Source organism: Pseudoxanthomonas daejeonensis, assembly GCF_022637495.1.
Classification (GTDB): Bacteria; Pseudomonadota; Gammaproteobacteria; order Xanthomonadales; family Xanthomonadaceae; genus Pseudoxanthomonas; species Pseudoxanthomonas daejeonensis.
Window position 1 is genome coordinate 1,878,179 of the sequence record NZ_CP093331.1, and the last position, 218,944, is coordinate 2,097,122.

Consider the following 218,944-nt stretch of genomic DNA (forward strand, 5'->3'; position numbering starts at 1 on the left):
CGTCGGCGGTGACGGCGCGTCCAGTGGACGGATCGGCCAGGCCGGTGACGCGCACATCGGTGGCGCCGTTGCGGTCGAAGGCGACGCGCACGGTGGCCACGGGCGTGGAGTACTCGTCGGCGAACGCCGGCGTGGCGGCCAGCAGGACGAGGCAGGCGAGGTGGGGGAGGCGGGCGAGGCGGCGCAGGAAAGGATTCATGGCACCGAGTGTAGTCAAACGGGGCGCTGAGCCTCAGCCGTCGGGCAGCGCCGACTGATCCATCCAGACCGGTCCCCAGACATGGCCATCCGGATCGGCCAGGTCGCGGCCGTACATGAAGCCCAGGTCCTGCGCCGGATTGATGTCTGCGGTGCCGCCATTGGCCGCGGCAGCCGCCAGCATGGCATCGACCGCCGCGCGATCATCCAGGGAGATCGCAAGCGACACCTCGCTCGATGTCGATGGCGGGATCGGACGATCGGTGAACGTGCGCCACCGGTCACGGGTGAGCAGCATCACGTGGATCGCCTCGCTCCAGACCATGCAGGCTGCGGTTTCATCGGAGAACAGCGGATTGTTCTCGAAGCCCAGGGCCGCGTAGAACCTTTTGGAGGCGGGAAGGTCGGCGACGGGCAGGTTGACGAAGATCATGCGTGGCATGGCGGCTCTTCTCGCAGGGATTGCCAGGACGACGGACGGGCAGGGTGGGCATCGACATCCGGAAGGGCGTGGCCCCGCGAACTCCAGCGCCTGTGACCCGCGCTTCGATCCTTCCGCCCGCATGGGCGAGGCCTCGCCCATGCGTCCGCGATGTCCTTCCTCCGATCACGGCCACGGCCCCCACCCGACGGACGTCTCCGGGACTATGGTCACTTGTGGCGCCCCGTGGCCGGGCGGCATCGTCGCCGGACCCGTGCCTCCGCCCTCGTGGCCCCTGGAGTTTCCGTGTTCCGATTCCGCCCGCTGTTCGCCGCCTGCCTGCTGCTCGTGTCCGCCCATGCCGCCGCCGCGTCGCCGCGCGAGGCGGTCGCGCAGGTCGCCGACACCATCGAGGAGGCGTACTTCGATCCGCAGCGCGCCACCGTGATCGCCGCGGCGCTGCGCGCCGACGCCGCCGGCGGGCGCTACGACCGCTACGCCAACCCGCAGGACCTGGCCACCGCGCTGACGACCCGGCTCAAGGCCGAGGACCGGCACTTCAACGTGCGCTGGTCCGATGCGCCGCCGGCACAGCGCCCCGGGCCGGGCCCGGGCGCCGATCCGGCGCGCACCAACTTCGGCATCCGGCGCGCCGAGGTGCTGCCGGGCAACGTCGGCTACCTGGACCTGCGCTACTTCGCCGACATCGACTTCGACGATCCGCGCGATCCGGCGCGGCAGGCCATCGACGCGGTGCTGCAGGTGCTCGGCAATACCGATGCGCTGGTCATCGACCTGCGCGACAACGGCGGCGGTTCGCCGGCGATGGTCGGCTACCTGGCCAGCGCCTTCGTCGCGCCCGGTGCCGACATCTACAACACCTTCCACTCGCGCCGCGGCACGATGTCCGAAGCCCCGGTCACCGCCCACCCGGCGCCGCGCACGAAGCTGCCGCTGTACGTGCTGACCAGCGGCCGCACCGGTTCGGCGGCGGAGGCCTTCGCCTACACGCTCAAGAACGCCAGGCGCGCGACCGTGGTCGGCGAGGCCAGTGGCGGTGCGGCCAACCCCGGGCGGCCGTTCCCGCTGGACGACGGCTACAGCGTGTTCGTGTCCACCGGCTCGCCGGTCAGCCCGATCACCGGCGGCAACTGGGAAGGCAGCGGCGTGCAGCCGGACGTGGCGGTGGCTTCCGCCGATGCGCTGCGGCGCGCGCAGCAGCTCGCGCTGGCCTGGCTGGTCGAGGAGGGCGCCGGCACGGCCGCGCGCTGGTCGCTGGACGCGCTGACCATCGAGCCGCCGGCGCAGGCGCCGGCCGCCATCGGTGCGCTGGTCGGCCAGTACGGTGTCGTCGCGATCGAAGCGGCCGGCGATGGCCTGCAGTTGCGCCAGGGCCGCCGTCCGCCGCTGCGCCTGCAGCCGCTGGCGACGGACCTGTACTTCATCGAGGGCGACCCGACCCGCCGCGTGCAGTTCGAGCGCACGCCTGCGGGCGAGGTCGCCGCGCTGGAAGTGCGGATGGCCGACGGCAATGTCGCCCGCCACGTGCGCGGCCCGAACGAATCCTGATCGCAGCCCGGGCGGGTGCCGCCGCGCGGCGCCCGTCCTCAGCGGACGTACGGCTCCACCCGCGGGTCGCGCGGGTCGCGCGGATCGGTGGCGACCACCACTTGCGTGGGGCTGGCCGCAATCCGCGCGGCCAGTTCGTTGCCGCGGCGCTGCTCGGTGATCAGCTCGCGCAACAGCGGCTTGATCCCGAACAGCGCGAACGGCACCAGGATCCACAGCACGGTGAGGATCAGGCCGAAGATCGCGCCGACCAGCATGAGCATGTCCATGCCGGTGGTGCCGGTGGTCGTGGCGGTGGCGGTGGCGATGGCAAGCATGCGGGGACTCCGTGGCGTGGGGAGCCCGCAGCCTGCGCCGGCCGGCGTCGCGGTGGCGCGAATTGGGGCGCCACCGGCCAGTTTCCGCCTGTGCGAGGCATGTGGCGGAAGTGGGTCCGCCGCGCGCCGCGATGCCGCACCTCCCTCCCCTATAATCCGCGCCCCGATCCTTCCGCCGCCGCCCGCATGGGCGCGGCCACGCCGTGGGTGCCGCGATGTCCTTCCTCCGATCCGAACTGGCGCAGTGGCGCGCCCATCCGCTGCGCGAGCTGCTGGCCGGCGCGGTGGCCACCTTCGCCCTGATCCCGGAGGTCATCGCGTTCTCCTTCGTCGCCGGCGTCGATCCGCAGGTGGGGCTGTTCGCTTCCTTCGTGCTGAGCGTGGTGATCGCGGTGTTCGGCGGGCGTCCGGCGATGATCACCGCCGCCGCCGGTTCGGTTGCGCTGGTCGCCGCGCCGCTGGTGTCGCAGCACGGCCTGCCGTACCTGTTCGCCGCCGGCGTGCTGGCCGGCGTGGTGCAGCTGCTGTTCGGCGCGTTGCGACTGGGCGTGCTGATGCGTTTCGTCAGCAGTTCGGTGCGCACCGGCTTCGTCAATGCGCTGGCAATCCTGATCTTCGCCGCGCAGCTGCCGCACCTGCACGGCGCCAACGCGGCGACCTGGGCGATGCTGGCGCTGGGCCTGGCGGTGATCTATGGCGTGCCGAGGCTGCCGTTGCCCGGTGCGAAGGTCATTCCCTCGCCGCTGATCTGCATCGCCGTACTCAGCATCCTGTCGGTGGCAATGGGCCTGCCGCTGAAGACCGTCGCCGACCTCGGCCAGCTGCCCGGCGCGCTGCCGCAGTGGCTGGGCCTGCCGGACGTGCCGTGGTCGTGGCAGACGCTTCAGATCATCGCCATGCCGGCGCTGGCCATCGCCATGGTCGGCCTGCTTGAGTCGCTGATGACCGCGCGCGTGGTCGATGAACTCACCGACACGCCGAGCCCGAAGAACCGCGAGGCGGCCGGCCTGGGCGTGGCCAACGTCGCCGCCAGCCTGTTCGGCGGCATTGCCGGTTGCGGCATGATCGGCCAGACGGTCAGCAACGTGAAGTACGGCGGCCGCGGGCGCTTGTCGACGCTGTTCGCCGGCGTGTTCCTGCTGGTGCTGATGGTCCTGCTCAAGCCGTGGGTGGCGCAGGTTCCGGTGGTTGCGCTGGTGGCGATCATGGTGATGGTCAGCGTCGAGACCTTCGACTGGCGCAGCTTCGGCGCGCTTGCGCGGCATCCGCGCCTGTCCGGCGCGGTGATGCTGGCGACCGTGGCGGTGACCCTCGCCACCCACAACCTCGCCGCCGGCGTGGCGGTGGGCGTGCTGCTCAGCGGCGTGTTCTTCACGATGAAGGTCTCGCGCCTGCTGCATGTCGAGCACAGCGACGCGGCCGATGGCCTGCGCACTTACCGGGTGAGCGGCCAGGTGTTCTTCGCCTCGGCCGATGCATTCATCGATGCGTTCGATCCGCGCGGCCTGCCCGGGCGCGAAGTGGAGATCGCGCTGGAAGGCGCGCGCCTGTGGGACATCACCGCGGTGGCCGCGCTGGACAAGGTGGTGACGCGCTTCCGCCACCACGGCATCCGCGTGCGCGTGCACGGCATGGACCCGCACAGCCGCACCCTTATGCGCCGCGTCCGCCGCGAAGGCGAGTGGGCGGACTACGGGGTGGAAGGGGCGTAGTCGGTGTAGTTGCGCCGCAGCATCAAGGGGCGCATTGGCCGGCCCGGGGCGTGTGCCGGCTGCAGTACCCGGGTTCCCGCGTGACATCTGGCCGCTGGGCCGCGCCCACGGCGTTACCGAAGCAGGCGCCAGGGGAAACGGCCGACCCGTTCCGGGCAGGCCCGCGCCTCCGTGAGGTCCGAGGAAACCTGCATGCCAGCGCATGGGTCGGGGTACCGCGCCTTCATCAGCTACAGCCATGCCGATGCGGCGGTGGCGCGGTGGCTGCACCGGGCGCTGGAGACCTACCGCATCCCGTCGCGGCTGGTCGGCCGCACGACCGGCCTGGGCGAGGTGCCCGCGCGGCTGACGCCGATCTTCCGCGATCGCGACGAACTGTCGGCTTCAGGCGATCTCACCGGCTCCCTGCGCCAGGCGCTGGAGGCGTCGATGTTCCTGCTGGTGGTCGCATCGCCGGCGGCGGCGCGCTCGCGCTGGGTGGACGAGGAGGTGCGCCACTTCAAGCAGCTCCACGGCGAAGGCCGGGTGCTGGCGCTGATTGCAAGCGGCCATCCCGGCGCGGATGACGGGTCCGAGTGCTACCCGCCGTCGCTGCGCCTGCGCCTGGCCGCCGATGGCAGTGTCGGCAACGAACCGGCCGAGCCGCTCGCGGTGGACCTGCGCCCGGGCGGCGACGGCAAGCGCATGGCCAAGCTCAAGCTGGTCGCCGGCCTCACCGGCCTGCCGCTGGATGCGCTGGTGCAGCGCGAGGCGGCGCGTCGCCATCGCCGGATCACGGCGGTGGCGACGGTCGCGGTCGTGCTGGCCATGAGCATGTCGGTGCTCGCCCTGATGGCCGTGCGCGGCCAGGCCGAAGCCGAACGCCAGCGCGCCGAGGCCGACGGCCTGGTCGAATTCATGCTCACCGACCTGCGCTCCCGGCTTGAACCGGTGGGTCGACTGGAGATCTTCGACGCGGTCGGCCAGCGCGCGCTTACCTACTACGGCCGGCAGGACATCGATGCGCTCGATGCCGACGCGCTCGGCCGCCGCTCGCGGGCACTGCACCTGGTGGGCGAGGTGCGCGAACTGCGCGGCAACAGCGAAGAAGCGCTCGAAGCGTTCGTCCAGGCCGAGCGCACCACCGCCGAGCTGCTCGCGCGCTCGCCGGACGACGCGCAGCGGATCTTCGACCACGCCCAGAGCGTGTACTGGGTCGCCTACATCCCTTGGCAACGCAACGAGCTGGAGCAGGCCGAGCGCGGCTTCCGCGAGTACGACCGGCTGGCCGCGCAGCTGGTCGCGCTGGATCCGCATCGCCCGGAGTGGCTCAACGAACGCGCCAGTTCGCAGACCAACCTGGGTGCGCTGATGCAGCGGATGGGTCGCCACCCCGAAGCCGCCGACCACTTCCAGCAGGCGCTGGTGCTGTCGCGCGAGCTGGCCGCGGCGGCGCCAGGGGACCGCGAGCTGCAGTGGGCGCTCGCCCAGGCGCACGCCTGGCTGGGCGACGCGCTGTTGCAGTCCTGGCTGTTCGGCGACGCCGCCCTGCAGCGGCAACAGGAACTGCATGTCTACGAGACGATGCTGGTCGCCGACCCGCGCGATGCCAAGGCACGCGAGGGCAAATCCGTGGCGCTGGCGATGATCGCCGAGTCGCAGCTGATGGAAGGCCGACTGCAGCAGGCCCACGATTCGGCCCGGGCCAGCCACGAGACCATCGTGGCGCTGGCCGGCGAGGATCCCGAGAACCAGCTCTGGCGCGAGATGGTCGCGTCCATCACCAACAAGCGCGTGGAAGCGCTGATGCTCGATGGCCGCTGGCAGGAAGCCGGAGAGCTCAACCGGCAGGCGCTTGCGCTCGCCGCCGCGCTGGTGGACACCGACCCGTCGGTGGCCAGCTGGCGCACGGACGTGCTGATGGGCGCGCGCTGGATGGAAGTGGCCATCGCCTTCGCCCAGCAGGGCCCGGCGGCCGGTCGTGCGGGCATCACCCGCTTCCAGCGCGATTTCGCCGCTGACCGCGATCCCGGCGACGCCGGCCTGCGCATGCCCTGGGTCGCGGTGCTGGCGATGGACGTGGTCGACCAGGCGCAGGCAGGCCAGGTCGAGGCTGCGCGCGGGCAGCTGCTCGCGTTGCAGGCGCAGCTGCCATCCGCGCCGCAGCCGCGCACCCAGGCGGTGCTGCTTCACCTGCGCGGCGCGATGGCGCCGCATCTTCCGGCCGACGACGCTCCCGCGCCGGCCATGCGCACTGGCTACGACCCGGGAGTCATCCTGCAAGCCGCCAAAGGAACATGACCATGCCCGTGAACCGGACAGTGAACGTCTCCGTCGTCTTCAACTGCGTGCAGCACGGCGCAAGCGACTTCGGTGGTTCCGCCACCTACAGCCAGACCGGCTCCACGCCCGCCAACCTGGGGACCGTGGTCGACAGCCAGGGCAACATCGACATGCAGCAGGCCGCCGCCTACGACCCGTCGCGGTACAACGACAGCGTGGACTTCGTGTTCACCCTGGCGCCGCAGTCCACCGGCTACGTCACCCCGGTGACATGGGCGACCCGCCACGGCGTCGGCGCCACCATCATCGTGCCGCAGGGCGGCAGCGCCAGCGAGTTCGTGGTCCAGCAGTCGCCGGCCACGCCGCAGCAGCTGACCATCATCGACAACGACGACGACAGCAACACCTACAACTACAAGCCCGCGATCGAGCTGCCCACGCACAACAACTACTACATCAGCCTGGATCCGCGGATCGTCAACAAGCCCAGCTCCACCAACTAGCAGCCAGCCCGGCGACGGCACGCGGTCGCGTGCCGTCGCACCGGGCACCAGGGATTTCAAGCCTTCTTCCGCGGATCGAAGCGGCACTTCGCCACCCGGACAACCGCCGCGGGGCCGGCGCGGGCGCTTCGCCATCGCTGGGCTCAATGGATGTCGTAGTGCGCGGTGGATGCGCGCGTCAGCGACGCAGCTGCGCAATTTCCGGACCCGTGTGTGCATCGGCGAACTGCGCGCAGACTTTGGCGCCTTGCGGTTCCGTGGCGCATGTCCCGGTCTGAAGTCTTCACCGTTGCCGGCGCGCACTGTAGTATCGCGGCGCGCCGCCCGCAGGGGTGTCGGATTCACGAAGGCCTTGGCCCGGAGTCGCGACGGGCGCACCCACTTCTCCAGCATCCTGTTCGTCATGGGAGTCACGCGCATGCCCGTTCGTCCGATCCTCGCCCTGCTGGGTGCATTGCTCTGCGCACCGGCGGCAGCTGACGAGGTCCTTGCCCCGGTGGAGCGTCCTGCGCGCATCCGCCTGTTCGGCCAGAACGGCGTCTCGTTGACCATGTACACCAATGCGCGCTGCGAGAAGGAGTACGACGAGGAGATTTCGGCCTCAGGCTCGCTTTCGCACGGCTTCAAGACCCTGTTCGGCAAGAAGCAGGAAAACAGCACGATCGGCATCCCCGAGACCGAGGCCACCCGGAACCTGGCGATGCGCGACAAGCTGATGGCCAATCCGTACTACCTGGAATTTCCGCTGGTGCCGGGCCAGCCCGTCCTGCTGCAGGCCCAGGTCGCCAGCGCATCGGGTTGGCGCTGCGCGCGCGATGTACGCGCCGCCTTCGTTCCCGAACCCGGCGCGGACTACGAGGGCGAGATGATCCGCGACTTCGACAACGGCATCTGCGCGGTGTCCATCCGGCGCGTCGCCACCGATGGGCCGCCGGGGCCCATCGCTCTTTCCTCCGTGCCGCGCACCTGCGACGCAGGGGCGGTCGAGGCGGAGCCGCTGATGGTGATGCTGTTCGAGCCGGAAATCGTGCGGTACCGGCTCGCCGAGGCCGGTGCCGGCATCGATGAGCTCTACGATGCCGATGACAAGGGCAGCATCGAAGACTTCGAAGAGGTGATGGCCGAGGCCCCGCTTCCGGCCGGCATGGCGCTGTGCATCGTCACGGCGGACGCGGCCAGGGCGAGTCCGCTCGCTCGCCGGCTCCCGGCCCTGCTGGACGCGCGCGGCGCGCAGGTCAAGCTGATCGAGGCCAGTGCCGACGCGCTGCAGGAGCAGTGGCAGCTCACCGGCGAGCAGCCACTGACCTTCCCGCTGGTGGAGTACTACTGCCGCTCCGCGGCCGGCTCCCGCCAGTAGGCAACGGGCCGGCCACTACGATCCGGGCGCAGGCATGGGCCCGGACTTCCGGTTTTTGCAGGCGCCGATCCCGTTACGGCTCGGCGTTGCGCCGCAGCAGGTTGGAGTAGGACTTGGTGATCAGTTCCACCGCGCGTGCCGTGCCTTCCTGCCCGGCGAGCAGTTCGCGCGCCTCGGACAGGTCGTGCAGCAGTTCGCGGATGGCGGGCTCGCGCACCAGGCTCTGGATCCAGCCGACCACCGCGAGCCGCTCTCCCTTTTCGACCGGTCGCACGCGGTGCAGCTGCCCGGTGGGATAGCAGATCGCCGAGCGCGCGGGGAGCTTGAACGCGGCCTCGCCGCTGCCGGTGTCGAAGGCGAGTTCGCCGCCTTCGTAGGTGTCGGGCTCGTTGAGGAACAGGGTGAAGGACACGTCGCTGCGGACGTGGTTGGGCTCGCCCATGATCGGCGCGTCCACGTGGGATCCGTAGGCCATGCCCGGCTCGTAGCGGCTGACCAGGATAGTCGCCAGCCGCCTCGGCTGGGCCAGGCTCATGAACGGGTCGCATCGGCCCAGCGCCTGCATCACGATGTTGGTGATGTCCTTCATCACCGGGTGGTTGCCGGGGATCTGCTGGTTGTTCTTGGCCTTGTGCAGCAGCTCGCCCGCCGTGGCCTTGCCATCGGTGAACGGGACCGTGGCGACCTTCTGCTTGATCAGCGCAAGCTCGTCGGGCGTGATCAGGTCGGTAAGCGTGAGAATCATCGTTCGGGTCCCCAGTGCGCGCGGCCAGCGTCGGTTGGCCCGGTGCCTAGTGTAGGCGGTGGCATCAGGGAAGACGGGCCTGTCGAACGGGCGGCTGGCCTGGACGGCCATGGCGGACCCGGTTCCAGATCCCGGATCGGGGACCACGCTACAGTCAACGCCCAAGCAACGGCTTCCGACGATGACGATGCCAGTACCCCTTCTGTTCTCGCTGCGCGTGTTCCTGTGCCTGGTCATGGCCGCCAGCGTGGCCCTGGCGATCCGCATGGCCCGTCCGTGGGGCGACAACTACGCGTACCAGGAATTCTCCGGCTATGTGGGCCTGGGCATGTTCATGCTGTGGGCGATCCTGCCGCTGGCCGCGCTCGCGTGGGCTGCCCGCTGGTTCCGGCACGCGCGGATCGCTTCGTGGGTATATGCGATCGGCGCATGCGGCATCGCGTTGTTCGGCCTCTACGTCTATGTCGACGCCGCCCTGATCCATATAGACCCCCAGGGCGGACTGGTCTTCATGTTCGTGCCGCTGGTGCAGTGGGGCGCGGCGTTGGCCCTGGCGGCGGTCTGCGCGGTGGTGCGGCGCGTGGCCCGCTGAGCTTCGGTGGCGCGCATGCCGCCGTGGCGGTCAAGGCGGGGCGGGGACAGGCGGCTCACCGTCGGCTACGAGGCGTATCGCGGGCGTTGCCGCCGGCGGATGACGGCTTTCACACGGGAAATCGACGGCGCCTTTACACACGCGGCCGGACGCTATCGATCCCCGGCACAGTGCCGGGCGAGGAGCCGAGAAGATGAGCAGCCAGAACCAGCAGCAGCGCCAGCAGGAGCGGGAGCGGGAGCGCGACCAGGCGGGTGGACCCGGCGAAGAAGAAGAGGAGTAGCCGATTCCCCAGCCATGCCACAGGGCCCCCGCAATGGGGGCCTTGTCGTTGATGCCGTCGCTCAGTCGGCGGCGACCTCGATCCACGTCGGGGCGTGGTCGCTGGCCTTGTCCTGGAGCCGCACCCATCGGTCCACCCCTGCCGCTTGCAGGCGCGGGGCGAGCACGGGATTGAGCAGCAGGTGATCGATGCGCAGGCCGCGGTCGCGCTCGGCGTGCTGCCGGAAGTAGTCCCAGAACGTGTAGATCCGCTGGTCGCCATGGACCTGGCGCAGGCTGTCGGTCCAACCCTGTGCCAGCAGCCGCTCGAAGGCCTCCCGCACCTGCGGCTGCATCAGCGCATCCTTGCGCCAGGCTTTCGGGTCGTAGACGTCCTCGTCGGTCGGGATGACGTTGAAATCGCCCGCGATCACCACCGGGTGGGGCTGCTCGACCAGGGTCCGCGCGTGCCTGGCCAGGCGCGCCATCCATTCGAGCTTGTAGTCGAACTTGGGCCCCGGTTGCGGGTTGCCGTTGGGCAGGTAGATCCCGGCGACGAGGATGCCGTGGACGGCGGCTTCGATGTAGCGGCTCTGTTCGTCGCTGTCGTCGCCGGGCAGGCCGCGGCGGCTCTCGACCGGAACACTGTCCCGCCCCAGCAGGGCGACGCCGTTCCAGGAGCGCTGGCCCTGCCAGATCGCGCCGTAGCCGGCTTCTTCCAGGGCGGCGACCGGGAACACCTCGTCGATCGCCTTGAGCTCCTGCAGCGCGACCACGTCCGGACGTTCCCGGGCCAGCCATTCGAGCAGGTGCGGCAGGCGCGTGCCGATGCCGTTGACGTTGTAGGTGGCCAGCTTCAACCGCTTCTTGCGCGCCATGTCGGGGCTCGTCGAGGCAGTCAGTTGTCGCCGAAGCCGCGGCTCGACTGCGCCATACGCTGCGAGCCCATTTCCTGATCAACGTCGGCCAGCAGCGGATCACCGTGCGGCGGCGCGGTGTCGCCGGCATCGTGCAGGCCGAGGGTGGGTGATGGCCGGGTCGCGCGCCGGCTCTGCCAGGCCCGGTAAGCCAGCCAGCCGGCCACGCCCAGCACGGCGGTCTTGAGGATGTTCATGGCGCATCTCCGCAATGGATGGGCAACAAGACTGGCTCCGGTGCGGTGATCTGCGCGTGACCCGGCGATCAGCGTGTCGTGCACGCCGCGGCGGCAGTGCGTTTAGCGAGACAGCGATGCAGCGGTGCGGATGGATGCCGGCGGTTGCAGCAGCGATCGCGCCGGGCACGATGGCGAAGGACGCTACCTGATGTTGCGCACGATCGCGTTCGCGGTCTCGCTGCTGGCTTTCAGGATATTGGACAGGGTGCTCATCATCTTCGAGATCCGGTCCATGGCCATCTGCAGGCGCAGGCTTTCCATCTCGCCCATCCCGGACAGCGAATCCAGTGCCTGGCGGGCCTCGTCCTGCAGCGCGCGTGCTGCATCCAGTTCCAGCGCCAGGGCGCTCGCGCTTTCGGCGACCCTGGGGATCTGCAGCCTGTCCAGGCCCTTGGCCAGGTCCAGCACGCCGCCCTTGAGCAGGGCCGCGTCGCCCTTGAACTCGATCCGCGCCGATCCCAGCCGGACTTTTAGGAATGCCTCGTTGTTGTCCATCGTGCCCTCCGCTGCTCGACGACTCTGGCGTAGTGCCATGCCTTCTGCACATCGAACGGCATGCGAGGAGTCGATCGGTCAGGAAAAGCATGTCGGGATGCGAGGCGGAGCGGCGTCGAAGTACGCATGCCACCGATGCGTTCGTCGGCACGGGTGCTTTCGTGCCGGGCACGACGCGCTCCGCCTCTGGGTGAGGCAGCCGTCGATGCAGGGTGCGAGCCGACGCCAAGAAACAGACCGCATGCGCAAACAAGCGGTCCGGCCGGTCGGCAGGCGGCAATTGCCCGCCAGGACGGTCGACCGTGATCCCGCCGGGGCACGCAAACGGGTGACCCCCGGCGGGGGCAGACTGCGGGCGTCGCTTTCTGCTAGAAGGCGCAATGGATCCTGCGCCCGCGTCCCGCGACGACAACAGCTTCTTCGGCCACCCCAAGGGCCTGGCCTACCTCGCCTTCACCGAGGCCTGGGAGCGCTTCTCGTTCTACGGCATGTCCGGCCTGTTGCTGCTGTACATGATCCAGCACCTGTTCACCCCGGAAATCATGGGTGGCGTGCTCGGCCTGGGGCAGTTCCGCGCGGCGGTGGAGTGGGTGACCGGTCCGCTTTCCGACCAGGCCTTCGCCGCACAGATCTACGGGCTCTACTCGGGCCTGGTGTATTTCACCCCGGTGTTCGGCGGCCTGCTGGCCGACCGCCTGCTGGGCCAGCGCCGCACGGTGTTGCTCGGTGCGGCGATGATGTCGCTGGGCCACCTGCTGATGGCGTCCGAAGCCGCGTTCCTGGCGGCCCTGGTGCTGCTGGTCATCGGCAGTGGCCTGCTCAAGGGCAACATTTCGGTGCAGGTCGGCCAGATGTATGGGCCTCACGAAGAAGGACGGCGCACGCGCGCGTTCGTGATCTTTTCGGCGGGCATCAACGCCGGCGGACTGCTGGGACCGGCGGTGTGCGCGGTGCTGGCGCAGTACTGGGGCTGGCACGTGGGTTTTGCCGCCGCCGGCGTGATGATGCTGGTGGCGATGGGCATCTACATGGCCGGCCGGAGGCACCTGCCGCCCGACGTGGCCCGGGTGCGCGATGCCGCCACCGCGCCACTGACGGCGCACGAATGGAAGGTCATCGCAGGCCTGCTGCTGGTCAGCCTGGTCGCGGTGCTGCCGGCGGCGGTCTACAACCAGGAATTCATCGCCGGAATCCTGCTGATCGAGGAATCGGTCGATCGCGGCCTGTTCGGCTGGACGGTGCCGACCAGCGCGTTCAATTCCTTCGACGGCCTGTTCTGCATCCTGCTGGTGCCGCCCCTGCTGATGCTGTGGCGCTGGCAGGCCACGCGCGGGCGCGAACCGGGCGAGCTGGGCAAGATCACCATCGGTTACCTGATCACCGCCGTGGCCCAATTGGTCATGCTGCTGCCGGCCAGCCGGGTCGATGCCGGGCAGCAGATCCACATGCTGTGGCCGCTGCTGCTGTTCGCACTCAACGCGCTGGGTTTCCTCTACTACTGGCCCACGGTGCTGGCCCTGTTCTCGCGCGTCGCACCGGCCGCGGTCACCTCGACCATGATGGGCATGCTGTTCTTCTCCACCTTCCTGGGCAACGTGCTCAGCGGCGCGTTCACCGCCTGGTGGGAAACGATGAGCCACGCGCGCTTCTTCTGGCTGCACGCGCTGCTGGCGCTGGGACCGTTCGTGCTGGCGCTGCTGACACTGCGCCCGCTGCAGCGCCTGTTCGCGGCGCCCGGGTCGCCGCGCAGCGGTTGAATCCCGGAATCGCGGAGGATGCCGGCCGCACGGATCCCGCCGGCCGCTGGCGCAGGACTCCTGCGTCGTACCGTCATCGGTGATGGCCGGTGGCCGCGGGTCCGCCGACCTCGTCGATCGGGTCGGTCGCGCTGGCGGCTGCCGGTGTCAGGGCGTGCGGCGCGAGCCGCTGTTTCCCGACTGGACCCGGCAGCGGGCCGGCGTCGCGCGACACCGGCTTGTCGAGGTATTGCCGGGCAGTCGCGTTGCGGCGCAGTGGACCGCCCGCAGCCCGCGGGCGGCCACGTCCCTTCCGCTAGCGCACGAATGCGATCCGCTGCATGCCGGTCGCTTCGGCCGTCGCCAGGATCTTCGCCAGGGCGTCGTACTCGGCACTCTCGTCGGTCGCGATGCGCAGTTCAGGCAGGTTGCCGGCGTGCGCCCAGGCCTGCGCCTGCATCCGGCCCTCCAGTTCGCCGGCGGCGAGCGGCGCACCGTTCCAGGTCAGCTGGTTGGCCGCATCCAGGCGCAGCTCGATCGGCGGTGGCGGGTCCGGCCTTTCGGCCGGCCTGTCGAACGGTTGCGGCAATTGCACGCTGATCGGCCGTGCCACGATCGGTGCGGTCACGATGAAGATGATCAGCAGCACCAACATCACATCCACGAGCGGCGTGACGTTGATATCGGCCAGTGGTCCGGATCTCCCTGCGGTACTGAACGCCATGGCTCGCTCCCAGCAGCGGGGCCGGTCGCCCCGTGACCGACATTACGCCGGCCGACGGGTTGTGGCGGTTGCCGGCCGTCGGCATTCAGGATCCGTTCCTGTCTGCGGATGCCGCGCCGGCATCAACCGCCGCCGCCCACCTGGAACAGGTTGCCGCGATAGTTGCCTTGGAAGCGGCCGACCGGTTTGCCGCTGCGCTGGCGGACCTCCCCGTCAAGCCGCTCGAAGCCACCTTCGCCACGCTTGTAGGCGTACACCCGGCCCATGTCGATGATGCGTGCGTCGCCGGCGCCATGGACCTGCGAAGGGTGGTAACCACCGTGCAGGACCGCGGCCACCTTCGCGCCCGGTTCCGGCTTGATGATCCAGTTCACCGGCTCGTAGGAGGTGAGTACCAGGATCACAGGCTTGCCGCGCCTGACCAGCACCTGCACGGTGCCGGGTTCGCGGACGCTGCTGCCGGCGCCGTGCACGGCACCTTCGCCTTCGTAGACGCCGACCGTTTCGATGATGGCGGTCCTGGCCAGCGCCGCGAGGTCGTGGTCGGCACCCGTGGCCGGGGCCCTGGTCGCGCCGTCGCTGTCGCGACCGGCCTGGGCCAGGAAGGCGGCGCGTAATGCGGCCAGCTGCGCCGCATCGTCCGTACTGGCAGGCTCCGGTTCGACCACCGGCAGCTGGCGCAGATAGGCGTCGGCGTCCACCGGCGCCTGCGCCGGCGCCAGGCCATCGAGCAGGACCAGCTTGAAGTCGTCCAGCAGCGCATTGCGCCCGATGGAGGGGATGTAGGTCACGGTCGAGGAGAGACGCTTGCCGATCCGTGCCGGTGCCAGCGTATGCCGGCTGATCGAGTACAGCAGCGCCTGGTGCTCGACGCCGTTGGCGATACGGTGATGACCGAACAGATAGGCGATGTCGGGGTCGGGCGTGGGGACCGTGATGGCCAGCATCAGCGGCGCGAGCTCGGGCTTGCGGATGCGCAGGGTGCGCAGGTCCATCAGGACCGGGCCGTTCTGCTGGCCCAGGTGCGGTCGGCGGTAAGGTTGCCGCGCGGCCATTGGCCGATGGCCTGCCCCGGCTCGATCTCCTGGGCCAGGCGGGCGGTCCAGCCGCGGGCGTCCTGGTGCAGGTCGATGGCGGCATGCCGGTTGAAGCCGAGCAGCGCGTAGCGGCCGGGCACCGGCATCGGCGAGACGGCCGTAATCCGGTGGAGCGGCGTGGGAATATCGCTTTCCAGGCCGTTGAGCAGGTCGACGAACACCGGTCGGCGCGTGACCTCGGGCACGTACAGTGCGCCGGCCTGGCCGAGCCAGAAAAGGCGCTGATCGCTTGCATGCTCCAGGCGCAGCAGCGGCTTGCCGCGTGCCAGGTCGAGCACGACGGTGGCTTGGCCCTGGTTGAGGCTGAGCAGTCGGCCGTTGTCGGAGATGTCGACGACGAAGCTGCGCTCGCCGCGGGGAATCTGCCGCAAGCGCTCGCCGCTGCCGAGGTCGAACAGTTCGTGTCCCGTCGCGGTATGGAGCACGGCGATGCCGGCCTCGCGCGGGAAACTGCCTTCGGAAATGCGTTCGCCCGCGACCAGCCATGGCGCCGGTTGCGCAGGCACGGGGCGCAAGGGCGGGGCGGCCAGCAGCAGGCCCGCGTGGCGCAAGCCGATCCACTGCGCCAGCGCACGGTCGGCCTTCTCGAAGCAGGCCGCATCGGTCAGCTGGGCGCGGACTTCTTCCTCGCTCTGGAGCCACGACGGCGAATAACCATGCGCGCATTCCAGCGCACGCATCTTCAGGCGGCTGTGCAGTTCGGAATCGATGCGGGCGGCGTCGAAGGCCTGCAGCCGTGCCTGTTCGTCGAAGGCCTGCCTGGCCTCGAGCACTTCGGCAGCCGGGGGGAGCGCTGCATTGATCCGTTCTTCCGGTGCGGCGAACCGCTGGCACCCCATCGTGCTGGCCAACAGGCACCCCAGTACCACCCACCGCGTCCTGCCTGGCATGCCGTCTTCCCTGTCGTCACGATCGGCGAAGCGTAGCGGAAATGGATCACGGCATGCCGGCGCCATCGATCTTGTCGTTCAAGACCGCGTCGCCCCGCGGGCGGACCGCCGCCAGCGCTTCGCCGGGTGATGCGAGGCCACAAGAAGATGCCGCCCACGAGGGGCGGCATGCTTCTACTTCGCACGATGCCTGCGCAGGATCAGTGGACCCGGAACATCGCAGACGGGGCCGGCACGTAGCTGGATTCGCGCACGCGGCGGCGGTGGGCGATCAGGGCGGCTTCGGCCTGGCGTGCGACCTGCCACGCCTGGCGGTCGAACGGCAGTGCGTCGGGGCTGCAGCCGCGCAGGCTGGCTTCCAGTGCGCGCAGGCGGCGGAAGTCCTCATAGCAGGCCGCCTCGTGGTGCAGCGTCGGCCACGCCGCGTCGATCACGATGGCATCGTCCAGCCGGCCGATCCGCGGCATCCAGTCCGGGATCAGGTCGTGGACGTCGTTGGCATAGTCGACCACCAGCCGCGCGCAGTCGGCGACGTCGTTGGCGGCCTCCCAGGCCGGGTCGCCAGCCATGGCCACGACCGATTCGATCCACGCAATACGTTGGGCGATACATTCGGGTGCCGCTTCATCCGCGGCCGCCGACAGCTGTCGCGCGGCGGTCGCCAGCTGGTCCATGCCCAGGGGCGCCTTGTCCCGGCCCAGCCGGGCCAGCAGGTGGTTGAAGCGTTCCAGGTCGACCGAAGCCAGGTGGTAGTCGCCGATGTTCTTGCGGCGGCGCAGCAGATTGAAGGACAGGGGGGTGTCCAGGACGGCGGGCAGCGGCTGGACCAGGGACCGGTTCGTCATCACAGCGTTCATCGTTCGTCTCCAGGGGGTGGGTAGGCGCGGCATTGCCGGCGCCGGGCCAGCATCCCGGGGCTGCGCATGCAGGTCATGAGGCAGGTGCGACTGTTCCATGCGTGTTTGCTGAATTCATGAGGCAATCATGAGGAATTGGCGATGAAGCCCGGCAACGACCCGAATGCCCCCGGCGACGGCGGCGGCAACGGGCGCTACCGCTTCGACGGCATCGTCGTGGACGCGGCCGCGCACACGCTGGTACGCGACGGACGTGAACAGGCGCTGGAGCCGAAGGCCTTCGCGGTGCTGCTGGCGTTGCTGCAGCGGCCGGGCGACTTGCTGGGCCGGGACGCGCTGCTGGACCAGGTCTGGGGCCACCGCCATGTCACCCCCGGAGTCCTGACCCGGGCCATCGCCCAGCTGCGCGCTGCGCTGGACGACGACTCGCAGCATCCGCGCTACATCCAGACCCAGCACGCGCTGGGGTACCGCTTCGTGGGCGTGCTGGAAACGCAGGCATCCGTCCCGGCGGCAGCGACCGAGGCCGACGCAACGGGTTCCCTGGCGGCTGCCGTGGCGTCGGCAGCGGAGGTGACGGCACCTCCGATCCCGGCAGTGGCACACAGCGTCGATGCGATCGTGGAGCCGCCAGCTGCGCATGCAGACGCAGCCCATGCCCCCGCGCGCATGTCGTGGGTGGCCGTGCTGGTGGCGGTGGGCGTCCTGGGCGGCGCTTCGTGGTGGTGGCGGGACCGCGGCCAGAGCGCGGCACCGCTCGAGGCCTCGATCGCCGTGCTGCCGTTCACCACGCTCAGCGAGGCGCGCGAGGACCGCTTCTTCGCCGAAGGCCTGTCGGTGGAGATGCTCAACGCGCTGGCCGGCGTGCGCGGAGTGAAGGTCGCGGCATGGCGACCGCCGGAGGCGATCGACCGCGGCCAGGACATCAAGGCGCTGGGCCGCCTGCTGGGCGTGGCCTCGGTGCTGGACGCGAGCGTCCGTCGCGACGGGCGGCGATTGCGCATCAACGCGAGGCTGTCCGACACGCGCACCGGCTACACGCTCTGGTCGCGCAACTACGACGGTGACGCGGACACCATCTTCGACACGCAGACCGACATCGCCAACGCGGTGGCGGGCGCGCTGGTCGAAATGCTCCCGGAGGAGCGCGAAAGCCTGCAGCGCCGGCTGGCGCCGACCCGCAACGCGGCCGCATTCGACGCCTACCTGTTCGGCCTGAAACAGATGATCCACCCGCAGGGCGAAGACGCGCGCAAGGATGCCGCCGAGCAGTTCCGCAAGGCGCTGGCAGCCGACGCGGGCTTCGCCAAGGCGCAGGCCGGGCTGTGCCGCACCGAAGCCTGGAATTTCGAATCCAACCGCGACGTCGACGCGTTCGAAAGCGCACGACTGGCCTGCCTGCGCGCCTCGAACATGGATCGCACGATGGGCGAAGTGAGCCTGGCCATGGGCGACCTGTACCGCGTTCAGGGCGACGCGGCGCAGGCGCTGAAGTATTACGACGCGATCGTCGACGATCCGGCGATGCGCTGGCAGGCGCTGGTGGGGCGCGCGCAGGTGCGCGTGGACCAGGGGCGCGAAGAGGACGCGATGCGCGACTTCCGCCAGGCGCTGCTGGCCAGCCCCGGCAACGCGCAGGTGCATGCCGAACTTGGCTACCAGCAGTTCCGGCTTGGTCATTACCCCGAAGCGATCGCCTCGTACCGCACCGCCCTGTCGCTGCGCCCGGACGATGCCTGGTACTGGAGCATCTATGGCGGGCTGCTGCTGACCGCCGGCGACAACGAGGCCGCCGAGGTCGCGTTGCGGCGTTCCTTGGCGCTGGAGCCCAACGAGCCTTCGCTGAGCAACCTGGGCACGCTGCGCTACCAGAAGGGCGACTACGCCGGCGCCGCCGAGCTCTACCGCCGCGCGATCGAACTCAATCCGACCGACTTCTTCTACGTGGGCTTCCTCGCCGATGCACTCGAGGCCGACCCGCGCACCGCTGCACAGGCGCCTGCGACCTACGCGCAGGCCGCGGCACTGGCGCAGCGTTTCGTCGATGCCAAGGGCGACGACGCCAAGGCACTTGCCGCGCTGGGCTGGTACCGCGCGCAACTCGGCGAGCGCGACAGCGCATTGCGCCTCGCGCAACAGGCGCAGGCGCTGGGTCACGAACCCGGCGACGTCGCCATGTTCAACGCGCAGGCGCTGGCCGTGCTCGGCGAGCTGGACCAGGCCCGCGTCGCATTGCAGGCCGCGCGCAAGGCCGGCATCCCCGCATCGCGCATCGATACCCAGGCCGCTCTCCGGCGGACGGGCCTGGCCACGCCGCCGGGGGCCGCAGCGCCGACCCCGCCGGATCCAGCCACACCCGAGGCGCCCCCAAGAGGAACGTGAAATGACCATGACCAGAGAGCAGACCTTCAGCGTGGCGATCGCCGAGGGGGTCTTCGTCGACGTCAGCATCCAGCTCAAGGCCAGTGCCCCGGTGGTGCCCAAGCCGCGTCCAAATCCAAGGCGCCTGGCGGAACTGGTGCTGGATATCGGCGATCCCTCCAGTGAGGCGGCCCCGGTGCAGGCGAACTTCAAGATCGACCTCAAGTACCAGCCCTGATCCAGGGAAACGGCGACCTTCCGGTGGGGAAAAAGCAGGAGCGGCAGCATGGCCACACGAGTGCAGAAGAAGCGACTCTCGATCGAACTCGGCGACGGCATCGTCATCGACGTCGATATCAAGCCGGTGCTCAGCGGGACGGTCGTGCCCAAGCCGCCGCCGAGGAAGGTCGCGCGGGTGGTGGTCAACATGGACGACCACGGCGACTGGAAATCGATGGCGCTGGGCCTTGAGATCGAGGTCTCGGTGGCCCACCGCAAGGTCAAGGGCTGACCGTCCCGGATGCCGACCACCGGCACGTGACCGCGCCGGTGGTCGGGCCGTGTCAGCCCGCGAGCGCTCCGGTGAACCGGCGCGCAAGCTCGGCCGGATCCATGCGCAGCAGGGTCGGATTGACCTGGATCGCGAACTCGCCCGTCTCCGGGTGCGGCCGCGACAGGATGATGTCGTGCGCGCGCAGCCGCTCGGGCAGCGCCTGCGCCGATGCGTCGGCGACGGTCAGGAAGAAGCGACTGGTGCCGTCGGCGAGCTTGCGCGCCTTGAAGCGCCCGTCGGCCTGCAGGTGGCCGATCAGCGCATCGGCTGCGCGCCAGGCCTGCGCGTAGTCGGCCTGGAAGCGCAGGGCATAAGCCTCCACCGGCGCCACCAGCGGCCATGCTCCCGGCAGCGCACCGCCGAACATGCGGCGCTCGTGGTACAGGCCATCGACGAACCCGGCGCTGCCGGCCAGGATCGCGCCACTGGCGCCGTTGAAGTGCTTCCACAGCGAGACGTAGACCGTGTCGAACAGGGCGGTGTACTCGGCCAGCGAACGACCGGAGTGGTGCGGCAGGGTGAACAGGCGCGCGCCATCCAGGTGCAGGCGGATGCCCTGCTCGCGCGCGTAGCGGCTGATCCGTTCGATCTCGGCGAAGTCGGCCATGGCATGGTCGCGGCGGCGCACCGGCGTCTCGATGGAAATGACGCCGACCGCGTTGCGCACGCGGCCACCGCGCGAGCGTTCCACCCATTGCTGCACATCGTCCAGCCGCAGCGTGGCCTGGCCCTCGCCGAGCGGGACCAGGTTGAGTCCGCCCAGGTTCGAGGCGCCATCGCCACTGTCGTTGTAGAGGTGGCTCTCGGCCTGCACCAGCACGCGGCAGTCTTCGCCGGCGAGCCTGCGAACGGCGATGTGGTTGGCAAGCGTGCCGGTGGCAACGAACATCGCCGCCGGCTTGCCCAGCAGGCGTGCGAACGTTCCCTCCAGGCGTTCGATGGCGCCGCCCCGCGAATAATTGTCCGCATCCAGTCCGCCGTCGACGGCTTCCTGCAACCGGATCGCGTACTCGCGCGGATCCAGCGCCAGTCCATCGGACACGAGGTCGATGCGCTGGAACGGCGCGTCCTTCCGGCCTGCGGCCCCGGCCGCGAGGGATGCGCCGGGCAGCAGCGAGGCGGCCATCGCCACGCCCCCCGTGCCCAGGAACGTACGTCGGTCCAAGATCGATCCCCTTCGAATGGTGGGTCGATGCTGTCGTCGCGCGCGCTCCGCTGTCAAACGCAGCCGCATCGGGCGTGCATGGCCGACAATGGCGACTCCCGTACCGGAAGCCCGCGCATGATCCATTCCCTGTACCTGGCCGGTCCCGACGTGTTCCGTCCGGACGCGCATGCGCGCGGCCTCGAGCTCAAGGCGCAATGCGCGCAGTCCGGCTTCGAGGGGCTGTTCCCGCTCGACCAGGACGTGCCGGCGGACATCACCGACCCGGCCGCGCAGGCGGCGTGGATCTACCGCGCCAACATCGAATTGATCGAGCGTGCCGACGCGGTGCTGGCCAACCTGGATTTCTTCCGCGGCCCCGAGCCCGACAGCGGTACCTGCTTCGAGGTCGGTTACGCGGTGGCCAAGGGCAAGCCGGTATTCGGCTACATCCCCGAACACGGCAGCTTCGCCCAGCGCATCCGCGAGCGGCATCCGCAGGCGATCGGCGCCGATGGCGTGCTCGACGTGCACGGCTGGAGCATCGAGGAGTTCGGGCTGCCGCTGAACCTGATGCTGTCGGTGCCCGCGCCGCTGGTGGTCGGCGACCTGCGCGCGGCGCTGGTGCAACTGGCGCGTTACCGGGATCGATAGGTACCCTGCACGCCCTTCTTGCCCGGAATCCCCGATGTCCCCACGTCCACTGTCCGCCGCAGGGCGCCTGTTCGCGGTCGCCGCGTTCCTCGAAGCATTGACCTGGGCCGGGCTGCTGGTCGGCATGCTGCTCAAGTACGGCACCGGCACCACCGACCTGGGCGTGTGGCTGTTCGGGCGGCTGCATGGCGCGGCGTTCCTGTTCTACGTCGTGGTCAGCCTGTATGCGGGCGTGCGCCTGCGCTGGCCGCTGTGGGCACTGCTGGTCGCCTTGCTGGCGGCGATCCCGCCACTGGTGACGGTGCCGGTGGAGATGTGGTTCCGCCGCATCGGCCTGCTGTCGCAGCCGGCTCCCGCCGGGGCACGGGCTTCCACCTGAGTCGCGCCGGGTGCGCCGGCCCATCGCATCGACGCCTGGCTGATGATCCCGCCGCGAGGCGATGAAGGCTTGTGCCCTGTCCGGGCGCGCGGTTCCTGACGTACCTGCCCGACGTTGCTGCGTGGGCCGGCGCAGTTGCGTACCCGGAAGCTGGATGTTCCCGGCCAGGCATCCGGCACGTACGCCACGCCGGCGGCACCGCGACGTCGCCGGCAGGTGTCGAACAGGCTGCTTCCCGTCCGTCGTACCCGCACGACCGCCAACGCAGGAGCACGCCATGCAAGCTGATGCCCGGGCCACGGGGCCCGCCTCGTACTTCCCGTCCATCGAGAAGGCCTACGGCAAGCCGGTCGCGCACTGGTTCGCGTTGCTGGAATCCGTGGCCGCACGCCCGCACATGGAACAGGTGGCATTCCTCAAGGCCTCGCATGGGCTGGGCCATGGCCACGCCAATGCCCTGGTGGCATACCAGCGCACCCGTGCAGGCCGCGCATGAAACTGCTCTTCAGCCGCAACCCCAACCCGCGCCTCGCGGTGGCCGTGGCGCGCCACGTGGGCGCGCCGGTCGCGTTCGAACTCGCCGCGCCGTTCGCGGCGGGCCAGGCCGAGCGCTACCGGCCGCTGAATCCGACGCTGTTCCTGCCCATCCTGGTATTCCCCGGCGGCAGCCTGTGGGAAACCGATGCGATCGCCTGCCGGCTTTCCCGCGATGCCGGCTCGGTGTTCTGGCGGCGCGGCGACGCCGAGCCGCGCATGATCCAGTGGCTGAGCTGGGGCAAGGAGAACTTCGTCCGCGCCTGCGAGATGGTGCAGTACGAGCGCGGCACCCGGCTGCGCTATGCCCAGGGCCCGACCGATCCTGCGAAGGTCGAGGAGGGCCTGGGCCGCTTCGCCACGTCGGCCGCCCTGCTGGAGGCCGAGCTGTCGCAGCGCGACTGGTTGCTGGAGGACGGCCTGTCCTACGCCGACTTCCGCATGGCCACGTTCCTGCCCTGCAACGATGCCGCGCGCCTGCCGCTGCATGAATACCCCGCATTGCAGCGCTGGTACGGGCGGCTCGAAGCGCTCGCTGCGTGGCGCGATCCCTTCCAGGGCTTGCTGGCGCCGGAGCTGCCGCCTATTCCGGCGTGAGCCTCGTCGTTGACGGCCGGCGGCCGCTTAACGCGCCGCATGCATTCCGTTGGCGGCGGCTTAATCCACACTTGGTGATGCTGCGGCGTTCAACCCCGCAGGAGCTCCCCATGCAGATCAGCGAACTGATGAGTGCCGACGTATGCGTCATCGCCCCTGACGACACGCTCGGACGCGCGGCCGGAGTGATGGCCAAGCATGACATCGGCAGCCTTCCGGTCGGCGACAACGACCGCCTGGTCGGCTTCATCACCGACCGCGACATCGTCACCCGCGCCGTCGCCAACGGCCGGGGCGCGGACATGCTGGTCCGCGACGTGATGTCCACCGACGTGAAGTACTGCTTCGAGGACGAGGACGTCGAGCAGGTCGCCGCCAACATGGCCGAACTGCAGATGCGACGGCTGCCGGTGGTCAATCGCGACAAGCGCCTGGTCGGCATCGTCTCGCTGGCCAACTTCGCCCACGGCGGCGACGCCTACGCCTCGCAGGAGCTGCTCAGGGGCGTGGCCATGCCGCACTGACTTCCGCGTCCGGAAGTCAGTGCGCGTTGATGGCGCAGCGCGGCGAGCCCCGCCCTACGGTAGGGATGGCTGTTCCCGTAGCGCCGGGCCTGCCCGGCGGCGAAGTGTCAGTGGGTCTTTCCGTCGGCCAGCAGGTGGTCGCGGAAGAACCGGGTCAGTTCGATCGTCGATTTCACCCGGTTGGCTTCCTTGCGCCAGCCATGGCCTTCGTCCGGGAACAGCACGAACTCGACGTCCACGCCGCGCTGCTTGAGCGTATCCACGATCTGCTCGGCTTCGACCAGCGGCACGTTGGTGTCGTTGGCGCCGTGCATCACCATCAGCGGGGTGCGCACGCGATCCAGCTTGTGGATCGGCGACAGGTCGCGCAGCAGTTGGCGCTGGGTTTTCGGGTCGCCGTATTCGCCGGTGGAGATCGCACCCATCCACGGCGTGCTCTGCGCGAAGAAGGTTTCGAAGTTGACCATGCCGAACAGGTTGGCCGCCGCGGCGAACGTGTCCGGGAATTCGGTGATGCCGACCATGGTCGCGTAGCCGCCGTAACTGCCGCCCATGATGCCGATCCGATCCTTCGCACCGATGCCTTCGCGGACGAGGAAGTCGGCGGTGGACTGGATGTCGCGGTTGGCGTCGAAGCGGCCAGCATGGTTGTCGCTCTGCATGAAGGCCTTGCCGAAGCCCGAAGAGCCGCGGATGTTCGGCGCGAACACGGCGATGCCACTGGCTACCAGCGCCTGGTAGTCGGCGCGGAACGCAGGGCGCTCCTGGCTTTCCGGGCCGCCGTGGAAGCTCAGCACCACCGGGCCGGGGGTCTTGAAGTCCCTGGGCAGGTACAGCCAGCCCGACAGCTCGAGCCCGTCATGGGCGGTATAGGTGCGCAGCGTCGGCTTCACCAGCTGCGCCAGGTCCACGCCCGGATGCGGGCTCCAGGTCAGACGCGTCCAGCGGCCGCCGTCGAGGTCCAGCCGCCACAGGTCGGCCGGTGCCTGCGAGCCGGACGCCGCCAGCACCACCGAGCGACCGTCGGGCGCGAAGTCGATCCCCGACACCAGTTCCCCAGGTGCCGCCGGCAGCGGCGTGCGCTTGCCGCTGCGCAGGTCGATGCGTTCAAGCTCGTTGCGCCCGGCGATGTTCCAGACCAGCAGCGCGGTCTGCCTGTCGTCGCTCAGCGCGAAGTCCTGCAGCTCGCCGTCGTCGCGGCTGGCGAGGGTCTTCGGCGCCGAAGGCGTGCCGTCCGCACCGACCACCAGGCGCGCGAAGACGCTGCGGTCCAGGCCCAGGTTATGGTTGAGGTAGACCGTGGAGGCATCGGCGCCGAACAGGCCTTCGACGCTGGCCGTGCCTTCGTGCGGCGTCAGCAGGACGCTCTTGCCGGTTGCGAGGTCGTCCAGCCACAGGTTCTCGTTGCCGCGGGTGACCAGCCGCGACACCAGCGCGCGGTCACCGATGACGTCGAGCGCACCGCCGATGCCCTGCATCTGGATCGCGTTGCGGGCCTTGCCGGTCTTCGGATCCCAGACCCATACGTCCATGCTGGCGGGGTCGCGCACGTTGCTGCCGAACACGTAGCGGCCGTCTCGGGTGAACTCGCCGACGAAGGTGTTGGCATCGCCGTCGTCGTCGATCGCGCGCGTCCCGGTCCCGTCCGGCGAGGTCAGCAGCAAGGCCGCGTTGTAGCCGCCGCCCGGCGACACCGCGTAGGCGAGCCGGCCATCGGGCGACCAGCGCACGCCCGATGCGGGATCGCTGCCGGCGGTCACTGCCTGCGGATAGCCACCGTCGGCCGGGATGCGCCAGACCTGCGGCACGCCGCTGAGGTTGGTGATGTAGGCGATCTGCGTGCCGTCCGGGGAGAACTGCGCGCCGCTGGCGCTGCCGACGCGTCCCATCGCGGCAATGCGCGCCTCGAGGGCAGGATCGGCCGCGGGCCCGGCCTGGGCGCGCCAGGTGGGCAGGAATGCAGCCAGGCAAACAGCGAGGGATGCGACGCGAAGCAGTCCGGTCATGACGGTGTCCCCTGATCGTCGATGGCAGCGCTCAGGGTACCTGCTCGAGCCGGCGCGATGCGGCGTCAGGCGGAAGCTTGCGACGCCAGTCCCCTCAGCGCCTTGTCCCGAGCACGCCATCCAGCGCCAGCTGCGCCTTGAAACCCGCCTTCTCCAGGCGCTTCTGCACTTCGCGCGGCACGTCGCGGCCGCTGGTGAGCTTGTTGGGACTGCCGGTGTAGTGGAACAGCCGGCCTTCGCGGCGCAGCACCCGCGCGAGCTGGTCGTAGAAGGCCTGCGAGTAGAGTTCGCCGGCGATGCCGAAACGCGGCGGGTCGTGGAGGACCGCGTCGACCGAGCCATCGGCCATCGCCGTGACCGCCTGCGAAACGTCGGCATGCACCAGCTGCAGGCGACCTCCGCTTCCGGGATCTTCCGGATCCGGCGACCAGGGATTGAGCGTGCGCAGCCACAGCACGCTTTCGTTCTTCTCGAACGAATGGATGCGGGCGACGCCGGCCTCCAGGCAACACGCGGCGAAGTACCCCAGTCCGCCGCAGGTATCGAGCACCACCTTGCCGGCCGGCTGGACCAGGGCGACCTTGCGCCGCGCGTCGTCGATCGGCGACTCCTTCGAGGTCGGCAGCATCTTGATGCCGTCGATCTCGAAAGTAGGAGCGCCCCACTCGGTGGGCACCAGCTTGATCAGCGAGCCGGCGTATCGCGACACCGGCGACCAGGCCTCGCCGTCGAACCGGTAGATCGTGCGGTCCTTCAGGCGTTCCGGATACGGGTAGCGCGCGTCCTGCCACTGCCAGTGATCGATCGCCAGCGAAGCCTGTCCCTGGCTTCGGCCCAGGTCCAGCGAGCCACTCCAGCCGGGCAGGCCCTGGCGGTGCGCGGCAAGGAGCGCATCGGCGGTGTCGCGGGTCAGCAGCGGGCCGGGGCTTGGGGACACGGGATGGGAGGCGGTCGGGCGGGGCGGGCATCGTAACCGACGGGTTCCGGTTCCGGTCGGGCAGGCTGGCCGAAGGTGCGGCGCTGGCGTGGCCGGCGGTTCGCTATCGGAGTCGCGGAGGACAGCCAAGAAACACGCAAAAATGGCCGCTTTATAGTTGTTTCGCGTTGCACGCCCCGGCCCGATGAACGGTCGCTGCCACGTGCCGGCCCGCAAGTAGCATCCACCTCCTGCCACTTCCGGCAGCTCTTGGGGATGCCTTCATGAAGCACGTTCTTCTGGCCGCCTCCGTCGCGGTCGCAATCTGCGCCTTGCCCGCATGCAAGCGCAACGCGGACGACACCGCTGCCACTCCGGCCGCCGCCCAACCCGAAGCCATCGCCGCCACGCCCGCTGCCGCGCCCGCTGCCGCGCCAGCGGCGGCACCGGCCGTGGACCTGGAGGCGCTGGCGCGCCGCGTGGTCACCCAGAGCGCCGGGGTCACCGATGGCGAAGCGGTGCTGATCACCGGTCGTCCGCAGGACGCGGAGCTGATGGAGGACCTCGCGGTCGAGGTGGCCAGGGTGGGTGGCTACCCGATGATCGAGTACAGCAGCGATCGACTGTCCAGGCGCCTGTTCTTCGACGTTCCTGACAAGTACGACGCCCGCGAGGATGCGCTGGTCGGAAAGCTGACCGAGATCTTCGACGTGGTCATCAGCCTCGGCAACGGCACCAGCGAAACCCTGTTCGAAGGCGCCGACCCGAAGCGGATGGCGGCGCGAAGCAAGGCCAACGAGGGCATCGGGCAGGCGATGTTCAAGAACGGCGTGCGGATGGTCGAACTCGGGAACAACTTCTATCCCACCGCCGCACGCGCGGAGCGCTTCGGCATGAGCGAAGAAGCGCTGGCGAAGATGTTCTGGGACGGCGTGAGCATGGACTACACCGAACTGCAGGCGAAGGGCGAGAAGATCCGCGCGGCGCTGGCATCGGGCAGCGAAGTGCACGTGACCAATCCGAACGGCACCGACCTGACCTTCCGCATCCAGGGCCGCAAGGTCGGCGTCAGCGACGGCATCATCTCGGAGGAGGACCGCAAGCAGGGAGGGTCGGCCCTGTCGGTCTACCTGCCCGCGGGTGACGTGTTCACCACGCCGGTACCGGGCAGCGCCCAGGGAACGCTGGTGGATTCCGGTTCCAGCTTCCGTGGCAAGAAGATCGACCGGCTGAGCCTGGCCATCGCCGATGGCAAGGTCACGGCGATGGAAGGCTCCGGCCCCGGCTATGCCGACCTGAAGGCCGCGTACGACGCGATGGACGACGCGCGCAAGAACGAACTGTCGTTCTTCAACCTGGGCATCAATCCGAACATCAAGCTGGGTGCCGGCAGCACGGCGGGCAGCTGGATGCCGGCCGGTGCGGTCACCGTCGGCACCGGGTCCAATGCCTGGGCCGGCGGCGACAACTACTCCAACGCGGGCCAGACCGTGTTCCTGCCGGGCAGCACCGTGACCCTGGATGGCAAGCCGATCGTGGAGAACGGCGAGCTGAAGCTGCAGTAGCGCAACGGCCGGCAATGCGCGGCTGTCTATCGGGGCAGTCGCGCAGGGTGCGTTCCGCGTCATGCTCGCGGAAAGGCGGTCCTCCCGGGCCGCGATCGGGTTCGATTTCCGGTCGCGTGTCCGCTGCAATGCCGGTGATCGCCGGTACCGTTCCGTCGGCCATTGCGTCCGGCCCGGAGACCCTGCCGCCGGCGACCCTGCGGGTGGCCGGGCGACCCGGTGTCACGCCGCACGTGGTCGCGCCAGGTTGTGACTTCCGTCGATGGACAGCGTTTCCGGCGCTTGCCAACATCACCCCGGGGATCCAGACGGGGGATGGGGATGTCGCACCGCAACAGGCTGGCCGGCGTGCTGTTCGCCGGTGTTTTCTCGTGGGCCGGTGTAGCCGCGGCCGCCGGACAGGGCAAGGTCGACCTGGCGCCCTACCTGAAGCAGGACCAGTACGAGCGGGTCAAGATTTCGCCCGATGGCGCGTACTTCGCAGTGACCGTGCCTCTGGAGGATCGCACCGTGCTGGCGATCATCCGCCGTTCGGACATGGTGCCCACGACCAAGATCATGGGCGGCGAAAACTCCGTGGTGGACGACTTCTGGTGGGCCAACAACGAGCGTGTCGTCGTGTCGATGGCAGGAAAGTACGGCTCGCGCGACAGGCCCTACACCCGCGGCGAACTGCATGCGGTCAATGCCGATGGCAAGAACAGCAAGTTGCTGGCCAGTCCGTACGGCGTCGATGACACGCCCGGCAACTCATTCACCTACCGGACCGAGTTCGAGCGCGCGGTCTTCATGCAGGGCACCCTGCGCGACGAGCCGAACAAGGTGCTGGTGTCGGCCATGGCGGTGAACACCAGCGACCCGTACGTGCGCATCGAGAAGCTGGATATCTACACCCTCAAGCGGGACGTGCTGGCTTCGGCGCCGGTTCGCCGCGCCGACTTCGTCGCCGATCTGAAGGGCCAGGTGCGCTTCGCGGTGGGCGCCGACACGGACAACGTTTCCAGGCTGTACTACCGCGAAGGAAGTGGCGGGAAGTGGCAGTTGGTCAACGACGAGAATGTCACGAAACGCCAGGAGTACCCGCTGGGTCTCAATGCAGAGGGTACGCTGGCCTACCTCCAGGCCGAACGCAGCGAGGGGCCGGATGCGATCGTCAGCTGGAATCCGGCCACCGGTGAGTACCGCGAGGTGCTGCGCGACGCGGTGGCCGATCCGTACCGCATCCTCTACGACCTCGATGGACAGACGCCGATCGGTGCGTCGTACATGACCGATCGAGTGCGCAACCGGTTCTTCGACGACGACCATCCGACCGCCCGCCTGTACCGCGGCCTGGAGAAGGCGTTCCGTGGCGACTCCATCCGCATGACTTCGGCCACGGCCGATGGTGGCGAGGTGCTGCTGTACGTATGGAGCGACCGCAACAACGGTGACTATTTCCTGTTCAACACCCGGACCAAGCGCGCCGACCGCGTGTTCAGCCGACGTGAGTGGTTCATCCCGGATGCGATGCCCGCGACGCGTTACGTCAGCTTCAAGGCGCGCGACGGACTGCCGCTGCACGGCTATCTGACGGAGCCGCGCGGCCAGGCGCCGGGGCCGCGACCGCTGGTACTGCTCCCGCATGGCGGGCCGTTCGGCGTCTTCGATGGATGGGAGTTCGACGACGATGCCCAGATCCTCGCCGCCGCCGGCTACGCGGTGCTGAGGGTGAACTATCGCGGTTCGGGCAATTACGGACGCCAGTACATGCAGGCCGGAAACCAGGAATGGGGCGGCCGCATGCAGGACGACCTGACCGACGCTACCCGCTGGGCGGTGCGCGAGGGAATCGCCGATGGCTCGAAGATGTGCATCTACGGCGCCAGCTACGGCGGCTATGCCGCGCTGATGGGTGCGGCCCGGGAGCCGGATCTGTACCGGTGCGCGGTCGGCTATGTCGGCGTCTACGACTTGCCGATGATGCATCGCGATGCGTCCAGCCGCAGCCGTTCCGGGCGGACCTGGGCACTGGAATGGATGGGCGACCGTGCCGCGCTGGCCGGCAGATCCCCGGTCAACCTCGCCGACCGGATCAAGGTGCCGGTGTTCCTTGCCGCCGGCGGCAAGGACGAGCGTGCCCCTGTCGAGCACACGCGGCAGATGGAGAAGGCGCTGAAGAAGGCCGGGGTACCGGTGGAGACGCTGTACTACCCCAACGAGGGCCATGGCTTCTACACCGAGGAACACCGTCGCGAGTACTACACGCGGCTGCTGGCATTCCTGGCACCGCACCTGGGCGGCGCGGTAGCCGAGTAGGGCAACGTGCGGGCAGCGGGAGTGCCCGCTGCCGCTATGCGCCCCAGACCGTCCCGGCGAAGCGCAGGAAGTTCAATCCGAGCACCTTGTCGATCCGCGCCTCGGACCAGCCCTTGGCCTGCAGCAGCCGGGCCAGCGTGTGGAACTGGTCCGGGCCGCGCAGGTCGAGCACGAATGGATAGGTATCGGGGCGCTCGCCGGCGGCGCTGATGCCGGCGGCGCGGCGCGCGGCGATTTCGCGCGCCAGCGTGTCCCGGTAGGCGACCATGTCGTCGATCTGGCTGACGGTGCCGTCGGTGCCGATGCCGACGTGGTCCTCGCCGCAGGTCTTCACCGCATGCTCGAGGTGGGCGACCACGTGCTCGGCGCGCGCGTGCCCGGACAGGTCCAGGAACGGCATGAAATAGATGCCGACTAAGCCGCCGCGCTCGGCGACCAGGCGCAGCTCGGCATCGGTCTTGTTGCGCGGCAGGTCGGCGATCGCGCGGCAGCCGGTGTGGTTGATCGACACCGGTGCGGACGACAGGCGCGCCGCTTCCAGGCAGGTGCGCTCGCCGCTGTGCGACAGGTCGACCATCGCACGGCGCTCGTTCAGGCGCGCGACCACCTCGCGGCCGAACGGACTCAGTCCGCGGTTGCCGGGCGCCATCGCGCCATCGCCGAGCTGGTTGGCCGGGTTGTAGGTCAACTGGAAGACGCGCACGCCCAGGTCGGTGAAGATGTCGATCCGCTCCAGGTCGTCGCCGAGCATGGCGCCGTTCTGGAAGCCGTAGATCAGACCGATGCGTCCATCGGCATGGGCGCGGCGGATATCGGCCGCCGTGAGGACCTTGAGCACGTCGGCCGCGTGCGCGCGGACCAGTGCGTCGGTCGCCGCGATGTCGCGCACGCTGGCCTGGAACGGATCCTCGCCACCGGCCACGTAGCCCAGGGTCACGTTGACTGCGGTCAGGCCGGACGCGCGCGCCTCGGCGAGTACGCGCGGCGTGAGCTGCGGGACCAGCGTGTCATCGGGCAGGTTGGGATCGCCCAGTCCTCCCAGCGCGTTGACGACGATCCGCTGCGGCGGCGCGGCGGCACGCACGGCGGCCGGAAGCGAGGCGACGGCGGCGGCGCAGGCCGCGCCGGTGAGGAAGGTGCGTCGGTCGAAGGTCATCGTGGCCTGGCGGAAGGGAGTGTGGCCGCGGCGGCGCGAACCGGCCGCGCGGAGCGGGCCTCGGGCCCGCCGGCGCAGGATACAGCGCACGGATGCAGCGGCATCCGGCGTGAGGCCGCCTTCATGCCTTCCCGCCTACCCTGCCGTATCCCTGGTCACCCGGGCCGCTGGCTGCCAGTTACCCGTGCTGCCGCCCGTACTCGTGCAGGTAGGTCGATGAAATTGGACAGCGGTATTTTGGCGGAACCACGCCACGCAGCTTCCAACTCCGGTCACCGTCGTCGAACGGAAGGGGCGCTGCTTGCGATCGGGATGCTTCCCGCATGACGGACCGCGCACGGCAGCGCGGTCCATCGACGTCCCGGATCGCGATCCGGGCTCAAGAAAACCGTGGCGCGACCGAATGTACAAAGGAAGGACGCCCGCCGCCCGGATGCGACCGATGAGCCGAAACCCTCCGGCGCGACCGGGTCCGGAAGCCCGCCACTCGAGGATCCGCATGCCGTTCCACGATCACATGCCCGCCGCGCCGGAGGTGTCCCATGGCGGAGGGCTGCGGGCGTCCGTGGCCTGGGCGATGCTGGTGCTGGGGGTGGGGCTGCTGTTCACCGCGGAGATGGCGCGTCGCGAATGGCTGGACGCGCGTGGCCGCGCCCAGGTGATGCAGCAGTCGCTGGCCGATGCCGCCCAGGCGCGGGTGCTGGTGCCGCTGGACACCGGCGCGCAGGCGTTGCGGGCGATGCAGACGGTATTCCTGTCCAACGACCGCATGGACCAGCAGACCTTCGCCGAATACCAGTCCAACCTGCGCGCGCAGGAGCGCGTGCCCGGGTTCGTGGCCAGCGCGTTCGCCCGCCTCGGTACGCAGTCCGCGGCGCGGGCCGAGTACCGCTACGAACTGGTCTCGCCATTGCATGGCAACGGGATGCTGGTGGGCCTGGACATCGCCAGCCAGCCGCAGAACCTGGCCGCCCTGCACCGGGCGCGCGATGCCGACATGCCGTCGATCTCCGCGCCGTTCCGGCTGCTGCAGTTCCCGGATGCCGATGCCGCCGCCGCCCGCGGCATGACAGTGCGCCTGCCGGTCTATTCGCAGGGCCCCCGGCCGGTCACCCCGGAGCAACGCCGCTTGCGCGAGATCGGCGCACTGGCGATCAGCCTGAGGCTGGAGCCGATGCTGCGGCAGGCGCTGCAGGGCCGGATCCTCGAGCACATGCATGTGGCGATCACCGACCTGGATGCGCCGCCCGACCAGGCGACGGTGTTCGCATCCGGCGTACTGCCCGAGGGTGCCGCCCCGCAGCGGCGGCAGGTGGAATTCGGTGGCCGGCGCTGGGAGCTGCAGCTGTGGCCGCGCAGCACCGTGGTCGAAACCGGCGGGATCTGGCGCGTGGTCGCCGCCGGGACCATCATCAGCGTGCTGTTGGCCCTGCTGATGCTTTCGCAGGCCACGACCTATCGCCGCGCGCTGGAGCTGGGCCGGCGCATGTCCGCGCGTTTCGGCGAGAGCGAGGCGCGCTTCCGCGTGCTCAACGAACTGCTGCCGGCGCTGGTACTGCTTGCCGACGGCCGCGATGGCCGCATCGTCTACGCCAACCAGGCCGCGCGCAATCACCTGGGCGCGGTGCTGGACACGCCGCTGGTGTCCCTGTTCGCCAATCCTTTGCTCGGCGGCCAGGCGATGGCCGAGGCCACCGCCGGTGGCAGCTGGGCCAGCCAGGAGGCGATGGTGGTGACCGCCGGTGGCGAGGCGTTCTGGGCCAGTGCGTCGCTTGCGCAGGTCGAAGTCGATGGTGCGCCCTACCTGCTGATGGTCGCCACCGATACCAGCGAGCAACGCGAGCTGACCGAACGGCTGCGCTACCAGGCCGCGCACGACGGCCTGACCGAACTGTGCAACCGGCGCGAGTTCGAACGGCGCCTGCAGGAGGCGCTGGCGCGGCGCCAGGGCGATGCGGACATGGCGCCATTCGCGCTGCTGTACATCGACCTCGACCAGTTCAAGCTGATCAACGACGTGTCCGGGCACATGGCCGGGGACCAGCTGCTGGTCCAGCTGGTCCACGCGTTGCGCGCGCACCTGCGCCCGGGCGACCTGCTGGCGCGGCTGGGTGGCGACGAGTTCGGCCTGCTCGCCTTCGACATCGACGAGGACCAGGCGCAGGAGCTGGCCGAGCGCATGCGCCAGTGCATCGAAGGGGTGATGTTCGTCTGGCAGGACCGGACCTACACGGTGAGCGCCAGCATCGGCATGGTCATGGTCGACCGCGACGGCTGCACGCTCAAGGACCTGCTGGCGTGGGCCGACAGTGCGTGCTACCAGGCCAAGGAGGGCGGCCGCAACCGGGTGTGTTCCTATCGCGAGGACGAGGACACCACCCGCCGCCGCAGCGAGATGGAATGGGCCAACCGGCTGCGCTGGGCACTGGAACAGGACCGCCTGCTGCTGGACTACCAGGAAGTCGTGCCGCTGCTGCCGTCGCCGGAAAACCCGATCCACATCGAACTGCTGCTGCGCCTGCGCGAGGAGGACGGCACGGTGTTCCTGCCCGGCGCCTTCATCCCGGCGGCCGAGCGCTACGGACTGATGCCGCTGGTGGACCGCTGGGTGATCCGCACTGCGTTGGCGAACTTCACCCGGCTGCACGCGTGCGGCGGCGAGCTGCGCACCTGCGCGATCAACCTGTCGGGTGCCAGCATCGAGGACGACGGCCTGGCCGACTTCATCCTCGACACCATCTACGAATTCGGGGTGCCCGCGACGAGGGTATGCCTGGAGATCACCGAGACGGTGGCCGTGCGCAACCTGCTGCGGGTGGTGCGGGTGATCGAGCGCCTGCGCGCGGTGGGTTGCCGGATCGCGCTGGACGACTTCGGCGCCGGCATGTCCTCTTTCGGCTACCTGAAGAACCTGCCCGTGGACGTGATCAAGATCGACGGCAGCTTCGTCCGCGACCTGGGCAGCGATCCGATGAGCCGGGCGATCGTCAATGCGATCGCCCAGATCGGCCAGCAGCGCGGGCTCAAGGTGGTCGCCGAATGGGTGGACAGCGAGCGCACCCTGGCGACGCTGCGCGAGCTGGGGGTGGACTACGGCCAGGGCTTCGTCCTGCACCGGCCGGAGCGGGTGCTGTTCCAGCGTCCCGGCGGAATCCGCATGCCGGCCGCTGGCCTGGGCTAGCGCGGCTCCCGTGCGCCGAGCAGGTCCTGCGCGGCGTGCACCAGGAACAGGTATTTGGCCCCGAGGTCGATCACGTATTCGTTCTCGCCCCACAGGAACGGCCAGTCTTCCTTGTTCTCGGGGAAATCGGGCTTGAGCACGAGCACGCCGGGCACCACGCCGCCGGCGATGAAGGAGAAGTCGGCGCGGTTGTTGCCGTAGGCGACCTGCTTGGAGCGCGCGCCCACCGCCGAGACGAACGACAGGTTGGAGTCGGGGTGCGTTCCGTAGAGGTAGTTCAGGCCCTGCAGCGTGTCCTCGATGTCGAACAGCTCGGGGAAGGCGCGGTTCAGCCAGTAGTTGGTGGTGGCCATGCCGACCACCGCGCTGTTGCCGGCCCACCCGCCACGGGTGATCGGCACGCCGTAGGGGTTTTCGTCCACGAACGCCTTGCGCTCCTCCTTGAACTTCACCGCGCGCTCGCGGAACTTCGCCGTGAACGCCGCATCCATCTTCGGCAGCACGGGCGCCACCGCGCCGGCGTTGAAGGCGAAGCGCGCATCGATCGCCGGCCACGACGCGGCGATGGCCTTGGCGTACTTCGCATCACCGGTGGCCAGCAGCAGTTGCACGGCCGCCCGCAGCTGTTCGTCCTGCGGGTCGCCGCCGGTGGTGTTGCCGACCCGGAACAGGTTCGGCTCGCGCCCCTGCTCGAACTCCCACACCTTCTTCGCCGTGGCCAGGCTCTCGGCCGCCAACGCGCTGTTGTGGTCGCGCAGGGCGCGGCTGGCCGCGGCCAGGCCGGCGGCCGAGCCGTAGTTGAGCGCGGTGGTGTTGCTGGTGAAGGCCAGCCGGTCGTCGTGCGGCGAATCCGGGTCGGACGGATCGTCGACCTTGCCGTCGGTCTTGGTCACCGCGTCGCCCAGGTGCGTGTACTGGCCCAGGTCCGGCTCGACGATGCCGGGGATGGCATGGCCGAACACGCGGTGCTGGGCGATCAGCATCAGCGTGCCGTGCTCGATCTGCTGCAGCAGGTCGGGGACGCCGTCGGGCTGGTGGATCTCCACGTGCCCGCGCTTCTGGTCGATCGTGGTCTCGTCGCGCAGCGGCCGCGCCAGCTCCCAGGTGTCGACCAGCGACATCACGGTGGAATAGTGGGTCTGGGTACGCAGGTCGAAGTCGCCGGCGTCGAACCAGCCGCCGATCGCCAGGCCGGGGATGTGCTCGCCCGGCTGGAACGGCGAATCCAGGTCCGGGCCCTGGCCGTACAGGTCGAAATGCTCGCGGCCGGGTGCGACCTGGCGCGCGTCGTCCATGTGCGAACGGCCATGCCAGACCCGGTAGGCCTCGTTGACCGACATGTGGTCCATCTGCACCGGGAAGAACACGTCCAGGGTCGGGTGCCAGGCCGTGGCGTAGGCGTCGTCGGCGATGCGGAAGGCGGCGGTGCGCTGGCCATCGGCTTCGATCTGGTACAGGCCCGGTTCGCGCGCGGTGGAAAAATCGAAGGTGTAGTAGTCGTAGCGCAGGTACGGGCCCCAGCGTTGCGGCGCCGACGCCAGCACTTCGCGGGTGGTGCCGTCCGCTTCCACGCGCAACAGCCGCGCACGATCCGGAGGCGATGCGTTGCGGTCGTGTTCGAGGACGGCCACCTTGCGTTGTGCCGGGTGGTAGCCGACCTGCGAATGACCGATCACGGTCGGCCGGGTCCAGCCGGGCTCGGTGCCCGCGGCCAGCGACCACTCCAGCACCGTGCCGGTCTTGCCGCTGGGCAGCAGCGAGCGCACCACGTACCAGCCGTTCTGGGCCTGGTTGCGGCCGTCGTACAGGCGCAGCGGCGCACCGGGCGAATCGATGGCGACACGGCGCTGCGGATCCTCCGGGGCCAGGGTCAGCTGGTGGCCTTGGGCCATCGGCAGGCGCACCGTCGCGCCGTCCCTGTCACGACCGCTCGGGCCGGCGGGGTACAGCGGCAACTGCCCGCTGCCGTCGTCCATCAGCCAGGACTTTCCGAAGTAGGCCGAGGGCAGGAATTCGAGGTTGAACCCGGCCTTGCCGGCCAGCGACCGGGGCAATGGCCGGTCGAGCAGCACCTGGATCACGACGCCGTCGCCGCGTGGCGCCACGCGCACCGAGTACTCGAAATCCTCCGCGTCGAAGCGCATGCGCGTGGTGACCGTGCCGCTCTTCGCGTCGACGGTGCGTTCGAGCAGCGTGGCAGCCGCGTCCCACTGCTCGGGCGTGGGCGCCAGGCGCACGTCGCCATTGGTCGCGGTGCGCACCCCATGGTGGATCAGCTCGATGCCGGCGATCTTGGCGTCGCTGAAGTTGCCGTCGTAGGTGTTGCTGAAGGCCAGGACGTCCAGGCCCGGCGTGGTGAAGTAACCCGCGTCGCCCAGTCGTGGCCCGGAGGCGGCCACGGCGGTCAGTGCCGTGGCCAAGGCACTCGCCAGCAGCGCAATGCGGGTGCAGGTGGTACGCCGTGCGGCTCGGTTCATCGGATCCCCCTCGTGAGTGTTAACGCTAACACTCGGGGCGCAGCGGTCCAGCTGCGCTGCAGCAAGAAGCTCGCGCGCGACGTTTCCAGGCGCTACTACGATCGCCCCGGTGCCTGCGGCGGTAACTGGAGTGGCGTCCTCGCGCCCGTCCGGTGCGCGCCCGCCAGCTCAGTCGCGGTCCGGCGCGCCGAGCGGGAAATAGGAGCGGAAGGGGCGTGCCTCGTCGACCGCGCGCGCGAACGCGGGCCAGGCTAGCAAGCGGGCGCGATAGGCATGCACGAGGCCAAGCCCGTGCGGAATTGGGTAGGTCCAGTCCGCATAGAACAGGAACGGGGCTGCGCCGCAGTCCGCCAGGCTCGGGGTATCGCCGGTCGCCCAGCATCGGCCATCGGCCAGGTGGCGCTCCAGCCAGACGTAAGCGATGTCGAGCATGCGCGTCGCTTCGCCGACACCGTATGCATCGCGATCGGCTGCCGGCCTGATCGCATCGAACACGAGCTTCTGCTGCGGGGTGGAGACGTAGTTGTCGAAGAACCGGTCGAGCATGCGCACCTGCACGGCCGCGAGCGGATCGTCCGGCAGCAGCCGTACCGGGCCGGGATGGCGCACGTGCAGGTACTCGATGATCGCCGTCGCCTCGATCACCGGCTGCGTGCCGGCTTCGGCTGCGCTGTCGACCAGGACGGGGAAGCGTTTCATCGGCCACAGCGTTTCCAGCGCCTGCTGGTGCGCGGGATCTTCGAGGTTGCGGTACTCGAATGCGATGCCGTTCGCGTACAGGGCGATGAGCGCCTTCTGGGAGTAGGACGAGAACGGATGGGCGTAGAGGGCGAGGGTCATGGCTCGGCTCGTGGGCAGGTTTCTGATGGACGACGAAGGGGCCTCCGGCGGATCGACAGTCGCCGCGGTCAGTCCGCGGCGAATCCAGGATCGGCGCGCAGTGCTTGCACGTAGCCGACCAGCTGCGGGAAGAACGCGTCGAAGCCCGCGGCGATCCGCGCTTCGTGCCGGCGCAGGTCGTCCAGGCAGGCGACCAGGCGCTCGCCATTGCGCGACAGGCGGGTGGCGATGCGGGTCACGGCCAGGTCGACGCTGTCGCGGTCGCGGTACGAACCCAGCCAGTCGTGCGCGGCGATGCGCGGGGCGATGGCCTCCAGGCGCGGCGGCAGGTCGTCCAGCCGCACCAGCAGGTAGCGGTAGAAGCGCGAGGTGAAGGCGTCCAGCGGCGTGTCGCTGTAGCGCGACCAGTCGCGGGCCAGGCAATGGTCGTAGTACACGTCCAGGGCGATGCCGGCATAGCGGCGAAGGTCACCGGCGAACAGGCCGCGTGCCTCGACCACCAGCGGGTGGTCGTCGGTGTAGCGGTCGACCCGGCGATGGACCAGGATCTCGCTCCGCACCACCGGGCTGTAATCCTGCAGCGCGGCGCGGCCGAACACGAAGTCGCCCAGCAACGCGCCGAGCATGGCTTCCGGGTCGGGTCGGGCAAGGTAGAGGTGGGCCAGGTAGTTCATCGCGCAAAGGTGCGGACGCCGGCACGCCGCCGGCGATGCGGCCAGTGTGTCACGCCGCCATGGACCGCCGTCATCGCGCGCCGCCGGATGCAGCGACGGCCTGCCGCTTGACGGCATGCTCACCGGCGCGATCGATACTGCGCAGGTGCCCGAAGGTCCTTCCATCGTCATCCTGAAGGAAGAGGCGGCCGGCTTTGCCGGGCGCACGGTGCGCCACGTGCATGGCAACAGCCGCGAGCCAATCCAGCGCATGGCCGGCCAGCGCGTGCTGGGCGTGCACAGCTGGGGCAAGCATTTCCTGGTCCGGTTCGAAGGCTTCAACCTGCGCGTCCACCTCATGCTGTACGGCAGCTACCGGATCAACGAACGCAGGGATGTCGCGCCGCGGGTCGGCCTGGAATTCGAGGATGGCTCGGAGCTGAACTTCTACGCGTGTTCGGTCAAGTTCATCGAGGGTCCGCTCGACGCGGCCTACGACTGGACCGCCGACGTGATGAACGATGCCTGGGACCCGGCGCAGGCGCGCCGCAAGCTGCGCGCGCGACCGCAGGCACTGGCCGCCGATGCGCTGCTCGACCAGCAGGTGTTCGCCGGCGTCGGCAACATCATCAAGAACGAAGTGCTGCATCGCATCCGTGTGCATCCGGAGAGCCGGGTCGGGGCGTTGCCGCCGCGCAAGCTGGGCGAGCTGGTCACCCAGGCCCGGGAATACAGTTTCGATTTCCTGCACTGGAAGAAGGCCTACGTGCTGCGCCAGCACTACCAGGTCCACACCCGTACCGTATGCCCGCGCGACGGGCACCGCATCGCCTACCGCAAGCACCTGGGAGTGGCGAAGCGTCGCGCGTTCTTCTGCGAGCATTGCCAGCGGCTGTATCCGCGCGAGTGAGGGCTCGCTCGGCGCTCAGGCGGCGTGGTATTCGAGCACGAGCAGCCCGCCATCGAATGCCTTCGCCTTCGCCTGCGCCAGCGACCACGTGCGCCCGGCGGTGCCCGGTGGTGCGAAAGAACGCCCGCGGCCGAGCAGGACCGGCACGATGCGCAAGCGCAGCACGTCGACCTCGCCGGCACGCAGCAGCGCGTCGGCCAGGGTCAGGCTGCCCCAGACGATGAGGTCGCCCGGGATGCGCGAGCGCACGCCGCGCACCGCGGCGACACCGTCTCCACGCAGGAGGGTCGCCGCCTGGTCGTCGCCCCACGGCGCCTGCGCCAGGGTCGAGGACACCACGAACTTGGGCAGGTCGCGGATCGGCGCGGCAACCGGTTCGACCTCCGGGTCGGCGTGCGGCCAGTAGTCGGCGAACATCCGGTAGGTGCGCGCGCCCAGCACGATGGCGCCGACCTGGCCGAGCATCCGCAGCTGCTCGGCATCGGCGGCGTTGATCTCGCGCGCGTCGGCGAAGAAGCCGATGCCGCCGTCCGCATCCTCCGCGTAACCGTCGATGCTGACGATCTGCTCCACGATCACCTTGCCCATGCCGTCCTCGCTGCGGCTCCGGGCGATCTGCCCTTGGGATTTCGACGGCCTCGCGGCGCCCGGATCGACACCGCCGTTGTTGCATGAACAGGACGCCGGCGTGCCGTGGGCCGGACTATGCCGCCTTGTTGCATCGCAGCATAATAGGCCGATGTCTTCCGCCCCCCTCCCCATGGCGCCCGTACCGGCGCCGGCGACGCCTTCCCTGAGCCGCGCCCGGTACACGCTGGTCCTGGCCGCCCTGACCCTCGGCGGCTTCGCCATCGGCACCGGCGAGTTCGCCGGCATGGGCCTGATGCCCAACCTGGTCGCCTCGCTGGGCGTGAGCGAACCGCAGGTCGGACACCTGATCAGCGCCTATGCGCTGGGCGTGGTGGTCGGGGCGCCCTTGCTGGCGATCCTGGGCGGCGCACTGAACCGCAAGATCCTGCTGCTGGCGCTGATGGGGTTCTACGCCGCCGGCAACCTGGCCAGCGCGCTGGCACCGGAATACGGCAGCCTGATGCTGTTCCGCTTCATCGCCGGCCTGCCGCATGGCGCGTACTTCGGCGTCGCCGCGCTGACCGCCGTGTCGATCAGTCCCCCCGAAGCGCGCGGTCGCGCGGTCAGCCTGGTGATGCTCGGCCTGACCCTGGCGATCCTGGTCGGCACGCCGCTGGCCACCTGGGTCGGCCTGCTGGCGAGCTGGCGCTGGGTCTATGCGGCGGTCGCGGTGATCGCGCTGGCCTCGGTGGCCCTGATCGCGCTGTCGCTGCCGGCCGCGGTCGAGGCCCCGCGCGAGCGGCCCCTCGACGAGCTGCGGGCGTTCAACCGGTTGCCGGTGTGGCAGGCGCTGCTGATCGGTGCCATTGGCTTCGCCGGCATGTTCAGCGTGTTCAGCTACCTCGCTCCGACCATGGTCGAGGTCACTGGCGTCGCTTCGGCCTGGATTCCGCTGGGGCTGGCCGGTTTCGGCCTGGGGGGCGTGATCGGCAACATGCTCGGCGGCTGGCTGTTCGACCGCCTGCAGTTCCGCGCGGTCCCGGTGGTGCTGGGCTGGGCGGTGGTCATGCTGCTGCTGTTCCCGCTGGCCGCGCAGCAGCCGTGGAGCCTGCTGCTGGCCACGGTGGGCATCGGCATGATGGGCGCGCTCGGCCCGATCCTGCAGTCGCACCTGATGGACGTGGCCGACGGGGCGCAGACCCTGGCCGCCGCTTCGCACCACGCCGCGTTCAACGCCGCCAATGCGCTGGGTCCGTGGCTGGGCGGCATGGCGATCAGCGCCGGATTCGGCTGGACCTCGACCGGCTGGGTCGGCGCGTCCACCGCGGTGGCGGGGCTGGGGATCTACGCATGGGCCGCGCGCACGCGGTCGCAACGCCTGCAGGCCTGTCCCGGCGCACGCTGAGGCCTTGGCCACGCAAGCGCGGAGCGTTGGCGCTGGCCAGCGGCGCCACGACGCGGTCGGCTCGGGAAGCTGAAAGCACCCGCTGCACGGGCGCCGTCGCACAGCGCGATACCGGGCAGGACCCGCGGCACGCGCCACCGGCACTCAGGGCGCCGCGCTGGCGGCAATGCCCTGCTGGAAAGTGGTGCGACGCCACGCCGCTGGCGGCTGGCCATACTCGCGGCGGAAGGCGCGACTGAAGGACGTGTCGTTCTGGTAACCCACTTCCTCGGCGACGCGGGAGAGCGGGACGTTTCCGCGGCGGAGCAGGTTCGCCGCCATCAGCATCCGCCACTGGGTCAGGTACTGCATCGGCGAGGTGCCGACCAGCTGCTGGAAGCGTTCGGCCAGCACCGTGCGCGAGGTCCCGGCCGCGCGCGCCAGTTCGGCCAGCGACCATTCTTGTCCGGGACGCTGGTGCAGGGAGTTCAACGCGTTGCCGACGATGCGGTCGCCCAGCCCCGCCAGCCATCCGCCACGCGTCTCTTCGTTGTGGACGTGCTGGCGCAGCACTTCGATGAACAGCAGTTCGGCCAGTTTGGCCTGCATCCCGGCGCTGCCGGCGCGCGGCGCGCGCGCTTCGGCCAGCGCGTAGTGCACCGACGACTCCAGCCAGGCCCCTGCCGCCGATCCGCGCAGGCCGACCTGCACCACTGACGGCAATCCGTTCAACAGCAGCTTCGCCAGGCGGGTATCGCAGGCCAGGTAGCCGCAGACCATGCGGGTAACAGTGCCGCCGCCGCCGTAGGCCAGCTTGCGTGGCCGGCTGGACAGCAGCCGCTTAAGGTCCGCCTCCCGCGGCGGCGATGGCAGGCCCGCTTCGGACGTCATCCGGTGCGCGCAGCCGCGCGGGAACAGCACCACGTCACCGGCCTGCGCGGGCAGCGGCGGCGCGCCTTCGATTTCCACCAGGCATTCGCCCTCGGTGATCAGGTGGAAGATCACCACTTGCTCGGCGCACGGGTCTAGCCACGGTGCGGCCAGCGCGGCGGCCGGCGACTGGTAGCACCATGGCGCGCTGAAGCGGGCGTTGACGAAGAACGCACCCGACAGCTGCACCACGCGCAGGATTTCCGACAGTGCATCCATCGTCAGGCGGCCTGCTCCGCACCGACCTGGACCTGCACGTCCAGCGGCGGATGCCGCAGCATCGCGTCCTGCATCGGCGAGCGGCGCAAGCCTTCGTCGACCAGGGCGCGCAAGCGCGCGTCGTCGACCGCGCTCGCGCGGATCCGCACGTTGATGGTGAATCCGATGGCGCCGGGCGGCACGGGATCGCCCGCGCCGTCGCGCATGCCGAGCAGGCCGCGCGCATCGGAGCGGCTGCCGACGTGGACGTCCAGTTGCTCCAGCTCGATACCCTGGCTGGCCGCCACCATCGCGATGGCCGTGGCGCCGCAGGCGGCGATACCGGCCCGGAACAGCCAGCCGGGGGAGACGCGATCGCCGCTGCCTCCCAGTTCGCGCGGCATGTCGGTGTCGATCCGCGTTCCGTTCTCGTGCGAAGCGGCCACGCGGGTGCCGCCTTGCCACGACGCGTAGGCGGTCGCATCGTCGTGCAGCCCCTGCTGCGGACGCCGGGTGAATACGTCCACGGCGCGCTGCATGGCCTGGGCGATGGCGTCTGTGGCGGTGTTCATACCGGCTGGCTCCGTAGTGCCGCAAGCGGCGACGGGATAGTGAACGCAAGAACGCGCCGGCATCCGCCATCCGGTCATGCCCCGGACGCTGGGCAAGCAAGTCAGGTCGTCGGGTAAACCAGGCGCTTCCCCGGTCTCGCCGGCGGACGGTGTGGCAAGTCCCGCGGACGTGGGGTCAGGACCGGCCCCGGGTCCGCGCGCCAGCCTGTGCGCCCTGAATCCCCAAACGGAACGAACGTGATGAATGCAGTCATGGATACCCCCGCGGCCCCCGCCGACCTCGCCGCGGTCAAGCAGCGGCAGCAGGCCGCCTGGTCCAGCGGCAACTACGCCGTGGTCGGCACCACCTTGCAGATCGTCGGCGAAACCCTGGCCGAAGCGGTCGACCTGCGCTGGGACGAGCGCGTGCTCGACGTCGCTGCCGGCAACGGCAATGCCACCCTGGCGGCCGCGCGCCGCGGCGGGCGCGTGGTCTCGACCGACTACGTGCCGTCGCTGCTGGAACTGGGCCGCGCCCGTGCGCAGGCCGAACAGCTGGACGTCGTGTTCCAGGAAGCCGATGCCGAAGCGCTGCCGTTCGCCGACGCCAGCTTCGACGTCGTGCTGTCCACGTTCGGGGTGATGTTCACGCCCGACCACGCGCGCGCCGCCGACGAACTGGCTCGGGTCTGCCGCCCCGGCGGCAGGATCGCCATGGCCAACTGGACGCCGGACGGATTCATCGGCCAGATGTTCAAGGTGCTGGGCAAGCACCTGCCGCCGCCGGCCGGCGTGCAGCCGCCCTCGCGCTGGGGCACGCGCGAACACCTGCAGGCGCTGTTCGGCGATCGCGCCGCGGACATCGTGGCGACTCCGCGCACGTTCAACTTCCGCTACCGCTCCGCCGCGCACATGATCGACGTGTTCCGCACCTGGTATGGCCCGGTGCAGAAAGCGTTCCAGGCCTTGCCGGCGGACCGCGCCGACGACCTGCATGCGGACCTGGCTGCGTTGATGGAACGCATGGATCAGGGCGGCGGTGCCGGCCTGGTGCTGCCGAGCGAATACCTGGAAATCGTGGTCACGCGCCGATGAGCCTGCACGAGCGGTTGCAGCGGCGCATCCAGCGTTACGGCTGGGACCTTGCCGCGGACCGGTACGAGCCGCTGTGGCAGCGCCAACTCTCGCCGGCGCACCTGGGCCTGCTGGCGCTCGCCGCGCCGATGCCGGGCGAAGCGGTGCTGGACGTCGCCAGCGGCACCGGCCTGGTCGCATTCGCCGCCGCCGAACAGGTCGGTTGCAGCGGCTCGGTGCAGGGCGTGGACATATCCGAGGCGATGGTCGCCTCGGCCACGCAACGGGCTGCAGTGCTGGGACTGGAACACGTGCGCTTCGCGCGCATGGACGGCGAGCAGCTGTCATGCGCCGGGCACAGCTACGACCTGGCGTACTGCGCGCTGGGCCTGATGTACATGCCCGATCCGGCCGCTGCGCTGCGCGAACTGTTCCGCGTCCTGCGTCCCGGCGGCCGCCTGGCGGTGGTCGTGTGGGGCGCGCGCGCGCGCTGTGGTTGGTCGGCGGTGTTCCCGATCGTGGATGCGGAGGTCAACAGCGACGTGTGCCCGCTGTTCTTCCAGCTGGGCGCGCAGGGCGCGCTGACGCAGCTGGCCACCGATCTCGGTTTCGAAGACATCCGCGAGCAAAGGATCGAATCGGTACTCGAATATGCCGACGGTGCGGAAGCGTGCGACGCGGCGTTCGTCGGCGGCCCGGTGGCGATGGCCTGGTCGCGTTTCGACGAACCGGTGCGACGACGCGTACGGCGGCGGTACCTGCAGGCGATCAGCCCGTGGCGGGTGGGGCAGGGCTACCGCATGCCGGGGGAATTCACGGTCATGCTCGCGAGCAAACCACGCGCGATGGCGTAGCCGGTCCGGTGGCCGGCGCCGGAGTCATAGCCCCGCTCGTACCGGGGTAGCGGATCCAGAGTGCTGCGCAGGGCCTGACCGCTGCGGAGGCCGGTCCGCCGGCGCCGAAACCGGCGACCGACCCCATTGCTGCAAGCGCGCGCGGGCACCCGCCGGCGTGGTTCGCGGTGTTTCCATACGCCCCAGAAGGGTCGTTTGCGGGTCGCTGGACTTAGACTGTGCCGCTCCGCTGGCGCCCGCGCGCCCGCGCTCCCCCCCGCATCCGAGAGAGTCCGCGTGGTCATCCATCCCAAAGTCCGAGGCTTCATCTGCACCACCGCCCATCCCGTGGGCTGCGCGAAGAACGTGCTGGACCAGATCCACCACGTGCAGGCCCAGGGCGTGCGCACCGACGGCCCGAAGCGGGTACTGGTGATCGGCGCATCCACCGGCTACGGCCTGGCCGCGCGCATCACCGCCGCGTTCGGCTACGGCGCCGCCACCCTCGGCGTGTTCTTCGAGAAGCCGGGTACGGAGAAGAAGACCGGCAACCCGGGCTGGTACAACTCGGCCGCGTTCGACCGCTACGCCAAGGAAGCGGGTTTGTGGAGCCGTTCGATCAACGGCGACGCGTTCTCCAACGAGGTGCGCGACAAGGCCATCGAGCTGGCGCGCGAGATGGGCGGGCCGATCGACCTGGTGGTCTATTCGCTGGCCTCGCCGGTGCGGCGCATGCCCGATACCGGCGAACTGAAGCGCTCGTCGCTCAAGCCGATCGGCCAGCCCTACCAGGCGACCGCGGTGGATACCAACCGCGACCAGATCATCCAGGCCACGGTCGAGCCGGCCACCGAGCAGGAGATCGCCGACACCATCACCGTGATGGGCGGGCAGGACTGGGAGCTGTGGATCGATGCGCTGTCGAAGGCGGGCGTGCTCGCCGCCGACGCCAAGACCGTGGCCTTCAGCTACATCGGCACCGAGATCACCTGGCCTATCTACTGGCACGGCGCGCTGGGCAAGGCCAAGGAAGACCTGGACCGCGCCGCGCACGCGATCGATGCCGCGCTCAAGCCCGGCGGCGGCCAGGCCAACGTCACCGTGCTCAAGTCGGTGGTGACCCAGGCCAGCGCCGCGATCCCGGTGATGCCGCTGTACATCGCGATCGTGTACCGGATCATGAAGGAGAAGGGGCTGCACGAAGGGACGATCGAGCAGCTCGACCGCACCTTCCGCGAACACCTGTACGCGACCGATCCGCCGGCGACCGACGACTCCAACCGCCTGCGCCTGGACGACCGCGAACTGCGCGACGACGTGCAGCAGGCCTGCCGCGACCTGTGGCCGACGGTGACCTCGGAGACCCTGTTCGAGCTGACCGACTACGCCAGCTACAAGCACGACTTCCTGACCCTGTTCGGCTTCGAGCGCGACGACGTCGACTACGACGCCGACGTCGATCCGGTCACGGACTTCGACGTGGTCGACCTGACCGCCGAGTGAGGCTTTCGGCTGCCGCGCCGGCTCAGCCGCGCGCGGTGGCCGACTCCACGCAATCGCGCAGTTCCTTGAGCCGGAACGGCTTGCCCAGCAGGACCAGGCCCGGGTCCAGTTCCACGTCGGTGTAGCCGGAAACCACGATCACCGGCGTCTGCGGGTGGCGTGCGCGGACCTCGCGCGCCAGGGCCGAACCGGTCATCCCGGGCATCAGGTGGTCGGTGACCATCAACGCCGGTGCCACGCCGCGATCCAGCGCGCGCAACGCTTCCTCGGCGCTTTCCGCCTCCACGACCTCGTAGCCCATGTCGACGAGCACGTCGGCGGTGCACATGCGCACGCCCGGATCGTCGTCAACGACCAGGGCGATCCCGCGGGGGGGTGGTGCGATCGATGCCATAACCGACTCCTTCTTTCTTGTTGTTATCCGGGATGTCGCAGGGTCTGGGCCGCCGGCAACCACAGTTCCATCGTGGTGCCATGCCCCGGGGTGCTGTCGATCCGAAGCCGGCCACCGAGCTGCGATGCCAGGCCGTGCACCATCGACAGCCCAAGCCCGGTGCCCTTGCCGATGCCCTTGGTGGTGAAGAACGGCTCGATCGCGCGTGCGCGGGTGGCCGCATCCATGCCCAGCCCGGTATCGGCGACCGAGATCACCACGTACGGGCCCGGGGGCAGGGCCGCGTCCTGGCCCGACTCTAGTGCGACACCGCGTGCGCCGAGCGTGAGCGTGCCGCCCTCGGGCATCGCATCGCGTGCGTTCACGCCCAGGTTGAGCAGCGCCATTTCCAGCTGGTTGGCGTCCGCATGGGCATGCGCCAGCCCCGGTTCGATGCCGGTGACGATGCGGATGCGCGGATCGAAGCTGCTGTGCAGCAGCTGGGCGATGCCCTCCACCAGCACGCCGATATCCACCTCCACCGCCTGCAAGGGCTGGCGCCGGGCGAAGGCGAGCAGGCGCTGCACCAGCATCGCCGCGCGCTCGGCCGACTGCCGCGCCACCGTCAGGGTGCGGCTGCGCCGCTCCGGCCGCACGCCGGGATCCTCTGCCAGTTCAAGCGCCGCCATGATCGGGGTCAGCAGGTTGTTGAAGTCGTGGGCCATGCCGCCGGTCAGCTGGCCCATGCCTTCGAGCTTCTGCGACTGGCGCAGCGCGTCTTCGGCGACCCGGCGGCTGGTGATGTCCAGCGCTTCGGGGATCACCGCGCTGATCGCGCCGGCCGCGTCGTACAGCGGGCGCATCGACAGGTCGAACGTGCGCAGGCCGTTCGGCAGCTGCATGGTGACTTCCTCGCGGACCACCTCGCCGGCGCGCGTGCGCAGGAAGGCATCGCGCATCCATTCGGGCATGCCGGGCGTGGCGTTGAACCAGGGTGTTTCCCACACGGGCAGTCCGACCACGTCGTCCAGGTCGCATCCGATCGCGTCCAGCGCGGTGCGGTTGGCATCCTCCAGCGTGCCGTCGAGCGCGACCCTGCCCTGCAGCTGGTGGCTGGTCTCGAACAGGCTGCGCAGCTGTGCCTGCGAGTCCGCCAGGGCGCGCCGCGAAGCGTTCATGTCGGTCACGTCGCGCGCGCTGCAGTAGAACTTGCCGCCTTCGGGCGAGGCGACCCACGACAGGGTGCGGTAGTCGCCGTCGCGGGTCCGCATCCGGCACTCGAAGCTCAGCAACGGTTCGCCGGCATGCAGCCGGGTGCGCGCCTCCGCCACCGCCGCCAGATCGTCGGGATGGACCAGTTCGCGCGCCGGATGCCTGGCCAGCTCGGCGCTGGTCCAGCCCAGTGCGCGCTGCCAGGCCGGGTTGGTCTTCTCGAGCACGCCATCGCGGTTGAGCACGCCCAGCATGTCCGGGGTGACCAGCCAGGTCAGCGAACGTTCTTCCACGTGCTCGGCGACCTGCTGTTCCAGGTCTTCGTTGAGCGCCTGCAGCTCGGCTTCGCGCCGGCGCAGGGCAGCCTCGCTGCGCGCGCGCGCGGTGACGTCCACGCCGGTGACGAAGATGCCGTCGACGCTGCCGTCGCTGGCGTGCACGGGCTGGTAGACGAAATCCAGGTGGCGCTCGGTGACCGGCCCCCCGGCGGTGGCCTGTTCCAGGAAGACCGCATCGTTGGCCACGAACGGCACGCCGGAGGCGTACGTCTCGTCGAGCACCTTGATCCAGCCCTGCTCGGCGGCATCGGGCAGTGCTTCGGATACCGTCTTGCCGATCACGTCACGGTCGCCGACCACGCGCAGGTAGCTGGAATTGGCGAACTCGAAGCGGTGCCCCGGCCCGCGCAGCATCGCCATGAACGTCGGCGACAGCTCGAACATCCGCGCCAGGCGCTGGTTCTCGCTGGCCAGCCGGCGCTCGGTCAGCACGCGCCGGGTCGTCTCCTGGGTGAGCGCCAGCATCGCCACCACGGTGCCGCCGGCATCGCGCACCGGCGTGTAGGTGAACGTCCACCAGGAGTCCTCGGGAACGCCACTGCGCTCGATCCGCAGGTACATGTCTTCGACCCAGGTCGCGGTCCCGGACATGCAGGTTTCGGCCATGCCGCGGATCTCGTCCCACAGTTCGTGCCAGACCTGCGGCAGTGGCGCACCCAGCGCCGTGGGCTCCTTGCTGCCGAGCACCGAGATATACGCATCGTTGTAGAACATCAGCAGTTGCGGTCCCCAGCCCACGCACATGGGGTGGCGTGCGCCGAGCAGGATCGACAGCGTGGTCTTCAACTCGCCCGGCCAGTGCGCGGGCGGGCCGAGCGGGTGGCGCGACCAGTCGTGCTCCGCAATGCGTCGCGCCATGATCCCGCCGCCACGCAGGAATTCGGTGCCGGCAAAGGAGGAGGCGACGGTGTCGGGCATCGCACGGGTGTCGGGCAGGGTCGGGCAGGGTCGGGCGATGCTGGCATATCCGGCGCATGAACAGGGTGAGGGTGGCGCCGCCGGTGTCGGGAACTTGCCCTCGCGCGGCGGGTCATCCGGGGCCTGACAGGGAAACAGGACGCGCATTGCCGATCGTGGCCAGGGCATGGAAACCGGATCGGCACGACGAACTGCTGCCGCGCGTGGTTGCGCTGGGCGGCGCCGTGCTGGTGCTCGCGCTGGCTGGCAGGTTGCTGGTTGGGCTGCCGCGCCCGCTAGGCGCGGAGGGTACGGATGGGCCACGGGTGCAGCTTGTGTTCTCCGTGCGCCCACCCGTTGCAGGGACGCCCTCGACGGCCGCGTCCGAGCCCATGCGTCCGGCCAGCCCGTCGGCAAGGCCAGCGTCGCCGGCCGCGCATGCGGCGATCCCATCGCCCGGCCCGCGAGTGCAGGATCCGGGGCCTGCACCGCTCGCCATGGACCTGTACGGCCCCGATGGCCGCCTGCAGCTGCCGGCCACGACGTCCGACCGCTGGACCACGGCCCCCGCGCCGCCGCCGGGTGCGGTCGCGCGAAAGACGGAGGGTACGGACGATGCGGCCGCGCGCCTGCTGCAACGGCCCAACCCGGTCCAGTCACGGGAAACGAGGTTCGCCAAGGACTGGGTCAGCGACGGCGACATCGCCGACGTGGCCGCGCAGAAGATCGCACGGGCGCAGCGCAAGATCGCCGAGTTCCTGTTCGGGGCCGACATCAAGCACGCGACCGCGCGACCATCGCCGGAGGTCCGGTTCAATCCCGCACGCCACGAGCGCGGCGCCGACCTGGGCAGCGAGGCCACCGGCGACGCCTACAAGGCGGCGCCGATCAGCTACGTGCCGGCGCCGGGGCTGGAGGGCGAAGCGAGCCGGCGCATCCGCGAGCAGGTCGCGGCCCTGGAGGCCAGTTACGGGCACTGCGACCGCGCACGGCTGAAGCGGCTGATGCAGCCGCTGCTGCTGCACCTGGATGAACTGCAGAGGGTCGAAGCCGCGCATGCACGCGGTGCCGACCCGGTGCGTGCGGAACACATGCTGCCCAATGCCGCCAACAGCGCCTACGACCTGGCGAGGCGCGCGCTATGGCATGCCGACCGGCAGATGGCCGGGTGCGCCGGCTGAGCCGCGAGGTGCGGGTCAGGCCGGCTCGATGAAGTACGGCTCGACCGTGCCCTTGACCTTGATCGTCATCGGGTTGCCGCGTCGATCGCGCGAGCGGCCGACCTGGACCCGGATCCAGCCCTCGCTTACCGAGTATTCCTCGACGTTGTCGCGTTCCTGGCCGTTGAAGCGGATGCCCACGCCACGATCGAGCAGGGCCGCGTCGTGGAACGGGCTGCGGGGATCCATGGCCAGGCGGTCGGGAGGCGTATCGCTCATCGGAGTGCAATGCAGGCGTGCCGGCGGCGCCGGCGGGGTGGCAAGCATACCTCTCGCGTCAAGCCGCGGCATGGCCTGTCGGCCATCGGCGCTGCGTTCGTGCTGGAAACGGGAGTCGGCGGCGCGCAGGGGCCGGGCATCGGGCGCATCCCGGCAGGCACCAGGCCTTCACTGGCGTTTCGCGGCGTCCATTGCAGCCTCGTCGAAACGCGGAAGGATCGTGCGCTGCACGCACGACGCCACGGTATCGCGGAGTGGCAGCCGGGACCGTGCAGGACCGCCGGCCCGTGAAACGGGACATCACGAGGGGACACCATGAAGAACGTCGCCAGCATCGCCGCTTCGATCGCGGGCTTCGGCCCGCTTGCGTTCCTTTCGATCCAGCACACGCCGCCGGGAACCGAGCCGGATGTGTTCACCAACGAGGAACGCGTGCGCGCCTACCGCGATGCCCAGCCGACGCGCCGCGCCAGCGCCCGCCACTGGTCATTCCAGGATGAGGGCGTGCCCGTACTCGAAGGCTGAGCGGCAACGTCCTCCGCGTCGCGGAACCACTTCGAGGCCATTCGCGGCGCCGTCCGGTGCATCTGCACCTCGGCCTTGCTCACGCGGCGTTCGCCTGCAGCTCACGGTCGTTTTATCGCGCCTGCGCCAGCATCGTCCGACAGCAACGAGGCACGAACATCACCGTTGCGCGGCGTCCGAAAGCAGGGCGAAGACCCTGGAGCCACGTTGCCCCGGTCGCCGCGCCGACATGCCCGACGAGGCGAGGACACAAGCGATGAACCAGCAGAAGAAGACCGAGCACAGCCTCAACGACCTGATCGCGATCTCGCGCGATGGCCAGGAGTTCTATAACGAAGCGGCCGGCAAGGTCGAAGACGCCGAGCTCTCGGCGCTGTTCCGGCGGATGGCCGCCGTCAAGGCCGACATCGTCGGCACCCTGTCGGCGACCGTGCAGGCGGTCGGCGGCAAGCCCGATACCGACGGGACGATGGTCGGCAGCATGCGCCAGGTGTACGCCAACGTGCGCGCCGGTCTGGGCGATACCAAGTACGCCTATGTTTCCGAACTGGAGGAATCGGAGGATCGCCTGCTGAAGGCGTTCGACGAGGTCGTCGCCGATGCCGACACCCCCGCCGCCGCGCGTGACGCGGCCGCGCGGCTGCTGCCGGAGGTGCGGTCCTGCCACGACGTGATGCGCAACCGCAAGCAGACGATGAAGTCGGCCGCCTGACCCCGGCGAAAACGCGGGAAAACAGGGCCTGCCGGATCCGTTCCGGCAGGCCCTGTTCGCGTGCGCCGGTGCGTTTGCTGTTCCGCGCACCCGGCCGATTCCCACCGTGTCCGCCGCGCGGGCGTATCATGCGCGTCCGCTGGCGCCCCGCGCCTGACCGGCGCGCGATCCGGCGCCGCAACGCAACCCCTGGAATCCCGCATGGCGCTCAAGGCCACCGTTGTCCGTGCCGAACTGCAGATCAGCGACATGGATCGCCACTACTACGCGACCCATCCGCTGACCCTGGCCCAGCATCCGTCCGAGACCGACGAGCGGCTGATGGTGCGGCTGCTGGCGTTCGCGCTGTACGCCGACGAGCGGCTCGAGTTCGGGCGCGGCCTGAGCAACGACGAGGACCCCGACCTGTGGCAGCGCGACTACACCGGCCAGGTCGAGCGCTGGATCGACCTCGGCCAGCCGGACGAATCGCGGGTTCGCAAGGCCTGCGGCCGGGCGCGTGAGGTCGTCGTGCTGAACTACGGCGGTCGTGCCGCCGACCTGTGGTGGGAGAAGAACGCCCGGACCCTGGCCCGGCACGAGAACCTGGTCGTGCTCGACCTGCCGCAAGCGCAGCTCGAAGCACTGGTCGCCCGGTACGCGCGCGGCCTCAGGTTCACCGTGATGATCCAGGACGGCGAAGTGCGGTTGCTGGAAGCCGACGGCAGCGAAGTGGTGCTGCAGCCGGTCGCGCGCATGGGCGCGCAGGCGGCCTGACCCCGCGGATGGGCGTACAGCACTACGACGTCGTCGTCGTCGGCGCAGGCGCCGCCGGGCTGATGTGCGCGATGACCGCGGGCGGGCGCGGCCAGCGCGTGCTCGTGGTCGAGCATGCCAACAAGGTCGGCAAGAAGATCCTGATGTCCGGCGGCGGGCGCTGCAATTTCACCAACACCGGGACCACGCCCGCCAACTACCTGTCGGCCAACCCGCATTTCTGCAAGTCGGCGCTGGCCCGCTACACGCCCTGGCACTTCCTCGACCTGGTCGAGCGGCACCGCATCGCCTGGCACGAGAAGACCCTCGGCCAGCTGTTCTGCGACGTGTCCTCCAAGCTGGTCGTGAAGATGCTGCTGGACGAATGCGCCGCGGCCGGCGTCGAGATCCGCACCCACTGCGAGGTCGAGCAGGTCGAACACGGCGACGATGGCAGTTTCCGCCTGCGCACCGCGCAGGGCGCCTTCGCCGCGCCGGCGCTGGTGGTGGCCAGTGGCGGGCTTTCGATCCCCAGCCTCGGCGCGAGCGGCTTCGGCTACGAGCTGGCGCGCCGCTTCGGCCATGCGGTACTGCCCACGCGCGCAGGACTGGTGCCGCTGACCCTGAGCGGCAAGCACCAGGAACGCCTGCAGGACCTGTCCGGCGTCGCACTGGAGGTCGAGGCGCGCTGCAACGGACAGGCCTTCCGCGAAGCGCTGCTGTTCACACATCGTGGCGTCAGCGGGCCGGCGATGCTGCAGATCTCCTCCTACTGGCAGCCCGGCGACGACTTGCGGCTGGACCTGCTGCCGGGTCGCGACGTGGAGGACTGGTTGCGTGCGCAGCAGAAGTCGCGGCCGGACGCCGAGCTGAAGACCGTGCTGGCCGAGGTCCTGCCGCGCCGCTTCGCGCAGCGCCTGTGCGAGGTCTGGTTGCCGAACCGGCCGATGCGCCAGTACGACCCGCCGCAACTGCGTGACGCAGCCGCACTGCTGGGCGAATGGCCGCTGGTGGCCAGCGGCACCGAGGGCTACCGCACCGCCGAGGTGACGCTGGGGGGCGTGGACACCGACGGCGTGTCGTCCAGCACGATGCAGTCGCGGCACGTGCCCGGCCTGTACTTCATCGGTGAAGTCCTCGACGTGACCGGATGGCTGGGTGGCTACAACTTCCAGTGGGCCTGGGCGTCGGGCCACGCGGCCGGCCAGGCCGTGTGATCCAGCGCCCTCCTGCGGGCGGGATGGATGTGTTCACCGGCGGTTGACGCTGCGCGGCGGCCAATGGGCGCGGCCGCGATCGGCGCGGTGGAGAAGCCGTCATGCTGCACAGCCTGTTCGAGATGTCGATGCCGTGGTGGGAATTCGTCCTGCGCGCGGTCGTGGTCTACGCCGCGGTGCTGGTGCTGGTGCGGCTCACCGGCAAGCGCACGGTCGGCCAGTTCACGCCCTTCGACCTGCTGCTGGTGGTGCTGCTGGGCAATGCGGTGCAGAACTCGCTGATCGGCGAGGACGTGTCGCTGCTGGGCGGCCTGATCCTGGCCACCACCCTGCTTGGACTGAACTGGAGCGTGGGTTTCCTGACCGCGCGCAGCGCGCGCGCAGACCGCTGGATCGAGGGCGAGCCGGTCGTGCTGGCACGCGATGGCGAAGTGTTGTTGCGGGTGCTTCGCCGCGAGAACGTGAGCCGCGCCGATTTCGAGAGTGCCAAGCGCAAGTCCGAGTGCGACGACGATGCGAAGATCGCGATCGCCGTGCTCGAAACATCGGGCGCGATCACGATCATCCAGCGCGATAAGCCCTGAATCCTTCAGTCGTTCGCGTCGCATTTCACCGGCAGGCGACGCCGTGGATGGAATGCTCGTGCGACAGGGGTTGTCATCCGCGGGCGCACGCGCCGGCATCGAGCAAGGCAACAGGCAATGGACGACGGGTATCCGGCACCGCGGCACGCGGTGGTGATAGACATCGACCGGGAGCGGGAACATTGGCGCAAGCGCTACCACGGCCTGCCGCGCGCACGCGCGATGCGTAGCTTCGCCCGCTACTGGCCCGTGCTCAGCGCGGCGTACGACGTCTACCTCAACCACCCGCGTGCGGCGCGGGGCGAGGCCCTGCACCTGTACCTGCGGCGCGATGACGTTGCCGCCAGCGTGCTCACCGAGGAAGAAGCGGGCACCGTGTTCTCCCAGGCCTGGTCCCGGATCGAGGCCGCTGCCGGGAGGACGAGCGCCGCCTGAGCGCGCGACGCCGGGCGTCGGCGCGTCGCGCGTGCGTCCGGGCCGGGCGCGACGGGGTTTCGTCGGCCCATACCCGGCTTCGTCGCGGGCGGGGTTGCCGGCGCACCGCGGACGGCTATGCTCCGCGGCACCTGATAACCCACCGGTGCCCGCGTGTCCGCCAGCCTGTTCCTGATCCTGCGCATCCTCTTCGCCTGGGCCGTTGCCATCCTGCTTGCAGGCATCGTCTGGAATGGCCTGTTCGGAAACGAGGGTCCGATCTTCTGGCTGCTGGCACTGGGCTCCATGACCCTGGCGATGCTCGGCGCGGTCACCCACCTGCGACGGGTGCGGCTCGCCGCGGGACGCCTGGACGCGGCGGTGCTGAGCAACCACCAGCAGCGCCGGATCGAGGTCCCGCTGGACGCAGGCGCCGCGTTCGACCTGGTCGAGGCGGCGGTGCGTGAACTGCCGCGGGTGGAGGACATCGAGGCCTCGCGCGGCAGCCTGCAGGTGCGGGCCAAGGTGCGCCGCACCGATCCGCTCGGCGGCACCCAGCCTTCGCGCTGGAACGTGCTGGCGCGCTTCGCGATCACCCGCGACCGGGTTCTGGCCACCGTCGTGCCTGGCGACGGCACCAGCAGCGCGACCCTGCTGTGCGAACCGGATGCGCCGCACTGGGTCGACCTGTTCGCACTCGACGAAGGCACAAGCTACGAGAACGCCGAGGCCCTGCAGCGCTCGGTGTCGCGACGGGTCGCCGAGCAGCGCCGCGGAGAACAGGCCCAAGCCGAGCGCAGCGCCACCGACAACGCGCTCAACGTCGCACGCCTGAACCTGCTGCAGGCCCAGGTCGAACCGCACTTCCTCTACAACACCCTGGCCAACGCCCAGGTACTGGCGCGCACCGATCCGCCGCGTGCCGACGAGATGCTCGGCCACCTGATCCAGTACCTGCGCCGCTCGCTGCCGCGCGAACACGACACCCTGTCCACCCTGGCCGAGGAACTCGAACGCACCCGCGCCTACCTGGAGATCCTCAAGATCCGCATGGGAGCGCGCCTGGAGCTGAAGGTCGAAGTGCCCGAAGAACTGAAGGCGCTGCAGCTGCCTTCGATGATGCTGCAGACCCTGGTCGAGAACGCGATCAAGCACGGGCTCGAACCCAAGCCCGGCGGCGGCACCGTGTGGATCCTGGCGCGGCATTTCGATGGCCAGGCCACGATCACCGTCGCCGACGACGGCCAGGGCTTCGGCACCAGCACGGGCGGGACCGGTATCGGCCTGCAGAACCTGCGCGAACGGCTGCGCCTGACCTATGGCGAGCGCGCGGCCTTCTCGATCGTGTCCAACTTCCCCAGCGGCGTGGCCGCCACCCTGACCTTGCCGCTGCCGGCCACGGTCGCCGCCGCCGGAAAAGAGGAGCGCCGTGATGTTTGACTGCGTCGTCGCCGAGGACGAGGAACTGCTGCGCACATCGCTGCTGCTGCAGCTGGGCGAGGTCTGGCCGGGCCTGCGCATCGTGGCCGAGTGCGAAGACGGCGCCAGCGCCCTGGAAGCCATCGCCGAGCACAAGCCGGACGTGGCTTTCCTGGACATCCGCATGCCGGGCCTGACCGGGATCGAGGTCGCCGCCGCGCTGTCCGATGTCAGTCCGCGCACCCAGGTGGTGTTCGTGACCGCCTACGACCAGTACGCGATCGACGCCTTCGAACAGGGAGCGGTCGATTACTTGCTCAAGCCCATCACGCGCGAGCGGCTCCAGGCCACCGTGCAGCGCCTGCAGGCGCGCGCGGCGGCCGGTCGCCCGGACCCGGCCACGCTGGACACCCTGCTGCGCCACCTGGCGCAGCGCCCGGCCGAGCCGTCCACCGCGCCGCCGCTGGCCTGGATCACGGCCAACAGCGGCCGCGAAACCCGGCTGATCATGCTCGACGACGTCGCCTACTTCCGCGCCGACAGCAAGTACACCGTGGTGGTCACCGCGGACGGTGAATCGCTGCTGCGCACGCCGCTGAAGGAACTGCTGGACGCGCTCGACCCGCACCAGTTCCGCCAGATCCACCGCTCCACCATCGTCAACCTGAAGGCGGTGGCGTCGGTGGTCCGCGACGACAGCGGCAAGGGCACCCTGCGCCTCAAGGGGCGCAGCGAAACCCTGCCGGTCAGCGTGCCGTTCATGGCCCTGTTCAGGGGAATGTGACGCGGCGCCTCCATGCCGCTGCGACCGTGGGTCGCCTTTCCACATCCACAGGGGTTGCCGGATGCCGAGCCGTGACCGACATCCGGGCTGTTCCGTCCGCGCGCCCCTGCGCGCCGCCCGTCCCGCGCTGCGAGGTGTTCCATGCGATTCCTGACCACCGTGCTGTCGTGCCTGCTGTCCCTGTTCGGCTGCGATCCCCGCTCGAGCACGACCAGCATCACCCGCGTCGCGGACAATGGCGCCGAGACGCTGTTCAGCAAGACCACGCTGGTCGATGGCGTGGCCACTTTCGAATGCTTCGCCAGCGCCAGCGGCGACTGCCATTACCGGATCTACGAAGAACGTTGCGCGACGCCCGCGCCCGTCGCCCAAGGACAGGCGCAGCCGGCGGACAGTGACTGCAGGCGCGAGACGCTGGATGTGTTCGCCCTGGCGGTGGGCAAGCGCCGGCAGGTCGAGGGCCTGCCGGCCGGCTTCCATCATTGCGTCACGATGCAGGACGCGAGCGGCTGCGGCTGAGGGGCCGCGGCGCGCTCAGGGCAGCGTCCGCACGTCGCCGGCGACCAGGCCGCGCGGTCGCTGCCAGCGCAACCACACCGTCTGCAGCAGCAGGATCGCGGCGATGAGCGCGGCCACCCAGGCCGCGGTCTGCGCGCCGGGCAGCGTGGACTGCGACTGCTTCATCCAGACCGCGACCAGGCCCCATAGCGCCGCCGCCACGTAGGCCGGGTTGCCGCGCATGCGGCGATTCAGTTCCAGCAGCACCATCGCGGCGATCGCGAACAGCAGCAGGCTGGCGCCAAGCTGCGCCTCCGGCCGGGTCCAGCCATAGGCCAGCGCCACCTGGGCCAGGTTGAGGAAGGCCGCCAGCGAGAGCCAGCCGGCGTGCAGCGACAGCGGCAGCCACGCCCACAGGCGGCCGCCCTCGACCGGCGCGGCGCGCGACAGTTGCAGCGCGGCCCACGCGAGGCTGGCCAGTGCGCCGAAGATCACCAGCAGGCACAGCCAGAACAGGCCTTGCGAGAACAGCGGCATCCACAGCGCGGTGAGGGCGAAGCCGGCCGCGGTGGCCGGGGCGATGCGGTCCAGCAGCGGATCCGCGCGGCGTCGGCCGGTCGCCTGCCAGATGCCATACACCACGTCGAGCAGGAAGATCAGGCCCCAGATCGAGAACGCGTAACCGGCGGCGACCAGCAAGGTCGGGTAGCGGTCGGAGATGGTGCCGTTGTCCGGCCCGAACGCGCCCGATTGCGACAGCCAGGACACCACGGGCATGGCGAGGGCGAACAGCAGGACGAGCAGGCGCATGTGGGATATCCGCGGGAATGATGCGCGGACGCTAGAGCGCAGGACGCGCAGGCTGCGTGAACCCGGTGCTCACCCGTCCATCACGAGCGGCCGGCGCGCATCGATGCGGCGCACCAGCGCGTGCCTTCCGATCAGGCGCCGACGCGCACCCGCTCGGCATCCATGTCGGCCACCGGGCGCACTTCCATGCTGCCGTAGCGCGCCCAGGGGAACTGCCCGGCCAGCTTCACCGCCTCTTCCAGCGAGTCGGCCTCGATCAGGTTGTAGCCGGCGAGCACTTCCTTGGTCTCGGCGAACGGGCCGTCGAATATGGCAGTGCGGCCCTCGCGCACGCGCACGGTGCGTGCCTGCTCCGGCGCTTCGAGCTTGTTGAAGCCCAGTATCGTGCCCTGCGAACGCAACGTGTCGGCGTGGCGGATGCACTGGCGCATCTCGCTGTCGTAGTCCTGGGCGGGAACGGCGTCGAGCAGTTCCGGGTCGATGTACACCAGCAGCAGGTACTTCATGCGCGGCAGTCCTCGGCGTGCGGGACCGACATGGTAACCGCGTCCGTCGGCATGGATGCGGGCGGCGCGCGCGTCAGGCGGTCGTGGCTTCGGCGCCGCCGCGGTGCAGCGGATCGGGCAATGGCTGGCCGGATTCGACGAACGCCAGCGAGACCGAATTCAGGCAGTGCCGTTCACCGGTCGGCGGCGGGCCATCCGGGAACACGTGGCCCAGGTGGCTGCCACAGCGCGCGCAGACGATCTCGACGCGGACCATGCCGTGGCTGCTGTCGCGGATGCGGCCGATGTGCGCCTCGTCGTACGGCGCGAAGAAGCTGGGCCAGCCGGTGCCCGAGTCGAACTTGGTGCTGGAGCGGAACAGCGGCAGCCCGCACAGCCGGCAGCAGTAGATGCCTTCGGTCTTGTTGTCGAGGAACACGCCGCAGAACGGCGCCTCGGTGCCGTGCTGGAGCAGTACCCGGCGCTCGTCCTGCGAGAGTCCGGCGACCAGCGTTTCCTGTTGGGCAGGGGTGGGCGGGCTGAGGTCGAAGCGGCTCATGGCGTCTCCATCGGGACCGGGGGCAGGGGAGGGTGGATCGAAGGCCTTGCGGCCTGTCGATGATGCACGACCCGCGTCTCCACCATATGGAGGCGCGGCGCCGTTCGCGCAAGCCGCGACGCGGCTCCCTACGAAATCCTGACGAAGCGTGCGCGGCGCGCTAACACCCGGGTTCCTACTTTCGGGGTGGGTTCCCTCTCGCCGGAAGTTTCCCACCCCCAATTCCAACCCACCTACAAGGAGAAACCATGCGCAGGCTCCCCCGCGAAACCTGGGTGCTGGTCGCCGATGGCGCGTCCGCGCGCCTGTTCCGCAACCTCGGCAGTGAAACCGGCGCGGTCAGGCTGCACCAGGAAGAAGCGCTGGCGCTGGATCCGGCCGAAGGGGTGATGCCCTCGGTCCTTCCGTCGGACACGCCGGCGCGCGAGGCCGACGAGGCGTCCTTCGCCCGCCAGCTGGCTTTGCGGCTCAACCACGACGCGCTGGGCGGGCGCTACACCCACCTGGTCCTGGCCGCCGATCCACAGACCCTGGGCCAGATCCGTTCGCTGCTGCACGAACAGGCGCGCAGCCGGGTGGTGGCCGAACTGCCCAAGAACTACACCAACGCCCCGCGCGAGCAGATCGAGCGCGCGCTGGCGCCGGAGTTCTGAATCAGCCGGCGTCGCCGCGGGCCACCGCCTGCGGCGACGGCAGTTCGCGCCGCAACCAGTCGTCGATCATCCGCTTCTCGTAGCGCAGGTTGTCGGTGTTGATGGTGGAACCGGTCTGCAGGTAGCTCATGTCCGACAGCTTGCGCTCGCCCTCGGCCAGGACCTGTCCATCGGCGCCGGTGATGCGCAGGTTGAGGGTCATCCGTGGCGGATAGATTTCGCGCATCACCCGGATATGGCTGTAGTTGATGCCCGCGCCCGGCTCGTAGCGCCCGGCACGCTGGATGTCGGTGATGGTCACATCCATCCGCTGGCCGGCGGGCAGGCGCGCCTGGGCGCGTTCCTGCAGGTGCCGCGCGAGCTGGGTGACCCAGTCGCCTTGCTGGGCTTCCCAGCGGTTGTTGCTGAAGCGCAGGTCGGAAAACTGCGCCGGGTCGGTCCATTCCACACTGACCGCGCCATCGGCGGGAAGGGCGCGTGGCAGCGATGGATCGGTGACGGTGCGCGCGGCATGCGCCGGGGCGGCCACCAGGGCGGCAATCAGGGTGAGCAGGAAGAGCGGTCGCATCGTGGCGGCCCTCGCATGACCTGGGCCCGATTCTGCGCCGCCCGCTGTTTCCGGTGAAGGCCCCCGCGCCTGCCGTTGCCGCCGCTTCAGGCGCCGGCAGCGACGCGTCGATGCAACGCTGTATCACTGCTGCGCGGGCATTTGCGGCGCGATCGGGCAGGGGCGCTGCATTAGAATCTGCGTCCGTCCCCCGCGGTCTTTCCCCATGTCCGTCTCCGCACAGGCTCCGGCGCGCGCCGCCGGCCTGGCCGTCGTCGTCGCCCTGGCCATCGTCTACGTGGTGTGGGGGTCGACCTACCTGGCGATCCGCTTCGCCCTGGAAGGCGGCTGGCCGCCGCTGCTGGCGGTGTCGGGCGCCCGCTTCGTGGTTGCCGGCGGCGCCATGTACGCCTTCCTGCGCTGGCGCGGTGTCGCCGCGCCCACGCGCGCGCAATGGAAGAACCTGGCGGCGATGGGCGCGATGCTCCTGCTGCTGGGCAATGGCTGCGTGGTCCTGGCCGAACAGCATGTCTCTTCCGGCCTGGCTGCGGTGGCGGTGGCGTCGGTGCCGCTGTGGATGGGCTTCTTCGGCCTGTTCTACGGGGCGCGGCCGAGCCGGATCGAATGGGTCGGTATCGCGATCGGTTTCGCCGGCGTGGTCTGGCTCAACGCCGGCAGCAGCCTCAGCGCCAGCCCGACCGGGCTGGTGATGCTGCTGGTCGCGCCGCTGGGCTGGGCCTTCGGCTCGGTGTGGTCGCGCGGACGCGACCTGCCGTCGCCGTTCATGGCCGCGGCGGCGCAGATGCTGTGCGGCGGCGTCCTGCTGGTGGGCGTGGGCCTGCTGCGCGGCGAAAGCTTCACCGCGGTGCCGACCCTGCACGGCACGCTGGCGCTGCTGTACCTGGCCGTGTTCGGTTCGGTCATCGCCTTCAGCACCTACGTCTGGCTGCTGCACCACGTGCGCCCGGCGCTGGTCAGCAGCTACGCCTACGTGAACCCGGCGATCGCGGTGGCGCTGGGCGCGTGGCTGGCGAGCGAGCGCTTCACCGCGCACGACCTCGGGGCGATGGCGGTGATCCTGGCCGGCGTGGTGATCATCACCCTGGCCAAGGTATTGCGCCGGTGAGCGCGGCCGCAGCGGCGCAGCCGGGCATGGACCGCCGCGGCCTGGCGGTCACCGCCGCCACCTTCGTCATCTGGGGCGTGGTGCCGCTGTACTGGCACCTGCTCAAGGCGGTGCCGGCGCTGCAGATCATGGCCCACCGCGTGGTCTGGAGCGCGCTGCTGGTGGTCGGCTGGCTGCTGCTGCGCGACGGCTGGGGCTGGCTGCGCAGGCTGGCCGCGCAACCGCGGGTGCTGCCAGCCCTGGCGGTGAGCAGCGTGCTGATCGCGGTCAACTGGGGGTTGTACATCTGGGCGGTCAATGCCGGCCACGTGGTCGAGACCAGCCTGGGCTATTTCATCAACCCGCTGGTCAACGTGGTGCTGGGCGTGCTCGTGCTGCACGAGCGCCTGCGCCGACTGCAATGGATCGCGATCGGTTGCGCCGCCGCGGGCGTGGCCTGGCTGACGGTCAGCGCCGGTTCGCCGCCGTGGATCGCGCTCGGACTGGCCGCGTCGTTCGGCCTGTATGGACTGGTGCGCAAGCTGGTCTCGGTTGATCCGGTGGCCGGGCTCGGGCTGGAGAGCCTGTACCTGTTCCTGCCGTCGCTTGCGTACGTGCTGTGGGCCGAGAGCGGGCACGGCGGTGGCTTCACCGGCGACTGGAGCCTGCGCACCGACCTGCTGCTTGTGTTCGGCGGCGTGGTCACCGCGGTGCCGCTGATCGGCTTCGCCTACGGCGTGCGCCGGATCCCGCTGAGCGTGGTCGGCCTGCTGCAGTACATCGCGCCGACGCTGCAGCTGCTGCTGGGCGTGTGGTTCTTCCACGAACCCTTCGACGCGGCGCGCGCGCTGGGCTTCGGCGCGATCTGGCTGGGCCTGGCGATCTACGCCGGCGAAGGCCTGTGGCGCAGCCGGCGCAGGGTGCCGGCTGCGGAATAGACGAGCGAGTCGAGACGCATCGCGGCTTCGTGCTTTTGCAGGAGCGGGCACGACCGCGACACCGACATCCTTTGAATCACGACGGCGTCGCCCGTACCCAGGGCGTCGGTGTCGCGGTCATGCCCGCTCCTACGCGACGGGGTATGTGGGCTGTCGGTCCGTACGGCGGAACCAGCGCGCCGTCGCCGCGCCGTACGACAAGCATGACGTGCGTGGACCGGCCACCTCGCCCCGTGCACGGAACTGGCGCAGCACGGCGCACCATGACGTGCGAGGGTCACTGCCTTCTACCTGGATCCGGTGACAGTGCGATGCCAGCGCCGGCTCCGTTCATCGGAGCCGACACCGGATGCCGCGGACCGTCAGAGCGCCCGCAACGCCGTCGTGATCGGCAACCGCGCCGCGCGCAGCGCCGGGAACAGGCCGCCGACCAGTCCAATCCCCAGCGCCCACTTGAGCCCCGACCACAGCAGTTCGGGCGTGACCTTGAACTGGAACACCACCGCGCTGAAGTTGCTGCCCATGGTCGAGGCGCTGTAGCCGTTGAAGATCAGCCACGCCAGCAGCCCGCCAAGGATGCCGCCGAGCAGCGCCAGCAGCATCGTCTCCAGCATCACCGCCATCACCACCGGCAGGCCGCGGAAACCAATGGCGCGCATCGTCGCGATCTCGCGCGCCCGGCCCGCGACCGCCGCGTACATGGTGTTGAGCGCACCGAACACCGCGCCCACCGCCATGATCGCGCCGATCACCGTGCCCAGGATCGTCAGCAACTGGTTGAGCTGGCCGCTCTGCTTGGCGTAGTAGGCCTTGGTGGTTTCCACGTCGAGCTTGAGCCGCGGGTCGCCCGCCATCGCCGCCTTGAACTGCTCGAAGCCGGCCTTGCCCTCGGTGCGCACGCTGACCAGCTGCCAGGCGCCGCGGTTGTAGGTGCTGGCCAGGGTCTGCGCGTCGGTCCAGATCTCCGAATCGTGGACGTCGCCGGAGGCGAACTTGCCCACCACCTGCCACTGCTGGTTGCCCAGGGTGAGCGTGCTGCCCACGTCGAGGTCGCGGAACTGCTTCTGCGCGCCCTGGCCGACGACGATTTCGCGCAAGCCGCTGCCGTACTTGCGGCCCTCGACGATCTTGACGCTGTCGTGCACCGCCCAGCCCAGTTCGCCGACGCCGCGGAACTGCGCGTTGACGTCGTTGCCGTCCTCGCGCGAGACCAGGTTCACGACCTGCGACAGTTCCGGCGACACCAGCGGCCGGCCTTCGCCGTCGCGGGCGATGCCGGGCAGGCTGGAGATCAGCGGGACCTGGTCGCGCATGATCACCGAGTTGGTCTCGGCCTGCGAACCGCCACGCAGCACGATCGCGGTGTTCTCGTTGCCGGTGCTGTTCATGGTCGTCTGGAAGCCTCGGCCCATCGACAGCATCGCCACCAGCACCGCGACCACGCCGGCGATGCCCACGACAATTACCGACGAAGCGCCCCAGCGCTGCGGCAGGCTGGCGATGCCGATCCCGGTGGCGGCCAGCGCCAGCCGCCCTTGGCGGGTCAGGAACAGCCACAGCGCGAGCGCCACGGCGACGGCGAGCACGCCCTGCCAGGGCAGCATGATCCACGCGACCAGGCCCACGACGAGCAGCAAGATCGTGAGCAGGTTCCAAAGCCATTGCTTGTTCATGGTCAGGTTTCCTCAGCGGCCAGCCAGTGCATCGACGATCTTCAGCCGCTTGGCGCGCAGCGCCGGCAGCACGCCCACCACCAGGCCGATCAGCACGATCAGCACGGCGCCCACGATCCAGGTCTGCAGCGGGATGGTCGCCGGCAACATGCCCTGCGCCTTGCTCGCCAGGCCCGGCAGGATCACCCGCGCCAGGGCCATGCCGATCACGCCGCCCAGCCCCACCAGCAGCACTGATTCCACCAGCACCAGCCACAGCACCGTGCCGTCCTTGAAGCCCAGCGTCTTGAGGATAGCCAGCTCGGGAATGCGCTCGCGCACCGCCTGGGCCATGGTGTTGCCGGTCAGCAGGAGCAGGGTGAAGAACACCGCGCCCATGATCGAGGTGACGATCAGGCCGATGTCGGCGAACTGCTTGGCGAAGGACTGCTGGAACGCCGATTCGGTCTGGCTCTTGGTTTCGCGGTCGGAGTTCATCGACAGCGCATCGATGGCCTGGGCCACACGCGAGGCGTGCGCCGGGTTGTCGAGGGTCACCGTGTACCAGCTCACCTGGCCCTTGATGTAATCGTTGGATTCGTCGAAGTACTTCCAGTTCATCACCAGCTGGCGTTCCTCGCCGCTGGCCGCGGCACGGTCCTTGGAACGGAAGATGCCGACCAGTTCCAGCGGCCAGTCGTTGCTGCCCTGGCGCGGGAAGATCGTCGCCTGCAGCGGGATGGTGTCACCGACCTTCCAGCCGAATTCCTTGGCCAGGGTTTCGCCGACCACCGCGCCGGTGCGCGTGTCCTGGAACGCCTTGAGCTGCTCGGGCGGCAGCTGCAGGTTGGAGTACACGTCGAAGTAGTTCGGCGCCACCGAGAAGCTCGGGAAGAAGTTCTTCGGATCCTGGTAGATGCCGCCGAACCACATCGCGTAGGTGGCGTCCTTGACCCCGGGCACGGTGCGGATCTGCTCCTGCAGGCGCACCGGCAGGCTCTGGGTGATCGACAGGCGCGAAGTGGTGACCAGGCGGTTTGCGCCATCGACGCTGCCGCCGGAATTGAACGCCACGCGCACCGAGTCGAGCATCCCGAACAGCAGGAACGCGGTGACCACCGAAAGCAGGGTCAGCAGGGTCCGCGTCTTGCTGCGGAACAGCTGCGCCCAGACGAGCGAGAAGTATTTCATCGCTGCACTCCGTCAGTGCGCGGCCGGCGCATCGGCCAGCTCGCCCTTGTCCAGGTGGATGGTATGGGTGGCGTATTCGGCCGCCTTCGGATCGTGCGTGACCATGATGATGGTCTTGCCGTGCTCGCGGTTGAGCATCTGCAGCAGGTCGAGGATCTCCTCGGCCGAATGCCGGTCCAGGTCGCCGGTGGGTTCGTCGCAGATCAGGAAGGTCGGGTCGGAGACGATCGCCCGGGCGATCGCCACGCGCTGCTGCTGGCCGCCGGACAGTTCGTTGGGACGGTGGCTGCGGCGGTCGGCCAGGCCGACCAGGGTCAGCGCGATCTGGGCGCGGCGCGCGCGGTCGGCGCTGCCCAGCTTGGTCAGCAGCAGCGGCAGCTCGACGTTCTTCTGCGCGGTGAGCATCGGCATCAGGTTGTAGAACTGGAACACGAAGCCGACGTGGTGGCTGCGCCAGCTCGACAGCTGCCCGGCCGAAAGGCGGTCGATGCGCTCGCCCTCGATCTCGATCTCGCCGCCGCTGGGCGTGTCCAGGCCGCCGATCAGGTTGAGCAGGGTGGTCTTGCCCGAACCGGACGGGCCCATCAGCGCGACGAAATCCCCCTTGGGGATGTCCAGGTCGATGCCATGCAGCACCTGCACCTGCTCGGGGCCGCGCTGGTAGGTCTTGGTGACGTTGCGAAGGTTAACCAGGGCCGTCATCGCTTTGCTTCCTTGTCGTGGCCGTCGCGGATGGCACGTCGGCGGGTTCGGGATGGTGCGGAACAGTTCGGAAGGTGGTTCGTGTGGTGCGGCGCGTTTGTCACGCGCCGCGGGGTTACTGTCCTTCGGCGCCGGCCAGGCGCACGCGGTCGCCGTCGGCCAGGGTCTCGGGAACATCAAGTACCACCGTTTCGCCGGCGGTCAGGCCCGACAGCACCTGGCGGTCCTGGCCCATGGCGATGCCCGGCTTGACCGCGCGCTGTTCGACCGTGTCCTCGTTGCCGAGCACGAAGGCCACGTCGCTTCCGTCGCGCTGCACGATCGCCGCGGCTGGCACGCGCACGCCCTGCGGCTTCTGCTCGCCGGGTTCGCGAGCCTGCTCGAGGAAGCTCACCCGCACACCCATGTCCGGCACGATGCGCGCGTCCTTTTCCTTCAGGGCGACGCGCACCTTGACCGTGGCCTTGCCGCGGTCGGCGGCCGGAATGATCGCGATCACCTCGCCCGGGATGCGCCAGTCCGGATAGGCGTTGAGCACGATCTCCACCGGCATCTTCGGCTGCACGCGGCCGATGTAGGACTCGCCGACCTCGACCTCGACCTCCAGCGACTCCATGTCGACGATGGTGCCGATGCCGGTGCGGGTGTAGCCGCCGGTCGCCAGCGGCGACACGATCTCGCCCGGCTGCGCCGCCTTGGAGGTGACGATGCCCGAGAACGGCGCGCGCACGATGGTGTTGTCCACGCCCTGGCCGGCGATGCGCAGCTGGTCGCCGGCGACCTGCGCGTTGCGTTGCGCGGTCACGAGCTGCGCACGCAGCGCGTCGCGCTGGGACACGGCCTGCTCGTACTGCGCGCGCGACACCAGCTGCTGGCCCACCAGCGAGGACAGGCGTCGCGCGTTGGCCTCGGCATCGACCAGCTGGGCACGCACGCTGTCGGCCTGGCTGTGCGCCGCCGACACCTGCGACGCGGCCAGCGCGCGCTGGGCATCGGCGTCGATCGGATCGAGCCGGGCCAGCACCTGGCCTTCCTCCACGCGCATGCCTTCCTCGATCAGTACTTCCTTGACCCGGCCGGTGACCTTGGCCGACACCGTGGCCATGCGCCGCGCGACGATATAGCCGCTTGCATCCAGGACCGACGCGCTGGCGCCACCGGCGCCGGAAATGGCGACCACCGGCGCGGTGCGCACTTCGGGCGCCTTCTCGCCACCGAGCACCAGCCATGCGACCACGGCGGCGAGCAGCACGGCGGCGGCCACGGCCAGGCCGATCCACAACCCGCGCCGCGACGGCGGCGGCGTGGACGGTGCCTTGCCGCGTTCGATGCGGAGTTCCTTGAGCAGTTCAGCGGAAGCGTTCATCAGGTTCTCGTTGCGATCCCGGTCCAGTGTCGGCGGCAAGGGTACACGGCGGCCAGCTGCCGGAAGTCACTTTCTGGCGAAGGGCGACCACGCGGGATGGAATACCTCCATGCCAGGACGGACGACGGTGGTGTGGTTCGACACGCCGCCCGGGCACCGGTGCATCCTGCCGATGCGCGGACGCACGGCGTAGTGACAGCTGTCATGCGCTTGGCATGGCATCGACGACTGCCGCCGCCGGCGCGTGCGGCGGACACTGCGGCCACCTGCACGGAGACCGCCATGGATACCGCCACCCGCGTCGTCGCCCCTGTCGTCGTCCCCATCGCCGCGGGCGACACCCGGAAGCCGGCGGCGTGCCCGCCGCTGGCGCGCCTGCACCAGGCCAGCAAGCGCTTCGGCGATGTCCAAGCGCTGGACGGACTGGACCTGGAGCTGCATGCCGGCCAGGTGCTGGCCCTGCTCGGGCCCAACGGCGCCGGCAAGACCACCGCCATCGGCCTGCTGCTGGGCCTGCACGCGCCCGACGCCGGCCGCGCCGAACTGTTCGGCCTGCCGCCGCAGGCACTGGAAGCGCGCCGCGGTATCGGCGTGATGCTGCAGACCGCCGGCATCCCCGACACCTTGAAGGTGCGTGAGCTGGTCGACCTGACCCGCAGCTACTATCCGCAGCCGCGCGACATCGACGCGTGCCTGGCGCTGGCCGGTTTGCAGGACCTGCAGAAGCGTCGCTACGGCCAGTTGTCCGGCGGCCAGCAGCGACGCGTGCAGTTCGCGATGGCGCTGTGCGGCAATCCACGGCTGCTGTTCCTGGACGAGCCGACCACCGGCCTGGACATCGACGCGCGGCAGGCGCTATGGCGCGCGATCCGCGAACTGGCCGCGCAAGGCTGCGCGGTGCTGCTGACCACGCACTACCTGGAAGAGGCCGAGGCGCTGGCCGACCGGGTGGTGGTGGTCGACCACGGTCGCCTGCTGGCGCAGGGAAGCGTCGAACAGATTCGCGCCCGCGTCGCCCAGTGCCGGATCGGCTGCGCCTCCATTCTGTCGGCCGCGGCGGTGGCCGCCTGGCCGGGCGTGCAGGAAGCGGTCGTTCGCGATGGCCGCCTCCAGGTCGTGGCGGCGGACGCGGAAGCGGTCGTGCGCCGGCTGCTGGCCGAAGATCCGTCGCTGTCCGGTCTGGAAGTTCATCGCGCGGGCCTGGCCGACGCCTTTCTCGCCCTCACCGCGCACTCTGGCGCAAAGCAAGCACAGCCCGAAGAGGAGGTCGCCTGATGGACGCCATCGACCGTTCCACGCCCGTGCGTTTCTCCGCCTCGCGCGCCTACATGCAGGAGGCCCGCTACGAATTCCTGCGGCTTTGGCGAACGCCGTCGTTCTCGCTGCCGTGCCTGCTGTTCCCGGCGGTGTTCTACCTGCTGTTCGGCGTGCTGCTGGGTGGCCGCGGCGGGCCGGACGCGGCGCGTTACATGCTGGCCGGCTACAGCGTGTTCGGGATCATGGGCGTGGCCCTGTTCGGTTTCGGCGTCACCGTGGCGATGGACCGCGAGCAGGGCCTGCTGACCCTCAAGCGCGCCCAGCCGATGCCGCCGGGCGCGTACCTGGCGGCGAAGGTGGCGATGGCGATGCTGTTCTCCACCGTCATCCTCGCGCTGCTGGCCGCACTGGCCATCGGCGTGGCCGGCGTGCGCCTGGCACCGGCGCAATGGCTGGGCCTGGTCGTGGCCTGCCTGCTCGGCGTATTGCCGTTCAGTGCGCTGGGCCTGTGGCTGGGCACGCTGGTCGGCGCGCGGGGCGCACCGGCGCTGATCAACCTGGTCTACCTGCCGATGGCGTTCCTGTCGGGACTGTGGGTACCGCTGTCGATGCTGCCCGGGCTGCTGCAGGAACTGGCACCGGCGTGGCCGGCGTACCATCTGTCGCGGATCGCGCAGGCGCAGGTGGGGTTCGGCGACGGCGCGCCGCTGGGGCTGCACGTGCTGGTGCTGCTCGGCGTGACCGTCCTGTTCCTGGCCCTGGCGCGTCGTCGCCTCGCTACCCCCTGATCCGAGTCCCCGCCATGCACACCGTCCCGCCCAATCGCTTCGTCCCCGGATGGATCAAGGTTGCGCCCGATTCGCTGCTGGCCGCCAGCCAGTCGCGCGGACAGCCCGCATGGATGGAGTTCATCCACGTGCTGTGGACGATGTGGGTGTTCGTGGTGCCGGTGTTCACCCCGCAGGGCTACAACGCGTTGTGGTGGGCGCTGACCGCGCTGTCCTATCCGCTGTTCCTGGCCCTGTACGTGGGCACGCTGGTGCTGCCCGCGCGCTGGGTCGCGCCGTGCGCCGCCGGCATGCTGGTGCTGTGCCTGGCACTGCTGCGCTGGTACCCGTCGGGCATGAGCTACTTCGTGTTCGGCTGCGTGATGCTCGGCGCGCACCGCTGGCGCAGCGGCTGGCACTACGCGGCGGTCCTGCTGCTGGCCAACGTGTGCCTGGTGGTCCTCGCGCGTTCGATCGGTTACCCGTGGTCGGCGCTGGTGTGGCTGCCGGTGACCACGCTGGTGGTCGGCCTGATCGTCCACGTCGAGCGCCAGCGCCACCACAAGGACGCCGCGCTGCGCCTGTCGCAGGACGAAGTCCGGCGCCTGGCCGCCACCGCCGAGCGCGAGCGCATCGGCCGCGACCTGCACGACCTGCTCGGCCATACCCTGTCGCTGGTGGCATTGAAGGCCGACCTCGCCGGGCGCCTGCTGCAGCGCGACCCGGAAGCGGCGCAGCGGGAGATCGGCGAACTGGGCCAGGTCGCGCGCGATGCGCTGGGCCAGGTCCGGCGCGCGGTCACCGGCATCCGCGCCGCGGGCCTGGCCGCGGAACTGGCGGCGGCCAAGGTGCTGCTGCAGGGCGAGGGCATCGACCTGCAGGTCGACGTGCCCGAGGTCGCGATGCCGCCGGAACAGGAAACGGTGCTGGCGTTGTGCCTGCGCGAAGCGGTGACCAACGTCCATCGCCATGCGCGCGCCAGCCGGGTACGGGTATCGCTGACGGGCGATGCGCGGCAGTGGCGGCTGTGCGTGGAGGACGACGGCCGTGGCGGCGTGGTCCGGCCGGGCAATGGCCTGGACGGCATGCGCGAACGCCTGCAGGTGCTCGGCGGCGCCCTGCGGATCGAGCCGGCGCCCGGACGCGGCACGCGCCTGCTGGCCGACCTGCCGCACTGGCAGGCCGGTGCGACCACGCCACCGGCGCATGCCACGCGCACCGACGCCCCGCTGTCGTAGGAGCGGGCACGACCGCGACACCGACGCCGTAGCGCAGGCGACGCCCCCGCGATTCCGGCGGCGTCGGTGTCGCGGCCTGAAGTCCGCTCCTACAAGGGCGCGTGGTCTCCGCTGTCGTAGGAGCGGGCAAGACCGCGACACCGACGCCGTAGTGCAGGCGACGCCCCCGCGATTCCGGCGGCGTCGGTGTCGCGGCCTGAAGTCCGCTCCTACAAGGGCGCGTGGTCCCCGCTGTCGTAGGAGCGGGCACGACCGCGACACCGACGCCGTAGTGCAGGCGACGCCCCCGCGATTCCGGCGGCGTCGGTGTCGCGGCCTGAAGTCCGCTCCTACAAGGGCGCGTGGTCTCCGCTGTCGTAGGAGCGGGCACGACCGCGACACCGGCGCCATCGCGCAGGCGACGCCCCCGCGATTCCGACCACGCCACCCGTGCGCCTCTGGCGGCCAGCAACCAGGACAGGTACCGCGAGTACGACTTTTGCTACCGTCACCCCATGCCTGCACTGACCCCATCCCGATGATCCGCGTGCTCCTGGCCGAAGACCAGGCGATGGTCCGCGGCGCGCTGGCCGCGTTGCTGGGCATGGAATCCGATATCGAGGTCGTCGGCGCCGTGGCCGATGGCGAGAGCGCCTGGCGCGAAGTGCAGCGCCTGCAGCCCGAGGTGCTGGTCACCGACATCGAGATGCCCGGCCTGACCGGCCTGGAACTGGCGCAGCGCATTCAGCGCCACGAGCTTCCGATCAAGGTGGTGATCGTCACCACGTTCGCCCGCGCCGGATTCCTGCGCCGCGCGCTGGAGGCCGGCGTGGTCGGCTACCTGCTCAAGGATGCGCCGGCCGAACGCCTGGCCGAAGCGCTGCGCAAGGTCCGCCACGGCGGCCGCGCGATCGATCCGGAACTGGCGGTGGAAGCCTGGGGTGAAGCCGATCCGCTCAACGACCGCGAACGCCAGGTGCTGCGCCTGGCCGGCGAGGGCAGGTCTTCCGGCGAGATCGCCATCCAGCTGAACCTCTCGCAGGGCACCGTGCGCAACTACCTGTCCGAGGCGATCGGCAAGCTCGGCGTCGGCAACCGCATCGAGGCCGCGCGCATCGCCCGCCAGCGGGGTCTGCTGTGACCGCCGCGCGCAAGCGTCCGCTGCGCAGGACCAGCCAGGCCGGACTGCTGCTGGCGATGGCCGTGTTCGTCGCGATCGGCGTGGGCGTGCTGCTGGGCGCGCAGCGCTTCATCGCCGATGCCAACCAGGTGGCCCATACCAACGAGGTCATCGCCAACGTCGACGCCTTCGAGGCGCGCCTGCGCGATGCCGAAGCGGCGCAGCGCGGCTACCTGCTCACCGGCAACATCGACTACCTGGCCGCCTACCAGGTCAACCGCGAACAGCTCGGTCCGCTGCTGGACCGGCTGGCGGCGCTCGTCAGCGACAACCCGCAGCAGCAGGCGCGCGCCGGTGGCCTGCGCGACCTGTCCGATCGCCGCATCGAGCAGGTCGAGGCCAACCTGGAGCGCTACCGCAGCGCCGGCCTGAGCGCCGCGCAGGTGGGCCTGGACCAGGACGTGCTGCAGGTGTCGTCGGACATCCGCAACCAGGCCAGGCAGCTGCGCGATCGCGAGCGCGAGCTGCTGGTCGCCCGCGACCGTTCCAGCCGGCGCAGCGCCGACCTGCTGCGCGCGCTGGCGTTGCTGGGCATTCCCTTCGGCATCCTGGTGATCGGCCTGGTCTACTGGCGCCTGGTCGGCGAGATCCGCCGCCGCGCCCGCGCCGAACGCGCCAACGCCGAGACCCACCGGCGCCTGCTGGACTCGGTGCAGCAGCTCGAGCGCCAGAGCGCGGACCTGGCCGAGCTCAACCGCTACGGCGGCCTGCTGCTCAGCTGCGCCAGCACCGAGGAGGCGGTGCAGCTCACCACCCAGCTGCTGTCGCACCTGCTGCCGGCCGCCGGCGGCACGCTCTACCGCATCCGCGCCTCGCACGACTACGCCGAGGAGCTGGCGCACTGGGGCGAGCATGCTTCGCACAGCGCCGCGATGGTGGCGCCCGCGCAATGCTGGGCCCTGCGCCGCGGCCAGCCGCACCTGCTCCATTCCGGCCGCGAAACCCTGCGCTGCGAGCACATCGAGCCGCCGGCGATCCATGTGGCGCTCAACGCCGCGTGCATCCCGCTGGCTGCGCAGGGCACGCAGCTGGGCTTCATCTACCTGTCCTCGCAGGACCCCGCGTTGCTGGAGCGGATGGACCTGGTCCAGGCCGCGGCCGAACACCTTTCGATGGCCCTGCACAACCTGCAGCTGCAGGAGCGCCTGCGGCTGCAGTCGATCCGCGAGCCGTTGACCGGGCTGTTCAACCGCCGCTACCTGGAAGAGTCGCTGGCGCGCGAGCTGGCCCGCTGCGGCCGCCGCGGGCTGCCGCTGAGCCTGATGATGCTGGACCTTGACCACTTCAAGGCGTTCAACGACCTGCATGGCCATCCCGGCGGCGACACCCTGCTGGCCGCGTTCGGCCAGCTGCTGGCGCAGCACGCGCGCGCCGAGGACATCGCCTGCCGCTACGGCGGCGAGGAGTTCACCCTGATCCTGCCCGAGGCCGAGGCCGACGCCGCGCTGGCCATCGCCCGGCGCCTGGTCGAGGCGGTCCGGCAACTGCGGGTGCGCCACCTCGGCCACGAGTTGCCGGCGGTGACGGTCTCCATCGGCGTCGCCAGCTGGCGTAGCGGCAGCGAAGACGGCGAAAGCCTGCTGCATCGCGCCGACGAGGCGCTCTACCGGGCCAAGCGCGCGGGTCGCGACCGGGTCGAGCTCGCCTGAGCGGGGCCGGGGCAACGCCTCCCGCGTGCCGCAGGTGCGCCGCGCGCCGGTGCTGCGACCCGGCGGAGCGGGTCTACCCACCGGCTGCCCGTCGGCCGCGTGCGATCAGCCGCCGTAGCGCGCCTTCAGCAGCGCCCAGGCCGAACGCAGGCCCAGCGCTTCGCCGCCGGCGGGGCGGCCGGCGCGGCTGCTGTCGTTCCAGGCGTAGGTGTCCAGGTGCGCCCAGGGCGTGCCGCCGGGCACGAAGCGCTCCAGGTACAGCGCCGCGGTGACCGCGCCGGCCATGCGCGAACCGGCATTGGCCAGGTCGGCGACATTGCTGGTCAGGTAGCGCAGGTACGGGCGCCACAGCGGCATGCGCCACACCGGGTCGCGGGTCTGCTCGCCGGCCGCCAGCCAGGCCGCGGCCAGCGCGTCGTCATTGGCGAACAGCGCCGGCAGGTCCGGCCCCAGGGCGATGCGCGCCGCGCCGGTGAGCGTGGCGAAATCCACGATCAGCGCCGGCTTCTGCTCGCCCGCATAGGTCAGCGCGTCGCACAGGATCACCCGGCCCTCGGCGTCGGTGTTGTCGATCTCCACGCTGACCCCGGCGCGGGTGGCGATCACCTCGCCCGGCCGGAACGCGTCCGGACCGATCGCGTTCTCCACCGCCGGCACCAGCAGGCTCAGCCGCACCGGCAGCTTGCGCGCCATCACCAGCGCGGCCAGCGCCAGCGCGTGCGCGGCGCCGCCCATGTCCTTCTTCATGTTGCGCATGCCGTCGGCCGGCTTGATGTCCAGGCCGCCGGTGTCGAAGCACACGCCCTTGCCGACCAGCACCACATGCGGATCGGCGCGGCTCTCGGGAGATTCGAAGCCCCAGCGCAGCTCGATCAGTCGCGGCGCGCGGTGCGAGGCGCGGCCGACCGCGTGGATCGCCGGGAAGTTGTGCGCCAGCAGCGATTCGCCGGTCACCACCTCGATGTGCGCGCCGTGTTCGGCAGCCAGCTCGCGGGCGATGGCTTCCAGCTGCGCCGGGCCCATGTCCTGGGTCGGCGTGTTGACCCAGTCGCGCACGCGCATGGTCGCCAGCAGCACGTCCAGCGCTTCGTCGTCGAGCTGCGGCAGGCGCAGCCGCGCCGGCGCGCGCGGCGGCGTCTTGTAACGGTCGAAGCGGTAGCTGCCCAGGCCCCAGCCCAGCTGCAAGGCGACCCGCTGCGCGGCCGGCAGGTCGGTGGCCGGCGCCCATGCACCCGGCGGCAATGCGGTCGGCGCATGCGCGTAGCTGCACGGATCCAGCGGATCGCCGATCCCGACCACCGCGCCGCCGATCCCGCCTTCGCCCGGAAGCAGCGCCACCGAACCGGCGCCGGGCTGGAATTCCTGCGCATCGAGCCACGCCGCCACGGCGGCCGGCTGCGTCGCGCGCCAGGCGCCATAGCCGTCGCGGTCGAGCAGGTGCATCGGAAGCGCGGAAGCGCCGGTATCGGCGTAATGGGACTGGGGGTTCATGCGGCGTGGTCCGTGGCGATGTCGCGTTCGGGGAGGTGCGCTTCCAGCCAGTCGGCGAGCGCGGTGAGGGTCGTGTATTGCAGGTCGGGCACGATCTCCGCGTGCGCCCATTCGCGCGCCTCGCGGTTGATCCAGCAGCTGCGCAGCCCGGCGCGCGCGGCGCCGGCGACGTCCATCTCGACGTGGTCGCCCACGTGCAGGACGTGCGCCGGGGCGCATTCCAGGCGTGCGCACGCGGCCAGGAAGATGCTGGCCTCGGGCTTGGCCGCGCCGTGTTCGCGCGCGCCCAGCTGGAAGGCGAAGTGGTGGGCGATGCCGACCCGCTCCAGGTCCGCATTGCCGTTGCTCAGCGCCGCCACCGGCACCCGCGCCGCGATCCGGGCCAGTGCGTCGAGTGCGTCGGGGTAGTACTCGACCTGGTTGCGCGCGGCGTAGAACGCCTCGTACGCCGGCTCGAGCAGGTCCAGGCTGGCGCCGCTGCGTTCCAGCGCTTCGGCCAGGGTCAGCCGGCGCAGTGCGGACAGGTCATGGTGCAGGTGCGGGTTGTCGCGGAACGAACGCTCGCGCAGTTCGCGCATCGCCGCGACCGGGTACATCGCCGCCGTCGCCGGGCTGTGCACGCCCATCCAGTCGTGCAGCACCTGGTCGATGCGCGCGCCGATCGGCGCGAACGGCCACAGGGTGTCGTCGAGGTCGAGGGTGATGGCGCGGACGATGAAGCTCACGGCGCCATTCTACCGCGCACCGCCGGGCCCGGCCGCCCGCCGCCCTTCGTAGGAGCGGGCATGACCGCGACACCGACGCCGCCCCCGATCGAGGTTGCCGGCATTCCGTCTCACCCCCCCAACCTGGCCCCGTGTCATGGCCATCAGCCCTGCACGAATGGAAGTGCAGGACGGATGCAGGGATCATGACGTCATCGCCGCCGCCACCCGCCCAGGTGTCGCGGTCATGCCCGCTCCTACAGGACATGTCCGCCGCCACGCTCCGTACCCCTCCACCTGCCGCGCATTGCAGGAGCGGGCACGACCGCAACTCCGGCGCGCCCCCGACCGACGCCCTGGAAATCCCCCTCGCCGCCGTAGGAGCGGGCATGACCGCGACACCGACGCCGCAAAATGACCGACGCCCCAGGATTCCGTCTCACCGCCGACCAGGAATGTCCGCCGCCGCGGCCCCCGTCATGCACGAGCGGACATGCGGCAGGATGGATGCGCGAATCATGGCGGCATCGCGGCCGCCGGCCACCTCGGTGTCGCGGTCATGCCCGCTCCTACAAGAGCTGCGACGGGGCATGCCCTTCAGGCCGCGAAGCGACACCGCCGGAACCGAGGGGGCGTCGCCTGTGCCTTTACTCCAGCAGCTTGGCCCAGCCGCCCATGCCGTCCAGCTGCGCCAGCACCAGCTTCACGCAGACCAGCAAGGGCACCGCCAGCAGCAGGCCGATCAGGCCCCAGAGCCAGCCGAACAGCATCAGCGCCAGGATCAGCACCAGCGGCGACAGCGCCATGCGCCGGCCCAGGACAATAGGCGTGATCACCTGGCCCTCGACCGTGTGCAGCAGCAGGTACAGCGCTGCCGGCAGCAGCGAGTGCCAGGTGTCGTCGAAGGCGATGAAGCCGACCAGCAGCATCATGCACATGCCGATCAGCGGCCCCACGTAGGGCGCGTAGTTGAGCAGCATCACCATCGTGCCCCACAGCAGCGCTTCCTGTGCCGGGAAATCCAGCACGTAGAGGATGCCGGCGAAGGCCAGGCCGACCACCGCGTTGATCACGCTGATGGTCAGCACGTAGCGCGAGACCTCGCGCTCGATCGATTGCAGGATCTCGACGGTGAACTTCTTCTGCTGGCGCCCGGGCATCAGCGCGATCGCGTTGCGCTGCAGGTTCTCGCCGTAGACCATGAAGAAGAAGGTGAGCAGCACCACCGCCAGCATCGAAGCGGCCACGCGCGGGGTCCGGGTCAATACCGCATAGGGGTCATCGACGCGGGTGCGCACCACCTGCACCTTGCGGTTCGGATCGCCGGCCGCCGCGCGGGCCATGTCTTCGGCGATGCGGTTGGCCTCGTGCATCGGCCGGGTCAGGTCCTGCAGCTGGCGGCCGAGCTTGCGCGCCTCGCGCGGCGCCTGCTCGGCCCAGGTGGTGGCCGGCGCGGCCAGTTGCACGGCCAGCGTGCCGGCCAGCGCCAGGCCGGCGCACAGCACCAGCAGCGCAGCCAGGAAGCGCGGCACCCAGAGCCGGCGCAGGCCGCGGATCAGCGGATTGCCGATCAGGGCGAAGAACGCGGCCAGCAGCACCGGCAACAGGATTTCCTGCGCCGCCCACAGCGTGTAGCAGACCGCCAGCGTGGCCAGCACCAGCACGGCCGAAGAAGCCCGCGGCCGCGCGAGCGGCCCCTGCGGATCGGCCGCTTCGGGCAGCGGCGGGAGGGGATCGGCGTGCGGCGGCGGGATGGCGGACATGCGGACCCTGGGCGACAGGCCGGAGGCCGGCCGCGGAAGAAGAAGGAAAGGGAGGTCAGCGTTCGGAAACGTCGGTGGCCGCTTCGGCCGGTGCCGGCGCGCGCGTCCGCAACGGGTCGCTGGCCGCGGGCACGGGGGCCACCGGCGCGACCGGCGCCTGCCCGGTCGCCTCGGCCACGTTCTGGTTCGCGGCGGCGGCCTCCTGCGCGGCCACGTCGGCGGCTTCGCCGGCTTCATGCGAAGCGGCGGCCGCCTGCAGCGAGGCGAGCATGCTCGAGACCGTGCCCAGCATCTGCAGCCAGCGCGTACCACCGACCTTGGACAGCGGTTCGGCGCGGCCGACCAGGAACCCCGACAACAGCCCGGCGATCACGATCCGTCCCGGCGACCAGCCGCGGCGCCAGGCCTGGCCGAATTCCTGCCGGTGCACCTGCGCGCGATCCATGCACGATTCCACGCGCCGCTCCGCGCGCTCGACCCGCTGCCGCAGCAGCTCGAACCTCATCGCGGCCGCTCCTGTGAAAGCGGGTCCTGCGAGGGCGTGGCCGCCATGGTCAGCGACGCGGCGACCGCATCGGCGCGCGGCGCCTCGCCGTTGCCGTCGTCGTCATCCTCGCCGTGTTCGTCGAACACGCCCATGCGGCTGAGCTGCCGGCGCGTGGCGTGCAGGCCCATGTAGTCGAAGAAGCGCGAGGTCCGCCATGCGGCCAGGCCGGTGATGGCCAGGTTGAACAGCGCCGCGATGCTCAGCGACGCCAGCCAGGACAGGCCGAAGCGCTGCATCAGCGCCACCCCCGCGGCGGTGGCCAGCAGCCACGCCGAGGCGCCGAACACCACGGCGACGCCGGCCCAGGCGATGCCGCGGCCCAGCGCGCTGCGGGCCAGCGCCAGGTCGGCAGAAAGCAGCGCGCGCAGCGAACGCAGCGAGTCCTTCGTCGCACCCAGCGTCGCCTTGCCGGCTTCGCTGACCGCACGCAGGCTCTCGTCCAGCGGCGGCGGGGGAGTCGCGTCCCCCGCCTGTTCCGTGCGCTCCCCTTCGCTCATCGCCGCGGCGATCCGCTCAGCGGTCGCGACGGGTCAGCGCGGCGACCAGCCAGCCGGCGGCGAAGGCTACGCCGAAGGAGGCCAGCGGGCGCTCGCGGATCAGCTCGGAGGCGCTGTCGATCAGGTCACGGCCCTTGTCCATCAGCGCGTCCATCTGCTCGCGCGCGGCGTCGCCACCCAGCTCCGCGGCGGCCAGCCCGGCCAGCGCGCTGTCGGCCAGTTCGGCCTTGACGTTGGCACGGCCCAGGCGCAGCTCGTCGGTGGCGGCACCGGCCGCCCCGCGCAGCGCCTCACCGGCGGCACCGGCGGCGGTCTTCAGGTGGGAGCCGGCTTCGCTCAGGTTGTCCTTCATGTTCTCGGTGGAGGTGGGGCTCATCGTGGGTCTCCTTGGCCGGGTAGGGCCTGCTGCAGTGGGTGGCAACGCCATGACGGCGGGACGTGGCCATGGAAGCATGGGCCCGGTGTAGGCCCTGTCATGGAAACTTTGCACGCGACATGCGGAACGCCAGGCCGCGCTCAGCGCATCGGCAGCCTGCCCTGCACGTTACCGCGAGTGACCAGCAGCACCAACTGCGCCGGCGGCTGCGCCAGGCTGCTGCGCAGCGCGGCCAGGTCGTCGACCGCGCCGGCGCTGGTGGCACCGATCACGTCGCCCGCGCGCAGGCCGTTCTGGGCGGCGCGGCTGCCGGCCTGCACCTCTTCGACCAGCACGCCGCGGCCGCGGGCCTGGCGCTGCGCCTCGGGCAGCTCGGCCAAGCGCGCGCCGGCCAGGCGCGCGTCGACCGAAGCGCCATCCAGCGCACGCGGCTGTTCGCGCAGGGTCGCGTCGAGCTTCAGCGTCTTGCCGTCGCGCAGCACCTGCAGGGGCACCTTCGCCCCGACCGGCTGCAGGCCTTCGAAGTTGTGCAGCGACAGCGGGTCGGCGATGCGCTGGCCGCCGGCCGACACGATCACGTCGCCCGGCTTGAGCCCGGCCGCCGCCGCGCCGGAGTCGGCGTACACCTGGGTCACCAAAGCACCCTGCTGGCCCTCGGCCAGCCCCAGGCTGCGGGCCAGGCGCGGGTCCAGCGCCTGCGTGTCCAGGCCCAGCGTGCCGCGCCGGACCTCGCCGGTGGTGACCAGCTGGTGGACCACGTCGCGGGCGAGGTTGGAGGGAATGGCCAGGCCCAGGCCGATGTTGCCGGCCATCGAGCCGCGCGGGTTGAGGCTGGCGGTATTGATGCCGACCAGTTCGCCGCGCAGGTTGACCAGCGCGCCGCCGGAGTTGCCCGGGTTGATCGACGCGTCGGTCTGGATGAAGTTCTGGTAGCCCAGGCCGCGGATGCCGCTGCGCCCGACCGCGGAAACAATGCCCGAGGTCACCGTCTGGCTCAGCCCGAACGGGTTGCCGATCGCCACCACGTAGTCGCCCACCCGCAACTGCCCGCTGTCGCCCAGCGGCAGGCCCTTGAGGTCCTGCGCCGGGATCCGGATCAGCGCCACGTCGGTGTCGGCGTCCGAGCCGAGGAACTCGGCCTTGAGCGTGCGCCCGTCGGCCAGGGTCACCGACACGTTGTCGGCGCCCACGACCACGTGGTGGTTGGTCATCACGTAGCCGCGCTGCGCGTCGATGATCACGCCCGAGCCCAGTGATTCGTTGATCCGCTCCTGCGGCACCTGCGGGAACAGGCGGCGGAACATCGGGTCGTCGAAGAACGGGTTGCGCACCGCCACCCTCTGCTGGGTGTGCACGCTGACCACCGCCGGCATCACCCGTTCGAGCATCGGCGCCAGCGACGGCATCGCCTGGCCCTCGACCAGCGGCGGCAGGCTGGCCGGCTGGGCGACCGGCAGCAGCGGCGCGGGCGCGGGCACCGGCGCGGCGGCCGGGGCGGCTTCGGCGCGGTTCTCCAGCAGTTCGTTCATCGCGGTGGCGGCAAAACCACCGAACGCGGCGGCGGCAGTCAGGGCGATCAGCAGGGGGGTGCGGCGCATCGGACCGGGTTCCTCGGCAGGGTCGGGAGGTATCGGGCCGGCCGGGTGCGCGAACGTGCGCGCCGGTGGCCGGTCGATCATGAAGCTGAACGAGTCTGCTGCGCGCGAATTTAACGGCTGGTGAAGTGGGTTTCGGGCACCGGCGGCCGGGGCCGTTTCAACCTCCGCCGACGGCGCCCGCGGCAGGGTCTGGAACACCGTGAGGAGCGTCACGCAAGTGGTTGACACTGCCGGGGACCGGGGGTAGCTTGACGGCCTGTTGCGCCACTAGATGTTGCGGTGCGACGGAATCCAGGCCCAAGCGATGGTGTTTTCCTGAACACGCCTCGCCAAGCCCAATCGCCGGGGGGTGGCGAGCGGATGCAGCAGGAAAACACAGTCGGAAACGGCCTTTCAGGCCATAAGGAACCCACCGTCTGACCCGGCGAGCGGCGCGTACCCACGCGACCCGCCGGCCTTGCCGTCCCCGTTCCATCCGTCCCTCCGGGCTATGAGATCCAGCTGCGGTAAAGGAGAAACCAACAGCATGAGCACGGTGCGCCTCGAAGTGGTCCAGGACAACACCAAAGCCAGCGGCGAAATCCCGCTGCAGCCCGCCTCCCAGGACATCTGGGACAAGAAGTACCGCCTGAAGACCAAGCAGGGCGTTCCGCTGGATGCCGACATCGACGGCACCTACCAGCGCGTGGCCCGGGCCCTGGCCGACGCCGAGGGTACCGACGAGAAGAAGGCCTACTGGTACGAGCGATTCGTCTGGGCGCTGCGCCGCGGCGCGATCCCGGCCGGCCGCATCACCTCCAACGCCGGCGCGCTCGAGCACAAGCCGGCGACCAGCACGATCAACTGCACCGTGTCGGGCACGATCACCGACTCGATGGACGGCATCCTGGAGAAGGTCCACGAGGCCGGCCTGACCCTGAAGGCCGGTTGCGGCATCGGCTACGAATTCTCGACGCTGCGTCCGCGCGGCGCGTTCGTCGCCGGCGCCGGCGCCTACACCTCCGGCCCGATGTCCTTCATGGATATCTACGACAAGATGTGTTTCACCGTCTCCAGCGCCGGCGGCCGCCGTGGCGCGCAGATGGGCACGTTCGACGTCAGCCATCCGGACGTGAAGGACTTCATCCGCGCCAAGCGCGAAGACGGCCGCCTGCGCCAGTTCAACCTGTCCCTGCTGATCACCGACGGCTTCATGAAGGCCGTGGCCGACGATGACGACTGGCCGCTGGTGTTCCCGGTCAGCGCCAAGGAGCAGGGCGACTTCGACCTGGCCGACGCCGACAAGGTGGTCTGGCGCGACTGGCCGACCCACGCCAACTACGTCACCCGCGACGACGGCCTGGTGGCCTGCAAGGTGTACGGGCACATCCGCGCCCGCCACCTGTGGGACATGATCATGGTCTCCACCTACGACTTCGCCGAGCCGGGGTTCATCCTGATCGACAAGGTCAACGAGATGAACAACAACTGGTGGTGCGAGAACATCCGCGCGACCAACCCGTGCGGCGAGCAGCCGCTGCCGCCGTACGGCGCCTGCCTGCTGGGCTCGGTCAACCTGACCACCTTCGTGCGCGACCCGTTCACCGACAAGGCGCGGTTCGACTGGGAGGAATACAAGGAAGTCGTGCGCGTGTTCACCCGCATGCTCGACAACGTGGTCGAAGTGAACGGCCTGCCCCTGCAGCAGCAGCGCGACGAGATCATGCGCAAGCGCCGCCACGGCATGGGCTTCCTGGGCCTGGGCAGCACCCTGACCATGCTCAAGATGAAGTACGGCTCGCCGGAAAGCCTGGAGTTCACCGAGCAGGTGTCGCGCGACATGGCCGTGGCCGGCTGGGAAGTGGGCCTGTCGCTGGCCATCGAGAAGGGCGCCGCCCCGATCATGGAAGAGCGCTTCGAGGTCACCGCGCAGATGCTGCGCCAGCGCCCGGAAATGGCGAAGGACGGCTGGCGCCTGGGCCAGGAAATCCCCGGCAAGGTGCTGCACGCCCGTTACAGCCGCTACATGCAGCGCATCGCGTCGGTGGCGCCGGAGCTGGTGGACGAGCTGGCCGAAGTCGGTTCGCGCTTCACCCACCACAGCTCGATCGCCCCGACCGGCACCATCTCCCTGTCGCTGGCCAACAACGCCTCCAACGGCATCGAGCCGTCGTTCGCGCACCACTACAGCCGCAATGTGATCCGCGAAGGCAAGAAGTCCAAGGAAAAGGTCGACGTCTACAGCTACGAGCTGCTGGCCTACCGCCACCTGGTCAACGCCAAGGCGATGCCGTTCTCCGAAGCTGCCGACGCGCAGCTGCCGGAGTACTTCATCTCCGCCGACGACATCCATCCCAAGGAGCACGTCGACGTGCAGGCCGCCGCCCAGAAGTGGGTGGACAGCTCGATCTCCAAGACCGCGAACGTCCCGACCGACTACCCGTACGAGGACTTCAAGGACATCTACCGCTACGCCTACGAGCAGGGCCTGAAGGGCTGCACCACGTTCCGCTTCAACCCGGCCGCCTTCCAGGGCGTGCTGGTCAAGGAGAAGGACCTGGAGAACACCACCTACCGCTTCGAGCTGGAAGACGGCTCGGTGATGGAGGTCAAGGGCAACGAAGAGATCGAGTACGACGGCGAGACCCACACCGCCGCCAACCTCTTCGATGCGCTCAAGGAAGGGTATTACGGCAAGTTCTGATGCTTGCCAGGGTCGCGGCGCGCGCTTCTTCCGGGCGCCCGCCGCGGCCGGTTCCTCGCAGCACGGCGCCCGGAATGCAGGTGAAGTTGTCCCGATTACCACACAGAGAGCGCCCCCAGGAGGGCTCCCCATGAGCAATGGCAATGGTGTGACGGCGACCCTCTCCGAGGCCGCCGAGTCCGTGAAAGAGAAAGCGGCCGAAGTCGGCCACGCGATCAGTGCCACCGCCAGTGGCGCGGTCGCCAGCGCCGGCAAGAGCGTGACCAAGGCGAAGAAGGCCGCCAAGAAGACCGTGACCAAGGCCAGGAAGGCGGCCAAGAAGACCGTCGCCAAGGCCACCAAGGCGGTGAAGAAGGAAAGCGCCAAGGTGACCAAGGCGGTGACCAAGACGATGTCCAAGGCCAAGAAGAAGCTGACCGCCGCCAAGGACAAGGCCACCGCCGAAGCCGACGCGCTGCGCAAGAAGCTGGGCAAGAAGAAGCCGGCCAAGAAGGCAGCTGCCAAGAAGGGTGCAGCCAAGAAGACCGCGAAGAAGGCTGCCGCCAAGAAGGCTGCACCGAAGAAGGCCGCGGCCAAGAAGGCGGCAGTGAAGAAGGCGCCGGCCAAGAAGGTCGCTGCGAAGAAGGCTGCGCCGAAGAAGGCCGCCGCCAAGAAGGCAGTGAAGAAGGCCGCGCCGAAGAAGGCCGTCGCCAGGAAGGCCCCGGCGAAGAAGGCTGCGCCCAGGAAGGCGGCCGCCAAGCGCGCGCCGGCCAGGAAGGCGCCGGCCAAGAAGGTCGCCAAGAAGAAGTAAGCAGTACCCGTCGCACCCCCTTCCCTCCCCAGCCGGGGAGGGAAGGCGGCGGCGTCCCCGCCGCTCCCACGCACCGCTCACAGGACACGCAAGATGGCCGTCAAGATCGACAAGAAAATCAAGGGTTACGCCGTGCTTACCGCCGAAGACAAGGCGCGCGAATCCGCGCCGCCGGTGGTCGCCGCGCCGGTGGACCGGGCCACGATCGAGGCCGAGGCCGCCAAGGACAACATCATCCACATGCACGAGCGCATCGAGCGCCCGGAAGTCCTGATCGGCAGCACCTACAAGATCAAGTCGCCGATGGTCGAGCACGCCATGTACGTGACCATCAACGACATCGTCCTCAACGCCGGCACCGAGCACGAGCTGCGCCGCCCGTTCGAGGTGTTCATCAACTCCAAGTCGATGGACCACTTCCAGTGGATCGTCGGCCTGACCCGCATCATGTCGGCCGTGTTCCGCAAGGGTGGCGACGTGACCTTCCTGGTGGAAGAGATGAAGGCCGTGTTCGACCCGCGCGGCGGCTACTTCAAGGCCGGCGGCGTCTACATGCCCTCGCTGGTGGCCGAGATCGGCGCGGTGGTCGAAGAGCACATGAAGTCGATCGGCCTGATCCACGACCCGGAGATGAGCGCCCACACCAAGGCCCTGATCGCCGAGAAGCGCAAGCAGTTCGAAGACCGTTCAAAAAAAAACAGTGACCTGACCGCGGCGGGCGTTGCTGCCCAAGCGGGCGCCGCGAGCGCTGGCACCGAAGACATCGCCGTCACCGGCGACGGCACCAGCTTCCCGCCCAGCGCCACCATGTGCCACAAGTGCAGCACCAAGGCGCTGGTGATCATGGATGGGTGCGCGACCTGCTTGAATTGCGGTTACAGCAAGTGCGGGTGAGTGAATAGATATTGAAGGTTGAGCAAAGGGCTGGGTGCCGATGGTTGCCCGGCCCTTTTTCTTACCGGACAGCTAGAGGTTAGGGGAAATGAGCGGGGCAGACTTTCAGACGCCGTTTCACAAGTACACGCCGATCCGCCAACTTGGCCAAGGTGGGTCCGGGCGGGTCTTCGAGGTGAGAGGAGATGACGGTCGCCTTCATGCATTGAAAGTGCTTGATGCCGGAGGAGTCACGGCAGAAAGAAAAGCTCGATTCAGGAATGAAATTGCCTTCTGTCAGCAGAATATCCATCCTGGGATTGTGCGCGTCACGGATGTCGGGTACGTCGAAGAGGAGGGGAAGGTCATCCCTTTCTATGTCATGCCTTTGTACCCAAGGACGCTTCGCTCCCTGATAGGAGAGGGGATCGATCCTAGGCGGGCTTTGAATCTCTTTATGCAGCTCGTGTCGGCAATGTCCGTAGCTCATGCTAAGGATGTTCTGCATCGTGATATCAAGCCGGAGAACATCTTGATCGACGAGATGGGAAATGCCGTGCTTGCCGACTTCGGGATAGCACGATTCTCGGAGATTGACGCAGCTACGCTGGTGGCGACGCGCGAAGGGTCGAGGCTAGCGAACTACATGTATGCCGCGCCTGAGCAACGAGTAGTGGGGAGTGAGATTGATCAGAAAGCCGACGTTTATGCCATCGGATTGATCGGGCACGAGATGCTAACCGGTCAAGTTCCTCTTGGCGAAGGCGCGAGGATGGTGTTAGACGCTGCGCCAAAGTTCTCCTTTATGGATTCAGTGCTGCAAAGGATGCGTCGTCAAGATCCCGAGGATAGGCCAACCTTAGGCGAGGTAGAGGAGCAGGTGCGTGCTCAGTTGTCGACAGACGACCAAGATGAGCCGATTACTGCTGAGGGTTCAAAAGACTCATTGGGGAGGCTCGGATCTCTCGCTGCCCGAGTCGCTGCTCGCCACGAGCATCAGCGCCTCAGAAGACAGTTCAACAGCTCAGATGCAGGCGTTTTTAGTGCTAGGAAATCATTTGACCTAGTGCGTGAACGAATACAGGAGCGTGTGGATGCTTTTGGAGGTGTGGCGTCCTTCGGCATACGGGCGGATGTTGTAAGTGGGGGGCACCTTGAGGTTAAAGCGGCTGATTTTAGCGGGGTTCCTGCATTTCGCGCCCAGTACGCAAACTCTCTCGATGGAGCTAAGGCGACGTTCACTGTGTGGGAGGGCGCGGCGGATCTTCCAGGGCGAATGTTTTTCGATAGACCAAAGAGAGTAAAGGAAGAAGTGTTTTTGCCCGACATAGATGAGTCAGGGGCTGTGGTGTGGAAGTCCGGAGAGGAAATTCTGAGCGAAAATGATCTTGCAGATCACATGCTTGCGCTGTTGCTAGAAGTGGTGGAGAAGCGTCTGGGCGGATGAGTCCGAGAGCGGACTCACGTTCACCTTCGGGCGGAAAAGGGGGCAGAGTGCACTTTTCTTCGGACTAACGGGGTCAGGTTCACTTCCACTCGGAAACGGCAGGGAAACGGGGGCGAAAGTGCACTTTCCTAGCTCCAAGTCGGATCTGCTTTCGCCGCAATCGGCGCATCGAGCAGCTTTGGGCTAGGGCCCTAGGTGGAAACAGGGGTCAGAGTGCACTTTCCGACATGTCCGGCCGAACAAGGTCGGCGTGCATTTGCGGACTCAGTACGGTAACGGGCGAGACCTAGGGGTGAGTCTTGAAGAAGACGTTTGAGAGTCAGTTGGTCGAGTACCTCGTCGATCAGTACTTCGCGGGCGATCGTGCCGATTTTGCAGACCGGTCCGGCTATTACAGAGGGCAGGTGGATGCCTGGATTTCGGGCAGAACGAAGCCGCAGAAGGCGACGATGCGTTGGTTGATGTCGTCAACAATTGCGCCGGAGTTCCGCGTTGCCGCCGAGTTCAGGCCCGTTGACTTCGACAGCGCATCCGATATCAGTGGCGTCTTACGTGATGTGTTGGGAACACACAAGACCCACTCGGGTGTTTACGCGTTCTACGATTCGATGTGTTCGGTGGTTTATGTGGGAAAGGCCAGCAACGGATTCCTTGGCGAGATGTATCAACAGCTCAAGGCGCCCTTGGGAATCTCTTTTCCAAAAGCGGTGAAGGGTGCGCCGACCCGTCGATGGCAGGTGGTGCGCTACGTTTCAGCCTACGAGATCCCATCGGTTGACCATCTTGACTACCCGAAGCACGTTGAATCGTTGGTGCTTAGGCTATCCAAGCCCATCGGCAACAAGGTCCTGGGCTCGCTGCAGCGATCCTCTCCGCCCAAAGATCATGGGAAAGTAAGGGATAGGTAGTCCAAGAACGAGATCAGGTTCATTTCCGATTCTGCTTGCTCTTGGAGTTTATTTATATGGCTGACGCGCCATCGCAACTCTCCAGCCGTGAGGAGCTGATGCTGCTGTACCAAATAACGGTCAGCGATCTCACTTATTTCAAGAGCCAGCAGTGGTCACTCACTAATTACGCCTTCTTATTGTTGGCTGGCTTGATCGGTGTCGATCAGCTGATTGGCCCCTCCATCACCATCTTCGAGCGGTCCCTTCTGGTGTTCTTGGCGTTCTCCATTGCAGCGGCTGGGATCACTGTTCTGTCAAAGCTTCAGAGATCAATCGAAGTGCGCCAGGCGCGGCTGGGGGCCGCTCGCAATTCTCTTAGCTCTGCATTCATTGCGGCGTGGTCGGCAGAGGTCAAGGGTCGCGAGTATCTGCATTCCATTTGGTTCTTGCGTGCCGCAATAGTTGCGGGCGCTGCAATTGTTTGTTGGGTCGTTCTGAGGTGAATAGGTAACGAGTCGGAAACAAAGATCAGACAAGAACGGGGTCAGGTTCACTTCTGGAAGTGAGGACGGGGACAGCACTATGCGGGCTTGGATGTATCTCTTCTTCGTCACGAATCCGCCTTCGGGAAATGAGCCTGGCCTGATAAGTCGCAATCGATGGATGGCGCGGATTGTCGTGGCGATGCTGGGCATGGCGCTCACGCTGGTCGCGCATGCGACTCCTCTATTGCCTGCGGCAGACGCTGCGCCGGAGAGCGACGTCCACGCACGGACCGTGGTCTTCATCGGCCAGAAACTTTCCATCGAGCCGCTGCCCGATCCCTGCGCCGAGAAGGCCCAGCAGTCCGGCGTGCTGGACTGCATCTCCATGGACAGCCTGTACCGCGCGACCTATCGCGTGGTGCAACCGGTGGTCGGCGGAAGGGCGGGCGAGGCGATGACGTTCTCGGTGGCCGACCACTACGGCTTTCCCTACTTCGCCCACTTCGCCCACGCGCTGCTGTTCGTGGAAGTCGGCAAGGACGGGGCCTGGCTGCACAAGTACCAGGCCATCCCGATGTTCCGCACCGCCGACGTCCAATGGGCCGCATGCGGTGACATGGACTATCGCAGCGACCAAAAGCCACTTGTCGCACAGGCGCGTCCGATGGCATTCGCCGAGCCCATCCTGGCCGTCGGCACTCTGGACGCGGATGCCCGGGAGCGACTGGCCTCCCGCTGGAAGCAGGCACCCGATACCTATCGGGTAACCCGCGGGGAGCTGCATTGCCTCAAGGGTGTCCCGGTCGGGGAGGCCTACGAGCTCGTGCGCCAGGGCGTCATGGACGCGCGCGAGGTGCCATTGCCTGCGTGGCCAGCGGGAACCTGATGCTGTCGAACGCATCGACCATGACAGGGTCGGGTTCACTCCCTGTCTGCGAAGCGGGTCGTTGAGTAGAGAGCGCGCGATAGGGAGAGCAGCATGGATATGGAACACAGACCACCACTGACCTTCGCCGTCCTGGAAGCAAAGATCGAAGCATTGCCCGAGGGGCCGATCTCGGCGCTCAACACGCCGCGTTGGGCCCGGCATCTCGCGTTGGCCGGCGTGATCGGGATGATTGCCGCCTTCGTGCCTTCGCTTCTGGTGAAGTGGCTGCCGCCACAACCCTGGATGGTCTTGCTTGCCCAGGCAGGCCTCGTGGTGACGGTTGCAGGCTTCCTGCCCGGTTTACTGCGCAACCTGTGGGTGCTGGTACAGGATATCCGCCACCATCGCGCCGGTTTGATCGCGCAGTTCGACCATGACGTTGACCAGTTCAAGGCTCTCGCGACTTGGCTTGCCGGCTACCCGCGCGAGACGCTGGAATCCAGCCTGCGCTATGCGCGCATGGGCCATGAACGCCTGCATTCGCGACTGGGCATGCTGCTGGGCGGGATCGACCGGCTCGGCTTGCTGCCTGTCCTGATCTCCCTGTTCGTACTCCTGCGCAACTGGCAGGACCTGTTGCACCTGCCGGGCTGGCTGGCGGTCCTGGGCCTGTTGGCCCCGTTCCTGTGGCTGATCGCCTGGCTCGGCGCGGAGTTCAGCCGTCGCCTCCAGCTGTATGCCTTCCTGCTCGACGAGGCGCTGCGGGCCGAGGGTCCGGCGGACTGATCGCAAAAGTGCAGGCCAGGCAAGTGGAGACGGGCACGTTGATCGGGACCGGGGTCAGGGCGCACCTTCGGAGGCTGCAATCGACAGGGATTGAAGCGATGACCTACCGCAGGCGCGGCATGCAGGGATGGGTGGCACTGGCGTTCGCGCTGTTCACAGCGCCCCTTGCGGTTGCGGCCGCCCAAGCGGCGACGCAGGAGGACGCGTCGGCGGCGGAGTTGCCCGGCCAGTTCCTCGCACATCCCCTGTTCGCCTCGTCCTATGCCTGCTCCGAGCACGCCTGGGGCGAGCTGCCCTACCTGGGCGACGACCTCGGGCAGGACTGCGTGCCGCAGGAGTTCGTCGACGAGGGCGGCCGGGCCTTCATGAAGTCCTACCGCACCGACGGGCTGGCCAATGTCGACTGGTTCGGCTGGAACCAGCCGGTGCTGTCGCCGTGCGACTGCACGGTGCTGAAGATCAGCCTCAATGCCGTCGACAACGTGCCGGGCGTGCTCGGCAAGCCGCCCGCGTCGCTGATCCTGCTCGAGGCGGCCGACGGAACGAAGGTCGTGCTGGCGCACATCCAGTCGCCGGGTGTGGAGGAAGGCCAGCGCGTGGCGGCCGGCGAGGCCATCGCCCGGGTCGGCAACAATGGCTATTCGCGCAACCCGCACATCCATGTCGGCGCCTGGCGCGAGAAGAAGGCGCTGCAGATCCGCTGGGACCAGCGCCATATTCCCATTCTGTAGGAACGCAGTGCTGGCCCGGGCGGCGTGCATGTTCGCCAGGCACAGGCCGCTCCGCCAGAATGACTACACAACCCGATAGTCAGACAACCTCGATCACTGCGAAGGACGCACGATGAAAGCTTTCTCCCGGGTCATGCTGGTGCTGATGGTGGTGTTCAGCGTCGTCCATGCGATCGACTTCATCGCCTATGGACAGAAGCTGCAGAGCGCACTGGCGTGCGTCGGCTTCGGCCTGATGGCCTACGGCGCATGGCGTAATCCGTGGAACCAGGCGACCGCCGCCGGCGCCGGGGTGCGCAACTGGACCGCCCAGGTGCTCAGCACGATCGGTATCGTCCTGGTCCTGGTTTCGTTCGTGCTGCGGTACGTTGCCGCCTAGGGACCCGCTTCCAGCTGCCGCGAACGCGGCAGCCACCAAGGAGACGCCATGTACTTCGTCGAGATCACCCTGTTCGTCGCTGGCCTGGTGCTGTTGTTCACCGGCTACCGCAAGAACCATCGCAACCTGCTGCTGTGCGCGGCGATCACGTTGTTCCTGTCCGCCGGGCTTGGCTCGATGGTGGACGGATTCAGCGAGGGCTACCGGGAGTCGCGCGCGTCCCACTGAGCGCGCGGCAGCTCGACGGAGCAAACTTCTCCATCGCCGGAGCTTTTTTCCCGGACCGCCGAGCTCAGAACTCCGACGTCGATGAAAATTTCACCGACGCCGCAGCTTTTTGCTCCGGCCGCCGAGCTCCGGGCTCCGACGTTGATGAAATTTTGTCCGACGTCGGAGCTTTTTTCTCCGACCGCCGAGCCCGCAGCTCCGACGATGGTGAAAATTTGTCCGACGCCCGAGCTTTTTGCTCCGCGTGTGAGGCAAAAAGCCCCGATTCTGTGGATAACCCGGGCGTGCGGGCCGTTCCACACGACGCCCGGGCAAGGTTCCACGAGTTCCGGAGAACGCGTCCCCTTTACCGCGCCGCCTGCAGCCGCAGGTCGATGCACTGGTAGTACAGGTCGTCGGCGTCCTCGGCGGACGGGTCGTACGGCGACTTGGCCAGCTCGGTCATCACCTGGATGATCTGCAGCGTGCAGTTCTCGCATTCCACGTCCGGCAGTTTGACCTGCGCCGAGTAGCGCTTGCCGTGCGGGCTGTCGTCGTGCCGGCCGAAGTCGTCGACCAGGACGGTTTCGTTGTTGTAGAAATCGCCGTCGCCGCAGTTCGGTTCGCCTGCGGCGCAGGCGCGGCCGGCGGGGGCGATGCTCGCCGGATTGCGGAAGTCGTCGTGGCCATCGCGGTCGAAGGCGATGCGGTAATAGCCCGGATGCCCGACGTACTCGATCCACGACACGTCGATCGTCTGGCCCGGCGCGTAGGCATGGACGTTCTCGCCGCGCTCGCTGTCCGGGCGTCCGCACGGTGCGTTCTTGATTTCGCCCGGTCCATGGCGGGACACATGGGTGTCGCCCATGTCCACGGCGAAGTGGGCATGGGCGCTGCCGGCGCACAGGCCGAACGCGACCAGCAGGCAGGCGGAAAGGCGCAGGTGCATGGACGGTTCCTTGGGTGGGGGTGCGATCCGGACATTACACAGCGGGCGACACGAGGGGAACGGGGCTGGCCATCCCCGGCGAGCAGGGAGCGGGGTGAACGGCAGGCCCGTCCGGGCTTTCGCCTGCGGACGGCCGTGCCGCGTGTCGTCACTCGGAGCGCACGCGCCCGGCCTGCTGCTGCGCCAGCGGCCTTGCCCGCTGCACCAGCGTCAGCAGCAGCTTGCCCGGCTCTTCGGCGAAGATCTCGTGGGCGGAGTTCTCGAACCACTCGAAGTGCTTGTACGGCGCGTCCACCGTGTCGAACCACTCCTGCGCGACGTAGGGATTGACGCTGCGGTCGTGGCGGCCTGCAAGCACGATCAGCGGGCAGCCGAGCCGGGTCTGCGCGCTCATGTCCACGCCGATGACGTCGCTGAAGAGGAACTCCTGCGAGAACCCGTTTCCGTCGTAGGCCCGCGCGGCCTCGTCGTCGGAGTACTCGGGCGAAAGGCGAACGGCGATGCCGTCGACCTGGCGTTCGCGGTAGGCCATGACGCCGCCGAAATGGTCCGACCAGCGCCGTTCCAGCGCGATGTCCGCCAGCGGGATCGCCGCGCCGGCCTGGGCATAGGGGGCGATGGATTCCAGGTCGGCGATGGCCTGCCGGTTCCCGGTCCGGCGCGCCTGCGCCAGCGCATGCGCGTACCCGCGCCGTTCGCTTTCCGGGCTGTCGATCGCCTGGCCCATGCCGATGTAGGCATGCAGCCACTCGGGGCGGCGCAGGGCGAACTGCAGCCCCACGTAGCTGCCCCACGAGGTGCCCAGCAGGAAGACCTTCTCCTGCGCGAACTCGCTGCGCAGCCACGCGACCAGTTCCTCGGTGTCGTCGACGAAACGCCCCGGGGTCATGGTCGGGCCTACCGTGGCGGGGTCGTTGGCCAGGTGGGTCTTGCCGGCGCCGCGCTGGTCCCAGTGGACGACGGTGAAGTACTCCTCCAGCGGACGCGTGGCCCACCAGGCGATGCCGGACGTGGGGAAGCCCGGTCCGCCGTGGATGACCAGCAGCACCGGGTTGCCGCGGTCCTGGCCACGGATGCTGACGAACTGGTCGATGCCACCGACCGGCACGTACTCGTACCGCTCCACGCCTGCGGGCGCCACGATCCGCCGCAGTTCGCGGATGACCTCGACCGCCTCGGCGCGGCTCGCCGGCCTGGCCGGTTCGGCGGCAGGCGCGAGCGCCGGCGCCAGCAGGGCGATGAGTGCAGCGGCGAGTGCGGCGTGGATCCGGGTCATGGTGCGTGTCCTTCAGCGATCAACGGGTAAGGGGAATGGGTCAGGGTTGAGTGGGGAAAGGGTAAGCGGGAACGGGGTGGGGCCAGGTGCAGGGCACCGCGTCGATGATGTCCTGCATTCCCCGCGGGCCGTCCACGCTGCGCGACGCTAGACTGGGCGCCCTTCCACGCATCCACGAGGATCGCCCATGGCTTTCACCACCACCGCTTCCGGCCTGCAGTACGAAGACACCGTCGTGGGCACCGGCGCCGAAGCCGCGCCCGGCCGCAACGTCACCGTGCATTACACCGGCTGGCTCTACGAGGGCGGCGCGCAGGGCGCCAAGTTCGATTCCAGCAAGGACCGCGACGAGCCCTTCATCTTCCCGCTCGGCGGCGGCATGGTCATCAAGGGCTGGGACGAAGGCGTGCAGGGCATGAAGGTCGGCGGCACCCGCGTGCTGGTGATCCCGTCGACCCTCGGCTACGGCGCACGCGGCGCCGGCGGCGTGATTCCGCCCAATGCCACGCTCAAGTTCGAAGTGGAGCTGCTGGGAACCTGAGGCCGGAACAGGAAGATCGGTTCCAGGCAGGAAGTGCCTCCGGACATCCCGACCTGATCCTGCTTGCGATCAAGCGTGCTTTCACGGAGTCACTCGTGCACGCGAATCGCACCGACCGAGATCGCCGGTGCGGACGTGAAGCCCGAGTGCTACCGCTTCGGCGTGCCCGGAAGGTCAACGGCGGCACCTGAGCGACACTGGATCGATTCCGCCATGCTTGCCCTCGCAGGGGGGCCGGGTGCCTGGGCGGCCGCAAGGCACGTTCGGGGCGCGGAAATGGATTGGCAGGCAGATGGGGTATCCGATGCGCGGGCATGTTGTTCTGGCGGTTCTTCTCCTGGCGGGATCCGGGTCTGCAGCGCGTGCCGTCGAACCGGCAGGGCAGCCCGGCGCCTACGGCATTTCCCCGAAAAATCCGGTCGAGGTGTGTCGTCCGGATGGCGCGCGACGCTACCTCGAAGGACTCCTGTGCCCGACGGGTGAGCGCGCCGTGTTCACGCGCCTGGGCAGCATGGATCCGCGGACGCCGCTGCCCGCCGACATGACGCAAGCCGAAGTGGTGGAGATGATCCAGGACAGCCTCCAGGCGAAACCGCTGGTCCCGGGCGAACCGGACTACCACGTGCTGGACGGTTACGAGATCGAGTGCGGTGGTACCGGCAAGACGGTGCTTTACCTGGATGCGTACCACTGCAGTACGCCCGGGCCCGGACAGGCCCCGGCCGGCTTTCGCATCGCACCACAGGGCTGACCGGAGGCCCGGCCGGGTCCCGGCAGCCAGCCGCGGAAGCGGGTACGCTCTGCCCGCCAGCCGCAGGTATCGAGGGGAACGACGATGCCCGCGTCCGGCGACAGGGATGCAGGGTGTTCGGGGTGCGACTTCCGGCGCGCGACCGCGCCATCGACCAGGAGCAACGCCATGAGGTGCCTCTTCGTTGTCGTAGGGTTCGTGCTGTCGCTGTACTGCGCCGCGGCGCAGGCCAATCCGCTGAAGGAACTGGTGTCTTCGCGCGGCACCTCCACGATCAAGTACGAACGTGCCGTCGGCAAGCGCGCCGAGTTCGCGCAGTTGTCCGCCGACGGCCCGGCGGCCGGGGTGGCGGTGACGGTGGTGGATGACGGCGGTACCGGCGCCGGCGAGAAGGTCGCCGCTGCCTATCTCGAAGGGCTGCGCAAGGTGCTGCCGCAGTCCGGTCCGTTGAGCGCCGTGGACGGCACCTCGCCGCAGTTCGTGGCGCGCATCGCCCTGTCCGCACACGAGGGCCGGGCCGGCGAGGCGACGAAGCTGATCGTGGGCGCCCAGGGCACCACCTGCATGCAGGTGAGCAAGGACAAGATGCAGTGCCAGGAGATCGGCCCCGCACCCAACGCGATGGGCAAGACCGCGGCCACCTGGATCAACCCGGAACTGACCGTGATGATCCGCCTGTACCGGTTCGATCCCCGGGACAGTTCGGTGGCGCCGGTGGTGGTGTTCGAAGACCTGTATTCGCTGTCCTACGTCCAGACCGAATGCACCGATCCGGGCGCGGCCGCGGCCGCGGTGGCGCGCCTGCTCGGTGAGACGGCCCTGTCCAGCCGCGCGGTCAACATCGACTTCCCCACTACCCCGCGCGCACTGGGCTGCAACGCCAAATCCTGACCGGCGGGGGTGCGGGCAGGCACGCGGGAAAACCGATGAAGGAAGCTCCATGAGGTCGAACGTCGTGCTGTGCCTGGCCGCGCTGCTGCTCCCGGGTGCAGCGCTGGCCTGTGATCCCGCGGGCGCTTACGGCATCGCGTTCGGCGACAAGCCCGGCCGCGATGCGCGCAAGCAGCCGGGCAGCGGCAAGGCCACGGCCTGGTACCAGGTCACGCCGCCGCAGCCCGACGCGCGCTTCGATCGCTACCTGGTGCGCACCGACGTGGGCACCGGCACGATCTACCAGGTCGATGCGATCAGGACCGTCATTCCGATCGAGCGCTCCGAGGGCCTCACCGCCGGGGAGCGCGCGGCCGGCGTGCAGCAGGCCGAGGCGTTCGCGCAGGACTACTTCGCATCGCTGCCGCCCGATATCCAGTCGCGGCTGGTCGACGAATACGGCACCTCGCACTGGGAAGGCGCGATTGCCGACGGCACATGGATGACAGTGGACGTCAGTTTTTCCTGGGACGTCACCGTGTCGTGCCGCGACCTGGCCGGCGAACGGGTGATGGGAGAAAGGGTGCTGCCGGAAATGTTCAGGTAGCGCGTCCGATCCAGGCAACAGTGGAACCAGAACCCGTTCAACAGCGAGGACGCCATGGCCAAATACCTGATCTCCTTCCCCAGCGCGGCGATGGTCGCGCGCGGCGACGAACTGGAGGCTGCGGGCCGCGACTCGCGCGCGGTGATCGAGGCGGCGAAGGCCGCCGGGGTGTACGTGTTCGCCGGCGGCCTCGACGAATCCGTGCGGCCGGTGCTGGTCTCGGCGGACGGGACGACCCGCGAAGGCGGCTATCCGCGGGGGCCGTCGCTCGATGGCGGCTTCACCGTGCTGGAACTGCCCACGCGCGAGGACGCCATCTCCTGGGCCGCGCGCATCGCCAAGGCCTGCCGCTGCGCGCAGGAGCTGCGGGTGTTCATGTTCGACCCGGCGTCCTGACGGCCGCGTGCACACCGTCGACCGAACAGTGCGCAACACCACGCAGGAAGAAGGACCGATATGGCACGAAGCACCTGCATTTCGCCGCTGGCCTGGATGCGGGTCACCCTGGTGGCTATCGCGTTGTGCATGGCCGACGTCGCCGCCCAGCCGGGCGCCAGGCAGCCCGGCGACTATCCGCTGACCGCCGACTCGCGGGTCCAGGCCGGCGTGCCGCATGGCCGGCTTGAGGGGCCGTTCGAGTTCCACAGCCGCGTCTTCGCCGGCACCGTGCGCCGCTACTGGATCTACGTGCCGGTGCAGTACGACGGCCGCCAGCCGGCGAGCCTGCTGGTGTTCCAGGATGGCCAGCGCGCGACCAATCCGCAGGGCTCGCTGCGCGTGCAGAACGTGCTGGACAACCTGATCCACCGCGGCGAGATCCCGGTGACCATCGGACTGTTCATCACCCCCGGCAACCGCTCCGCGCACTATCCCGACGACCTGGGCATGTCCAACCCGGACCATCGCGCAGAAGAGTACGACGCGCTCGACGACCGCTATGCGCGCATACTCGTCGAGGAGATGCTGCCGCTGCTCGGCGCCCGCTTCCGGCTCGCCGACGATCCGGCGCAGCGGGCGATCGGCGGCACCAGCAGCGGGGCCATCTGCGCGTTCACCGTCGCCTGGCATCGGCCCGACGTGTTCGGCAAGGTCATCAGCATGATCGGCAGCTACACCTCGATCGGTTACCGGCCCGCGCAGGACGGCAAACCCCTCGTGCCTGGTGGCGACCTGTATCCGGGACTGGTGCGCAAGAGTCCGATCCGGCCGCTGCGGATCTTCCTGCAGGACGGTGCGAACGACCTCGACAACGAGCACGGCCACTGGTTCCTGGCCAACCAGCAGATGCTCGCCGCGCTGCACTGGGCCAACGTCCATGCGGACAGCGAAGGTGATCGCGGCCCGCGCTACGACGTCGCCCATGCCTGGGGCGACGGCGGCCACTCCGACGCGCATGGTGGCGCGCTGCTGCCGGACATCCTGCGCTGGCTGTGGCGGGATGGGCCGACCGCCGTGGAGCCGCCCGCAGGCTGAGGCCGTCGCGTCCGGGATACCGCGTCCGGCCGATGCGCGCACCACCCCTGCCATGCACGCTGCGTCGCCCGCCGCTGTCCGGACCGGCCGCGGGCCGCACCGGGATCGCACCGGCGCGCTGGCAGTCACCGCGCGCTTTAGGCGGATGCCCTGATGCCGCAGTGGCGCGGTCGATCGGGAACACGCAGATGAAGACGCAGGTCATGTGGGGGCTGGCGATGCTGTCGCTGGCCACGGCTACCGGTGCCTGGGCCCAGGACGCCATCGTCGGCGAGAAGGGAACGGCCGCGGACGAGGGCATCGTCGGCGAGAAGCGACCGGCCAATGAGCAAGGCTTCATCGGCGACAAGACCCAGCGTGGCAATGCCGTCGTGGGCGAGAAGGGGCGCGCCACGCAGAGCGGCGCCACATCGGTCCCGATGCTGTTGCCGGAGGCCAGCCGGCTGCTGCGGCAACCGACGACGGCGGTGCGCTATCGGTCGCCCGCAGTGAAGTTGCAGCAGCTGCCCGCCGAGGTCAGGACCACGCAGTTGCAGACCAGCGACCTGGGCACGCCGTTCCGGATCGAGCCGGCAAGCCCGCGCGGCACCGATCGGCAGTGGTATGCCAGCCAGATCTCAAGCCTTACCAGCGCGATGGACGTGATGGAACTGGTCAGCAGCGGTGGCCGCAATGGCGGCGGCTTCGGCGTGGCGTTCCCTGTGCAGGCCGGCTACCGCTACCTGGTCGACTGCGCGATGGCGCGTGCCACCGATTTCGAGTTCAGCCATTCCGGCCTGGGCCCGGTCTGGAGCGCGGGCCGCGTCACCGCCAACGACGGGATCGTGACCCTGGTGTCCGCGCCGGTGACCGGCGCTGGACGGGCGCGGGTGGAGTTCGAGGCGCTCAGTGCACCGGGTGCGACCTGGCAGTGGCGCGGCTGCGAGATCACGCCACTGCGGGTGCGTTGAGGGGGCGGGGCCGGCGCGGCAGCGCGGACTTCGCGCTGCCCGCCGCGCCACGTTGCGCAATCCTGTCGATCCGCAGGCCGAAGGTGTCGGCGATGCGGAAGGCCAGCCGCGGAGCCGCCCGTGCGGCGAAATCCCGGCTGAACGGGACGGCGGTTTGCCAACCAATGGCAGGGTGGAAGCGCCGCGGCTCGCCTCTAGCCTGAGCGTCACTTCCGACGGATGGCCGCCTTCATGCGCACGACTGCCCTTGCTGCGACTGCCTTGCTGCTGGTCGCCCCGCTGTCGGCCTGCACCCCCGCGCAGCTGCGCATGCCCGAAGGCTTCGGCGCGGACACGGTGGCGTACGAGGTGAGCGGGCATTCGCCGCGGCGGTTCAACGAGCCGGTGCGCTTCGGGCCCTACAGCGCGCTGGAAATGCAGGAAGGTTCGACCTTCGCCTGGGCGCTGCCGCTGCCGGGATTCGACGTGGGCCGCACGCGCAAGCCGTACGCCTACACACTGGTGGCGCGCGACCTGCCGCCGGTGCAGGTGCAGTGCCTGACGCGTGCGTGGACGGCCGGCGCCGGACGCGAATCGCGACGCGCCACCGTCGACCTGACCCCGCTGTCCGGGCCCCTGCTGGCCTGTGGCCTGCAGCTGGATGGCGAGGCGGCGCAACCGCTGGAGGTCGCCCGCGAGGGCCGCCACCTGCAGGGGCGGCTGCTGGCGCCGTGGGGCCACGAGTACGCCGTGCGCGGCTTGAACGGCTACGAGGGAACGCCGATCACCGCGACCGAACCGACCGGCTACGCCATCGTCGATGGCGCCACCACGCTGGCCGTGGTCGACGTGCTCAACGGCGGCCGCGTGCACCTGGCGCGCACGCTCGACGACGAGCAGCGCGTGTACTTCGCCGCCACCGCGGCCGCGCTGCTGCTGCTCGATCCGGCGCTCGGCGAGGGCTGAGGGCGAAAGGACCGGGGCATGGTGCGGGTGCGGAAGTGGATCGCTGCCACTATCCTGACCCGGTCCTTTCCAGGTGCCGCCCAACGATGAAGTTGCCGATCGCGTCCAAGGTCCTGCTCGCCTGCCTGCTCGCCTTTGCCATCGCCGGCTGCAGCAAGGCGCCACCGGAGGCCACCGCTGAAGCCGCGGCCCCGCTGGCGCAGATCGTGCCGTTGCCGCAGTCGGTGGAGATGAAGTCCGGCGCGTTGGAGTTCTCCGATGCGGTGGCGCTGGATCTGCCGGTCACCGCACCCAACGCACGACGCGCACTGGAAGAGCTGCTGGCCGGCCTGGGCATCAGGCAGGACGATGCGGCGCCGGTGCGCATCCGCCTGCAGCAGGTGGACGAACCGGCGCTGGGCGCCGAAGGCTACCGGCTGGTGGTGGGCGAGGGCATCGACCTGGTCGCCAACAACGACACCGGCCTGCTGCATGCGGTGCAGAGCCTGCGCCAGCTGCTGCCCGCGCAGGCGCAACCCGGATACCGGCTGCCACGCATGGCGGTCACCGATGCGCCGGCGTACCCGTGGCGCGGCGTGTCGCTGGACGTGGCCCGCAGCTTCCTGCCGGTGGCGTACCTGGAAAAGCACATCGACCGCATGGCGATGTTCAAGATGAACCGGCTGCACCTGCACCTGACCGACGACCAGGGCTGGCGCATGGAGATCAAGCGCTATCCGAAGCTGGTGGAGATCGGCGGTGCCAGCGCGGTCAAGGGCGGGCGCAGCGGCTGGTACACGCAGGACCAGCTGCGCCACCTGGTCGCCTACGCGCAGGCGCGCGGCATCACCATCGTGCCGGAGATCGACATGCCCGGCCACGTGCAGGCTTTGCTGGCTTCGTACAACGAGCTGGCCTGCGACGACGAGGACAACCTGTCGACCTACGACGGCCTGGAAGTGGGCTTCAGCGTGCTGTGCCTGGATAAACCCGAGGTGGTCTATCCGTTCGTGCGCAATGTGCTGGAGGAAGTGCTGGCGGTGTTCCCGTCGCAGGAGATCCACATCGGCGGCGACGAGATCAAGCACCCACTGTATGCCGAGTTCGTCGGCCGCACCGCGGCGATGGTGCAGGAGATGGGGCGCACGCCGATCGCGTGGGAAGAGGGTTCGGTGGCCGACACCACTCCCGAGGTGATGCTGCAGCTGTGGAACGACGGCTACGCCATCGACGCGGCGGTGGAGAAGGGCCACCCGCTGATCCTGTCGCCGTGCACGTACTTCTACGTGGACCACGGCAACTACGCCGGCCAGCCGCAGACCTACGACTGGTGCCGCAAGGAAGGCGTGCCGATGGCGCGCATCTACAGTTTCGATCCCTCCAAGTTCAAGACCGCGGTGGGCGTGGAAGCGGCGCTGTGGACCGAACTGGTCCACGACGATGCGGCCGCCGACAATCGGCTGTGGCCGCGACTGGCCGCCGTGTCCGAAGTGGCGTGGACGCCGGTCGCACGGCGCCACTACGCCGGCTTCGTCCAGCGCATGGGCGCGCTGCGCCCGCACCTGGACGCGCAGGGCATCGGTTACCACGCCGAACCGGACCTGGGCTGGGACAAGGCGCAAGGCGCACGCTGATCCGACCGTGCATTTCCCCGTCCGCACCGGCAGGGTTTACCTGCCGGCGTGCGGCGGATCACCAGGCCGCACGGCACCCCTCGATCTCCAGAGGCGCGCCTGCATCGGCGACGACCTCGCTTGAGGGCTCTTGCCGCCGCCCGGTATGACGGCCGCCGGATGGCCGGTCAGATCCAGTGCACCACCCACCGCCAGGAGCACCGATGCAGATCGCTTTCATCGAAGACGCCGCCGGCATCGACCGCAGTTTCGAGCTGATGTCGCGGTTGCGGCCGCGCCTGTCGCGCGAGGACTATCTCGCCGCGGTGCCGCGGCTGATGGCCACCAGCGGTTACCGGCTGGTGGGGCTGGAGGACGGGGGCCTGCGCGCGCTGGCCGGCATCCGCATCGGCGAGTGGCTGCACGGCGGCCGCTACCTGGAAATCGAGGAACTGGTCACCGCCGAGGCCGACCGTTCGCGCGGTTACGGCCACGCGCTGCTGGCCTGGATCGCCGCGTACGCACGCACGCAGGAGTGCCGCCAGCTGCGCCTGGTTTCCGGCGTGCAACGCAGCGACGCGCACCGCTTCTACGCGCGCGAAGGCATGGCCTGGGAAGCCAAATATTTTTCGATGGACCTGGCCTGACCCAAGCCATCGCCGGTCCGGCCGTCATTTCCATCCACTGATGCTTCGATCCATTGATGCAAGGAGTCGTCCATGTCCTTCCTGGCCCTCGTTCTCGCCGCCGCATCGACCGCTGCCGCGCCTGTCGCGATCGAACCTGCCACCCGTGCCGCGCTCGAGGCGACCTGCCTGGACTATGTCGACGGCCAGCTCGAGGGTGATCCGGCGCGCGTGGCGCGCGCGCTGCATCCGGACCTGGCCAAGCGGCGCGTGCTCGGCGAAACGCCCGACGAACGCCTGGGCCTGCGCCGGATGGGCAGGGAGGAGCTGGTCGAACTGACCCGGCAGGGCGCGCTGAAGACGCCGCGGGAACAATGGAACCGCAGTTGCACCGTGCTCGACGTCGCTGGCGATGCGGCGGTGGTGCGCGCCGAGACGCCGTGGTTCGTGGACTTCTTCCACGTGGGCCGTTTCGGCGAGCGCTGGATCATCGTCAACGCGCTCTGGTACCAGAAGCCGCGCGACAAGTGACCGGCCACCCTGGCAGCGCCGCGTCGATGTCGCCCGCCCTGCCGGAACGCATCGCCAGGAACGCCTGATCGGGCGTGCTCGACGCCGGCCTGCGCCGCGGCCGAGGCGGCGGACACGGCTCCGCCCTGCACATCGTGCAACCGAACCCCAAGCCGCGCTGAACCGCTTTCCTTCCTTTGCAACCGACCGCCGACGTGCGACGCGCGTTTCACGTGCTGCCGTCCACGTTGTCCGCACCTGCACGCTGCAGGGCACCCGGACACGGGCGACTCGACAGAAAACGACAGAAGGAAATGCATCGTGGACAACAACAAGAATGAAACCCGCGACCTCAATCGCGATCCGATCAGTGGCACGCCGGGCTCGCATCCGGTCGGCGTCGGCGTGGGTGGCGTGGGCGGGGCGGCGGCGGGCATGGTGGTCGGCGCGCTGGCCGGGCCGCTGGGCATGCTCATCGGCGGCGGCATCGGCACGCTGGTCGGCGCGGCCGCCGGCAAGGGCGTGGCCGAGCGCATCGATCCCACCGGCGAAGAAGCGTTCTGGCGCGAGACCTATACCTCGCGTCCGTACCATGACGCGAACTTCGACTACGAGAACGACTACGCACCGGCCTACAGCTACGGCGTGGACGCGCGCAGCCGCATGACCGGGCGCCAGTGGGACGACAGCCTCGAGCGGGAGCTGGGCACCGGCTGGGGCCAGGTCCGCGGCCAGTCCAAGCTGGAATGGGACCACGCCCGCGACGCGGTGCGCGACGCCTGGGATCGCAGCGACCGCACCTATCGCGCCTACGATGCCAGCGACCGGCATTACGCCAGCCAGTTTGATGGGGTCGATTACCGCGACGGCGAAGCGTCCTACGAGGACTATCGCCCGGCGTACCGCTACGGCACCCAGGCCCGCGCCCGGTACGCGGACCGGCAGTGGGACGATCGCCTGGAGAGCGAGCTCGGCCAGGGCTGGGACAAGGTCAAGGGCAACTCGCGCCTGGGCTGGGAGAAGGCCAAGGCTGCGACCCGCGATGCCTGGCACGGCGTGGAGCGCGTGCTGCCCGGTGATGCCGACGGCGACGGCCGCTGAGTCGCGGCGACCTGGCGCGATGACGAAGAAGGCACCGTTCGCGGTGCCTTCTTTTTTGTCCGGGCGAGGGTGACCGCAGCGGGACGTGCCGGTGCCTCGGTCAGCGACTGCCCGGTACCTCGCCGAACGCCCACAGCACCATGCCCACGATCACCGCGCAGGCCAGGATCAGGCCGATCATCAGTCCCAGTGCCAGGCGCGGCGGCTTGTCTTCGGTGGGATGGCGCGCTTCGGGTGGCGCACCCAGGCGGGTGTCGTTTTCGGGGGCCATGGCTGTCTCCGGTGGGGTAGCGCGCGAGGACGCGGCGCGCGTCCGTCGATAGTGCGCCGCACCGGCGTCACGGGGGCGTGCAGCGCGCATGCGCGACCGGCGCAGGCACGCAGGCACGCATCCAAGCGCTGCACCCGCTCAGGCGGAGGCGTTCCATCCCTCGTCCGCGCGCGGTTCGCGCAGCGGGCAGTGGTTGAACCGGCTGCGGAACTCGCGCGAAGTCGCCATCACCACGCGGCGTGCACGGTTGAGCGCGCCCAGCGGGCGGTGCGCGGCCAGGGCATGCCACGGCGAGAACGCCAAGGCGTCCTCGGCATGTGGGCTGACGCTCGAATCCCAGGCCAGCTGCGAAGGCACGGACAGGCGTGCGACGGGTTGCCACGGACTGTCGGCCTCGTCCCATTCCACCGAGGCATCCTCGATCGGCATGCGCTCGAGGTCACGGCACAGCTGCGCCCGCAGGATCCATTCCACCGGTGCATCGAGGTGGTTGAAGAAGGTGCAGATCGCCTCGCGCTGCGCGTCCTCGTCCGGCTCCAGCGGCTGGCCACGCAGTGCGACCAGTGCCGGCGAGGCCGGTTCCAGCGAGAACTTGGCCATGTACGGTCCGAGGAGGAACGGCACCTGGGTGAAGTAGGTCTCGCCGAGGGGATGGTGCTGCGGTTCGCCACCCAGGCCGCGCAGGCGCGTGCCGTCGGCGCCGGCGGCCTCGAGCACCGCCTCCACGCCGCGCAGCGTGGCCGAGATGACTTCCTTGGTCCGCGGCATGCGCTCGGTGGTGGCGGCCAGCAGGCGTGCCGCGCGCAGGAAGCCGTCGAGGCCCGGGCTGGAGAACGTGGGTCCGTTGACCATCAGGAAATCCTGCGAGTGCTGCTCGCCGCCGCCGTCCACGCGTGGTCCGTCGACGCCCGACACCTTGATCGCCAGCGCGCGCGGCGTGGACACGGTGTCGGGCAACTGCTCGGCCGGGGGCGAGGACATCCGCACCAGCGCCGGATAGTTGGCCGGATACGCGAACAGGCCGTGGCTGAAATCCGGGGGCAACGCATCGAGCACCCGCAGGCGCGCGCGCAACAATGCATGGCCCTTCGCATGCACCGCACGGTGCGCATGCTGCTCGTGCCCGGCCACCGTCCGCGCCATGCCCTCGAACAGGCGCGCCAGTTCTTCGATGGTCCGGGCTTCCTCGCCGTCGGCATGTTCCAGGTCCGGCCGGTAGCGGACCGGAGGGAGGGGCTCGGCCATGGTCATCTCCTCGCGCATCTGACCGCCGAGCAGACACCGGTGGCGGTTAAGCCGACGCAAACGGAACCTGCATCCCGGGCCGGCCGCTGCGCGGACGCGATGCGTCGCATGCGGTGGCTGCGGGCGTTGGGCCCCTCGGCGCGCACGCCACGCGTGCCGGGCCCTCACGCGGCAGTGGGTCCTGCGACGCTGGGCTGGATCCGATTTCCCTCCGCAGGTGCCACGCATGGCCGGCAAACGCAGATCGCGCAGGACGTCCAGCGTGGGCCAGATGCTGGAACTGGGCATGGCCGCGCCGCAGGTGGTCGCCCATCGGCTGGCGCGGATGGCCGCCGCCGGGGCCGCGCCGTCGGCACGCGACCGCAAGGAGTTCGTCGGCATGGTCCTGGAGAAGCAGGCCGCCTTCGCCCAGGGCTGGACGGCGATGTGGATCGAGGGCTGGCTGGCGCAGCAGAAGTTCGCGCTGGCCTGGATGAGCGGCAAGCCCTGGACCTCGCGCGACACCGCGCGCGCAAGCGCCGCCCTGGAGCGCATCGCCACGCGCGGCATCGCGCCGGTGCATCGCAAGGCGGTAGCCAATGCACGGCGCCTGGCGCGCAGCCGGCAGGATTGATCGCGCGACTGCAGGCGACGGCGACAGGAGCGCCTGCCGCCCCAGTTCCCGGGCCGGAAACGGCGCGCCTCCGAGCCGGCCGGCGCCGGGCCGTCGGCGAGGTTCCCGACTGCGCCGTGGTTCCGGATGCCAGTGCGTCGACCGGGCCTGGGCCGCTGACGGCCTGTCGATTCCCCGGGTGCTGGCCCGTCATGGCAGTGACATCGCACGGAACCGCCACCCATGCCTGCTGCCCCCCCACCCGCCGCACCCGCCATGGACCGCAACTGGGCGCTGGTGGCCGCCGGCGCGGTGCTGGGCTGCGTCGGCGTTGGTGCACTGTTCTCGCTTGCGGTGCTGCTGCAGCCGATGGGCACGGACACCGGCTGGTCGCGCACGGGCCTGTCGGCGGCGATGACCCTGGCGTTCCTGGCCAGCGGCTTCGCCGGCTTCGGCTGGGGCGCGCTGAGCGATCGCATCGGGCCGCGCCCGGTGGTGACCGCAGGCGCGCTGCTGCTCGGCCTTGCGCTGGTGCTGGCCAGCCGCGCGACGACGTTGCTGCAGTTCCAGCTGGCGTTCGGCGGATTGTTGGGCGTGGCGGTCGCCAGCTTCTTCGCGCCGGTGATGGCGGCCACCGCGGCTGCGTTCGATCGCCGGCGCAACCTGGCCGTGTCATTGGTGTCGGCCGGTGTGGGCGTGGCGCCGATGACGATGTCGCCGCTGGTGGCGTGGCTGCTCGCGCATTACGGCTGGCGCGAAACCTTGCTTGTGATCGGCGTGCTGGCGTGGGCCCTGACCTTGCCGGCCACGTGGTTCGTGCGCACGGCGCCCATCGCGGGCGACGGCACCGCGGCCGCGGATGCACCGGCCGCGGGCATGACCCTGAGGCAGGCGCTGCGTTCGAAGGCATTCCTGGTGCTGGGCCTGGCGTTCTTCGCCTGCTGCGCCGCGCACTCCGGGCCGATCTTCCACACGGTGAGCTACGCGGTCGGCTGCGGGCTGTCGGTCACCACGGCGGTGACGATCTACAGCATGGAGGGCGCGGCCGGGCTCGGTGGGCGCCTGCTGTTCGGCGTGCTCGGCGACCGCTTCGGCGCCAAGCCCGTGCTGGTCGCCGGCCTGGCCACGCAGGCGGTGGCGGCGGTGTCCTACCTGGCGGTCAGCCAGGTCGGGGGCTTCTACGCGGTGGCGCTGGTGTTCGGCCTGGCCTACGGCGGCACGATGCCGCTGTACGCCTCGCTGGCGCGCGACGCGTTCCCGCCGCGCATCCTCGGCAGCGTCATCGGCGCGATGACGCTGCTGTCGGGCCTGGGCATGGCCCTGGGTCCGCTGCTGGGTGGCTGGCTGTTCGACCGCCATGGCAGCTACGCGTGGATGTACATCGGCGCGCTCATGCTGGGCCTGGCCGCCGCGGGGATCGTCTCCCAGTTTCCGGGCCGGCGTGCGGGGCGGGCGGGACCGGGCGGTCACGACCTCGGCCTGGCATCCGGCTAGCGGCGCGGGCGGCGTGCATTACCGCTTCGACGCGCCGATACGGTAGCGTTCCCGCACCGCATTCCGCGGTCCGGAGATTTCGCCATGCGCCTGATCGGTCCGACGTCCGTCCTTGTTATTGCACTGGTGGCGCTCGCCGCCTGCAGCAGCTCGCCTTCCTCGAAGTCCACCGCGCCGGTCACGCTCGCGTCGGAGCAGGTGACGCTCGAAGGTTCGATCACGCGCGTCGACCGTACCCAGCGCATGGTGACCATCCGCGGTGCCGACGGCGGCGAGGTGGACTTCTTCGCCGGCGAGCAGGTCCGCAACTTCGAACGGCTCCAGGTCGGTGACCGGGTCGCGCTCGACTACACCACCGCGGTTGCCCTGGAGATCCAGCCGGCCGGCAGCGCCGAGGTGGGGGCGACGGTCGAGCAGGGCCGGTCGGTGCCGGCGGCGGGCGCACGGCCGGGCGGCGCGGTATCGGAGACCGTCACCGTGGTGGCCGAGGTCGTCGCCGTCGATGCGGCGGCCAACACCGTCACCGTGCGCGGCCCGCGCGGCAACGTCGTGACCCTGGATGTGGTCCGCGAAGACCTGCGCGCCGGCTTGCGGCGGCTCAAGGCCGGCGACCTGTTGCGCGTGACCTTCAGCGAGGCGGTCGCGGTGGATATCCGTCCCCGTCCGCAATGACCGGCGGGGTGGTGCGTGCGGCCATGGAGGTCCTGGCGGCACGCACCATGCGCAGTGCGGCACCGGTCCGGATTCGGCGGCGGCGAAAGCGCGCCGGGCGGCAGCGGGGCTGAACCTCGCGATGCGCCGGTACTCGTCCGGCGCATCACCCGCGAGTGCTCAGCTCACTCGGCGGGAGCCGGCTCGCCGGTGCGGAAGCGCAGGGTCAGGCCCTTGAGGAAGTTGCGCAGGATCTGGTCGCCGCAGGGGCGGTAGTGCTTGTGCCCGGGCTGGCGGAACAGTGCGGTCAGTTCCGGCTTGGTGATCGGGAAGCCGGCGGCATTGAAGGTGTCGTGCATGTCCACGTCCTTCAGCTGGAAGGCCACGCGCAGCTTCTTCAGCACCAGGTTGTTGGTGATCCGGCCTTCGACCGGGCGCGGCGGCAGGCTCTCGTCGCGGCCGCGGTAGTAGACCACCAGCCCGTCGAGGAAGCGGGCCAGCAGGGCATCGCTGCATATCGCCGCGCCGTCCTCGTCCTCCTTTTTCACCAGCGCCGGGATGTCGGCCTTGTCGAGCGCGAACTCCGGGTCGGCCAGGTGCGTGACCTCCACGACCTTGGCGTCGCTGAAGTCCAGCATGTAACGGATGCTGCGGAGGACGTCGTTGTTGATCATCGCAAGGGCTCGGGGCGGCAGGCGTCCGGGGCGCGCAGTCTAGCGCCTGGCGGGGGCGCGGCGCGTCGCCGTGCTGCCCGCGGGAGCCCCGTGGGTCCATCGGGGGGATTACCACCAGCACATCGCTGGCCGCTGCATGCGGTGCTGTAATCGCCGTACAGGCCGGCCATCCGCCGGACCGTCAACCACGGGCAGGAGAGCGAAAATGAAGCATCCGAGGCGCGTGGTCTCCGGTACGCGGGCACTGCCGTGGCATGGCTGGATGGCCGGTGGCCTGCTGCTGCTGTTCGGCATCGCGGCTGCCTTCGACCATGGAATGAGCCTGGCGCTGGGCGAGGAGTTCTACCGCGCGTCCGGGATGAGCGAGGCGCAGGTCGGTTACTTCGCCGCGGTCCCGGCCTGGGCGATCGCGGGCTGGACGCTCTCGGTCTGGGGCGGACTGCTCGGGGCCGCGGCGCTGCTGCTGCGCCGGCGCCAGGCGGGATGGCTGTTCGCCGCCTCCCTGCTGGGCGGGCTGGTCTACATCCTGTACGTGCTGGTGCTCTCGGAAGGGCGCCAGGCGATGGGCGTGCTCTGGATGATGCCGCCGGTCATGGCGGCCATCACCGCGCTGATGGTGCGCTACTGCCAACGGCTGGTGCGTCGCGGCGTGCTGCGCTGAGGCAGCCCGTGGCCCGGCGCCGGCCCGGTCTACACTGCGTCCGTAGCGCAGCGGACGGGGAAAACCGTGAACGACCAGTTCCAGCACGTCATGGTGCTGATCTCGATCATCATCGGCCTGGCGATCACCCACCTGCTGTCGGGCGTGGTCGATGCGGTGGATCGCGCCAACGACGAGGACGATCCGGAGATCTACAGCCTGCTCGGCGCGCTCTGGGCGACCACCGTGTTCTTCTGGATGGTCAACTTCTGGTGGTTCCAGTTCCGGCTGCTGGCGATGGAGGGCGCATGGACGCTGTGGCGCTACCTTTTCATCATCCTGTACTCGGTGGCGCTCTACACCCTCGCGGTCATCCTGGTGCCGCGCAACTGGGATGCGATCAAGCGCTACACCGAGTACTTCATGCGCAACCGGCGCTGGTTCTTCGCCGCGCTGCTGCTGGCGAGCGTGGCCGACGTGGCCGATGCCTGGCTCAAGGGCGGATGGGATTACGTACTGGGCATGGGTCCATTCAACAACCTCGTGGCGGTGTTGACGGTTCCCGTGGTCGCCATCGGCATCGCGTCGAAGAAGATCCGCACGCAGACGGTCGTGGCGGCGATCTATTCGGTGCTGTTCCTGATCGCAGTGTTCGAGTACACGCCGGTGCTGGTTTCGCCCGGGCACACCATCTAGGCAGCCGTTCGAACCATGGATGCCGGCTGGACCGCCGGGGCAGCGGCGTCAGCCCATCGCCGTCTGCGGGGTGATCCGGAAGATCATGAACTCGGCGGGCTGGATCGCGGCCACGCCGACCAGGCACACCACGCGACCGTGGTCGAGATCGTCCTGGGTCATGGTGCTGCGGTCGCAGCGCACGAAGTACGCCTGCTCGGACCGCGTTCCGAGGAGCGCGCCATTGCGCCACTCGTTGTGGAGGAAGGCATCGATGGTCGTGCGCAGCTCCGCCCACAGCGGCTCGCCGTTGGGCTCGAGCGCCGCCCATCGCGTGCCGCGGTCGAGCGAGGCTTCCAGGTAATTGAAGTAGCGCCGCATCGGCACGTACTTCCACTCCGGATCGGAGGACAGCGTGCGTGCCCCCCAGACGCGATTGCCGCGTCCCGGGAACGTGCGCAGGCAGTTCACTCCTTCTGGATTGAGCAGGTCCTGTTGCGCGGCGGTGACCGGTGCGTCGAAGCGCAGGGCCGAGCGCACCACCTCGTTCGCCGGCGCCTTGTGCACGCCGCGCTGGACGTCGTTGCGCGCGAAGATGCCGCAGATGAAGCCGGCGGGCGGAAGCGCCAGCTCGGCGGGGATGTCGGCGCGGCGCGGCGAGGCGGCGGGATTGGCCACGACCACCCAAGGGTAGTACAGGGCGGCATGCTTCGAATCGAGCGTGCGACGCAGCGCGCGAACCGATGCGACGTCCAGCCCCGGCGGCGTTTCCAGTACCGCCATGCGCCAGGCGCGCGCGTGGCTGGCGTGGTCGATCTGCAGTTGCAGGACGCGGGCGGCGTTCCCGGCATCGCCCAGAGCCGTGGCACCGGGTGCGGCGAACGTGGACACGTCTTCCAGCGCGTCGATCGCCGCCAGTGCGTCCACGTAATCGGCGGCCTGAGGCGCGGGCCCATCGCCACCTCCGGACAGGCCGTCGCCCTGCGCTCGGCCGGCGGCCACGCGCGCGACATACAGCCGGACGCCACCTTCTTCGAAGTAGGCGCGCACTGCATGGGCCAGATAGTTCGGGACAACCCTGTCGCCGAACCGCAGGTCGGCGGCACTGCCATAGATGCGCTCGAACTCGGCGACGCTGGTGAGCAGTTCCGGCGCTTCGTTGCCGGCGACCGGCCCGCTGCGGGTCGGGCCGACGAAGGCGCAGGTGGTCGTGGAGACAGCCTGGATCGCGCGGCTGCGGTAGGCGGTCTCCTCGACATAGACGCCGGGGGCGAGGTATTCGGGCATGGCGCCGTCCTGTGGCCAGCAAAGTCCGGTGTATACACGGGATTGCGTGTGAACAGGAGACACGGACCGGTTCGCGGTCGCTCCAGGGAGGAGAAATGGGCATCAGCTGCCACCTGTCGTTCGATGGCGAATGCGCGGTGGCGTTCCGCCGCTACCAGCGCATCCTCGGTGGCGAGTTCACCACGCTGTTGACCTACGGCGAGTCGCCGCTGGCGCGCCAGGTCCCACGCGAATGGCAGTCGCGGATCCTGCACGCCACGCTCATGGTCGACGACCAGGAGCTGCTGGGCTCCGACGCGTTTCCCGGCACCTACGTGAAATTGCAGGGTTTCTCGGTCACCTTGCACGTACCCGTGCACGAGGCCGCGCGCGTGTTCGTGTCGCTTTCGGAAGGCGGCAGCATCCGCATGCCGTTCGAGCCGACGTTCTGGTCGCCGGGCTTTGGGATGCTGGTCGACCGTTACGGCATCCCGTGGGAAATCAACGGCGAGCGCGTGCACCGCGCGTAGTCAATTCGCTGTCCGGTTCAGGTTTCCGCCTGTTCGCCCAACGGCGCTGTCCGTTGCGCGCAAGGCGCCGCGTTGCAAACGAGGCGAGCCGCGGCAATCCGTCGCGGCGGGTACAAGGGACTGCACCCGGGGGAGCTTCCGGAGCAGCGACATGAGCGACACGCAAACCACCCTCGACCACGACCGCCTCGACCAGTTCCTCGGTGCCGCGGTGGTCGACCTCGGCGCGGCGATCAGCGCCAGCCTGGTGCTGGTCGGTGACCGGCTGGGCTTCTACAAGGCGCTGGCCCAGGCGCCGGCCACGCCGGCGGAACTGGCCACGCGCACCGGTACCCACGAACGCTACGTGCGCGAATGGCTCGGCAACCAGGCCGCCGGCGGCTACGTGCAGTACGACCCCGCCGATGGCCGCTACCGCCTGGACCAGGCGCAGGCGCTGTGCCTGGCCGATCCGGGTGGACCGGTCGACCTGCCCGGCGCCTATTACCTGATCGAGGCGACCTTCCATGCGCTGGACCGCACCGTGGAAAATTTCCGCAGCGGGCGCGGCATGGAGTGGGGAGAGCACCATGCCTGCCTGTTCCACGGCACCGAGCGCTTCTTCCGTGCCGGCTACAACGCACACCTGCTCGGCGAATGGCTGCCGGCGCTGGAGGGCGTGACCGCCAAGCTCGAGCAGGGCGCCAAGGTGGCCGACATCGGTTGCGGCCATGGCGCCAGCACCGTGCTGATGGCGCACGCCTACCCGCGTTCGGAATTCATCGGCTACGACTACCACGCCGACTCGATCCGCATCGCCAGCGAGCGCGCCGCCGCGGCCGGGCTCGGCAATGCGCGCTTCGAGGTGGCCGATGCGACCGGTTACGCGGCGCGCGGCTTCGACCTGATCGCCTTCTTCGATTGCCTGCACGACATGGGCGACCCGGTCGGCGCGGCGCGGCATGCACGCCAGGCGCTGGCCGACGATGGCACCTGCCTGCTGGTGGAGCCGTTCGCCGGCGACCGCGTCGAGGACAACCTCAATCCAGTCGGCAGGGTCTACTACGGTGCGTCCTCGCAGATCTGCGTGCCGGTGTCGCTGGCCCGCAACGGCCCGGCGCTGGGCGCGCAAGCCGGCGAGGCGCGCCTGCGCCAGGTGATGACCGAAGCGGGTTTCAGCCGCTTCCGTCGTGCGACTGAAACACCCTTCAACCTGGTGCTCGAGGCGAGGCCGTAGCGGCTTGAAGTCGTGCGGACCCATCGCGCCGGGCGATTGCGAGGCATAACCGCCTCGGCCTGCAGGTGGGTGCGGGCGCAGGGGCCTTCACGAAGGCCGTCGTCGACCCGCGCCGCGGATAGATCCGGCCGCCGGTCCGCCGCGACTTCTTCCGCCGGACGCTACTGCGGCGAGAGCCGCAGTACCACCACGCCGTGCGCGGGAAGGGTCGCCGTGTACGCCGTGCCGGTCGAACCGGAGCCGCCGTTCCACACGTCGCGCCAGGCGAAGCGCTCCTTGTTGAAGTCGATCGCGCGCCCGCTGATGTCGTCCTTCATGCCGTTGAACGCCCAGTCCAGGGTGTAGTCGCGTGGTACATCATCGCGGTTGAGGAACAGCACCGCATACCCGCCGCGATCCAGCGGCTTGATGTAGACCTCCACGTCGCCTTCGTCGAGCCATTTCATCGCCTGGATGCCGAGGCGGTCCTGGTTGATCGCGATCATGCCGGGGTGGGTGAGGATGCGCCGGGTGGCATCACTCATGCTGCGCAGGTCGTTGCCGGCGATCAACGGCGAGGCGAGCATCGCCCACAGCGAGAGGTGCGAACGGTCCTCCTCCTCGCTCATGCCGTTGCCCACTTCCATCATGTCCATGTCGTTCCAGCGACCGGGGCCGGCGTACTTGCGCAGGCCCGCCTGCTTGTCAAGGATCGGCAGCACGCCCAGCGATGACCATGAGCCGTGGCTGTGCTCGCAGCGCCAGCACGGGAAGATGTCGCCGGTGGTGCGCCATGAATGCCCCAGGTCGGCGGCCCACTCCCAGGGCTTGTTGTCGCCCCATTCACAGATGCTGAAGAGCATCGGCCGGCCGGCGGCGCGGATCGCGTCGCGCATGGTGGTGTAGGCCGACGCCGGGTCGATGCCCTTGGTGTCGCACCAGTCGTACTTCACGTAGTCGATGCCCCAGCGCGCGTAGGTCAGCGCGTCCTGGTACTCGTGGCCGCGGCTGCCGGGCCTGCCGGCGCAGGTGGTGTTGCCGGCATCGGAATAGATACCCAGCTTCAGCCCGCGCGCATGCACGTAGTCGGCCAGTGCCTTCATGCCGGACGGGAAGGTCTTCGGGTCGGCCTGGATGTTGCCGTCGGCATCGCGCGTGCCGTGCCAGCAGTCGTCGATGTTGAGGTACTCGTAGCCGGCGGCCTTCATCCCGCTGGCGACCATGGCATCGGCCATCTGCCGGATCATCTTCTCGTCGACGTTGCAGCCGAAGGTGTTCCAGCTGTTCCAGCCCATCTGCGGCGTATGCGCGAGCTGCTCGAACTTCTGCGCCGCCGCCGGCGTGCACAGCAAGGCCAGGATGCTGGCCAGGCCCAGGCGAACGATCGGGTGGCAGGTCATCGGGATCCGTCGCGAGATGTCGAAGGAGGGCGAGCATAGCGGCTGGAGGATGCCGCGGGTCTGGTTTGGTCCGATGTTTCTTGCCGTATGAAACATGGCGATAGCTCGCCTCGGTTTTCGGAATAAGCACCGCCAGCCGTGCGCGGTTACCCTCGCGGCGGGGACTCACATGGAGATGGGGAATGAAGCCTGTGTCGATGCTGGCCTGTGCCGCACTGCTGTGCGCGTCGAGCGCGCATGCGGCCAATCCACTGAAGGAATTGCAGTCCGTGCGTGGTGGCGTGGTCGTGGAGTACGAACGCGCGGTGGCGGGCGACGACGAGTTCGCCAGGCTCCCCGGCACGGATGCGGTGGTGGTGGCGCTGGCCGAAGGAACGCCCGATGCGGCCGGTCGCGTGGTCGCCACGGCCTATGCCGATGCCCTGCGTACGCTGCTGCCACAGGCCACGCTGGCGGCCGGTCACGCGCAGCCTCCGGCACCGGGCTACCTGGTCGAGGTAGGCCTCAGCAGCGGGAGCAAGACCGTGGAGGGCAGCGAGGAGGTCTATGCCAGCCGCCAGGCCGGCACCACCTGCAAGGCGCAGCCCGATGGAAGCGTGGTGTGCAACGACGTGGGCAGCGCGCCGATCTCGGTCGGCACGCGCCCGACCGCGGAGACCCAGAACACCATCAGGACGGTGATCCGTTCCTATCGCATCGACGCGGGCGGAGCGCGCACGGTGGTGTTCGAGGATGCGTACTCGGTGAACTACCTGGGAGAACTGTGCCGCAACGAAGTCGCCGCGGCGGCCACCGTCGCCAGGGCGCTGGGCAAGGATGCGCTGTCGGCCAAGCCGCTCAACATCCGCCTGCACAGCACGCCCAAGCTGATGCAGTGCGACCACAAGTGAGCTGGCCTCGCACCGGCCTGGTGGCCGGTGCGGCGCCGGATTTCGACGCCGGGCGGACCCGGGGAGCCAGCCCCCGTTCAATCCGCTGCTGCTAGCGTGTGCCCATGCCGCCCGCGGGGCGGCCCGGGAACCTTCGCCATGCGCCTGATCGCCGCTGTCCTTGCCTGCCTGTGCGCGACCGCCTCCGCGGCGGCGTTCGCCGACGAACTGGAGGCGCTGGACCTGGTGCTGCCCAAGGCCCCCGTCTCCACTTTCAACAGCGACCCGCCCGGGACCTGGTACGGCGACCGCAGCGGCGTGCCGGCAGCCGCCGCGAGCACCACCACCCGGACGCGCGCGCGCTGGGGCTGTCCCACCAGCCCCGATGGCGGGGAGCGCGCGGTCACCGGCAGCTTCACCACCGGCGTGGGCTATTCCTCGGACCTGGGCAGCAGCACCTACAACGGCGCAAACCTGGGCTACTGCAAGACCTACGTCGACGACGACGGCGGCGAACGCACGATCAACCTGCAGATGCATGTCGACCGCTACGACGGCCCCGACATGCGCCAGGGTCCCTACCGCGGATCGCGCGGTCCGCGGTAGTCGATGCGCCATCGCCGTCGCGCCCGTGCGTCCATCGAGGCACTGTCGAACGCCGGTGGGACCCTGTAGCGACGCGCCGACGCTCGAACGTGCGGTCTAGCCCTGGCCCAGGCGGATCGCGTATTCGTCGCGCAACCGTGCCCAGTGGTCCCAGAACGGCTCGGGCTGGGTGCCGCGCAGGCGCGCGTCGAGCACGTCGAGGTGGCTGTGCCAGCCCGCACCGATCCTGAGCATGTTCGCGTGGTCGGAGATGCCGCGATGGGACACGGTGAGCAGTACCTGGGCACCGCGTGGCTCCAGGGCGAAGGTCACTTCGCCGCCACCCCAGGTGAACGAGAGGCGCCGTGGTGGATCGACCTCGGTGAGCTGGCTCTGCATGCGGTTCTCGACGTTGAAGCCCTCCGGGCGATGGCCCGGAGGCTGCGTGAGTTCGTCGTTGCGCCACACCAGTTCGAACGGTGCGCCGACAGCCAGTTCCATCTCGCCGGCGGCAAGCCACTGGCGGCGCAGCTCGCCTTCGGTGAGGTAACTCCAGGCCCGTTCGATCGGGCCCGGCAGCAGGCGTTCGATGCGCACCGCATTGGCGGCGGTCGCGGTGGCGTAGGCGGATGGGGATGCGGCGAGGTTCATGGCTTCTTCCTCCGGGATGCGCGCTTGCGCGGCGCGGGCGTGGCGGCGGCCTTGCGTGCGTCGTCGGCCCTGAGCAGGGCTTCCAGCGCGTCGAGGCGACCGGTCCAGAATTGTTCGTAGTGGCGGATCCATTCGGCACCGGCGTGCAGCGGGCGGGCATCGAGCCGGCACACGTGCACGCGGCCCTGGATCTCGCGTTCGATCAGGCCGGCCCGCTCCAGCGCCTGCACGTGCTTGGAGGCGCCGGCCAGCGAGATCTCGAACGGCGCGGCGAGTTCGCCGACCGTGCGCGGTCCGGCGGCGAGCTCGTGCAGCATCGCGCGGCGGGTGGGGTCGGCCAGGGCACGGAAGACCGAATCGAGGCGTTGGGAGTTTTTGTCAACCATGAGGTTGAATATACGCCGGGCCGGACTATTGTCAACCATTAGGTTGAATTAATTCCGGCGCTGCGACCTTGCGCGCGCGCGGGTAGGGCCAAGGGCCAATTGCCCGCTGCCGGCGCGCGGGGCGACGGTACCGGCGCCGATCACGGCGGGCCCGGGGAATCGATCGATGAAATGGCTGCTGGTACTCGTGCCGCTGGCGATCGTGCTGGAGCACTTCGCGCCGGGCAACGCCTTGCTGATCTTCGCGGTCGCCGCGCTGGGCATCGTGCCGCTGGCGGCGATCATGGCCCAGGCGACCGGTTCGCTGGCCACGCGTCTGGGCGCCGGCCTCGGCGGGCTGCTCAACGCGACCTTCGGCAATGCCGCCGAACTGATCATCGCCCTGGCCGCGCTGCGCGCCGGCCTGCACGACATGGTCAAGGCGTCGCTGGCCGGCACCATCATCGGCAACATCCTGTTCGTGCTCGGCGTGGCGATGGTGGTCGGTGGCATCCGCCATGGCGACCAGACCTACGATGCGCGCGCCGCGCGCACCCAGGCGACCATGCTGACCCTGGCGGTGATCGCGCTGATCCTCCCCGCCGCGTACCTGGGCCTGGTGCCGAAGGCCGAGGCGCAGATGGGTTCGCTGAGTGCGCTGATCGCCTGCATCATGCTCGCGGTGTACGTCGCCAACGTCGCGTTCACCCTGGTCCGCAGCCGCGCCGACGCCGGCGCGAATCACGCGCAGGCCGGCCATGGCGACCTGCATCACGGCCCGCAATGGAGCCCGCGCAAGGCGCTGGCGGTGCTGTTCGCGGTGACCATCGGCATCGTCTGGCTCAGCGAGATCCTGGTGGGCACGGTCGAGGCCGCGAGCGAGGCGATGGGCTTCTCCGACGCGTTCACCGGCGTGTTCGTGCTGGCGGTGATCGGCGGCGCGGCCGAGCAGGCCACCGCGATCGTGGCCGCGCGGCAGAACCGCATGGACCTGTCGATGTCGATCACCCTGGGCGCCAGCGTGCAGCTGGCCCTGCTGGTGGCGCCGCTGCTGGTGCTGCTGAGCTTCTTCATGGGGCCGCAGCCGATGGACCTGGTGTTCGGCCCGGGCCTGGTGCTGACCATCCTGTTCTCGGTGATCATCGCCGGCCAGGTCGCCAGCGACGGTCGCACCGACTGGTTGCGCGGCATCCAGCTGCTGGCCGTCTATGTGATCCTGGCCTCGGTGTTCTTCTTCGTGCCCGACGTCGTGGCGTGATCCATGAGGCGGTCGCCGGCCCTGCAGCAGATCACGCGTCACCGGTACGCGATCCTGTTCTGCGTACTGCTGGCCACGATCGCCGTGGGTCCGCTGCTCGAGGCGCTGGACTTCGGACGGGTGGCGGTTGAAGCCCTGCTGACCTTCAGCCTGATCGCCGCGGTGTTCCCGATCGGCGTGATGGAGAAGCGCCGCACGATGCTGGCGATCGTCGGCACGGCGCTGCTCATGCGCGGGCTCGCCTCGCACCTGGATTCGGCCGCCTTCTCGGCGCTCGGCGCGGTGTTGTGGGGCGCGGTGGCGGTGGTGGCCGCGTTCGGCGCGATCCGCTACTCCCTGTCCAGCGTGCGGGTGGATGCCGAGCACCTGTATGCGGCGCTGAGCGCTTACCTGCTGATCGGCGTGTGCTGGGGCGTGGTCTACGTGGCCGTGGTCCGCGTGGATCCGCTGGCGATGCTCCATGGTGGCACGCCATTGCCGGATGGATTGAGCATGGGCGATGCGATCTATTTCAGCTTCGTCACCCTGGCCACGCTGGGCTACGGCGACTTCACCCCGGCGACCCCGGTGATGCGCGGGCTTTCGGTGTTCGAAGCGATCATCGGCCAGCTGTACCTGGCGATCATGGTCGCGCGCCTGGTCAGCCTGCGCGTGTCGGACCAGTCCTCGCGGTAGGCATCGAAGGCGGGCGCGGGCATGCGTACTGGCCCCTTGCAGTGGCGCGTACCCTCGCGAAACCGGGGTCCTGGAACCTGAGTTACATCGCTGCTGCGGATGCTTTGGGTCGCGGCAAGCCCTGGCCGGGTGGACCCGGATCGACTCAGCCGGTCCGGCGCGGAAAGCGGTAGAACACGCTGCCCATCGCCATCGCCAGCGCGACCGCCAGCAGGTGCATCGGGCTGGCGCTCAGCAGCATCGCCAGCGACAGCACCAGCGCGGCCACCGGAACCAGCGTACCTCCGGGCAGGCCGAACGATCCGGGCGGATCGCCATGGCGCCGGCGCAACACCAGCACGCTGGCCGAGGTGCTGATGTAGGCCAGCAGGCGCGTGACCATCGACAGAAGCGCCAGCTGCACGAACGATCCGCTCAGCGCCAATGCGAGCGCCAGCGCGCACTGGAAAGCGATCGCCACCGCCGGCGTGTGCAGGCGCGGGTGCACATGGGCGAACACGCGCGGGCCATAGCCGTCGCTGGCCAGCGTATGCAGGAAGCGCGGACCCAGCAGCATGGTCGCGTTGCTGGTGCCCAGGATGGAAAGCGCCGCGCCGAGGGTGAGCAGCAGTGCCAGCGTCTCGCCACCGAACATGGCCGCGGCGTCGGCCAGCGGCGTGGTGGAGGCGGCCAGTCCCGGCAGCGTGCCTTGGGCCACCAGCTGCACCGCCGCGTACAGCGCCGTGACCAGCACGATCATCGCCACCAGCGCGAAGGGCACGTTGCGGCGCGGGTTGTGGTATTCGCCCGCGGCCACCGACAGGTTCTCGAACCCGGCGTACGCGAACAGCAACAGCAGCGCGGCCTGTCCGGTCTGCCGCCAATCCAGCGCCGACGGTACCGCCGCGCCGGAGGCCATGCTCCAGTCGACATGGAACAGGCCGATGCACACGAACAGCGCCAGCGGCAGGAGCTTGCCGACCACCAGCGCCATCGACACGTTCGCCGCCCAGCGAACGCCGATGATGTTGATGCCGGCCAGCAGCAGCAACGAGCCGGCGATGACCAGGATGCGTCCGCCGCCGTCGCCGGCGGGCGCCCAGAAGCGCGCGATCGCCGCGGCCAGGCCATTGGCCAGCGAGGCGGCCGTGGCGATGCGGGTGAGCCAGATCATCCAGCCGACCTGGAAGCCGGCGAACGGCCCGAACGCTTCGCGTGCGTAGAGCACGCTGCCGCCCTGCACGTCGAAATAGCTGGCGGCCTTGGCGTAGCACAGCACCAGCAGGCTGACGGTCAATCCCGCCAGCAGCACGCCCCACACGCTGTACGGGCCAAGCAGGGCGAAGGCCGTGGCCGGCAGCAGGTAGACGCCGCTGCCGACCACGCTGTTGATCGACAGCCCGAGGATCTGCCAGCGGCCGACCGCGCGCAGCAGGCCCTGCGCGGAATGCGGACCCGGGGGTGGACCACCGGGTCGCGGCCGCTGCGTCATTCCGCGTCGGCCCGGGGTGCCCAGCGGTAGGCGCGCATCACGTCGTCGAACAGGAAGGGAATCACCAGCAGTTGCTCGTCGGGCAGGTAGAGGTGGTCGGCGTTGCCCTTGACCAGGGTCAGCAGCCGCGTCGGCGTGCCGTCGGCATCGACGTGCAGCAGCGTGCCAGGGGTGAAGTCGGTCACCGTCCAGCCACCGCGTCCATCCGGCTCGATGCCGTCGATATGGCCGATGGGCTGCTGGCCGATGCGACCGATCGTCCCCGTGGCCAGGTCGATCGTGGTGAGGTGGCCGAGCTGCTCCCCGTCCGGGCCGGGGACCTGCCAGCTGCCGAGCAGCAGGCGGTCGCCGTCCGCGCGCAGGCCATTGAACTTGCCGGTGACGTTCGTATCCACCTTCACCCACGGCGCGAACGTACCGTTGGACAGGCGGAACACGGTATCGAGCCGTCGACTGAAGGCGTAGACATTTCCCGCCGCGTCGGCAGTGGTGTCGTTGAACTGGGCCGGGCCACCATCGGCCGGCGCGTGGCGCGCGACAATGGCTGCGGCGTCCAGGTCCATCTCCACCAGCGCGTCGTCATCGCCGGCGTAGAGCCGGCCGTTGGCCAGGGACAGCCCCTTGGGGTTCTGCAGGCCGGTGATCCACTTCAGTTCGGTGATGTTGCCGCGGCCATCCAGCTGGCTGATGAAGCCGTCACCCGGCGTGGCGCCCTCGCCGCGCGTGGCCATGTTGGAGACATAGAACCGGTCGCGCGCGCGGTCGTAGACCACCGATTCTGGCGTGGAGAATCCGCCGACGGTCCACAGCAGCTCTGGCGCCGGTTGCGCCGCATGGACGGGCGCGGCGAACGCGGCGAGCGCGAGGCCCACCGAAGCGGTGCGTACGTGGGAAAGCAGGTCCATCGGAACATCCCCTCTCGAATCGAAAACCGTTGCTAGCATAGGGGGGGCGGTGCCCGCCCTGCGAACTCGCGCGCGCGCCGGCTTCCAGCGCGGGCGCCCCTCGTCGAAGATGGCGGCATACCCCGATGGACTCCTGGCAGCACATGGCCCCCCACCGCATCGCGATCGTCGGCTACGGCAGCGCCGGGCAGGCCGCAGCCCTGCTGCTCGGCCGCGACGGGCATGCGGTCACCGTGTACGAGCGCGTTGCCCGGCCCGGCCCGGTGGGCGCGGGCTTCCTGCTGCAACCCAGTGGCCTGCAGGTGCTGTGGAAGATGGGCCTGCTCGAGCCCGTGCTGCGCCACGGTGCGCGCGTGGACCGCCTGTTCGGCGACACGCCCTGCGGCCGCGCGGTGATGGACATGCGCTATGCAGGGCTGGAGTCGCGCCTGTACGGCGTAGGGCTGCAGCGCGGCGCCCTGTTCTCGATCCTCGAAGCGGCCTGGCCCGATCGCGGTCGCGCGCTGCAGGCCGGCCACGACATCGTCTCGATCGACCCCGAGCGCGGCGTGCTGCGCGATGCGCAGGGTGGCGAGCATGGTCCGTACGACCTGGTCGTCGTCGCCGATGGCGCCGCATCGCGGCTGCGCGATGCCGTCGCCGCGCCGCGCATCGACCGGCCGTATCCCTGGGGCGCGCTGTGGTGCCTGCTGCCGGCCGGTGAGTGGCCGTGGCTGGCCGAGCTGCGCCAGCGCTACGTCGCCGCGCGCCGGATGATCGGGCTGCTGCCGGTCGGCAGCTGTCCCGGTGACGCGACCCGGCGCCTGAGCTTCTTCTGGAGCCTGCGCACCGATGCCTTCGAGGCCTGGGAAGGGCAAGGCCTTGCCGCCTGGCAGGACGAGCTGCAGCGGCTCTGGCCCGAGGCCGCGGGCGTATTCGCCGGCATCACCGACGCCGGGCAGCTGGCGCGGGCGCGCTATCGCGACACGACCGTGAGGCACTGGCATCGCGGCCGCGTGGTGCTGCTCGGCGATGCGGCACATTCGATGAGCCCGCAGCTGGGGCAGGGCGTCAACATGGCGCTGATGGACGCGCACGCGCTGGCGCGCTCGCTGCAGGACGAGGCGCCGCTGCCGGAGGCACTGGCCGCCTATCAGCGCGAACGCCGCGCGCACGTGTGGATCTACCAGCTGTGGAGCCGATGGCTCACCCCGCTGTTCCAGTCCGAGCAGGATGTCGCGGCGAAGCTGCGCGATGCCGCGCTGTTGCCGCTGGGGCGCATGCCGGGCGGGCGTGGCCAGATGCTGCGGGTGCTGACCGGCACGCGTCGGGGACTGTTCGGCACGCTGGGGCTGGAGGACGGCTTCATCGACTCGCTCGAGCAGCCGGTGCCTGCGGCCGGCTGCATCGCGGCCACGGAACAGGTGCGCGCATGATCGGAAGCGGCATGGTTTACGGCGGCTTGTTCCTCGCCGCCTTCCTGGCCGCCACGTTGCTGCCGATGCAATCGGAGGCGGCGCTGGTCGCGCTGCTGCTGGCCGACTATCCGCCGTGGTTGCTGGTGGCGGTGGCCAGCGCTGGCAACGTGCTGGGTTCCACGCTGAACTGGTGGCTGGGGCGCGAGCTGCTGCGCTTCCAGGGACGTCGCTGGTTTCCGGTATCGCCGGCGGCACTGGCGCGCGCGCAGCGCGGATATGGACGCTGGGGCCGCTGGTCGCTGCTGCTGAGCTGGATGCCCGTGATCGGCGATCCATTGACCCTGGTCGCCGGGGTCATGCGCGAACCGCTGCGGGTGTTCCTGCCGCTGGTGGTCGTGGCCAAGGCCGGGCGCTACCTGGTACTGGCCTGGATCACGCTGCGCTACATCGGTTGACCGGATGCCGCGTGCATCGGGCGCGGCGGAAAAGAAGCGGCCCGGCTCCGCAGGGCGGTAGCCGGGCCGCGGTTCCAGCGTGCCGTATCAGCCGAGGGCCTTCACCTTCAGCTTGGCGAACTCTTCGGCATTGATGGTGCCGGCATCCAGCAGCGCCTTGGCTTCGGCGATCTGCCCGGCCGCGGACTTGCCGCCGGCGATGCTGCGGATGTAGGCATCGGTCTCGGAGCGTGCCTCATGGACCGCGGCGGCCTGGCGTTCGGACATGCCGCGACCGCGGGCGATGATGTAGAGCAGCGCGGTGAGGAACGGCAGGAAGATCAGGCCGATGAACCAGATCGCCTTGGAGAATCCGCCCAGGTTCTTGTCGCGGAACAGGTCGACGATGATCTGGAACAGGACCAGCAGGTACGCGACCAGGACGAAGGTCATCAGGATCAGCCAAACGGTATCCCAGAAATTGCTCATCTTTTCGGTGCTCCCCTTGCAGTGACTACGATGGTGGACGCCTGACCATGCCCCCCATGAAAGGCGCTGTGTGTCGCCGGTCACACTAGCACCGGTGCCATGACAAGTCATTGGCAGGGCGGTCGGGGCGTGTTTTCGATGTGCGATGCCATGGATGCGCAGCGTCGCGGTGCGCAACACGCAGGCCACGGAGTCGCGGTACGCTGTGGCTCCTGGGCCAGGGGGATGGCGATGTCGGGGCGAGCGATGATCATGCGAATGGGGTGGGCCGCCATGTGCGCGGGCCTGCTGGCTTCACCCGTGGCGGACGCGGCGCCGGATTTCGCCTGGCCCGACGGCAGGAAGGCCGCGGTCAGCCTGTCCTACGACGACGCATTGGATTCGCAGCTCGACAACGCGATCCCCGCGCTGGACCGGCATGGACTGAAGGGTACGTTCTACCTGGTGCCCGCGAACGAACCGGTGCGACTGCGCATGGAGGGCTGGCGTGCCGCGGCGCGCAACGGCCACGAACTGGGCAACCACAGCCTGTTCCACCAGTGCTCGGCGCAGGGCGCGGGCCGCGAATGGGTGCAGCCCGAACGCGACCTCGATGGCGTCAGCGTCGCCCAGATGCGCGAACAGGTGGTGCTGGCCAACACGTTCCTGCAGGCGCTCGACGGACGCAGCGACGGGCGTACCTTCACCGCGCCCTGCGGCGACCGCCAGGCGAAGGACGGAAACTACATCGATGCGATCAGCGACCAGTTCGTGGGCATCAAGCTGGTCGGCGGCACCGTGGTGCCGGACATGGCCGCGCTCGATACGCAGGCCGTGCCGGTGCACGTGCCGGTCGACGCCACCGGCACGCAGCTGATCGCACGGGTGGAGGAGGCCGGACGCCAGGGCACCATGGTCAACTTCACCTTCCACGGCATCGGCGGTGACCACCTGAGCGTGTCGACGCAGGCGCACGAGGAACTGCTGGACTATCTCGAACAGCACCGCGACACCTACTGGACCGCGACCTTCCTCGAACAGATGCGCTGGGTCCGCCAGCAACAGGCGGCGGCGAAGGCGAAGGGTCGCTAGCGCGCGATTTCCGCCGCGCGCCGGCGAGGCGGCGTCGCGCTCAGGTGCGTGGCGGCTCGGCCAGGGTGATCCGGTTGCCTTCCGGATCGTCGAGTTGCGCGATCGCGCCGAACGGACCGCGCACGGTCTCGCCGAACTCGATGCCCGCCGTGGCCAGGCGCGCGCGCTCGGCTTCGATGTCGGGCACCACCAGCGTGGCCATGCCGCCACCGGCCCGCCGAGGTTCGCGCATCACCTGGAAGCCGAAGCCGTCCAGGTACCACTGCGCCAGATCCGGGACCGGGCGGTCGTCCGCCGGACGACCGAACAGCCTTGCATACCAGTCCAGTGCGGCCGCCAGGTCCTGGACCGGCGAAACGGCGAACAGTCCGATGCAGCGCATGACGGGGTCTCCGTGGGCGTGCCGCGAATTAGAGCATGCGCGCGCGGCGCCGCCGTGAGGCCTGGGCGCATTTCTGAATGCGATGCATCGATGATTCACACCGTTCGCGGCTGCGTGGGGCCAAAGGCCAATTGAGGCGTTTCCGTCGCCGCGCGTAGCGTCAGCCCGGTCCGGTGCCCCCCGCGAAGACGCCCGTCGCGCCCTCGCCATATCCAGGCCGGCGCCCCGCGGATGATCCCGGATGCGGCGGGGCCGGTTCTCCCTTCACCGCTGGAGGAACAATGAATACTCCCTCGCATCCCCGGCGCCTGTTGCGCGCCGCGGCATTGGCGACCCTGCTGGTCGCGCTGCCGTCGCTTGCCGCCGACGGCGAGAAGATCAAGATCAAGGGCCTGGTCACCGCCGTCCAGGGCGACACGATCACGGTCAAGGACGCCAACAACGCGACCCAGACCATCACCGTCAACGCCGATACGACCTACAAGAAGACCAAGGGCCTGACCGGCGCCATCCACGAGAAGGTCGGGCAGGGTGCGCTGATGCCGGGCCTGCCGGTCACCGTCGAGGCCGTGCCTGCCGGTGCGGGTTTCAGCGCGACCGAGGTCAGCTTCAAGTCCGAGGATTTCAAGGTCGCCCAGCAGGTCGAGGCCGGGCTTGCGCCGACCACCGCGCGCATGGACGACTTCGGCAAGTACGAAGCGCTGGTCACGGCCGAGGTGCTGTTCGCCAGCGGGAGCACGGCGATCTCCGCCGCCGGCAAGGCCGACCTCGACGCCTTGGCCACCAAGGCCAAGGACACCGCCGACTACCAGGTCGTGCTGCAGGGCTTCACCGATTCCACCGGCGACGCGGCGGCCAACCAGCGCCTGAGCGAGCGCCGTGCCACCGCGGTCACCGACTACCTGCAACAGCATGCCGGGCTGGCCCCCGGGCGGGTCCGTGCCGGCGATGGCATGGGCGTGGCGCCCGATGCCGGCAACGGCAGCAACGCCGGGGCCCGCAAGGTCGTGGTGAAGCTGGTGGTCGACAAGGGCGTGCAGGCCGGCAAGGCCAAGTAGCCGATCGCGGCTACCGGCCGCGTCCCGTACAGGCGGGTCCCGATGGGGCCCGCCTCCGCGTTCCAGGAGGATCCCATGCGCATTTCCGCGCCCCAATTGCTGGCTACCGCGCTGCTGCTCGCGGTGGCGGACGGACCCGGCGTGGCGACGGCCTGGGCCGCGCCGCAGTCCGCTGCGTCCAGTGCCAAGCCGGCCGCATCGTCGACGTTCAGCGTCGAGCAACTCGACCAGATGATGGCGCCGATCGCGCTGTATCCGGATTCGCTGCTCGCGCAGGTGCTGATGGCCTCGACCTATCCTGGCGACGTTGCCGACGCGGTGAAATGGTCGGCCGCGCACAAGGACGCCAAGGGCGAGGCGGCGGTGAAGCAGGTCGCCAGCCAGCCCTGGGATCCGAGCGTGCAATCGCTGGTCGCGTTCCCGCAGCTGCTGGCCGTGCTCGGGCAGGACCCGGCGTGGGTGCAGAAAATGGGCGATGCGTTCCTGGGCCAGCCCGATGCGGTGATGGCCTCGGTGCAGCGCCTGCGCCACCAGGCCGAAGCGGCCGGCAACCTGAAGTCCAACGAACAGCAGAAGGTGAGCACGCAGGCTGCCGCGCCCGCTGCCGCTGCCGCGCCGCAGACCATCATCATCGAATCGGCCGACCCCGAAGTGGTGTACGTGCCCAGCTACAACCCCAGCGTCGTCTACGGCGGCTGGGCCTATCCGTCCTATCCCCCGTACTACTACCCGCCACCGCCGTACTACTACCCGGGCGGCGCGCTGCTCAGCTTCGGCATCGGCGTCGCGGTGGGGGGCGCGTTGTGGGGCGACTTCAACTGGGGCGGCAACGACATCGACATCGACATCGACCGCTACAACGAGTTCAACAGCAACCGCCAGATCGATCGCGGCGGCGACGGCAAGTGGAACCACAATGCGGGCAACCGCGACGGCGTGCCGTACCGCGACAACGCCAGCCGCGAGAAGTACGGGCGGCAGAAGGATGGCGCGGCCAATCGCGACGCGTATCGAGGCCGTGACCAGTCGCAGGCGCGCAATGCCGACCGCGACCGTGCCCGCCAGTCGATGGAGCGCAGTGGCATCCAGCCGCCGGCCACGAGCAACCTGGAAGCGCGCGATCGCGCCGGCCAGGCTTCGCGCGACATCAGCCAGCGCGATGCCGGCCAGCGCAACACAGGCCAGCGTGACGCAGCCCAGCGTGATGCAGGCCAGCGTGGCAACGCCGGACAGGGCGCCGGGGCCTCCAACAGCAACGTCCGGGCGCAGGCCGACGCGCGCCAGCGCGCATCGACCGGGCAGGCCGGGCACAACAACAACGCCTTCTCCGGCGCAGGCAACCCGGGGCAGTCGCGCGCGGCCTCCAGCCGCGGGCACAGCAGCTACTCCGCTTCGCAGCGTCCCTCGGGCGCGCGCAGCGGTGGGGCACCCATGCACCGTTCGTCGCCGCCACGGGGTGGTGGCGGTGGCCGCCGCCGTTGACCAGGAGACCTGCCATGACTGTTTCCCTTCGCCTGCTCCCGGTCCTGTGCCTCTCGCTGCTCGCATTGCCGGCCTTGGCGCAGCGGGCCTATCCCACGCCCGAGGCGACCGCCGAGGCCCTGGTCGCCGCGCTGGGCACCGAGCGTGCCGACTCTGCCCGCCTGGTCGAACTGTTCGGCCCCGACTGGGCGCAGTACGTCCCGCTGGACAACGTCGACCGGGGTGATGTCGACGCATTCCTCGCCCGCTATCGCGAACACCACGTGCTGCAGAAGCGCGACGCCACCCACGCGACGCTCGCCGTCGGCAAGGAGGGCTGGACCCTGCCGGTGCCGCTGGTGAAGGGCGCCGCGGGCTGGGCCTTCGACCTGGAGGCCGGCGCGCCGGAACTGCGCGCGCGCCGGATCGGCCGCAACGAACTTGACGCCATGCAGGCGTCGCTGGCCTACGTCGATGCGCAGGAGGAGTACGCCAGCGAGGACCGCGATGGCGACGGCGTGCTCGAGTACGCGCAGAAGTTCGTCAGCACCGATGGCAAGCGCGATGGCCTGTTCTGGGAAGCCGACGGCGGCGCGGAAAGTCCGCTCGGTCCGCTGTTCGGCGACGACACGCCCGATGGCGCCTGGCACGGTTACCACTACCGGATACTCCAGGCGCAGGGGCAGTCGGCGCCGCGGGGCGCCTATCCCTACACGCTGGGCGACAACATGAGCCGCGGTTTCGCGCTGGTGGCCTGGCCGGCGCGGTATGGCGACACCGGGGTAATGACCTTCCTCGTCAGCCACGACGGCCAGGTGTTCGAGAAGGACCTGGGGCCGGAGAGCCCGAAGCTGGCCCAGGCGATGGCGGCGTTCGATCCCGACAGCAGCTGGCAGGAAGCGACGGGCACCGCCACCGCCGCAGCCAAGCCCTGAGTCGCGAAGGACTACCCGGCGAACGTCACCGTAACCGAGCTGGCGCTGCGTTCGGCCGGGCCGTGGTACACGGCCTCGATGTTGTTGCCGTCCGGATCGAGCACGAAGGCGGCGTAGTAGCCGGGATGGTAGGGACGTTCGCCCGGGGTGCCGTTGTCGCTCCCGCCGTGGGCCAGTGCCGCGGCGTGGAACGCATCCACCGTCGCCCGGTCACGGGCCTGGAAAGCGAGATGGTGGCGACCGGTCAACTCGCCGGCCGCCGCTTCGCTGTCGGCCGTGGAGACGAACAGCTCGTCCGCCCAGAAATAGCCCTCGCCCGTGCCACCCAGGGGCACGCCGAGCACCTCGAAGATGGCGCTGTAGAAGGCCTGGCTGGCCGGCAGGTCGCGCACCACCAGCTGGAGGTGGTCGATCAGGCGGCCGCGATGCAGCTGCTGGGTTTCCATGGGCGCACTCCTGTGTGGGCGCGCCAGTCTGCCGCGCTCCGGTAAAGCGCGCGTGAGCGTGGTCCCGGTCAGGCTCGCGTGGCCGCATCGTGATCCGGGCCGTCGGGTCGGCACGCGCGGAAGGATGCCGAGCGGCAGCGCAAGGGCTGGCTGTCCGGGGATGGCAGGCAGCGGAGCGTCCTCCGGCCATCGGACCGCATGGCCGCTCCGTACAGCAGGCGCGGGCCGGGCGATTGGCTATGCTTGGCCCTGGCCGCCCATTTCCGGACCCCAGGAGTCGACCCTTGAACATTCCCCGTTCCCGCATTGCCAGGATCGCCGCACCCTTGCTGGCGTGCGGCCTGCTTGTCGCCGCCGCGGGCTGCTCCTTCTCGCCCACGGCCGCGCGCAACACACCGGCCGGGCAGGTGACCGTGGTGTTGCCGGCGACCGCCATGCCGGGGCACGGCTATGCCTTCGTGCCCATGCCCTCCATCACCGCGCCCGAGCAGGATGCGCGCGTCCAGGACGAGCAGCTCCGCGCACGCCTGCAGAAGGCGCTGGACAGCGCGCTGCAGGCCAAGGGCTATCGCCCGGTGGACGTGGCGCGTGCGGACTTCCTGGTCGCATGGCGGGTGGGCGTTCGCGATATCCACGACGTGCAGGCGGTGCAGACCGAAGTGGGGAACACCACGCCGATGGCGGGGATCAAGTGCAGCGGCGGCAGCTGCTCGCAGCTGGTGGTGCGCAACGAGGATGGCGCGCCCGTGGTCCGCTACAACACCAGCGACCGCACCGAGGGTGGCCTGCTGGTGGAGATGGTGGAGCCCGGCTCGATCCGCGTGGTCTGGCGCGCACTCAACACCGGTACGGTAAGGCCGGGCGTAGGCGAACAGGCGAACCTGGATGCGATCGCCGCGCATACGCTGGCGCAGCTGCCCGCGCCCCCCGCCCACTGACCGCGAGCCGGTCGCGACGCCGCAAGAAGAACGCCCGGCCAATGGCCGGGCGTTGCACATGTGGCCGCTAGAGCGGGGCCGTTACGGCGTGGGCTCTGGCGACTTCGGGTTGGTGGTCGGCACCGGACGCGCCTTGGCGCGGACGTCCTTCTTCTCGCCCGGAGTCATGCCGCGTTCCTGGCCGGCGTCGATCTCCTCGTCGGTGACGTAGCCGTCGCCATTGATGTCGTACTTGGCGAAATCGTCGCTGGTCTTGTGGCCACCGGCGGTGAACTCGGCCAGGGACAGGCGGCTGTCGCCGTCGGTGTCCATCTTCTTGACCTTGTCGGTGCTGGACAGGTTGCCGTCGCCGGCGATGGCGGCACCGGCGAATGCGAACGCGGCCGAGGCGAGGATGATGCGGATCGTCTTCATGGATATCTCCTGTGGGGGCGGTTCGCCGCCCTGTGTGCGGATCATTGGCGATGCCGCGTTGACCGGATGCGAACGCAACGGCTGCGCGGCGTGAAATGCCCGCGACCTGGACGTACTGCGCGGGGATGCATTCAGGCGACGCAGTCGACCGGGACCGGATCCCGCGCGATATCGAGCGCGGCATGGGTGGTCTCTTCGGTCACGATGTCGAAGCGTTCAAGCGTGTTCGGGCCGAACGTGCTGCTGATCGCCACGTCCGCCGCGTCGCGTCCGCGTGCGATCAGGACGCGGCCGATGCGCGGCACGTTGTGGCGCGCGTCGAAGGTGTACCAGTCGCCATCCAGCCAGACCTCGAACCAGGCCGAGAAGTCCATCGGTGCATCCACCGGCGGCACGCCGATGTCGCCCAGGTAGCCGGTGCAGTAGCGCGCGGGAATGTTCATGCAACGGCACAGGGCCACCGCTGCGTGTGCGAAGTCACGGCACACGCCGCGGCCTTCTTCCAGCGCACGCAGGGCGCCGCGCGTCGGATCGGCATGGTGGTAGCCGAACTGGATCGCCGCGTGCACGTGGTCGCAGATCGCCTGGACCCGCGTCCAGCCGGGTTCGACATGGCCGAAGCGGTCCCACGCGTACTGCATCAGTGTATCGGACTCGCAATAGCGGCTGCCCAGCAGGAACGGCAGGGTCTCGTCGGGCAGTGCTTCCACCGGCACCTGCATGGCGTCGGGCTGTTGCCGGTCGGGCAAGCCGCTGTCGCGCACGATCGCGGCAGCGCTCAGCAGCAGCAGGCCCGCCGGTGCGTGCAGGCGCGTACAGGTATTGCCGAAACCGTCGCGATACTTGCGCAGCGGCACCGAGGGCAGCGTCGACAGCGGCTCGCAGGCCGTGATGTCGCCGCTGCGCGAGCCGTGGATGTCCAGCATCACCACCATGGGCGTGGGCTGGACGAAGCGGTAGGCGATCTCGAAGCCGAGATGGAGCAGCATGGGAGGTCCTGTCGTCGGCGGCGTGTGGACGGCCACTTGAGCGCGTTGTTGAGGAAGGACGCGTGAAACAGTGCGCGTGCAGCTGTCCCGTTCAGCCTGCGCACCCGGTGTTCACGAACGGTGCCGCACTGTCGCGGCTCCCGCCGAGGAGAAACCCATGCAGCACCGTCGCTTGCGCTTCGGCCAGGGATTCCGCGTGCTTTTCGAATGCCGCGGTGTCCAGGCGGCACAGATGGTGATCGCACCCGGAGGCCGCGAGGGCGACGCGGACAACCGCCATGGCGGTGCCGAGCAATGGCTCTACGTGGTCTCGGGCACCGGCGTGGCGATCGTGGACGGCAAACGTCGCGCGCTGGCGGCGGGGAGCCTGTTGCTGGTCGAGCGCGGCGAAGCGCACGAGATCCGCAACAGCGGCCGGACTCCGCTGAAGACGCTCAATTTCTACTCGCCGCCGGCGTATACGGCGACAGGCAACGAGCGGCCGCCGGGGCGTCCGCCACGCGGCAGCTGAACCCCCCGGAGCGGCGTCAGTGGGCGACGACCACGCGGTTGCGCCCGTCGCGCTTGGCCTGGTACATCGCGCGGTCGGCGCGGTGGACGAGGTGCTCGCGGTCTTCGCCAAGCTGGCGCATCGCCACTCCTGCGCTGAAGGTGAACGTGATGCGCCGCCCTTCATGCATCGCCGGCTGCGCGGCAAGCGCGCGCTGCATCCTCTGCACGACGGACTGGGCCTCGGCCAGCGGCGTTCCCGGCAGCAGCAGCACGAACTCCTCGCCGCCATGGCGGCAGACCGCGTCGACCGCACGCAGGCCGCCGCGCAGGATCGCCACGAAGTGGCGCAGCGCCGCGTCGCCGCCGGGATGGCCATGGCGTGCGTTGAGCCGGCTGAATTCGTCCAGGTCCAGCACCGCCAGCGTCAGCGGGCGAGCATCGCGCTCGGCGTGCGCGGCCTCGCGCTCGTAGAGTTCCTCGAAGCCGCGCCGGTTCAACGCGCCGGTCAGCGGATCGCTGCGGACCAGGTCGCCCACGTCGCGCAACTGCGTCTCCAGCTCGCGGATGCGCGCCTCGGCCGCGTCGACCTCGGCGCGCGCGGCGACCATCTGTTCGCGCGAGCGCAGCGCCTGCGCCTGCAGCTGGATGGTGTCCTCGAGCACGTCGTCCATGCGCTTGCCCAACTCGGCAATGCTGCGGGCCTCGCGGATGACCTGCAGGTGGCTTTCGATCCGGGTCTGGAACTGGCCGGTGCTGGCGGTCATGCCATCGAGCCGCTCGACGAAGGTCACCATCATCGTGCGCATCGCGTCCTTGGAATCGACGATGCCCTGCTTGAGCAGGCCCTGCTGGTAGACCAGCTCGCGCAGGCCGTTGCGGGTGGCCTCCAGGGTCTGCCGGTCCGGATCGCCGGCGAGCAGCTCGCGGACCACGGCGACCTGGCCATGCAGCCAGCTGCCGTCGTCGAGCAGCTCGACCAGGTTCTCCAGCAGCAGGTCGAACAGGCCCAGCATCAGCGTGTGCTGTTCGGTGGTCTCGCCGGCATGCACGCCGACCTGGTGGCACAGCTCGCGGACCCGGCGTGCCAGCGGGGCCAGGTCGCTGCCCGGACGCCACTGCCGCAGCTCGGTGCCCAGCGCGCTGGACTCGTCGGCCAGTGCCGGCAAGGGCTGCAGCAGCGAGGCCAGGGCCACGCCCACCGCCTGCCGCAGCAGGTCGCGCAGCTGGTCGGACTCGGCCAGCGCGCCACCGGCCTCCAGGCTTTCGGCGAACTCGCGCAGGTACTTGTCCAGGAACTGGTGCAGGAGGCGGTGGCAGGTGCGCCAGTCCTCCTCGCGCAGCGCCGACTGCAGGCGGCGGCCCAGGCTGCCCAGCTCGCCGGGCAGGGCGGCCATGCCGTCGGCGAAATCGGGCAGGACCGACCGCGCACCGGCCGCCACGACCGCGGGTTCACGGACGGAGACGGAAGGACCGCGGTCGATCGGCATGGCATGAGCTCCGGTATCGCCGGCACGCAAGGACGCGCACGGCCGGCAAGCGTGCGCTGGGAGTTCAGGGATTAGCGGCCGCAACGGGCGCGGGTTTAGCCCGGTTGAGGTCCGCACTGCCGGGCCGGCGGGCAAAGGCGTACGCTCAGGCCGCGGCACTGGCGCCGCGACGGGAGGACGCATGCAGACGACGTCCGGGCCGGTCAGGCCCAAGGCTTACTGGTGGGTGGCGATCCTGGCCCTGGTGTGGAACCTGCTGGGCCTGGCGATGTTCTTCGTCCAGGTGACCATGGATGAAGCGCGCCTGGCCACCCTGGCCGAGGCCGAACGGCAGGTCTTCCTGGCCACCCCGCCATGGGTGAACGTGGCTTTTGCCTTCGCGGTGATCGGCGGCGTGCTCGGTGCGCTGTGCCTGCTGCTGCGCAGGCGCTGGGCGGTGCCGATGTTCGGCGTCTCGCTGCTGGCGCTGCTGGTCCAGTTCGCTGGCGCCTACCTGGTCACCCCCGCCTGGCAGGCTTACGGCGTCGCCGGCCTGGCCATGCCCGTGCTGTTGCTGGTGATCTCGCTGGCCTTGCTGGCCTATGCGCGGCGCTGCCGGGCCCGCGGCTGGTTGCGTTGAGCACCCTGGCGCCGGCCGCAGGGCCGGCGCTCCCTTCTCCTGTACGGGATATCCGATGACTGCACCGATCTCGATGTACGCCGCTTCCGTTCCGGCCTTCATGCGCGCGCTGCGCAACCTGCGCGAGGTGCTCCAGCGCGGCGAAGCGCATGCCATCGAACGCGGCTTCGAGCCGGTCGTGCTGCTGCAGGCGCGGCTCGCACCTGACATGCGACCGCTGCTCAACCAGGTGCAGATGGCCACCGACACCGCCAAGAACGGCGCCGCGCGCCTGGCAGGCGTGGAGGCCCCGGTGTTCGTCGACGACGAGAGCGATTTCGCCGGTCTATACGCGCGCATCGACCGTGCGATCGCGTACCTCCGGGAATTCGCGCCGGCCCAGATCGATGGCAGCGAGACGCGACCGGTCCTGCTCAGGACCCCGCGCGGCGAGCATTCCTTCGAAGGCCTGGGTTACCTCACCGGCTTCGCCCTGCCCAACCTCTATTTCCACGTCACCACCGCCTACGCCGTGCTGCGCCACAACGGCGTGCCGCTGGGCAAGCTGGATTACCTCGGGCGGAGCTGAGCTCCCGGGTTGCATGATCCGCAGGGCGACGACGTACGTGCCTTCGCCGCCGTCCACGCCACGGTGACCCCTCGACTTCTGCAGGAACGCCATGGACCTGATGCGACTGCTGCGCTCGCTGGAAGAATTCCTCTACGAGCTCGTGGGTTGGCTGGTGTTCTACCCGCGCACGTTCTGGCGGGTGCTGCGGCATCCGGGTGCGATGGCGCGCTATACCCGGCTGGAGCTCGCCCAGCCGCCGGAGCGGCAGTTCGAGGAAACCATCAGCCCGGTGCTGATGCTGATCCTTTCGGTGGTGCTGGCGCACGTGGCGGAGATGGCGTTGAAGGTATCGCTGCCGACGATGTCCACGCCGGTGGGGCAGCTGTTGTTCGGCAGCGAGCAGTTCCTGCTGCTCACGCGCTCGGCCGTGTTCTGCATCTACGCCCTCGGCGCGGCGCTGGGCACGTTGCGCCAGGACGGCAGCAAGGTCACCCGCGCAACGCTGCGCGAGCCATTCTCCATCCAGGCCTTCCTCGCGTGCCCGTTCGTGGTGATGTTCTCCATCGGGGAGCAGCTCGCCCGCACTGCGGAAGCCCGCGAAGCTGGCGTGGTCCTGGCCTGCGCGGCCGTGGTCTGGTACATCGTGGCCCGCGCGATCGCCTACCGCGCGCTGTACCGGTCCGGCTGGCTCAAGGCGCTGGCGCTGGTCATCGCGTCGTTCAGTCTCACCACGGTCCTGGTCTTGGCCGCATTCGCGCTGCTGCTGGTGTGAGATCGCACGCGGACGCCTGCGCGCATTAAGGCCATGGCGGGGTGGGCGCGGCTCCAGGCTGCACGGAACAGCCGCCTGCGGGCGTGCGAGGTACGTCGCTTGTCCCGCTGTCGAACCACGATTCGTGGCCGTGCATTGGCGCCCGCCGGTGCCGCATGCGAGGCTCTGCCCTACACACGAAGGGAGGTCGCATGGACATCGGCATGATCGGGCTGGGCCGGATGGGCGCGAACATGGCGGCGCGGTTGAAGCGTGGCGGGCACCGGGTGGCCGGCTTCGATCCCGGCGCGGCGGCGCGCCAGGCGGCGAGCGAGGCGCACGGGCTGGAGACGTTCGACTCGCTGGCGGCGCTGGTGGCCGCGCAGCCGGCGCCGCGCACGCTGTGGCTGATGGTGCCGGCCGGCGCGGTGGTGGATGCGACGCTGGAGGCGCTGGGTCCGCTGCTGCAGGCCGGCGATGTGGTGGTCGATGGCGGCAACTCCAATTACCAGGACAGCCAGCGCCGCGCGACGCGATGCCGGGAAGCGGGCGTCCACTTCCTTGATTGCGGCACCAGTGGCGGGGTGTGGGGCCTGGCCGAGGGCTACAGCCTGATGGTCGGCGGCGACGCGCAGGCCTGCGAACGGCTGCGGCCGCTGTTCGAAACGCTCGCGCCGGCGCCCGAGCGCGGCTGGGGCCGGGTCGGTCCCAGCGGTGCAGGGCACTTCGCCAAGATGATCCACAACGGCATCGAGTACGGAATGATGCAGGCCTATGCCGAGGGCTTCGCGATCATGCAGCGCAAGGAGTCGCTCGCGCTGGACCTGCCGCAGGTCGCGGAAATATGGCGGCACGGCAGCGTGGTCAGGTCCTGGCTGCTGGACCTGGCCGCCGATGCGCTGCAGGACAATCCTGCGCTGGACGGCATCGCGCCGTTCGTGGCCGATTCGGGCGAGGGGCGCTGGACCGTGGCCGAGGCGATCGAGCTGGACGTGGCCGCGCCGGTGATCACGCTCTCGCTGCTGGAGCGGCTGCGTTCGCGCGAGAAGGACTCCTTCGCCGACAAGATGCTCGCGGCGCTGCGCGACCGGTTCGGCGGGCACGGCGTGAAGCGCGAGTAGCGCGGCCGCTCAGTCGAAGGCGACCTCGCGCCGTTGCGCGTCGCTGAGTAGTCCGGCCTCGATGACCCGCATCACCTGCAGGGCTTCGCCGGCACCCACCGGCGGCGGCGTACCGTCGTTGATCGCATCGCGCAACGCGGCGTAGTAGGCCGGGTAGTTGCCGTGCGGAGAGGGCGAACCCGCCTCGTGCACGCTGCCATCGGCCTGCACCTGCAGCAGCGTGCCCGGCCGTGGATCGCGTCCCCAGCCGGCGTCGGTGGGCAGCGCACCGCCGCGCAGGGCGTCCTCCTGCGGATCGAGGCCGTGCTTGATCCAGCTTCCACCCGTGCCATGCACGGCGAAGCGCAGTCCGTGCCCGGGCACCAGCGCGCCGGCATGCAGGATCGCGCGCAGTCGCGGGTAGCGCAGCTGTACGTGGAAGTAGTCGGTCGCCTGCGCGCCTTCGCGCTGCTGCGCCAGGTCGGCGCAGACCGCCAGGGGCGGGCCGAACAGCTGCAGCACCTGGTCGACCAGGTGCGGCCCCAGGTCGTACCACAGGCCGCTGCCCGCGCCCGCGCGGTCGCGCCACCGGTCCGGCACCTGCGGACGGAAGCGGTCGAAGTGCGAATGCAGTTCGACCACCTCGCCCAGCGCGCCGGCCTCCAGCAGAGTACCCAGGGCGAGGAAATCCGCGTCCCAGCGCCGGTTGTGGAACACGCCCAGCACGCGCTCGGCCTGCTCCGCAGCGGCGATCATCGACTGGGCCTGGCCGATGTCCAGGGCGAACGGCTTGTCCACCACGACGTGCTTGCCCGCGGCCAGTGCGGCCAGTGCCAGCGGCGCATGGGTGTCGTTGGGCGTGGCCACCACCACGAGGTCGATGGCGGCATCGGCGAAGGCCTGCGCGGGGTCGGCGAGCACGCGCGCCTGCGGATGGACTGCGTGCACCTTGCCGGCATCGCGCGATACCACGGTATGCAGGCGCAAGCCCGGCGTGCATGCCACCAGCGGTGCATGGAAGACGCTTCCGGCCAGGCCGAAGCCGAGCAGCGCCACGTTGAGGTCGTTGGACATGTGGAGGGTCCGGACAGGGCACGCGCATTACACGCGTCGGCGACAGGTTGCTGCAAGCGCACTCAGGGTGCTGAACGCTGCACAACCTTCACATTCGATTTCACCGCCGCTGTACGGGGATCTGCAGAGACTTGCCCCACACCCGGCGACACCGCCGGCAATGAATGAGGTCACACATGCGCAAGAGCACCACGATCCTCGCCGCCACCCTTGCCGCGGTCCTGTTCTCCGGTGCGGCGATGGCCAACGATGACAAGCCGGCCAAGAAGCCTGCCGCCGAAGCGGCTTCGGCGCAGCCGGTCGACGACACCTGGATCACCACCAAGGTCAAGTCGAGCCTGCTCGCCGATACCGAGGTGGCGGGTACCAAGATCGACGTCGATACGGTCAATGGCGTGGTCTTCCTGACCGGCACCGCCCATACCCAGGCACAGGCGGACCAGGCCAAGAAGGTCGCCGCCGGCATCCAGGGCGTATCCAAGGTCGACACGACCAAACTGAAGGTCGTGCCCGCCGGCGGCTGATTACGCCGGGATGTTTGCTGGCGCACCGGAGTGACGACGGCGCGCCACGGCGGCGCGGAGCTTCACGCTCCGCGCCGCTTTCTTTTGCGCTTGCGGATGCCGTTTGCCGATACGACGGGTTCGCCCGGCTGTTTCGAGCGTTACATTCCATTACATGAGCCGTGGACGGCGCCGCGGCTGGTGATGGCGCGGGGCTCCGTTAGAATCCAGCCTTCGTCCCCGACCTACACGCACAACCGATGCCGATCGCCCCCAAGCCCGCCGACGCGAGAGTCGAGTCCCTGCTCGCGCGCATGACCCTCGAGGAGAAGGTCGGGCAGCTGGGCATGTTCGCCGACATGGTGCGGCCGTTCGCGCCCGACGTGAATCCTGAAGCCAACGTGCGCAACGCCGCCGAGGTCCTCGACCAGGTGCGGGCGGGCCGGGTGGGGGCGCTGTTCAACGGCGTGGGCGCGGCGCAGGGCCGCGAGATCCAGCGCGTGGCAGTGGAAGAGAGCCGGCTGGGCATCCCGGTGCTGCTGGCCGCCGACGTGATCCACGGCATGCGCACGGTGTTCCCGATTCCGCTGGGCGAAGCGGCCAGCTTCGAGCCGGCGCTGGCCGAACGCACTGCACGCGCCACCGCGGTGGAGGCGACCGCGGCCGGGCTGCACTGGACCTTCGCCCCGGCCGTGGACATCGCTCGCGACCAGCGCTGGGGCCGCGGCGCGGAAGGCGCGGGCGAGGACACCGTCCTGGGGTGCGCCTTCGCCGAAGCGCGCGTGCGCGGTTTCCAGGGTCCTGACCTGCGCGCGGCCGATTCGCTGCTGGCCACGCCCAAGCACTTCGCCGCCTACGGCGCAGTGGCGGCGGGAATGGACTACAACTACGTCGAAATTTCCGAGGGCACGCTGCAGGACGTGCACCTGCCTCCGTTCAAGGCCGCCTTCGATGCCGGCGCGCTGACGGTGATGACCGCCTTCAACGACATCAACGGCGTGCCGGCCAGCGCCAACCATGCGTTGCTGACCGGCCTGCTGCGCGGGCACTGGGACTTCCCGGGCCTGGTGGTGTCGGACTACACCGCCGACATGGAACTGATCGCGCACGGCTATGCCGAGGACGAGCGCGACGCCACGCGCCGTGCGTTCACCGCCGGCATGGACATGAGCATGCAGAGCGGCTTCTACGCCGCGCACCTGCCGGGGCTGGTCGAGTCGGGCGAGGTGCCGATGGCACTGCTGGACGCATCAGTGCGGCGGGTGTTGTCGGTGAAGGCGGCGATCGGCCTGCTCGACGATCCCTACCGCTCGCTGGATCCCTCCCGCGAGGACGACATCTCGCGGCTCGAGGCGCATGAAGCACTGGCCCGCGATGCCGGAAGGCGTTCGATCGTGCTGCTGAAGAACGAGGCCGACGTCCTGCCGTTGCGACGCGATGCGCGCATCGCCCTGGTCGGGCCTTTCGCCCGCGACCGCGACAACATCGAAGGCTGCTGGACCCTGTTCGGCGACAAATCGCGCTACGTCAGCCTGGAAGAGGGATTCCGCGCTGCCCTGCCGCACGCGGGATCGCTCGAGATCGTCGACGGCTGCGGTCTGGAATCGCCACTCGAAGGCGGCATCGAGGCTGCGGTAGCCGCGGCCCGGCGCGCCGAGGTCGTGGTGCTGGCCCTGGGCGAACCGCAGCGTTACAGCGGCGAAGCGCAGTCGCGCACCCGGATCGTGCTGCCGGCCGCGCAACAGGCGCTGGCCGAAGCGGTGTTCGCGACCGGTACGCCGGTGGTGGTCCTGCTGCGCAACGGCCGCGCGCTCGCGCTGGAAGGTGCGGTGCGCGATGCCCGGGCGATCGTGGTGACCTGGTTCCTCGGCAGCCAGACCGGGCATGCCGTGGCCGACGTGGTGTTCGGCGACTACAGCCCTTCAGGACGCCTGCCGGTGAGCTTCCCGCACGATTCCGGGCAGCAGCCGTTCTTCTACAACCACCCGCGTACCGGTCGTCCGGAAACGCCGGAGATGTCGGAGTTCAAGGCGCGCTGGCGCGAACATCCGAACACCGCGCTGTATCCCTTCGGCCATGGCCTGGGCTACGGGCGTATCGAATACGGCGCCACCACGGTGGACATGGCGAAGCTGCCGGTATCCGACGTGCTCACGGTGCGGGCGACGCTGCGCAACCACGGCACGCGCGCGGTCGAAGAAGTCGTACAGCTGTACGTGCACGACAGGGTTGCCAGCCGGGTGCGGCCGGTGCGCGAACTGAAGGGCTTCCGCAAGCTGATGCTGCAACCCGGCGAAAGCCAGGAAGTGGTCTTCCGGCTGGCACCCGCGCAGCTCGCGTTCACCCGCGCCGATGGCACGCACGGGTCGGAGCCGGGTGGGTTCGATGTCTGGATCGCGCCGTCGGCGTCGGCCGGTATGCCGGCCAGGTTCGAACTGCTGCCGCGCTGAACCGCCGCCGGCTTCGGCCGGCGAAGCGGATATCGATGAGATCCACAGGGAATGCTCCTCGGTGATCACGTCGCCGGCGGAAGCCGGCTGCCGTAAGTCATGTTGGCCGCAGGCCACGGAGCCGCGCTTGCGCGGCCAACCGCCTCAGGTTCCGCGCGGCTCGCTCCGCTGCCAGGCCCGCAACGCCGCCTGCCGCGCGCGATTCCAGTCCAGCCGCGACAGGCCCTTGCTGGTTTCCCATTCGCGCTGCATGTCGGCTTCCAGGCTGCTGAAGTCGCGCCCGGGATGCTGGTGGCGCGCACCATAGCCGAGGCGATAGGCGGGGTCGTAGTCGTCGTAGCTGTCGCCCTCGAGGAAATACGGCTCGCGGGTGAACTGCTGGTTCCAGTAGCCGGAATCCGGGAACGGCTCGACCGGGGCGCGTCCGGGGATCTGGTATCCGGGTTGTGAGCTCATGGTGGTTCTCCTGTGTCAGTGGAGAAATCACCGTAGCGAGGGCGCGGTTAACCCCATCGGGCGAACGCGTGAGCCCGAAGTTATGCGCGCGCGTGCGTTCACGTTCCGGGCGACACGCCGTCAGCTGACCGCCGTGGCTGCTTCGTAGGGAAGTGGCGAGGCGCCTGCCCGCAGCACGGCCGCCTCGGCGCGATGCAGGGCGTCGTCCTCTGCATCGATGACCAGCAGGATCTGCCCCGTCTCGATCGTTTCCTCGAACTGGCGACGGACCGGATCCGGCACGCTGGCGCCGACCAGTGCGGACGACCAGCTGCCGACCAGTGCGCCCACCGCAGCCATCACTCCGGCGCCGGCCAGGGTGATTCCCAGCGGCGGAACCGCGACCGCGACCAGGCCCGCGACCAGTCCCACGGCGCCGCCGCCCGCGGCGCCCCGCAACGCGGCCGGCACGATATCGGTGTGTGCTTCGCGCAGCTCGTCGGGGACCGCGTCCATCTCGATGTCCGAGCGGGCGATCAGCGAAAGCGAGTCGCGCTCGATGCCGGTGTCGCGCGCCGCCGCCAGCGCGGCGTGCGCGGCCGCCAGGTTGGGCGTGGCGTAGATGCGTCGGGTCTTCATCGCGCGCTCCAGCGGCCTGCGGCCGTCACTGTGGGGCGGCCACTGTCCTGCGCGCGCGGTGATCCGGACGTGAGCGCAGCGCGGGGGGATTCAGGCGCGGGCGGACACCGGGTTGCCCAGCTGCGGACGATCAGGCGGCGGTCGGCGGATCGGTCGCTTCCGGGCTGCGCCGGGCCACGATCGCGGTCGCGGTGAGGTCGCCGGTGACGTTGCCGGTGGTGGCGAACACGTCGGGGATGGTGTCCACCGCCAGCAGCAGGCCCAGCGGTTCCACCGGCAGGCCCATCGACTGGGTCACCGGCATGACCGTCGCCATGAAGCTGACCTGCCCGGGAAGGCCGACCGAACCCAGGCTGATCACCACCGACAGCGCGGCGCCGGCGGCCAGCTGCACCGCGCTCAGTTCGATGCCGTAGGCCCAGGCCACGAACGAGGCGGCGACCATGTACTGGATCGGGCTGGTGATGCGGAACAGGGTCACTGCCATCGGCAGGACCAGCGCGGCGACCGCGCGCGGCAGGCCCAGGCGCTCGCGCGCGCTCTCCAGCATCGCCGGCAGCGAGGCGAGCGAGGACTGGGTACTGGCGGCCACCACCTGCGCCGGCAAAATGCCGCTGGCGAACGCGGCCGGCGAACGGCGCGCGAACACCGCGATCAGGGCGTAGCAGATCGCGATCGCGCCGAGGTACATCGCGCACTGCAGGATGATGTAGCCGGCGAGCGCGCCGACCACGCCCAGCCCCGCCTGCGCGCATACCGCCAGCATCAGCGCGAACACGCCCACCGGCGCGGCCAGGAGGACCCAATGCACGATCACGATCATCGTGTCGGCGATGCCCTGGCACAGGCCGATCACCTGCGCGCGGCGCTCGCCGTCGACGCGGGTGAGGGCGAATCCGAAGAACAGCGCGAACACCACCAGCGGCAGCATCGCGCCTTGCGCGGCGGCCATGATCGCGTTCGACGGGATGACATTGCCGATCCACTGCGCCAGTGTCGGCGCGGCGCCGGTCTCGGCCACGGTGGCCGAAGCCTGCAGCGTGGCGGTGAGCGCGTCGCTGCGTGGTACCAGCGACAGCAGTGCCGGCGCGACCAGCGCCGCGTAGCCGGCGAAGAACGACAGCATCGCGATGAACACGACCATCGCCCGCCGCGCCACGCGCCCGGACGCGGCGGCGTCGGATGCGGTCGCCACGCCGAGGATCACCAGCGCCAGCACCAGCGGGACCACGGTCATCTGCAAGGCGCTCAGCCACAGCTTGCCGATCGGCTGGGCGATGCCGGCGGTGGTGGCCGCCGCATCGGGATTCCAGTGCGCCAGCGCCAGGCCGACGATCGCGCCGGCGACCAGGGCCAGCAGTACGCGCGCGGTCGCGCCGGGCCACCTCATCGGACCGGCTCCGCGCCGTTCGACGTGGCCGGCAATGCCGGCCAGTGCCAGCGTTCGGCCAGGCGCTCGTACTGCGCATCGGGCAGCAGGACGAAACGGGGCGCCTTGTCGGCGTCCAGCCACTCCAGCATCGCTTCCATGTCGGCGTCGGCCATCGCGGTGCAGCCGGCGGTAGGCTCGCCGGGTGTGCGCCACAGGTGGGCGAAGATGCAGCTGCCGCCCTGCGGCACGTTGTCCGGGTTGTGCCCGATCACGAAGCCCAGGCGGTAACGCGGATCGCCGCTCTTGTGCAGGTCCAGCCGCATCGGTTCGGTGGACCCCTGCACGGCCGCCTCGCCGACCTGGCGTGCATCGACGATCCGGTTGTAGTGGGGTGAGGCGGGGACGTCCATGCACCAGCTGCTGCCTTCCATCGCCTGGTAGGGCAGTCCGGTGGCGACGTCGCCCGCGTAGCCGAAGGCGGTGCCCAAGGTGAACACGCCGGCCGGGCTGCGTCCGTCGCCTTCGCGCTTGCGCGGACCGTCGTCCTCGTCGGCCCCGGCATGCAGGCCGGTACCCCAGGCGCTGCCGGCGCGGCCGATGCTTACGTCGAAGGACGCCACTTCTTGCCAGGCCGCCTGGTCGCTGGAGCGTTCGAAGCGGCGCAGCGTTCCTTCGTTGTCGTCCCAGTCGCCGGTGGTGACCAGGACCAGCTGCTGCGCGCCGCGCAGCGGGTCCGGCGTCGCCGCACCGGTGGACTCCCCGGCCAGGGCGGCGATGGCGCAGGCCAGCCCGAGCGTGGCCAGCAAGGGCCAGGCGAAGCGGGAAATGCGGGGTGGCGCGTCGTGCGTCGCGGGCATTCGGGTCTCGCGGGAGCGTTCGGGTCAGGTATCGAGCAGGTGCCGGATGCGCTCGAGGTTGATGCCGAGCTGGCGGTGCCGGTCCGGGTTGGCCTGGCACAGCAGCACGAACAGGAAGTCGAGCAGGTATTGCAGCGAGGAACGGTACAGCAAGGCTTCCACGTGCGGCGAGGGATCGTGTGCCGAGACGACCAGCGCGGCATCGGCGTGGGCGCGCAGCGGGTTGGCGGTGTGCCGGGTTATCGAGATCACCTTGCCCTCGCAGGCCTGGAACTGGCGGCTGATCTGCGACAGCGGCGGCAGCTGGCCGTACTCGGAGAACAGCAGCAGCACGTCGCCCGGGCCGGCCGCCGACAGGTTGGCCATCATCAGGATCGGATCGTTGTGGTGCACGGTGAGCACGCCCAGCAGGGACAGGCGCATGCCGAACTCGCGTGCGAACAGGCCGTCGTCGCCCAGGCCGCAGACGAACACCTTGCCGGCGCCATCGACCAGTCCGACGATCCGCTCGATGCCTTCGCGCGGATTGAGCAGGCGCGTCTCTTCCTCGGCGGCGGCCTTGCTGCGGCGCAGGGCCTCTTCCAGCCGGGTGTACTCGTCGCCATCGCTGGCCGGGGTCGCCAGCGCCGGTGCGTCGGCGCCGTTGCGCGCCACCGCCTGGACGATGCTGAACTTCAGGTCGGGGTAGCCGCGGAAGCCGAACTTCTGGCTGAACTTGACCACGCTGGACTGGCTGATCCCCAGCGCGCTGGCCAGCTGCTGCGAGGAGTAGTCGCGCAGCAGGTGGGCGTTTTCGAGTATGAAATCGGCGATGCGGCGTTCGATCGCCGACATGTGGTCACGCTCGGAGCGGATTTTCACCAGCGGCGGCATGGGTGCGATCTTCATCCGGGCGGGGCGCACCTGGCAACCGGCGCGGGTCAGCGCGCCAGCATCTCCAGGCCACGGATCTCGCGGATCCCCAGCCCGGGCGCGTCGGTGATGGTGATTTCCGACTCGTTGAAGATCACCCCGCCCTCGACCGGGTTGAACTGGCCCAGCGACGGGCCGTCCAGGTCGACCTTGGTGATGGTGTCGGCCTTGGCCACGGCCAGGTGCACGGCGGCGGCCACCGAGATGGCCGACTCGATCATGCAGCCGATCATGCACTGCACGCCGTACAGCGAGGCGATGTCGGCGATCCGGATCGCGTTGGACAGGCCGCCGGTCTTCATCAGCTTGATGTTGATGATGTCCGCGGCGCGGCGCTCGATCAGGTCGAACACCTGGGCCGGGCCGAACACGCTCTCGTCGGCCATGACCGGGGTGTGCACGCGCTCGGTGACGTACTTGAGTCCCTCGATGTCGGCGGCCTTGACCGGCTGTTCGAGCAGTTCGAGCAGCACGCCCGCCTGTTCCAGCGCATGCATGGCGAAGACGGCCTGCTTCGGCGTCCAGCCCTGGTTGGCATCCAGGCGCAGCAGGGCGCGCCCTTCGACCGCGGCATGGATCGCCTTGACCCGCTCGATGTCCAGGCCGATGTCCTTGCCGACCTTGATCTTGAGCGAGTCGAAGCCGCGTTCGACCGCGGCGATCGAGTCGGCCACCATCTTGTCGATGTGGTCGACGCTAATCGTGATGTCGGTGGTGATCACCGGGTCGCCGCCGCCGAGCATCTTGTAAAGCGGTGCGCCGTAGAGCTGGGCCCATAGGTCGTAGACGGCGATCTCCACGGCCGCCTTGGCGCTGGTGTTGCGCTCCATCGAACCCTGGATCAGCCCGCAGATCCGGTTGAGGTTGGCGATCTCCTGGCCGATCAGGCGCGGCTTGATGAAGCGCTCGATCGCTTCGATGATCGAGCCGTGGGTGTCGCCGGTGATCACCGCGGTGGCCGGCGCCTCGCCATGGCCGGTATGGCCGGTGTCGGTGCGCACCAGCACCACGATGTCCTCGACCGTGTCGACGGTACGCAGCGCGGTCTTGAACGGGGTCTTCAGCGGCACGCGCAGCATGCCGAGTTCGATGTCCGTGATCTTCATGGGGTGGCTCGCGGCCGGATCCTCTGGATGCTGGTGATGCGGTCGACGTAGGTTTCGGTCTCGCCGAACAGCATCGGCTCGAGCGGGGTGACCGATACGCCATTGAGCCCGGCGCGCACGCGGGTGCCATCGGCACCGCGCCAGCTGCCGCCGTTGGTGTCGTGGATCATGAAGGCCAGTCCGCGCTGGTGGCCCAGGGCCATCATCACGTGGCCCGGGATGTAGACCAGGTCGCCGATCTGGAGGTCGCGGACGGCGGCCATGCGCTGGTCGCGGCTGTCACCGGCGTCGAAGGCGACCCGGTCCAGCGCCGGGCTGATCGCCTGGTCGCGGGTATTGCGCGGGACCAGGACGCCGAAGCTGCGGTAGACCTCCGAGACGAAGCCGCTGCAGTCGCGGGCGTCGTAGCTGTGGCCCCAGCCGTAGCGCTCGCCGAGGAACTTGAACGACTGGCGGACCAGGTTGGCGGCCGTCAGCGGCAGGTAGTCGTCGGATACGTCGGCCGAGCGCGGGATCAGCGCAGGCACCAGCGCCAGGCGGCCGTCGGCTTCGCGGACCGGCAGGTCGACGACATGCGAGGCATACGGATGCTGGCCGTTGACCGCCTGCATCGGCGGCCAGTCCGCGCGCAGCGGCAGGCGCACGCCCATGTCCAGCTGCAGCGCCGACACGCGCGGTTCCTCGGGCGTGTAGGTGGTGCGCACGGTGGCGCCGGTGACGACCACGTACGGCGCGCGCTGTGCATAGCCCAGGACGGTGTCGCGATCGCCTACCGCCACGTGCGCGGCCTCGATCCAGGCGGCATAGCGTTCGCTGGCGACGAACAGCCACTGGCCGTCGCGGCTGCGGTGCAGCACCGCGACCGCATCGCCGGGGAACAGCGCCGACTCCTGGAAGCGGTCGATGTCGGTGTCGCCGGCGCTGCTGAACGCACGCAGGCGGGTGGGGAAGGCGCGCAGCGCGGCGCGGTGCACGACCAGGCCGTAGCGCAGCGGCTGCGTGGCCGGGATCGCCTCCAGCGCAAGCGCGCGCTGCAGTGCATCAAGTTCCTTCTTCGCGACCGGCTTGCCGTGCACGTCGAACAGCGCGCGGGTCGGCGGCGCGGAGAGCGCCTCGACCTGGCTGCGCACGAAAGCACGCGGCAGCGGGTCGGGCAGGGCGGCGATGTCGTGGATCGACTTGTCTTCGGCGCGCATGCGCGCGTTCTGCGCGGCGATGCCGGCACGGTCCAGGATCACCCGGTCAGGGGCAGGCAGCTGTGCGAGCCAGTGCTCCGGCAGCAGGTCGGCCTGGCGGACCTCGATGACCGCGGTCGGCGCATCGCCATCGGACGCGAACGCCGGCAGCGCCGGCATCGCCAGCGCAAGCAGCGATGCCGCCCACCAGGCGGCGGCCAGGCGGCGGTGGGCCACACGGGATGGAGCGATCGGTAGTGCGTTCACGGCGTTCATGGTCGCCGGTCCTCCCCAGCAGGCATGGCGAAGAATAGTTATTCCGAATATTCGCGGCGTCAAGAATAAATTATTGACCCGCTGCCGGGCGCGTGTTACATCAGCGTTACCACCGCACCCGGGAAGTGTCGTTGTGGATGTCCGCAGTTGCCAGCCTCCAGTACTTCGCCTGCCGCCGCGCCTTGCATGTCCGGGCCGGCGTGTCGCGTGGTCGGCGCTCTGCCTGTTCGCGATGGGCATGGCCGCCACCGCGCACGCGGGGACGAAGGCGGCTGGCGCCGTGGACGCGGTGACCTCGAAGGTCGACCGGGGCGACTTCGGTGGTGCGGAATCCGCGATCGCCACCGCGCTGGCCGCTGCTGACCTGACCGTCGAACAGCAGCAGGCGTTGCGGTTCGAGCGCGAACGCATGCGTCGCATCCGCCTGGATTTCACCCTGGATCGCGCCGCGGCCCTGGCACAGGTGCGCAAGTCCATCCCCGACCTGCGCGACGCCGAATTCGATGCCTGGGATCGCGCCGGCCTGGTCGAGCGCATGGATATCGACGGCCAGCCGCGCTATTTCAAGCGCGCGGTCTCCAACCTGTACCGGCTGAGTCCTGAAGCGGCCGCGCGCCGCGCGCCGCCGGTGAAGCCTTTCAGCGAAGGCCCGAACGAACAGCTCAACGCGCATCACGCCGAGGTCGTCGCTGCGGCCAGGGACGGCGCCACCAGCGTGGCGCCGCGCCGCCTGCGGGTGACCCAGTCGCTGGTGGTCGACGCCGATGCGGTACCGGCCGGCGAGACCGTGCGCGCCTGGATCCCGTATCCGCGCGCGATCGAAGGACAGCAACAGGACATCGGCCTGCTCGGCACCGTGCCGGCCGGTGGCCAGGTCGCGCCGGCCGACACGCTGCAGCGCACCGCCTACATGGAGCGCAGCGCCGTCGCCGGCCAGCCCACCGAATTCTCGGTCAGTTACGAGCTGACCGTGTACGGCCGCCATTTCGCCATCGACCCGCAGCGCGTGCGGGCCACGCCCGATGACCCGGCGCTGGCGCCGTACCTGCGCGAGCAGGCGCCGCACATCGTGTTCAGCTCTGAACTGCGCGCGTTCTCGGCCAAGGTCGTCGGCGAGGAGACCAACCCGTACCTGGTCTCGCGCAAGCTGTTCGAAGCGGTGGACCGGATCCCGTGGGCCGGCGCGCGCGAGTACTCGACGATCACCAACATCAGCGACTACGCGCTGCACGCCGGCCACGCCGACTGCGGCCAGCAGACCCTGCTGCTGATGGCCTTGCTGCGGCTCAACGGCATCCCGGCGCGCTGGCAGTCCGGCTGGGTCTACTCGGACGACGCCGTCGGCTACGACAACATGCACGACTGGGGCTGGCTGTACCTGGCCCCCTACGGCTGGGTGCCGATGGACGTGACCACCGGCCAGCTCGCCAGCGACGACCCGGCGCTGCGCTGGTTCTACCTGGGCGGCCTGGACGCGTACCGGATCGCCTTCAACGACGATTATTCGCGGGACTTCGTTCCGGCCAAGCAGCACTTCCGCTCGGAGACCGTGGATTCACAGCGCGGCGAAGCGGAATGGCGTGGCGGGAACCTCTATTTCGACCAATGGGACTACCGGTTCGAATGGCAGATGCTGCCAACAGGCAATGATGCCGCCAGCGCGGGCGATAACGACAACAACACCACTGTGGGAGAGACACGGGGATGAACAGCAGGACTTTCAGAAAAGCAGCGCTCTGCGTGGCGCTGGGTGCGTGTATCGGCGCGATGGCGCCGTTGGCCATGGCACAGAGCGCCACCGGTGCGGTCGCCGGTCGCGCGAGCGCCGGTGACCAGATCACCCTCACCAACACGGCCACGGGCGCGACCCGCACGGTCACGGTAGGGACGAACGGAAGCTATCGACTGGCCCAGCTTCCGGTGGGCGACTACCGCCTGCAGGTGGTTCGTGATGGCCAGCCGGTGGGCGAGGGAGTCACGGTCAACGTCGCCCTGGGCGGCACCACCGGCGTCAACCTGGGTGCCGAGGGCGGCCTGGTCAACCTCGACACGATCGAGGTCGTCGGTTCGCGCGTGATCAATCGTGTGGACGTGTTCTCCACCGAAGTCGCGACCAACATCAACCGCGAGGAGCTGGCGCGCCTGCCGGTCGAACAGAGCCTGTCGGCAGTGGCGATGCTGGCCCCCGGCGTGGTGGGAGGCAACTCGTCGTTCGGTGGCATGTCCTTTGGCGGCTCCTCGGTCGCCGAGAACTCGGTGTTCATTAACGGCCTGAACGTCACCGACTTCTACCGCCGCCAGTCCTTCTCGACCGCGCCGTTCGCCTTCTTCGAGGAGTTCCAGGTCAAGACCGGTGGCTACTCGGTCGAGTTCGGCCGCAGCACCGGCGGCGTCATCAACGCGGTGACGCGCTCGGGCAGCAACGAGCTGCGGGGTGGCCTGGAGTTCACGTTCGAACCCTCGGCCTTGGCATCCACCAAGGAAGACCACTATTTCAACGCGGTCGATGGCGACGGCGTGCCCGTCTCAGCCACCTACCGCGGCAGCCACGACCGCGCGAGCTTCATCAAGGCCAACGCCTGGGCGTCCGGTCCTCTGATCAAGGACCGCCTGTTCCTGTTCGCGATGTACGAGCAGCGGCAGAACGACGCCGGCTTCACCAACTCCGCCGGCAGCAGCTGGTCCGATGGCGAATCCAGCGACGGCTTCTGGGGCGCGAAGCTGGACTGGAACATCAACGACGACCACCGTCTTGAGCTGCTCGCCTTCTCCGACGAGGCCGAAACCAACACCGCCGTCCAGACCTACGACTTCGCCACTCGCCAGAAGGGCGTCCTCACCGGCGAGACCACCTCGCAGTCCGGCGGCACCAACGGTTCGGCGACCTACATTGGCCGTTTCGGCGAGAACTTCACCGCCAAGGCCATGTACGGCATCAACCGCACCCGCGGCCTGGCGTTCTCCCCGGCCGACGAGCTGTGCTCGCAGGTTCTGGTCGACAGCACCTACAACGCGCGCTGGGTCGCGATGGGCCGGCCGGCGGTCAGCTGCCACCCGAGCACTTCGAGTTCGGTGGTGGACCACCACGACGAGCGTAAGGTCGGGCGACTGGACTTCGAGTGGGCGCTCGGCGACCACCTCTTGCGCTTCGGCGTCGACAGCGAGGAGATGACCACCGACCGCACCACGCGCTATCCGGGCGAGCCCATGATGCGCTACACGGTGTTCGGTGCCACGCCCGGGGCGATCCTGGACAACGGTGCCACCGTCCCGGCCGGCGTCGACGCCATCGTGATGGGTCGCCGGCGCATCGACGGCGGCGTGTTCGAGACCACCGCGAATGCGTACTACCTCGAGGACATCTGGAACGTGACGCCCAGCCTGGTGCTGAACCTGGGGCTGCGCGTGGACAACTTCGACAACAAGACGGCCTCGGGCGAAAGCTTCATCAAGATGGACAACCTGGTGTCGCCGCGCGTCGGCTTCTCTTGGGACATGAAGGATGATGGCACCACCAAGGTATTCGGCAATCTGGGCCGCTACTACCTGCCGGTCACCAACATCATCAACTACAACTTCGCCGGCGGCCTGATCGACGAGCGCACCTTCTATGCGCTCAGTGGCTGGAATCCTTCCACCAACCCGATCACCGGTGCCAGCTACATGCAGCCGGTGCTGGGCGCGCAGATCGGCCCGGTGGACGATTCCTTCAACCTGCCGGTGGACGACCTGAGGCAGAGCGTGGATCGCGACATGGATGCGGTGTACCAGGACGAGCTGATCCTTGGCTTCCAGCAGATGATCAACCAGGCATGGTCGTGGGGCGTCAACGCCACCTACCGGCGGATGCCCAATGCGATGGACGACATCCGCATCAACCACACGCCGTGCGGGCCGACCTCCACGCTTTGGCCGATCGGAAACCCGGGTGATCCGCTGACCATCTGGGGTACCACCGCCATGGGCTGCGCCCAGGACGGATGGATCACCATCGATACCTCAAGCGATGGCTACATCAAGGGCGGCAGTGGTGAGGTAATCGGCTATTCCGATCCCAAGCGCACCTATACCGCGGTCGAGTTCCAGATCGATCGGGCGTGGGACGACAAGTGGGCGTTCAACGCGTCGTATCTGTGGTCCAAGTCGGAGGGCAATCACGAGGGCCCGGTGAACTCGGACACCAACTACGGAGACACCGGCATGGTCCAGCACTGGGACCACCCGGCCAACAACGAGGATTACGGTCCGCTGTTCAACGATCGCCGCCACCAGATCAAGTTGCGCGGCGCCTACAAGCTCAACGAGATGTGGTCGTTCGGATCGACCCTGACCGCCCAGTCCGGCGGCCCGATCACCGCGCTGGGCGTGGCGTGGCCCAACGACAGCCTGGGTGCGGCGAGCTTCGTGACCGAGGGCTCCGGCGGCGGCTCGTTCTGGCATTGCGTGCAGAACTGCTCGGGCAACTGGAGCCAGCGGGTGTTCGAGTACTCCGGCCGCGGTGACTTCGGCCGCATGCCCTGGACCTACGACTGGGGTGCCAGCGTGACCTGGACCCTGCCGGCACCGGAAACCGACTTGAGGATCCGCTTCTCGGTCTACAACCTGCTCAACGAGCAGGAAGTGATCAATCAGCGGGCTCGTTACGAAAAGGGTCCGGGCGTCACCCGCGGATTGTTCGGCACCGGCACCCGCTGGCAGTCGCCGCGCTATGCGCAGCTGGTGTTGACCTGGAACTTCTGACCTGACGCCGCATCGCGCGTCGCGCGCACGGGCCTCGGCCCGGCGCGCGGCGCACGGTTCCGGCCGGGGGAGCCTGACCATGCGTTGTACCCTCCCATTGGCGGCCGCCCTGTCGGCCGCATTTCTTTTGGCGCCTGCGAACGCGGACGCCGCTGGGCCAGACGACCACACCCGGGTCGCCCGCGCCGTCGACGACACCGTGCAGCGCTACGGATTGCCGGGGATCGCGGTGGGCGTGATCGAGGATGGCCGGGTGGTCGCCATCGAGACACGCGGCGAACTGGCCGCCGGCAGCGGGCAGGCCGTCGCTCCCGACACGCTTTTCAAGATCGCGTCCAACACCAAGGCGATGACCGCCGGCGTGCTGGCGCGGCTGGTCGACCAGGGCAAGCTGCGCTGGGACGACCCGGTGACGAAGTACCTGCCGCAGTTCCGGATGCACGACCCGTGGGTCACCGCGAACATGCAGGTGCGCGACCTGCTGGTCCACAACAGCGGCCTGGGCCTGGGCGCGGGCGACCTGATGCTGTGGCCGGAACCCAACAGCTTCACCCGCGCCGACATCATCACCGGCCTGCAGCATCTCAAGCCGGTAACCAGTTTCCGTTCCGGCTATGCGTACGACAACCTGCTGTACGTGGTCGCAGGCGAAGTCGCCGCGGCGGCCGCGGGCATGCCGTTCGACGAGGTGGTCCGGCGCGAACTGTTCGAGCCGCTCGACATGGACGGATGCCGCGTCGGCCAATGGCGCCTGGACGAGGCCGGCAGCGTCGCCCAGCCGCATCGCCGCGTTGACGGGCGGAATGTCCCCGTGCGCGAGGACGGCGAGGTCGTACCCGACATCACCTCGATGGCCGCCGGCGGTATCCGCTGCGGCGTGGACGACATGCTCAAGTGGGTCGGCATGTGGCTGGACCCCAAGCACCCCTGGCTGTCGCCGGCGCAGCGCCGCGCGGTGTGGACCGCGCACATGCCGATGCCGGTGAGCGAGCGCATGCGCCAGTGGGACAACAGCCACTTCTCCGCCTATGGCTACGGCTGGCGGCTGTCCGACGTGCAGGGCGAATGGAAGGTCGCGCACACCGGCACGCTGTCGGGCATGTACTCGTCGGTGATCCTGCTGCCCGACCGGCGCACCGGCATCGTGATGCTGATCAACGGCGAAGGCGAAGCCGCGCGCACCGCGCTGGGCCAGGTGCTGGTGGAGCAGGCCATCGGTGCGGATGCAGGCCACGACGTGGCCCACTACGCCGCGCTGCTCGACCAGGAGCGCGCAGGCCGCGCGGCAGCGCAGCCGCTGCCCGACACCTCCACGCGCCGTCCCGCAACCGCCGAGGAAGCTGCCGCGCTGGCCGGCGTCTGGCGCGACCCGTGGTTCGGCGAGGTGACGATCTGCCCGCGTTCGGATGGAATTGCTTTTGCGTCGGCGCGTTCGCCGCTGATGCGCGGCCGGTTGATGCGGGTCGGCGCGCGCTGGCTGGTGGACTGGGACGACGACGGCGTCGATGCGGAGGCCTGGCTGCAGCCGCCTTCCCGCGACGCCGGCAAGGGCGCTACCCTGACCCTGTCCCACGTCGATCCGGATGCGGACTTCAGCTACGACTATGCCGATCTCGCCTTCACCCGCCAACGTGACTGTCCCTGAGCCGCGCCGCCCGGCGCCGGATCCCCGTCGACGCGGGCTGCGCGCCGGCTGCCTGCTGGCACTGGCCTTCGCCTCCATTCCCGCGCTGGCTGCGGTTCCGGTGCTGTCGCCTGCCGCCGATGCCGCGCAGGCCGGCATGGTCGAAATACGCGAAGCGGCCCCCGGCATCAGCGTGGAGATGCGCTACGCCGGGACCGACAATTTCACCGGCGCGGTGGTTCCGGGTTACGAGGCCGGCCACTGCTACCTGCTGCAGCCGGTTGCCGAAGCCCTGGCCCGCGTGCAGGCGACGCTGCGCGCCGAGGGTCTGGGCCTGCGCATCTATGATTGCTACCGCCCCGCGCATTCGGTGACCAGCTTCATGCGCTGGATCGACGCCCCCGACGATCCCGCACTGAAGGCGCGCTGGTATCCGAACGTGGACAAGTCCGCGTTGACCCAGGGCTATATCGGCAAGACCTCCGGGCACAGCCGCGGGGCCACGGTGGACCTGACCCTGGAACGCTGCGACGCCGCGGGCTGCACCCCGCTGGACATGGGCACGCCTTACGACTTCTTCGATCCGGCCGCGCATACGGATGCAGCAGGCACGACCAGCGCGCAGCGCGCCAACCGCCATCGCCTGCGCGACGCGATGACGGCGGAGGGCTTTCGCAACCATCCGATGGAATGGTGGCATTACACCCTGCAGCCGGAGCCCGATCCGGGCACCGCCTACGACTTCCCGGTGCGCTGATGACGCGCTGGCGGGAGCTGCGGTGTCCCTACTGCGGCGAGCGCATCGACGTGGCGGTCGACGACAGCGCCGGCGACCAGGACTACATCGAGGACTGCCAGGTCTGCTGCCGGCCGATCGCGATCAGCGTCAGCGTGGACGGTCCCGGGGACGAGCCGCGCGTCGTGGCCCGGCGAGAGGACGAAGCCTGAGCCTGGGCCGGGTCGCGGGGGTTCGCATCCGCTGTCCGTTTAGACTGTCGCCTTCGATTCCTGGCGCAGACCGATGAACCTGTCATTGCATACCGGCCTGCTCGGCGCCCTTGAAGCGGGACTGATCGCCCTGGCGATCGGCGTGCTGGTGTACGCGCTGTGGGCCTGGGTGTGTCGCCGCGCCGGACTCACGATCGCCCATGCGGTGGGTTGGGGTGCGGCGATCTCGGTGGCTGTCGCAGCAGGCATCGACAGCTGGCACCTGTTCTACCTGGGCATCTCCAGGCTCGAGTCCCCGCTGTATGCGCGGCTGGCGCTGGCCGGTATCCACGATCCGGACTTCCTGGGCGTCCGCGTGCTGTTGCAGATCATCGGCGCGCTGACCGGAACGGTGCTGGGCTGGTGGTTGTTCAGCGGGCGTCTTGCCACGCATCACGCCGACCGCGGGAACTGAGTGCCACTGGAACCGGATACAGGTTCCGTTTGAACCGGCGGATAACTCCGTGCTGACGCATCGATAACTGTTGCGGTAACTGCATTCGTCGGCGATGTGGTTAAGAGCCTGTGCAAGCTCCGTGCGAGGCGCATCGATGGTTCATACGCAGGGATGCAGGGTCGGTGTCGTGAACTGCCGCGGCGGAATGCAGCGTGCAACTCACCGACACTCCACCCCGCAGGAGCACACCATGAAGAACGCACGCCACCTCGTTACCGGCCTCCTCGTCCTGGGCATGGCGGCCACGCCGCTGGCCTTCGCGCAGGCCACGCCCACCACTGAGCGGGCACCGCCCACATCGCAGGAGCCGACCAGCGCGCCGCCAGCCACCGGCGCTGCCGAACAGCAGCCGGCACGATCCTCCGCCGCGGGGCAGGGCCTGAGCTGGGCCGACCTGGATGCCGATGGCAACGGCAACCTCAGCAAATCGGAATCGCAGCGTCACGCCGGCCTGAGCAACGTCTTCGCCCAGGCCGACGTCGACGGCAATGGCGAACTCACGGCCGACGAGTATCGAGGCTTCGTCCAGAAGCAGCAGAGCGAAGCGGCCAAGGAGTAACTACGGCGCTGCCGAACCGCCGCGACGCCTGCCTGGCGGTCGCACCGGGAGCGGGCCTTCGGGTCCGCTCCCGCCTTGTGCGGCACGCCAGCGCAGCGCTGCTATCCTGCCGCTCCGCTTGCCCACAAGGCCTCCCACATGCACGACATCCGCCTGGTCGGCTTCGACGGCGACGACACCCTCTGGCGCAGCGAGGACTACTACCGCACCGCCGAGAAGCAGTACGAAGAGATCATTGGCCGCTACATCGACCTGCACGACGCGCGCACGCTGCGCCACCTTCTCGAAGTCGAACGCCGCAACCTGAGGATTTTCGGCTACGGGGTGAAGGGCATGACCCTGTCGATGATCGAGGCGGCGATCGAGCTGACCGATGGCCGCATCGCCGCGCGCGACCTGCAGCAGGTCGTGGAGATCGGGCGCGCCACGCTCCAGCATCCGGTCGAACTGATCGAAGGCATCCGCGAGGCGGTGACGGCGATCGCCGCCGAACTGCCGGTGGTGCTGGTCACCAAGGGCGACCTGTTCCACCAGGAATCCAAGATCGCCAGCTCCGGCCTGGCCGACCTGTTCCCGCGCATCGAGATCGTCTCGGAGAAGGATCCGCCGACCTACGCGCGCGTGCTGGGCGAGTTCGGCATCGACGCCTCGCAGTTCATCATGGTCGGCAACTCGTTGCGCTCGGATATCGAGCCGGTGGTCAGGCTGGGAGGCTGGGGCGTGCATGTGCCCTACGCGCTGACCTGGGCGCACGAGGCCGAACATGGCCTGGCCGAGGCGCATCCACGCGTCCGATCGGTCGAATCGGCGGCGCATTTGCCGCAGGCCGTCCGCGAAATCGTGACGGCTGTGCGAAACGGCACCTGAATGTCGGCCGTGCCGTGATCCGCCGGTAACGTTTTCATGCGTCCGGGTTAAATCGCGGTTCACCACGAAAATCGCAACGTCATCGCAACGTCACCCACACAGGAGCGCTGCCATGAATGCCGTTATCTCCACCGCCCGCTCCAACCGCTCCGCCTGGATGCGCGGCGCTTTGCTCGCCGCCGCCCTCGCCGGTGCGGCCACCCTGCTGCCCGCGCGCCAGGCGCAGGCCGCCGACGTGCAGGTGCGCGTGCTGGTAGACGTCGCCGACCTCATCTTCCGCAGTGGTCGCCCGTACTACTACGACGAGGGCTATTACCAGCCGGTCGTGGTCGAGTACGACCGCTGGCGCCGGCCGGTCTACTACCGCTACGGCCCGCCGCCGCGTCCGGTCGTGGTCTATCGCCCCGCGCCGCCGCGCTACTACGCGCCCCCGCGCCACCACCACCACGCGCCGCCGCCGCAGTACCGCGTCAGCTACGACGATCGCCGCGGATATGACCGCCGCGACTACGACCGCCGCCACTACGACAACCGTGGCAAGGGCAAGAAGGGCCATGGCCACGACAAGCATCGCGGGCGCGGCTGGGACGACTGATCGCCCGGCTTGGCCGCTTCGCACTGGAAGAATCGACGGGCCGGTCCCGGTGAAGGGCCGGCTTCGTCGTATCTGGAAGCCTGGGGGCCTCGCCCGACCCGCCGGGGAAGAAGATGGCAGCAGCAGAGCCGACCTGACATCCGCGGTTCGCTGCGGCAGAATCGTCGCATGAACCGCGCGTGCGCCCTGCTAGGCCGTTGTTTGTGCATCCTCGTCGTCGTGCTGGCAGCCGACGCAGTTGCCGGGCCGACCGCACCCGCACCCGATGCGGGTGCTGCCGGTGTGCAGCGCGTCCACGCCACCGGTGATGCCTGGCTCGATGGCCGCCTGGCCGACATCGATCTTTACGCCGAGCGCTACCCGGACGCCTTCGCCGCCGAACTCGAGCGCTATGCCGGGGTGCCGCGCGCCTACGTGTCCGGCCTGCTCGCGCAGCCGGGATGGCACGGCGGCGACGCCTGGTTCGCCTGCTTCCTGGCCCACGCCACCGAAGCGACCTGCCGCAGTGTCGTGCGGGCGCGAACCCGCGCCGGCGCGGAGGCGACGTGGGAGGCGGTGGCCGCGGAATTCGATGCACGCCCGGGTTCGGCCGCTTATGGCCAGCTGCGTTTGTCGCTCGCCGACAGTTACCGGCGCTGGTCGCGCCCACTGCAACCGGACCCGGCGTTGACCCGCGCGCTGCGCAAGCGGGCCGAGGCCGAAACCAAGGCCGGGCGTTAGCCGATCAGTTCGAAGCGGCGTGTTGCCGGACGCGCCTTGCAGGGCGTCGCATGTCCTTGTCCCTGCAATGATGCGCACCGTTGCAGCGCCGAGGGCCTGAACACCGATTTCATCGCGGTTGGACACGCTGCCAACAGCGAAGGGCCTAGCGTGGCGCGTGCCCCGTTCCGTGGGCATACAGAAGATCTGGCCTTTGTGTCCCGATGGCTGCCATGGCATGGGTGCTCCGGCCTTTTCGAGGAGAGCGCCATGAAATCGAATCTGCTTGCTCTGGCCGTCATCGCACTGGGGACATCAGGCCTTGTCGGCTGCCAGCGGGATGACGACCGCCTGACCGGGGCCGAAAGAGCCGCCTCGACCCAGCCGGAACCGGCTCCTGCGGACTCCGCGGGCGACGCCGCGGGACCAGGTGCCGCCACGTCCGACGAAGGCGCGGCGTTGGCGGTGCTCAACGCCATCAACAGCCACGAGATCGCCGCCGGCCAGCAGGCGCTCGCCAAGGGCGTGAAGGGGGACGTCGCCGCCTACGCGCAGATGATGATCGACCAGCACGGCGAGAACAGGAGCAAGACGACTGCGCTGGGTCCGGACGAGAACGCGCCGGAAGCCGTGGCGCAGCGGAGCAAGGGCGAGCAGGAGCTGGCGGCGCTCGACCGCGTGGCCGGCGACGGCTATGCGAAGGCCTACGTCGACGCCATGGTGAAAGGGCATGCCGAAGCGCTCGACGTGCTCGATTCCAGGCTGATCCCGTCGGCCACGCGGCCGGAAGTGAAGGCGCACCTCGTAGTTGCCCGCGAGCACGTCGCCAACCACCTGAAACAGGCGGAAGCCTTGCGGGCGGCCACGGGCGGGTAGGTCGCAGTCGGGGTTCCCCGTGCGGGACGCGGCTGTCGTCCCGCTCACGGCTCGTCCCGCTTACGGCCCGCCCGCTCACGGTCCCTCGAGCAGCGCCTGCAGCCTGAGGGCGTTGGCCGTCGCGAAACCATGGGCGGTGTTGTCGAAGATCACCCAGGCTGGCCTGCGTGCATCGGGGAGGGCGCGCAGGGATGCGGCCAGGGCCTGCAGCTGTTCGTCGGAATACGCGCTGTAGTAGATCCGCGGCGCCCCGTGCCATCGCCAGTACGGCCATGCGGAGCGGGTATCCATCTCATGGTCGTTGTCGCCCACCCGAGGGTCCGCGTCGACCCGCCCGACGGCATGCAGGGCGAAAAGTTCGCTGGCGGCCGGCGAGAACCAGCTCAGGTTCCTGGCTTCGCACGCCAGCGGGGCATCGGTGCGACGACGGAACATGCGGAAGAAGGTCGATGCGGTGCGCATCTCGAACACCTGCCCCGGGGGCAGCTGAAGCAGGTAGCCCCCCAGCTTCGAACCCAGCGCCCCCGACTGCGCCAGGAACGCATCGAGCGCCGGGCCGCAGCGACGAAGCGCGAGTTCGTGCGAAATCTCCTTCGGCATCTTCACCGAGAAGCGGAAGCCGCGCGGGACGCTGGCCGCCCAGCGGGCATAGGTCGAAGGCTGGTGCGGACGATAGAACGAGGAGTTGATCTCCACCACGGAAAAGCGGGAGGCGTAGCGCGCCAGCACGCTTTCCCCATCGGCGAACCGGTCGCGGTACGGGGCCGGAATCGACCATCCCGCGCATCCCACGAGCACCTTGCGCATCGCAGCGTCGTCCCGGAGTCGGCAGTCGCGTCAGGGGTGGTCCAGCGAGGCCTGCAGCGCGGTCGCCAGCGCGGCATCGCCACTCACCAGCTCCGCCCATCGCAGTACCAGCCCCTTGCGATGACCCTTCCTGACCAGGCTGAGTTGCTCGGGATCCACGACCAGCGTGTACAGCTGGCCGCCGATCTCGAGCTCGCGCCGCAGGGGTTTGTCCAGAGGTGTCATGTCGTGCTCCGCGAGGATCCGTGCGCATGCGTGCCCTGCCTGCGACGCCGGAAGCTGATCCACTGCCCGGCCAGGGCAGTCAGCAGCAGGCAGCTGTTGGTCACGATGAAGACCCAGTTGCCCAGCAGCACCGCGTAGACCACGAACAGCGCCGAAGCGGTGGCCTGTCCGAGGAACAGCCAGGTCGAGACGCCTTCGCCGTCGCTGTTGCCGGCCTGCTTGACGATCTGCCGCACCAGGGTGGCGAGCAGGATGATGGAGGCGGCCCATCCGATGGCATCGATCATGGCGTTCGCGATGCAGTGTCTGGCTGCCCAGCCTGCCACGCGTAGCCGTGGTCGCGGCGTCAACAGGAGCGCGCCGGCTGCGCGTGCGTCATGGGGCGGGAAGGACGAGCCATCGGCGGGAGGCTCCCGCGCGGCGTGCGGCTAGACCATCAACAGCACGATCACCGTGCCCCAGGTGGTGAGGAACACGTGCGCGATGGCGACCGATCCGGAGTAGCCGATCACCGCGATCGAGCTGCCGCTCTTCTCCTGCAAGGCGGCCAGTGCGGCGGTGAACGTCTGCGCGCCGGAGATCGCGCCCAGCAGCAGGATCGGATGGATCTTCAGGACCTTGCGGCCGAACCAGAGCCCGGCCAGCAAAGGCGCCATCGTCACCACTGCGCCGCCCAGCAGCAGGCCGATACCCGACTCCTTCACCGCCGGGACGAAGTGCGGTCCGGCGCCAAGCCCGACCATTGCCACGAATCCGGCGAGGCCAAACGACTGCATGAACTTGACCGCGCTGTCGGGCACGCGGCCGAACAGCGGCCGCCGCGCGCGCAGGTGGCCGGTGACGATGCCCGCCAGCAGCGTGCCCACGCTGGTGCCGATGGTGACCTTGATGTCGCCCACCGGAACCGCGGCGAGCACGCCGAACAGGGCGCCGGCGAAGATCGCGAAGCCGACGGTGACGAAGTCGGTGGCGTCGGTGGGATGCAGGATCTCGCCCAGGCGCGCGGCGGCGCGCTGGACCGCGGGCTCGGGCCCGGTGAGCTGCACGACATCGCCCCGTTCCAGCGTGGTGCGCGTGCCGATCGGGATCTGCTGGCCGCGACGCATGATCCGGCCCAGGAACACCGCGCGCGCATCGTCGTCGGCGGCGATCTCCTCCAGCGGGCGGTCGATCCAGTCGGATCGGCTGACGAACACTTCGTGCACAGCCGTCGCCACGTCGAGCAGCGGCTGGTCGTCGATCTCGTCGGCGCGCTCGCCGACATAGGCGACCAGCACCTCGCGGCGGCCACTGATCGCGAGCAGGTCATCGGCCTCGATCAGCGTGTCCGACGTCGGCTCGACCAGTTCGCCCTGGCGCCTGATCCGGTGGATGAACAGGCGCATGCCTTCAGCGAGGCCCTCGGCCTGGGCGACGCTGCGACCGACGATCGCCGCGCTGGTACCCACCCGGTAGGCGCGGGTCTCGAACGGTTGCCAGGCCGATGCGACGCCGCTGCGCACGCGCACGATTCCGTACTGCGCCTCGAGTTCCAGCGCTTCCTTGGCCAGGTCCACGCGCAACAGCGCCGGACCGATCACGGTGCAGGTGAGGATCACCCCGAGCGCCCCGGTCACGTAGCACAGCGCGTCGGCTACGCCGATGTGCGCCTCGTACATCTGCCGGGTGGCCTCGTCCAGCGGCAGGGCGCGGATCGCCTCGGCCGCGGTGCCCATCGCCGGCGATTCGGTCAGTGCGCCCGAGAGCATGCCCGCGGCCAGGCCCGGATTGAGTCCCAGCGCGCTGGCGACCGCCCAGGCGGCCAGCAGGCCGACGACGGGCATGAACACACCCAGCGCGGCGAAACGCCAGCCGTCGCCTTTCATCGCCGAGACGAACCGTGGACCGACCTCGTAGCCGATTCCGAACAGGAACAGCAGGAACACCACCGACTTGGCGGTGGACGAGACCGGCACCTCGAACAGGATGCCCAGCACCATGCCGGCCAGCAAAGAGCCGGTGACGCCGCCGAGGGTGAAGCCGAAGATCCTGCGTGCGCCGACCCAGTAGCCGAGCGCCAGCGCCAGGTACACGCCCAGCTCCGGGTTGCGCGACAGCAGTGCGGTCATCCACTCCATGTGCGCCTCCCCGGCGTGGTCAGAGCGATGGCGGGTCGTAGAAGACCATGATGCGCAGGTCCTTCAGGTCGTCGCTGGCCGGATCGGCCTGCGAAACCTGGGCGTAGCGCAGGCGGACCATCAACCCCTTCAGCACGCCTTCCGACGCTTTCCACTGCACGTTGAAGTCGGCCTCCTCGCGCGCGTAGTCGGTCGGCGAAGCTGGGTCGCTTCCGTCCACGTACAGGGCGTAGACGCCCAGGCCCTTGACCGAGGCGAAGTCGTAGCCGGCGCGCACCATCCATGCCGATTCGCCATCGCGGTTGAAATCCTCCACCTGCACGCTGGTGTAGCCGGGGTAGCCGCTCCAGGGGTTCTGCATGTTGGCGTTGCCGCCGGCATCGGTGTAGGCGACGGTGAACAGCGCGCCGCCGTTGACCACTTCGGCCTTGGCGCCCCACTGGTTGGAGTCGAAGCTCCTTCCCTTGAGCAGCTGGTCGCCGTTGCTGGACTGGTCGCTGTACTGCAGGGCGGTGCGCAGCTTCCAGTCGTCGGACAGGGCGAAGGCGTACTTGGCCTCGGTGTAGAAGATGCCGATGATGTCATCGCTGTAGTAGCCGATCGCACCGACGGAGAGGTCACCCAGCGCGTAGTTCGCACCTGCCGTATAGACGCCGCGCTCGACCCCGGCCGGCGCGCCGGCATCCTTGGCCATGGACACGAAGTCCTCGGAGGTGCGTTCCTTGATCTTGTCGACGTAGCCGCCACCGACCCGCCATTCCCCGCTGTCCTTGTCGCCGTACAGGCCCTGCACAACGGCAGCCTGGAAGGTGTTGGGCGTCATCCGCGCGTCGTTCTTGTTGATGTACGGCGTGTCGAACGCGCGCCGGCCCAGGGTCAGGCGCGTGTCCTGGTTGAGCAGGAACTCGCCGTAGACCTCGCCCAGCACCGTGTAGCCCTCCTGCCCGGGGGCGAGCAGGCCGGTGCCGTCCTTGTCGTCGGGGCCGTACAGCTTCTGCGAGGTGTAGCCGGTGGCGCCGAACGCGAAGATCTCGCGGAAATAGCCGGTCTTCAGGCCGGCCGATCCGCCCAGCGCCCAGGCTTCCATCTCGCTGTTGTCGTACTTGTCGCGGTCCAGGTAGAAGGTGCGCGCCTGCACGTCGAACTTGGTGTCCTCGAAGGCCTTGCGCCGGGTTTCGCGGATCCATTCCTGCCGCGAAGGGCCGAAGCTCTGGTCCAGCGGTGTCTGGCCCTGCTCGACCGAGTTCGGCGCCAGGTCCATGTCATCGAGCGCTTCGAGTTCCTCGCGGACCGGTTCCTGCGGTGCAGCCTGGGCGAATGCCAGGCCCGGTGCGGCCAGGCTGCCTGCGAGCAGGCAGCCGGCCGTGGTGACGAGGAGCGCCGATCCCCTGTGGCGCCGTTTCGGGTTCAGCCTGATGTCCATGTCGTTCTCCTCGTCTCGCAGCGGTTACTGCGAGAGCACCATCGCGAAGTAGCCGAACACCGTGTACAGCACGCCGGAGATCGCGTAGCCGACCGGGAAGCCGACCCACGGCACGCTGCTGTCGATCTCCTTGGATGCCTCGCGTGCCGGCCCGGAGTGCGAACGCGAACCCGCCACGCCGCCCATCAGCACCGCCGGGTTGATCTTGAAGATGTGGTAGCCGACCGCCCAGGTGACGAACGGCGGGATCGTGCTGGCGACGAAGCCGGCCAGGAAGATCTTCAGCGCTATCGTGCCGGTGAGCTGCTCGAGCAGGGTGGCACCGGCGTTGATGCCGACGATGGCGATGAAGGTCACCAGGCCCAGGTCCTCGAGGATGTTGCGCGCCGCATTCGGCGTGCTGCCGAAGAAGCGCAGCCGCGACACCAGCGAGGACACGAAGATGCCCGACAGCAGCAGGCCACCGGCATTGCCCAGGCCCACGCTGAAGTCGCCCACCGGCACGTTGATCTTGCCGATCAGCAGGCCCAGCACCATGCCCCCGGACAGGGTCAGCAGGTCGGTGGACGTGCTAGGCCGGGCGATCTTGCCGAGCAGGCCGGCGGCCTTGTCCACCGCACCCTTGAGGCCGGTCACGTGGAGCACGTCGAACCGCTTGAGCTCGGTGTCACGGCCGACCGGGAAGGGTTCGCCCGAACGCTCCATGCGGGTGACCTGCAGCTGGCCGGCGAAGTCTTCGGCGGCCAGCGCGCTCAGCGGCTTGCCGACCGCGTCCTTCTCGGTCACCACGATCTCGGCCTGGTCCAGCGGGACCGACAGGGCCTTGGGATCGTCGACCTCGGCGCCGATCAGGCCCAGGTTCTCGGTCAGGTCGCTCAGCTTGCCACCCAGCGCGAGTACGTCACCGGTCTGCAGCAGCAGTCCTGGATCAGCGCCCAGCGATTCCTCGCCGCGACGGATGTTGACGATTCGGTACTGCGGATACTTGCTGCGGAACTGGGCGATGCTCTGCCCGGCGGTCGCCGGGTTCTCGAGCCGGTAGGCACGCAGGCCACCACCGCGGTAACCGGTCAGCGCGGCGTCGTCGACGTTCTTGACGCCATGGGCCAGCTCGTACTCCTTGGCCGCCTTGCGCGCGTCCACGCCCCACCAGCGCGGCAGGTACTTGCAGACCAGGATGATGCCGATCGTGCCCCAGATGTAGGTCACGCCGTAGCCCAGCGCGATCATGCCCGACACCTGTTCGGCGGTGGTTCCCTCGGGCAGCTTGTAGGCGCCCTGGGTGACGGCCATCTCCGCCGTGCCGATCGCCGCGGACATGGTCTGCGAACCGGCCAGCACGCCACCGGCGGCGCCGGCGGGCAGGTCCAGCCAGCCGGACATCAGCACCACCAGGCCCAGGCCGAGGAACGAGCAGATCACGGCGAGGATGGTGAAGGTGATGCCGTCCTTCTTCAGCGCGTTGAAGAACGCCGGGCCCACGCGCAGGCCGACGCCGTACATGAACAGGTAATAGAAGAGCGACTTGGCGAAGTTGTCGAGCTGCATCTTGACGCCGTACACCGACGCCCAGGTGGCCAGGCCCGCGCCGACCACGATCGCCGCGGCGACCATGCCCAGCCCGTAACCCTTGACCGCGAATTTGCCGACCACCACCGCCATGCCCACCGTGAAGAACAGCAGGATGTACGGGTTGTCGGCCAGGAACTGGAAGAAAGCCTGCATGACAGCGTCTCCGGAAGTCAGGCGTGGTTACTGCTGGGAATTGGCGCGACGGCCGGCGAGCGCGGTCGGCTTGATCAACTTGATGCCCTGCGCGGCGTTGTAGCCGTGGATCTCCTTCACATCGAGCTTGCGCATGTAGGTGATCGTGTCGGCGGTGATGATCTGGCCGGGCACCATGATCGGGAAGCCGGGCGGATAGGGAATGACGAAATTGGCCGAGACCATTTCCGGTCCGTCGCGCAGGCGCGCGTCGACGTCGGCGCTGTGCAGCTTGACGTACTCGCAGGTGTCCTCGTCATAGGCCATGAAGAACGCCGGCCGCATGTGGCCCTCGTTGCTCGGCGCGGCAGGATCGTCGCGGAACGCGTCGTGGAAGCGGCTGAAGTTGGGCAGGTCCGGCACGTCGGTCATCAGCGACTTCACGCGGTCGGCGAACACCTGCTTGCCGGCCGGACTTTCCTGCGACAGCCGCGTGTCGATCTCGCGCGACAGGTCGGCCAGCGCCTTGATCAGCAGCGCCGCATCGCTGTGCGTGTTGTTGATGTTGGTCTGGACCAGGATGCTGTTGCGCGAGGTCTTGTTGATCTGGATGTCGAAGCGCTCGGCGAGCATGCCCTTGAACTGGGTGCCGTCGAAGCCGGCCGCGCCGCAGATCACGGTCAGGCGCGTCGGATCCAGCGCGAACTCGTCCTCGTCCCAGGCTTCGGCGGTCTGCGCCCAGGTCGCGTTCGGCGGGCCGTAGTCCTTGAGTCCCGAAGGACGGAACTCGGCGGGGATCATTTCCTCGGGCGTGGCCACGCGGAAGTACTTCGAGATCAGCGGGTGGTTGTTGATCGACTGGCGGATGCGCAGCGCCAGATCGGTCATCTTCAGGGTCAGCGCATAACCTTCCAGCTCCATCTGCCGCCGCGCCAGGTCCAGCGAGGCGATCAGCTGCAGGTTCGGCGAGGTCGAGGTGTGCGCCAGGAAGGCTTCCTGGAAGGGTCCCTGCACCTTGTGGAAGTCGTCATCCCACACCAGCATCATCGAGCCCTGGCGGAAGGCGGACATCGACTTGTGGGTGGAGTTGGTCTGGTAGACGCGGATGCGGACCTTGTCCGGGTCGGGCAGGCGGTGGGCGTCGAGTGCCGCCGGGTCCTTGGGGTCGAGCGCCGGCGCATCCTTGGCCCAGGCCTCGTATTCGGCGCGGTAGGCCGCGCTGCGGTAGCGCCTGGTCAGCGCGGCGGCCGCGCCCATCGCGGTGCGGCGGCGGTGCAGCGGGTTGAAGCGGGCGAAGCCGAACCAGGCCTCGTCCCACAGGAATACCAGGTCCGGCTTGATCGCCAGGCATTCCTCCATGACCTTGCGCGGGTTGTACATGTGCCCGTCGAAGGTGCAGTTGGTCATGTCGATCGCCTTGACCCGCGCCAGCGTGCCGGCGGCTGCGCAATCGAGCAGGGCCTGCTTGATCGTGCGCAACGGCACCGCGCCGTACATCGAATACTCGGTCAGCGGGAACGCTTCGACGTAGTAGGGCTGCGCGCCGCTGAGCACGAAGCCGTAGTGGTGCGACTTGTGGCAGTTGCGGTCGACGATGACGATGTCGCCCGGCTTGCACACCGCCTGGACGATGATCTTGTTCGAGGTCGAGGTGCCGTTGGTGCCCAGGTAGGCGCGCTTGGCGCCGAACGCGCGGGCGATGGCTTCCTGCGCGCGCTTGATGGTGCCGGTGGGCTCCAGCAGGCTGTCCAGGCCGCCGGTGGTGGCGGAGGATTCGGCGAACAGGATGTTGGTCCCGTAGAACTCGCCCATGTCGCGGATCCAGTTGGACCCGAAGATCGACTTGCCGCGTGCGATCGGCAGCGCGTGGAAGGTGCCGATCGGGCGCAGCGCGTACTTCTTGAGGTTGTCGAAGTACGGCGTCTCGTAGCGGTCCTTGACCCCGTCGAGCAGGGCCAGGTGGATCTCCATCGGCTCTTCGACGTGGTGGAACATGCGCCGGATCGGGGCGGCGTCCTCGCTGCCGGCCAGCTGCTCGGGCGCGCGGTCCGAGAGCAGGTACAGGTCCAGTTCCGGCCGGTATTCCTTGATCTTGCCGGCCAGCGCGGTGGCCAGCGCCCCGGGGTCCAGGCTGTCCTGGCGGGCCTCGAAGTGACGCGCGAGGAAGGCCTTGAGGTCGGGCACGTCGTGGCGCGAGGCGTAGCCGAAACCGTCGACCAGCACTACCGCCTGCAGGTCGAAGTTGACCATCACCGCCAGCAAGGCGTCTTCCAGGCTGCCCACGTGCACGGCGGAGTACTGGAAGGCATCGTCCGCGCGCTGCATGCGGCGCATCTCTTCCTTGGCGCGCGCCCATTGCGAGGGGTCGCTCGGCGTCACGACCAGCACTTCGAAGTAGGGCTTTTCCGCGACGCCGGTGACATCGGGCGGCAGCGCATCGAGGATCGAGCGGTCGGCGGCGTCGGCCGTGTTCCAGGTCGCTTCATCGCGCCGGTAGTCGCCCGACAGCAATGCACCTGACACCTTCTGCACCAGCCGCGCGAACAGGCCCGCATCCGAGCCGTCCAGCGCCTCGCGCAATGCCCCGAGCAGGCGCTCGCCCGGATAGGCCCAGCAGTACTCGAGCCGGATGGCCGTGGCGAACAGCTTCGCGCAGGCATCGCGTGCGGCGCCCCGCGACGACTCGCCCGCGCCGGCCCAGGCACGGGCGGCTGCATTGAGCTGGCGCCACTGGTCGCTGCGCAGCGACGCGGCGACCAGCACGTTGGAAAGGGTGGGATCCGAACTCATGGCCTGTGCTCCAGGGAGGGGTGAGAAGGCCCCGCCGCCGGTACCGCGAGCGGTCCCGGGGGAGTGCGGCGTGGCCCAGTCGCCTAAGCTAGGACTGGATGTGAAGGCCGTGTATTGGCTCTTGGCACTACGCGCAGATGAACCATCCAGCGGGTTCCAGGACATGGGAAACGAGCGTGGCGCGGCGCGCGTGCAGGTCGCTTCCGATGCCGGACGATGGATGACTGCGCATCATCCGGCGGGCGTGCAGGTTCTCCCCGCCGGTCATGGCGGAGCCGAAAGTGGAGCCGTGGGCGGGAAGCAGGCCGGCGGAAGCGGAGCTTCCGCCTCTGCGCCGGTCAGAACCGGTACACCACGCCCAGCCTCAAGCCGCTGTCGATGAAGCGGAAGTTCCCGTCGAAGCTGTTGCCCTGGGCATCGGCCTCGATCCTGCGCATCGTGTAGTCAAGCGAGGCGCCCCAGTTCTCCCAGGGGAACCACTCCACGCCGAAGCGGCCGGTGGTGACGTCCGCATCGACGTTGTCGATGTTGGCGGTGAAGTAGCCCACGTCGGCGGACAGGCGCCAGTCGCTGTTGCCCGGCACCCAGCGCCAGCTGCCGCCGATGGACGGCGCCGGCAGGTCGGCGCTCACGCTGTTGCTGATGCCGCCACTGCCGACGGGGTTGCCATTGGCGTCGACTTCCAGCGACAGCCCCAGCCCGATGCTGTACCAGATCAGGCCCAGGCGCGGACCCAGGACCCAGCTGTCGCGGTCCATGGCCCAGTACACGTAGGAGGCCTCGTAGGCATCCAGGTTCAGGTTCGCGCGCAGCGTGCTCGAGACCGGGTAGACGACGCCGTCGAATTCGATATCGCGGTCGATCTGGCGGGTGGCGTCACCATCGTCCTGGTAATAGGACAGGCCGAACTCGTGCTTTTCCCAGGGACGCCAGGTCGCGCCGATGATGGCGAGAACGTTGTTCTGGTCGATGCCCAGGTCACGCTCCAGGTCGATCCGGGTGCCGTCGTCGGCCTGGCCGTCGGCGCGCATCTTGGTGTCGAACTCGGTGACGTAGCCGCCGACGCGGGCACTGAAGGTATCCAGCGGCTCGAGTGCGTGGCAATCGAGCGCCGTGGTGGCGAGGAGGGCGGCGGTGGCGGTGGCAATCAGGCGGGGCTTCATGGCGGCTCCCTTGGCGGTCGCGTCAGTTGTTGGAGGAGGTATCGGCTGCGGGCATTCCGGTATCGGCGGCCAGCGGCGCATCGCCGAAACTGCCGCCCAAGGCCAGGTGCAGGTCGATGCGACGGACCAGGCGTTCCCGACGCACGTTGAGCAGCGCCACTTCCGCGGCCCACTGGGCCAGCTGGCGCTGGTTCACCGCACGCAGGTCGGACTTGCCGACGCGGTACGCGTCCTGTTCCAGGCGCGTGGCTTGGCGACCGGCGGCGGCAGCGTCGCCGAGGATGCGTTCGCGCTCGGCCAGGACGGCTTCGGCGTTCAGGGCATCCTCGACTTCACCCAGCGCGACCAGTGCGCGACGGGCGTAGTCGGCCACCGCGACTTTCTGCTCGGCGGTGCGTACCGCCACCTGTGCGGTCAGGGCGCCGCCGGTATAGAGCGGGACCATCGCGGTGGCCGCGGTGCTGCCCGTGGTCTGCTCGAGGTCGTCGCGCATCTGCACCGCCTCGTTGCTGATCCGGCCGTAGCCGGCCGACAGCGACAGGCTGGGCAGCATCGAGGCCTTGGCTTCGCCGATCCGGTCGAACGCGCTGGCCACGCGCCGTTCGGCGGCGACCATGTCCGGGCGGCGGTTGAGCACGTCGGCCGGAATGCCGGCGGGGACCGGGCCCGGGAACGCGGTGAGGTCCTCGCGTGCGGCCAGGGTCGCGCCCGGGTAGCGGCCGAGCAGGAGTTCCAGCGCGCGCAGAGCCTGGCGATGGGCCAGGCCCACCTGCTGCTGCGCATCGGCGTAGCTGGCCAGGTTGGCGCGTGCGGCCATGATCTCCGCGTCGGTGCCCACGCCGACCTTGCGCCGCTGTTCGCTCATCTGCAGCAGGTTGCCGCCCGAATCCACCATCTCCGTGGCCAGTTGCTGCTGCAGGCGCGTTTCGCTGACCACGAACCAGGCCCGTGCGACCGACGCGGCCAGCGATTGCTGGGCGTAGCGGTAGTCGGCGCTGGTGGCATCGCGCGAGGCGCGGGCCGCGTTGCGCGCGTAGCGCATGCGGCCCCAGAGGTCGATCTCCCATGACATGCGCAGCATCACGCCGCTCAGCAGCGCGACCAGGTCGGCGACCGGCTTGTTGCCGGCGCGGCCGAGCACGCCGATGGCGGGCTTGAGCTGGGCCTCGGCGATGTCGACCTGCGCGTTGGCCATTTCCAGTCGCGCCGACGCCACCCACAGGTCCGGGTTGTTCTCCAGCGCTTCGTGGACCAGGCGCGAGAGCTCGGGGTCGTTGAAGCTGGCCAGCCAGCCTTCGTCGACCTGGGCGGCGCTGGCCTCGGCCGACCAGTTCGGCGGGACGACGACCTTGCCCAGCGCCTGCGCCTGCACTTCGCTGGCGGTGGGCTCGGGCAGCACCGCGCAGCCCGTCGCCAGGCTCAGCACGAACGTCACAGCCGCCACGCGCAGTGCGCCGGGGAAGACGGAAGGGGCGATGTGCGTGTGCATGGCGGTCAGTGCAGCTTGAGGACGAGCCAGTCGAGCTTGGTGCCGACCCGCAGGATCACCTTGCGGATGATGTGGATCAGCGCGCCATGCTCGGTGTAGATCGCGCCCTGGCCCTGCGCGCCCATCGCCAGGAACGTGGTCTGGTCGTCGCCGACCGGGCGCAGGCGCACCGCGATCTTGCCCGGCGGCACCGGCTGGGTGACGTTCTGGCCCGGAAGCATGCCGCCGATCGGCAGCTGGCCGGTACTGGACGCCCACACCACCGAGTCGACCTCGCACTTGATGATCCGGTTGGGCATGACCTTGAGTGCGATCTCGGCCTCGTTGCCCGGCGCCACGTAGCGCAGCTCGTTCTGCGCGTACATCGCCAGCACCCATTGCTCCTCTTCCACGAAGCTCATCACCGGCGCCATCGGCAGGTTGGCGGCATACGAGCCCACGCGCAGCTGCAGGTTGATGACGCTGCCGTTGGCGGGTGCGTAGACCGTGGTCTGTTCAAGCTGCCAGGTGGCCTCGACGATCTGCGCGCGCAGCTGTTCGATCGCCGCGTGGGCCTGCGCCACTTCCGACAGCTGGCCTTCGTCGGTCTGTGCCGAGAGTTTCTGTTCGACCTGGGAGACGGTGGCATTGGCCGAGGCCAGTTCCGCGCGCAGGCTGGCCGCTTCGGTCTCGGCCTGCTCGCGGTCGTACACCGATCCGGCGCCGGTCTCGGCCAGCTCGGTGGTCTGCCGCTGGCGCCGCTCGGCCAGGGCCAGGCGCGAGGCCACGGCGACGCGGCCGGCGCGGGCCGATTTCAGTTGTTCGTCGAGTTCACGCTGGTACGCCTGCGCGGTGTCCAGCTTGGCTTCCATTTCCGGCAGTTTCGCTTCCAGCGCGCGCAGTTCCTGCTGGAACGGCACCGGGTCGATGCGGAACAGGACGTCGCCCTTCTTCACCGGCCGGTTGGCTTCCACCGGTACCTCGATCACCCGGCCCGCCACGCGCGGCACGACCTGCACCACGTAGTTGATCACGCGCACGTCGGCCGAGGAGGGCGCCACGATGTTGAGGAACAGGATCAGCGCGGTCATCGCGAAGATCGGCAGCGAGATGACGATGATCTGGGAAATGAAGTTCCAGGGCAGCCACTTGAACTTGAAGAAGATCAGCCAGACGAAGAACGAGTAGATCAGCAGCAGGATGATTTCCATGGTGTCCTCGCCTCAGGTCCCTTTGCCGCCGCCGGCACCGCCCGTACCGCCGCCGGTGGGCGGGGATGCGCGGCCAGGCCCGGGAGACATCGCCACCGCCATTTCCAGCGCGCGCAGTCGCCGGCGCAGCTCCTCCAGCTCCGCGTGGGGTGCGGTCGATGCAATGACGGGAGCGGAGGCCGCACTGGCGCCGATTGCAGGCACGGGGGTCTGCTCGACCAGCGGGTCGGCCTCGCCCTTGGCATCCTTGAACGGGGTTATCGCCGCATCATGGTCGTCGTGGTCGTCCTGGTCGGTGCCATAGGCGAGCTTGTGCAGCACCGGCTTGGTATAGGCCCACAACCAGGCCAGCGGCCACAGCAGGCCGCCGAAGAACAGCGACAGCAGGCATAGGGTCTTGATCGCCGCCAGCTGCGGGTGGCGCCGCTTGTGCGCGATCTTCTCCGGCAGGATGTGCACGATCCAGAACACGCTGATCAGCACGATCGGCACGATGATCAGGGCGATCCATGCGATCACGTCGGCCATGGTGTCCAGCGCTTCGCCGCTCAGCAGCGAGGCGTGCGCCGGTCCCGGCATGAGGGTGGCGAGGACCGGGATCGCCGCGCAGGCGGCGGGCGGGCGGGCGGCGCGGCGTGGCATGGTCATGGCGTTCCCCTGCGGGTATCCGGTTCGCTGGTGCCGGGACCGCGCGGGCGGCCGTGGTGGTGCATGGCGGCCACGATCGCGCCGATCAGCACGTCGTCGTCGACGGGCTTGGCCAGGTAGTCGTCGACCCCGGCCGCGAAGGCGGCGGTGCGCATCTCGTCGGTCTCGTTGCCGGTCAGGATGACCACCGGTACGACCAGGGCGCGCTCGCGGAGCGCCGCCTGGACATCCAGCCCGGTCAGGCGCGGCATGTGCATGTCCAGGACCACGCAATCGGGCGCGCTGTCGGTCACGTGGCGCAGGAACTCGGTGCCCGATCCGTAGACCAGGACCTCGAATCCGGCGGCGCGAAGCAGGCGTTGCAGCGAATGCCGCACGTCATCCTCGTCGTCGACCACGGCAATGATGGGGGCCTTTCCCGACATGGCCGCACCATCGCCCGGGTACCGGGGGGCGGCAATTGGCCGTTGGCCCCATGCGGGGGGCCTTATGTCCGTCACATGCCTGTGCGAGGATGCAGGCAAGCCGGGTGCAGGGGTCCCGGCGGGCAGATCGACAAGGAATGCGCCATCGGGCAGCGGCAGGAAGTCCGCGGCGATCGTGTCTGCCCCGCATTTTCCAAGCGGACGTCGTCAGGGAACCGGACTATGGATTGGGTCGACCTGGTATGGCCCATGCTGGCCGCCGCGAGCTTCGTGCTCGGGCTGGTCCATGCCGCGCTCTGGATAAACCGGTTCGACGAGCGCATCCACCTCGCGCTGGCGGTGGCGGCGATGTCGGTCGGGTCCATCGCGCTGTTCGAACTGGCCAGCTTCCGCGCCGAGACCCCTGGTCAGATGGCCTCCATCATCCGTGGCTGGCACGTGCCGATCGCGCTGCTGGTGTGCTCGATCGTCTACGTCGTGCATACGATGTTCGGGTCCGGCTCGCCCCTGCTGGGCAAGTCCGCGGTGGTGCTGCGACTGCTGGCCTTGCTGCTGAACTTCGCGACCGGGGTCAACCTGAATTTCCTGTCCGTGGACCGCATCGGACACGCCACCTGGCTCGGTGCGCAGGTGGCGTTCCCGATCGGCCAGACCAACCCCTGGATGATCCTGGGCCAGGCGAGCAACGTGCTGCTGGTCGCCTACCTCGTGCAGACCCTCTACCGGGTGCCGCGTCGTTCGCCGGCCTGGAACAGTGCCTTGCTGGTCTGCGGGGGGTGGCTGCTGCTGACCGGTGCCATGGTCGCCTCCGCGCTGTCGATGGTGAAGGGCCAGCCGCGCCTGCCGCTGGGGACTTCTCCCAGTTTCGTGGTCATGATCGTGATGCTCAGCGCGCTGCTGGTGCGCGACCTGCTGCGCGCGCGGCGCACCGACGAACTGCTGGAGGCGAGCGAGCTGAGCAACCTGAGGGCCCAGCGCGATCTCGAGCTCGCCGCCAATGCGGCGAACCTGGGCCTGTGGCAGTGGGACGTGGCCGGCGGCCACTTCGCCCAGAACGAAACCAACCAAGTCCTGCTCGGCCATGCCGCTACCAGTGGCGTGGCGACCCAAGACCTGTTCGACAATGCCGAACTTGGGCGCGAGGAGGAGCGTGCGTTCCGCGAGGCCATCCGCGAGCCTGCGTACGAGTTCGAGTACCGCATCCAGCGGCCCGACGGGGGGCGGCGCTGGATCCTGTTGCGCGGCAACGTCGAGCACGACGTGGGGGGCGCGCCGCTGGTGGTGCGTGGCGTCACCCTGGACGTGACCCGGCGCAAGCAGGAGGCCGACCTGCTGCGTACCCTTCTCGAGGCCGCGCCGAGCGCGTTGCTGGTGTTCGACGAATCGGGTTCGGTGCGCTACGCCAACGTCGCCGCCGCGAGCACGTTCGGGTACTCGCAGGAGGAGATGGCCGGGATGGAAGTGGCCGCGTTGATCGCCGAGGAGGCGCGCACGCAGGACCTGCTGCTGTGGCGGCAATTCGTGGACAGCGCGCGCAACGAGATGGGTGGTGCGCACGACCTGCACGGCCAGCGCAGGGGCGGCGAACCATTCCCGATCGAGGTGCGCCTGTGCCGCGTGGTGCTGGAGGACCGCACCCGGATCATGGTCGCGGTGACGGACCTGAGTGCGCGCAAGAAAGTCGAGTACGAGATGGCGATGGAGCGCGAGAGCGTGGCCCACCTTGCCCGCGTCACCATGCTGGGGGAACTGTCCGGCTCGCTCGCGCACGAACTCAACCAGCCGCTGGCGGCGATCCTCAGCAACGCGCAGGCCGCGCAGCGCATCCTCAATCGCGATCCCTCCGACCTCGACCAGGTGCAGGAGATCCTCGCCGACATCGTGGAAACCGATCGCCGTGCCGGGCAGGTGATCAGCCGCCTGCGCAGCATGCTCCGCCGCGAGGCCCGTGAGTTCGCCCCGCTGGAGATCAACGAGGTGGTCCAGGACTGCGTGCGCCTGATGCGCAACGACCTGCTCAATCGCCGCGTGTCCTGCCGGATGAACCTGATGCCGGGCCTGCCGGACTGCCCGGGCGATCCGATCCAGCTGCAGCAGGTGCTGATGAACCTGATGCGCAACGCCTGCGACGCGCTGCCCGACGACCCGGCGAACCGCATCATCCGCATCCGCACGCATCGCACCGAGACCGGGGTCCGCGCGGAAGTGGTGGATACCGGCAGCGGCATCCCGGAGGACATGCTCGAACGCATCTTCACTCCGTTCGAGACCACCAAGGCCACCGGCATGGGCATGGGGCTGGCCGTGTGCCGTACGATTGTGCGTGCCCATGGAGGACGCATCTGGGCCGAGAACGTGAGGCCGCAGGGTGCGCGTGTATCCTTCGATCTGCCGGTACAGGGGTAACCATGTCCGCCTTGGTCCACATCGTCGACGACGATCCCGATGTCCTGAAGGCGCTGGCCCGGCTGCTGGCCAGCGACGGTTTCGAGGTCGCATTGAGTGGTTCGACCCGGGAGTTCCTCGAGGCCTATGACCCGGCCACGACCGGCTGCATCGTCCTGGACCTGTCGATGCCGGGCACGGACGGATTGGAACTGCAGGCGATGCTGGCCCGGCAGGGCGTCAGCCAGCCGGTGATCTTCCTGACCGGCTGCGGCGACATCGCCAGCAGCGTCCGCGCGATGAAGGCCGGGGCGATCGATTTCCTGACCAAGCCCGTCGACGTGGAAGCGCTGCTGGAAGCGGTCAAGCGCGGCGTGTCGATGGATGACGCCACGCGCCACCGCGACCACGACCGCGAGGACGCATGCGCGCTGCTCGCGACGCTGACCCCGCGCGAACGCGAGCTGGTGCCGAGGCTGATGACCGGTCGCCTGAACAAGCAGATCGCCGCGGACCTGGGCATCGCTGAGAAGACCATCAAGGTCCATCGTTCGCGCATCCTGCACAAGCTGGGCATCCGCTCGCTGGTGGACCTGGTGCGTTTCATGGGGCGGACCGGGGCTGGCGCGGGCGATGCCGGCGCGACACCCGTCGCACCTCCGCCGGCCGCGCACGAGCCCGTCAGCGGCTGAGCGCGGCGCCAGACCCGCAGCCCTTGCGCGCCATCCTGCCCGAGTCGCGCCGCATCCTGGATCCGGCCGAGCGCGCGGCCGAGATCCTGTTCGGCGTGATCATGACCATGACGTTCACCGGCACCCTGAGCGTCGCCGAGGCTGGGCGCGATGACGTGCGGGTCATGTTCATCGGCGCGCTCGGCTGCAACATCGCCTGGGGCCTCATCGACGGGATCATCTACCTGATGGCCTGCCGGGCCGAACGCAGCGAAGAGCTGCGGACGTTCCGGGCGGTGCGCGATGCGCGCGACCCGGTGCAGGCTCGCGCGGCCATCGCCGCCGCGATGCCGCCCCTGCTAGCCGAGCTCATCCGCGAGGACGAAGTGGAGGCGCTGCGCGAGCGGCTGGCCGCGGTCCCCGAGCCGCCCGACCATGGGCGCCTGACCCGGCGCGACTGGCTGGGTGCGCTCGCGGTAGGCCTGCTGGTGGTGTTCACCACCTTTCCGCTGGCGTTGCCGTTCCTGCTCCTGGACCACGTCGGCCCGGCCATGCGCCTGTCCAATGCGATCGCCCTGGTCATGCTGTTCCTGGCCGGCGTGGTCTATGCACGCAGCATCGGTCGGCCTGCACTGCGCGTGGGCCTGGGCATGGCCGCCCTCGGCGTGGTGCTGGCGGTCCTGACCATCGCGCTGGGCGGCTGATACGCGCACTGCCTGGCTGTACCCGGGCTGCCGCGCACGCCGACACGCGGCGCCGATGCCGTCCGGCGGGCGCGGCAAGTCTGTAGCATGTGCGCGCCCACCGAGCCCGCCACGCCGGGCCACCCGGTTCCGCTGCCATGAATGCACCCGCTTTCCCCGATCGCCCCCCATCCACCCGCTACGCGGCCTCCGCGCGGCTGTCGGTCGCCCCGATGATGGACTGGACCGATCGCCACTGCAGGGTCTTCCATCGCCTGCTGGCGCCGCATGCGCGGCTGTACACCGAGATGGTCCACGCCAATGCCGTGGTCCTGGGCGATCGTACGCGCCTGCTTGGATTCGATCCGGTCGAGCAGCCGCTGGCGCTGCAGCTGGGAGGCAGCGAGCCGGCCCTGCTGGCGCAGGCCGCGCGCATCGGCGCCGATTGGGGCTACGACGAGATCAACCTCAACTGCGGCTGCCCTTCGGACCGGGTCCAGGCCGGGCGCTTCGGTGCCTGCCTGATGAAGGAGCCGGCGCTGGTGGCCGACAGCGTCGCTGCGATGGCGGCGGCGGTGCGCGTTCCGGTGACGGTGAAGTGCCGCCTGGGCGTGGACGACGACCAGGACTACGAGCGGTTCCGTGCGTTCGTCGATACCGTGGCCGCGACGGGCTGCGCGACCTTCATCGTCCACGCGCGCAATGCGTGGCTGAAGGGCCTGTCGCCGAAGGAGAACCGCGAGATCCCGCCGTTGCGCTACGAATGGGCCTGGCAGCTCAAGCGCGAGCGCCCGGACCTGGAGGTGCTGCTCAACGGCGGCATGGCCGCGGCCGGGGACGTGCAGGCGCAGCTCGGGCATGTCGACGGCGTCATGCTCGGTCGGGCCGCCTACCACGACCCGTATCTGCTGCACCGCCTCGACGCGGACCTGTACGGCGGCGAGTCGCGCGACCGTGCCGCACTGCTGCGCGCGCTGCGCCCGTACGTGGAGGCGCAGATGGGGCAGGGCGTGGCGCTCAAGCACATCACCCGCCACGTGCTCGGCCTGTTCCACGGGCAGCCGGGCGGACGCGCGTTCCGCCAGGTCCTCAGCGAGGGCGCGCACCGCGAAGGCGCCGACTGGACCCTGGTCGAGCAGGCGCTGGCCGCGACCGTTGCGCCGCGGCGCGCGGCGGCATGACCGTCGGATCGGGGGCGCCTGCGTGCCGGATGTGTTCGGAAAGGGGATCCCCGGCTGAACGGCATGGGCGCGGGATGTGGATAAGTTCAGATCGGATTCACCGCTTTCTAACGAACATCCTCCCCAGCCACCGTGGCAGCGGAATTGCCATCGCCGCCAAAGTCCGTTAGGAAGTCGTAATGCCTCGCCTGTTCCGCCTCGCCATCGTCATGTTGCCGCTCGCGCTCGGCGCGGCGGCCGTGGGTGCGCAGGAGCCGCCGCCGCCGCGTCACAGCGCCGGCCCGGACAACAACGGTCCGCGCGAGGTCCGGGCGCGCGAATCGCTGATGCAGCGCCGTCGCGAGCCGATGCAGCGTGGGCAGGCCGCACCGGAACCGCAGGCGCGCGAAGGCCACTCGATGTCCGATGCCGTGCGTCGCGTCCAGCGCTCCACCGGCGGCCAGATCCTGGGGGCCGAACAGGTACCGTTCGAGGGTCGCAACATTACCCGGGTCAAATACATGGACGATCGCGGCCGGGTCCGTTATATGGATGATCCGGGCGCGGCTGATCGCAAGCCGCCGCGACGCGCCGATAACGGCGAGCAATAGACACTGCAGCGGCCGGCCCTGGATGCCGGTCGGGAAGTCCCCAAGAATCCGCACGAAATCGCAAGAAATCGCAACTCAGGGAGAGTGCATGCGTATCCTTCTGGTCGAAGACGAAGCCCCGCTGCGGGAAACGCTGGCCGCGCGCCTGAAGCGCGAGGGCTTTGCGGTCGACGCCGCGCAGGACGGCGAGGAAGGCCTGTACATGGGGCGTGAAGTCCCGTTCGACGTGGCCATCATCGACCTGGGCCTGCCGAAGATGTCGGGCATGGAGCTGGTCAAGGCGCTGCGCGACGAGGGCAAGAATTTCCCGGTGCTGATCCTGACCGCGCGCTCGAGCTGGCAGGACAAGGTCGAGGGCCTCAAGCAGGGCGCCGACGATTACCTGGTCAAGCCCTTCCACGTGGAGGAGCTGCTGGCGCGGCTCAACGCGCTGGTCCGCCGCGCCGCCGGCTGGAGCAAACCGGTGCTCGAGTGCGGTCCGGTCGCGCTGGACCTGGCCGCGCAGACGGTCAGCGTGTCGGGCAGCAACGTCGACCTGACCAGTTACGAGTACAAAGTGCTGGAGTACCTGATGATGCACGCCGGCGAGCTGGTCTCGAAGGCCGACCTGACCGAGCACATCTACCAGCAGGACTTCGACCGCGATTCCAACGTGCTGGAGGTCTTCATCGGCCGCCTGCGCAAGAAGCTGGATCCGGACGGCGAGTTGAAGCCGATCGAGACCGTCCGCGGTCGCGGCTATCGCTTCGCGATCGCCCGCACCGACGGCTGATCCGCGGCAGGCGGGCAAGGGACCAGGGGTGCCCGTGGAGGAGCGAAACCGGTTCGGATTCCGGCCTTGGCGGCCGCGCTCGCTCAAGGCGCGCCAGCTCACCGCCGCCAGCCTGAGCCTGGTCGCGTTCCTGATGCTGGCCGGCTTCGCCCTGGACCGCGCCTTTGCCGAAACGGCCGAGAACAACCTGCGCCAGCGGCTGAAGAGCTACGCCATGGCGTACGCGGACAACATCGACTTCGGCCGCGATGGGTCGCTGTACACGCCCGAGCTGGGTCCCGACCCGCGCTTCCACCGGCCTGGCAGCGGCCTCTATGCCGAAGTGGTGATGCCGAACGCGCACTGGGCCTCGCTGTCCGCCGAGGGACCGCTGCTGCCCGAGGTCGCTGGCCAGCTGGAGGCGCGCCAGGAGCGTTTCGACGGCCCGCTGGCGATGACCCAGATCGATGGCAGCCAGGGCGAGGTCTATCGCTACGGCATCGGCCTGGTCTGGGGCGAGCGCGGCCCCGACAACGAGTTCCCGTACACCATCTTCGTGATGGAGGACGCCCAGACCCTGGCCGCGCAGGTGCGCGTGTTCCGCGCCGCGCTGTGGGTCTACCTGGGTGGCGCCGGGCTGATCCTGCTGCTGCTGCAGGTGGTGATCCTCAACTGGAGCCTGCGCCCGCTGAAGCGCGTGATCGCCGAGCTGGTCCGCGTGCAGCGCGGCCAGCTGCAGCGCATGAGCGAGCGCCACCCGCGCGAGCTCGAGCCGCTGACCGAGAGCATCAATGCGCTGATCGACAGCGAGCGCGAGCACCTGGACCGCCAGCGCAACACGCTGGCCGACCTGGCCCACAGCCTGAAGACGCCTCTGGCGGTACTGCGTACCCAGCTCGATGCCGGCGGCGACCCGCAGGGACCGCGCGAGGCCGTGCTGCGCCACGAGGTGGACACCCAGGTCAAGCGCATGAGCGACCTGGTGTCCTACCAGCTGGCGCGGGCCGCGTCCGGCGGCCACAAGCTGTTCTCCGCGCCGGTACCGATCGAATCCAGCGCCGAGGAGATCGTGCGCGGGCTGGAGAAGGTCTACGCGACCAAGAACGTGCTCTGCGAATTCGACGTCGCCCCCGGCGTGCAGTTCTACGGCGAGGCCGGCGACCTGCAGGAGCTGCTGGGCAACCTCCTCGAGAACGCCTTCAAGTGGGCGCGGCACCGGGTGCTGCTGACTGCGCGACCGGGTGCTTCGGCGCCAAACAGGCGCGCCGGCCTGCACCTGTCGGTCGACGACGATGGCCCGGGTATCGCTCCCGACGACGTGGCCAGGGTCCTGCAGCGCGGCGTGCGTGGCGACGAGCGCGTGCAGGGGCATGGCATCGGCCTGTCGATCGTGCAGGACCTGGTCCGCGACTATCGCGGCGAACTGCACGTATCCCGCTCGCCCGAGCTGGGCGGTGCGCGCTTCGAAGTCATCCTGCCGCCGGGCCTCTGACCTCGCCAGTTGCAGGTTGCTACAGGAGCCGGGGCGGCGGCCCGTAGAAACGCCCCAGGTGCGCGGCCACCTCCGGCATCTCGTCGACCAGCAGCTGCGGTGCCGAGAAGTGGTACTCGGTGACCACGGCGAAGAACTCTTCCGGTGCCTCGGCCGCGTAGGGATCGATCGCGGTTTCATGGCCGGCGTCCACCTGCGCGCAGAACGCGTCGTACGCGCGCTGGAAATCGCGCGCCCATTCGCGCTGCCAGCGCGGTGGCAGCGGCGGCGTGCCGTCCAGTTCGCCATCGAGCACGTCGAGCTTGTGCGCCATTTCGTGCACGGCCACGCAGAAGCCCGCATCGGGCTCGGCGATGTCGGCCTGCAGGTCGGCCCAGGACAGGATCAGCGGGCCGTGGTCCCAGGCTTCGCCGACGAGTTCGTCGTCCCACTCGTGCAGCACGCCGGCGGCGTCGACGTGGCTGCGGCGCACCCGGAACGCGTCCGGATACACCAGCAGCTGCGACCAGCCGCGCAGTCCGGCCTCGCCGAATTCGAGCAGGGGCAGGCAGCACAGTGCCGCCAGCAGCATGCGCTGGGACTCGTCCAGCTGCAGCCCGGCGAGCGGGGTGATGGTCTTCTCGTGCAGGAATCGCGCTGCCAGCGCGCGCAGCCGTTCGCGGCGTTCCGGTTCGAGTGCCGCGACCCATGGCAGGCGCGCGCAGGCGTCCTGCCAGTGCGTGTCGTCGAGTGTCGGGGGGCGTGGCCGCAGCCAGCGCGACAGCGCTCTGATCAGCGGAACATGCCCGGCAGGAAGCTGTGCCAGCGATTGCCACGTCCGCGCGGCACGACGGCGTCGCCATCGCCACCACCGCCACCGGTCGCGGCCGGCTTGGGCGTGCTGCGCGCGGCGGGTGGGATGGCTGGGCGCGCCTGCGGTGCATCGGCCTCGGCCACCGTCGCCGTTACCGCCGGGCGCGCGTAGACGCAGGCCCCGTTCTTGGGCGCGGTTTCGGACTCGGATGAGGCCGCCGCCCAGCACAGCGCCGGGACGGCGAGCAGCAGCAGCGGGAGCAGGCGGCGCATCGGCGGACCCATCGACCGGGGGCGGGAAGGCCCGACTATAGCGCGCCGGCGGGCCGTGGGCATGTGCCCGGCCCGCCACGGCAGGCGATAATCCGGGCGGTTGACTGGCCGGTCGGTCGGGGAGTTCACGTGGACGATCGCGAGCTGCTGCTCCGGCTGGGTGCCGGCGGGATATCCGGCGATGCGCTGGCGCGCGAAGCCGGGGTGACCCGCGCCGCCATCTGGAAGCGGATCCAGGCGCTGCGGGCCGCCGGCGTGGGCATCGAGGCGCGCCCCGGGCACGGCTATGCCCTGGCCCAGGCCCCGGACCTGCTGGACGCGGCCGCCCTGCGCGCAGCCCTGCCGGCGACGGTGGCGGCCGCGGTCGGATCGCTGGAGGTGGCCTGGAGCCTGGATTCGACCAACAGCGAGCTGTTGCGCCGGCCACCGGCGGCCGCCACCGCGGTATTGCTGGCGGAGCGGCAGACGGCCGGCCGCGGGCGCCTGGGACGGCGCTGGAGTTCACCGCTGGGTGCGCAGGTATGCCTGTCGGTGCGGCGCGGCTTCGAGGGCGGACTGGCGCGGCTGGGCGGCTTGAGCCTGGTGGCCGGCGTGGCGGTGGCCGAGGCGCTGCGTGCGCAGGGATTCCCCCAGGTCGGGCTGAAGTGGCCGAATGACCTGGTCGTCGGCGAACGCAAGTTGGCCGGCCTGCTGGTCGAGGGCGGCGGCGAACATGCCGGGCCGGTGCAGGCTGTGATCGGCATCGGCATCAACGTGCGCCTGCCGGAGGCGGCAGGCGCGACGATCGACCAGCCCTGGACCGACCTCGCACGACTGGCCGGCGACGCCGGCGTTCCTTCACGGACCGCGTTGGCCGCGGCGGTGCTCGCCGCGCTGCTGCCGGCGCTGGACGCGTTCGACCGTGACGGCCTCGCGCCGTTCCTGCCACGCTACGCCGCACTCGATGCCCTGGCCGGCCGGCAGGTGAGGGTGCTGGCAGGGCCTGGCGCGATCGACGGCGTTGCCGCCGGACTGGCGGCGGATGGCGGCCTGCGCGTGCGCGCCGCCACGGGTGAAGAACGGATTTTCCATGCCGGCGAAGTGAGCGTGAGGCCGCAATGAGCGACTGGCTGTTCGATCTGGGCAATTCGCGTTTCAAGGCCGCCTCGTGGCGTGGCGATGGCGGCATCGGCGAAGTACTGGCCTGGCCGCACGGTGCCGATGCGCTGGTGGCCGGTGATGCCAGCCATGGGCCACTGCCGCGCGGTCGCCGTGCCTGGCTGGCCAGCGTCGCCGCGCCCGCGCTGACCACGCAGGTCCTGGCGTTGCTGCGCGAACGCTTCGAACAGGTGCACGTGGCCCACACCCTGGCCGAGTGCGCCGGCGTGCGGGTCGCCTACGCGCAGCCGGCGCGGCTGGGCGTGGACCGCTTCCTGGCCCTGCTCGGTGCACACGCCGGCGGAGGCGACGTGCTGGTGGCGGGCGTGGGCACCGCGCTGACCATCGACCTGCTCGATGTCGATGGACGCCATCACGGCGGGCGTATCGCAGCCTCGCCCACGGTCATGCGCCAGGCGCTGCACCAGCGCGCGGTGCAGCTGCCGGCCGCCGGGGGCCACTACCGCGAGTTCGCCGACGATACCGACGATGCATTGGCTTCCGGCTGCGATGGGGCGGCCGTGGCCCTGGTCGAACGCTCGCTGCAGCAGGCGGCTGGATTGCTGGGCAGAATCCCGGCCCTGCTGTTGCATGGCGGTGGTGCCGAGCCGCTGCTGCCCCTCCTGCCGCAGGCCACCCTGCGTCCGGCGCTGGTGCTTGAAGGGCTGGCGGCCTGGGCGCGCGAGCGGCACGCTGCCGATGTACCGGTTCGTGGCTGAACAGGCTCGGCTAGAATCGCCTCCCATGCTCGCACGCGCCCTGATCGTCGTCCTCGTCGCGCTCAACCTCGGGGTTGCGGCGTGGTGGCTGCTGCAGCCGGCGCCACCGGCACCACCGCCGCTGGTGTCGGACAAGGGTGGCGCGGAGCTGCGCTTGCTGCCCGCGCCGGCCGACATGGCCCAGGACGTACCTGCCAACGCTGTCGCCGCTGTCGAGCCGGTTGCCGTCGTGTCGCCGGAAAACTGCCTGCGCGTGGGGCCGTTCAATGACCGGGGTGCTGCCGAGGTCGCGCAGGCGGGCCTGGGCGTGCTGCTGCGCGACTCGGTGATCCATGAGGAACCGGGCGACGCCGCCGGCTACCGGGTCGTGCTTCCGCCCGCGCCGGACCGCGCCCAGGCGCAGGCGATGGCCGAGCGTGTTGCCGCTGCGGGTTTCGAGGATTTCTTCGTGCTCAACCAGGGTGCCGAAGCCAATGGCATCGCGCTGGGCGCCTACCGCGGGCGTGAAACCGCGCAGCGTCGCGCCGATGCGCTGCGCGCAGCCGGTTTCCCCGCCGAGCTCCGGGCGCAGGGTGCGTCGGGCGCGTCGCGCTGGTGGCTCGATGGCAGCAGTCCGGATGTCGTCGCGGTGCGTACCACCTTCCCGGCCGCGCAGGAGCGCGACTGCGCGCCGCAGCCGTAGCACCGGCTGCGCTAGAATCCACCGCGCATCGCCGCCTTAGCTCAGCTGGTAGAGCAACCGCCTTGTAAGCGGTAGGTCATCCGTTCGATTCGGATAGGCGGCACCATCCGCACAGCGCGCATCGTCACTTCCCCGCCTGTTCGCGGCGCATGGCCGACCCATCACCACGCGAATCGCTGCATTGCGGCGGGTCTGCACGTGCATCCATGGCTAGACTGCAGTCCATCGAACCGCACAGGCCTGCCCATGGCTCGCAGCTTTCCCCCTGTTTCACTGATCGGCGTTCCCACCGACATCGGCGCCGGCCATCGCGGCGCCTCGCTGGGGCCGGAAGCCCTGCGCATCGCCGGCATCGCCGAGGCACTGGCCGGACGCGGCGTCGAGGTGCGCGACTGCGGCAACCTGGCCGGCCCGGCCAATCCGTGGCAGCCACCGGAGGAGGGTTACCGCCATCTCGAGCAGGTGGTGGCATGGAACGGCGCGCTGATGGAGGCCAGCCTGCGCGAACTGCGGGCCGGGCGCATGCCGGTGATGCTGGGCGGCGACCATTGCCTGGCGATCGGTTCAATCACCGCCGTGGCCAGGCATTGCCGCGAAACCGGTAAGAAACTTCGCGTGCTGTGGCTTGATGCCCATGCCGACTTCAACACCAGTGCGGTGACCCCGTCGGGCAACGTGCATGGCATGCCGGTCGCGTGCCTGTGTGGGCTCGGCCCGGAGGCGTTGACCCGGCTCGGCGGCGATGCACCGGTGCTGCAGCCGCAGCAGGTCCGCCAGATCGGGATCCGGTCCGTGGACCCGGAGGAGAAGCGCCTGGTCAAGCAGCACCGGCTGGATATCTACGACATGCGCTACATCGACGAAGTCGGCATGAAGCGGGTGATGGCGCAGGCGCTGGACGGCATCGACGCCGATACCCACCTGCACGTCAGCTTCGACGTGGACTTCCTCGATCCGGGCATCGCCCCGGGCGTGGGCACCACCGTGCCCGGCGGGCCGAACTACCGCGAGGCGCAACTGGTGATGGAGATGATCGCCGACACCGGGCGGATGGGGTCGCTGGATATCGTCGAACTCAACCCCGTGCTCGACGACCACAACCTCACCGCAGAACTTGCGGTGGACCTGGTGGAAAGCCTGTTCGGCAAATCGACCCTGATGCGTGACTGAACATGTCCCGACGCATTCACGCCGGTTCCACGGCGGGGTCGCCAGATTGACGCCCAACCCGCACCGGAGTGCGGTCAACCGTCACGAGGACCCGACATGAAGCGAATCATCGCACTGACCCTGCTTAGCCTGTTCTCCGTTTCCATGCTGTCGGCCTGCAACACCGTGTCCGGCGCAGGCAAGGACATCGAGGCGGCCGGCGACAAGATCGACGACAAGGCGCAGGACTGCAAGGATGGCAAGTGCTGATCCTGCTGCCAGTGCTGCAGGGAAGAGGCCGGGTTTCCCGGCCTCTTTTTTTAGGGTGATCGCTACGCCTGTTCGTTTTTCCTGGACAACGCTCCGCGTGCTCCCGCGGCGCGCGCGCCAGGACCCATGAGTCGCAGCACACCGGTCACGGCGCATGAACCGGAGATTCAGCCGCCTAACTTCGTGTTGACGTGCACTGGACCCGCGGCGAACGCGGTGGACGACACACTGGCTGCACGTTTCGCCATCAGCGAGGCGCTCTTTCCCAACGCAGGAGCAGGATATGAATCGCGACATCATCGGCGGCAACTGGAAGCAGCTGAAGGGCCAGATCCAGGCCAAGTGGGGTGACCTGACCGACGACGTTTTCGACGTTGCGGAGGGCAATGCCCAGTACCTCAGTGGCAAGCTGCAGGAACGTTACGGTTGGGAGAAGGATCGCGCCGAGAAGGAAGTGCGCGAGTTCGAGAGCTCCCTGGATGATCGCTATCGCCATTAAGGGCGCGTAGCCCCTGCCGTGCCTCACATGCACGACAGGGGGCAGTTGCACGAACGGCGGCGGACAGGATCTGCCGCCGTTCGCATCTGGGCAACCGCGCATGCGGTCATCGCGGGTCGGGTACGAAGTCGCCTGGAAACGCCCGGGGCCGGTCGCTTGCGTAGGGGTGCTGTGGGTAATGCGGCCGGACATCGATGCCCCGCGCCAGCAATGCCCCCGGCGTGTCGTAGCGCAATTCGCTGACCTGCACTGGAGCGGACTGGCGCCTGAAGCTCGCGTAGTACGCCCGCGAGCCCTCGATCTCGCCGTGCCCGGTTCCTAGGCTGGCCTGCGGGTAGGGAATTGGCATGGCCCGGGAACTGCCTTCGCTGCGGGCATGTTCGCCCGCGGATGCCGGCGCAGTGCCCGAGGAGGTGGAGGCTCGGGCCTTGCCGGATGCGGCGTCCGTGTCCTGCGCTTCGCGGGCGATGCCTGCCGACGGGGCGGGGTCGGAGAGTCTCTCGCGAAACACGGCGATCCCGATCACGCCGAGATTGGACGGGCGCCCGGTGCGCGCGGCGTAACTGGCCGCCGGGTCGACGAAGACGAACTGCGCGACCGCATCCAGCGACTTGCGCCAGCCTGCGACTTCCAGGTCCTGCCAGGGGCCGAGCACGTAGCCGGCCTGGTGGACGCCGGCGGTGCGGCCGTCCACCGCATTGATGCCATCCACCGACAGCACCGCGAGCACGCGCGCGCTGCTGCGGTTGCGCAGGCGAACGGCATAGGCCTGGCCCGGTTCGCCGGGTACCCATGACTGTCCGCGATGGGGGTATCGCGGCAGCACCTGCCCGCCATCGCGATCGACGATCTCCAGTTCGACCGGTGACTTGGAGCGCCACAACTGGCCGGCTTCCGCACGGGGAAGGCCAGCCAGCAGCAAGAGCAGCAATGCGAGCATGGGCGCGCGCCGGTGGATCGAGGTGCGCTGGAGTGTTTTCGTCGGCGTGGAGGGGGTCATCACGGCAGTCCTGTGAGAGGGTGGCGTAGAGAACGCCCGACCAGGCGGCATGGGGTCCGGGCGGGCAAGCCGGGTCCCGGCAAGGAACACGCCCACCGGACCGCCATGCCGCACAAGGTAGAATCAGGCGGTCTTTCCCGCTGTGTCCGACATGACCGTCCGAGTCCTCACCGGCATCACCACCACCGGTACCCCGCACCTGGGCAACTACGCCGGCGCGATCCGTCCGGCCATCGCCGCCAGTCGCGCCCCGGGCGTGGAAAGCTTCTTCTTCCTCGCCGACTACCACGCGCTGATCAAGGCCGATGATCCGCAGCGCGTGGCGCGCTCAAGGCTGGATATCGCCGCGACCTGGCTGGCCTGCGGCCTGGACCCGCAGAAGGTGACCTTCTACCGGCAGTCGGACATCGTCGAGATCCCGCAGCTGACCTGGCTGCTGACCTGCGTGGCGGCCAAGGGCCTGCTCAACCGTGCGCACGCCTACAAGGCGGCCGTCGACAAGAACACCGCCGCCGGCGAAGACCCGGATGCCGGCATCAACGCCGGTCTGTACATGTATCCGGTACTGATGGCCGCCGACATCCTGGCCTTCGGCGCACACAAGGTGCCGGTGGGCCGCGACCAGATCCAGCACATCGAGATGGCGCGCGACATCGGCCAGCGCTTCAACCACCTCTACGGCGATGCCTGGCGCACGGCGACCGGCGCCAGTGGCGAGCCGCTGGTGCTGCCGGAGGTCCAGATCGACGAAAGCGTGGCCACACTGCCCGGCCTGGACGGGCGCAAGATGTCCAAGAGCTACGACAACACCATCCCGCTGTTCGCGCCGCCGGCCGAACTGAAGAAGCTGGTGATGTCGATCGTCACCGACTCGCGTGCGCCGGGCGAGCCGAAGGACACCGAGGGTTCGGCCCTGTTCCAGCTCTACCAGGCCTTCGCCACCCCGCACCAGGCCGAGGAAATGCGCCATGCCTTCGCCGACGGGATCGGCTGGGGCGACGCCAAGCAGCGCCTGTTCGCGCAGGTCGACGAAGCGGTGGCGCCGATGCGCGAGCAGTACGCGCAGCTGATCGCCAAGCCGGCGCAGCTGGAGGAGATCCTGCAGGAAGGCGCACGCAAGGCGCGCGACGTCACCGTGCCGCTGCTGGACGGGCTGCAGCGCGCGGTCGGGCTGGGAACGTTCACCGTGGCCAAGGCCGCGACTGATCGAACCCGCGTCGCCGCCGCGAAGCTGCCGCAGATCAAGCAGTACCGCGAAGTCGACGGGCGTTTCCATTTCAAGCTGGTCGACGGCGATGGCCGCGTGCTGCTGCAGGGCGACGGTCACCAGTCGCCGCGCGAGGCCGGGCAGGTGATCGCGCGGCTCAAGCGCGAGGGCCTGGACGCATTGCACGAGATGGAACAGCGCACGGTCGGTCTGCTCGGCGAGAAGATCGGTACGCTTGGCGAGGACCTGGCCGGCGTGGACGAGGTCCTCCAGGCGCTGCGCCAGCTGGTCGAGGCCGAAGCGTGAAGGAGCGAACCTGATGGCCTGGTTGTCGCTGCTGCTGTTCCTGCCCTGGTTCGCGCTGCTCGGTGCGCTCTACTGGTTCTATCCGCGGCAACCGCGGCCTTTCGCGCGCCGCGCGTTCGATGCGCTGGTGCTGGTGCTTGCGCTAGCGCTGAGCATCGCCGGCATGCTCTGGGGCTATGCCGAAGGCGTGGCCGACACCGGGAGCGGCCCGATCTGGCGCCAGGTGCTGGCCGTGCTCTATGCCTACGGTGCGTTCCTGGCGGTGCTGTCGCTGGCCATCCCGCTGCGCATGCGGCTGATGGTTCGCTGGCGCGCACGCAGCGCGTGATCGCGTAGCCGCGGATCGTGCGCGACGGGCCGCGCGCGCATGGCCGTCGCCCCTACGACCAAAGCCGGATCGCCGCCCCGCACCCGCCTGACTAACATGGGTGGGCGACAGGAGATGCGGGAAAGGAAAGGGCGACACATGCCGGAACATGGCATCCACACCATCGATACAGGGTACGTGCGGCCGCGCTTCGACGCGGCCTACCTGGTGGTGGAGCAGGGACGCGCGGCGTTCATCGACTGCGGCACCAACCACACCATTCCGGTCCTGCTCGATGCGCTGGCGCAGGCGGGCCTGGCGGCGGCTGACGTCGACTGGCTGATCCTGACCCACGCCCACCTGGACCATGCCGGTGGCGCGGGTACGCTGATGCGGCACCTGCCCCACGCGCGCCTGGTCGCGCATCCGCGCGCCGCGCCGCACATGGTCGATCCGGCCCGGCTGGTCGCCGGCGCGACCGCGGTCTACGGCGAAGCCGAGTTCGCGCGCCACTACGGCGAACTGGTGCCGGTGCCGGCTGAGCGCGTCGTCGTGGCCGCGGACGGACACGTCGTCGACCTCGCCGGCCGGCCGCTGCGCTGCATCGACACCCCCGGCCACGCGCGCCACCACCTGTGCGTCTGGGATGCGCGCAGCCGCAGCTGGTTCACCGGCGACACCTTCGGCCTGTCGTACCGCGAGCTGGACAGCGCGCGCGGTCCGTTCATCCTGCCGACCTCCTCTCCGGTGCAGTTCGAGCCGGAGGCGATGCAGGGCTCGATCGCGCGGATGCTCGCCGAATCGCCCCGCGCGATGTACCTGACCCACTTCGGGCGGGTGGAGGAGGTGGCGCGGCTGGCCGCCGAGCTGCACGAGCAGATCGATGCGATGGTCTCGCTGGCGCAGGCCTGCGACGGACGCCCCGATCGCCATCGCGCCCTAGTCGCGGCCCTGTCCGGGTACTACCTTGAACGGGCCCAGGCGCACGGCTGCACGCTGGATGACGCCTCGGTGCTGGGCCTGCTCGGCATGGACATCGAACTCAACGCGCAGGGACTGGAAGTCTGGCTGGAGCGCGCGCGGCTGTCGTAGGCGCGGGCGACCGTGACCCCATCCATTGGCACGGGCGACCCCCGCATGCTTCCGGCGCCCGTGTCGCGGTCATGCCCGCTCCTGCACAAGTGGGGGGCACGGCGCGCGCCGCGTCAGTTCCAGCGGTTGGCGTGCGGTCCGAACGGCTTGCGCTGCTGGCGGACCACGCAGAAACGATGGCCGCTGGGCGCTTCCATCACCCACCAGGTGTGGACGAAGGCGACCTTCCTGGCGCCCAGCGCGACCAGGCGATCGGCCTCGGCGTCGACGTCGTCGGTCTCGATGTCCAGGTGCACGCGCGAATCGTGCTCGACCTTCTGCAGCAGGATCTGCGGCTCGTCGGCCGCGGTCTCCAGTTCGGCGTACCTGCCGTCGCCGTCCTGGTCCAGGCTGGCCACCGGTTTGCCCAGGGCCTTGCTCCAGAACTCGGTGGCTTCCGCGAGGTCGGCAACCTTGCAGTCCAGGACCAGGTTGCTCAGGCGGCTGCGGTGCGGCATGGGCGTGCTCCATCGAGGGGAGCCGCCAAGATACGCGCCGTCGTCGCAGGGTGCGCGACGACGGCGCGCGCGTCGCTACTGCGGCAGCGCCATGTCGTCCAGCAGCGCCTTGAGGAAGCGCGCGGCCTCGCCGCCGGTGGCGGCGCGATGGTCGAAGGTCAGCGAGATCGGCAGGCGGCGGTGCACCTCGATGCCGCCGATCACCGCGACCACGTCGTGGCTGAGCTTGCCGGCACCGATGATCGCCACGCATGGCGGCACCACCACCGGGGTGGCGTAGCGGCCGGCGAACATGCCGAAGTTGGACAGCGAGATGGTGTAGCCCGACAGCTCGCTGGCCGGAAGGCTGCGTTCCTCGACCTGCGCGCGCAAGCGGTTGATGCCTTCGCGCACGCCGCGCGCGTCGAGCATGTCGGCATTGCGCAGCGCCGGCACGAACAGGCCGTCGTCCGTATCCACGGCAATGCCCACGTCCACGTGCGGATGGCGGGTGACGGTGAGCGCGTCGCCGTCGAACCAGGCGTTGAGCGCCGGTACGGTCCTGCACGCGACGGTGATCGCGCGGACCAGGCGCACGGTGATGTCCTGCTTGCCGATCCAGCCGTGCAGGTCGGCGTCGTCGACCAGCGTGGTCGGCACGACCTTGCTGTGCGCGTCGGCCATCACCCGGGCCATGTTGCGGCGCACGCCCTTGAGCTGCTCGGGCTGGCCGCTGGCGGTTGCGGATTCGGCGCCCGGCGGCCGGGTCCGCATGGGCTTGCCCGCTGCCGACATCGGCGTGCGTTGTGCCGGCGGCTGTGGCGCGGCGGCGGCGGAGGGTGCGGCCGCTGGGCGCGGCGCCGTGCCCACGGCGGCCGTCCCGCTGGCGGCGGCCTGCTTCACGTCGGCGAGGCTGACGGTGCCGTCGGGACCGCTGGCGCGCACGCGGGCCAGGTCCACGCCGAGCTTCCTGGCCAGCGCACGCACGGCGGGCATCGCTTTCACTCCGCCCACGGAAATCGCCTGTTCGGCATGCACCGCATCGGAACTCTGCATCGCGCCGACCACCGTGCCTGCATCGCCGCCGCGAGCTTCCGAGGGTGCAGGCTGCGCCGGCAGTTCGTCGCCGTCATCGCTGGCCACGACCTTTGCCGGTGCGGCGTGGCCGCCACCGTGGTGGTGGCCGGTGTCCTGGCCTTCGGCGCGCTGCGGCAACGAGGCGTCGGGCTCGAACATGGCCAGCATGGCGCCGGTGACGATGACGTCGCCCGCGGCGCCGGCCAGCTTCAGCACCTTGCCCGATACCGGCGAGGGCACCTCGACCACCGCCTTGGCGGTCTCCATCGAGACCAGTGGTTCGTCCAGACGGATGGTGTCGCCTTCCTTCACGAACCACTCGACGATGGTCGCGTCCGGCAGGCCTTCGCCCAGGTCGGGAAGGTGGAAAGTCTTGCTCTCGCTCATGCGGATGTTCCTGGCAGGTCTTGGCGGGCACGACGGCGTGCGTCGTGCCGGGAATAGGTGGAAGGCGGCGCCGCGGTCTAGGCGCGGCGCCCTTGCCTCAGCCGTGCGCGGCGGCGCGCCTGGCTGCGCTGACGATACGCTCCACGCTCGGCAGGTACTTCATCTCCAGCCGGAACAGCGGGATATGCGTGTCGTAGCCGGTAACGCGCTCGACCGGGGCGAGCAGGTCGTACATCGAGTGCTCGGCCAGGCGCGCGGCGATCTCGGCGCCGAAGCCCGCGGTGCGCGGGGCTTCCTGCACGATCACGCAGCGACCGGTGCGCGATACCGACTCGGCGATCGTGTCGAAGTCGAGCGGGCGCAGGGTGGCCACGTCGATGACCTCGGCGCTGATGCCTTCCTTCGCCAGCGCGTCGGCCGCTTCCAGCGCTTCCTTCACCTGCGCGCCCCACGCGACCAGGGTCACGTCGGTGCCTTCGCGCAGCACGAAGCACACGTCCAGGGGCAGCGCCTCGCCGTCGTTGGCGACCACTTCCTTGTACTGGCGATAGAGCCGCTTGGGCTCCATGTAGATGACCGGGTCTTCTTCGCGGATCGCCGCCAGCAGCAGGCCGTAGGCGCGCTGCGGCGAAGACGGCATGACCACGCGCAGGCCCGGCACGTTGGTGAAGATCGCCTCGTTGGCCTCGCTGTGGTGCTCGGGCGCACGGATCCCGCCGCCCCACGGCACGCGCAGCACCATCGGGCAGTGCAGGCGGCCGCGGGTGCGGTTGCGCAGGCGCGCGGCATGGCAGATGAGATGGTCGACCATCGGGTAGACGAAGCCGTCGAACTGCGCTTCGGCGACCGGCCTCATGCCCTGCGCGGCCAGGCCGACCGACAGGCCCGCGATCGTGGTCTCGTCCAGCGGGGTGTCGAGCACGCGCTGCGCACCGAAACGCTGCTGCAGGCCGGCGGTGGCGCGGAACACGCCGCCGTTGATGCCCACGTCCTCGCCCAGCACCAGCACCGACGGGTCGTGTTCGAGCTCCCAGGCCAGGGCCTGGGTGATGGCTTCGATGAGCGTGATCGGGGTCGCGGTCATCGGCTGTCCTCCGCTGATGGCGGCATGGTGGGCGGCGGCATCGCCCGCCGAACGGGCGGGATTGGCGGCATTGCTGCGGATGTCATCCATGGCGATGCTCCTGCGGACGCTGTTCCATGGCGATGACGGCCGCGCGCTGGGCCAGCAGCTCGGGCGGTGGATCGGCATAGAGGTAGTCGAACATCGCCTCCACCGGCTGCACCGGCGTGGCCAGGTACGCGTCCACCTCGATGTTGACCAGGCGCTCGCATTCTTCCTTCCACGACGCTTCCTCTGCTTCGCTCCAGGCGCCCTGCGCGGTCAGCCAGGTACGCAGGCGGGTCATCGGCTCGCGTTCCCACGCGGCCTTGACCTCGGCGTCGTCGCGGTAGCGGCGCGCGTCGTCGGCGGTTGTGTGGTCGGACAGGCGATAGGTCATGAATTCGATCACGCTGCCGCCCTGGCCCGAACGCGCACGCTCGCTGGCGATGCGCATCGCCTCGAGCACGGCGACCAGGTCGTTGCCGTCCACCTGCAGGCAGAACAGGCCACCGGCCAGGCCCTTCTGTGCCAGGGTCTGCGCACCGGTCTGGGCCGAGCGCGGGACCGAGATCGCCCAGCCGTTGTTGACCACGCCCAGGATCAGCGGCAGCTCGTAGGCGCCGGCGGAGTTGAGCGCGGCATAGAAGTCGGTCTTGGAGGTGCCGCCGTCGCCGCAGGTGGCCACGGCCAGATGCGGTTCGCCGCGCATCTTGAACGCCAGCGCCGCGCCGGCCGCATGCAGGCACTGGGTGGAGATCGGCACGCAGAACGGGAAGTCGTGGCGGGCGGCGCCTTCCTGGAAGTCGTTGCCGCGCTCGTCGCCGCCCCAGTACAGCAGCACTTCGCGCGGACGCACGCCGCGCATGAACAGCACGCCGTATTCGCGGTAGCTGGGCGCGTACACGTCGCCCTCGGCCATGGCCGCGCCGATGCCCACGTGGGTGGCCTCGTGGCCCAGGCACGGCGCGTAGGTGCCCAGCTTGCCGGTGCGCTGCAGGGCGATGGCCTTGGTATCGAAGGCGCGCACGTACAGCATCTGCTTGAACAGGGGCAGCAGCACGGCCGGATCGCGCAGGGCAGGCGGGAACTCGCGGACCGGCTGGCCGTCCGCGCCAAGGTATTGCAGGTAATCGATCTGGAAGCTTGCTGCGAGGGTCATGGGCGTGCGCCAGCGAGGCTGGATTGCGATACGGGAAAGTTGCACATGGTACGGAAGCGTCCCTGAAAACCCGCCGTGCAGCGCAACAACGCTTGTATTCCACGGACTTGCACCGGCCCGTTCAGCTGGCCCGCTTGCATGACAGCGGTGGCCAGATCCGGCCTGCAACGCCGTGGGTTACCCTTTCCGCCCCTGTGCGCCACTGCCGCCGATGACCCTCGACAAGAACCAGCGTCCGCTCGAACCGGGCATCCACACCGACCTGCAGGGCCGGATGACCTATGCCGGCTACCTGCACCTGGACCGCCTTCTCTCGGCCCAGCAGCCGTTGTCCAACCCGGCGCACCACGACGAGATGCTGTTCATCGTCCAGCACCAGGTCTCGGAGCTGTGGCTGAAGCTGCTCATGCACGAACTGCAGGCGGCCCGCGAGTTCCTCAAGGACGACCAGGTCTGGCAGTGCCGCAAGGTGCTGGCCCGCAGCAAGCAGGTGCTGCGCCAGCTGACCGAGCAGTGGTCGGTACTGGAGACGCTGACTCCGTCCGAATACATGGGCTTCCGCCACCTGCTGGGCCCGTCCTCGGGCTTCCAGTCGCTGCAGTACCGGGCGGTGGAGTTCCTGCTGGGCAACAAGAACGCCGGCATGGTCCGGGTCTTCGCCCATGACCCGGAGGGCCAGGCGGCCCTGGGCGCCGAGCTGCAGCTGCCGAGCCTGTATGAGGAGTTCCTGCGCTACCTGGCCCGCTTCGGCCACGCGGTACCGGCGGCCTATCTCGATGCGGGCCGCGACTGGTCCGCCGCCCACGTCACCGACCCGGCGCTGCTGCCGGTGTTCGAGCGCATCTACGAGGACACCGACCGCTACTGGCGCGAGTACTCGCTGTGCGAGGACATGGTCGACCTGGAGACCCAGTTCCAGCTCTGGCGCTTCCGGCACATGCGCACGGTGATGCGGATCATCGGTTTCAAGCGCGGGACCGGCGGCTCCAGCGGCGTAGGCTTCCTGCGCGAGGCGCTGGAGCTGACGTTCTTCCCGGAGCTGTTCGAGGTCCGGACCAGCATCGGTCCGGGCTGAGCCGGGCGGGAGGGCCGCCCCCGGGGCCCGCAAGCCGCTGCGCCGGCGTCCCTGCGGGGGCCTCCCGGAGCATGCCGGGAAAGTTCGTTGCGCCTGCAAGTGGCCGCCGGCCAAGGGGAAAGTGCACTTTTGCGGGGATGCGGCCCGGTGCGTTCGCATTGACGCCCGGCGCCGTCCTCGGTGATTCTCGGCCCACTCCGCGGGGCGACGCCCCTGTGTATCCCATTCAGTAAGCAAGGAATTCCATGAGCGCCGACGTCGTCGAGCCCAAGGTCGCAGCCCCGCCGCCGCAGCCGCCCGTTCCCCCGGATTTCAGCCAGATCCTCGGCCATCCCAAGCCGCTGTGGATGCTGTTCATGACCGAATTCTGGGAGCGCTTCGCCTTCTACGGCATGCGCTGGGCGCTGGCCCTGTACATCGTCGCCCAGTTCTACGGCGGCGACAGCACCGGCGAGGCGCCGGCCAGCAAGCTGTACGGCGCGTACCTGGCCCTTGTGTACGCGGCCGCGCTGTTCGGCGGATATGTCGCCGACCGGATCATCGGCTACCAGCGCTCGATCCTGCTCGGCGCGGCGATCATGGCCGCCGGCCTGTTCATGATCATGTTGCCCAACGAACAGGTCTTCAAGCTGGGCCTGGCTACCGTCATCGTCGGCAACGGCCTGTTCAAGCCGAACATCTCCACGATGGTCGGCAAGCTCTACTCCACCGGCGACGAGCGGCGGGATTCGGGCTTCACCCTGTTCTACATGGGCATCAACCTGGGCGCGATGATCGCGCCGTGGCTGACCGGCCTGCTTGCCGAACGGGTCATGGGCGGAACATCGGAAATGCCCACCTACAAGGTGGTGTTCCTGGTGTCGGGCATCGGCATGCTGATCAGCCTGGTCTGGTTCTGGTTCGGTCGCCGCCAGCTCAAGGGCATCGGCGAGCCGATCGCCGGCGCCGAAAGCGGTTTCCGGGTGCTGGTCACCGCGATCTGCGCGCTCGCCTCCATTCCGCTGATCTACTTCCTGCTGTCGATCGGCGCAGGCGCGCTGCAGTGGATCCTGACCGCGCTGTTCGTCGCGCTGTGCGTGCTGATCCTGCGCGAAGGGTTCCGCGACGGCCCGGTCAGGCGCGACATGGCCATCGCCATGCTGATCATCTTCGTGTTCAACGTCCTGTTCTGGTGTTTCTTCGAGCAGGCCGGCAGCTCGTTCAACTTCCTCGCGCAGAACATCGTCAACCGTGATTTCAGCGGCTGGATCTTCCCGGTCGGCTGGTTCCAGTCGGTCAACTCGCTGGCGATCATCACGCTGGCGCCGGTGCTGGCCTGGCTGTGGGTCAGGCTGAGCAAGGTCGAGCCCAACCTCGGGGCGATGCGCCTGGTGCGCGTGCTGGTGGGCGTCGTCGCCACCGTGTTCTCGGTGCTGGCGATGTACCGCCTGAGCGGGCTGGGCGTCATGCCGGGCTGGGCGTTCTTCGTGATCGCCGCGCTGATCGTCGTGCTTGGCCTGTGGGCGACCCGGATCGACCTGGGCAACACGGCCGGGTCGCTCAATCCGTCGATCCCGCGCAAGTTCGGCTTCGGCATCATCTTCAACGGCGTCGCGTTCCTGCTGTTGATGGTCGCCCTGTCGAGCATGGTCGATCCGCAGACGCTGAAGATCCCGTTCTGGACGCTGTTCATGGTCTACGTCATCCAGTCGGTGGGCGAGCTGTGCCTGTCGCCGATCGGCCTGTCGATGGTGACCAAGCTCGCGCCGGTGCGCCTGGTCGGCTTCGGCATGGGCGGCTGGTTCCTGTCCACGGCGATCGGCAACAACCTGTCGGGCATCTTCGCCAGCCATGTGAGCGGCGAGACCGGCATGACGGTGGAATCGGCCTTCGCCGGCTACACCATCGGGTTCTGGATCCTGATGGGCAGCGGCCTGCTGCTGTTCCTGATCGCGCCGCTCATCCAGAAGCTGATGCACGGGGTCAAGTGAGGATGGCCGATCGCGGTCGTCCGCCGGTCATGGTGCTGCCCCTGTTCCTGGTCGCAATGCTCCTGTCCGCCTGTGGCGGGCAGGAGGCGCCGCCGCCGTCGGGACCGCCGCTGCCGGTGGACACCACGCCACAGAAGCCGGTCGTGGCCGACACCAGCGAGCGGGTCGCTTCGGGCAACACGCCCGCGGCGGCCGACATCGCCGCGATCGCGGCACTCGGCGCGTCGTTCGATCCCAACCGCAGCGCCGCCAATGACCTGGAAACGGCCAAGGTCGAAGCCAAGCGCGGCAGCAAGCGCATCGTGCTGGAACTGGGCGATGCGGCCTGCGGCGAATGCGCGGCGCTGGACCAGCGCATCGAAGGCGAGGCGCCCTTGCGGCACCTGCGCGACGCGGGCTTCGTCTGGGTGAAGATCGACCGCAGCGCGCCGCAGAACGCGCCGTTCCTGGCCGCCTATCCGGGCAGCACGGAAGCACCGGCGCCGCACCTGCTGGTGCTCGATGCCGATGCGCAGGTGCTGCACGCGCAGTCGGGGCACGAGCTGTTGCGCAAGGGCAAGCCGGATCGTCGCCGGATCCGCGAGTTCCTGGAGCAGTGGGCCCCGCCGCCGGCAGCGCCCTGAAATTCCCCGCCGGTCACGCCGGACCGAGGGCAAGGACAACCCGGTGGCATCGAGGAAGCGGGCGCATGGCAATGCGCCCGCCTTCGGCGGCCCGGTGGGTGAGGGCTACGCGGCTCAGCCGCCGTCGCGCAACGCGATCAGGCCCGGGCCGGCGAGCTTGACCAGCAACCGGTCGAGCATGGCCCGTTCCTCCTCGTCCAGCGTGGCGATCAGCCGCTGCTCGCAGCCCAGTGCCATCGGCGCGATCTCGTCGTACACGGTGTAACCGACCTCCGACAGCGCCAGCACGGAACGGCGGCGATCGTCGCTGTGGATCTCGCGTTTGATCAGGCTGCGCTCGAGCAGGCGCGCGACGGCGCGGCTGACGGCGACCTTGTCCATCGCGGTGCGGTCGGCGACCTCGTTGGCGGACAGGTCGGGGAAGCGGCCCAGGACCGCCATCACCCGCCATTCGGTGATCGCCAGCCCGAACCGCTTCTGGTAGATGTCGGCGATGGTCTGGCTGACCCGGTTGGAGAGCACGCTGAGGCGATAGGGCAGGAAGTTTTCCAGCTCGAGCTGGGCGTGGCGGGCGGCATCCGCGGAAGGCGCGGTGCCGGAGGCTTCAGGAGCGTTCGGAACTGACATTGCGGCAGGGCACCTTGCTAGTGGTTGCAGAAGTAACTATAAAAGGGGATTCGATCAGACCGCTCCCCGACGGGGTGTTCAGGAAGCCATCATGAGCGCGCATTCGCAAGTCCTCTCCGCCACATCGACCCCAAACGCCGGCGTCGCCGCGAGCCAGTTCGACAACCCGATGGGGATCGACGGCTTCGAATTCGTCGAGTTCGCCGCCCCGGCCGGGCAGGCGCAGCAACTGCACGACTACTTCCGCAGGCTCGGCTTCGTCCAGGTCGCGCGCCACAAGACCCGCCCGATCAGCACCTACCGCCAGGGCGACTGTACCTTCCTGATCAACGAAGATCCGGACTCCTTCGCCGGCCGCTTCGCCGCCCAGCACGGCCCCAGCGCCTGCGGCTTCGCGATCCGGGTGAAGAAACTGGCCGACTGGGCGCGGACCCAGGCGCTGAGGAACGGCGCCGAGGCACTCGACGCGCGCGACGAACTGAGCAAGGCGGTGGCCGCGCCGGTGATCAAGGGCATTGGTGATTGCATGCTCTACATCGTCGACCGCTACGACGAGAAGGGCACCATCCACGACCCGGACTACGAATACCTGCCGGGCGTCGACCTGATGCCCACGGGCTTCGGCTTGACCTTCATCGACCACCTGACCCACAACCTGTACCACGGCAACATGGCCAAATGGGCCGACTACTACGAGCGGCTGTTCAACTTCCGCGAGATCCGCTACTTCGACATCAAGGGCGCCAAGACCGGCCTGCTTTCCAAGGCGATGACCGCGCCCGACGGCATGGTCCGCATCCCGCTCAACGAATCGTCGGACCCGAAGTCGCAGATCAACGAATACCTGGACGCGTACCAGGGCGAGGGCATCCAGCACATCGCCTGCTTCACCGACGACATCTACGCGACGGTGGAGAAGATGCGCGAAGCCGGCGTGGAGTTCCTCGATACGCCCGATACCTACTTCGACGTGATCGACCAGCGCATCCCCGACAATGGCGAGGACGTGGAGCGCCTGCGCCGGAACAAGATCCTGATCGACGCCGACGTCGAGACCAAGCAGCGCAAGCTGCTGCAGATCTTCACCCAGAACGCGGTGGGTCCGATCTTCTTCGAGATCATCCAGCGCAAGGGCAACGAGGGTTTCGGCGAGGGCAACTTCCAGGCCCTGTTCGAGAGCATCGAACGCGACCAGATGCGCCGCGGCGTGCTCTGATCGCGACACGTCGACCGCAAGAGGCAGACATGGCCAACCCCCGCTCCGCGTACATGACCGGCTTCGGCAACGAGTTCGCGACCGAAGCGGTGCCCGGCACGTTGCCGGTCGGGCAGAACTCGCCGCAGCGCGTCGCGCACGGGCTGTATGCCGAGCAGCTGTCGGCCAGCGCATTCACCGCGCCGCGCGGGCAGAACCGGCGCAGCTGGCTGTACCGGATCCGGCCCGCCGCGATGCATGGCACGTTCGCGCCGTTCGGCGCGCACGCCGGCGCACCGCGTTTCCACAACGACTTCGGCGATGGTCCGGTCACGCCCGACCAGCTGCGCTGGGATCCGCTGCCACTGCCGTCGACGCCGAACGACTTCCTTGAAGGCCTGTACACGATGGCCGGCAACGGATCGCCGGCTGCCCAGCAGGGCGTGGCCATCCACCTGTACGCCGCCGACCGCGACATGGACGGCCGTTTCTTCTACGACGCCGACGGCGAGCTGATGCTGGTGCCGCAACTGGGCCGCCTGCGCATCGCCACCGAGCTGGGCGTGCTGGACGTGGAGCCGCAACAGGTCGCGGTGGTGCCGCGCGGCGTGCGTTTCCGGGTCGAGCTGCCCGATGGCCCGTCGCGCGGGTACGTGCTCGAGAATTTCGGCGCGCCGCTGCGCCTGCCCGACCTGGGTCCGATCGGGTCCAACGGCCTGGCCAACCCGCGCGATTTCGAGACCCCGGTGGCCGCGTACGAAGACGTCGAAGGCGACTTCGAACTGGTCGCCAAGTTCCAGGGCCACCTGTGGCGCGCGGACATCGGCCACAGCCCCCTGGACGTGGTCGGCTGGCACGGCAACTGCGCGCCTTACCGCTACGACCTGCGCCGCTTCAACACCATCGGCTCGATCAGCTTCGACCATCCCGATCCGTCGATCTTCACCGTGCTCACCGCGCCCAGCGACACGCCGGGGACGGCCAACGTGGACTTCGCGATCTTCCCGCCGCGCTGGCTGGTGGCGCAGCACACGTTCCGTCCGCCGTGGTTCCACCGCAACGTGGCCAGCGAGTTCATGGGCCTGGTGCATGGTGCCTACGACGCCAAGGCCGAGGGCTTCATGCCCGGCGGTGCCTCCTTGCACAACTGCATGAGCGGGCACGGCCCGGATGCGGCGACTTTCGAGAAAGCCTCGCACGCCGACCTTTCCAGGCCGGACGTGATCGCCGACACCATGGCCTTCATGTTCGAGACCCGCGCAGTGCTGCGGCCGACGGCGCAGGCCCATGAGGCGTTGCACCGGCAGCGCGACTACCAGCGCTGCTGGGCGGGGCTGAAGCGCAATTTCGTCGCGCCGGCCTGAGCGGGCCGGCACGCTCCGGCGGTCCGTACGCGTGCCGGTTCCGGAAGCCGATCCGCTGATCGGGTAGAGCCCGGTAGGCGCATGCGGCCCGCTGGATCGGAGGCGTGTCCCTTCGCCTGCCGTTGACAGGGGCTTTGTCAGCCTTCGCGCATCGAATGCGCAGGGGAATGCGATGTCGTCCAGGATGCTTGATGCCTGCCTGTTGAGCCTGGCGCTGGTCCTTGCGTCCTGCACGCAGGCGCCCGGTGACAACGCATCCGGAAGTGGCGACACCGCGCCCGATCCCGCCCTGGACGAGCCCTCCGAGGAGGTGCCGCCGGCCATCGCGCCCGCCGCAACGGGGCCGGACTTCACCGGTTTCGGACCGGTGCCTTTCGGCGCCGAAGCGCAGGCACTCAAGCGGGCCCTGGGCGGATCGCTGGAGGAAGGCGCGACGGAGTCGCCCGATGCCTGCCACTACCTGTTCCCGCAGCCGCGACCGGAGCAGGGTCAGGGCACCACCTTCATGATCGAGGGTGGCCGCTTCGTGCGCGTGGATACCGATGATCCGGCTACCACGGCCCCCGGCGGCGGCCGCATCGGCATGTCCGTGGACGAGGTCGCTGCACTGTATCCCGGCCTGAGCGCCAGCCCGCACAAGTACGTGGAAGGAGCGCAGTCGCTGCGCGTGACCCGCGATGGCAGCGAAGCCGCGCTTCTGTTCGAGACCGACGCGCAGGGCCGGGTGCAGGAGTGGCGCATCGGCCTGCCGCCGCAGGTGGACTACGTAGAGCGCTGCGGCTGACGCTGATCGCCGGGACGCCTGCCCCGAGCCGGGTCGGACGTATCAGGACGACTGCGGGCACGGAACGCGGCATAGAATCACGGCTGGCCCTGGGAGGATGCGGCGATGGCGGAAGCGTTGGGACTGTTCGCGCTGGGTCTGCTGCTGCTGGCCCTGGGCGGGGACTCGGTGATCAAGGGCGTGTCGGGGCTGGCCCAGCACCTGGGGCTGCGGCCGTTCGTGGCCGGCCTGCTGCTGGTCGCCTTCGGCACTTCGATTCCCGAGCTCGCGGTCAACCTCCGCGCGGTATGGGAGGGCCAGACGCACCTGGCGCTGGGTAATGCGGTAGGCAGCAACGTGACCAACCTCGGCCTGACGCTCGGCCTGGCGGCGCTTGCCGCGCCGCTGCTGCTGCGGGCCCGGATGCTGGTGCCACTGCTGGTACTGCTGGCGGTGGCCACCTTCGCGTTGATGGTGTTCGGCCTCGATGGCTACGTCGGCCGGATCGAAGGCGCGGTGCTGCTGCTGGGCTTCTTCGCCACCACCGCGTTCCTCCTGCGCCGGGGACAGCGCGAAGCCGACGAGGTGCGCGCGGAGATCACCGGCTTCGCCACCACCCGGCCCGGGCTGGGCCTGAACCTGGTCCGCCTGGCGATCGCCATCGGGCTGCTGTATTTCGGCGCGCGCTGGGTCGTTGCCGGTGGCCTGGGCCTGGGCGAAGCCTGGGGCCTGTCGCCGCTGATGGTCGGCCTGCTGCCGGTCGCCATCGGCACCGCGCTGCCCGAGATCGCCGCGGCGATCGCGGCGGCGCGGCGCGGGCAGGGCGACATGGTCGCCGGCCACGTGATCGGCTCGAGCCTGTTCAACCTGCTGGCGATCGTCGGTGGCATGGCGGTGTTCCGTCCGCTGGCGTTGCCGGCCTCGTTCGTGAAATTCGAGCTGCCCGCCGTGCTGGTGCTTACCCTGCTGGTGTATCCGCTGCTGCGCAGCGGACGCCGGATCACGCAGCAGGAAGGCGGCATCCTGTGCCTGGTGTTCTTGGCCTGGATCGCGCTGGAGCTGCTGCTGTTCCTGTAGGAGAGCCGGGGGGCCGGCTCCCTACGCGTCACGCGGCGGGGTGTCGCCGTCCGTCTCGTCGGTACCCGGCTGCGGCGGCCGTTCGGCCATGTGCAAGGACAACGCGGCCTTGGCCATCAGGTGCGCGCTGATCGGCGCGGTGATGAACAGGAACGCGGTGATCAGCAGCTCGCGCGGCTGCGGGTCGGTGCCGCTGAGCGCGTGGTAGCCGACCGACGCCAGCAGCACGCAGCCCACGCCCAGCGTGCTGGCCTTGGTCGGGCCATGCAGGCGCTTGAAGAACTCCGACAGCCTCACCAGGCTCAGCGAGCCGACCAGGATGAAGAAGCAGCTGGCCGCCAGAAGCATCACCAGCACGATGGCGAACAGCCAGCTCATTCGACGATGTCCCGGCGCAGCACGTACTTGCTCATCACCACGGTGCCGACGAAGCCGAGCATGGCGATGACCAGCGCCGCCTCGAAGTAGACCGCCGTGCCCAGGTGCATGCCGAACAGCACCAGTTGCGCGATCGCGGCCACGAACAACGTGTCCAGGGCCAGGATCCGGTCCGGCACGCTGGGTCCCTTCAGCAGCCGGTACAGCGCCAGCAGCATGGCCAGGCCGACCACGTGCATCGAACCGACGATGGCGAAGGCCACCAGCGACTGCGGGGTCACGGGAAGATCTCCATCAGCGGTCCCTCGTAGCGGCTCTTGATCTGGCGCACCACCTCGTCCGCATCCTCCAGGTGGAGCACGTGCACCAGCAGGTAACGGCGATCGTCCGACAGCGCCGCGGACACCGTGCCGGGGGTGAGGGTGATGATGCTGGTGAGCGCCGCGATCCCGTGGATGTTGGCGATGTCCAGCGGCACCCAGATGAAACCCGGGGTGATCCTCTCTTCCGGGCCAAGCACCTGCAGGGCCACGGTGATGTTGGAACGGACGATGTCCAGCAGCAGGATCCCGAACATCCGCGGCACGCCACGCAGGCTGCCGATGCGGGCGAACTCGCGGTCCAGGCGCGCGGCGAACGGCGGGATCAGCAGCGCCAGCACCAGCGCCATGAGGACGTGGCCGGTGGTGACCTGGTCGTTCAGCAGCAGCCAGAAGCAGAACACCATCGTGGCCAGCGGCAACGAGGGCAGCCAGCGCCGGCGCCATCGGCGGAAGCGGGGTGACGTGATCATGGCTGCCTCATCGCCGGCTTGGCCGCGCGCACCTGCTGCACGTAGTCGCCAGGCGACTGCAGCTGCGCGGCGGTGGCGCGGGTGTAGTCCAGCAACGGCGCGGCCGCCACCACCAGGGCGATGCCGTAGCCCAGCAGCAGGATCGTCGCCGCCGTCTCCAGTGGCCGGCTCGGCACCGCGGGCATCGCGTCGAGCGGTGTGTAGGCGGCCATCCGTTCCGGGGGCGCATCCGGCCACGGCTCCACGCGCCAGAACAGGCGGGTGCCCGCGCGCGCCAGGCCCACCAGCATCAGGAAGCTGCTGCCCAGCACGAGCGCCCAGACCCAGGCGGTGGTGGCGCCGGCGGGCACCGCTTCGAGCAGCATCAGTTTGCCGAGGAAGCCCGACAGCGGCGGCAGCCCGGCCAGCGACACCGCGGCGAACAGGAACAGCACGCCGGGCACCATGCGTCCCGGCAGGGCCGAGACCAGGTCCTTGCGATCACCGGCGCTGCCGCGACGCCGGCGGATCAGGTCGGCGAGCAGGAACAGGGCGGCCCCGGCGAAGGTGCTGTGCACCAGGTAGTAGAGGCCGGCGGCGATCGTGCCGGAGGTGGCCAGCGCGAACGCGATGAACAGCGTGGCTGCCGAGCCCAGCACCAGGTAGGCGGCCAGCGAGCGCAGCCGACGCGACGCCAGCACGCCCAGCGCGGCCAGCGCCAGCGTGGCGCCGCCCAGCACGAGCAACGCAGGCCATGCGAACCCGGCCAGTGGACCGGCCGCACCGAAACTCAGCGTGCCGAAGCGCAGCACCGCGTAGAGGCCGACCTTGGTCATCACCGCGAACAGTGCGGCGACCGCGGCGGGCGCGTGGGTATAGGTCTGTGGCAACCAGAAATAGAGCGGCAGCAGGGCAGCCTTGGCGCAGAACACGACCAGCAGCAATCCTGCCGCGGACTGGATGAGGACCAGGTCCTCCGGCGGGGCCTGGGCCACGCGCACCGCCATTTCGGCCATGTTGAGCGTACCCAGCAAGCCGTACAGCAGGCCCAGGGCCATCAGGAACAGGGTCGAGGCGGCGACGTTGAAGGCCACGTAGTGCAGGCCCGCGCGCATGCGTTCGCCGCGGCCGCCGCTGAGCATCAGCCCGTAGGAGGCGATCAGCAGGACTTCGAAGAACACGAACAGGTTGAAGGCATCGCCGGTCAGGAACGCACCATTGAGTCCCATCAGCTGGAACTGGAAGAACGCATGGAAGTGGGGCGCGCGCCGGTCCCATCCGGCGCAGGCGTGCAGCAGGCAGGCCGCGGCGAGCAGCTGGCCCACCAGCAACATCAGTGCCGACAGCCGGTCGACCATCAGCGCGATGCCCAGCCGTGCGGGCCAGTCGCCGACCAGGTACACCGGGATGCGTCCGCTGGACGCCTCGATCAACAGCAGCACCGACACGACGAGCATCGCCGCCAGCGACGCCCAGGCCACGATGCGCTGCACGGGCACGCCGAAGCGGCGGTTCTCGAAGAACAGCACGCTGGCCGCGGCGAACAGCGGGACCAGGATCGCGAGGACGGGCAGGTGGCTCATGCGTCGTCGTCCTGTGCGTCGGCGTCGCGGGTGCCGGCGCCCTCGCCATGGCGGGAATCGGGCGCCTGGCCACGCGCCTGCTGGTGCCTGCGCAACTCGTTGCGCTGGAACTCGCGCTGGGCGCGGCTGCCGTCGACGTGGTCGCTGTCGTTGTCGGCGCGGCTGCGGATGGCGACGACAATACTCACCGCGGTCATCGCGAAGGCGATCACGATCGCGGTCAGCACCAGCGCCTGGGGCAACGGGTCGGTGTAGTGGGCCAGATCCGGCGCGACGCCATCGCGCAGCACCGGCGGCTTGCCGGCCACCAGCCGGCCGCCGGCGAAGATCAGCAGGTTGGTCGCGTACGAGAGCAGGGTCAGGCCCAGGATCACGTCGAAGCTGCGCGCCCGCAGCAGCAGGTACACGCCCGCGGCGGTGAGGATGCCGATCGCACTCGCCATCGCCAGTTCCATCAGGGCACCTCCATGGGCTTGCTCATTGGCGCAACTCCCCGGTGCGGGTGGAGCGGTCGCCCGTCTCCATCACGCCCAGGTGCGCCACGAGCGTGCGCGAGGGCTTGATCGTGCCCAGCATCGAGAGGATCAGCATCGCCCCGCCGAACACCACCAGGTACACGCCGGTGTCAAAACCGATCGCGCTGGCCAGCGGCACCTCGCCGACCAGGGGAACGTCCAGGTCCACGTGGCCGCTGGTGAGGAACTCCACTTCGAACAGGATCGAGGCCGCGCCGCTGATCCCGGCCACCACCAGGCCTACGCCAATGCAGCGGATGTAGTCGAAGCCGAAGCGCGACTCGACCGACGCCGCGCCCTGGATCACGTACTGGATCAGCAGCGGCACCGCCAGGACCAGGCCGGCGATGAAGCCGCCGCCGGGCGCGTTGTGCCCGCGCAGGAACAGGAACACCGACACGGTCAGGGTCAGCGGGAACATCAGCTGGGCCAGGTCGGCCGGCACGGGAAGCTTGATCGGCGGGCCCGACATCACTTTCTCCGGCGCCAGCCGCGCGCGCCGCAGCAGCGCGTGCACGATCAGCGCGGCGATGCCGAACACGGTGATCTCGCCGAAGGTATCGAAGCCGCGGAAGTCGACCAGGATCACGTTGACCACGTTGCGGCCGTACGCTTCGGGCAGCGCGCGGGCCAGCATCTCCAGGCTTGCCGGCTCGCCGAGGGGACGGGTCATCACCGCGTACGAAAGCAGGCCGATGCCCAGCCCGGCGGCCAAGGCGACGGCGACGTCGCGCGCGCGCCGGCGCGGCGCGCGTTCGGGCGGCGAGCGCGGTGGCAGGTAGTGCAGGCCGAGCAGCAGCAGGGCCAGGCTGACCATTTCCACCAGCAGCTGGGTCAGGGCCAGGTCGGGTGCGGACAGGAACACGAACACCAGGCTGACCGTCAGTCCCGCGCCACCGAGCACGATCAGCGCCAGCAGCCTTTGCCGGTACGTGCGGACCGTGTACAGCGCGCAGGCGACCAGCACCAGCCACAACAGCCAGCCCAGCAAAGGCATCGGCTGCGGTGCGCGCAGCGTCAGCGGTGCATGCGTGCCGGACAGGAACGGCGCCGCGCCCGCGGCCAGCGCCGCCAGCACCAGCCACACCAGGCTGCGCTGCAGGCTGCCGTTGGAGATGCGCGAGGTGAAACGCTCGGCCAGCGCATGCAGCACGTCCATGTTCCAGCGGAACAGGCGGCGGCCGAACGACAGGCGCGCGATCGCGTGCAGGTCCAGCATCCGGCGCAACCCCAGGTACAGCGCGATGCCGCCCGCGGTGCCGGCCATGCTCATCATCAACGGGGCGTTGAAGCCATGCCAGATGGCCAGGCTGTAGGACGGCATGTCGTTGCCCAGGATTGCCGAGGCACCTGCATGCAGCACCGGCGCCACGGTCCAGGCCGGGAACACGCCCACCGCCACGCACAGCAGCACCAGCACCTCGACCGGGATCTTCATCCAGCGCGGCGGCTCGTGCGGCACCCGGTCCAGGTCGTGGGGGCCGTCGCCGAAGAAGGTCTCGTGGACGAAGCGCAGGCTGTAGGCCACGCCGAACACCGCGTACAGCAGTGCGGCCCCACTGATCGCAATGGCCATGCTGCGGTCGCCATCGATGTCCAGCGCCTCGGTGAAGAACATCTCCTTGGACAGGAAGCCGTTGAGCAGCGGGATGCCGGCCATCGCCAGCGTCGCGGTGATCGCCAGCGCGCTGGTCCATGGCATGTAGCGGCGCAGGTTGCCCAGCCGGCGCATGTCGCGGGTGCCGGTCTCGTGGTCGATGATGCCCGCGGCCATGAACAGCGAGGCCTTGAACGTGGCGTGGTTGATGATGTGGAACACGCCGGCGACCACCGCCATCGGCGTGGACAGGCCGAACAGCAGGGTGATCAGGCCCAGGTGCGAGATCGTCGAATACGCGAGCAGGCCCTTGAGGTCGTGCTGGAAGATCGCGTACCACGCGCCCAGCAGCAGGGTGATCGCGCCGACGCCGCTGACCACGTAGAAGAACAGGTCGGTGCCGGCCAGCGCCGGATGCAGCCGCGCCAGCAGGAACACGCCGGCCTTCACCATCGTCGCCGAATGCAGGTAGGCCGAGACCGGGGTTGGCGCGGCCATCGCATGCGGCAGCCAGAAATGCAGCGGGAACTGCGCGCTCTTGGTGAATATCCCGGCCAGGACCAGGCCCAGCACCCACGGATACAGTTCGCTGCCGCGGATCAGGTCGCCGGAAGCGAGCACCGTGTCCAGGTCGTAGCTGCCGACGATGCGCCCGATCAGCAGCACGCCGCCCAGCAGCGCCAGGCCGCCGCCGCCGGTGATCGCCAGCGCCATGCGCGCGCCTTCGCGCGCATCCTGGCGCCGGTACCAGAATCCGATCAGCAGGAACGAGCTGAGGCTGGTCAGTTCCCAGAACACCAGCAGCAGGAGCAGGTTGCCGGCGATCACCACGCCCAGCATCGAGCCCATGAAGAACAGCAGGCAGCCGAAGAAGCGCGGCGCACTGTCCTCCTCGGCCAGGTAGTAGTGCGCGTACATCACCACCAGCGCGCCGATCGCCAGCACCAGGCCGGCGAACATCCACGCAAGGCCGTCCAGGCGCAGCTGGAAATCCAGGCCGATCTGGGGGATCCAGTCGTGGTCGGCACGCAGGATCCAGCCCTGCAGCACCGAAGGCGTCGCCCAGGCCAGCACCAGCAGCCCCAGCAATGGCGCAGCCGCGGCCACCCATGCGACCTGCCCGCGCGAGCGGGAGCGCATGAAGACCATCGCCACGGCCGCCACGAACGGCAGGGCGAGCAGGATTTCCAGGAAGGGGATCATCCGAACAGGATCGATCTGCGTGGAACAGGTTGGAGTGTAACAGCCGGTTCCACGCCGCCGGAACCGCGGAAATGTGAAGTTGCGTCATCCGAAAGATGCATCGGCGTGCGGTGCGGCATGCGCGCGAGGCTCACGCATGCCCGCATGCCCGCATGCCCGCATGCCCGCATGCCCGCATGTCGCGCGTGCGGGGACCGTGATCGATGGAGCCATGACTGGCGTCCCATCCTCCAGTGAGGACGCGGGTGGCTATCCTGTAGCCCATGATCTCCGCAGCCAACCCTCCCGAACCCGGCGCCGCGCCGCCACGCGCGCTGCTGTTCGGTGCCAGCGGGCAGATCGGCCGGCGCGTCGTGGCGCTGCTGGTGGCGCGGGGCTGGCAGGTGGTGGCGCTGTCGCGCGACACCAGGCCCTCGCAGCACGGCGTGGAATGGCGGCAGGGCACCTTGCCGAACGAAGCCGGCAGCGGAGCGGATTTCCACGCGATCCTCAGTTGCGGGCCACTGGACCTGTTCTCGCACTGGTACGCGCGTGCGTCGACCGGGCAGGCCCGGGTGGTCGCATTCGGCTCGACCAGCGTGCACGTCAAGGGGGATTCGCCGGATGCGGCCGAACGCGACCTCGCCGCGCGCCTGCGCGAGGGCGAACAGCGGGTGGCCGACAACGCCATCGCACGTGGCGCGGCCGCCACGCTGCTGCGCCCGACGCTGGTCTACGGTGCCGGCAGCGATCGCAACCTGAGCCGCATCGCGTCGCTGGCGCGTCGCCGCGGCTTCTTCGCACTGCCGCGCGATGCCCAGGGCCTGCGCCAGCCGGTGCACGTCGACGACCTGGCGGCCGCGGCCGTGGCGGCGCTGGCGCGGAGCGACGACGGCGTGCGCGCCTACGACCTGCCAGGTGGCGAGACGCTGGCCTATCGCGACATGGTCGCGCGGGTGCTGGCGACCTCGCAGCCTCGGGCACGCTTGCTGCTGCTGCCGGGGCCGATGTTCGCCTTGGCGGCGCGCCTGGCGCGCCGGCTGGGCGTGCACGACGCGGGCCCGGCGGTATTGGCCCGGCTGCGGGAAGATCTTGTATTCGACGCGGCGCTGGCGCGGCGCGAGCTGGATTACACCCCGCGGGGCTTCAACCCCACCGCGGACATGTTCGCCCCGCCTTCGTAGGGGCCGATTTCAGCTGGCGACCTGACGCCTTCGCACTGGCGACGCCCGCCATTCCGATACCCGTGTCGCCGGCTGGATCCGGCTCCTGCACCGGCGGAAAGGGCGCGCCCTCAGTACTTCCAGCCGAGGACGCGGTACAGCTTGGCCAGCACCCAGGCCGGTCCGACCAGCAGGTAGACCAGGTCGGTCAGGAAGCTCGGCTTGCGGCCTTCGAACTTGTGGCCGATGAACTGGGCGATCCAGGCGACGACGAACACGGTCACCGCCGACCACAGCAGCGCGGCCAGGCCGAAGCGCATCTCGACCAGGCGGCACAGGCAGCCGCAGAAGAAGAACGCCGCCAGCATGCCCAGCCCGAGCGGGCGCGACATCCGGTAATAGAACATCCAGGCGAAGAACATCGCCAGCGCGGCCCAGATCCCGGTCTTCATCCACGTACCGAAGGTCGGGATGCACCAGATCAGCGCCACGACCGACCACAGGATCGCCGGCACGGCGACCACATGGATGCGCTGGTTGAGCACATTGCGATGGTCGTCGGAGTAACTGGCGAAATAGCGGTCGATCGGCCGCATCGGCATTGTCGCGTTCATCGGTTCCCTCCCAGGATTCGGGTGAGGATAACCCCCGGCCCCCCGCGAGGACATCCATGCCACGGCGCTGGCGCGCGGTCGCCTTTTCCGGCACGGACGCGGCGCCGCGGGGAACGGGCCCGGTGGGTCCCGGGCCTGGACTCAGTCGACGCTGATGCCCGCCAGCTTCTGCAAGGCCTCGGCGTAGCGCGCGCGGGTACGCTCGATCACCTCGGCGGGCAGCTTCGGGCCCGGCGGGGTCTTGTCCCAGTCCAGCGTCTCCAGGTGGTCGCGGACGATCTGCTTGTCGTAGCTGGGCGGGCTGGTGCCGACCCGGTACTCGGCGGCCGGCCAGTAGCGCGAGGAGTCCGGAGTCAGCATCTCGTCCATGATGTACAGGCGGCCATCGACGTCGGTGCCGAACTCGAACTTGGTGTCGGCCAGCAGGATGCCGCGCTCGGCCGCGTAGGCGGCGGCGTAGCGGTACAGGCGCAGGGTCGCGTCGCGCACGCGCTCGGCCAGTTCGCCACCGACCACGCGCACCATCGCGTCGAAGTCGATGTTCTCGTCGTGGTCGCCGACGGCGGCCTTGGTCGAAGGAGTGAAGATCGGCTCGGGCAGCTGCTCGGCCTGGCGCAGGCCATCGGGCAGGGCGATACCGCTGACCTGGCCGGTGCGCTGGTAATCCTTCCAGCCGCTGCCGATGAGGTAGCCGCGGGCGATCGCTTCCACCGGCACGGGCTTGAGCTTCTTGGAGACCACCGCGCGTTTCGCGTACAGCCCGGCGTCCACGCCGGCGGGCAGGACCGAAGCCACGTCGATGCCGGTCAGGTGGTTGGGCATCAGGTGCGCGGTCTTGCCGAACCAGAAGTTGGAGATCTGGCACAGCATCTCGCCCTTGCCGGGGATCGGGTCGGGCAGGACCACGTCGAACGCGGACAGGCGGTCGGTGGCGACCATCAGCAGGTAGCCGTCGGGCGAGCTGCCATCCTGGCCGGCAGCGGCCAGCGCCGCTTCGGGAATGGCTTCGCGGGGCAGGTCGAAGACGTCGCGCACCTTGCCGCGATGGCGCAGCGGCAGGCCGGGCAGGTCGGACTGGAGCAGGGTCGTGGACAACGCGGTCTCCGGGGCGGGCACAGTGGCTTGGGGCGTCCCGGCCGCGCCGGGCGACAACCGGCCGCACAGTGTACGGCGAGCGGGGTTCGCTGTGCCGTAGAATTGCCGCTCCGCATGTATTGGCCCTGGGCGCACCCACCGGATGAACCGCTGGTACGGAAAACTGCTGGGCCTGATCGCCGGCGCGCTGCTGTTCCGCCCCAATCCGCTGTTCGGCGCGGTGGTCGGACTGCTGATCGGCCATGCCTTCGACCGCGACTGGTTCCGCCTGCGTGCGCGCGAGAATCCCTACGCCGAACTGGACCTCACCTCCGACGCCAGTGACGCGGAGATCGACCAGGCCTACCGCCGCCTGATGTCGCAGTACCACCCCGACAAGGTCGCCGGCGCGGCGCCGGAGCTGCGCGAGCAGGCCGAGAAGCGCGCGCGTGCGATCAACGCCGCCTACGACCGGATCCGCGTGTTGCGCCGTCGTTGAGGCGGACCCTTAGTTCCCGTCGTCAGAGTTCCCGTCGCCAGATTCCGCAACTCCGCGAGCCGACCATGCAGCCCACCGTCATCGCCCCCTCGATCCTCTCGGCCGACTTCGCCCGTCTGGGCGAGGAAGTGGACAACGTGCTGGCGGCCGGTGCCGACTGGGTCCACTTCGACGTGATGGACAACCACTACGTGCCGAATCTGACCATCGGCCCGATGGTCTGCCAGGCGCTGCGCAAGCATGGCGTCACCGCGCCGATCGACGTGCACCTGATGGTCGAGCCGGTGGACCGGATCGTCCCCGACTTCGCCGAAGCCGGGGCGACGATCATCAGCTTCCATCCCGAGGCCAGCCGGCACGTGCATCGCACCGTCCAGCTGATCAAGTCGCACGGCTGCCAGGCCGGGCTCGTGCTCAACCCGGCCACGCCGGTCGAAGTGCTGGACTGGGTGCTGGACGACCTGGACCTGGTCCTGCTGATGTCGGTCAACCCGGGCTTCGGCGGGCAGGCGTTCATTCCATCGACGCTGGACAAGCTGCGCGCGGTGCGGGCGATGATCGACAAGACCGGCAAGCCGATCCGGCTGGAGATCGACGGCGGGGTCAAGGCCGACAACATCGCCGAGATCGCCGCCGCGGGTGCCGACACCTTCGTCGCCGGCTCGGCGATCTTCACCGCGCCGCGCACCCGCGAGAACTACGCCGGGATGGTCGGCCGGATGAAGGCGGCGGTGGCCGCCACGCGCGGCTGATCCTGCGGCCCGGCCGTGCTGGCCGCTGGCCGGCACGCCTCCACGCGCGACCGGCCCCTGCCGCCCTGGAGGCAATCCCGCCTCCGCCCGTCGTCCCTGCCATGGCCTTCGATGCTGGTGGGACACGATGACAGGGTGATGACTGCATCCGTGGCACGGAGCGGTCCGCGAGGGAGGGTCCGATCGGTTGCCGGATCGGCTCCGATGCGGTTCACGCGGGACCGCCGTGGCGATTGCTAGCGTGAGCCGCCGATGCATCTCTCCCTCCCATGAGCCCGCCCGCATGCCGCCGACTCCTGATGCCGCAGCTTCCACATGGCTGATCCTCAACGGCAAGTCCGCTGGCGATGACGCGGTGCGTGAGGCGGTTGCAACGCAGCGCATGCGCGGCCTGCCCCTGCAGGTGCGGGTGACCTGGGAAAACGGCGACGCCGCGCGCTGGGTCGATGACGCGCTCGCCGCCGGTGCCGCCACCTTGGTGGCCGCCGGTGGCGATGGCACCCTCAGCGAGGTCGCCGCAGCCCTGGCCCGCAGCGGCCAGCCCGCCAACACGCTGCCGACCCTGGGCCTGCTGCCGCTGGGAACGGCCAACGATTTCGCGACCGCCGCCGGCCTGCCGTCCACGCCGCTGGAGGCGCTGGAACTGGTGGCGGCCGAACCGGCGCAGGCGCTCGACCTGCTCCGGATCGAGGCGGACGGCGAAGAACACTGGTGCGCCAACCTGGCCAGTGGCGGCTTCGGCACGCAGGTCACCGTCGAGACCGACGAAGGCCTGAAGAAGCTGCTCGGCGGCCTGGCCTACGTGCTCACCGGGATCGCGAAAGTGGGCCGCATCGAGCCGCTGCCGGTGCGGCTGCGCGGGCCGGGCTTCGCATGGGAGGGCGGGCTGATCGCACTGGGCCTGGGCAACGGGCGCCAGGCCGGCGGTGGCCAGCCCCTGTGCCCGGAAGCGCTGGCGGACGACGGCCTGCTCGACGTGACCGTGATCCCGGAGCTGTCGGGAGAACTGCTGGCCACGCTAGGCACCCTGGTCAAGGATGGCCAGAACGCCGCCCTGGAACGCAGTGCCGAGCGCGCGCGCCTGCCATGGGTGGAGGTGGAATCGCTGCAGGGGACGATGACCCTGAACCTGGATGGGGAACCGGTGGAGGCGCGCCGCTTCCGCGTCGAGTGCATGCCGGCGCGCGTGCGCATGCACCTGCCGGCCGACTGCCCGCTGCTTTCGCCGCCGGCCTGACCGGCGCGGCGTCGCCGCGCGCACAGGTTCCCGCTGCAACGGCTGCATGCGCAGGCCGATGCGGTTAAAGTTGGCGGCATGTTCGGCCAGACGATCAGGCTCCACCTTTCCTCCGCGCCCGGGTGCTGGCGATGGCGGCCTGTTGCCGTCGATTGCCATGCCCCGATCCGCCGGAAGGAAGCCCGCCTTGGTCACGCCCGAACACTTCAAGCAGTACGCCGCTGACGGGCACGCGCCCGGCGTCGTTACGCCCGGCGCCAACGTGCGCATTCCCGTCACCCGCGAAGTGCTGTCCGACCTGGACACGCCGCTGTCGGTCTACCTGAAGCTCGCCGACGCCCCGCATACCTACCTGCTCGAATCGGTGGAAGGCGGCGAGCGCTTCGGCCGCTATTCGATCATCGGACTGCCGGCGAAACGCACGATCGCTTTTCGCGGGCACACGATGGAGGTGCGCGAGCACGGCCAGGTCGTGGAATCGCGCGAAGTCGCCGATCCTTTCGCCGAGGTCGAGGCGCTGCGTGCGTCGTACTCGGTTCCGAAGCTGGAAGGCCTGCCAGGTTTCACCGGCGGCCTGGTCGGCTGGTTCGGCTTCGAGTGCATCGGCTACATCGAGCCGCGCCTGGCCGGCGGGGACAAGCGCGACGAACTGGACACGCCGGACATCTACCTGATGCTGTCCGAAGAGCTGGCCGTGTTCGACAACCTCAAGGGCCGGCTGTACCTGGTGGTGCATGCCGACCCGCGCGAGGAAGGGTCGTGGGATGCGGCGCAGGCGCGACTGGACGGTCTGGTCGACAAGCTGCGCCAGCCGGGCAGCTATCCGGTGCCGCTCAGCCGCGACGTGCTCGACGAGAGCCACTTCGTCTCCGGCTTCACTCGCGAAGGCTTCATCGAGGCGGTGGAGAAGTCGAAGGAATACATCCGCTCCGGCGACGTGTTCCAGGTGGTGCTGAGCCAGCGCCTGAGCGTGCCGTTCAACGCCCGGCCGGTGGACGTGTACCGCGCGCTGCGCGCGCTGAACCCGTCGCCGTACATGTACTTCCTCGATACCGGCGAGGTGCAGGTGGTCGGTTCCTCGCCGGAGATCCTGGTCCGCCAGCAGGGCGAGGAAGTGACCGTGCGCCCGATCGCCGGCACCCGCCCGCGCGGCGCCACCCCGGCCGAGGACCTGGCGCTGGAGCAGGACCTGCTCGCCGATCCGAAGGAGCGCGCCGAGCACCTGATGCTGATCGACCTGGGCCGTAATGATGTTGGCCGCGTCTCGGAGGCCGGCAGCGTCGAGGTCGGCGAGCGCTTCGTGATCGAACGCTACAGCCATGTCATGCACATCGTCAGCGAAGTCACCGGAAGACTGCTGCCGGGCCTGAGCTATGCCGACGTGCTGCGCGCGACGTTCCCGGCCGGCACGGTCAGCGGCGCGCCGAAGATCCGCGCGCTGGAAGTGATCCGCGAACTTGAGCCGATCAAGCGCAATGTCTATGCCGGCAGCATCGGTTACATCGGCTGGCACGGCGACGCAGACACCGCGATCGCGATCCGCACCGCGGTGATCAAGGACGGCCGCCTGCACGTGCAGGCCGGGGCCGGCATCGTCCACGACTCCGACCCGCAGAAGGAATGGGACGAGACGATGAACAAGGGCCGCGCGTTGTTCCGCGCGGTGGCGCAGGCGGCGAAGGGGCTGTAAGGGGAAAACCATGCTGCTGATGATCGACAACTACGACAGCTTCACCTTCAACCTCGTCCAGTACCTGCAGTCGCTGGGGGCCGAGGTGAAGGTGGTGCGCAACGATGCGATGACCGTCGAGGAGATCGCGGGGCTGGCGCCGGAGCGCATCGTGATCTCGCCCGGGCCGTGCACGCCGAACGAGGCGGGGGTGTCGCTGGAAGTGATCCGCCGGCTGGGCGCGACCACGCCGATCCTGGGCGTGTGCCTGGGCCACCAGGGCATCGGCCAGGCGTACGGCGGCAAGGTGGTGCGCGCGGGCAACATCATGCACGGCAAGACCTCGCGCATCCGGCATGAGGGACGCGGCGTGTTTGCCGGGCTGCCGGACGCGTACGAAGCCACGCGCTACCACTCGCTGGTGGTGGAGCGCGCTTCGCTGCCGGAGGCGCTGGAAATCACCGCCTGGACCGAGAACGCCGACGGGTCGTTCGAGGAGATCATGGGGCTGCGCCACCGCGAGCATCCGGTCGAAGGCGTGCAATTCCACCCCGAGTCGATCCTGACCGAGCACGGCCACGCGCTGCTGAAGAACTTCCTCGAACGCTGAGGTGGTGCGCTGCGTCCGCGTGCGCCGCTTTCAGGCGCGCACGATGAAATCGATCACCACCGCGCCGGGTTGCTGCTGGCGGTAGGCGATCTCGACGCGGTCGCCGAAGCGGGTGCCGATCTGGTCCAGCAACGGGAGCGGGTCGTGGTCGTTGACGAAGCGCATCGCTTCGCCCGGCTCCAAGGCGGACAGGGCACCGAAGATGGCCGAATGGCGGAAACGCCGGGCGATGCCGCGCGCGTCGAAGGGATGGGCGGTGTAGTCGGGGCTTTCGGCCTGGGCGGTCATGGCGGCTTCCTGGTCGGGAACGCCAGCCTGCGGCCAGCGGCGCACCCGCGCCCTGATCCAGGTCATGCCGTGGGCGATCGATGCCCGCGCGCCTCAGCGGTACACCAGCCGGCGCAGCAGGAAGAAATTGGCCGCCGCCAGGCCGACCTCGACTACCGGCTTGGCAAGCCATGCCCAGCGCAGGCCGAGGTGGGCTTCGACCGAAGCCACCAGCACCGTGCTGAGCACGGTCATCACGATCCACAGCGCCCAGAAGCGGACGAAGCGGCGCCAGCCCAGGCGGCTGCCTTGGCTGTCGGCGAAGGTGTAGCGCCCGTTGAGCCAGAAACCCAGCACGGCGGACGCGGTGCGACTGGCCAGGTTGGCCGGTGCGGCGGCCATGCCGAACGTGGTGAACGCCACGAACAGCGACCAGTCCAGCACCAGTTGCAGGATGCCGAATGCGAGGTAATGGCTGCCTTGGCGAAGGAGCGGCATCGTGCGGTTTCCTGGCGACGACGGGCATCGCGAAAGCGCATTGTAGGGTCCTGGCCTGCAATGAAAGACAGGGCCCGGCGTAGAATCGAGCCACTTCCAGGATCGGGTTCCAGATGAGCCAGCCATTGCACGTGGTCATCCTCGCCGCCGGCGAGGGCAAGCGGATGAAGTCGGCCCTGCCCAAGGTGCTGCAGCCCATCGGCGGACGCCCGATGCTGGCGCACGTGATCGACACCGCGCGCGCGTTGCAGCCGGCCGGCATCCACGTGGTCTACGGCCATGGCGGCGATGCGGTGCGCACGGCCTTCGCCGGCCAGGACGACCTGCACTGGGCGGTGCAGGCGCAGCAGCTGGGCACCGGCCATGCGGTGCAGCAGGCGATGCCGGCCATTCCCGAGGCGGTGGACGTGCTGGTGCTGTACGGCGACGTGCCGCTGACCGCGCCCGACACCTTGCGCCGGCTGCTCGATGCCCCCGGCCTGCTGCGCGTGCTGGTGGCCGAGCCGCAGGATCCGAGTGGCTACGGACGCATCGTGCGCGATCCGCAGGGGCGGGTGGCGGCGATCGTCGAACATCGCGATGCCGACGAGGAGCAGCGCCGGATCCGCACCATCAACACCGGCATCATCGCCGCCGAGGCCGACCCGCTGAAGCGCTGGCTGGCGCGGCTTTCCAACGGCAACAGCCAGGGCGAGTACTACCTGACCGACGTGTTCGCGATGGCCGCCGAGGAATACAACCCGGCCGAACTTGTCCTGGTCGCCGACCCGCTGGAGGCCGAGGGCGCCAACGATCCGTGGCAGCTGGCCCAGCTCGAGCGCGCATTCCAGCTGCGCTGCGCGAAGGCCTTGTGCGCGCAAGGCGCGCGCCTGCTCGACCCGGCACGCCTGGACCAGCGCGGCAGCGTGCGCGTCGGCCGCGACGTGGAGATCGATGCCAACGTGGTGCTCGAAGGCGAAGTCGAACTGGGTGATGGCGTGCGCATCGGCCCGTTCACCCGGCTCAAGGACGTGCGGCTGGGAGCGGGGACCGTGGTGCGCGCGCACTGCGACCTCGATGGCGTGGTCAGCGAGGGGGCGGCGCAGATCGGTCCCTACGCGCGGTTGCGACCGGGCACGGTGCTGGCCGACGGCGTGCATGTCGGCAACTTCGTCGAGACCAAGAAGGTGGTGCTGGGCTTGGGCAGCAAGGCCAACCACCTCACCTACCTGGGCGACGCGAATATCGGCGCGGGCGTGAACATCGGTGCCGGTACCATCACCTGCAACTACGACGGCGTGAACAAGTCGACCACGACCATCGGCGACGGCGCCTTCATCGGCTCGAACTCGGCGCTGGTGGCGCCGGTGGAGATCGGCGCCGGCGCGACCATCGGCGCCGGTTCGGTGATCACCCGCAACGCGCCCGCCGGCGAGCTGACGGTCGCGCGCGCGCGGCAGGGCACGCTGGAAGGCTGGAAGCGGCCGCAGAAGAAGCCGAAGGACTGAGCTCGACAGCGCTGACTTGTGTTTTTTGTAGGAGCGGGCATGACCGCGACACCGATACACGCCTGCGATCCGTCGTCGACGGGGCTGCCAGGGACGTCGGTGTCGCGGTCATGCCCGCTCCTACAAGGGCATGCTGCTGCAGCACGGCCCGGGCCACATACCGGCCCGCGAACGGCTCAGCTCTCCGGCAGCATCACCGCCACGCACAGGCCGCCATCGCTGCGGTTCTGCAGCGACAGGCGCCCGCCGTGCGCTTCGATGATCTCGCGGGTCAGCGCCAGCCCCAGGCCGGTGCCATTGCGCTTGGTCGAATAGAACGGCAGCAGCGCGTTCTGCAGCACCGCGTCGTTCATGCCGGCGCCGCGGTCCAGCACTTCGATCCGGGTCCACCCGGGCAGGCGCAGCAGGCGCACGCGCACCTCGTCGCTGGGCGGCGAAGCGTCGCCACCGGCCTCGTGCGCGTTCTTGAGCAGGTTCAGCAGGGCCTGTTCCATCTGCGCCGGATCGACCCGCGCCTGCAGTTCCGCGCTGGCGCCTTCCAGCTCGAAGCCGATCTGCCGCTGCAGGCGACCGAGGAAGTCGCGCCAGACCACCGGCTGCAGCTGTGGTTGCGGCAGCTTGGCGAAGCGCGCGTAACCGCGGATGAAGCCTTCCAGGTGGCGTGCGCGGTCCTCGACCGTGGAGAACACCTCGCCGAGCCGCTCGTAGCGCTCGCGCCGGACCAGTTCGGCGCCGGAGTGCGCCAGCGAGGCGATCGGGGCCAGCGAGTTGTTCAGTTCGTGGCTGATCACCCGGATCACCTTCTTCCAGGTCTGTACTTCCTGGCGGCGCAGCTCCGGGGTCATCAGGCGGATCAGCATCAGCTCGTGGCGGCGGCCGTTGAGGCTGAAATTGCGGCGTGACAGGTGGTAGACCTCTTCCTCGTCGCCTTCCTCGGCCGGCACGGCGAACAGGCTGTCGGCGCCACGGGCGAGCGCCTCGCGCAGTTCCACCGGCAGGCCGTCGACCAGTTCGCCGATGCGCTGGCCCTCGAGCTTGCGCCCGTCGTTGAGCAGCTTGCGCGAAGCCACGTTGGCGTAGACCACGCGGCGCACGCCGTCGCCGCCGTCGGCCGACAGCAGCATCGCCACAGGCGTGTTC

Annotated in this window: 225 protein-coding genes, 1 tRNA gene and 2 pseudogenes (2 of these 228 cut by a window edge); 133 read left to right on the plus strand and 95 right to left on the minus strand. The window is 69.4% G+C overall.

Annotation, left to right across the window (positions count from 1 at the left end):
* On the minus strand, positions 1 to 199 hold the 5' portion of the coding sequence (locus MNQ95_RS08380; RefSeq protein WP_241952575.1) for a serine hydrolase domain-containing protein. Its footprint begins 1,034 nt before the window's first position; only the first 199 of its 1,233 coding nucleotides appear in the window; the start codon lies at positions 197 to 199; its stop codon lies off the left edge, out of view.
* Positions 200 to 232: 33 nt separating this feature from the next.
* Entirely contained in the window at positions 233 to 640 is a 408-nt protein-coding gene (locus MNQ95_RS08385; protein WP_241952576.1) for a VOC family protein, read from the minus strand.
* Between the two features lie 285 nt (positions 641 to 925).
* Here MNQ95_RS08385 and MNQ95_RS08390 point away from each other — a divergent pair, with 285 nt between their 5' ends.
* On the plus strand, positions 926 to 2,188 hold the full coding sequence (locus tag MNQ95_RS08390; protein ID WP_241952577.1) for a S41 family peptidase: 1,263 nt from the start codon (positions 926 to 928) through the stop codon (positions 2,186 to 2,188).
* Between the two features lie 38 nt (positions 2,189 to 2,226).
* On the opposite strand, the gene MNQ95_RS08395 is transcribed toward MNQ95_RS08390, so the two are convergent.
* Positions 2,227 to 2,505, minus strand: coding sequence for a hypothetical protein (locus tag MNQ95_RS08395; protein WP_238390314.1), 279 nt, complete (start codon positions 2,503 to 2,505; stop codon positions 2,227 to 2,229).
* Positions 2,506 to 2,720: 215 nt separating this feature from the next.
* Here MNQ95_RS08395 and MNQ95_RS08400 point away from each other — a divergent pair, with 215 nt between their 5' ends.
* From MNQ95_RS08400 to MNQ95_RS08415, 4 genes are all read left to right on the plus strand, one after another.
* Entirely contained in the window at positions 2,721 to 4,217 is a 1,497-nt protein-coding gene (locus tag MNQ95_RS08400; RefSeq protein WP_241952578.1) for a SulP family inorganic anion transporter, read from the plus strand.
* 192 nt (positions 4,218 to 4,409) lie between these two features.
* On the plus strand, positions 4,410 to 6,497 hold the full coding sequence (locus tag MNQ95_RS08405; RefSeq protein ID WP_241952579.1) for a toll/interleukin-1 receptor domain-containing protein: 2,088 nt from the start codon (positions 4,410 to 4,412) through the stop codon (positions 6,495 to 6,497).
* 2 nt (positions 6,498 to 6,499) lie between these two features.
* Complete coding sequence (locus MNQ95_RS08410) at positions 6,500 to 6,982, plus strand: hypothetical protein (protein ID WP_241952580.1); 483 nt, start codon at positions 6,500 to 6,502, stop codon at positions 6,980 to 6,982.
* A 418-nt stretch (positions 6,983 to 7,400) separates the two neighbouring features.
* Positions 7,401 to 8,339, plus strand: coding sequence for a hypothetical protein (locus tag MNQ95_RS08415; RefSeq protein WP_241952581.1), 939 nt, complete (start codon positions 7,401 to 7,403; stop codon positions 8,337 to 8,339).
* A 73-nt stretch (positions 8,340 to 8,412) separates the two neighbouring features.
* On the opposite strand, the gene MNQ95_RS08420 is transcribed toward MNQ95_RS08415, so the two are convergent.
* The gene (locus tag MNQ95_RS08420) at positions 8,413 to 9,084 is read right to left on the minus strand and encodes a Fe2+-dependent dioxygenase (RefSeq protein ID WP_162409931.1); all 672 of its coding nucleotides are present in this window, start codon (positions 9,082 to 9,084) and stop codon (positions 8,413 to 8,415) included.
* A 187-nt stretch (positions 9,085 to 9,271) separates the two neighbouring features.
* On the opposite strand from MNQ95_RS08420, the gene MNQ95_RS08425 reads away from it, so the two are divergent.
* Complete coding sequence (locus MNQ95_RS08425; protein ID WP_241952582.1) at positions 9,272 to 9,676, plus strand: hypothetical protein; 405 nt, start codon at positions 9,272 to 9,274, stop codon at positions 9,674 to 9,676.
* A 344-nt stretch (positions 9,677 to 10,020) separates the two neighbouring features.
* On the opposite strand, the gene xth is transcribed toward MNQ95_RS08425, so the two are convergent.
* From xth to MNQ95_RS08440, 3 genes are all read right to left on the minus strand, one after another.
* A complete protein-coding gene (xth, locus tag MNQ95_RS08430; RefSeq protein WP_241952583.1) occupies positions 10,021 to 10,815 on the minus strand; it encodes an exodeoxyribonuclease III in 795 nt (264 codons plus the stop codon).
* Positions 10,816 to 10,835: 20 nt separating this feature from the next.
* Positions 10,836 to 11,051, minus strand: coding sequence for a hypothetical protein (locus MNQ95_RS08435; RefSeq protein WP_241952584.1), 216 nt, complete (start codon positions 11,049 to 11,051; stop codon positions 10,836 to 10,838).
* A 183-nt stretch (positions 11,052 to 11,234) separates the two neighbouring features.
* A complete protein-coding gene (locus MNQ95_RS08440; RefSeq protein ID WP_162409927.1) occupies positions 11,235 to 11,588 on the minus strand; it encodes a hypothetical protein in 354 nt (117 codons plus the stop codon).
* A gap of 380 nt (positions 11,589 to 11,968) precedes the next feature.
* Between MNQ95_RS08440 and MNQ95_RS08445 the strand changes: the two genes are divergently transcribed.
* A complete protein-coding gene (locus MNQ95_RS08445; protein WP_241952585.1) occupies positions 11,969 to 13,345 on the plus strand; it encodes a peptide MFS transporter in 1,377 nt (458 codons plus the stop codon).
* Positions 13,346 to 13,640: 295 nt separating this feature from the next.
* Here MNQ95_RS08445 and MNQ95_RS08450 read toward each other — a convergent pair whose 3' ends face one another.
* The 4 genes from MNQ95_RS08450 to MNQ95_RS08465 all read right to left on the minus strand — a co-directional run bounded on the left by MNQ95_RS08450 (position 13,641) and on the right by MNQ95_RS08465 (position 16,880).
* Positions 13,641 to 14,048, minus strand: a complete 408-nt coding sequence (locus MNQ95_RS08450) for an ExbD/TolR family protein (protein ID WP_241952586.1) — start codon at positions 14,046 to 14,048, stop codon at positions 13,641 to 13,643.
* Between the two features lie 122 nt (positions 14,049 to 14,170).
* Positions 14,171 to 15,043 (minus strand): hypothetical protein, encoded by an 873-nt coding sequence (locus MNQ95_RS08455; protein ID WP_241952587.1) that lies wholly within the window; start codon positions 15,041 to 15,043, stop codon positions 14,171 to 14,173.
* Positions 15,043 to 16,035 (minus strand): hypothetical protein, encoded by a 993-nt coding sequence (locus MNQ95_RS08460; protein WP_241952588.1) that lies wholly within the window; start codon positions 16,033 to 16,035, stop codon positions 15,043 to 15,045. The genes MNQ95_RS08455 and MNQ95_RS08460 overlap by 1 nt, the downstream gene beginning before the upstream one ends.
* 200 nt (positions 16,036 to 16,235) lie before the next feature.
* Positions 16,236 to 16,880: a YkvA family protein gene (locus MNQ95_RS08465; RefSeq protein ID WP_241952589.1), complete on the minus strand. Its 645-nt coding sequence runs from the start codon at positions 16,878 to 16,880 to the stop codon at positions 16,236 to 16,238.
* A 153-nt stretch (positions 16,881 to 17,033) separates the two neighbouring features.
* On the opposite strand from MNQ95_RS08465, the gene MNQ95_RS08470 reads away from it, so the two are divergent.
* The 3 genes from MNQ95_RS08470 to MNQ95_RS08480 are packed head-to-tail and all read left to right on the plus strand — an operon-like array spanning position 17,034 to position 19,764.
* A complete protein-coding gene (locus tag MNQ95_RS08470) occupies positions 17,034 to 19,274 on the plus strand; it encodes a tetratricopeptide repeat protein (protein ID WP_241952590.1) in 2,241 nt (746 codons plus the stop codon).
* A gap of 1 nt (position 19,275) precedes the next feature.
* Positions 19,276 to 19,491, plus strand: a complete 216-nt coding sequence (locus tag MNQ95_RS08475; RefSeq protein ID WP_162409921.1) for a hypothetical protein — start codon at positions 19,276 to 19,278, stop codon at positions 19,489 to 19,491.
* Positions 19,492 to 19,539: 48 nt separating this feature from the next.
* The gene (locus MNQ95_RS08480) at positions 19,540 to 19,764 is read left to right on the plus strand and encodes a hypothetical protein (RefSeq protein WP_162409920.1); all 225 of its coding nucleotides are present in this window, start codon (positions 19,540 to 19,542) and stop codon (positions 19,762 to 19,764) included.
* 52 nt (positions 19,765 to 19,816) lie between these two features.
* On the opposite strand, the gene MNQ95_RS08485 is transcribed toward MNQ95_RS08480, so the two are convergent.
* Positions 19,817 to 20,971 (minus strand): threonine aldolase family protein, encoded by a 1,155-nt coding sequence (locus tag MNQ95_RS08485; protein ID WP_241952591.1) that lies wholly within the window; start codon positions 20,969 to 20,971, stop codon positions 19,817 to 19,819.
* A gap of 117 nt (positions 20,972 to 21,088) precedes the next feature.
* Between MNQ95_RS08485 and MNQ95_RS08490 the strand changes: the two genes are divergently transcribed.
* The 5 genes from MNQ95_RS08490 to MNQ95_RS08510 all read left to right on the plus strand — a co-directional run bounded on the left by MNQ95_RS08490 (position 21,089) and on the right by MNQ95_RS08510 (position 23,638).
* Positions 21,089 to 21,604, plus strand: coding sequence for a nucleoside 2-deoxyribosyltransferase (locus tag MNQ95_RS08490; protein ID WP_241952592.1), 516 nt, complete (start codon positions 21,089 to 21,091; stop codon positions 21,602 to 21,604).
* 34 nt (positions 21,605 to 21,638) lie between these two features.
* The gene (locus MNQ95_RS08495) at positions 21,639 to 21,983 is read left to right on the plus strand and encodes a DUF3817 domain-containing protein (RefSeq protein WP_241952593.1); all 345 of its coding nucleotides are present in this window, start codon (positions 21,639 to 21,641) and stop codon (positions 21,981 to 21,983) included.
* 277 nt (positions 21,984 to 22,260) lie between these two features.
* On the plus strand, positions 22,261 to 22,479 hold the full coding sequence (locus MNQ95_RS08500; protein ID WP_241952594.1) for a DUF4287 domain-containing protein: 219 nt from the start codon (positions 22,261 to 22,263) through the stop codon (positions 22,477 to 22,479).
* Positions 22,476 to 23,114, plus strand: coding sequence for a glutathione S-transferase family protein (locus MNQ95_RS08505; RefSeq protein WP_241952595.1), 639 nt, complete (start codon positions 22,476 to 22,478; stop codon positions 23,112 to 23,114). The genes MNQ95_RS08500 and MNQ95_RS08505 overlap by 4 nt, the downstream gene beginning before the upstream one ends.
* Positions 23,115 to 23,224: 110 nt before the next feature.
* Positions 23,225 to 23,638: a CBS domain-containing protein gene (locus MNQ95_RS08510; protein WP_162409915.1), complete on the plus strand. Its 414-nt coding sequence runs from the start codon at positions 23,225 to 23,227 to the stop codon at positions 23,636 to 23,638.
* A gap of 107 nt (positions 23,639 to 23,745) precedes the next feature.
* Here MNQ95_RS08510 and MNQ95_RS08515 read toward each other — a convergent pair whose 3' ends face one another.
* Positions 23,746 to 25,644 carry a S9 family peptidase gene (locus MNQ95_RS08515; protein ID WP_241952596.1) on the minus strand — a complete coding sequence of 633 codons (1,899 nt, stop codon included), beginning with the start codon at positions 25,642 to 25,644 and terminating at the stop codon, positions 23,746 to 23,748.
* A gap of 94 nt (positions 25,645 to 25,738) precedes the next feature.
* Positions 25,739 to 26,581 (minus strand): class I SAM-dependent methyltransferase, encoded by an 843-nt coding sequence (locus MNQ95_RS08520; protein ID WP_241952597.1) that lies wholly within the window; start codon positions 26,579 to 26,581, stop codon positions 25,739 to 25,741.
* 263 nt (positions 26,582 to 26,844) lie between these two features.
* Here MNQ95_RS08520 and MNQ95_RS08525 point away from each other — a divergent pair, with 263 nt between their 5' ends.
* Together MNQ95_RS08525 and MNQ95_RS08530 are read left to right on the plus strand one after the other, a co-directional pair.
* Positions 26,845 to 28,125 carry an aminopeptidase gene (locus MNQ95_RS08525; RefSeq protein ID WP_162409912.1) on the plus strand — a complete coding sequence of 427 codons (1,281 nt, stop codon included), beginning with the start codon at positions 26,845 to 26,847 and terminating at the stop codon, positions 28,123 to 28,125.
* A gap of 321 nt (positions 28,126 to 28,446) precedes the next feature.
* Complete coding sequence (locus MNQ95_RS08530) at positions 28,447 to 30,423, plus strand: alpha/beta hydrolase family protein (RefSeq protein ID WP_162409911.1); 1,977 nt, start codon at positions 28,447 to 28,449, stop codon at positions 30,421 to 30,423.
* 34 nt (positions 30,424 to 30,457) lie between these two features.
* Here MNQ95_RS08530 and MNQ95_RS08535 read toward each other — a convergent pair whose 3' ends face one another.
* On the minus strand, positions 30,458 to 31,579 hold the full coding sequence (locus tag MNQ95_RS08535) for a dipeptidase (protein WP_162409910.1): 1,122 nt from the start codon (positions 31,577 to 31,579) through the stop codon (positions 30,458 to 30,460).
* A gap of 499 nt (positions 31,580 to 32,078) precedes the next feature.
* Between MNQ95_RS08535 and MNQ95_RS08540 the strand changes: the two genes are divergently transcribed.
* Complete coding sequence (locus tag MNQ95_RS08540; RefSeq protein ID WP_241952598.1) at positions 32,079 to 34,760, plus strand: bifunctional diguanylate cyclase/phosphodiesterase; 2,682 nt, start codon at positions 32,079 to 32,081, stop codon at positions 34,758 to 34,760.
* Here the strand turns inward: MNQ95_RS08540 and MNQ95_RS08545 are convergent.
* From MNQ95_RS08545 to MNQ95_RS08555, 3 genes are all read right to left on the minus strand, one after another.
* Positions 34,757 to 37,237 carry a glycoside hydrolase family 9 protein gene (locus tag MNQ95_RS08545; protein ID WP_241952599.1) on the minus strand — a complete coding sequence of 827 codons (2,481 nt, stop codon included), beginning with the start codon at positions 37,235 to 37,237 and terminating at the stop codon, positions 34,757 to 34,759. The two genes, MNQ95_RS08540 and MNQ95_RS08545, sit on opposite strands and share 4 nt — an antisense overlap.
* A 168-nt stretch (positions 37,238 to 37,405) precedes the next feature.
* Positions 37,406 to 38,077: a glutathione S-transferase family protein gene (locus MNQ95_RS08550; protein WP_162409907.1), complete on the minus strand. Its 672-nt coding sequence runs from the start codon at positions 38,075 to 38,077 to the stop codon at positions 37,406 to 37,408.
* Positions 38,078 to 38,145: 68 nt separating this feature from the next.
* Positions 38,146 to 38,751, minus strand: coding sequence for an acyl carrier protein phosphodiesterase (locus tag MNQ95_RS08555; RefSeq protein ID WP_241952600.1), 606 nt, complete (start codon positions 38,749 to 38,751; stop codon positions 38,146 to 38,148).
* Positions 38,752 to 38,866: 115 nt separating this feature from the next.
* Here MNQ95_RS08555 and MNQ95_RS08560 point away from each other — a divergent pair, with 115 nt between their 5' ends.
* Positions 38,867 to 39,640 carry a DNA-formamidopyrimidine glycosylase family protein gene (locus MNQ95_RS08560; protein ID WP_425605659.1) on the plus strand — a complete coding sequence of 258 codons (774 nt, stop codon included), beginning with the start codon at positions 38,867 to 38,869 and terminating at the stop codon, positions 39,638 to 39,640.
* A gap of 15 nt (positions 39,641 to 39,655) precedes the next feature.
* Here the strand turns inward: MNQ95_RS08560 and MNQ95_RS08565 are convergent, their stop codons facing one another.
* Complete coding sequence (locus MNQ95_RS08565) at positions 39,656 to 40,228, minus strand: dihydrofolate reductase family protein (protein WP_162409905.1); 573 nt, start codon at positions 40,226 to 40,228, stop codon at positions 39,656 to 39,658.
* A 151-nt stretch (positions 40,229 to 40,379) separates the two neighbouring features.
* Here MNQ95_RS08565 and MNQ95_RS08570 point away from each other — a divergent pair, with 151 nt between their 5' ends.
* On the plus strand, positions 40,380 to 41,615 hold the full coding sequence (locus tag MNQ95_RS08570; protein WP_241952601.1) for an MFS transporter: 1,236 nt from the start codon (positions 40,380 to 40,382) through the stop codon (positions 41,613 to 41,615).
* Positions 41,616 to 41,759: 144 nt separating this feature from the next.
* On the opposite strand, the gene MNQ95_RS08575 is transcribed toward MNQ95_RS08570, so the two are convergent.
* Together MNQ95_RS08575 and MNQ95_RS08580 are read right to left on the minus strand one after the other, a co-directional pair.
* Entirely contained in the window at positions 41,760 to 42,743 is a 984-nt protein-coding gene (locus MNQ95_RS08575) for an AraC family transcriptional regulator (protein ID WP_241952602.1), read from the minus strand.
* A gap of 2 nt (positions 42,744 to 42,745) precedes the next feature.
* The gene (locus MNQ95_RS08580) at positions 42,746 to 43,294 is read right to left on the minus strand and encodes an OsmC family protein (RefSeq protein ID WP_162409902.1); all 549 of its coding nucleotides are present in this window, start codon (positions 43,292 to 43,294) and stop codon (positions 42,746 to 42,748) included.
* A 252-nt stretch (positions 43,295 to 43,546) separates the two neighbouring features.
* Between MNQ95_RS08580 and MNQ95_RS08585 the strand changes: the two genes are divergently transcribed.
* The 3 genes from MNQ95_RS08585 to fabV all read left to right on the plus strand — a co-directional run bounded on the left by MNQ95_RS08585 (position 43,547) and on the right by fabV (position 46,683).
* Positions 43,547 to 44,368: a class I SAM-dependent methyltransferase gene (locus MNQ95_RS08585; RefSeq protein WP_241952603.1), complete on the plus strand. Its 822-nt coding sequence runs from the start codon at positions 43,547 to 43,549 to the stop codon at positions 44,366 to 44,368.
* Positions 44,365 to 45,201 carry a class I SAM-dependent methyltransferase gene (locus tag MNQ95_RS08590; RefSeq protein WP_241952604.1) on the plus strand — a complete coding sequence of 279 codons (837 nt, stop codon included), beginning with the start codon at positions 44,365 to 44,367 and terminating at the stop codon, positions 45,199 to 45,201. The genes MNQ95_RS08585 and MNQ95_RS08590 overlap by 4 nt, the downstream gene beginning before the upstream one ends.
* Positions 45,202 to 45,477: 276 nt before the next feature.
* Entirely contained in the window at positions 45,478 to 46,683 is a 1,206-nt protein-coding gene (gene fabV / locus MNQ95_RS08595; protein ID WP_162409899.1) for an enoyl-ACP reductase FabV, read from the plus strand.
* A 22-nt stretch (positions 46,684 to 46,705) separates the two neighbouring features.
* Here the strand turns inward: fabV and MNQ95_RS08600 are convergent, their stop codons facing one another.
* On the minus strand, positions 46,706 to 47,077 hold the full coding sequence (locus tag MNQ95_RS08600) for a response regulator (RefSeq protein ID WP_162409898.1): 372 nt from the start codon (positions 47,075 to 47,077) through the stop codon (positions 46,706 to 46,708).
* Between the two features lie 23 nt (positions 47,078 to 47,100).
* A complete protein-coding gene (locus MNQ95_RS08605) occupies positions 47,101 to 49,524 on the minus strand; it encodes a PAS domain-containing sensor histidine kinase (protein WP_241952605.1) in 2,424 nt (807 codons plus the stop codon).
* A gap of 476 nt (positions 49,525 to 50,000) precedes the next feature.
* Here MNQ95_RS08605 and MNQ95_RS08610 point away from each other — a divergent pair, with 476 nt between their 5' ends.
* Positions 50,001 to 50,684, plus strand: a complete 684-nt coding sequence (locus MNQ95_RS08610; protein ID WP_241952606.1) for a hypothetical protein — start codon at positions 50,001 to 50,003, stop codon at positions 50,682 to 50,684.
* Positions 50,685 to 50,699: 15 nt separating this feature from the next.
* Here MNQ95_RS08610 and MNQ95_RS08615 read toward each other — a convergent pair whose 3' ends face one another.
* Positions 50,700 to 50,942 carry a DUF3297 family protein gene (locus MNQ95_RS08615; protein ID WP_162409895.1) on the minus strand — a complete coding sequence of 81 codons (243 nt, stop codon included), beginning with the start codon at positions 50,940 to 50,942 and terminating at the stop codon, positions 50,700 to 50,702.
* Positions 50,943 to 51,257: 315 nt separating this feature from the next.
* On the opposite strand from MNQ95_RS08615, the gene MNQ95_RS08620 reads away from it, so the two are divergent.
* The 9 genes from MNQ95_RS08620 to MNQ95_RS08660 all read left to right on the plus strand — a co-directional run bounded on the left by MNQ95_RS08620 (position 51,258) and on the right by MNQ95_RS08660 (position 57,851).
* Positions 51,258 to 51,467 (plus strand): hypothetical protein, encoded by a 210-nt coding sequence (locus MNQ95_RS08620; protein WP_241952607.1) that lies wholly within the window; start codon positions 51,258 to 51,260, stop codon positions 51,465 to 51,467.
* Between the two features lie 256 nt (positions 51,468 to 51,723).
* Complete coding sequence (locus MNQ95_RS08625; protein WP_241952608.1) at positions 51,724 to 52,179, plus strand: PA2169 family four-helix-bundle protein; 456 nt, start codon at positions 51,724 to 51,726, stop codon at positions 52,177 to 52,179.
* Positions 52,180 to 52,380: 201 nt separating this feature from the next.
* Positions 52,381 to 52,935, plus strand: coding sequence for a YaeQ family protein (locus MNQ95_RS08630; protein ID WP_241952609.1), 555 nt, complete (start codon positions 52,381 to 52,383; stop codon positions 52,933 to 52,935).
* 8 nt (positions 52,936 to 52,943) lie between these two features.
* Positions 52,944 to 54,131, plus strand: a complete 1,188-nt coding sequence (locus tag MNQ95_RS08635) for a BaiN/RdsA family NAD(P)/FAD-dependent oxidoreductase (protein WP_241952610.1) — start codon at positions 52,944 to 52,946, stop codon at positions 54,129 to 54,131.
* A 104-nt stretch (positions 54,132 to 54,235) separates the two neighbouring features.
* Complete coding sequence (locus MNQ95_RS08640) at positions 54,236 to 54,715, plus strand: DUF421 domain-containing protein (RefSeq protein WP_241954396.1); 480 nt, start codon at positions 54,236 to 54,238, stop codon at positions 54,713 to 54,715.
* Between the two features lie 117 nt (positions 54,716 to 54,832).
* The gene (locus tag MNQ95_RS08645) at positions 54,833 to 55,150 is read left to right on the plus strand and encodes a hypothetical protein (protein WP_162409890.1); all 318 of its coding nucleotides are present in this window, start codon (positions 54,833 to 54,835) and stop codon (positions 55,148 to 55,150) included.
* A gap of 153 nt (positions 55,151 to 55,303) precedes the next feature.
* On the plus strand, positions 55,304 to 56,569 hold the full coding sequence (locus tag MNQ95_RS08650) for a sensor histidine kinase (RefSeq protein WP_162409889.1): 1,266 nt from the start codon (positions 55,304 to 55,306) through the stop codon (positions 56,567 to 56,569).
* Positions 56,562 to 57,332: a LytR/AlgR family response regulator transcription factor gene (locus MNQ95_RS08655; RefSeq protein WP_241952611.1), complete on the plus strand. Its 771-nt coding sequence runs from the start codon at positions 56,562 to 56,564 to the stop codon at positions 57,330 to 57,332. Before MNQ95_RS08650 ends, MNQ95_RS08655 begins: the two co-directional genes overlap by 8 nt.
* A gap of 141 nt (positions 57,333 to 57,473) precedes the next feature.
* Entirely contained in the window at positions 57,474 to 57,851 is a 378-nt protein-coding gene (locus MNQ95_RS08660) for a hypothetical protein (protein ID WP_162409887.1), read from the plus strand.
* A 15-nt stretch (positions 57,852 to 57,866) separates the two neighbouring features.
* Here the strand turns inward: MNQ95_RS08660 and MNQ95_RS08665 are convergent, their stop codons facing one another.
* The 3 genes from MNQ95_RS08665 to msrB form a co-directional block, all read right to left on the minus strand.
* Complete coding sequence (locus MNQ95_RS08665; RefSeq protein WP_162409886.1) at positions 57,867 to 58,640, minus strand: hypothetical protein; 774 nt, start codon at positions 58,638 to 58,640, stop codon at positions 57,867 to 57,869.
* Between the two features lie 131 nt (positions 58,641 to 58,771).
* Positions 58,772 to 59,146, minus strand: a complete 375-nt coding sequence (locus MNQ95_RS08670; RefSeq protein WP_241952612.1) for a YciI family protein — start codon at positions 59,144 to 59,146, stop codon at positions 58,772 to 58,774.
* A gap of 73 nt (positions 59,147 to 59,219) precedes the next feature.
* Positions 59,220 to 59,684 (minus strand): peptide-methionine (R)-S-oxide reductase MsrB, encoded by a 465-nt coding sequence (msrB, locus tag MNQ95_RS08675; RefSeq protein WP_241952613.1) that lies wholly within the window; start codon positions 59,682 to 59,684, stop codon positions 59,220 to 59,222.
* A 248-nt stretch (positions 59,685 to 59,932) separates the two neighbouring features.
* On the opposite strand from msrB, the gene MNQ95_RS08680 reads away from it, so the two are divergent.
* On the plus strand, positions 59,933 to 60,337 hold the full coding sequence (locus tag MNQ95_RS08680) for a host attachment family protein (RefSeq protein ID WP_162411338.1): 405 nt from the start codon (positions 59,933 to 59,935) through the stop codon (positions 60,335 to 60,337).
* A 1-nt stretch (position 60,338) separates the two neighbouring features.
* Here the strand turns inward: MNQ95_RS08680 and MNQ95_RS08685 are convergent, their stop codons facing one another.
* Positions 60,339 to 60,905 carry a DUF3016 domain-containing protein gene (locus tag MNQ95_RS08685; RefSeq protein WP_162411339.1) on the minus strand — a complete coding sequence of 189 codons (567 nt, stop codon included), beginning with the start codon at positions 60,903 to 60,905 and terminating at the stop codon, positions 60,339 to 60,341.
* Between the two features lie 205 nt (positions 60,906 to 61,110).
* Here MNQ95_RS08685 and yedA point away from each other — a divergent pair, with 205 nt between their 5' ends.
* Together yedA and rarD are read left to right on the plus strand one after the other, a co-directional pair.
* Positions 61,111 to 62,010, plus strand: a complete 900-nt coding sequence (yedA, locus tag MNQ95_RS08690) for a drug/metabolite exporter YedA (RefSeq protein WP_162411340.1) — start codon at positions 61,111 to 61,113, stop codon at positions 62,008 to 62,010.
* Positions 62,011 to 62,036: 26 nt separating this feature from the next.
* Entirely contained in the window at positions 62,037 to 62,927 is an 891-nt protein-coding gene (gene rarD, locus MNQ95_RS08695; RefSeq protein ID WP_241954397.1) for an EamA family transporter RarD, read from the plus strand.
* Positions 62,928 to 63,289: 362 nt separating this feature from the next.
* Here the strand turns inward: rarD and MNQ95_RS08700 are convergent, their stop codons facing one another.
* The 4 genes from MNQ95_RS08700 to MNQ95_RS08715 form a co-directional block, all read right to left on the minus strand.
* Entirely contained in the window at positions 63,290 to 64,600 is a 1,311-nt protein-coding gene (locus MNQ95_RS08700; protein ID WP_241952614.1) for an ABC transporter permease, read from the minus strand.
* Between the two features lie 12 nt (positions 64,601 to 64,612).
* Positions 64,613 to 65,770 carry an ABC transporter permease gene (locus tag MNQ95_RS08705; protein WP_241952615.1) on the minus strand — a complete coding sequence of 386 codons (1,158 nt, stop codon included), beginning with the start codon at positions 65,768 to 65,770 and terminating at the stop codon, positions 64,613 to 64,615.
* A 12-nt stretch (positions 65,771 to 65,782) separates the two neighbouring features.
* Positions 65,783 to 66,472 carry an ABC transporter ATP-binding protein gene (locus tag MNQ95_RS08710; RefSeq protein ID WP_162411343.1) on the minus strand — a complete coding sequence of 230 codons (690 nt, stop codon included), beginning with the start codon at positions 66,470 to 66,472 and terminating at the stop codon, positions 65,783 to 65,785.
* A 115-nt stretch (positions 66,473 to 66,587) separates the two neighbouring features.
* The gene (locus MNQ95_RS08715; protein WP_241952616.1) at positions 66,588 to 67,838 is read right to left on the minus strand and encodes an efflux RND transporter periplasmic adaptor subunit; all 1,251 of its coding nucleotides are present in this window, start codon (positions 67,836 to 67,838) and stop codon (positions 66,588 to 66,590) included.
* 282 nt (positions 67,839 to 68,120) lie between these two features.
* On the opposite strand from MNQ95_RS08715, the gene MNQ95_RS08720 reads away from it, so the two are divergent.
* The 5 genes from MNQ95_RS08720 (at position 68,121) to MNQ95_RS08740 (ending at position 73,908) form a co-directional block, all read left to right on the plus strand.
* A complete protein-coding gene (locus tag MNQ95_RS08720) occupies positions 68,121 to 69,113 on the plus strand; it encodes an ABC transporter ATP-binding protein (RefSeq protein ID WP_241952617.1) in 993 nt (330 codons plus the stop codon).
* Positions 69,113 to 69,883 (plus strand): ABC transporter permease, encoded by a 771-nt coding sequence (locus tag MNQ95_RS08725; protein WP_241952618.1) that lies wholly within the window; start codon positions 69,113 to 69,115, stop codon positions 69,881 to 69,883. The genes MNQ95_RS08720 and MNQ95_RS08725 overlap by 1 nt, the downstream gene beginning before the upstream one ends.
* Before the next feature lie 14 nt (positions 69,884 to 69,897).
* Complete coding sequence (locus MNQ95_RS08730) at positions 69,898 to 71,100, plus strand: sensor histidine kinase (protein WP_241952619.1); 1,203 nt, start codon at positions 69,898 to 69,900, stop codon at positions 71,098 to 71,100.
* 517 nt (positions 71,101 to 71,617) lie between these two features.
* Positions 71,618 to 72,220, plus strand: coding sequence for a response regulator transcription factor (locus MNQ95_RS08735; protein ID WP_241952620.1), 603 nt, complete (start codon positions 71,618 to 71,620; stop codon positions 72,218 to 72,220).
* A gap of 56 nt (positions 72,221 to 72,276) precedes the next feature.
* Positions 72,277 to 73,908: a sensor domain-containing diguanylate cyclase gene (locus MNQ95_RS08740; RefSeq protein ID WP_241954398.1), complete on the plus strand. Its 1,632-nt coding sequence runs from the start codon at positions 72,277 to 72,279 to the stop codon at positions 73,906 to 73,908.
* Positions 73,909 to 74,013: 105 nt separating this feature from the next.
* Here MNQ95_RS08740 and MNQ95_RS08745 read toward each other — a convergent pair whose 3' ends face one another.
* The 7 genes from MNQ95_RS08745 to MNQ95_RS08775 all read right to left on the minus strand — a co-directional run bounded on the left by MNQ95_RS08745 (position 74,014) and on the right by MNQ95_RS08775 (position 80,884).
* A complete protein-coding gene (locus tag MNQ95_RS08745; protein ID WP_241952621.1) occupies positions 74,014 to 75,399 on the minus strand; it encodes a leucyl aminopeptidase family protein in 1,386 nt (461 codons plus the stop codon).
* Entirely contained in the window at positions 75,396 to 76,124 is a 729-nt protein-coding gene (locus tag MNQ95_RS08750; RefSeq protein ID WP_162411352.1) for an HAD family hydrolase, read from the minus strand. Before MNQ95_RS08750 ends, MNQ95_RS08745 begins: the two co-directional genes overlap by 4 nt.
* A gap of 626 nt (positions 76,125 to 76,750) precedes the next feature.
* Positions 76,751 to 77,866, minus strand: a complete 1,116-nt coding sequence (locus MNQ95_RS08755; RefSeq protein WP_162411353.1) for an AI-2E family transporter — start codon at positions 77,864 to 77,866, stop codon at positions 76,751 to 76,753.
* Positions 77,867 to 77,921: 55 nt separating this feature from the next.
* The gene (locus MNQ95_RS08760) at positions 77,922 to 78,371 is read right to left on the minus strand and encodes a protein sip-5 (RefSeq protein ID WP_162411354.1); all 450 of its coding nucleotides are present in this window, start codon (positions 78,369 to 78,371) and stop codon (positions 77,922 to 77,924) included.
* On the minus strand, positions 78,368 to 78,910 hold the full coding sequence (locus MNQ95_RS08765; protein WP_241952622.1) for a phage holin family protein: 543 nt from the start codon (positions 78,908 to 78,910) through the stop codon (positions 78,368 to 78,370). The genes MNQ95_RS08760 and MNQ95_RS08765 overlap by 4 nt, the downstream gene beginning before the upstream one ends.
* Positions 78,911 to 78,926: 16 nt before the next feature.
* Entirely contained in the window at positions 78,927 to 79,286 is a 360-nt protein-coding gene (locus MNQ95_RS08770) for a hypothetical protein (RefSeq protein ID WP_162411355.1), read from the minus strand.
* A gap of 140 nt (positions 79,287 to 79,426) precedes the next feature.
* Positions 79,427 to 80,884: a Do family serine endopeptidase gene (locus tag MNQ95_RS08775; RefSeq protein WP_241952623.1), complete on the minus strand. Its 1,458-nt coding sequence runs from the start codon at positions 80,882 to 80,884 to the stop codon at positions 79,427 to 79,429.
* 526 nt (positions 80,885 to 81,410) lie between these two features.
* On the opposite strand from MNQ95_RS08775, the gene MNQ95_RS08780 reads away from it, so the two are divergent.
* The 12 genes from MNQ95_RS08780 to MNQ95_RS15875 all read left to right on the plus strand — a co-directional run bounded on the left by MNQ95_RS08780 (position 81,411) and on the right by MNQ95_RS15875 (position 91,500).
* Positions 81,411 to 83,567 (plus strand): adenosylcobalamin-dependent ribonucleoside-diphosphate reductase, encoded by a 2,157-nt coding sequence (locus MNQ95_RS08780; RefSeq protein WP_241952624.1) that lies wholly within the window; start codon positions 81,411 to 81,413, stop codon positions 83,565 to 83,567.
* Between the two features lie 130 nt (positions 83,568 to 83,697).
* Positions 83,698 to 84,357, plus strand: a complete 660-nt coding sequence (locus tag MNQ95_RS08785) for a hypothetical protein (RefSeq protein WP_241952625.1) — start codon at positions 83,698 to 83,700, stop codon at positions 84,355 to 84,357.
* A gap of 93 nt (positions 84,358 to 84,450) precedes the next feature.
* A complete protein-coding gene (locus MNQ95_RS08790; protein ID WP_241952626.1) occupies positions 84,451 to 85,251 on the plus strand; it encodes a TSCPD domain-containing protein in 801 nt (266 codons plus the stop codon).
* Positions 85,252 to 85,339: 88 nt separating this feature from the next.
* Positions 85,340 to 86,677 carry a serine/threonine-protein kinase gene (locus MNQ95_RS08795; protein WP_241952627.1) on the plus strand — a complete coding sequence of 446 codons (1,338 nt, stop codon included), beginning with the start codon at positions 85,340 to 85,342 and terminating at the stop codon, positions 86,675 to 86,677.
* A 299-nt stretch (positions 86,678 to 86,976) separates the two neighbouring features.
* On the plus strand, positions 86,977 to 87,585 hold the full coding sequence (locus MNQ95_RS08800) for a hypothetical protein (RefSeq protein ID WP_241952628.1): 609 nt from the start codon (positions 86,977 to 86,979) through the stop codon (positions 87,583 to 87,585).
* Positions 87,586 to 87,641: 56 nt separating this feature from the next.
* A complete protein-coding gene (locus MNQ95_RS08805) occupies positions 87,642 to 88,070 on the plus strand; it encodes a hypothetical protein (protein WP_241952629.1) in 429 nt (142 codons plus the stop codon).
* 160 nt (positions 88,071 to 88,230) lie between these two features.
* Positions 88,231 to 88,938 (plus strand): hypothetical protein, encoded by a 708-nt coding sequence (locus MNQ95_RS08810; protein ID WP_241952630.1) that lies wholly within the window; start codon positions 88,231 to 88,233, stop codon positions 88,936 to 88,938.
* A gap of 93 nt (positions 88,939 to 89,031) precedes the next feature.
* Positions 89,032 to 89,706, plus strand: a complete 675-nt coding sequence (locus MNQ95_RS08815; RefSeq protein ID WP_241952631.1) for a hypothetical protein — start codon at positions 89,032 to 89,034, stop codon at positions 89,704 to 89,706.
* Between the two features lie 98 nt (positions 89,707 to 89,804).
* Positions 89,805 to 90,437 carry a M23 family metallopeptidase gene (locus MNQ95_RS08820; protein ID WP_241952632.1) on the plus strand — a complete coding sequence of 211 codons (633 nt, stop codon included), beginning with the start codon at positions 89,805 to 89,807 and terminating at the stop codon, positions 90,435 to 90,437.
* A 112-nt stretch (positions 90,438 to 90,549) separates the two neighbouring features.
* Positions 90,550 to 90,816, plus strand: coding sequence for a hypothetical protein (locus tag MNQ95_RS08825; RefSeq protein ID WP_241952633.1), 267 nt, complete (start codon positions 90,550 to 90,552; stop codon positions 90,814 to 90,816).
* Between the two features lie 48 nt (positions 90,817 to 90,864).
* Positions 90,865 to 91,044, plus strand: a complete 180-nt coding sequence (locus MNQ95_RS08830) for a hypothetical protein (protein WP_241952634.1) — start codon at positions 90,865 to 90,867, stop codon at positions 91,042 to 91,044.
* Between the two features lie 81 nt (positions 91,045 to 91,125).
* Positions 91,126 to 91,500: a hypothetical protein gene (locus MNQ95_RS15875; protein ID WP_425605660.1), complete on the plus strand. Its 375-nt coding sequence runs from the start codon at positions 91,126 to 91,128 to the stop codon at positions 91,498 to 91,500.
* Here the strand turns inward: MNQ95_RS15875 and MNQ95_RS08835 are convergent.
* Both MNQ95_RS08835 and MNQ95_RS08840 read right to left on the minus strand, forming a co-directional pair.
* Entirely contained in the window at positions 91,391 to 91,972 is a 582-nt protein-coding gene (locus MNQ95_RS08835; RefSeq protein ID WP_162411367.1) for an SCE4755 family polysaccharide monooxygenase-like protein, read from the minus strand. The genes MNQ95_RS15875 and MNQ95_RS08835 overlap by 110 nt on opposite strands.
* Before the next feature lie 148 nt (positions 91,973 to 92,120).
* Entirely contained in the window at positions 92,121 to 93,248 is a 1,128-nt protein-coding gene (locus MNQ95_RS08840) for an alpha/beta hydrolase (RefSeq protein WP_241952635.1), read from the minus strand.
* A 187-nt stretch (positions 93,249 to 93,435) separates the two neighbouring features.
* On the opposite strand from MNQ95_RS08840, the gene MNQ95_RS08845 reads away from it, so the two are divergent.
* From MNQ95_RS08845 to MNQ95_RS08900, 12 genes are all read left to right on the plus strand, one after another.
* Entirely contained in the window at positions 93,436 to 93,789 is a 354-nt protein-coding gene (locus MNQ95_RS08845) for an FKBP-type peptidyl-prolyl cis-trans isomerase (RefSeq protein WP_162411369.1), read from the plus strand.
* A 490-nt stretch (positions 93,790 to 94,279) separates the two neighbouring features.
* Positions 94,280 to 94,540, plus strand: coding sequence for a hypothetical protein (locus tag MNQ95_RS08850; protein ID WP_241952636.1), 261 nt, complete (start codon positions 94,280 to 94,282; stop codon positions 94,538 to 94,540).
* A gap of 168 nt (positions 94,541 to 94,708) precedes the next feature.
* Positions 94,709 to 95,431 carry a hypothetical protein gene (locus MNQ95_RS08855; protein WP_241952637.1) on the plus strand — a complete coding sequence of 241 codons (723 nt, stop codon included), beginning with the start codon at positions 94,709 to 94,711 and terminating at the stop codon, positions 95,429 to 95,431.
* Between the two features lie 49 nt (positions 95,432 to 95,480).
* A complete protein-coding gene (locus tag MNQ95_RS08860) occupies positions 95,481 to 96,017 on the plus strand; it encodes a hypothetical protein (protein ID WP_241952638.1) in 537 nt (178 codons plus the stop codon).
* 54 nt (positions 96,018 to 96,071) lie between these two features.
* The gene (locus MNQ95_RS08865; protein WP_241952639.1) at positions 96,072 to 96,413 is read left to right on the plus strand and encodes a YciI family protein; all 342 of its coding nucleotides are present in this window, start codon (positions 96,072 to 96,074) and stop codon (positions 96,411 to 96,413) included.
* Positions 96,414 to 96,473: 60 nt separating this feature from the next.
* The gene (locus MNQ95_RS08870; protein ID WP_241952640.1) at positions 96,474 to 97,490 is read left to right on the plus strand and encodes an alpha/beta hydrolase; all 1,017 of its coding nucleotides are present in this window, start codon (positions 96,474 to 96,476) and stop codon (positions 97,488 to 97,490) included.
* 188 nt (positions 97,491 to 97,678) lie between these two features.
* Positions 97,679 to 98,440, plus strand: a complete 762-nt coding sequence (locus MNQ95_RS08875) for a hypothetical protein (RefSeq protein ID WP_241952641.1) — start codon at positions 97,679 to 97,681, stop codon at positions 98,438 to 98,440.
* Positions 98,441 to 98,671: 231 nt separating this feature from the next.
* Entirely contained in the window at positions 98,672 to 99,385 is a 714-nt protein-coding gene (locus tag MNQ95_RS08880; RefSeq protein ID WP_241952642.1) for a hypothetical protein, read from the plus strand.
* A gap of 86 nt (positions 99,386 to 99,471) precedes the next feature.
* Positions 99,472 to 100,998, plus strand: coding sequence for a beta-N-acetylhexosaminidase (locus tag MNQ95_RS08885; RefSeq protein ID WP_241952643.1), 1,527 nt, complete (start codon positions 99,472 to 99,474; stop codon positions 100,996 to 100,998).
* A 203-nt stretch (positions 100,999 to 101,201) separates the two neighbouring features.
* Positions 101,202 to 101,624 (plus strand): GNAT family N-acetyltransferase, encoded by a 423-nt coding sequence (locus MNQ95_RS08890; protein WP_162411376.1) that lies wholly within the window; start codon positions 101,202 to 101,204, stop codon positions 101,622 to 101,624.
* Positions 101,625 to 101,696: 72 nt separating this feature from the next.
* Complete coding sequence (locus MNQ95_RS08895) at positions 101,697 to 102,134, plus strand: nuclear transport factor 2 family protein (RefSeq protein WP_162411377.1); 438 nt, start codon at positions 101,697 to 101,699, stop codon at positions 102,132 to 102,134.
* Positions 102,135 to 102,434: 300 nt separating this feature from the next.
* Positions 102,435 to 103,214 carry a hypothetical protein gene (locus MNQ95_RS08900; protein ID WP_162411378.1) on the plus strand — a complete coding sequence of 260 codons (780 nt, stop codon included), beginning with the start codon at positions 102,435 to 102,437 and terminating at the stop codon, positions 103,212 to 103,214.
* A gap of 100 nt (positions 103,215 to 103,314) precedes the next feature.
* Here the strand turns inward: MNQ95_RS08900 and MNQ95_RS08905 are convergent, their stop codons facing one another.
* Both MNQ95_RS08905 and MNQ95_RS08910 read right to left on the minus strand, forming a co-directional pair.
* Entirely contained in the window at positions 103,315 to 103,485 is a 171-nt protein-coding gene (locus MNQ95_RS08905; RefSeq protein ID WP_162411379.1) for a hypothetical protein, read from the minus strand.
* Positions 103,486 to 103,623: 138 nt separating this feature from the next.
* On the minus strand, positions 103,624 to 104,730 hold the full coding sequence (locus tag MNQ95_RS08910) for a catalase family protein (protein WP_241952644.1): 1,107 nt from the start codon (positions 104,728 to 104,730) through the stop codon (positions 103,624 to 103,626).
* Positions 104,731 to 105,001: 271 nt separating this feature from the next.
* On the opposite strand from MNQ95_RS08910, the gene MNQ95_RS08915 reads away from it, so the two are divergent.
* The 3 genes from MNQ95_RS08915 (at position 105,002) to MNQ95_RS08925 (ending at position 107,488) form a co-directional block, all read left to right on the plus strand.
* A complete protein-coding gene (locus MNQ95_RS08915) occupies positions 105,002 to 105,343 on the plus strand; it encodes a polyhydroxyalkanoate granule-associated phasin (protein ID WP_338423342.1) in 342 nt (113 codons plus the stop codon).
* A 222-nt stretch (positions 105,344 to 105,565) separates the two neighbouring features.
* Positions 105,566 to 106,816, plus strand: a complete 1,251-nt coding sequence (locus MNQ95_RS08920; protein WP_241952645.1) for an MFS transporter — start codon at positions 105,566 to 105,568, stop codon at positions 106,814 to 106,816.
* Between the two features lie 84 nt (positions 106,817 to 106,900).
* Positions 106,901 to 107,488 carry a hypothetical protein gene (locus MNQ95_RS08925; RefSeq protein ID WP_241952646.1) on the plus strand — a complete coding sequence of 196 codons (588 nt, stop codon included), beginning with the start codon at positions 106,901 to 106,903 and terminating at the stop codon, positions 107,486 to 107,488.
* Between the two features lie 164 nt (positions 107,489 to 107,652).
* On the opposite strand, the gene MNQ95_RS08930 is transcribed toward MNQ95_RS08925, so the two are convergent.
* Complete coding sequence (locus MNQ95_RS08930) at positions 107,653 to 108,141, minus strand: YehS family protein (protein WP_241952647.1); 489 nt, start codon at positions 108,139 to 108,141, stop codon at positions 107,653 to 107,655.
* Positions 108,142 to 108,346: 205 nt separating this feature from the next.
* On the opposite strand from MNQ95_RS08930, the gene MNQ95_RS08935 reads away from it, so the two are divergent.
* Together MNQ95_RS08935 and MNQ95_RS08940 are read left to right on the plus strand one after the other, a co-directional pair.
* Entirely contained in the window at positions 108,347 to 108,802 is a 456-nt protein-coding gene (locus tag MNQ95_RS08935; RefSeq protein WP_162411384.1) for a hypothetical protein, read from the plus strand.
* Between the two features lie 66 nt (positions 108,803 to 108,868).
* Positions 108,869 to 109,477, plus strand: coding sequence for a hypothetical protein (locus MNQ95_RS08940; RefSeq protein WP_162411385.1), 609 nt, complete (start codon positions 108,869 to 108,871; stop codon positions 109,475 to 109,477).
* Between the two features lie 48 nt (positions 109,478 to 109,525).
* On the opposite strand, the gene MNQ95_RS08945 is transcribed toward MNQ95_RS08940, so the two are convergent.
* A complete protein-coding gene (locus MNQ95_RS08945; protein ID WP_241952648.1) occupies positions 109,526 to 110,743 on the minus strand; it encodes a phage tail sheath family protein in 1,218 nt (405 codons plus the stop codon).
* Between the two features lie 95 nt (positions 110,744 to 110,838).
* Between MNQ95_RS08945 and MNQ95_RS08950 the strand changes: the two genes are divergently transcribed.
* Positions 110,839 to 111,252, plus strand: a complete 414-nt coding sequence (locus tag MNQ95_RS08950) for a VOC family protein (RefSeq protein ID WP_162411387.1) — start codon at positions 110,839 to 110,841, stop codon at positions 111,250 to 111,252.
* A gap of 151 nt (positions 111,253 to 111,403) precedes the next feature.
* The gene (locus MNQ95_RS08955) at positions 111,404 to 112,468 is read left to right on the plus strand and encodes a class I SAM-dependent methyltransferase (protein WP_241952649.1); all 1,065 of its coding nucleotides are present in this window, start codon (positions 111,404 to 111,406) and stop codon (positions 112,466 to 112,468) included.
* Between the two features lie 161 nt (positions 112,469 to 112,629).
* Here MNQ95_RS08955 and aga27 read toward each other — a convergent pair whose 3' ends face one another.
* Positions 112,630 to 113,847 (minus strand): alpha-galactosidase Aga27, encoded by a 1,218-nt coding sequence (gene aga27 / locus MNQ95_RS08960; RefSeq protein WP_241952650.1) that lies wholly within the window; start codon positions 113,845 to 113,847, stop codon positions 112,630 to 112,632.
* 182 nt (positions 113,848 to 114,029) lie between these two features.
* Here aga27 and MNQ95_RS08965 point away from each other — a divergent pair, with 182 nt between their 5' ends.
* Positions 114,030 to 114,737 (plus strand): hypothetical protein, encoded by a 708-nt coding sequence (locus tag MNQ95_RS08965; protein ID WP_241952651.1) that lies wholly within the window; start codon positions 114,030 to 114,032, stop codon positions 114,735 to 114,737.
* Between the two features lie 138 nt (positions 114,738 to 114,875).
* Positions 114,876 to 115,322, plus strand: a complete 447-nt coding sequence (locus MNQ95_RS08970; protein ID WP_162411391.1) for a hypothetical protein — start codon at positions 114,876 to 114,878, stop codon at positions 115,320 to 115,322.
* Between the two features lie 96 nt (positions 115,323 to 115,418).
* On the opposite strand, the gene MNQ95_RS08975 is transcribed toward MNQ95_RS08970, so the two are convergent.
* On the minus strand, positions 115,419 to 115,952 hold the full coding sequence (locus tag MNQ95_RS08975; RefSeq protein WP_162411392.1) for an SRPBCC family protein: 534 nt from the start codon (positions 115,950 to 115,952) through the stop codon (positions 115,419 to 115,421).
* Positions 115,949 to 116,338 carry an ArsR/SmtB family transcription factor gene (locus MNQ95_RS08980; protein WP_162411393.1) on the minus strand — a complete coding sequence of 130 codons (390 nt, stop codon included), beginning with the start codon at positions 116,336 to 116,338 and terminating at the stop codon, positions 115,949 to 115,951. Before MNQ95_RS08980 ends, MNQ95_RS08975 begins: the two co-directional genes overlap by 4 nt.
* 166 nt (positions 116,339 to 116,504) lie before the next feature.
* Here MNQ95_RS08980 and cax point away from each other — a divergent pair, with 166 nt between their 5' ends.
* Positions 116,505 to 117,575, plus strand: a complete 1,071-nt coding sequence (gene cax / locus MNQ95_RS08985; RefSeq protein WP_241952652.1) for a calcium/proton exchanger — start codon at positions 116,505 to 116,507, stop codon at positions 117,573 to 117,575.
* A gap of 3 nt (positions 117,576 to 117,578) precedes the next feature.
* A complete protein-coding gene (locus MNQ95_RS08990) occupies positions 117,579 to 118,250 on the plus strand; it encodes a potassium channel family protein (protein ID WP_241952653.1) in 672 nt (223 codons plus the stop codon).
* Positions 118,251 to 118,395: 145 nt separating this feature from the next.
* Here MNQ95_RS08990 and MNQ95_RS08995 read toward each other — a convergent pair whose 3' ends face one another.
* Positions 118,396 to 119,721, minus strand: coding sequence for an APC family permease (locus tag MNQ95_RS08995; RefSeq protein WP_241952654.1), 1,326 nt, complete (start codon positions 119,719 to 119,721; stop codon positions 118,396 to 118,398).
* A complete protein-coding gene (locus tag MNQ95_RS09000) occupies positions 119,718 to 120,626 on the minus strand; it encodes an SMP-30/gluconolactonase/LRE family protein (protein ID WP_241952655.1) in 909 nt (302 codons plus the stop codon). Before MNQ95_RS09000 ends, MNQ95_RS08995 begins: the two co-directional genes overlap by 4 nt.
* Positions 120,627 to 120,769: 143 nt before the next feature.
* Here MNQ95_RS09000 and MNQ95_RS09005 point away from each other — a divergent pair, with 143 nt between their 5' ends.
* A complete protein-coding gene (locus MNQ95_RS09005) occupies positions 120,770 to 122,041 on the plus strand; it encodes an FAD-dependent oxidoreductase (protein ID WP_241952656.1) in 1,272 nt (423 codons plus the stop codon).
* A gap of 11 nt (positions 122,042 to 122,052) precedes the next feature.
* On the plus strand, positions 122,053 to 122,478 hold the full coding sequence (locus MNQ95_RS09010; RefSeq protein ID WP_241954399.1) for a YqaA family protein: 426 nt from the start codon (positions 122,053 to 122,055) through the stop codon (positions 122,476 to 122,478).
* Positions 122,479 to 122,565: 87 nt separating this feature from the next.
* On the opposite strand, the gene MNQ95_RS09015 is transcribed toward MNQ95_RS09010, so the two are convergent.
* Positions 122,566 to 122,946 (minus strand): PLDc N-terminal domain-containing protein, encoded by a 381-nt coding sequence (locus tag MNQ95_RS09015; RefSeq protein ID WP_241952657.1) that lies wholly within the window; start codon positions 122,944 to 122,946, stop codon positions 122,566 to 122,568.
* Between the two features lie 258 nt (positions 122,947 to 123,204).
* On the opposite strand from MNQ95_RS09015, the gene MNQ95_RS09020 reads away from it, so the two are divergent.
* Positions 123,205 to 124,017 (plus strand): polysaccharide deacetylase family protein, encoded by an 813-nt coding sequence (locus MNQ95_RS09020; protein WP_241952658.1) that lies wholly within the window; start codon positions 123,205 to 123,207, stop codon positions 124,015 to 124,017.
* A 40-nt stretch (positions 124,018 to 124,057) separates the two neighbouring features.
* Here the strand turns inward: MNQ95_RS09020 and MNQ95_RS09025 are convergent, their stop codons facing one another.
* Positions 124,058 to 124,399, minus strand: coding sequence for a VOC family protein (locus tag MNQ95_RS09025; protein WP_241952659.1), 342 nt, complete (start codon positions 124,397 to 124,399; stop codon positions 124,058 to 124,060).
* A 281-nt stretch (positions 124,400 to 124,680) separates the two neighbouring features.
* Here MNQ95_RS09025 and MNQ95_RS09030 point away from each other — a divergent pair, with 281 nt between their 5' ends.
* The 3 genes from MNQ95_RS09030 (at position 124,681) to MNQ95_RS09040 (ending at position 127,853) form a co-directional block, all read left to right on the plus strand.
* On the plus strand, positions 124,681 to 125,457 hold the full coding sequence (locus MNQ95_RS09030; RefSeq protein WP_241952660.1) for an OmpA family protein: 777 nt from the start codon (positions 124,681 to 124,683) through the stop codon (positions 125,455 to 125,457).
* Between the two features lie 75 nt (positions 125,458 to 125,532).
* Positions 125,533 to 126,939, plus strand: coding sequence for a DUF3300 domain-containing protein (locus MNQ95_RS09035; protein ID WP_241952661.1), 1,407 nt, complete (start codon positions 125,533 to 125,535; stop codon positions 126,937 to 126,939).
* A 14-nt stretch (positions 126,940 to 126,953) separates the two neighbouring features.
* The gene (locus MNQ95_RS09040; protein WP_241952662.1) at positions 126,954 to 127,853 is read left to right on the plus strand and encodes a DUF2950 domain-containing protein; all 900 of its coding nucleotides are present in this window, start codon (positions 126,954 to 126,956) and stop codon (positions 127,851 to 127,853) included.
* Between the two features lie 11 nt (positions 127,854 to 127,864).
* Here MNQ95_RS09040 and MNQ95_RS09045 read toward each other — a convergent pair whose 3' ends face one another.
* The gene (locus MNQ95_RS09045; protein WP_162411404.1) at positions 127,865 to 128,299 is read right to left on the minus strand and encodes a VOC family protein; all 435 of its coding nucleotides are present in this window, start codon (positions 128,297 to 128,299) and stop codon (positions 127,865 to 127,867) included.
* A gap of 284 nt (positions 128,300 to 128,583) precedes the next feature.
* Here MNQ95_RS09045 and MNQ95_RS09050 point away from each other — a divergent pair, with 284 nt between their 5' ends.
* Positions 128,584 to 129,237 carry a DUF4136 domain-containing protein gene (locus MNQ95_RS09050; RefSeq protein ID WP_241952663.1) on the plus strand — a complete coding sequence of 218 codons (654 nt, stop codon included), beginning with the start codon at positions 128,584 to 128,586 and terminating at the stop codon, positions 129,235 to 129,237.
* An 81-nt stretch (positions 129,238 to 129,318) separates the two neighbouring features.
* Here MNQ95_RS09050 and MNQ95_RS09055 read toward each other — a convergent pair whose 3' ends face one another.
* Together MNQ95_RS09055 and MNQ95_RS09060 are read right to left on the minus strand one after the other, a co-directional pair.
* On the minus strand, positions 129,319 to 129,651 hold the full coding sequence (locus tag MNQ95_RS09055; protein WP_241952664.1) for an EF-hand domain-containing protein: 333 nt from the start codon (positions 129,649 to 129,651) through the stop codon (positions 129,319 to 129,321).
* A 131-nt stretch (positions 129,652 to 129,782) separates the two neighbouring features.
* Positions 129,783 to 130,640, minus strand: coding sequence for a transglutaminase-like domain-containing protein (locus tag MNQ95_RS09060; protein WP_241952665.1), 858 nt, complete (start codon positions 130,638 to 130,640; stop codon positions 129,783 to 129,785).
* A 157-nt stretch (positions 130,641 to 130,797) separates the two neighbouring features.
* On the opposite strand from MNQ95_RS09060, the gene MNQ95_RS09065 reads away from it, so the two are divergent.
* Complete coding sequence (locus tag MNQ95_RS09065) at positions 130,798 to 131,151, plus strand: cupin domain-containing protein (RefSeq protein ID WP_162411408.1); 354 nt, start codon at positions 130,798 to 130,800, stop codon at positions 131,149 to 131,151.
* Between the two features lie 16 nt (positions 131,152 to 131,167).
* Here MNQ95_RS09065 and MNQ95_RS09070 read toward each other — a convergent pair whose 3' ends face one another.
* Complete coding sequence (locus MNQ95_RS09070) at positions 131,168 to 132,619, minus strand: GGDEF domain-containing protein (RefSeq protein ID WP_241952666.1); 1,452 nt, start codon at positions 132,617 to 132,619, stop codon at positions 131,168 to 131,170.
* Between the two features lie 181 nt (positions 132,620 to 132,800).
* On the opposite strand from MNQ95_RS09070, the gene MNQ95_RS09075 reads away from it, so the two are divergent.
* The 4 genes from MNQ95_RS09075 (at position 132,801) to gnd (ending at position 135,660) form a co-directional block, all read left to right on the plus strand.
* Positions 132,801 to 133,238: a hypothetical protein gene (locus tag MNQ95_RS09075; protein WP_162411410.1), complete on the plus strand. Its 438-nt coding sequence runs from the start codon at positions 132,801 to 132,803 to the stop codon at positions 133,236 to 133,238.
* Positions 133,239 to 133,293: 55 nt separating this feature from the next.
* Positions 133,294 to 133,806 carry a DUF1993 domain-containing protein gene (locus MNQ95_RS09080; RefSeq protein WP_241952667.1) on the plus strand — a complete coding sequence of 171 codons (513 nt, stop codon included), beginning with the start codon at positions 133,294 to 133,296 and terminating at the stop codon, positions 133,804 to 133,806.
* A 91-nt stretch (positions 133,807 to 133,897) separates the two neighbouring features.
* Positions 133,898 to 134,560: a hypothetical protein gene (locus tag MNQ95_RS09085; RefSeq protein WP_241952668.1), complete on the plus strand. Its 663-nt coding sequence runs from the start codon at positions 133,898 to 133,900 to the stop codon at positions 134,558 to 134,560.
* Between the two features lie 191 nt (positions 134,561 to 134,751).
* Positions 134,752 to 135,660 (plus strand): phosphogluconate dehydrogenase (NAD(+)-dependent, decarboxylating), encoded by a 909-nt coding sequence (gnd, locus tag MNQ95_RS09090; protein WP_162411413.1) that lies wholly within the window; start codon positions 134,752 to 134,754, stop codon positions 135,658 to 135,660.
* A gap of 9 nt (positions 135,661 to 135,669) precedes the next feature.
* On the opposite strand, the gene MNQ95_RS09095 is transcribed toward gnd, so the two are convergent.
* A complete protein-coding gene (locus MNQ95_RS09095; protein ID WP_241952669.1) occupies positions 135,670 to 136,713 on the minus strand; it encodes an oxidoreductase in 1,044 nt (347 codons plus the stop codon).
* A gap of 176 nt (positions 136,714 to 136,889) precedes the next feature.
* Here MNQ95_RS09095 and MNQ95_RS09100 point away from each other — a divergent pair, with 176 nt between their 5' ends.
* Positions 136,890 to 137,237, plus strand: a complete 348-nt coding sequence (locus MNQ95_RS09100) for a BON domain-containing protein (protein WP_162411415.1) — start codon at positions 136,890 to 136,892, stop codon at positions 137,235 to 137,237.
* A 239-nt stretch (positions 137,238 to 137,476) separates the two neighbouring features.
* Positions 137,477 to 139,666, plus strand: a complete 2,190-nt coding sequence (locus tag MNQ95_RS09105) for a glycoside hydrolase family 3 N-terminal domain-containing protein (RefSeq protein WP_241952670.1) — start codon at positions 137,477 to 137,479, stop codon at positions 139,664 to 139,666.
* Between the two features lie 144 nt (positions 139,667 to 139,810).
* On the opposite strand, the gene MNQ95_RS09110 is transcribed toward MNQ95_RS09105, so the two are convergent.
* The 7 genes from MNQ95_RS09110 to MNQ95_RS09140 all read right to left on the minus strand — a co-directional run bounded on the left by MNQ95_RS09110 (position 139,811) and on the right by MNQ95_RS09140 (position 146,438).
* Entirely contained in the window at positions 139,811 to 140,122 is a 312-nt protein-coding gene (locus MNQ95_RS09110) for a hypothetical protein (protein ID WP_162408521.1), read from the minus strand.
* Between the two features lie 120 nt (positions 140,123 to 140,242).
* The gene (locus MNQ95_RS09115; RefSeq protein ID WP_241952671.1) at positions 140,243 to 140,740 is read right to left on the minus strand and encodes a hypothetical protein; all 498 of its coding nucleotides are present in this window, start codon (positions 140,738 to 140,740) and stop codon (positions 140,243 to 140,245) included.
* Positions 140,741 to 140,870: 130 nt separating this feature from the next.
* Positions 140,871 to 142,130 carry a dicarboxylate/amino acid:cation symporter gene (locus MNQ95_RS09120; protein ID WP_162408519.1) on the minus strand — a complete coding sequence of 420 codons (1,260 nt, stop codon included), beginning with the start codon at positions 142,128 to 142,130 and terminating at the stop codon, positions 140,871 to 140,873.
* The gene (locus MNQ95_RS09125; protein ID WP_162408518.1) at positions 142,127 to 142,969 is read right to left on the minus strand and encodes a L,D-transpeptidase family protein; all 843 of its coding nucleotides are present in this window, start codon (positions 142,967 to 142,969) and stop codon (positions 142,127 to 142,129) included. The genes MNQ95_RS09120 and MNQ95_RS09125 overlap by 4 nt, the downstream gene beginning before the upstream one ends.
* Positions 142,970 to 142,993: 24 nt before the next feature.
* Positions 142,994 to 143,842: a MurR/RpiR family transcriptional regulator gene (locus MNQ95_RS09130; protein WP_162408553.1), complete on the minus strand. Its 849-nt coding sequence runs from the start codon at positions 143,840 to 143,842 to the stop codon at positions 142,994 to 142,996.
* A gap of 47 nt (positions 143,843 to 143,889) precedes the next feature.
* A complete protein-coding gene (locus tag MNQ95_RS09135) occupies positions 143,890 to 144,987 on the minus strand; it encodes a dipeptide epimerase (RefSeq protein WP_241952672.1) in 1,098 nt (365 codons plus the stop codon).
* Positions 144,984 to 146,438 carry a C40 family peptidase gene (locus MNQ95_RS09140; RefSeq protein ID WP_425605661.1) on the minus strand — a complete coding sequence of 485 codons (1,455 nt, stop codon included), beginning with the start codon at positions 146,436 to 146,438 and terminating at the stop codon, positions 144,984 to 144,986. The genes MNQ95_RS09135 and MNQ95_RS09140 overlap by 4 nt, the downstream gene beginning before the upstream one ends.
* A gap of 238 nt (positions 146,439 to 146,676) precedes the next feature.
* Here MNQ95_RS09140 and MNQ95_RS09145 point away from each other — a divergent pair, with 238 nt between their 5' ends.
* The 11 genes from MNQ95_RS09145 to MNQ95_RS09195 all read left to right on the plus strand — a co-directional run bounded on the left by MNQ95_RS09145 (position 146,677) and on the right by MNQ95_RS09195 (position 157,842).
* Complete coding sequence (locus MNQ95_RS09145; protein ID WP_241952673.1) at positions 146,677 to 148,146, plus strand: transglutaminase-like domain-containing protein; 1,470 nt, start codon at positions 146,677 to 146,679, stop codon at positions 148,144 to 148,146.
* On the plus strand, positions 148,143 to 151,178 hold the full coding sequence (locus tag MNQ95_RS09150; protein WP_162408515.1) for a TonB-dependent receptor: 3,036 nt from the start codon (positions 148,143 to 148,145) through the stop codon (positions 151,176 to 151,178). The genes MNQ95_RS09145 and MNQ95_RS09150 overlap by 4 nt, the downstream gene beginning before the upstream one ends.
* Before the next feature lie 79 nt (positions 151,179 to 151,257).
* Positions 151,258 to 152,823 (plus strand): serine hydrolase domain-containing protein, encoded by a 1,566-nt coding sequence (locus MNQ95_RS09155; protein ID WP_241952674.1) that lies wholly within the window; start codon positions 151,258 to 151,260, stop codon positions 152,821 to 152,823.
* Entirely contained in the window at positions 152,810 to 153,559 is a 750-nt protein-coding gene (locus MNQ95_RS09160) for a M15 family metallopeptidase (RefSeq protein ID WP_241952675.1), read from the plus strand. The genes MNQ95_RS09155 and MNQ95_RS09160 overlap by 14 nt, the downstream gene beginning before the upstream one ends.
* Positions 153,559 to 153,750: a CPXCG motif-containing cysteine-rich protein gene (locus tag MNQ95_RS09165; RefSeq protein ID WP_241952676.1), complete on the plus strand. Its 192-nt coding sequence runs from the start codon at positions 153,559 to 153,561 to the stop codon at positions 153,748 to 153,750. The genes MNQ95_RS09160 and MNQ95_RS09165 overlap by 1 nt, the downstream gene beginning before the upstream one ends.
* Positions 153,751 to 153,823: 73 nt before the next feature.
* Positions 153,824 to 154,204, plus strand: a complete 381-nt coding sequence (locus MNQ95_RS09170; RefSeq protein ID WP_162408511.1) for a hypothetical protein — start codon at positions 153,824 to 153,826, stop codon at positions 154,202 to 154,204.
* Between the two features lie 232 nt (positions 154,205 to 154,436).
* Positions 154,437 to 154,805, plus strand: coding sequence for an EF-hand domain-containing protein (locus MNQ95_RS09175; protein WP_162408510.1), 369 nt, complete (start codon positions 154,437 to 154,439; stop codon positions 154,803 to 154,805).
* Between the two features lie 138 nt (positions 154,806 to 154,943).
* Positions 154,944 to 155,672 (plus strand): HAD family hydrolase, encoded by a 729-nt coding sequence (locus tag MNQ95_RS09180; protein WP_162408509.1) that lies wholly within the window; start codon positions 154,944 to 154,946, stop codon positions 155,670 to 155,672.
* Between the two features lie 112 nt (positions 155,673 to 155,784).
* On the plus strand, positions 155,785 to 156,267 hold the full coding sequence (locus MNQ95_RS09185) for a hypothetical protein (protein ID WP_162408508.1): 483 nt from the start codon (positions 155,785 to 155,787) through the stop codon (positions 156,265 to 156,267).
* Between the two features lie 168 nt (positions 156,268 to 156,435).
* Positions 156,436 to 156,987, plus strand: coding sequence for a hypothetical protein (locus MNQ95_RS09190; protein ID WP_241952677.1), 552 nt, complete (start codon positions 156,436 to 156,438; stop codon positions 156,985 to 156,987).
* A gap of 249 nt (positions 156,988 to 157,236) precedes the next feature.
* On the plus strand, positions 157,237 to 157,842 hold the full coding sequence (locus tag MNQ95_RS09195) for a DUF4142 domain-containing protein (RefSeq protein WP_162408506.1): 606 nt from the start codon (positions 157,237 to 157,239) through the stop codon (positions 157,840 to 157,842).
* Between the two features lie 75 nt (positions 157,843 to 157,917).
* Here MNQ95_RS09195 and MNQ95_RS09200 read toward each other — a convergent pair whose 3' ends face one another.
* The 12 genes from MNQ95_RS09200 to MNQ95_RS09255 form a co-directional block, all read right to left on the minus strand.
* Entirely contained in the window at positions 157,918 to 158,649 is a 732-nt protein-coding gene (locus MNQ95_RS09200; protein ID WP_162408505.1) for a DUF72 domain-containing protein, read from the minus strand.
* Between the two features lie 30 nt (positions 158,650 to 158,679).
* Positions 158,680 to 158,874, minus strand: a complete 195-nt coding sequence (locus MNQ95_RS09205) for a hypothetical protein (RefSeq protein ID WP_162408504.1) — start codon at positions 158,872 to 158,874, stop codon at positions 158,680 to 158,682.
* The gene (locus tag MNQ95_RS09210) at positions 158,871 to 159,161 is read right to left on the minus strand and encodes a hypothetical protein (protein WP_162408503.1); all 291 of its coding nucleotides are present in this window, start codon (positions 159,159 to 159,161) and stop codon (positions 158,871 to 158,873) included. Before MNQ95_RS09210 ends, MNQ95_RS09205 begins: the two co-directional genes overlap by 4 nt.
* Positions 159,162 to 159,302: 141 nt before the next feature.
* Positions 159,303 to 160,991, minus strand: coding sequence for an aspartate-alanine antiporter-like transporter (locus MNQ95_RS09215; protein ID WP_162408502.1), 1,689 nt, complete (start codon positions 160,989 to 160,991; stop codon positions 159,303 to 159,305).
* 19 nt (positions 160,992 to 161,010) lie between these two features.
* A complete protein-coding gene (locus MNQ95_RS09220) occupies positions 161,011 to 162,414 on the minus strand; it encodes an OprD family outer membrane porin (RefSeq protein ID WP_241952678.1) in 1,404 nt (467 codons plus the stop codon).
* Between the two features lie 24 nt (positions 162,415 to 162,438).
* The gene (locus MNQ95_RS09225; protein WP_241952679.1) at positions 162,439 to 164,139 is read right to left on the minus strand and encodes an aspartate:alanine exchanger family transporter; all 1,701 of its coding nucleotides are present in this window, start codon (positions 164,137 to 164,139) and stop codon (positions 162,439 to 162,441) included.
* Between the two features lie 27 nt (positions 164,140 to 164,166).
* Entirely contained in the window at positions 164,167 to 166,908 is a 2,742-nt protein-coding gene (locus MNQ95_RS09230; RefSeq protein WP_241952680.1) for an aminotransferase class I/II-fold pyridoxal phosphate-dependent enzyme, read from the minus strand.
* A gap of 338 nt (positions 166,909 to 167,246) precedes the next feature.
* Positions 167,247 to 168,071, minus strand: coding sequence for a porin family protein (locus tag MNQ95_RS09235; protein ID WP_162408498.1), 825 nt, complete (start codon positions 168,069 to 168,071; stop codon positions 167,247 to 167,249).
* A gap of 22 nt (positions 168,072 to 168,093) precedes the next feature.
* Positions 168,094 to 169,560, minus strand: a complete 1,467-nt coding sequence (locus tag MNQ95_RS09240) for an efflux transporter outer membrane subunit (protein WP_241952681.1) — start codon at positions 169,558 to 169,560, stop codon at positions 168,094 to 168,096.
* A gap of 5 nt (positions 169,561 to 169,565) precedes the next feature.
* Positions 169,566 to 170,750 carry an HlyD family secretion protein gene (locus tag MNQ95_RS09245; RefSeq protein WP_241952682.1) on the minus strand — a complete coding sequence of 395 codons (1,185 nt, stop codon included), beginning with the start codon at positions 170,748 to 170,750 and terminating at the stop codon, positions 169,566 to 169,568.
* Positions 170,751 to 170,762: 12 nt separating this feature from the next.
* Entirely contained in the window at positions 170,763 to 171,398 is a 636-nt protein-coding gene (locus MNQ95_RS09250; protein ID WP_202922817.1) for a DUF3302 domain-containing protein, read from the minus strand.
* The gene (locus MNQ95_RS09255) at positions 171,395 to 171,823 is read right to left on the minus strand and encodes a response regulator transcription factor (RefSeq protein ID WP_241952683.1); all 429 of its coding nucleotides are present in this window, start codon (positions 171,821 to 171,823) and stop codon (positions 171,395 to 171,397) included. The genes MNQ95_RS09250 and MNQ95_RS09255 overlap by 4 nt, the downstream gene beginning before the upstream one ends.
* A 222-nt stretch (positions 171,824 to 172,045) precedes the next feature.
* Between MNQ95_RS09255 and MNQ95_RS09260 the strand changes: the two genes are divergently transcribed.
* The 7 genes from MNQ95_RS09260 (at position 172,046) to MNQ95_RS09290 (ending at position 179,576) form a co-directional block, all read left to right on the plus strand.
* Complete coding sequence (locus tag MNQ95_RS09260) at positions 172,046 to 174,229, plus strand: two-component system sensor histidine kinase NtrB (protein ID WP_241952684.1); 2,184 nt, start codon at positions 172,046 to 172,048, stop codon at positions 174,227 to 174,229.
* Between the two features lie 2 nt (positions 174,230 to 174,231).
* Positions 174,232 to 174,900, plus strand: a complete 669-nt coding sequence (locus MNQ95_RS09265; protein ID WP_241952685.1) for a response regulator transcription factor — start codon at positions 174,232 to 174,234, stop codon at positions 174,898 to 174,900.
* A 23-nt stretch (positions 174,901 to 174,923) separates the two neighbouring features.
* Positions 174,924 to 175,583 (plus strand): VIT1/CCC1 transporter family protein, encoded by a 660-nt coding sequence (locus MNQ95_RS09270; protein ID WP_241952686.1) that lies wholly within the window; start codon positions 174,924 to 174,926, stop codon positions 175,581 to 175,583.
* 137 nt (positions 175,584 to 175,720) lie between these two features.
* The gene (dusA, locus tag MNQ95_RS09275; protein WP_241952687.1) at positions 175,721 to 176,743 is read left to right on the plus strand and encodes a tRNA dihydrouridine(20/20a) synthase DusA; all 1,023 of its coding nucleotides are present in this window, start codon (positions 175,721 to 175,723) and stop codon (positions 176,741 to 176,743) included.
* 179 nt (positions 176,744 to 176,922) lie between these two features.
* Complete coding sequence (locus tag MNQ95_RS15880) at positions 176,923 to 177,333, plus strand: hypothetical protein (RefSeq protein ID WP_425501296.1); 411 nt, start codon at positions 176,923 to 176,925, stop codon at positions 177,331 to 177,333.
* Positions 177,334 to 177,421: 88 nt separating this feature from the next.
* Complete coding sequence (locus MNQ95_RS09285; RefSeq protein WP_162408490.1) at positions 177,422 to 178,105, plus strand: response regulator transcription factor; 684 nt, start codon at positions 177,422 to 177,424, stop codon at positions 178,103 to 178,105.
* Between the two features lie 34 nt (positions 178,106 to 178,139).
* Positions 178,140 to 179,576: an ATP-binding protein gene (locus tag MNQ95_RS09290; protein ID WP_162408489.1), complete on the plus strand. Its 1,437-nt coding sequence runs from the start codon at positions 178,140 to 178,142 to the stop codon at positions 179,574 to 179,576.
* Between the two features lie 19 nt (positions 179,577 to 179,595).
* On the opposite strand, the gene MNQ95_RS09295 is transcribed toward MNQ95_RS09290, so the two are convergent.
* Both MNQ95_RS09295 and MNQ95_RS09300 read right to left on the minus strand, forming a co-directional pair.
* Positions 179,596 to 180,381, minus strand: a complete 786-nt coding sequence (locus MNQ95_RS09295) for a M90 family metallopeptidase (RefSeq protein WP_162408549.1) — start codon at positions 180,379 to 180,381, stop codon at positions 179,596 to 179,598.
* Complete coding sequence (locus tag MNQ95_RS09300) at positions 180,348 to 180,641, minus strand: hypothetical protein (RefSeq protein WP_162408488.1); 294 nt, start codon at positions 180,639 to 180,641, stop codon at positions 180,348 to 180,350. Before MNQ95_RS09300 ends, MNQ95_RS09295 begins: the two co-directional genes overlap by 34 nt.
* A 129-nt stretch (positions 180,642 to 180,770) precedes the next feature.
* Between MNQ95_RS09300 and birA the strand changes: the two genes are divergently transcribed.
* The 7 genes from birA to MNQ95_RS09335 all read left to right on the plus strand — a co-directional run bounded on the left by birA (position 180,771) and on the right by MNQ95_RS09335 (position 185,097).
* Positions 180,771 to 181,742 carry a bifunctional biotin--[acetyl-CoA-carboxylase] ligase/biotin operon repressor BirA gene (birA, locus tag MNQ95_RS09305; protein ID WP_162408487.1) on the plus strand — a complete coding sequence of 324 codons (972 nt, stop codon included), beginning with the start codon at positions 180,771 to 180,773 and terminating at the stop codon, positions 181,740 to 181,742.
* Entirely contained in the window at positions 181,739 to 182,497 is a 759-nt protein-coding gene (locus MNQ95_RS09310; protein ID WP_241952688.1) for a type III pantothenate kinase, read from the plus strand. Before birA ends, MNQ95_RS09310 begins: the two co-directional genes overlap by 4 nt.
* A gap of 25 nt (positions 182,498 to 182,522) precedes the next feature.
* Positions 182,523 to 183,179, plus strand: coding sequence for an SPOR domain-containing protein (locus tag MNQ95_RS09315; protein ID WP_241952689.1), 657 nt, complete (start codon positions 182,523 to 182,525; stop codon positions 183,177 to 183,179).
* A 30-nt stretch (positions 183,180 to 183,209) separates the two neighbouring features.
* A tRNA-Thr gene (locus MNQ95_RS09320) sits at positions 183,210 to 183,285 on the plus strand.
* Between the two features lie 140 nt (positions 183,286 to 183,425).
* The gene (gene rocF, locus MNQ95_RS09325; protein WP_162408485.1) at positions 183,426 to 184,349 is read left to right on the plus strand and encodes an arginase; all 924 of its coding nucleotides are present in this window, start codon (positions 183,426 to 183,428) and stop codon (positions 184,347 to 184,349) included.
* Positions 184,350 to 184,445: 96 nt separating this feature from the next.
* Positions 184,446 to 184,598, plus strand: a complete 153-nt coding sequence (locus MNQ95_RS09330) for an entericidin A/B family lipoprotein (RefSeq protein ID WP_162408484.1) — start codon at positions 184,446 to 184,448, stop codon at positions 184,596 to 184,598.
* Between the two features lie 283 nt (positions 184,599 to 184,881).
* A complete protein-coding gene (locus MNQ95_RS09335; protein ID WP_162408483.1) occupies positions 184,882 to 185,097 on the plus strand; it encodes a CsbD family protein in 216 nt (71 codons plus the stop codon).
* A gap of 106 nt (positions 185,098 to 185,203) precedes the next feature.
* Here MNQ95_RS09335 and MNQ95_RS09340 read toward each other — a convergent pair whose 3' ends face one another.
* Positions 185,204 to 186,097, minus strand: coding sequence for a hypothetical protein (locus MNQ95_RS09340; RefSeq protein ID WP_241952690.1), 894 nt, complete (start codon positions 186,095 to 186,097; stop codon positions 185,204 to 185,206).
* Between the two features lie 151 nt (positions 186,098 to 186,248).
* Between MNQ95_RS09340 and MNQ95_RS09345 the strand changes: the two genes are divergently transcribed.
* The 3 genes from MNQ95_RS09345 (at position 186,249) to MNQ95_RS09355 (ending at position 189,009) form a co-directional block, all read left to right on the plus strand.
* Positions 186,249 to 187,610: a tryptophan--tRNA ligase gene (locus MNQ95_RS09345; protein ID WP_241952691.1), complete on the plus strand. Its 1,362-nt coding sequence runs from the start codon at positions 186,249 to 186,251 to the stop codon at positions 187,608 to 187,610.
* Between the two features lie 13 nt (positions 187,611 to 187,623).
* The gene (locus MNQ95_RS09350) at positions 187,624 to 187,938 is read left to right on the plus strand and encodes a hypothetical protein (RefSeq protein ID WP_162408481.1); all 315 of its coding nucleotides are present in this window, start codon (positions 187,624 to 187,626) and stop codon (positions 187,936 to 187,938) included.
* A 138-nt stretch (positions 187,939 to 188,076) separates the two neighbouring features.
* Complete coding sequence (locus MNQ95_RS09355; protein WP_241952692.1) at positions 188,077 to 189,009, plus strand: MBL fold metallo-hydrolase; 933 nt, start codon at positions 188,077 to 188,079, stop codon at positions 189,007 to 189,009.
* Between the two features lie 113 nt (positions 189,010 to 189,122).
* Here MNQ95_RS09355 and MNQ95_RS09360 read toward each other — a convergent pair whose 3' ends face one another.
* The 4 genes from MNQ95_RS09360 to pdhA all read right to left on the minus strand — a co-directional run bounded on the left by MNQ95_RS09360 (position 189,123) and on the right by pdhA (position 193,213).
* Positions 189,123 to 189,506 (minus strand): VOC family protein, encoded by a 384-nt coding sequence (locus MNQ95_RS09360; protein ID WP_241952693.1) that lies wholly within the window; start codon positions 189,504 to 189,506, stop codon positions 189,123 to 189,125.
* A 75-nt stretch (positions 189,507 to 189,581) separates the two neighbouring features.
* Positions 189,582 to 190,949 (minus strand): dihydrolipoamide acetyltransferase family protein, encoded by a 1,368-nt coding sequence (locus tag MNQ95_RS09365; RefSeq protein ID WP_162408478.1) that lies wholly within the window; start codon positions 190,947 to 190,949, stop codon positions 189,582 to 189,584.
* Positions 190,950 to 191,046: 97 nt separating this feature from the next.
* Positions 191,047 to 192,033, minus strand: coding sequence for an alpha-ketoacid dehydrogenase subunit beta (locus MNQ95_RS09370; protein ID WP_425501301.1), 987 nt, complete (start codon positions 192,031 to 192,033; stop codon positions 191,047 to 191,049).
* Between the two features lie 82 nt (positions 192,034 to 192,115).
* Positions 192,116 to 193,213, minus strand: a complete 1,098-nt coding sequence (gene pdhA / locus MNQ95_RS09375) for a pyruvate dehydrogenase (acetyl-transferring) E1 component subunit alpha (protein WP_162408476.1) — start codon at positions 193,211 to 193,213, stop codon at positions 192,116 to 192,118.
* A 211-nt stretch (positions 193,214 to 193,424) separates the two neighbouring features.
* Between pdhA and MNQ95_RS09380 the strand changes: the two genes are divergently transcribed.
* From MNQ95_RS09380 to MNQ95_RS09390, 4 genes and pseudogenes are all read left to right on the plus strand, one after another.
* Positions 193,425 to 194,288, plus strand: coding sequence for a tryptophan 2,3-dioxygenase (locus tag MNQ95_RS09380; RefSeq protein WP_241952694.1), 864 nt, complete (start codon positions 193,425 to 193,427; stop codon positions 194,286 to 194,288).
* Between the two features lie 245 nt (positions 194,289 to 194,533).
* Positions 194,534 to 195,724 (plus strand): annotated as a pseudogene (locus MNQ95_RS15885) (peptide MFS transporter); the annotation flags it as partial.
* Between the two features lie 93 nt (positions 195,725 to 195,817).
* Positions 195,818 to 196,258: pseudogene (locus MNQ95_RS15890) on the plus strand (POT-type proton-dependent oligopeptide transporter); the annotation flags it as partial.
* A gap of 29 nt (positions 196,259 to 196,287) precedes the next feature.
* On the plus strand, positions 196,288 to 196,881 hold the full coding sequence (locus MNQ95_RS09390; protein ID WP_425605739.1) for a thioredoxin domain-containing protein: 594 nt from the start codon (positions 196,288 to 196,290) through the stop codon (positions 196,879 to 196,881).
* A 114-nt stretch (positions 196,882 to 196,995) separates the two neighbouring features.
* Here the strand turns inward: MNQ95_RS09390 and MNQ95_RS09395 are convergent, their stop codons facing one another.
* On the minus strand, positions 196,996 to 197,508 hold the full coding sequence (locus MNQ95_RS09395; protein WP_162408473.1) for a MarR family winged helix-turn-helix transcriptional regulator: 513 nt from the start codon (positions 197,506 to 197,508) through the stop codon (positions 196,996 to 196,998).
* A gap of 169 nt (positions 197,509 to 197,677) precedes the next feature.
* On the opposite strand from MNQ95_RS09395, the gene hppD reads away from it, so the two are divergent.
* The 4 genes from hppD to MNQ95_RS09415 all read left to right on the plus strand — a co-directional run bounded on the left by hppD (position 197,678) and on the right by MNQ95_RS09415 (position 201,907).
* Complete coding sequence (hppD, locus tag MNQ95_RS09400; protein WP_425605740.1) at positions 197,678 to 198,724, plus strand: 4-hydroxyphenylpyruvate dioxygenase; 1,047 nt, start codon at positions 197,678 to 197,680, stop codon at positions 198,722 to 198,724.
* A gap of 29 nt (positions 198,725 to 198,753) precedes the next feature.
* Positions 198,754 to 200,067, plus strand: coding sequence for a homogentisate 1,2-dioxygenase (hmgA, locus tag MNQ95_RS09405; protein WP_241952697.1), 1,314 nt, complete (start codon positions 198,754 to 198,756; stop codon positions 200,065 to 200,067).
* Positions 200,068 to 200,239: 172 nt separating this feature from the next.
* Positions 200,240 to 200,851, plus strand: coding sequence for a hypothetical protein (locus MNQ95_RS09410; RefSeq protein ID WP_241952698.1), 612 nt, complete (start codon positions 200,240 to 200,242; stop codon positions 200,849 to 200,851).
* A gap of 105 nt (positions 200,852 to 200,956) precedes the next feature.
* The gene (locus tag MNQ95_RS09415) at positions 200,957 to 201,907 is read left to right on the plus strand and encodes a calcium/sodium antiporter (protein WP_241952699.1); all 951 of its coding nucleotides are present in this window, start codon (positions 200,957 to 200,959) and stop codon (positions 201,905 to 201,907) included.
* Positions 201,908 to 201,928: 21 nt separating this feature from the next.
* Here the strand turns inward: MNQ95_RS09415 and MNQ95_RS09420 are convergent, their stop codons facing one another.
* Genes MNQ95_RS09420 through MNQ95_RS09445 form a run of 6 tightly spaced genes read right to left on the minus strand, consistent with a single transcriptional unit; the run spans position 201,929 to position 207,955 of the window.
* Entirely contained in the window at positions 201,929 to 202,285 is a 357-nt protein-coding gene (locus MNQ95_RS09420) for a Na+/H+ antiporter subunit G (protein WP_162408469.1), read from the minus strand.
* Positions 202,282 to 202,524 (minus strand): K+/H+ antiporter subunit F, encoded by a 243-nt coding sequence (locus tag MNQ95_RS09425; protein ID WP_238390259.1) that lies wholly within the window; start codon positions 202,522 to 202,524, stop codon positions 202,282 to 202,284. Before MNQ95_RS09425 ends, MNQ95_RS09420 begins: the two co-directional genes overlap by 4 nt.
* A gap of 38 nt (positions 202,525 to 202,562) precedes the next feature.
* Complete coding sequence (locus MNQ95_RS09430) at positions 202,563 to 203,078, minus strand: Na+/H+ antiporter subunit E (RefSeq protein ID WP_162408467.1); 516 nt, start codon at positions 203,076 to 203,078, stop codon at positions 202,563 to 202,565.
* Positions 203,075 to 204,640 carry a monovalent cation/H+ antiporter subunit D gene (locus tag MNQ95_RS09435; RefSeq protein WP_162408466.1) on the minus strand — a complete coding sequence of 522 codons (1,566 nt, stop codon included), beginning with the start codon at positions 204,638 to 204,640 and terminating at the stop codon, positions 203,075 to 203,077. Before MNQ95_RS09435 ends, MNQ95_RS09430 begins: the two co-directional genes overlap by 4 nt.
* Complete coding sequence (locus MNQ95_RS09440; protein ID WP_338423325.1) at positions 204,637 to 205,095, minus strand: Na+/H+ antiporter subunit C; 459 nt, start codon at positions 205,093 to 205,095, stop codon at positions 204,637 to 204,639. Before MNQ95_RS09440 ends, MNQ95_RS09435 begins: the two co-directional genes overlap by 4 nt.
* A 22-nt stretch (positions 205,096 to 205,117) precedes the next feature.
* Positions 205,118 to 207,955 carry a monovalent cation/H+ antiporter subunit A gene (locus tag MNQ95_RS09445; RefSeq protein ID WP_241952700.1) on the minus strand — a complete coding sequence of 946 codons (2,838 nt, stop codon included), beginning with the start codon at positions 207,953 to 207,955 and terminating at the stop codon, positions 205,118 to 205,120.
* Between the two features lie 266 nt (positions 207,956 to 208,221).
* On the opposite strand from MNQ95_RS09445, the gene MNQ95_RS09450 reads away from it, so the two are divergent.
* A complete protein-coding gene (locus MNQ95_RS09450) occupies positions 208,222 to 209,118 on the plus strand; it encodes an SDR family oxidoreductase (RefSeq protein WP_241954401.1) in 897 nt (298 codons plus the stop codon).
* A 110-nt stretch (positions 209,119 to 209,228) separates the two neighbouring features.
* On the opposite strand, the gene MNQ95_RS09455 is transcribed toward MNQ95_RS09450, so the two are convergent.
* The gene (locus MNQ95_RS09455) at positions 209,229 to 209,711 is read right to left on the minus strand and encodes an Mpo1 family 2-hydroxy fatty acid dioxygenase (RefSeq protein WP_241952701.1); all 483 of its coding nucleotides are present in this window, start codon (positions 209,709 to 209,711) and stop codon (positions 209,229 to 209,231) included.
* A gap of 141 nt (positions 209,712 to 209,852) precedes the next feature.
* Entirely contained in the window at positions 209,853 to 210,806 is a 954-nt protein-coding gene (locus MNQ95_RS09460; RefSeq protein ID WP_241952702.1) for a phosphoribosylaminoimidazolesuccinocarboxamide synthase, read from the minus strand.
* 142 nt (positions 210,807 to 210,948) lie between these two features.
* Here MNQ95_RS09460 and MNQ95_RS09465 point away from each other — a divergent pair, with 142 nt between their 5' ends.
* The 5 genes from MNQ95_RS09465 (at position 210,949) to MNQ95_RS09485 (ending at position 215,552) form a co-directional block, all read left to right on the plus strand.
* A complete protein-coding gene (locus MNQ95_RS09465) occupies positions 210,949 to 211,284 on the plus strand; it encodes a J domain-containing protein (RefSeq protein WP_162408461.1) in 336 nt (111 codons plus the stop codon).
* A gap of 65 nt (positions 211,285 to 211,349) precedes the next feature.
* Positions 211,350 to 212,036: a ribulose-phosphate 3-epimerase gene (gene rpe / locus MNQ95_RS09470; RefSeq protein ID WP_162408460.1), complete on the plus strand. Its 687-nt coding sequence runs from the start codon at positions 211,350 to 211,352 to the stop codon at positions 212,034 to 212,036.
* 283 nt (positions 212,037 to 212,319) lie between these two features.
* Entirely contained in the window at positions 212,320 to 213,273 is a 954-nt protein-coding gene (gene yegS, locus MNQ95_RS09475) for a lipid kinase YegS (protein WP_241952703.1), read from the plus strand.
* Positions 213,274 to 213,460: 187 nt separating this feature from the next.
* On the plus strand, positions 213,461 to 214,963 hold the full coding sequence (gene trpE, locus MNQ95_RS09480; protein ID WP_241952704.1) for an anthranilate synthase component I: 1,503 nt from the start codon (positions 213,461 to 213,463) through the stop codon (positions 214,961 to 214,963).
* Between the two features lie 10 nt (positions 214,964 to 214,973).
* Positions 214,974 to 215,552 carry an anthranilate synthase component II gene (locus tag MNQ95_RS09485; RefSeq protein ID WP_241952705.1) on the plus strand — a complete coding sequence of 193 codons (579 nt, stop codon included), beginning with the start codon at positions 214,974 to 214,976 and terminating at the stop codon, positions 215,550 to 215,552.
* Positions 215,553 to 215,582: 30 nt separating this feature from the next.
* Here MNQ95_RS09485 and MNQ95_RS09490 read toward each other — a convergent pair whose 3' ends face one another.
* Both MNQ95_RS09490 and MNQ95_RS09495 read right to left on the minus strand, forming a co-directional pair.
* The gene (locus MNQ95_RS09490) at positions 215,583 to 215,906 is read right to left on the minus strand and encodes a DUF2249 domain-containing protein (RefSeq protein WP_241952706.1); all 324 of its coding nucleotides are present in this window, start codon (positions 215,904 to 215,906) and stop codon (positions 215,583 to 215,585) included.
* A 27-nt stretch (positions 215,907 to 215,933) separates the two neighbouring features.
* Complete coding sequence (locus tag MNQ95_RS09495) at positions 215,934 to 216,317, minus strand: GtrA family protein (RefSeq protein ID WP_162408456.1); 384 nt, start codon at positions 216,315 to 216,317, stop codon at positions 215,934 to 215,936.
* A 113-nt stretch (positions 216,318 to 216,430) separates the two neighbouring features.
* Here MNQ95_RS09495 and glmU point away from each other — a divergent pair, with 113 nt between their 5' ends.
* Entirely contained in the window at positions 216,431 to 217,804 is a 1,374-nt protein-coding gene (glmU, locus tag MNQ95_RS09500; protein WP_241952707.1) for a bifunctional UDP-N-acetylglucosamine diphosphorylase/glucosamine-1-phosphate N-acetyltransferase GlmU, read from the plus strand.
* Between the two features lie 176 nt (positions 217,805 to 217,980).
* On the opposite strand, the gene MNQ95_RS09505 is transcribed toward glmU, so the two are convergent.
* Positions 217,981 to 218,944, minus strand: partial view of a sensor histidine kinase gene (locus MNQ95_RS09505; RefSeq protein WP_162408454.1) — the 3' portion only. It continues 374 nt past the right edge of the window; only the last 964 of its 1,338 coding nucleotides appear in the window; its start codon lies beyond the right edge, outside the window; the stop codon is at positions 217,981 to 217,983.

Coding starts and splice junctions, on each gene's coding strand:
- MNQ95_RS08385 (WP_241952576.1), bottom strand. CDS start 640: ATGCCACGCATGATCTTCGTCAACCTGCCCGTCGCCGACCTTCCCGCC.
- MNQ95_RS08395 (WP_238390314.1), bottom strand. CDS start 2,505: ATGCTTGCCATCGCCACCGCCACCGCCACGACCACCGGCACCACCGGC.
- MNQ95_RS08400 (WP_241952578.1), top strand. CDS start 2,721: ATGTCCTTCCTCCGATCCGAACTGGCGCAGTGGCGCGCCCATCCGCTG.
- MNQ95_RS08405 (WP_241952579.1), top strand. CDS start 4,410: ATGCCAGCGCATGGGTCGGGGTACCGCGCCTTCATCAGCTACAGCCAT.
- MNQ95_RS08410 (WP_241952580.1), top strand. CDS start 6,500: ATGCCCGTGAACCGGACAGTGAACGTCTCCGTCGTCTTCAACTGCGTG.
- MNQ95_RS08415 (WP_241952581.1), top strand. CDS start 7,401: ATGCCCGTTCGTCCGATCCTCGCCCTGCTGGGTGCATTGCTCTGCGCA.
- MNQ95_RS08420 (WP_162409931.1), bottom strand. CDS start 9,084: ATGATTCTCACGCTTACCGACCTGATCACGCCCGACGAGCTTGCGCTG.
- MNQ95_RS08425 (WP_241952582.1), top strand. CDS start 9,272: ATGCCAGTACCCCTTCTGTTCTCGCTGCGCGTGTTCCTGTGCCTGGTC.
- xth (WP_241952583.1), bottom strand. CDS start 10,815: ATGGCGCGCAAGAAGCGGTTGAAGCTGGCCACCTACAACGTCAACGGC.
- MNQ95_RS08435 (WP_241952584.1), bottom strand. CDS start 11,051: ATGAACATCCTCAAGACCGCCGTGCTGGGCGTGGCCGGCTGGCTGGCT.
- MNQ95_RS08440 (WP_162409927.1), bottom strand. CDS start 11,588: ATGGACAACAACGAGGCATTCCTAAAAGTCCGGCTGGGATCGGCGCGG.
- MNQ95_RS08445 (WP_241952585.1), top strand. CDS start 11,969: ATGGATCCTGCGCCCGCGTCCCGCGACGACAACAGCTTCTTCGGCCAC.
- MNQ95_RS08450 (WP_241952586.1), bottom strand. CDS start 14,048: ATGGCGTTCAGTACCGCAGGGAGATCCGGACCACTGGCCGATATCAAC.
- MNQ95_RS08455 (WP_241952587.1), bottom strand. CDS start 15,043: ATGGACCTGCGCACCCTGCGCATCCGCAAGCCCGAGCTCGCGCCGCTG.
- MNQ95_RS08460 (WP_241952588.1), bottom strand. CDS start 16,035: ATGCCAGGCAGGACGCGGTGGGTGGTACTGGGGTGCCTGTTGGCCAGC.
- MNQ95_RS08465 (WP_241952589.1), bottom strand. CDS start 16,880: ATGACGAACCGGTCCCTGGTCCAGCCGCTGCCCGCCGTCCTGGACACC.
- MNQ95_RS08470 (WP_241952590.1), top strand. CDS start 17,034: ATGAAGCCCGGCAACGACCCGAATGCCCCCGGCGACGGCGGCGGCAAC.
- MNQ95_RS08475 (WP_162409921.1), top strand. CDS start 19,276: ATGACCATGACCAGAGAGCAGACCTTCAGCGTGGCGATCGCCGAGGGG.
- MNQ95_RS08480 (WP_162409920.1), top strand. CDS start 19,540: ATGGCCACACGAGTGCAGAAGAAGCGACTCTCGATCGAACTCGGCGAC.
- MNQ95_RS08490 (WP_241952592.1), top strand. CDS start 21,089: ATGATCCATTCCCTGTACCTGGCCGGTCCCGACGTGTTCCGTCCGGAC.
- MNQ95_RS08495 (WP_241952593.1), top strand. CDS start 21,639: ATGTCCCCACGTCCACTGTCCGCCGCAGGGCGCCTGTTCGCGGTCGCC.
- MNQ95_RS08500 (WP_241952594.1), top strand. CDS start 22,261: ATGCAAGCTGATGCCCGGGCCACGGGGCCCGCCTCGTACTTCCCGTCC.
- MNQ95_RS08505 (WP_241952595.1), top strand. CDS start 22,476: ATGAAACTGCTCTTCAGCCGCAACCCCAACCCGCGCCTCGCGGTGGCC.
- MNQ95_RS08510 (WP_162409915.1), top strand. CDS start 23,225: ATGCAGATCAGCGAACTGATGAGTGCCGACGTATGCGTCATCGCCCCT.
- MNQ95_RS08515 (WP_241952596.1), bottom strand. CDS start 25,644: ATGACCGGACTGCTTCGCGTCGCATCCCTCGCTGTTTGCCTGGCTGCA.
- MNQ95_RS08525 (WP_162409912.1), top strand. CDS start 26,845: ATGAAGCACGTTCTTCTGGCCGCCTCCGTCGCGGTCGCAATCTGCGCC.
- MNQ95_RS08530 (WP_162409911.1), top strand. CDS start 28,447: ATGTCGCACCGCAACAGGCTGGCCGGCGTGCTGTTCGCCGGTGTTTTC.
- MNQ95_RS08535 (WP_162409910.1), bottom strand. CDS start 31,579: ATGACCTTCGACCGACGCACCTTCCTCACCGGCGCGGCCTGCGCCGCC.
- MNQ95_RS08540 (WP_241952598.1), top strand. CDS start 32,079: ATGCCGTTCCACGATCACATGCCCGCCGCGCCGGAGGTGTCCCATGGC.
- MNQ95_RS08545 (WP_241952599.1), bottom strand. CDS start 37,237: ATGAACCGAGCCGCACGGCGTACCACCTGCACCCGCATTGCGCTGCTG.
- MNQ95_RS08550 (WP_162409907.1), bottom strand. CDS start 38,077: ATGACCCTCGCCCTCTACGCCCATCCGTTCTCGTCCTACTCCCAGAAG.
- MNQ95_RS08555 (WP_241952600.1), bottom strand. CDS start 38,751: ATGAACTACCTGGCCCACCTCTACCTTGCCCGACCCGACCCGGAAGCC.
- MNQ95_RS08560 (WP_425605659.1), top strand. CDS start 38,867: ATGCTCACCGGCGCGATCGATACTGCGCAGGTGCCCGAAGGTCCTTCC.
- MNQ95_RS08565 (WP_162409905.1), bottom strand. CDS start 40,228: ATGGGCAAGGTGATCGTGGAGCAGATCGTCAGCATCGACGGTTACGCG.
- MNQ95_RS08570 (WP_241952601.1), top strand. CDS start 40,380: ATGTCTTCCGCCCCCCTCCCCATGGCGCCCGTACCGGCGCCGGCGACG.
- MNQ95_RS08575 (WP_241952602.1), bottom strand. CDS start 42,743: ATGGATGCACTGTCGGAAATCCTGCGCGTGGTGCAGCTGTCGGGTGCG.
- MNQ95_RS08580 (WP_162409902.1), bottom strand. CDS start 43,294: ATGAACACCGCCACAGACGCCATCGCCCAGGCCATGCAGCGCGCCGTG.
- MNQ95_RS08585 (WP_241952603.1), top strand. CDS start 43,547: ATGGATACCCCCGCGGCCCCCGCCGACCTCGCCGCGGTCAAGCAGCGG.
- MNQ95_RS08590 (WP_241952604.1), top strand. CDS start 44,365: ATGAGCCTGCACGAGCGGTTGCAGCGGCGCATCCAGCGTTACGGCTGG.
- MNQ95_RS08600 (WP_162409898.1), bottom strand. CDS start 47,077: ATGGCATCGATCGCACCACCCCCCCGCGGGATCGCCCTGGTCGTTGAC.
- MNQ95_RS08605 (WP_241952605.1), bottom strand. CDS start 49,524: ATGCCCGACACCGTCGCCTCCTCCTTTGCCGGCACCGAATTCCTGCGT.
- MNQ95_RS08610 (WP_241952606.1), top strand. CDS start 50,001: ATGGACCTGTACGGCCCCGATGGCCGCCTGCAGCTGCCGGCCACGACG.
- MNQ95_RS08615 (WP_162409895.1), bottom strand. CDS start 50,942: ATGAGCGATACGCCTCCCGACCGCCTGGCCATGGATCCCCGCAGCCCG.
- MNQ95_RS08620 (WP_241952607.1), top strand. CDS start 51,258: ATGAAGAACGTCGCCAGCATCGCCGCTTCGATCGCGGGCTTCGGCCCG.
- MNQ95_RS08625 (WP_241952608.1), top strand. CDS start 51,724: ATGAACCAGCAGAAGAAGACCGAGCACAGCCTCAACGACCTGATCGCG.
- MNQ95_RS08630 (WP_241952609.1), top strand. CDS start 52,381: ATGGCGCTCAAGGCCACCGTTGTCCGTGCCGAACTGCAGATCAGCGAC.
- MNQ95_RS08635 (WP_241952610.1), top strand. CDS start 52,944: ATGGGCGTACAGCACTACGACGTCGTCGTCGTCGGCGCAGGCGCCGCC.
- MNQ95_RS08645 (WP_162409890.1), top strand. CDS start 54,833: ATGGACGACGGGTATCCGGCACCGCGGCACGCGGTGGTGATAGACATC.
- MNQ95_RS08655 (WP_241952611.1), top strand. CDS start 56,562: ATGTTTGACTGCGTCGTCGCCGAGGACGAGGAACTGCTGCGCACATCG.
- MNQ95_RS08660 (WP_162409887.1), top strand. CDS start 57,474: ATGCGATTCCTGACCACCGTGCTGTCGTGCCTGCTGTCCCTGTTCGGC.
- MNQ95_RS08665 (WP_162409886.1), bottom strand. CDS start 58,640: ATGCGCCTGCTCGTCCTGCTGTTCGCCCTCGCCATGCCCGTGGTGTCC.
- MNQ95_RS08670 (WP_241952612.1), bottom strand. CDS start 59,146: ATGAAGTACCTGCTGCTGGTGTACATCGACCCGGAACTGCTCGACGCC.
- msrB (WP_241952613.1), bottom strand. CDS start 59,684: ATGAGCCGCTTCGACCTCAGCCCGCCCACCCCTGCCCAACAGGAAACG.
- MNQ95_RS08680 (WP_162411338.1), top strand. CDS start 59,933: ATGCGCAGGCTCCCCCGCGAAACCTGGGTGCTGGTCGCCGATGGCGCG.
- MNQ95_RS08685 (WP_162411339.1), bottom strand. CDS start 60,905: ATGCGACCGCTCTTCCTGCTCACCCTGATTGCCGCCCTGGTGGCCGCC.
- yedA (WP_162411340.1), top strand. CDS start 61,111: ATGTCCGTCTCCGCACAGGCTCCGGCGCGCGCCGCCGGCCTGGCCGTC.
- rarD (WP_241954397.1), top strand. CDS start 62,037: ATGGACCGCCGCGGCCTGGCGGTCACCGCCGCCACCTTCGTCATCTGG.
- MNQ95_RS08700 (WP_241952614.1), bottom strand. CDS start 64,600: ATGAACAAGCAATGGCTTTGGAACCTGCTCACGATCTTGCTGCTCGTC.
- MNQ95_RS08705 (WP_241952615.1), bottom strand. CDS start 65,770: ATGAAATACTTCTCGCTCGTCTGGGCGCAGCTGTTCCGCAGCAAGACG.
- MNQ95_RS08710 (WP_162411343.1), bottom strand. CDS start 66,472: ATGACGGCCCTGGTTAACCTTCGCAACGTCACCAAGACCTACCAGCGC.
- MNQ95_RS08715 (WP_241952616.1), bottom strand. CDS start 67,838: ATGAACGCTTCCGCTGAACTGCTCAAGGAACTCCGCATCGAACGCGGC.
- MNQ95_RS08720 (WP_241952617.1), top strand. CDS start 68,121: ATGGATACCGCCACCCGCGTCGTCGCCCCTGTCGTCGTCCCCATCGCC.
- MNQ95_RS08725 (WP_241952618.1), top strand. CDS start 69,113: ATGGACGCCATCGACCGTTCCACGCCCGTGCGTTTCTCCGCCTCGCGC.
- MNQ95_RS08730 (WP_241952619.1), top strand. CDS start 69,898: ATGCACACCGTCCCGCCCAATCGCTTCGTCCCCGGATGGATCAAGGTT.
- MNQ95_RS08735 (WP_241952620.1), top strand. CDS start 71,618: ATGATCCGCGTGCTCCTGGCCGAAGACCAGGCGATGGTCCGCGGCGCG.
- MNQ95_RS08740 (WP_241954398.1), top strand. CDS start 72,277: ATGGCCGTGTTCGTCGCGATCGGCGTGGGCGTGCTGCTGGGCGCGCAG.
- MNQ95_RS08745 (WP_241952621.1), bottom strand. CDS start 75,399: ATGAACCCCCAGTCCCATTACGCCGATACCGGCGCTTCCGCGCTTCCG.
- MNQ95_RS08755 (WP_162411353.1), bottom strand. CDS start 77,866: ATGTCCGCCATCCCGCCGCCGCACGCCGATCCCCTCCCGCCGCTGCCC.
- MNQ95_RS08760 (WP_162411354.1), bottom strand. CDS start 78,371: ATGAGGTTCGAGCTGCTGCGGCAGCGGGTCGAGCGCGCGGAGCGGCGC.
- MNQ95_RS08765 (WP_241952622.1), bottom strand. CDS start 78,910: ATGAGCGAAGGGGAGCGCACGGAACAGGCGGGGGACGCGACTCCCCCG.
- MNQ95_RS08770 (WP_162411355.1), bottom strand. CDS start 79,286: ATGAGCCCCACCTCCACCGAGAACATGAAGGACAACCTGAGCGAAGCC.
- MNQ95_RS08775 (WP_241952623.1), bottom strand. CDS start 80,884: ATGCGCCGCACCCCCCTGCTGATCGCCCTGACTGCCGCCGCCGCGTTC.
- MNQ95_RS08780 (WP_241952624.1), top strand. CDS start 81,411: ATGAGCACGGTGCGCCTCGAAGTGGTCCAGGACAACACCAAAGCCAGC.
- MNQ95_RS08785 (WP_241952625.1), top strand. CDS start 83,698: ATGAGCAATGGCAATGGTGTGACGGCGACCCTCTCCGAGGCCGCCGAG.
- MNQ95_RS08790 (WP_241952626.1), top strand. CDS start 84,451: ATGGCCGTCAAGATCGACAAGAAAATCAAGGGTTACGCCGTGCTTACC.
- MNQ95_RS08795 (WP_241952627.1), top strand. CDS start 85,340: ATGAGCGGGGCAGACTTTCAGACGCCGTTTCACAAGTACACGCCGATC.
- MNQ95_RS08805 (WP_241952629.1), top strand. CDS start 87,642: ATGGCTGACGCGCCATCGCAACTCTCCAGCCGTGAGGAGCTGATGCTG.
- MNQ95_RS08810 (WP_241952630.1), top strand. CDS start 88,231: ATGGCGCGGATTGTCGTGGCGATGCTGGGCATGGCGCTCACGCTGGTC.
- MNQ95_RS08815 (WP_241952631.1), top strand. CDS start 89,032: ATGGATATGGAACACAGACCACCACTGACCTTCGCCGTCCTGGAAGCA.
- MNQ95_RS08820 (WP_241952632.1), top strand. CDS start 89,805: ATGACCTACCGCAGGCGCGGCATGCAGGGATGGGTGGCACTGGCGTTC.
- MNQ95_RS08825 (WP_241952633.1), top strand. CDS start 90,550: ATGAAAGCTTTCTCCCGGGTCATGCTGGTGCTGATGGTGGTGTTCAGC.
- MNQ95_RS08830 (WP_241952634.1), top strand. CDS start 90,865: ATGTACTTCGTCGAGATCACCCTGTTCGTCGCTGGCCTGGTGCTGTTG.
- MNQ95_RS15875 (WP_425605660.1), top strand. CDS start 91,126: ATGAAAATTTCACCGACGCCGCAGCTTTTTGCTCCGGCCGCCGAGCTC.
- MNQ95_RS08835 (WP_162411367.1), bottom strand. CDS start 91,972: ATGCACCTGCGCCTTTCCGCCTGCCTGCTGGTCGCGTTCGGCCTGTGC.
- MNQ95_RS08840 (WP_241952635.1), bottom strand. CDS start 93,248: ATGACCCGGATCCACGCCGCACTCGCCGCTGCACTCATCGCCCTGCTG.
- MNQ95_RS08845 (WP_162411369.1), top strand. CDS start 93,436: ATGGCTTTCACCACCACCGCTTCCGGCCTGCAGTACGAAGACACCGTC.
- MNQ95_RS08855 (WP_241952637.1), top strand. CDS start 94,709: ATGAGGTGCCTCTTCGTTGTCGTAGGGTTCGTGCTGTCGCTGTACTGC.
- MNQ95_RS08860 (WP_241952638.1), top strand. CDS start 95,481: ATGAGGTCGAACGTCGTGCTGTGCCTGGCCGCGCTGCTGCTCCCGGGT.
- MNQ95_RS08865 (WP_241952639.1), top strand. CDS start 96,072: ATGGCCAAATACCTGATCTCCTTCCCCAGCGCGGCGATGGTCGCGCGC.
- MNQ95_RS08870 (WP_241952640.1), top strand. CDS start 96,474: ATGGCACGAAGCACCTGCATTTCGCCGCTGGCCTGGATGCGGGTCACC.
- MNQ95_RS08875 (WP_241952641.1), top strand. CDS start 97,679: ATGAAGACGCAGGTCATGTGGGGGCTGGCGATGCTGTCGCTGGCCACG.
- MNQ95_RS08880 (WP_241952642.1), top strand. CDS start 98,672: ATGCGCACGACTGCCCTTGCTGCGACTGCCTTGCTGCTGGTCGCCCCG.
- MNQ95_RS08885 (WP_241952643.1), top strand. CDS start 99,472: ATGAAGTTGCCGATCGCGTCCAAGGTCCTGCTCGCCTGCCTGCTCGCC.
- MNQ95_RS08890 (WP_162411376.1), top strand. CDS start 101,202: ATGCAGATCGCTTTCATCGAAGACGCCGCCGGCATCGACCGCAGTTTC.
- MNQ95_RS08895 (WP_162411377.1), top strand. CDS start 101,697: ATGTCCTTCCTGGCCCTCGTTCTCGCCGCCGCATCGACCGCTGCCGCG.
- MNQ95_RS08905 (WP_162411379.1), bottom strand. CDS start 103,485: ATGGCCCCCGAAAACGACACCCGCCTGGGTGCGCCACCCGAAGCGCGC.
- MNQ95_RS08910 (WP_241952644.1), bottom strand. CDS start 104,730: ATGGCCGAGCCCCTCCCTCCGGTCCGCTACCGGCCGGACCTGGAACAT.
- MNQ95_RS08915 (WP_338423342.1), top strand. CDS start 105,002: ATGCTGGAACTGGGCATGGCCGCGCCGCAGGTGGTCGCCCATCGGCTG.
- MNQ95_RS08920 (WP_241952645.1), top strand. CDS start 105,566: ATGCCTGCTGCCCCCCCACCCGCCGCACCCGCCATGGACCGCAACTGG.
- MNQ95_RS08925 (WP_241952646.1), top strand. CDS start 106,901: ATGCGCCTGATCGGTCCGACGTCCGTCCTTGTTATTGCACTGGTGGCG.
- MNQ95_RS08930 (WP_241952647.1), bottom strand. CDS start 108,141: ATGATCAACAACGACGTCCTCCGCAGCATCCGTTACATGCTGGACTTC.
- MNQ95_RS08935 (WP_162411384.1), top strand. CDS start 108,347: ATGAAGCATCCGAGGCGCGTGGTCTCCGGTACGCGGGCACTGCCGTGG.
- MNQ95_RS08945 (WP_241952648.1), bottom strand. CDS start 110,743: ATGCCCGAATACCTCGCCCCCGGCGTCTATGTCGAGGAGACCGCCTAC.
- MNQ95_RS08950 (WP_162411387.1), top strand. CDS start 110,839: ATGGGCATCAGCTGCCACCTGTCGTTCGATGGCGAATGCGCGGTGGCG.
- MNQ95_RS08955 (WP_241952649.1), top strand. CDS start 111,404: ATGAGCGACACGCAAACCACCCTCGACCACGACCGCCTCGACCAGTTC.
- aga27 (WP_241952650.1), bottom strand. CDS start 113,847: ATGACCTGCCACCCGATCGTTCGCCTGGGCCTGGCCAGCATCCTGGCC.
- MNQ95_RS08965 (WP_241952651.1), top strand. CDS start 114,030: ATGAAGCCTGTGTCGATGCTGGCCTGTGCCGCACTGCTGTGCGCGTCG.
- MNQ95_RS08970 (WP_162411391.1), top strand. CDS start 114,876: ATGCGCCTGATCGCCGCTGTCCTTGCCTGCCTGTGCGCGACCGCCTCC.
- MNQ95_RS08975 (WP_162411392.1), bottom strand. CDS start 115,952: ATGAACCTCGCCGCATCCCCATCCGCCTACGCCACCGCGACCGCCGCC.
- MNQ95_RS08980 (WP_162411393.1), bottom strand. CDS start 116,338: ATGGTTGACAAAAACTCCCAACGCCTCGATTCGGTCTTCCGTGCCCTG.
- cax (WP_241952652.1), top strand. CDS start 116,505: ATGAAATGGCTGCTGGTACTCGTGCCGCTGGCGATCGTGCTGGAGCAC.
- MNQ95_RS08990 (WP_241952653.1), top strand. CDS start 117,579: ATGAGGCGGTCGCCGGCCCTGCAGCAGATCACGCGTCACCGGTACGCG.
- MNQ95_RS08995 (WP_241952654.1), bottom strand. CDS start 119,721: ATGACGCAGCGGCCGCGACCCGGTGGTCCACCCCCGGGTCCGCATTCC.
- MNQ95_RS09000 (WP_241952655.1), bottom strand. CDS start 120,626: ATGGACCTGCTTTCCCACGTACGCACCGCTTCGGTGGGCCTCGCGCTC.
- MNQ95_RS09005 (WP_241952656.1), top strand. CDS start 120,770: ATGGCCCCCCACCGCATCGCGATCGTCGGCTACGGCAGCGCCGGGCAG.
- MNQ95_RS09010 (WP_241954399.1), top strand. CDS start 122,053: ATGGTTTACGGCGGCTTGTTCCTCGCCGCCTTCCTGGCCGCCACGTTG.
- MNQ95_RS09015 (WP_241952657.1), bottom strand. CDS start 122,946: ATGAGCAATTTCTGGGATACCGTTTGGCTGATCCTGATGACCTTCGTC.
- MNQ95_RS09020 (WP_241952658.1), top strand. CDS start 123,205: ATGGGGTGGGCCGCCATGTGCGCGGGCCTGCTGGCTTCACCCGTGGCG.
- MNQ95_RS09025 (WP_241952659.1), bottom strand. CDS start 124,399: ATGCGCTGCATCGGACTGTTCGCCGTTTCGCCGGTCCAGGACCTGGCG.
- MNQ95_RS09030 (WP_241952660.1), top strand. CDS start 124,681: ATGAATACTCCCTCGCATCCCCGGCGCCTGTTGCGCGCCGCGGCATTG.
- MNQ95_RS09035 (WP_241952661.1), top strand. CDS start 125,533: ATGCGCATTTCCGCGCCCCAATTGCTGGCTACCGCGCTGCTGCTCGCG.
- MNQ95_RS09040 (WP_241952662.1), top strand. CDS start 126,954: ATGACTGTTTCCCTTCGCCTGCTCCCGGTCCTGTGCCTCTCGCTGCTC.
- MNQ95_RS09045 (WP_162411404.1), bottom strand. CDS start 128,299: ATGGAAACCCAGCAGCTGCATCGCGGCCGCCTGATCGACCACCTCCAG.
- MNQ95_RS09055 (WP_241952664.1), bottom strand. CDS start 129,651: ATGAAGACGATCCGCATCATCCTCGCCTCGGCCGCGTTCGCATTCGCC.
- MNQ95_RS09060 (WP_241952665.1), bottom strand. CDS start 130,640: ATGCTGCTCCATCTCGGCTTCGAGATCGCCTACCGCTTCGTCCAGCCC.
- MNQ95_RS09065 (WP_162411408.1), top strand. CDS start 130,798: ATGCAGCACCGTCGCTTGCGCTTCGGCCAGGGATTCCGCGTGCTTTTC.
- MNQ95_RS09070 (WP_241952666.1), bottom strand. CDS start 132,619: ATGCCGATCGACCGCGGTCCTTCCGTCTCCGTCCGTGAACCCGCGGTC.
- MNQ95_RS09075 (WP_162411410.1), top strand. CDS start 132,801: ATGCAGACGACGTCCGGGCCGGTCAGGCCCAAGGCTTACTGGTGGGTG.
- MNQ95_RS09080 (WP_241952667.1), top strand. CDS start 133,294: ATGACTGCACCGATCTCGATGTACGCCGCTTCCGTTCCGGCCTTCATG.
- MNQ95_RS09085 (WP_241952668.1), top strand. CDS start 133,898: ATGGACCTGATGCGACTGCTGCGCTCGCTGGAAGAATTCCTCTACGAG.
- gnd (WP_162411413.1), top strand. CDS start 134,752: ATGGACATCGGCATGATCGGGCTGGGCCGGATGGGCGCGAACATGGCG.
- MNQ95_RS09095 (WP_241952669.1), bottom strand. CDS start 136,713: ATGTCCAACGACCTCAACGTGGCGCTGCTCGGCTTCGGCCTGGCCGGA.
- MNQ95_RS09100 (WP_162411415.1), top strand. CDS start 136,890: ATGCGCAAGAGCACCACGATCCTCGCCGCCACCCTTGCCGCGGTCCTG.
- MNQ95_RS09105 (WP_241952670.1), top strand. CDS start 137,477: ATGCCGATCGCCCCCAAGCCCGCCGACGCGAGAGTCGAGTCCCTGCTC.
- MNQ95_RS09110 (WP_162408521.1), bottom strand. CDS start 140,122: ATGAGCTCACAACCCGGATACCAGATCCCCGGACGCGCCCCGGTCGAG.
- MNQ95_RS09115 (WP_241952671.1), bottom strand. CDS start 140,740: ATGAAGACCCGACGCATCTACGCCACGCCCAACCTGGCGGCCGCGCAC.
- MNQ95_RS09120 (WP_162408519.1), bottom strand. CDS start 142,130: ATGAGGTGGCCCGGCGCGACCGCGCGCGTACTGCTGGCCCTGGTCGCC.
- MNQ95_RS09125 (WP_162408518.1), bottom strand. CDS start 142,969: ATGCCCGCGACGCACGACGCGCCACCCCGCATTTCCCGCTTCGCCTGG.
- MNQ95_RS09130 (WP_162408553.1), bottom strand. CDS start 143,842: ATGCCGCCGCTGGTGAAAATCCGCTCCGAGCGTGACCACATGTCGGCG.
- MNQ95_RS09135 (WP_241952672.1), bottom strand. CDS start 144,987: ATGAAGATCACGGACATCGAACTCGGCATGCTGCGCGTGCCGCTGAAG.
- MNQ95_RS09140 (WP_425605661.1), bottom strand. CDS start 146,438: ATGAACGCCGTGAACGCACTACCGATCGCTCCATCCCGTGTGGCCCAC.
- MNQ95_RS09145 (WP_241952673.1), top strand. CDS start 146,677: ATGGCCGCCACCGCGCACGCGGGGACGAAGGCGGCTGGCGCCGTGGAC.
- MNQ95_RS09150 (WP_162408515.1), top strand. CDS start 148,143: ATGAACAGCAGGACTTTCAGAAAAGCAGCGCTCTGCGTGGCGCTGGGT.
- MNQ95_RS09155 (WP_241952674.1), top strand. CDS start 151,258: ATGCGTTGTACCCTCCCATTGGCGGCCGCCCTGTCGGCCGCATTTCTT.
- MNQ95_RS09165 (WP_241952676.1), top strand. CDS start 153,559: ATGACGCGCTGGCGGGAGCTGCGGTGTCCCTACTGCGGCGAGCGCATC.
- MNQ95_RS09170 (WP_162408511.1), top strand. CDS start 153,824: ATGAACCTGTCATTGCATACCGGCCTGCTCGGCGCCCTTGAAGCGGGA.
- MNQ95_RS09175 (WP_162408510.1), top strand. CDS start 154,437: ATGAAGAACGCACGCCACCTCGTTACCGGCCTCCTCGTCCTGGGCATG.
- MNQ95_RS09180 (WP_162408509.1), top strand. CDS start 154,944: ATGCACGACATCCGCCTGGTCGGCTTCGACGGCGACGACACCCTCTGG.
- MNQ95_RS09185 (WP_162408508.1), top strand. CDS start 155,785: ATGAATGCCGTTATCTCCACCGCCCGCTCCAACCGCTCCGCCTGGATG.
- MNQ95_RS09190 (WP_241952677.1), top strand. CDS start 156,436: ATGAACCGCGCGTGCGCCCTGCTAGGCCGTTGTTTGTGCATCCTCGTC.
- MNQ95_RS09195 (WP_162408506.1), top strand. CDS start 157,237: ATGAAATCGAATCTGCTTGCTCTGGCCGTCATCGCACTGGGGACATCA.
- MNQ95_RS09200 (WP_162408505.1), bottom strand. CDS start 158,649: ATGCGCAAGGTGCTCGTGGGATGCGCGGGATGGTCGATTCCGGCCCCG.
- MNQ95_RS09205 (WP_162408504.1), bottom strand. CDS start 158,874: ATGACACCTCTGGACAAACCCCTGCGGCGCGAGCTCGAGATCGGCGGC.
- MNQ95_RS09210 (WP_162408503.1), bottom strand. CDS start 159,161: ATGATCGATGCCATCGGATGGGCCGCCTCCATCATCCTGCTCGCCACC.
- MNQ95_RS09215 (WP_162408502.1), bottom strand. CDS start 160,991: ATGGAGTGGATGACCGCACTGCTGTCGCGCAACCCGGAGCTGGGCGTG.
- MNQ95_RS09220 (WP_241952678.1), bottom strand. CDS start 162,414: ATGGACATCAGGCTGAACCCGAAACGGCGCCACAGGGGATCGGCGCTC.
- MNQ95_RS09225 (WP_241952679.1), bottom strand. CDS start 164,139: ATGCAGGCTTTCTTCCAGTTCCTGGCCGACAACCCGTACATCCTGCTG.
- MNQ95_RS09230 (WP_241952680.1), bottom strand. CDS start 166,908: ATGAGTTCGGATCCCACCCTTTCCAACGTGCTGGTCGCCGCGTCGCTG.
- MNQ95_RS09235 (WP_162408498.1), bottom strand. CDS start 168,071: ATGAAGCCCCGCCTGATTGCCACCGCCACCGCCGCCCTCCTCGCCACC.
- MNQ95_RS09240 (WP_241952681.1), bottom strand. CDS start 169,560: ATGCACACGCACATCGCCCCTTCCGTCTTCCCCGGCGCACTGCGCGTG.
- MNQ95_RS09245 (WP_241952682.1), bottom strand. CDS start 170,750: ATGGAAATCATCCTGCTGCTGATCTACTCGTTCTTCGTCTGGCTGATC.
- MNQ95_RS09250 (WP_202922817.1), bottom strand. CDS start 171,398: ATGACCATGCCACGCCGCGCCGCCCGCCCGCCCGCCGCCTGCGCGGCG.
- MNQ95_RS09255 (WP_241952683.1), bottom strand. CDS start 171,823: ATGTCGGGAAAGGCCCCCATCATTGCCGTGGTCGACGACGAGGATGAC.
- MNQ95_RS09260 (WP_241952684.1), top strand. CDS start 172,046: ATGGATTGGGTCGACCTGGTATGGCCCATGCTGGCCGCCGCGAGCTTC.
- MNQ95_RS09265 (WP_241952685.1), top strand. CDS start 174,232: ATGTCCGCCTTGGTCCACATCGTCGACGACGATCCCGATGTCCTGAAG.
- dusA (WP_241952687.1), top strand. CDS start 175,721: ATGAATGCACCCGCTTTCCCCGATCGCCCCCCATCCACCCGCTACGCG.
- MNQ95_RS15880 (WP_425501296.1), top strand. CDS start 176,923: ATGCCTCGCCTGTTCCGCCTCGCCATCGTCATGTTGCCGCTCGCGCTC.
- MNQ95_RS09285 (WP_162408490.1), top strand. CDS start 177,422: ATGCGTATCCTTCTGGTCGAAGACGAAGCCCCGCTGCGGGAAACGCTG.
- MNQ95_RS09300 (WP_162408488.1), bottom strand. CDS start 180,641: ATGCGCCGCCTGCTCCCGCTGCTGCTGCTCGCCGTCCCGGCGCTGTGC.
- MNQ95_RS09310 (WP_241952688.1), top strand. CDS start 181,739: ATGAGCGACTGGCTGTTCGATCTGGGCAATTCGCGTTTCAAGGCCGCC.
- MNQ95_RS09315 (WP_241952689.1), top strand. CDS start 182,523: ATGCTCGCACGCGCCCTGATCGTCGTCCTCGTCGCGCTCAACCTCGGG.
- rocF (WP_162408485.1), top strand. CDS start 183,426: ATGGCTCGCAGCTTTCCCCCTGTTTCACTGATCGGCGTTCCCACCGAC.
- MNQ95_RS09330 (WP_162408484.1), top strand. CDS start 184,446: ATGAAGCGAATCATCGCACTGACCCTGCTTAGCCTGTTCTCCGTTTCC.
- MNQ95_RS09335 (WP_162408483.1), top strand. CDS start 184,882: ATGAATCGCGACATCATCGGCGGCAACTGGAAGCAGCTGAAGGGCCAG.
- MNQ95_RS09340 (WP_241952690.1), bottom strand. CDS start 186,097: ATGACCCCCTCCACGCCGACGAAAACACTCCAGCGCACCTCGATCCAC.
- MNQ95_RS09345 (WP_241952691.1), top strand. CDS start 186,249: ATGACCGTCCGAGTCCTCACCGGCATCACCACCACCGGTACCCCGCAC.
- MNQ95_RS09350 (WP_162408481.1), top strand. CDS start 187,624: ATGGCCTGGTTGTCGCTGCTGCTGTTCCTGCCCTGGTTCGCGCTGCTC.
- MNQ95_RS09355 (WP_241952692.1), top strand. CDS start 188,077: ATGCCGGAACATGGCATCCACACCATCGATACAGGGTACGTGCGGCCG.
- MNQ95_RS09360 (WP_241952693.1), bottom strand. CDS start 189,506: ATGCCGCACCGCAGCCGCCTGAGCAACCTGGTCCTGGACTGCAAGGTT.
- MNQ95_RS09365 (WP_162408478.1), bottom strand. CDS start 190,949: ATGAGCGAGAGCAAGACTTTCCACCTTCCCGACCTGGGCGAAGGCCTG.
- MNQ95_RS09370 (WP_425501301.1), bottom strand. CDS start 192,033: ATGACCGCGACCCCGATCACGCTCATCGAAGCCATCACCCAGGCCCTG.
- pdhA (WP_162408476.1), bottom strand. CDS start 193,213: ATGACCCTCGCAGCAAGCTTCCAGATCGATTACCTGCAATACCTTGGC.
- MNQ95_RS09380 (WP_241952694.1), top strand. CDS start 193,425: ATGACCCTCGACAAGAACCAGCGTCCGCTCGAACCGGGCATCCACACC.
- MNQ95_RS09390 (WP_425605739.1), top strand. CDS start 196,288: ATGGTGCTGCCCCTGTTCCTGGTCGCAATGCTCCTGTCCGCCTGTGGC.
- MNQ95_RS09395 (WP_162408473.1), bottom strand. CDS start 197,508: ATGTCAGTTCCGAACGCTCCTGAAGCCTCCGGCACCGCGCCTTCCGCG.
- hppD (WP_425605740.1), top strand. CDS start 197,678: ATGGGGATCGACGGCTTCGAATTCGTCGAGTTCGCCGCCCCGGCCGGG.
- hmgA (WP_241952697.1), top strand. CDS start 198,754: ATGGCCAACCCCCGCTCCGCGTACATGACCGGCTTCGGCAACGAGTTC.
- MNQ95_RS09410 (WP_241952698.1), top strand. CDS start 200,240: ATGTCGTCCAGGATGCTTGATGCCTGCCTGTTGAGCCTGGCGCTGGTC.
- MNQ95_RS09415 (WP_241952699.1), top strand. CDS start 200,957: ATGGCGGAAGCGTTGGGACTGTTCGCGCTGGGTCTGCTGCTGCTGGCC.
- MNQ95_RS09420 (WP_162408469.1), bottom strand. CDS start 202,285: ATGAGCTGGCTGTTCGCCATCGTGCTGGTGATGCTTCTGGCGGCCAGC.
- MNQ95_RS09425 (WP_238390259.1), bottom strand. CDS start 202,524: ATGCACGTGGTCGGCCTGGCCATGCTGCTGGCGCTGTACCGGCTGCTG.
- MNQ95_RS09430 (WP_162408467.1), bottom strand. CDS start 203,078: ATGATCACGTCACCCCGCTTCCGCCGATGGCGCCGGCGCTGGCTGCCC.
- MNQ95_RS09435 (WP_162408466.1), bottom strand. CDS start 204,640: ATGAGCCACCTGCCCGTCCTCGCGATCCTGGTCCCGCTGTTCGCCGCG.
- MNQ95_RS09440 (WP_338423325.1), bottom strand. CDS start 205,095: ATGGAACTGGCGATGGCGAGTGCGATCGGCATCCTCACCGCCGCGGGC.
- MNQ95_RS09445 (WP_241952700.1), bottom strand. CDS start 207,955: ATGATCCCCTTCCTGGAAATCCTGCTCGCCCTGCCGTTCGTGGCGGCC.
- MNQ95_RS09455 (WP_241952701.1), bottom strand. CDS start 209,711: ATGAACGCGACAATGCCGATGCGGCCGATCGACCGCTATTTCGCCAGT.
- MNQ95_RS09465 (WP_162408461.1), top strand. CDS start 210,949: ATGAACCGCTGGTACGGAAAACTGCTGGGCCTGATCGCCGGCGCGCTG.
- rpe (WP_162408460.1), top strand. CDS start 211,350: ATGCAGCCCACCGTCATCGCCCCCTCGATCCTCTCGGCCGACTTCGCC.
- yegS (WP_241952703.1), top strand. CDS start 212,320: ATGCCGCCGACTCCTGATGCCGCAGCTTCCACATGGCTGATCCTCAAC.
- MNQ95_RS09485 (WP_241952705.1), top strand. CDS start 214,974: ATGCTGCTGATGATCGACAACTACGACAGCTTCACCTTCAACCTCGTC.
- MNQ95_RS09490 (WP_241952706.1), bottom strand. CDS start 215,906: ATGACCTGGATCAGGGCGCGGGTGCGCCGCTGGCCGCAGGCTGGCGTT.
- MNQ95_RS09495 (WP_162408456.1), bottom strand. CDS start 216,317: ATGCCGCTCCTTCGCCAAGGCAGCCATTACCTCGCATTCGGCATCCTG.
- glmU (WP_241952707.1), top strand. CDS start 216,431: ATGAGCCAGCCATTGCACGTGGTCATCCTCGCCGCCGGCGAGGGCAAG.